Source organism: Flavobacterium sp. PL002, assembly GCF_054165825.1.
Window position 1 is genome coordinate 2,283,085 of record NZ_CM135110.1, and the last position, 230,686, is coordinate 2,513,770.

The window sequence follows — 230,686 nt, forward strand, 5'->3', positions numbered from 1 at the left end:
AAGTCAGGTTGAGTTTTTTGTTAATGGTGTTAGTATAGGTAAGGACACTTCTAGTCCGTATACCATTAGTTGGTCACCTTCAGCTGGGGCTTATAGCTTGACAGCAAAGGCTACCGATAACGCTGCTGTAAGTAAAACGTCTTCAGTTATTGCAATGACTATAACTGCAGTATCTGGTGGAGGAACTACGGGTAATTGCACTAGTTTACCTACTTGGACTGCATCAGCTGTGTTTGCAACTGCAGGGATGCAAGTCGTTTACAATGGTAAAATTTATAAAAATAATTGGTACTCTAGCAATCAAAATCCGGAGACTAATTCAGGTCAATGGCAAGCTTGGTCATTGGTTGGGGCTTGTAGTAGTACACAAAAAGTTGCTGCAAATGCAAAAACAGCAATAAACACAGAAGAAGATAGCGGAGTAAAATTGTTTCCCAATCCTTCAAGTGATAGGGTTCAGTTGAATACAGGTGATACCGATGATTTTTCTAAGGTATCTGTTTTTGATGCGCAGGGAAGGTTAATGTTTGAAAAAGAAATTAGATCAAAAGAAGTTGTCGAACTTTCAATTAGTAATTATTTAGATGGAATTTATTTGGTTAAATTGTCAGGTAAAAGGAATGCAACTAAGATTTTAGTGAAAGAAACTAAATAAGCAATGGAATTAGAATAGATATTAAAGCGACCAATTTGGTCGCTTTTTTTTTGATTAATGGATGCTGGTAAATAAAATGGTACAAATTAAAAACTTCAAGTGCTGTTTTAATTTATTGAAATCAGGTTGTTGTTTCACCTATTCTCTTAAGTGTATTAAATCCCCTGCTTGTTATTAATCGAGCGACTAAGGTAGAAATGGTAACCACTAAAGATTAAATGTTCTAAAATCAAGTTGTGGATTTGGACTTATGTTACTGTTTTATTCCTGTAGATTATGATAATCCATCCACGACTTCAATCGGGCTACATACATCAATTTAAGATAATTTTCGGTCAGAAATACATTCGACCAATCAAATCGTTTTGATTACACGCCGAGGTAAAAAATATAAAACCACGCTGCAGTTTTAGGTATTAGTTTAATCAAAAAAAGGGTCTAATATCAATTAAGATATTAGACCCTTTTTGGTATTATTTATTCAATTAGTTGTAGAAAATAACTTTTGAAGAAGTAAGTTTTCCACCAGTGTAACTTTTAACTTCTGTAGGGAAACTTGAATCATCATAAGTATATTCAAAAGTTGATTGTGTAGTTACAGGAGTACCAATAACGTTGTCAGTTTTAACAACAACTGTTGTGTTTAAAGTAACTGGGTTGTTTTTTGCTTTAACAATATTTGCTGGCATACCAGTAACATTTACCATATAATTTGTTTTTGTATCGTAAATGTAATTTATTGTACTAACATTGTCATTTTTATCATCAATAACAGTTGTAGTTACACTCTTTACTAAGTTGTTAGAGTCATAAGTGTTTACTGTTGTTGTATTGCTTACAGTTGGAACTCCATTAGGATATGATGTAGTTTGAGTTGTTTGCGTTTTAGCGGCCTCATCGTAAGTATATAATACTGAAGAAGTTTTTGTAGGAACTGCAGCTGCAGAAACTGAATATGTAGTAGTCGATTTCACATCACCTTTTTCAAAAACATAGACAGTATATGATTGAGTAATATCATTTACTTTATTTTCTATTTTACTTAATTCATTTGAATTATAAGTATAGACAGATTTGTTTGAATTAGATGAAGATGTTGTTGCTATTTTAGTACCGTCATAAGTGTAGTTTACTAAAGAAATAGTACCATCTGGCTCTGTTGTCGTTACTTCTGATTTCGCTAATTTAGATCCACCACCATTACTGCTCCCACCATCATTATCATCAGAGCTACAAGACGCTAAAGATGCAACCGTTACTGCGAATAAGAAAACTAATTTTTTCATGTTTAAATTTTAATGTTTGTTTATATTTTGCAAATGTATGTAAATTTTATATTACAAGCAATAGTATAATATAGATAATTTTGATAATTTTTTTCTGATATAAATTAAAATAGTAAAATTATAAGTGTAATTATAATTCGATTATTTATAAATTAAAGAAATGTTTTTTTTATTAATATAATTTTTTAAATTTTATTTTTTCTTTTGTGGGTCAGTGTTTTAAAGGGTTTGTGTATTTTGAAAGTTATAAAAATAAGTGTTTTATAACTGTATTTTTTTTCGTTTATGGTGGTAGCTTATTTTAAAGTATAAAATTAAACGAGATAATATTTTGTTTTTAAATTTTGTTTTTTTTTATACTGTATAAAAGTGAGTTTTAAGCTCTTTTTTGAGTATTAAAAAGTATTATTTATTGCAATAATATCCTAGAGAATTTGTGATATACTTGAGACTGATTAAAAAATGTCTTAAAAATATTTAGCTTTAATATTTTGTTTTATTCCTGTATTTTAAAATTTAAATCGAGACTAATCTTTATCTCTGTAGGGTATTAAAAAAATAATTAATATTTGGATGTTTTTAACAAAGGACATTAATTAAATTAGGTTATTTTTACTACTAAATTTTATACTACTACTACTACTACTACTACTATTTAAGCTTTGATGTCTTTAAACTTGGCTCGAATAAAATTTAAAAAAAAACATAAAAAGACAGTTTTAATAGATTTAGGATTCGTTGAAATGTAGAAGTCATTATTTTTAATATTGTAAAAGAAAACGAGGTGGGTATTTCCAATTTAGTTTTTAATTGCAATGAATATAAAAATTTATTGAAATCTTGATTAGCTAGTAATAGCTACAAACAGGATATTGAAGATGAGTTTACTCATTTTGGGATCGCAATAAAAAAAAATTCCCTCTCAGGTAAGAAGTATTATACCAATATTTTTGTCAAAATATAGTTTTTGTATTAGTAATTAAGAGACTGTTATCTCCTTCAAAACAGTCTCTTTTTTTTATTTAATTATTCTGATATTCCATCCACGATTTCAATCGGGATACGTACATTAATTTTAAATAGTTTTCAGTTAGAAATACATTCGACCAATCAAATCGTTGGGATTGAATTCCGAGGTAAAAAATCCAAATTGCCGCTGCAGCTTGAGGAATAAATTTTATTTCTTCATTAGATAAAGTGCTTATGCTTTGATAGCCTTTTAAAAACGCCTCTTTTTTACTTTCGTATTCAGTTTTGTCGTTTTCAATATGAAACAATTGTTTGCAAAAATAAGCTACATCTAATATTAATGGGCCGTTGCCACAAAAGTCAAAATCAAATAAGGTAATTTGGTTATCCTCAGTGATACTCATATTGTCGTACCAAATATCCAAATGAACAATTCCTGTAGAAACCTTGGAATAATCAATACTTCCAAAAGTTGCTGCTATTTTAGTGCTAACAGCCTTCAAATATTGCATTTCTGGATTCTCTGCCGGAAAATGTTGTAGCGCTTGCTCATAAGGTTTTTTTAATAAACTTTCAGAATTATACGTAATTCGGTTGCAGCTTTTGTCTACTGTAGTTTGATGTATTTGTGCCATCAGAACACCAATTTTAAAGCAAGTAGCTTCATCCATAAACCTCATTTTTCCGCCTTCGGCAAAAGAGAAAAGCACAGCATAGCGCAACCCTTCAGGAGCGTTTATCTCCTGAATATATTGGTTATTACGATCAACAATAGGATATGAAATACTGTTGCCGTTATGTTTTAAAAGTAGAAGTAAGTCAATTTCGGCTTCAATTTTTTTTTTAGTACGCCAGTTGTAGCAATACACTCGCAGCACATATTTTAGTTGCTTGTCGGTTATAAAATACGTGTGATTGATTCCGGTTCTAAACAATTGACAAGTTGCATTGGGACTCAAATTGTATTTTTCGATAACAAATTCTCTAAGGGCAGTTGCTGAGAGTGTGGTGCTGGTAACTGGAAAATGACTCATATTTTCATTTTAGATGGAACACAAAGGTATTATTTCGTTACTTATTTATACTCTTGTGGCTGCTAAATCAATCTTTTTTGTCTTGTTGTTCGGTTTGATGTTGTTTTTGGTGCGGCAAGCTGTCGCCTACATTCATTCCAGACGCCATTCCAATCATAAAAGCGGTTAGGACTACCATAATTTTTCTTTTTACCCAAAGAATAGGGTGCGTAGATTGCTCTAAACGCGATTTGTTTTTCTGTTTATACATGATGTAATTTGTAAATGATGTAACATTTGATAGCATCGTTATGCCATAAAAAGCATAAACACTTAGAAAATTTTCTAAGCGATGTATAAACTAGAGAGTGCGTTACGAGAATTAAGGGTCTCGTTTAAAAACAGGTTTTGGGCAATAGAAGAAGTGATTTTTTGAAACAGTTGGGTTCTGGTTTTTAAGATATCCAGAACATTTAAGCTGTAGCTAATTGCAAATTGAAGGTAGGTAATCGGAATCGAAAATACCGATTGTACCGCTAGGATTTGCTTGAAATAGATTGTTTTTGAGCGAGCTGTTTTTGCATCGCTACTGACAATTGCATTTGAAAATTGATAATACTCAACCGAATTAATAGGAGAAACCAAAGCACCATCGTTTACCATCAAGCCAAAAGCAAGAAAGAGCGCAATAAGATATTTTAGTTGTTTGATCAATTGATGGTTCTAAAGTTAGAGCGAAGATAAGTGTTTTTTTTAATATCATTTGTTTTTTTGGCGTAAAGCCAATAATCCAAAAATAGGACCAATTGCCAAACAAGAGAAAATCAAACTACTGTTAGTCAACAATTGTAACGAACTAACTAATTGGATGCTAACTATTGTTATGGCAAAGCCAATACTGTTGACTAAGGTAAGCGCTGTGCCTTTTACTTCGGGGGGTGCGTTTTGTGCTACTAGTGTAGAAAGCAAGGGTGAATCGGCTACTACGGCCATGCCCCAAAATAGTAGGAAAGCAATAAATAGTGTAGCTGATGGTTGGTTGAATAGTAATGGCGAAATAAGGCAGCAAATACAAGACAGTAATAAAGCAATGGTCGCTATTTTTTTGGTTCCAAAGTTTTCTGATAAATAACCACTAAGCACACAAGCGAGTCCGCCAATACCAATGATAATAAAAGATAGAATAGGAATATTGAATTGTGCTTCGGGATGTAGGTTGGAGTAAGCGGTAAGCATCAATGGCGTAAAAGCCCAAAAAGTATACAGTTCCCACATGTGACCAAAGTAGCCATAAGCGGCAATGCGTAAATTTTTATTTTCGAAAATTCCAAAGAAGGCTTTGATGTTGACTCCTTGACTTGGTTTTCTAAAAGGACCGTCAGGAACTAAAAATGCCATCATCAATCCACCCAAAATAGCGAGTCCAGCAGTGCAAAGAATAGCAAGTTCCCAAGGCAATCCAGAAGTCATTCCTTTTAGGAAATGAGGAAAAGCAGTTCCTAAAACGAGTGCGCCAACTAAAAACCCTAGTGATTTCCCTAGCCCTTTTTCAAAATAATCAGCGGCAATTTTCATGCCTACAGGATAGATTCCGGCAAGGAAAAAACCGGTTAAAAACCGAATACTTAACATGCTTGCTAGATTATTGCCATCCCATAAAATTCCAAGGTTGCATGCAGCGCCAAGTAAAGCGCTGATTAAAAACACTTTTGAAGGCGAAAACCGATCGGCTATCGCTAATAATGCAAAAACTAATGTTCCTAGGATGAAGCCAAATTGTACTGCCGAGGTCAAGTAGCTTACAATACTGGGGTTGAGGTTGAAGTGCAATACTAAGTCGGTCATTACAGCATTGCTAGCAAACCAAAGCGAGGTGCAGCAAAACTGCGCAATAACAATTATAGGAAGGATATTTTTTGAAGGTTTCATTTACTTATATTTTACAGCCTTTTAAAGTAGGAAAGCAAAATTAAAGTTTTATTTACGATTGAGCCTTTTATTTAATATTCTTTTGGCTTTATGGTTTTGCGGGAATATGTCTAGCTTAAAAAAAATCATTGCGAGGAACGAAGTGATCAAGGATGAAAAGTCACAATTTATGAAAGGAAATTTCACGATTTAGAAATAAGTTACCCTCTTTAATTGGATAAATAGTGCAGAAAAATGAAATATTGTACATACATTTGTACAAAATATAGTAATTATGGTAGTCACAAATATTTCAGATTTTAGAAAAGATATTAAATCGTACTTTGATAGAGTGTCAATCAACTTTGAAACGCTAATTATCAACCGCGGAAAAGATTCAGGAATCGTTGTTATTTCATTGGAAGAATACAATTCCTTAATGGCAACAAATTATGAATTGTCCAGCAGAGCGAATGAGAGTAGATTAGATTCGGCAATTGAAAAATTAAAGAATGGAAAGTCGTTTTCTAAAGACCTAATTGAGGACTAAAATGAAATATGTATTTGTTGACGAGTCTTGGGAAGATTATTTGTACTGGCAAAAAATAGACAAGAAGAAAGTTAAAAAAATAAATGAACTGCTGAAAGATATTTCAAGAAACCCTTTTGAGGGAATAGGGAAACCGGAAGCGCTAAAACACAAATATGCTGGATTTTGGTCTAGAAGAATTGATGATGAACATCGGTTAATTTGTCGATTTATAGATGATGAGATCCAAATTTTGAAATGCAGACATCATTACGATTAATAGTTCTTAAAGTGATATTAGTTTGTGGCTATTGCTAGTTTTAAATCGTATTTTCGGTTAGTCAAAAAAAAACTAGAAGTCCGCAATAGCCACAAGCTCGAGAATGCTATCCCCAAAAACAACTGTACTCATCTTTCTCGATTAACCGAATAAAGTCTAATAAATGCTTTACGATTGGTTGCGGTTTATAGGCATGCCATTTTAAATCGGATTTTTGCCAAAATACTTTCCATTGGTCGTCTTTTTGAACATAAGTGGCTTTGGCAATATCGTTTTCAACTTTCTTTTTGGGGTCCATCCAATCAGGTCTAATTTCGAAGATGAACACACTTTGTTTATCAATTCGGTATCCAATGTCAATTTGAGACCTCATTTCTTCCTCTGGTCGAATGTAAGATAAATAATTTTCAATTTCTTCTATCTCGATGCTGGCTATTTCGTATTTCATTACGTATGTATTTTATCAGTTTGAGTAGCTCCCGCCTTCTGATTGTGTAATTATTGCTAGGAACATGAGCTATCTCAGTTGCTAAATAATATGAGGTTACTTTCTTATGTCTTGTTTTAGCGGGACGAGCGAGATGCTTACGCTAGCAGTTTAAATCTGCAAAAGCATAACATTAATCCATTATGTCTAATTCTCTACTTATAATGAAACGATTTAAATAATTGGATAAATTGTCAAGATCTTGATATATTGAAAATTCATTAACTCCATATTGTTCAAGGTTTCGTAACATCGCTTTTTTAGCTGTTCCTTTAATTCGAAGCTTTATAAAAGTATTTTCATTTAAAATTTTTTCTAAACTCAATTGTGGTTTATTAGATATTGTGAATACACCTCTTTGGTTTATAACGCGAGCGGAGAGACCTTTAGGGTAAAATACCCCGGAAACAATAATTTTGCTATCAAAAGGTTTGATTTCTTTTGTTTTTAATACTTTGTTTTTAAAATCCATAATGAATACGGAAGCATCGCTTTTTTGGTTTAAATCAAAAGTTGCGAAATAAAGTGCGACTAATGGGTTTTTAGTCCAATCTAAAAGTCTTGTTGCTAAACCATGATGTTGTCCTAGAGTCAATTCATCCCATTCATCAACCGGATTACTATTTAAAAGATGGCCAGAGTATCTCAGCCAAGATCTAATAATATCTTCTTCCTTAAAGTAGGATGGGACGTTTTTAGAAAATTCAGGTCTACCGATTTTAGGAATTAGCTCCCAATCAAAATCTTGCTGACCTCTAAATACATAATTAGCTGATGAATGTTTCTCAATTACATTGTGAAATTCAATAAAATTTTTAATGTCTATAATTTTCATTGTATAGGACTCTCTTTTTAAGAAGTAAATATTTGTTTTTCAACTATAAATTAGTTGTGAGCACGAAACGTTATATGACTTACCCTTTCTCAAATATAAAAGTTATTCTTGTAAAATGTTTTTTTTATTTCTGTTATTTTGAAACAATCGAATTTAGTAAAGTTATTGTTCGGAGTTGTAAAAAAAATATTATGGCGCAGGCAACGCGTGAAGGATGGCAGTGGAGCTCTTTATTGTTTTATCCCGTAGGGTAAAGCAATAAAAGCGGGAACGTACAGCCTGACCTGACGGCCCCGATGGTAATCGAGGGACGGAAGGGCACGCCCAAAATCAAACAAAATACCCTTTGGTTTTGAGGTTTGAATTGGTTGAAACTCCATAGTTAAGGTTCGGGATTAAAAAGCTTGGTTGGCTTGGAAAAATTTTATAATTTTGCCCACCGAATTTATAATGTAAATTAAAGAAGAAGATGGATATCAAAAGAGTAGCAATAGACGCTGTAAATGAAACAATTGTAATGACAGTTGTGAACATGGATTATAAAGGTCAAGTAGCAAAAAGAATAAATGAAAAAATGCCTTTGGCAACTGTAAAAGGTTTTAGAAAAGGACAAGTTCCTAAAGATCTTGTTGCTAAACAATACGGTCGTGGGATTAAAGAAGAAGAAGTAAAAAAGGTTGTTGATTTGGCTTTAGAGCGTTTCATTCAATCAGAAAGATTAAACCTTCTTGGGACTCCGCTTCCTAAAGTAAACGAAAACTTTGATTGGGATGCTGAAGAATTAACTTTTGAGTACGAAATAGGATTAGTTCCTGACTTTACATTAGACTTAGAGGCTAAAAACGATATCGTGAAATATGTTGTTACTGCTGATGATAAATTAATTGACGGTCAAGTAGAACGTATCCAAAAACAATTTGGTACTGCAATTCCACAAGAAGCTGTTACTGCAGACTCAGATATCACTGGAACTTTTACAAACGAAGAAAAAGGAATTAATAACGCAACTACAATCAATGCTGAACTTTTTAAAGATGAAGCAACTTTTAAACTTTTTATAGGTAAAAAAGTAGGTGATGTTGTGACTGTAAATACGAAAGGTTTATTTAATGACGACCACCAATTGATGGACGTTATGAAAGTAGAGCATGATGATGTTCATGGTTTAGAGGTTGATGTAAACTTCACTATCGAAGCTATCAATACAGCTGAATTGGCTGAATTGAACCAAGAATTGTTTGACAAATTGTTCGGAGCAGGAACTGTAGCTTCTCTTGACGAATTGAAAGCAAAAATCAAAGAAGATGCAGAAAACCAATTTGCAACTCAAGCAGACCAAAAATTATTAGGTGATGTAACTGAGTTTTTAATTGAAAGCACCAAATTTGACTTACCAGCTGAATTCCTTAAAAAATGGTTGCAAACTGTAGGAGAGAAAAAATTATCTCCTGAGGAAGCTGAAGTTGAATATGCACGTTCTGAAAAAGGATTGCGTTTTCAATTGATCGAAGGTAGAGCTATGGCTCAGTCTGACATCAAAATCACTTTTGAAGACTTAAAAACATTTACTACAAAAAATATCCGTCAGCAAATGGCACAATTCGGACAAACAAATCCTACGGACGAAGAAGTTCAAGGAATTGTTGCAAGAGTTTTGTCTAACCAAGACGAAGTAAAAAGACTTTCTGACCAAGTAGTTGCAGAGAAATTATTGGAATTGTTTAAAGAAAAAGCAAACCCAACTACTAAAGAAGTTACTTACGACGAATTTATCGCTGCCTCTTACGGAGAATAAATTGTAGTCTGTATGGTCATAAAATGAAACGTCAAATGCCTGAATAGGGTAGCGATTGTTGAAATTTTATGATTTGCTTACAGAGTCAAAATAATAAAAATTAAGTATATTTGAGCGTCAGAAGAATTATTTCTTTGGCGCTCTTTTATTTTTTTACTAATTTAGGAGCTAATCCAGCCATCCGTTACAAGTTTTTTCTTCCGTTTCTGTTTTTTTATTCTTGCAAGAGCTTCCTGCGGTCGCTTTGCAAGAATAAAAAAACTAAAAAACGGAATTCAAAAAGCTTTTCACTGCTGTCTGGGCTAAAAAATAAGACATATTGACACGATCTGCAATTAGGAACGACCTTTGCAGTAGGAATAATATAATAAGATACAAAATACAACTTAGAACACATACACATGAACTACGGTAAAGAATTTAAAAAGTTTGCTACAAAGCACCAAGGAGTTAATGCCATGTATTACGATAAAATCGTTGCGGCAATGAACCCTACCAATATGACTCCTTATATTATCGAAGAACGCCAGTTGAATATTTCTCAGCTTGATGTTTTTTCTAGATTAATGATGGATAGAATTATCTTTCTTGGAACAGGAATCGATGATCAAATTGCAAACATCGTTCAAGCACAATTGTTGTTCTTAGAAAGTGCAGATGCTTCTAAGGATATCCAAATATACTTAAACTCTCCAGGAGGAAGCGTTTATGCAGGTCTTGGGATTTATGACACGATGCAGTACATCAAGCCTGATGTGGCTACAATTTGTACTGGTATGGCAGCATCAATGGGTGCGGTATTGTTATGCGCAGGTGCCGAAGGAAAACGTTCAGCATTGCCACACTCAAGAGTAATGATTCACCAACCATCTGGAGGAGCACAAGGTGTGGCTACCGATATGGAAATCAACTTGAGAGAAATGTTGAAATTAAAAGACGAATTATACAACATCATCTCACACCATTCTGGACAAACATTTGATAAAGTACATGCTGATAGTGAGCGTGATTACTGGATGAAAGCAGATGAGGCTAAGGAATACGGAATGATTGATGAGGTTTTAAGAAGAGGATAATTTTTTAAGTTTCAGAGTTGCAAAGTAACTAAGTTTCTAAGCTAGTTAGTTTGCAATTTTGAAAATTACTAAATAGATTAAATTATAAAGTTTTGAAAACTAATTTTCAAGGTACGCTAGCCGAACTCTGCAACTTAGAAACTCAGAAACTTTGCAACTAAAAAAAGATGGCGAAAGAAAAATTAGAATGTTCGTTTTGTGGAAGGAAGAAGCCAGAAACTCAATTATTAATTGCTGGAATTGATGCGCACATTTGTGATAAATGCATCGAGCAAGCGCACGGAATTGTTTTAGAAGAATTAAAATCAGCTGGAGGTACCAACTTAGTAGGTGATTTGATTTTGAAAAAACCGAAGGAAATCAGAGCTTTTCTTGATCAATACGTTATTGGTCAAGATCAAACCAAAAAAGTAATGTCGGTGGCGGTTTACAATCACTACAAGCGTTTAATGCAACAGCAACAAGACGATGAGGTAGAGATTGAAAAAAGTAACATCATCATGGTAGGGCAAACCGGGACAGGTAAAACGTTAGTGGCTAAAACCATTGCAAAAATGTTAGACGTTCCTTTGGCTATTGTAGATGCTACGGTATTGACAGAAGCAGGTTATGTAGGTGAGGATGTCGAAAGTATTTTGACTCGTTTGTTACAAGCTGCGGATTATGATGTAGCCAAAGCGGAACGCGGAATCGTATTTATTGACGAAATTGATAAAATTGCTCGTAAGAGTGACAATCCGTCCATTACACGTGACGTATCAGGTGAAGGTGTGCAACAAGCATTGCTTAAATTGTTAGAGGGAACAGTTGTAAACGTACCACCAAAAGGAGGACGCAAGCATCCAGACCAAAAATTTGTTGAAGTAAACACTCAAAATATCTTGTTTATCGCAGGTGGTGCTTTTGACGGAATCGAAAGAATTATTTCAAAACGTTTGAACCGTCAAGCAGTAGGGTATTCTACTTCAAAAAATACAGATAATATCGACAAAGAAAATTTATTGCAATACATCATTCCTAAAGATATTAAAGATTTTGGATTGATTCCTGAGATCATTGGTCGTTTACCAGTATTGACGCACATGGACCCGTTAGATAGAGCTACTTTACGTTCTATTTTAACAGAGCCTAAAAATGCGTTAATCAAGCAATACCAAAAATTATTCTTGATGGATGAAGTTGATTTCACTATCACTGATGAGGCTTTGGACTTTATTGTTGACAAAGCATTAGAGTATAAATTAGGAGCTCGTGGACTACGTTCTTTATGCGAAGCAATCTTAACAGATGCTATGTATGAATTACCAAGTTCTGATGATAAAAAATTAGAAATTAATAGAACTTATGCCGAGGAGACGCTAAATAAAAACTTATTGAAACGTTTAGAGATCGCATCTTAAAAATTGCGTTTTTCTCAAAAATACAAACCTGTTCATTGATTTGAACAGGTTTTTTTTGGTCTAAATTATCGTATTTGTTATTGTTTTAAAAAAGTGATCCTATTCTTTTTTATCACCTCTAGATTACCGATTTTTGTTCATCGATTCAAATAATTAGATTATGGCAGTAGAAGAGGGCAAAGAGGTTATTTTATTAAAGGTTTCTGGACAAGACAAACCAGGAGTTACTGCTGGTTTAACATCTATATTAGCAAATTACGAAGCAACTATTTTAGACATTGGTCAAGCCGATATTCATGATACTTTATCCTTAGGGATTTTATTCGAAATCAAAGCTGGCTCTTCTTCAGCACCAGTTTTAAAAGATTTGCTGTTTAAAGCTTACGAGTTGCAAATAAAAGTAAAGTTTACACCCATCTCAATTGAAGACTATGAAAATTGGGTAAAAGGGCAGTCTAAAAAAAGATACATTGTCAATATCTTAGGAGAAACTTTAGCTGCAGCACAACTGTCGGCAGTGACTCAGGTACTTTCAGACCTGAATTTAAATATTTATGCCATTAAGCGATTAACAGGAAGGGTTTCAATTATTGAAAAAGGACAATATCCGCGCTCTTGTGTACAATTATCCATTTCAGGAAACATCTTGGATAAGAGTTTGATTACGGCTAAATTCATGGAGATTTCTAGAACCTTAAATGTAGATATCTCTTTTCAAGAAGATAATATTTATAGAAGAAACCGACGTTTAGTATGTTTTGACATGGATTCTACATTAATACAAACCGAAGTGATTGATGAGCTTGCTGATCTCGCTGGCGTAGGAGAACAAGTACGCGCAATAACCGAATCAGCTATGAATGGTGAAATTGATTTTGGCGAAAGCTTTAAACAACGCATGGCATTACTAGAAGGTTTGAGTGAAGAAGTCTTGCAAAAAGTAGCCGTAAATTTACCAATAACGCAAGGAGCACACCGCTTGATGAAGGCTTTGAAATATTATGGATACAAAACCGCAATTCTGTCAGGAGGGTTTACTTATTTTGGAAAATATTTACAAAAAGAATTAGGGATTGATTACGTACATGCTAATGAGTTAGAAATTATAGATGGCAAATTAACGGGTAAATATTTAGGTGATATTGTTGACGGTAAAAAGAAAGCCGAATTACTTCAAGCTATTGCTGATAAAGAAGGTATTCATATCAACCAAACAATTGCGGTAGGTGATGGAGCAAATGATTTACCTATGTTGAATTTGGCGGGTTTAGGAATCGCTTTTCACGCAAAACCAAAGGTAAAAGAGAGTGCGTCAACGTCTATTTCTAGTTTAGGACTAGATGGTGTTTTGTATCTTTTAGGATATCACGATAGACACATCGACATGATGATCGAATAATTATAGCAACTTTTATTATGATATAAAGCACACCTTGGTTCTTAATTGAACTGAGGTTTTTTTTATACTAAAATTTTAACTTGCATTCCTTTCAACTGTTCTAGATAATCCCGTTGGTTAGAGAGTCTGGGTATTTTATGTTGCCCACCCAGTTTGTCTCTTTCTTTTAGCCAGTCGTAAAAAAGGTTGTGTCTAGCAATATTGATAATTAAAGGATTTAGCGTCATGTTGTTTTTACGCTTTGCCTCGTAATCAGAGTTGAGAGATTGCAAAGTGTCGTCTAATATTTTTTGAAAAACAGTGGTATTCTCAGGAGGATTTTTGAACTCTATCATCCATTCGTGAGCGCCTTTTTCACGACCTTCCATAAATATGGGGGCAACAGTGTAATCAACTACTTGTGTGTTAGTTAATTTGCATGCTTTGGCTATAGCTTGATCAGTATTTTCAACCATTAATTCCTCACCAAAAACATTGATGTGGTGCTTTGTTCTGCCGGTAACTCTTATTCGGTAAGGACTAAGTGATGTAAAACGAACAGTATCACCTATCAGGTAGCGCCACAAGCCAGAGTTTGTTGTGATAACAATGGCATAGTTTTTAAACAACTCAACATCCGCTAAGCGTACTACCTTTTGATCAGGAGTACCAAAGCTGTCCATTCCAATAAACTCGTAGAAGATTCCGTAATCTAACATCAACAATAAATCACTGGAGTAATTAAGGTCCTGAATTGCAAAAAAACCTTCAGAGGCATTGTATATTTCGTAGTACTTAAATTCTTTTTTAGGCAGTATTTTTTGGTATTGCTCGCGGTAGGGCTCAAAGTTAACACCACCATGAAAATACACTTCTAGGTTAGGCCAAACATCAAACAGGTTTCCCTTGCCAGTTTCCTCAAGCATGCGGTTCATTAATACTAACATCCACGAAGGAACGCCGGCAAAACTAGTCACATTTTCTTTTTTAGTTTCATTAATAATCGCTGCCATTTTAGTTTCCCATTCGCTCATAAGCGAAATCTTGCTGCTAGGCGTGCTACTAAATTCGGCCCAAATAGGCATGTTTTCGATTAAAATAGCCGACAAGTCACCAAAAGAGGTGTTGTTGTTTTCATATATTTGTGAGCTCCCTCCTAAACGCAAACTTTTACCTTTAAAAAGCTCCGAGTTTTCGTTGTTATTCAAATACATGCATAAAAGATCTTTACTTCCTTTATAGTGGCAGTCTTCTAAAGCGCTGCTGCTTACCGGGATAAATTTACTTTTAGCATTGGTAGTTCCGCTGGATTTTGCAAACCATTTTATAGGTGTTCCCCAGAACAAATTTTGCTCGCCACTACGGGTACGTTCAATTAAGGGATGAATGTCCTCGTAAGTAACAATTGGAATTCGCTCTGCAAATGTTGTGTAGGATTTTATGGAAGCAAAATCATAATCCTGACCCATAACAGTATCTTTTGCTGATGCAATCAAATTGGTAAGCAATTCCTCCTGAACCTCATTTGGGTATTTAAGGAAGAGCTCTATTTGATGGATTCGTTGTTTTAAAACCCAAGAAGCGAAAGAATTAATAATTGTTAGTGGCATTTTTTAAAATAGGAGTTATGAATTATGCGTTATGAATGATAACTTTACCAAAAATAACAATTTTTGTTAAACATCAAACTTTAAAGAGTAAACTAAATGCAATACGAAGGCGTACTGACCAAAATGCAAACTGAATTTGGAAACCCAATTCAGTATTACTTGGTTTTTGAAGACAGTTTTTTGAATGTAAACCAATTATTAAATAAAGATATTGCCATAGAATTTGTGGGATATCAATGTTTAAATTGTGGTAAAAAGAAAAAGATTTTCCGTCAAGGTTTTTGCTACGATTGCTTTTATTCTAGTGCCTCAGTTGGTGACTGGATTATGAAACCAGAGTTAAGTACAGCGCATTTGGGAATTGAAGACAGGGATTTAGCTTATGAAGAAAAGGTGCAGTTACAGCCGCATATTGTATATCTTGCTCTATCCAGCGAAGTAAAAGTAGGAGTGACTAGAAAGACCCAAATGCCGACTAGGTGGATTGATCAGGGAGCAAACGAAGCAATCTCTATTGTAGAAGTACCCAACCGTTATTTAGCTGGAATCACTGAGGTTGCCTTAAAAAATCACTATGCTGATAAAACAAACTGGAGAAAAATGCTAACCAATACGGTAGAGCACGTAGATTTAGTTGCTGAAAGATTAAAACTAGAAAACCTGATTCCGGATGAGGCTAAGGAATATTTCTTTTTAAATAAAAATGATTTGTACGAGATGCATTATCCCGTACTTGAATATCCTACAAAAGTAAAAAGTTTGAGCCTAGAGAAAACACCAAGTTATCAAGGAAAGTTAACCGGAATTAAAGGGCAATACTTAATATTTGAAGACGAAACCGTATTTAACGTACGCAGTTCAGAAGGTTATGTAGTTAAAATTTCAGTATAATAAAGGGAGTTTGGGCGTGACCTTATTAAAAAATAAGAAAAATATTTTTCAATAAGGTCGGGCGCTACGCTGTATCTTTTAAGAAGTCCCAATAATTATTGGGACTTCTTAAAAAGATGCCGCTACGATCCCTCACGCAAAATTCAGTTCATAGATAAAACTGCTGGTAAAGCATAAGAATAAAAAAAAAGGAGAACTCACAAATTAGTAGTGAGTTCTCCTTTTTTATATTTTATAAAATAAGATTTAAGCTTATGGTGTAGTTTCTGCTTTTGGTTCAGCGGTTTTCTTCTTTTTGAAAAAACCATTAATCAAGTCAGTAGCTTTTGCTTTTACCTCTTCTTTCGCTTGTGTTTTTACCTCTTCTTTTGTAGTAGGAATAACAGGAGTAGTTGTCTTAGTACTATCACCGGGTTTTTTGTTTTTATTAAGCAAGTCGGTTAATGCAGATGTTCCTTTTTTTACCAACTGTTCTTTTTGTTGTTGAATCAATTGATTCGTCAAGTTTGTAACTGCTGATTTCATATCTGTAGAAATCTTTGGATTAGAGAAATTTCCTGTCATCAATGCGTTAATAGGAATGTTTTCTAATTTAGCGGCGTCTGTTGGTGTTAATTTTGCGATAAGTGCATTGGCTTCAGTTCCTAAATATTTTGCAGGAACATCAAATTTTAAGCTATAATTCATGCTTTGATCAAAACCGTGCGTTCCCCCTATAGTTGCTTTAATATCTTTGTACTTGATATCAAATGGTTTTACACTTACTTTTCCGTCTTTGAAAGTAATTGCTGCTTTAATATCGTTAAGATTGATTTTATCTAGATCTAAAAATTTCACATTGCTACTCAATGCAGTCAATAAAGTAGAGTTTTTAGAATTGACCGTAGTAGAAAGGAGCTGTCCTAATAAATCACCAGTTAAACTAGTTAAATCCGGGCTCATTTCATCGGTTAGATTACCGTTTAATTTTATTGTTGAATTTAATTTTCCGTTGATGATTCCTGCAATTGGAGCAATTTTTTTCATCATGTCCAGTTGTGTGAATGTTTGAGAAATATCAACTTGGTTTAGTCCTAAATTCATGTCAAATGTTGGCACTTTTCCTTTTGTAGAAACAGATCCGTTCAGGCCGATACTTCCGCCAAAAATTGATGTTTTTACATTTTCCATCGTTACTTTTTCGTCTTTCACGAGTAGTTTTCCTGAAACGTCTTTCAATGTTAAGTTGTCGTATAAAACCGTATTGGCTTTCGCTGTAAGCGTACAGTTTAAAAATGCTGGGATTTTCATTGCTTCAGCATCCTTTTGCGGCGTTTTAGCATCAGTTTTTGCAGTTTCGGTTGTCATGAAATCACTTACAGCTAATTGATTAGATGACAAGTTGAAGTTTCCTTTTAGTTCTTGGTTTTTGAAAATAAAACCATAGAAATTTTCTAAAATACCAGTAACGCTTATATCGCTTTTTCCTGTTGCAGCATTAAATTGTTTTAAATTTACTTGACTAGGGTTGAATTGAACTAAGGCATTGCTAATGTTTAATGCTTTTCCGTTTTCGTCTACATATTTAAATCCAGATAAACTCATTGTACCTGCATTATTAATATTTTGGTACTGACTTTTTTCTACAGATAACATATCAAACTTAGTAGTAACATCGGCTTTTAAAATTCCTGATAACGGCTTGTCTAACTTGATTGGGTAGGCCTTTGAAAGGTTTCCTAAATTGATTGTTCCTTTTAACGCTGCATCTACAATTGCATTTTGAGTAACATTAGTAACCTTTGCTTTAGCATTGAATACATCTTGATCAATTTTAAATGAAAGTTTGTCAAGATTTACATAAGTATCGTTTAATACGCCTGTTTCATTAATAATTTTAGTGTCAATAACAATGTTTTGAACTGATTTAGGTAAATCAGGATACTGAAACGAAGCGTTGTTTGACGCAATAGCAATATTGAATTTAGGTACCGTAGTTTCTGTATATTTTCCTTTTGCAAAACCTACGATAGTAAAATCGCCCGTAGTTTTTACATTGTCTAAACTTGCTGCATAAGCTGCTGGAATAACGCCTAAGAAATTTTTAAATGAAGAAGTTGGCGTTTTGAATTTTAGATCATAAACTTGTCCGTCGTCAACTAGTTGTATGAAACCGTCAAACTCTAATGGCAATTGATTAATTAATGCCTTGTTTTCTTTAAAAGTATATTTACTCGCTTCTAAGTCAATTCCTAATACTGCGTCTAAAGTAAGGGCTACATTTTTCATGTAATTTACTTTATCCATGTCTAAAGAGACTTTAGTTGTTGTTTTTGTAACCAAATCTAATTTTGACGCAGCAAAATCTCCGGTTCCTTCATGATTGATACTGTCAAGTACCAACTTGATTTTTGAAGTTTCATCATAATATTTGAACCTTAAATTCTCGACTTTATAGTTTTGAATGTTTAAAGATAGGTTGCTGTCTTTATTGTCTGTAGCAGGTTTATTATCTTTAATAGCAATGTCATAGTTGCCTACACCATCTTTATTGAAAAGAATGTTTACGACACCGTTTTTAGTTCCAATTCCTTGGATGTTCATGGTTTCATTAGCATCTTTAAAAAGTTCTTTAACTGACATTTTTAAATCAAGTTCTCCTATAGCAAGAAGCGTGTCACCTTCAAAAGGAGCTTTGTTGATAATCACCAAGCTATCTAACGTTAGGTTTGCATTTGGGAAGTTTTTAAACAAACTCAAATTTGCATCTTTGAAACTTACTTTAGCATCTACTTTCTCATTGATGATACTAGTTATTTTAGCAGTGATTTGGTCTTTAAAGAAATAAGGAATTGCAAAAAGTGCTACTACAAATAAAAGTAATAATCCAGCAATTATTTTTAAAATGGTCTTCAACATAAGTTTCTTTTTTATAGTTTAGTTACTGATTTTGGGGTAGTAACTACATTAATTAAGATACAAAAATAACATTTTATCGATAAGTTGGTCTCTAAAGTTTTCATAAATAAACCCTTGCTTTCCTTATTGTTAGATTTTGTAGTGAAAGCTAAACTTTTTGTGGTTGATGTAGATGAAAAAAAAATCCGTTTCAGGGGTTACTGAAACGGATTTATGATAACTTATTCTAATAACTAATTTATAGTAATTTCATAAGGCATTAAGGCTTGAATCCCTTTTTGCGCTTGCATTTTTTTAACCTTTTGCATCAGGATGTAATTTTCTTCGCCTATTTCTTCTTTTATGAAAGATTCTTTTGTCTTTGCAAAAGGAAGGCTAGAAAGCATGTCATTAAAGTCTTTTTTATACTCAGGAAAATTCTGAGTGCTGTAGGTTTTAATTTTAGAAAGACTTGCGGCCTCTTTTATAGCGTCGTCTAAACCACCTATTTTATCAACAAGACCTATTTTAATCGCTTCTGATCCTGACCAAACTCTTCCTTGAGCAATAGCGTCTACTTGGTCAAAAGTCATTTTTCTACCTTCGGCAACATGTGTTACAAAAGTTTTGTAAATATGCTCAACACCTTCAAGAGTGACTGCTTTTAGGTTTTCGTCTAAAGGGACAAACGGACTATAACGTGCCGAATTTTTATTTGTATTTACTTGTTCTACATGAATTCCAATACGAGACGTTAATTTGCTGAAATTAGGCAATATTCCAAAAACCCCAATTGAACCCGTAATGGTATTGTTCTCAGCAAATATTTTAGAAGCATTACAAGCAATGTAATAACCACCTGATGCAGCGTAGTTACCCATAGAAACAACCACTGGTTTGACTTTTTTAGTCAATTCTACTTCTCTCCAGATCAAGTCAGAAGTAAGTGCGTTTCCTCCTGGGCTATCAATTCTTAATACAATTGCTTTGATGTTTTTATCTTCTCTAGCCTCTTGTAATGAACGGCGCATAGATCCTTCACCAATTGTATTGACATCACCTTCACCACTCTGGATTTCCCCTTGAGCGTAAATAATTGCAATTTGATTGCTAGATTCTGAAGATTTGGAAGTAGTAAGTATTTTTTTTGTGTATTCAAGAATAGATACTTTGTTGTAGTCTTTATCTTTGTCTACTTTTAATGCCTTTTTAATGTCATTGTGATACACATCTTCATAAGCAATAACATCAATCATTTTTTGGGCTTTAGCCATTTCAGGTGTTCTAGCTAGAAGTCCGTCTGCAATTTCGTTAAGTTTTGCAACAGATATTTTTCTGCTTTTCGAAATATCTGAAGTGATAGAAGTCCAAACTGAATTCAATAACGCTGTTACTTGTTCTCTATTGGCATCACTCATCTCGTTTTCTAAAAATGGTTCAACAGCACTTTTGTATTTTCCGTGACGAATAACTTCCATTTTGATTCCTGATTTCTCTTGTAAGTCTTTGTAAAACATTACCTCTGAAGACAACCCTTTAAAATCCATGTCTCCTACAGGATTAATGTAAATTGTGTTTGCAACGGAGTTGATATAATATTCTTTTTGAGAATACACATTGGCGTAGGCCATAATAAACTTTCCTGATTTTTTAAAATCTTCTAAAGCGTCTCTAATCTCTTTACTTTGAGCCATTCCTAATTGAGACTCATTATTAAGGATTGAAATTCCTTTAATACTACTGTCTGATTTTGCAGTTGCAATGGCTGTAATAATATCGGTTAGTCCTACTTTTTCTTTTTCAGAAAAAATATTAATCCAGGGATCTTCGTATTTTCCGGCGTAATCATAAGTGACATTTTTTAAATCCAGTTCTATGACCGAATTCTCTTTTACAGTAACGCCTTCAGAGTCGCCTCCAAAAATGGCTCCTATAAATAGAATACCAAAGAAAAAGAGCATACAGAAGACAAATAAACCTATAATAGTGGCTAGTACATTTCCTAAAAACTTCATAATTGTATTTTTTTAATAAGTAGCAAAAAGAGTTGCTTTGTTACAGTTTTATTTATTTTTTTTAGGGAAATAACCGCAACACTTTGAGCAAAGATAGGGCTATTCTAAAATTCTTTTAGTTAATTTGTACTTAATATGAAAGCACAGTATCAGGTCATTTTATCTATAGGGAGTAATCAAGGTAACCGCCTTGAAAATATTGAAAACTGTTTAAAATTAATTCATCAAGAAATAGGAACAGTGATTAAAGTATCCCAACTTTATGAATCGCCTTCATGGGGTTTTAGCAGTGATGCCTTCTACAATTGTGCTGTTGTAATTCATACCTTTAACTCCGCGCAAAAAGTGTTGAGCCAAGTATTAAAAGTAGAAAATAAACTAGGACGCGTTCGTAATGGTGGACAAGGATATGAGTCTCGATTGATTGATATTGATTTGATTTTTTTTGACGATGAAATTATTAATACCGAAAAATTAATTATTCCGCATCCTTTATTGCAAGAGCGTAATTTTGTGTTGTTACCAATAGCTGATTTGCAATTAGATATTGAACATCCTGTTTTAAAGAAATCGATTAAAGAGTTAATTGCGGTTTCTCCTGATAAAAGTGCATGTATTGCTATTCAGGCTTTAGAAAATCCGTTAGATAAGATTCCGTTAGAACAGTTTAATTATATTGCTTTTGAAGGAAATATAGGTGCTGGAAAAACTACGTTGACAAATAAAATTGCAGCCGACTTTAATGCAAAAACAGTTTTAGAGCGTTTTGCTGATAATCCGTTTTTACCTAAGTTTTATAAAGATCAAAACAGGTATGCTTTTCCGCTTGAAATGTCTTTTTTGGCAGATAGATACCAACAGCTTTCTGACGATCTGGCACAATTTGACTTGTTTAAAGATTTCTTAGTGGCTGATTATCATATTTTTAAATCTTTGATATTTGCAAAAATAACACTGGCTGATGATGAATACCGTTTGTACCGCAATTTATTTGATATCATCTATAAAGAAATGCCAAAACCAGATTTGTATGTTTATTTATATCAAAATTCAGAGCGACTTTTACAAAATATAAAAAAGCGAGGCAGGGACTATGAGCAAAATATTGCTGCTGAGTACCTTGATAAAATCAATAGTGGCTACCTCGATTATATAAAATCACAAACAGGTTTGAATGTATTGATTGTGGATGTCTCTGATAGGGATTTTGTAAAAAATCAAGAAGACTACCTTTTTATTCTAGAAGAAATAAGAAAAAAAATAACTACTCCTTAAATTGTTTGAATAAATCCCAAATTACAATCCCAGCACTTACAGAAATGTTTAAAGAATGCTTGGTTCCTAATTGCGGAATCTCAATACAACCATCGCATAAAGCAACTGCCTCTTGTGTTACACCGTGTACTTCATTTCCAAAAACGACAGCGTATTTTTGCTGTTTGTCTACTTTAAAATTTTGTAAAAAAGTAGCGCTTTCTACTTGCTCAATAGCTAGTGTGATTACGTTATCATCTTTTAACGACTGGATTACTTCTAGCACATTGCTGTTGTGTTCCCAGGTTACTGTGTCAGTTGCGCCAAGCGCAGTTTTATGAATTTCCTTGTTTGGAGGTGTAGCAGTGATTCCGCACAAGTAAATTTTTTCGATTAAAAAAGCATCCGATGTTCTAAATACCGAGCCTATGTTGTGTAAACTTCGAACATCGTCTAGCACTATTATAATGGGTGTTTTATCTGATTCTTTAAACGCTTCAACACTTTTGCGTTCTAGTTCGCTGTTTTCTAGTTTTCTCATGCCTTTAATAATTGTGTAAAAAAAAAGCTTCCAATTAAAGGAAGCTTTTTAAAGTATATTTTAAAATATTAGCTTTTTGCAGCACCGTCAGCAAGTACAACTCCTTTTATAGTAAGGATTTTTGTAGGTTGCCCTTCAGCGTTAGAAGTAACCGTTACAGTTTTAGTAAAAGCTCCAACTCTATCAGTAGCGTATTTTACTCCAATAATTCCTTTTGCTCCTGGAGCAATTGGCTCTTTTGGAGATGTAGGTACAGTACAACCACAAGAACCTTGTGTGTTAGTAATGATTAATGGTTTGTTACCGTTATTTGTGAAAACAAATTCACGTTTTCCATCAGCGTTATGCGCAATAGTACCGTAATCTATAGTTTCGTTAACAAACGCCATTCCAGCACCGTTAACTTTAGCAGTTGTTGCTTTAGCTTTTTTTGTAGTTTCTTGAGCTTGAGAAGTTGTAACTCCTAAAACTACTAACATTGCAATTGTAAGTATTTTTTTCATTTTTTTAAATTTAAAAATTATTTCAACAAATCTAAAGAAAATATCATGCCAATGACTTAAAATTTCCCTAAAAATGTGATTTTTTTTTCAAGTATTCCGTAATTCGTTTTTTAATAATTAAATTCGCTGCCGTTACAATCACCTATTTAAAATTATATAATTTGGCAGCTAAAGATAAAGTAGTTAAGGAAACACCATTGATGAAGCAGTATAACGATATTAAAAGAAAGTATCCTGATGCTTGCTTGTTATTTCGTGTGGGTGATTTTTATGAAACTTTTGGAGAGGATGCTGTTAGGGCTTCTAAAATATTAGGGATTACATTGACAAAACGTGGCGCAGGTTCTGCTACCGAAACAGCGTTGGCTGGTTTTCCGCACCATTCTATCAATACTTACTTGCCTAAATTAGTAAAAGCAGGGCTTCGTGTGGCTATTTGTGATCAACTCGAAGACCCAAAAATGACAAAAACCATTGTAAAACGTGGTGTTACTGAGTTGGTGACTCCTGGAGTTTCTATGAATGATGAGGTTTTGCAGTCAAAAACCAATAACTTCTTAGCTTCGGTATATTTTGCAAATAAGTCAATCGGGATTTCGTTTCTTGATGTTTCTACTGGGGAATTTTTAACAGCGCAAGGAAATGCGGAATACATCGATAAGTTACTACAAAACTTTAATCCTTCGGAGGTTTTAATTCCGAAAAATAACAAAAATGATTTCAAACAAGCTTTTGGGGAAGACTATCACAGTTTTTATTTAGAGGATTGGATTTATAAAGAAGATTACGCATTTGAGACCTTGACAAAACATTTTCAAACTGTTTCTTTAAAAGGGTTTGGAATTGAAGATTTGAAAGAAGGAATTATCGCTTCGGGTGCTATTTTATATTACCTAGGCGAAACACAACACAATCGAGTGCAACACATCACGGCAATTCAACGTATTGCTGAAGATGCTTATGTATGGATGGATCGTTTTACGATTCGCAATTTAGAATTGTACCATAGTTATAACCCCAATGCAGTTACTTTACTGGATGTGATTGATAAAACGCTTTCGCCAATGGGTGGTCGCTTATTAAAAAGGTGGTTGGCCTTACCTTTAAAAGAGGCAGCTAAAATAAAAAGCCGTCATGAGGTGGTGACTTATCTCAAAGAAAATCAAGAAGTTTTACAACAAATGCAGTCGCAAATCAAGCAAATTTCGGACTTAGAGCGTTTGATTTCTAAAATTGCAGCAGGAAAAGTATCTCCTCGAGAAGTGGTTTATTTAAAAGAGTCGTTAGATGCTATTATTCCAATGAAAACTTTGGCATTAGCCAGTACACAAGAAGCAGTAAAAATAATTGGAGACAGTTTGCATAGCTGTGATTTGTTGCGTGAAAAAATAAAAACTACATTAAACCAAGATGCTCCTGTGGCTGTTGCCAAAGGAAATGCTATTGCTACAGGAATAAGTGCTGAGCTAGATGAGTTGCGTGCAATATCTACATCTGGAAAAGAATTTCTAGAAGGAATAGAAGCCCGTGAATCACAACGCACCGGAATTACCTCTTTGAAGATTTCTTTTAATAATGTCTTTGGGTATTATATTGAAGTAAGAAATACGCATAAGGATAAAGTGCCTACAGAATGGATTAGAAAGCAAACATTAGTAAATGCGGAACGCTACATCACAGAAGAATTAAAAGAATATGAATCTAAAATTCTAGGTGCCGAAGAAAAAATACATAAGATAGAAGCTGAGCTTTTTGAACAATTAGTTGCTTGGATTGCTACTTATATAAAACCAGTACAGTTAAATGCAAATTTGGTTGCGCAATTAGATTGTTTGTGTTCGTTTACGCAGTTGGCTATTGAAAATAAATACAGCTGCCCCGAGTTAGATGAAACATTTGAACTTGAAATTAAAAATGGTAGGCATCCAGTTATTGAGAAACAATTGCCAGTGGGAACGCCTTACATTGCTAATGACGTTTTCTTAGATCGTGAAACGCAACAGTTAATTATGATTACAGGGCCTAATATGTCGGGAAAATCGGCTATTTTACGTCAAACGGCTTTGATTGTACTTTTGGCTCAAATGGGAAGTTTTGTTCCTGCAGAGAGCTTGAGGATGGGAGTTGTGGATAAAATTTTCACTAGAGTAGGTGCGTCTGATAATATTTCGATGGGAGAGTCTACTTTTATGGTCGAAATGAATGAGACGGCTTCTATCTTGAATAATATTTCTGATCGAAGTTTAGTACTTCTGGATGAAATAGGTCGTGGAACGAGTACCTATGACGGAATTTCAATTGCTTGGGCTATTGCCGAGTTTTTGCACGAACATCCGTCAAGACCTAAAACGCTTTTTGCAACACATTATCATGAATTAAATGAAATGACCGAGTCGTTATCGCGTATTCAAAATTATAATGTATCGGTAAAAGAATTAAAAGACAATGTGCTTTTTATTCGAAAGTTAGTTAAGGGCGGTAGTGCGCATAGTTTCGGAATTCATGTGGCTAAAATGGCTGGTATGCCTCAAATTGTTTTGCTAAAAGCGCAAAAGATTCTGAAAAAATTAGAAAAGAATCATTCAGGGGAAGTTTTGAACGGCATAAAAGCAGAGCAAGACGAAATGCAAATGAGCTTTTTTAATCTTGATGACCCTCTTTTAGAAGAGATTAAAGAAGAAATTTTAAATATAGATGTCAATACAATAACCCCTGTTGAAGCATTGATGAAGCTGAATGAAATAAAAAGAATGATTACTAGAAAATAATTTATTTTTAAACTTTAGGTTATCAGAAGTTTACGAAATAATTAAAAATATTATGTATAAAGTTCTTGTTTAATTGGATAAATGTCTTAAATTTGCCACCGCAATACAAACCAAGTATTGTTGTTCTTTTTAAGAATTGAAAATGCGAAAATAGCTCAGTTGGTAGAGCGCGACCTTGCCAAGGTCGAGGTCGCGGGTTCGAGCCCCGTTTTTCGCTCCAAGTCACAAAATGCTTTGTTAGTGATTGTGTTTGATTTTTTTATAAAAATTAGATATAAAAATCCAAAAGCAATAATGCTCGGATGGTGAAATTGGTAGACACGCTGGACTTAAAATCCAGTGAACAGCAATGTTCGTGCGGGTTCAAGTCCCGCTCTGAGTACTAAAGCCTCTTCTTTTGAAGAGGCTTTTTTTTTGTTTTAATTTGAACTTTATTTTAAAAAATGACCAAAACATTGTTTCTTTGGTAAAAAAACTTTTCTATTTATGGCTTCTTTAGTGATTACAAAACGATTTAGCGGCGATTATAAGTTTGAATTAACTTCAAGAAAAGGGAAAACGATTTTTACGAGTAATGCTTATGAATTACGAATGGACTGCGAAGCTGATGCAGAGCATTTGAGGTCTGTTTTTGAAACTTGTTCTTTTGTGAAGTTTAAAACGAGTAAGGGTAAGTTTTTCTTTAGGGTGGTTGTTGAAGGTGCTGTTATGGCAACCAGTAGAAAATATAGTACAGAGTTAATGGTAGAGAAGGGAATTACTGAAATCGTGAAGTACGGAGCTAAGGCTGAGATATTAGATTTTTCTAATAATGATTTTGTTTTTCCTGAATAGAAGAATTATAATTTTTAAAAAAAAGGAGCTCTTTATTGTTTAATAAAGAGCTCCTTTTTTAAGTTCATAGCTTTCTTAGTAATGTACTTAAAATAAAAAAGCCATCTCGCTTGCGCGGATGGCTTTAATTTTAGAATTTAATTCTAATTAGTGTGCAGCAGGTGCAGCAGCTTCAGTTGCAGTTTCAGCAGCATCAGTAGCTACAGTAGCAGCAGAATCCATTACTTGTGCAGCAGAATCAACTACTTGAGCAGCAGAATCAACAACAACAGCAGTAGAATCTACAGCAGTTTCGTCAGCAGCAGCGTCAGCTTTTTTACATGATACAACAGTTAATACAGCAACAGCAGCTAAACTTAAAAATACTTTTTTCATCTTAATTTAATATAAAGGTTAATTATTAATTCGACGCAAAGATATAAAATTTTTGATATGTAAATTATTTTTTGAATTTTTTTTTAAAAATAATTATTCTTTTTCGTCTGAGGTTATTATTACAAGTTTTATGCCACACTTTTTAAGTGTAATTAATGCTTAATTTTTAAGTGTAATTTCAGTTGGTTTTTTGCGGTATTGCTTGTGTTTAAAGTAGCGTTGAAAATAAGGGTTTATTTTTTAATTTTTTGATTATTAAATAATTGGTTGGTTTTTTAGTCGGTACTGTTTTTAAAAATCCTCTTTGTAATTAAGTTTTTTTGTGCTTTAAAATCCCACCATTTTTAAATGCATGATTCCGGCTTTATTTTTAAGCGATTTTTAAGCTTATTTTTTGACGGTATTTTATCGTTTTCTGGGTAGTAAATTATGTTGTAAAATTGTCCATTTCGAACCAATTAAAGTGTCTTTTGATGAATGTTTTTCATAATAATCGTCGTTGCGCCTTTATTCATCGAGACAAATGTGTTACAAATATGTCCTTTCTCGCTTCGGAAAGCATCGTTTATAATAAGATCATTCAATTCATTATTGAGTTCGTTCTGGTTATTTATGCTCATGCAACCACCAATATTTACTAATGCTATGGCTTCAGGAAAATGAGAGTAATTGGGGCCAATAACTATAGGAACACTAAAAGTGGCAGGTTCTAATAAATTATGAATACCTGGATTTCCAAATCCGCCTCCTACATAAGCAATATCCGCATAACTGTATATTTTTGTCAGGATACCAATAGTGTCAATAATAAATACATCATAATCAGCGAGATTCTTGCCTTGCATTTCTGAATACAGTACTGTTTTACGGTGTAAGCTATTTTTTAATAGAGTGATTTGTTCCTCTTTAATGTTGTGAGGCGCTATGATGAACTTTACAGCGTGTTTTGTTGAGTTTATATACGCTACTAATAAGGTTTCGTCTTTTGGCCATGAGCTCCCTGCAACGATTGTTATTTTGTTGTTTTTAAATTCCGAAATAAAATCTAAGCGGTTGTCTTTCTCTAATATAGCGGCAACGCGATCAAAGCGAGTATCGCCTGAAACAGCTACATTTGTTTTTCCTAATTGCAATAATAGTTTCTTTGAGTTTTCATTTTGAACAAAAAAGTATTCAAATGCGTCTAGTGCTTTTCGATAAAAACCACCATACCACTTAAAGAACGCTTGATTTTCGCGAAGAATCCCTGAGATTAAGTACGTTTTAATAGAGCGACTTTTTAATTCATTTAGATAATTAGGCCAATATTCGTACTTAATAAAGAAAACGAGATCAGGATGTACAAGATCAATAAATTTCTTTGCATTTTTTTGCGTGTCTAATGGCAGGTATACAGTTGCGTGAGCAACGGTGTTATTTTTACGCACTTCATAGCCAGAAGGAGAAAAAAAGGTCACCACAATTTTATGTGTTGGGAAATCTTCTTTGATTTTTTCAATTACGGGTAAGCCTTGTTCGTATTCTCCTAGAGATGCGGCGTGAAACCAGATCGTTTTATCAGTAGGTTGGATTTTTTCTTTCAATATTTGGAAAACACTTATTCTGCCGTCAACAAAAAGTTTTATTTTTGGACTAAAAAGAGCGACTACAGCTAATATTTTTGAAGCCATATAAACGAGGCTATTGTATAGGAAAAACATGGGTTTATTTTTTTGAAGGCTAAAATACATATTTTATTTTAGGGATTTTCTAGATCAATTTTAAAAATTAATTTAGCTACAGTGTTACAAAGTTATATTCAGAATCTTAATTGCAAGTTATTTTTTCAAGAGAAGTGAGTAGGGAATATTTTTAAGGCAAAACATTTTTTATGAAATTGTTCGGAAATCAGAATCAAATAAAAAGCTATTCTGAATTTAGTGTGATTATAAATTCTTAATTTTGTATTTATAATTTTTATCGAATGAAAAAAATACAAATGGTTGACCTAAAAAGTCAATACGAAAAAATAAAAGAGACTGTTAACGTTTCTATCCAAGAAGTTTTAGATACAAATACGTACATCAACGGACCCGAAGTTCATAAATTTCAAAAGAATTTAGAGGATTATTTAGGTGTTAAGCACGTAATTCCTTGTGCAAACGGTACTGATGCCTTGCAAATAGCAATGATGGGATTAGGTTTGCAACCAGGTGACGAGGTGATCACAGCCGATTTTACTTTTGCTGCTACCGTTGAAGTTATTGCATTGTTGCAATTAACACCAGTATTAGTAGATGTTGATATGTACAATATGAATATTTCTATTGATGCAATTAAAAAAGCGATTACTCCTAAAACAAAGGCAATTGTTCCTGTTCATTTATTTGGGCGTGCTGCTAATATGGAAGCGATTATGGCTATTGCCAAAGAACATAACTTATATGTGATAGAAGATAATGCGCAAGCTATAGGAGCCAACTGTAAATCGTCTGACGGTGCTAAGCCAAAAGCGGGTACTATAGGACATGTAGGAGCGACTTCGTTTTTTCCTTCTAAAAATTTAGGGTGTTATGGTGATGGTGGTGCAATTTTTACAAATGATGATGCACTGGCACATACGTTACGCGGAATTGTAAATCACGGAATGTACGAACGTTACCACCACGATGTTGTGGGTGTAAATTCTCGTTTAGATAGTATTCAAGCAGCAGTTTTAAACACAAAGTTACCTTTACTGGATCAATATAATGCAGCGAGACAAGATGCAGCGAGAAAATACTCTGCAGCTTTTGAAGGGCATAAAAATATTATTGCGCCGCAAATTTGTGATATTTGTGACTGTCATGTATTTCATCAATATACATTACGTATTCTTGATGCTGATAGAAATGGCTTAATGCAACATTTATTAGACAAAGGAATTCCTTGTGCTATTTATTACCCAATTCCGTTACATTCGCAAAAGGCGTATGTAGACGAAAGATATAAGGAAGAAGATTTTCCAGTTACAAATCAATTGGTTCAAGAGGTGTTGTCATTACCAATGCATACTGAACTTGACGACGAACAAATAAAATTCATTACCGATAGTGTTTTAGAATTTTTAAAATAAGAAATAAAAGACGCGATTAATCGCGTCTTTTTTATGAAGCAAAAAAATAGCATAACCATTAATATTTAAAAATAAAAGATGAAAATACTGGTTACAGGAGGATTGGGATTTATAGGTTCGCATACCGTTGTAGAGCTCCAAAATCAAGGTTTTGAAGTGGTAATTATCGATGATTTGTCAAATACGTCACTAAGTGTTTTAGAGGGTATAAAAAACATTACGGGTAAGGTTCCAGCATTTGAGAAATTAGATCTAAGAGTAAAAACTAGTGTGCAGGATTTTTTTAGTAAAAATCAAGACATTGCAGGGGTGATACATTTTGCTGCTTCAAAAGCGGTGGGTGAAAGTGTAGAGAATCCTTTGTTGTATTATGAAAATAATATCAATGCGCTGGTATATCTCTTGCAAGAATTACAGAAAAAAGACGCGGCTCATTTCATCTTTAGTTCGTCATGTACAGTATATGGTCAAGCTGAAAAAATGCCAATAACCGAAAATGCTCCTATACAAACAGCGATGTCGCCTTATGGAAACACCAAACAGATAGGAGAGGAGATCATCACAGATACAGCCAAGGTGACTAATATTAATGCTATTTTATTGCGTTATTTTAACCCCATTGGTTCGCACCCCTCAGCAGAGATAGGAGAATTGCCATTAGGAGTGCCTCAAAATTTAGTTCCGTTTATTACACAAACAGGAATGGGATTAAGAAAAGAACTCTCTGTTTATGGAGATGATTATCCTACAACTGATGGAACCGCAGTACGTGATTATATTCACGTAGTCGATTTGGCTAAAGCCCATGTAATTGCTTTAAAACGCTTACTAGATAAAAAGAATCTTGATAAAGTAGAGACTTTTAATTTAGGAACGGGAACCGGAAGTTCAGTGTTAGAAGTAATTCAAGCATTCGAAAAAGTAAGTGGAACAAAACTGCCGTATAAAATTGTAGGTCGCCGTGAAGGAGATATTACAGAAGCTTACGCTAATACTGATAAAGCCAATACGGTTTTAGGTTGGAAAGCAGCATCTACATTAGACGAAGCGATGGCAAGTGCTTGGAAATGGGAACAAAAAGTACGTAGCTAATTGTTTTTTACATTAAATTATACTTATCAAAAAATCCCAAACTATCAAGAAGATATTTTGGGATTTTTTGCTTTATAGCTTAATATAAACTTTGAAGAATGTCACCTATGCATTTGCAGTAGTAGCTTCTTTATCGATTTTTCCAATCAATCCAGCCAAGACTTTTCCTGGGCCTACTTCAGTGAATAAAGTAGCGCCATCGGCAATCATTTGTTGTACTGATTGTGTCCATTTTACCGGAGCTGTCAATTGTATGATTAAGTTTTTCTTGATTTCGCTTGCGTCCGAAACTGCGCTTGCCGTTACATTTTGATACACTGGGCAAATAGGAGTAGAGAAGGTAGTTGCTTCAATAGCTGCTGCGAGTTCCTCTCTTGCTGGTTCCATCATAGGCGAGTGAAAAGCACCACCTACAGGCAATAATAAGGCGCGTTTTGCTCCCGCTTCTTTCATAGCTACACAAGCCGCTTCAACAGCAGTTGTTTCTCCTGAAATAACTAATTGTCCTGGGCAGTTATAATTTGCTGCAACTACAACTCCATCAATACTTGCGCAAACCTCTTCTACTACATTATCAGCAAGTCCTAAAACTGCCGCCATAGTTGATGGCTTGATTTCGCATGCTTTTTGCATCGCTAATGCTCTTTGTGAAACTAATTTCAATCCGTCTTCAAATGACAAAGCACCATTAGCTACTAAAGCTGAGAACTCTCCAAGGGAGTGTCCTGCAACCATTTCTGGCTTGAAATCAGCACCCAAAGTTTTAGCTAATATAACCGAATGTAAAAAAACCGCAGGCTGTGTTACCTTTGTTTCTTTCAATTCTTCAGCCGTTCCTTCAAACATGATGTCTGTGATTCTAAAGCCTAAAATTTCGTTTGCTTGCTCAAATAATTCTTTTGCTAGAGGAGAATTTTCATATAAATCTTTTCCCATTCCTGTAAATTGTGCGCCTTGTCCTGGAAATACGTATGCTTTCATATTTTAAATTTAAAGATTGAATGGTTTACTATTTTCGAAATTAAACCAGCTGCAAAAATAGTATTTTTTTTTACAAACAACATTTTTCTACTTAGAAGCAGCAACTCTCGTTAAGCAACAAGCAATTCTCCCGCTTTTACCTCTATCTCCTAGTCCTTAAAGATCAGGACTAGGAGGATGCCGGTGCAATCGGGGCTATGTATTCCGTTTAGTTTATATAGGGAAGTATTACAACAGCGTATCAATTATAATAGTACTCTTCAATAATTTAGAGACTGGACATTTTTCGGCAATGATCAATAATCGTTTCTTTATATCAGCTTCAACAGCAACAGGAAAAGTGATTTTTCTAGTAATTGTTGTAGTGAGTTCGGGATTGCTTTCTTGATGAAAATTTAAAGCAATATTGATTTCGGGTATGTCCCATCCTTTTCGATCAATGTACATTCTTAAAGTAGAGAGCGTACAAGCTGCTAACGAGGCAAGCAGCGTAGTATAGGGATCAGGTCCTAAATCTCGGCCTTCAATTTTTTCAGGTTCGTCCATTATAAATTGGCCGTTGCGCCATGTAATAGTGCACAAATATTTTTGTGTTCCTATATGTCCTGTAATATCATTTTCGAGTGCGTTTTCCATTTGGTAGTGTTTTAAAATGTGTATTTGAAAGTTAGGATAAAGTGGCTGCCACAATTGGTTTGAGCTAGTGCTAATTTACTGTTTTTTAAATAATTATTTGGAGCTCAACTTATCTAAGTTTCCCTAGAATTAACTTTAGGTTTGATGTAACAAAATAAGGATTTATCTACTAATTATTAAATGCTCTTTTATTATGAAAAATATAGTTTCGGGTTCGCTTTTTATTATAGTTGCGCTTTTACTTTTTTATGTAGGGATGCCTACCATTAATTATGGTTTTGTGGGATTTCCTATTGCGCTAGTATTGTTAAGTGTGCTATGGATTTTCATATCAACGGGTCTGCATATTTCGCCAGACAAAAAGCAAGTAAAAATTGCTAAAAGGCCTAATAAATTTGTTTTGTACTTCATGCTTGTGGTGCTAGCTTATCTTGTAATTACACCACTATTGACTAGTTTGCCTATTTTTAGAACAGCAGCTTATCAAACACTCATAGGTAAGGTAGCTGATGGCAATAAAATTTCTAATCATATTGCTCCTATTTCTATTGATGAAATTAGAGTGGTAGATGAGGATTTAGCACACTTATTAGGAGAGAAAGTACTGGGATCACAACCTGCATTAGGTAGCCAGGTAGAATTAGGAGAGTTCTGTATTCAAAAGGTGAACAATGACTTGTATTGGGTAGCTCCGTTGTTGCACTCTGGTTTTTTTAAATGGATGAACAATAGGTCTGGATCAGCTGGATATGTAATGGTATCGGCTACAAATGAAAGAGATGTGAAGTTGGTACAAAACATTGGCGGAATCCCAGTAAAAATTAAGTACCAACCTAAAGCGTATTTTCAATCAAATATTCAACGACTATTGTATTTAAACGGCTATGCTACGGTAGGTTTAGAAGATTTTAGTTTTGAGATTGACGATAAAGGATTGCCTTTTTGGGTAGTGACTACATTCAAAAAAGAAATTGGTTTCAGCGGAGACGAAGCAACAGGAATTGTTCTAATCAATGCACAAACAGGCCAAATGAAAGAATATTCGATTGCAAACACACCTAAATGGGTAGACCGCATTCAACCGATTAAATTTATAGAAGAACAGTTAAACGATTGGGGAGAATATGTGCAGGGATATTGGAACTTTTCTAATGAAAACAAACTTCAAATTACCGAAGGATTGACATTAGTATATGGTAACGACAACAGATCATATTGGTACACAGGATTAACCTCTGTAGGAAAAGATGAATCTGCGGTAGGATTTGTGTTAGTAGATACGCGAACAAAAGAAGCTACTTTTTACAAACAAGGTGGCGCTACAGAGTATGCTGCTCAAAGTTCAGCACAGGGTAAAGTACAGGAGAAAGGTTATCAAGCTTCGTTGCCTATTCCATATAATATCAATAATATTCCAACGTATGTGATGACCTTGAAAGATAAAGGTGGCTTAGTAAAAATGTTTGCTATGGTTGCCATATCTGATTATACTATTGTGGGAGTAGGGAATACCATGCGTGAGGCATTAACATCGTATAAAAATGTCTACAATATGTCAGATAATAAGGTAAATCCAAATAGTGTTTCTAATAGAAAAGTGCTAACAACAGTGATTACTAGAATCCAAAATGACGTTAAAAATGGCAATAGTTTTTATTACTTTAAAGTAAAAGACTACCCTAACATCTTTGTGGGATCTTCTCAAATATCGAGTCAGTTACCAGTTACAATGATAGGAGATCGTGTAACACTATCTTTTGATGTAGATATGGAAGCTGTTATTGATGTTTCATCGTTTCAAAATTTAGACTTAAAAGATAAATAAAAATAGAATTTGCTTAACAATAAAAAGGCTGACACTAATGTATATTAGGAGTCAGCCTTTTTTATTAGTTTTAGCAGTATAGCGTTTGCTTCTACAGCGCTTTTGCTTTAATAATTCACTATTTTAATAGTAAGGCAGTTGTTACAATACATCCTTAAAATTAGCATTTTCATCAAAAACATGTGCTACAAAAGGACAAGATGGAACAATAGTGATGCCTTCTTTTCGGGCATAAGAAACAGCTTCTGTAACCATTTCTTTTCCTAATCCTTTTCCAGTTTCATCATCTGTAACCTCTGTGTGGTCAATGGTTATTTGCTTAGAGCCAGTATGTCTAAAGATCATTTTACCTAATAGTTCACCATTGTTTTCGATATAAAAAACACCTTCTTTTTCGTTATTTTCTAATTGCACTTTTTTACTCATCGTCTTTTTGTTTTTAGTTAGTATTGCATTGGAACTTCCATTAGCAATAGTTCAACATCTGAATTCATTTTTAATTCTAATGTTGTTGTATTCCAAATTCCAAAACCATCTCGAGTGTCTAATTCTTGACCGTTAATGGTCAATTGTCCCGAAAGCACAAAAGCATAAACGCCGTTGCCTTCTTTCTTAATGTGATAGTCAATAGTACTGTCTTTCTCTAATTTTCCCAAATGAAACCAAGCATCTTGATGAATCCATACACCTTCGTCCTCTGGATTAGGAGATAGAATTTGTTGTAATTTATTGTGTCGATCCGCCTTATTCAACGTTATTTGTTGGTAGCGAGGCGTTACATTCTTCTTGTTGGGGAAAACCCAAATCTGTAATAATTTTGTTCTTTGATCATCGTTAGGGTTAAACTCACTGTGTTTGACTCCAGTTCCCGCGCTCATCACCTGTACATCGCCATTTTTAATAGTCTCCGTATTCCCCATGCTGTCCTTGTGTGCTAAATCACCTTCAAGCGGAATCGTTAAAATCTCCATATTATCGTGCGGATGAGTACCAAAACCCATTCCTGCCGCAATAGTATCGTCATTCAAAACACGAAGTGCACCAAATTGTACTCTTTCTGGATTGTACCAACTACCAAAACTAAAGCTGTGGTAAGCATTTAACCATCCATGATCTGCGTGTCCTCTAGTAGTTGCTTTGTGTAATACAGTATTTTCCATGTTTATAAATTTAGTGATTTATGTTATACAAATTTACGCACTAAACAATCAAGGGACACTTAATGTAGATTAAGAAATGGGCTGATGGGGTTTAGAGTGAACTATTCTTCTAAATTCATTTTTAAATGATCTTTTACCCATTTTTGCATCCAATTACTTTTAAAACGAAACCAATCTTCTCTATAGTCTGAATTATCAATACAAGTTTTAAAATTGGCAAAAGGTTTTCTCATCTCTAGAACGGTAATCAATTTGTCTTGAAACTTAGTATCTAGCGAAGTACTGTTTGCAAATTCTTGCATCATGCTGAAGGAATCATGACTTTCTGGCTTTTCAACTTCTAGGTAATTAGTAGCTTCATTTTCTAATTCTTCAATATCCTCTTGCCAGAACTCGGCGTTGACTTCATCTTCAAAGTCTAATTCAACTGGAAAAAAGAGTAGTTTGTTTGTTTTCGTATTGTGGTAACAGCGCATACCACAATCCATTTGCTCGGCTATTTCTTTTATTTGTGATTCACTTAAAATTTTCATAGTTTGTGGGTTTATGATTTCTAAAATTAATAAAAAAATAACCACAAACACCTCAGTAAACTGAGGTGTTTGTGGTTAGTAATAAGTGACTTCATATTTTAAATTCCGAAAAAAGTTTTAGAATTTAATGTGGTATGTTCAGCTACTTTATCTATTGTGATTCCTTTAAAGTGTGCAATTGTTTCGGCAATAAAAGGTAGAAAAGCAGGTTCACAACGGCGTTCGTGCTGTTTTTTTAAGAGGTTTTTAGTAACATTCTTGGGTAACATAAAGGGTGCGTCGGTTTCAATCATTATTTTGTTTAGCGGGATGTATTGCAGCACTTCTTTTAAATGTTGAAAACGCCAAGTGTCTGATATTGCTCCGGTAAAACCAAGATAGAATCCGTTATCGAGATAAATTTTTGCTTCCTGCAAAGTTCCTGTAAAACAGTGTACGACTGCTTTGGGCAATTCGGGTAAATACTGGTTAGTAATACTTATAAATCGTGAAAAAGCGGCTCTTTCATGTAGGAATAATGGTTTCTGAGTTTCAATTGCTAATGCTAACTGCGCTTCATAACAGCTTTCTTGTATGTTTCTGGGCGAAAAATCCCGATCAAAATCGAGTCCACATTCCCCTACAGCAACTACTTGGGGTTGTAATAATAATTCCTTTAGCTTCGAAATACTTTGATTATCAAAATTTTTCGCTTCATGCGGATGGATTCCTGCCGTGGTGTATAAAGTATCTGGATGTTTTGTAGCAATTAATGCTGATTGCTCGCTGTTTTTTATACTTGTACCAGTGATTATCATTTTAGATACATTAGCTTTAACTGCGTCTTGTATGATGTTATCAATGTCGTTGTAGAATTGTTTATTAGTTAAATTAATTCCTATATCTATGTATGTTGTCATTGTCTTATCTAATGTAGGTATTGATTTAGATTCCGTTTTCGTTTATTATTGCATTATTTAGCATTATCAACTAATCTTATGAATTCAGATTTATATCCTTCATCATCATTTGAAGAACCTGACTTCGCTAATTTCTTGATGGATTCAACGGAGGTATTTGTAATTAATTTGGACTCTTTTAATTTTAAACCAAACCAAGCAACTGCAACACTGAATTTAAAATCAGCTGAGCTGCTTTGTAATCCTACTAATTTACTGTTGATAGTTTGAATCATTTCGATACTTTTTTCTCCATCGGGTTTTTTATATCTAAATTTTACGGTCGCTAGTTCATCATTATAATTGATAGTTTCTGTTTTTGTTTTTGAATATTTTAAAACATCAGGGATAAAACTACTTTTAACTCCTGTTGGTATGATCTCGTACAGTGCGGTTACGGTATGACCACTACCTAATTCACCAGCATCTACAGCATCATTCTTAAAATCTTCGGCTTTCAATCTTCGATTTTCATATCCTATCAATCGATAAGCTTGTACATGTTTAGGGTTAAATTCTATTTGAATTTTTACATCTTTTGCAATAGCAAACATAAAACCTTTAAACTCTTTTCCTAAAAAACGATTGGCTTCCTGTATGTTGTCAATATATGCGTAATTACCATTTCCTTTATCAGCCAAAATTTCCATTTTACTGTCTTTATAGTTACCCATTCCGTAGCCTAAAACGGTTAAGAACACTCCTGATTTTCTTTTTTCTTCAATTAAATCTTCCATGTCGCTATCAGAAGAACTACCTACATTAAAATCACCATCGGTTGCCATTACAATTCTATTGTTTCCTTCTTTGATAAAGTTCTCTGCAGCTAATTTATAAGCTAGTTCAATTCCCTCACCTCCTGCAGTGCTTCCGCCTGCATTCAAGTTATCAAAGGCATCCATAATGGTTTCTTTTTTATCCCCAGATGTTGGAGGTAAGACAACACCAGCTGATCCAGCGTAGACCACAATAGCTACCTTATCTTTAGGTCTCAGTTCTTGGACCAAAATTCGCATTGATTCTTTCAATAAAGGCAGTTTATTATCCTCACTCATAGATCCCGAAACATCAATTAGAAACACTAAGTTGGATGCAGGCAAATTAGTCATAGGGATGTTTTTTCCTTGTAAGCCAATTTTTAATAATTTATGGTTTTCATTCCAAGGACAGTCACTGTATTCTGTATTGATTGAGAAAGGGTTTTTTTCGTTAGGTTGCGGGTAGTCATATTTAAAAAAGTTTATCATCTCTTCTACTCGAACAGCATCAGTAGGGACTTTTTGTCCATTATTTATAAAACGACGAATGTTTGTATAAGAAGCATTGTCTACATCAATAGAAAAAGTAGAAAGTGGGGCCGTTTTAGGAGACTCAAAGGAACTTTCTTCAGTCTCTGCGTAACTTTCACTGTTAGGTTCATCAATAGCTATCTCGTCATATTCTGCGGGTGCTGATATTGTAATTGAATCCATTTCTTGAATGTCATTCTTTTGTTTACAATTAGTTAAAAGGAGTAATGAAAAGGATATAATAATAAAATGTTTTTGTGTCATTATAAATGTTTTAAAAATTAAAAAGAATGTTTTTTTTTGTATAGTATTTATGTATTCAAGGGGTTTTAAATGATAAAATTATCCCTTCTTTTTTTATTGGGTTATAGCTTTCTTAACCTTTTCTTTTGTTTGTTCGGACTATTAATTTGAAATAAAATTCAAAATTGTTTTTGTTTAAAGGTTTTTTTAAATTAAAATTTTTATGTATTTTTTGAATAGTTGCACTAGGTTCGTTTATTGAACGATTTAGTATCAAATTAACAAAAAATAAACCACAAATAATTCAAGTGACTGAAAAATTTGTAGTTATAAAAGAGAACTGTTTTTATAAGTTAAAAGAGTATTCTTATGATTTATGCATCTAGGAATTGGATCGTTTTATAAATTGTTTAAGTATAATTAAATTCTTTTTTTAAATTAAGTAGTGTAATATAAAAAAATGCAGCTATTTTATCTAAAAGTTTTCCAAATGTCTAAAATCTAATGATTCTAGAAACATGGTAATTGTGTAAACTTAAATTGAATTTACACAACTGATTTATGACTGTTATCAACTACTTTTGTTGATTATAATAATTTAAAATAGCTAGCATGCCGCAATTATACAAAGTCATTCTATTTATGTTTATGGTTTCTTCAACTGCTTTCTCACAAATCGATTTTGATAATGTGATTATTAGAAAAAACATATCGCAACAATGGGAATTAGACAGTATTGATAAGCAAGGAACTTTTAGGCTAGTTTCCTACCGTCCTATATATTTTGCTGCTGCGCGCTGGTCGAGCAAGAAAAATGAAGCGCCATTTGACGAAAGCGGTGAATTTGCTACTAAAGACAAAAATATTTTTAATAATATTGAAGCCAAATTTCAAATCAGTTTTAAGACTAAAGTGATGCAAGGTGTTTTCTTTGGAACTGGTGATTTGTGGGTGGGATATACTCAAAAAGCACACTGGCAGATCTACAATAAAAAACTATCAAGAGCTTTTAGAGAGCTTAATTACGAACCTGAAATTATCTTGAATTTTCCAATGGATATTAATGTCTTTAAAGGAAAAATCAGGACTTTTGGAGTTATACTAAACCATCAATCTAATGGAAAAGACATTCCTACATCAAGAAGTTGGAACAGAATTGTATTTAATATAGGCTACGAATATAATAATTGGAATATAAATTTCAGACCTTGGTATCGTTTGCCTGACACTGAAGACGAAAACCCAAATATCACCAAATATGTTGGTGATGCTGAATTAGAAATAGGAACCCATTTTGGTCGACATGAGTTTTATACACTCATAAATCACTCCTTTAGCACTTTCGAAAAAGGAAATATTCAACTTAATTACGTTTTTCCAATTCACGGTCACTTAAGAGGGCATGCTCAATTTTTTCAAGGCTATGGAGAAACCTTAATTGATTATAACGTAAGTCAAACGACCTTAGGGATCGGGGTTTCATTTGCGAATTGGTAGAGAGTAGTTTGAAGACAATACCAATGCTATATTTGATATAGTTTTTTTAAATTACATATTTGGCTAGGTATGATTAACGTTTTGTGTGTGATTGTGTGAAATTACTTCTCATCTACAAAGCTTATTTTCTTGCTATTTACATGAGATTATATTCTTGTTGGATCTATTGATCGATAATAACCTTTATTATAGAGGTGAATTGTATACTATTATTTTTTATAAAAATGTCTTTCTTGACATTTTCAGGTGATTTAAAACGCTCTGTATTTTTTATTTCACTTATCGTAACTTACAATTATTAATTGTATCTAGATTGGGCTTGGTTTTATAAATCAGGTTGTATTGGGTTTATTTTTAGTACAATAAAGATCACTAAGTATAACTACTTCCGCAATAATCGCGCTTTCATTTTACTGAAAAACTCTGGAGTTACCCCTATATAGGAGGCGATTTGTTTTTGAGGCACTTTTTGAATTAGTGTTGGGTATTTGCCACAAAATTTCTCAAAGCGCTCTTCAGCGGATAAGCTAAGGTTATCCATAAGGCGCTCTTGGTTGGCTACCAAAGAGTTTTCGATCAAGATCCTGAAAAATCGCTCTAGCTTCGGGATTTCTTTATATAATATTTCTTGTTTTTCTTTTGATAAAAAAACAACTTCGGCATCTTCGAGAACTTCTATAAAAAGATTTCCCGGTTTTTGTGAAAGCAAACTATACATGTCACCAATCCAATACCCCTCAGTGGCAAAGTTCAGGACGTGTTCGACAATATGGTCGTTGATGTTAAAACTTCTTAAAATCCCCGAATTCACAAAATAAGAGTATTTGCAAATATCGCCCGAGTTTAGCAAAATACTTTTGGCTTTGAACTGTTGTGTATTTACTTTTGATAAAAACAGCAATTGTTCCTCAGGTGAAAGCATGATGTGTTTTGCAATATTTTGAAGTATTAACTGCATTACTTTTGCTCTTCAGGAAGTAATTTAAAATACGAAACCTTATAACGATTATTAACTATTTTTCCCGTTACTTCAGCTTTTCGAACTGCTTCACAAAAACCATCGGCTCCATGTGCATCACCGTGCTCGTCAATCGATGTTCCGTCAACAAAGTAGGCTTTTCCATCAATCCTTACTGCAAGATCACAGCCTTTTCCTTTTAACCCAAATTGACATTCACCACATGAGGCTTCTACGATTTGTGTTTTTTGAGCTGTTTTTTTTTCTTGTGCTGATAATGATAATGCAGCAAATAGTAAACCACTTAAAAATAAGTTTTTCATCTTTTTATTTTATAAATACGAAAATAAGTATTTTATTTCGAATTCAGGAAAGCAAGATAAAAACTTGTGGTTTTGTTTGTGAAATTAGGCTAATAAAAAGATTAATAGTGAATTACATAGCGTAATTTTTAAACATATATATCCACAGCAATCGTGAAAACCGAATGTTAAAAGAAGCCATTGCAATTATTACAAAAGCAATTATAGGAATAATTCTTAAGTCGAATGCTACGGGAAAGAAAAACTGAGCGATTACATAAGTTGCGATGGCTTGAGCTACGGTGAGTCCATAGTTTACATACATTGCGCCAAAGAAGTAACCAGGTTCTTTCTCGAATTTATAGTTGCAATGAGAGCAGCTTGCATTCATTTTAGGAAACCCAATATTAAAGAAAATACTTTTTTCATTAAAAACTTTTCCTTCATGACATTGGGGGCATTCATTATTTAGGATGTGAACAAGTGTATTTGCCATTTTAATTTTTTTTCAAAGGTATTCTATCATTCTCTTATGGGTATTTTATATCTTCGCTAATTATAGCATAATAAAGACATTTTTACATTATGAAAAAGTATCCTGTTTACAATATTCAGCATTTTAACTGTAACTTGGTTAATAGTGATTTTTATATCAATACATTCCAAAATCATTTGGTTACTCATAGTTTTGTAGAAAAGCCACACCGCCATGATTTTTATGTTTTGGCTTTCTTTATTGTTGGTTCTGGGACTCATGAGGTAGATTTTGATAAGTTTAATGTGCATCCAGGAAGCGTTTTTGTCTTGCAGCCCGGACAAATGCATCATTGGGATTTATCAGAGGATGTTGATGGATATGTGGTGTTTTATTCTCAGGAAATGTATAATTTATATTTTGGACAAAAAGACATTGATAGTTTTCCATTTTACTTTTCGGTGAATGCAAAATCTGAGATTATTTTAAGCAAGGAGGAGTCGGCTGTTTTACAACCTTTGTTTCAAATGATGCTTGATGAAGCGAGTGATAACAAGATTTTTAAGCAGGATAAAATTCTTAACTTACTGGATATTATTCATATTGAACTTGCAAGGAAATACAATGAAACGGCAGTGCCTGAAATTCATTCCTACAATAGTAAAATTAAGCATTTTGCACAATTGCTAGAAGCTAAATTTATTACGGAGAAAGCGGCTTCATTTTATGCTGACGCGCTTAGTATTACTTTAAAACACTTGAACAGAATTTGTAATGAGATGTTACAAAAAACCACTACTCAGGTCATTACAGAGCGCATTATTCTAGAATCAAAACGAATGTTGATGGATAAGAATTTAACGGTAAACGAAATAGCAACCAAATTAGGCTATGATGATTATTCTTATTTTATGCGGTTGTTTAAAAAAAATACAGGAATGACACCAAAGATGTTTAGGTTGTCAAAACAGTGATTTACGATTGAACTTTAAGTAAAGCTGCAGCTTGTATTGCTCTTTCAGTAATTTCTTCAATAGGAGTTTCTAAGGTGTCGTTTGTTAAGGCAACTGCCATGCGGCGGTAGGGACGTGAGCTTGGTTTTCCAAATATTCTAAAGTCGGTTTTGGGTAAAGCAGCTATTTTTTCTAGTCCAGTGAATGTTGGGTTGGTACTATTTTGGGAAGCTAATACAACAGCACTTGCTCCCGCTTTTTCTAAAGTTATGCTACAAATAGGTAAACTCAATATCGCTCTTAGGTGCAATTCGAATTCGTTGAAGTTTTGCGTTCCAGCTAGTGTTACCATTCCAGTATTGTGTGGTCGAGGCGAAAGCTCGGAGAAATAAACACCATCATCAGCCAAGAAAAATTCGACTCCAAAAAGTCCGGCGCCACCTAAGGCTTCAGTTACTTTTTCGGCCATGTCTTGTGCTTCGTATAAATCCTTGTCGGATATTCTGGCGGGTTGCCAACTTTCTTGATAATCTCCGCGTTCTTGACGGTGACCTATGGGTGCACAAAACAAAGTTGGGTTGTTGTTTTGAGTAACGGTTAATAATGTGATTTCCGAATTGAATTTGACAAAAGCTTCTACAATAACTTCGACTACATCACCGCGAGAACCTTCCACGGCGTATTGCCACGCTTTCTCGATATCGTCAGTTGTTTTTATAGTTGATTGCCCTTTTCCAGATGACGACATTAAGGGTTTTACCACGCAAGGCATTCCTACGGCTTCTACTCCTTTTTGTAATTCCAAGGCAGTGGTGGCGTAGCGATAAGCTGCCGTTTTTAACCCCAGTTCTTTGGAGGCTAAATCGCGAATGGCTTTGCGATTCATTGTAAAGTTGGCCGCTTTCGCAGAAGGGACTACGGTAATCCCTTGTTTTTCGTAGTCATAGAAGCGTTCCGTGCGAATGGCTTCAATTTCGGGAACGATAAAATCAGGTTTGTGTTTTGCTACGATGCGATCAAGTTCTGTTCCGTTGAGCATATTAATGACTTCAAATCCATGAGCTACTTGCATGGCAGGTGCGTTTTCATAGCTGTCAACAGCAATTATGGTTTGCCCGATGCGTTGTGCTGCGATTACAAATTCTTTTCCTAATTCACCTGAACCTAGCAATAGTATTTTCATTTTTTTGTTGTCTTAATTGGATTGTAAAAATACTGAATTGCTTTTTTGTCACCGCAAAATTAGAAAGTATTTTAAGGAGAATTTGTTGTTTTTTCTATCGTTTTTTTTTTGATTAGAAATTTTACAAAAGTTATTTAAAGTTTGTGGGTTTTGCGTAAGGGATAGAGGCGGCATCCTCGTAGTGCAACGAAGAGATATAGCCGAAAGCCCGACCAATGCTCAAACGCTAGTGGAAGCATGGTTACGCCCAAGTTGTTTTCATGAATAAAAATGCTCTTAAATTTAATACAACAACTATTCTTACGTTAATCATTTATTGAAAAATGAGACTGTTTGTATAATTACTTATTAATTTTTAAAGATAAAGTAGAATAAACAAGGCTTAATTATGTATTTTCGGTAAAAATATTAAGAATACTTTATAATTTTGGGTGGTAATTTTTAGGAATTACGTGCTAATGGTTAGTTTCATAAATGATTAATAAATTTAAATTTTAATAAAAATGGTTTTAATTTTAGTCGCTATTTTAGTGCTTTTTATTGTGTTGATAGGGTTTTTAATTATGCTCTATAATGGTTTTGTTTCCAAAAGGAATATGGTTGAGGAGGCGTTAAGTGGTATTGATGTGATATTGAAAAAACGGTTTGATTTGATTCCGAATTTAATTGAAACAATCAAAGGGTATGCAACACACGAAAAGGAAACCTTGACTGAAATTGTAAGGTTGCGTAATCAAGCATCGGGCGTGCAGTCTAACGAACAAAAAATGCAAATGGATGCTAATTTGAGTCAAGCAGTGACTAAAATTTTTGCTTTGGCAGAAAATTATCCCGACTTGAAAGCGAATACAAACTTCCAGAGTTTACAAACTGATTTATTAAATTTAGAAACCGATATTGAACGCTCTAAAAGATATTATAACGGTACGGTAAGAGATTATAATATTGCGGTGCAAAGTTTTCCGGGGGTAGTAATTGCAAATGCTTTTGGTTTTGCTAAAAAAGACTTTTTAGTGTTAGCAGATGCTACACAAAGGGAAACACCTAAAGTTCAGTTTTAATTATGGGAATGATGCAAGTAAAGAAAATAGTAGCTTTTATAAGTTTGTTGTTCTTTTTTTATGGGAATGCCCAAGAAAAGATCATTCGTTTTGATGCAAAAATTCAAATCCAACATTCTGGAATTATTCAGGTAACTGAAAGTATCCAAATTAAAGCAGAAGGAAATCAATTTAAGCATGGGTTGCTGAGGGTTTTGCCATTAAATAGGAAAGATAAAGATGGTAATGAAATTGATTTAGGATATGAGATTAATTCCATTAAAAAGGACGGAATCAAAGAGCCGTATTTCACAAAAGAGGAAGATGATTTTTATAAAATTTACATAGGTAGTAAAGATAGGGATCTAGATGTAGGTACCTATACGTATCAAATCACTTATAGTTTGCCCTATCAAATAGGGTATTTTGATGATTATGATGAATTGTATTGGAACGTGACAGGAAACGACTGGCAGTTTTCAATTGATCATGCTGCATGCGAGATTTATTTACCTAAAGAAAATGCCGAATTCAAAAGTTTGTATAGTTACAGTGGTTCAGATGGTGCTAAAGGTTCAAATGCAACTAATCGTTTAATTAATAATAAGACTGTAGCCAGTTTTTCAATTGACGGTTTGCGCCCTTATGAAGGGTTGACTGTTGCAGCTTCCTTTGATAAAGAGTTGGTTTTGCCTCCTAGTACGCTTGAGAAATCAGCTTCATTTTATAAACAAATAAAGGAAATGTTGTGGTCTGTAGTTTTTGGAATAGCGGCATTGTTTTTTTGTTTTTACCAAAGATTTGGAAAAAAACGCAATCGTTCAAGCGCTATTATTCCTGAGTTCAGACCTCCGTTTGCCTGGTCTCCGGCTATTGTAGGCTATGTGTATAATAATGGACTTAATGATGAAGTGTATATGGCATCAGTCATAAATACAGCTGTCAAAGGTGCAATTAAAATTAATGAAACTATTGATGAAGGTGTTTTTACAAACAGTAAAATATATGAGATTGAAGTTTTAAACAAAACGCCTAGTAATTTAAGTGACGAGGAGCAAGCTTTTTTTAAACCTCTTGCTGATCGAGTGCGTATTTTAGTGAGTATGACCTCGTACAAAATATTTGAAAAGGCTTATAATGGATGGCAAAATAGGGTTGCTAAACAAATTAAAATTGAATCTTATCACGTAAGCACGACTCGGAAAAAGTGGCTGGGTTTTTTATTACTTGTAAATATAGGTTTGATTTTTTTACTACTGAGTAGAACAAAAGGCTATGTTAATTATGGTTTTTTAATACCTTCAATAGCAGGATCAATAGCAATAGTATTATGGCTTAGAAAGAAAATAGAGCATTTAGGATTAATTATCCTTAGGGGGCTGTTGTGTTTTTTCTGGGTAATACCTACTGTATTTATTTATATTTTCTCTTTGTTTTCGGCTACTTGGATGCAGTTAGGGGTTCAGGCAGTTATTATATTGGCTTATGTTGTTTATGTTTTTAGTATCGAAAAACACACTCAAATAGGTTTAGAGGCAATGGAAAGGATCGAAGGTTTTAAAATGTATCTTGAAACTGCTGAAAAAGACCGCATGAATATGCTTAACCCACCAGAGCAAACACCCGAATTATTTGAAGAGTTATTACCTTACGCTATTGCACTAGATGTAGATGTGGCTTGGGGCAAACAATTTGAAACCGTACTTGAGTTGGCGAAATATGATCCAGCGTGGTATTCAGGCAATGAAGGTTTTTATATCGCATCTAGTGGTTTTGTATCTAGTTTTGGAAAATCAGTAAGCGCGTCTAAAGTAGATCCTTCACCACCAAGTAGTTCTAGTAGTAGAAGTAGTAGCAGTGGAAGCAGCGGTAGCTGGAGTAGTGGAAGTTCAGGTGGTGGAAGCTCTGGCGGCGGCGGTGGCGGTGGTGGAGGCGGTGGCTGGTAACAGTTGTTACTTTTTTAAAAATTTTAAAACAAAAAATAACACCAAATGATATAAACAAAAAAAATACCTCAAGAACATTTCCTGAGGTATTTTTTTGTGCAAAATGGTCAAGCAATGGCTTAACTATTTAAGTTTAATTTCATCAAAATAGCTTTGATACTATTTAACTGTTTTGAAATAACGGCAATTTGGCTTTGTTCTAATTCTTCTTTTTTCAATGCCATTTCGTATTTTTCAATCGCTGCTTCTTCACCAGTGATACAGGCGTTTACAATAGCTTCAGTGTCGCCACTTGTGAATGAAGATTTAATATCGATCCAAGCGCGGTGAATTGCTCCTAATGCTCCACCACCAGATGTATCAGTAGATTTTCCTAATTTGTTAATTTCGTCTTGTAATTCTACAATAAATAAAGCGCGTTCACGAGCATATTGTGTAAAGTCGGTTTTCATAGCTGTATTTTCTACATGCTCCGCAGCATTAGTGTAGCCTAATTTTCCATCTTCAAGAATTGCAATTAATCCGTCTAACGTATTTACAATCTCTTCTCTTTTTTCATCTGTATTTATCATGATGTTTGTTTTTTAGTTAATATTATAATACAAAGATGGGAAGAGAATGCTGCGTTTGTCTTACAAGATTTTCATTGGTTTTTATAAAATTGTGGAATCATTAATTTAAGGTATCGATATACAGTGGTGGTTGTAGAAAAGAGAATGGAATTGTGGAATTAAAATTTGTAATCATCCAAAAATAGTTGTTTTTCGAATGAATTATGGTGTTGCTTTATGGTTAGTGGTTTCATTTTTTAAGGTGCGATAAAGAAATAAAAAGGTAGTGTAGTGTGCTGTAGCATAATTTGGAGTCCAAGCTTTTATGGTGTGGCTAGTCAAAATCTTTATATGGTCAGTGAAATAAAAAATGCCTCAAGAAATGAATCTTGAGGCATTGTCGTTATAATTTAATAAGGAATTAAGCAGCCAAAGCTGCTTTAATTCTTTTTAAAGCTTCTTTTAATATGTCATCACTTGTCGCATATGAAAAACGAATACAATCAGGGTTTCCAAAAGCGTCACCTGTAACTGTTGCTACGTTAGCTTCCGCTAAAAGGTACATGGACAAATCCATTGCGTTTTTGATTTCAGTTCCTCTTAATGTTTTTCCAAAGAAAGAAGATACATCAGGGAATACATAAAAAGCTCCTTCTGGAACGTTTATTTTTACTCCTGGGATCTCTTTTAATAAGCCTACTACTAAATCTCTACGAGAATGGAAGGCGTCAACCATGTGTTTCAATACAGATGGATCTGCGTCTACAGCAGTAATTGTAGCGCGTTGTGCGATAGAATTAGCTCCTGAAGTTACTTGACCTTGAATTTTAGTACACGCTTTTGCAATGAATTCAGGTCCTCCAATATAACCAATTCGGTACCCTGTCATTGCAAATGCTTTTGCAACTCCGTTTACAGTTATGGTTTTATCAAACATTTCTGGGATTGATGCAATGCTGCAAAAAGTTCCCGAAAAGTTGATATGTTCATAGATTTCATCAGCAACAACGTAAACGTGTGGGTGCTTTTCTAATACTGCCGCTAGAGCAGTTAATTCTTCTCTATTGTAAACTGATCCTGATGGGTTACAAGGAGAAGAGAACCACATCATTTTAGTTTTTGGTGTGATTGCTGCTTCTAACTGTGCAGGTGTGATTTTAAAATCAGTGTCTATTGATGTAGGAACTTCTACAGGAACACCTCCAGAAAGTTTTACAATTTCAAAATAAGAAACCCAGTAAGGTGCTGGCAAAATAACCTCGTCACCATCGTTTAGCATTACTTGCGCAATGTTGTATAAGGATTGTTTTGCTCCTGTTGAAACTACAATTTGAGATGGTTTGTAATCTAGATTGTTGTCTCTTTTAAATTTTCGGCAAATTGCTTCTTTCAAGTCTCCGTATCCTTCTACTGGTGAATAAGTACTGTAATTGTCGTCAATTGCTTGTTTTGCTGCTTCTTTGATGAAGTCAGGTGTATTAAAGTCAGGTTCTCCTAAACTTAAACTGATGATGTCTTTTCCTTGCGCTTTTAATTCTCTAGCTAAAGCAGCCATCGCTAATGTTTGTGAAGTCGCTAAATTGTTAATTCTGTCTGAAAGTGGGTTCATTATTAGTTGAATTGTTTCCCTAAATAATAGTTTTTAAGGGGTAGTTATTGATTAGTTCTTAGTTTTATAGATATAATTTAAAATTTCAAGAAGCCCTTAAGTTATATTAACTCTGGTTTCATTCCTAAATCTTTTAAATGCTTAAAGTGAGCAATTACGGCACTACGCATTGTTTTATATTCGTAATAAGGAAGGTTGCACTCTTGCGCTGTTTCCTTAACGATTCTTGCAATTTTACCATAATGAACATGACTGATGTTCGGGAAAATATGGTGTTCTATTTGGTGATTTAATCCTCCGGTATACCAATTTATAATAGCATTTTTTGGAGCGAAATTAGTTGTTGTGAACAATTGGTGAATTGCCCAAGTATTGTCCATTTCTCCTAATTCATTTGGTGAAGGATTTGTAGTTTCTTCAACGACATGCGCTAATTGGAAAACTACGCTCAAAATTAATCCAGCTGTATAATGCATAATGAAAAAACCAATAAGTACTTTCCACCATGTAATTCCAATAACTATAGGTAATACAATCCAGATCGAAACGTAAATTAGTTTTGTAATAATTAAAGTTGTCCAAAGAATTTTTGGGCTTTTAGCTTCACCATAAGATAGTTTTCTTTTTAGGTAACTTTTCATTTGCTTAAAATCAGTGGTAATAGCCCAGTTGAATGTTAACAAACCGTATAAGAAAACCGAATAATATTGTTGGAAACGATGAAAACTATGCCATTTTGCGTCCTTTGTAAAACGGATAATTCTACCAGCATCAAGATCCTCATCATGTCCAGGGATATTGGTATAGGTGTGGTGCAATACATTATGTTGTACTTGCCAGTTATAAACGTTTCCAGCAAGAACATAAATGGTTCCTCCCATGAATTTGTTGACCCAGCTTTTATTAGAATAAGAACCGTGGTTTCCGTCATGCATTACATTCATTCCTACGCCAGCCATTCCTATTCCCATAACAATGGTTAGTAAAAGATGGGCCCAAAAAGGCATATCAAGTGTAAGGATTAAAAAATAAGGCGCTAGAAAAACAGCAAATAAGATTATGGTTTTTAAGTATAATCTCCAGTTTCCTGTCTTTTTTATATTATTTTCTTTGAAGTAGTTGTTAACCCGTGAGTTAAGTGTTCTGAAAAACTTCAGTTTGTCTTGCTTAGCAAATGTAGGTGCAGTATTAATCATATGTAATTGTAATAAGTTCCAAAGATAATTATTAAAATTTTCAACTCTGCAAAATTGAGTTAAATATTTAAGGCTTAAAAAGAGTACTTTTGTTAAAAAAATAGAACGATGGACGAGATTTTGAAGTATTTTCCTAATTTGACTGATATTCAAAAAGAGCAATTCGCAAAATTGGACTTTTTATACCACGATTGGAACGAAAAAATAAATGTCATTTCTAGAAAAGATATTGACGCTTTATACACAAAACATATTTTGCATTCATTAGGAATTGCTAAAATCATGAAATTTGAACCTGGGACTTATGTCCTTGACGTAGGTACAGGTGGTGGGTTTCCAGGAGTGCCTTTAGCAATCCTTTTTCCTGAGACTCGCTTTTACTTGATTGATGTTATTGCCAAAAAAATTAAAGTGGTACAAGGTGTTGTTGATGCTTTAGAATTAAAAAATGTAAAAGCTGAGCAAATGCGTGCCGAAAATGTAAAAGGTGATTTTGACTTTATTGTAAGTCGTGCCGTTACAAACATGCCAGATTTTGTTTCTTGGGTTAAAACCAAAATAAAAAAGCAGCAAAAACATGCGTTAAAAAACGGAATTTTATACCTTAAAGGAGGCGATCTAACCGAAGAGTTAGCTGCATTCCCTAAAGCAACAGAATACAATCTAGCCGACTTTTTTGAAGATGAATTCTTTGAAACTAAAAAAGTAGTGCATTTACCACTGAAGTTTGTGGTATAATGTTCGTACAGTCGTAAGACTGACGTTACGTAATGATATAAAGCAAAAAGCCGAATCTAAAATTATAGATTCGGCTTTTTTTATGTTTTCATAAGTAGTAAAGCTTAGTAGCTTTGTCACTCAGAGACTTTGCAACTTAGAATATTATTCTCCCAAAAATGGGTATCTGTAATCTACTGGAGTTACAAATGTTTCTTTGATAGTTCTAGGAGAAGCCCAACGCAATAAGTTCAATGGAGAACCTGCTTTGTCGTTTGTTCCTGAAGCTCTTGCTCCACCAAATGGTTGTTGTCCTACAACGGCACCTGTTGGTTTATCGTTGATATAGAAGTTACCTGCAGCATTTTGTAATTTTACAGTTGCTACTTCGATTGCATAACGATCGGTACTGAAAACAGCTCCTGTTAATGCGTACTCAGAAGTTGAATCTACTAATTCAAGCGTCTCTTCCCATTTTGCATCTTCGTAAACGAAAATAGTCATCACAGGTCCGAATAATTCGGTTTCCATTGTTGAATAGTGAGGATTTGTAGTTACGATAACTGTTGGCTCAATAAAATACCCTACTGATTTGTCGTAGTTTCCACCAACGATGATTTCAGCGTCAGTATCTTTTTTAGCTTGGTCAATAAAACTAGCCAATTTGTCAAATGAACCTTCGTGAATTACTGCAGTAATAAAGTTGCTAAAATCTTCTGGAGATCCCATTTTCATGGATTTAACATCAGTGATAATTTGTTCTTTAACAGCTGGCCACATACTTTGTGGTACGTATGCTCTTGAAGCTGCTGAACATTTTTGACCTTGAAATTCAAATGCACCACGTACAATTCCTGTAGAAACTTGTTTAGGATTAGCGCTAGAGTGAGCGATGATAAAATCTTTTCCTCCAGTTTCTCCTACAATTCTTGGGTATGTTTTATAGTGGTGTATGTTTGTTCCTATTTTTGCCCAGATATCTTTAAATACATGAGTCGAACCTGTAAAGTGTAGTCCTGCGAAGTCACGGCTTGCAAGAACGGTGTCAGTCACCATTAAAGCATCTCCAAAAACTACGTTGATAACTCCATCAGGAACTCCAGCTTCTTTGAAAACTTCGATAATAATTTGAGCCGAAAATACTTGGCTATCACTTGGTTTCCATACCACAACGTTACCCATCATTGCAGCACTTGCTGGAAGATTAGCAGCAATTGCTGTAAAGTTAAAAGGTGTAATCGCGTATACAAATCCTTCAAGAGGACGGTATTCTAAACGGTTCCACATATCAGAGGTAGAAGAAGGTTGGTCTCCATATATTTGCGTCATGAACTCTACGTTAAAACGTAAAAAGTCAATTAACTCACAGGAAGCATCAATTTCTGCTTGGTGAATATTTTTAGATTGTGCGATCATTGTCGCTGCATTGATTCTTGCTCTGTATGGTCCTGCGATTAGTTCAGCTGCTTTTAAAAAGATAGCTGCTCTTTGTTCCCATGCCATGTTTGCCCATGCTGTTCTAGATTCTAATGCGTTTGCAATAGCTTTTTCAACATGCGATTTCTCAGCAAGGTGGTACGTTCCTACAACATGCTTGTGGTCGTGAGGAGCCGTCATATTTTTAGTGTTTCCAGTTCTAATTTCTTCACTTCCGATGTATAAGGGAACGTCAATTGTAGAATTCCACATTTTAGTGTAAGCTGCTTGTACAGCTGCTCTTTCAGGTGAATTTGGCGCGTACCCTTTTACTGGTTCATTTACCGCTTTTGGTACGTTAAAAAATCCTTTTAGCATGATATTTTGATTTGTTCATCTGCAAAAAAATAACAGACGAGATTAGACATTCTGATTAGACATAAATTCAGCAAAATATTGCGAAAAATTTATTGTGTAACAAAAGTACAAAGGATAATTTAAAAATAAGATAAATATGCCCGAAGAATATGAAGTTATTTAGGTTAATTGACTTAATTTAAAGCAAAAGGGGCACAAAGTCTAAATGTTGGGATTAAAACTTTAAAAGTTTTCGTGGTTGTAAAGTTAATCATATTGAAATACCCTTTCATTGCTCCGTAAGGAGATGATAGTAAACAACCAGAACTGTAAGTATGTAATTCTCCTGGTTTTAAAACAGGTTTTTTTCCAATGATTCCTTCACCATCAACAATTTCAATATCATTTAAGGAATCATGAATTTCCCAATGACGCGAAGTAAGCTGTACCGAATCCTTACTATGATTTTCAATTGTGATCTCGTAACTAAAGGCAAAATGAATCTTGTAGTTCTTGAAGTAAGTACCTTCAAAACTAGTCAAAACGGATATTTTTATGCCTCTTGTAATTTGAGAAACCATATAAATTAGGGTATGAGAGTATGTTATAACAACAAAAGTACAAAAATTTGATTTTGTTTTACTCTTTTTGAGTTAATATTTTAATTAACTATATTTAAGGAACTTAACTCAGTTTTTCCTATTACCTGATCATAACGACCGCTACTTTCTTTGTAGTACACTAATATAGTGTAATTGTTTTCTGTTTGATAAAAATTTCCGTCAATGGCATGTTCTAAATCGATTGTGCCTTTTTTGTCGGCAATAGTATATTCAAAATTGGTAAAGCCTTGTTTTATCAAAAGCGCTTTCTCGTAGATTCCTTTTTTTTCATTGTAGTCCATTTTATTCTCGTCAGACATGCTGTAATTGTTGAACATTCCGGTAATGTAAATATCCTTGTCCAATCTAAATGAAGGTGCCGATAAGCTGAAATAAACCCATGCATAGTCGGCTTCAATCTCGTTGTCACTAGCATTAGTGTTTTTGACTAAAAAGTTTCCGTTAACATCTTGTGAAAATGAATATGGGAAAGTTGCTCTGGCGTTATTAGTGAATAAATGGCTTCCGTATATAGCAGTATTTGCATCTACATGAGCGACATTGTTTCCAGAAGTACGAATGTCTTTATTTTCAAAATATAAAAATTCATTTCCAGCCCAGAACTGTGTTTCTTTATCATATTTGTAGATTAATTCATTTCCAATAGTGTATTGCGGAACGATATTTTTAATGGCAGTATTAAATTTCCCATTTTGCAAAATGGCAACTTTCACATTCTTTAACGGGTTCTGGAAATTTAGCGTTGTTGAATTAATAGAGAACTCAATGTTTTGTTTGTAATTTAAATTATCAATTGTTCGTGCTCTTTTTATTTGCATAGGCACTTTAACTGATTCTTCGTAAAGAATGAATTTTCGAGTAAAAACAACTTCTTTAGCATCATTTAAAACCGTAATTATGTAATTGCCACTTAATTTAAGTTGTAAAGTATATTGATTGGGTATTGCTAATGTGTAATGGGAGTAAATTTGTAACGTATTAAAGGAATTGCTATAATTTTGAATTCTTTGGTTATCAAATCCTTCTAGGTATTCGTTTTTTGGAATCGCAGTAGGGATCCAGTTATAGTCACAGTGCACGATTTCATAATAATAATCGGCTTCATTTCCATATAAATCATCAAATTGTATTTGAAATCCAGTGCCCAATGGAAATATTGGAAACACATTTTGATTGTTTTGTACAAACGAAACTGTCTTGATGTTAAAAGGTGGAGCAACCTCATTTTGTACTTGTGAAAATAAGAGCTGTATTGTTGCTAAAAATGCTAATGTGACTATTTTTCTCATTGTAAATAAAGTGATTGATGGGCTAAATGTACTAATTAAATAACTATAAATTAGATTAACTGGTTTTAGGAAAGTTATTGTTTAATGTAAGAAAAATGTTAAAATATACTTATTAATCCCCTTGTTTTTAATTTTTTATGATTAAGTTTATCTAAAATAAACAAAACCATATGAAACAATTTTCTAAAGTTACCCTTGGGTTAATACTTTGTTCTTCTGCAATGTTTGCACAAAATATTGATCTATCTAAAAAAATACCTGCTGATCCTTCAGTAAAAACAGGTGTTCTCGAAAACGGACTTACTTATTATATCAAGAAAAATGCCAAACCAGAGAATAAAGTTGATTTAAGATTAGTCATTAATGCAGGTTCTATACTAGAAAATGATGATCAAAGAGGATTAGCACATTTTATGGAGCACATGAATTTTAATGGTACCAAACGCTTTCCTAAAAATAAACTAGTAGATTACCTTCAAAGTATTGGAGTGAAATTTGGTCAGCATTTAAATGCTTACACGAGTTTTGACGAAACGGTATATTTTTTACCTATTCCATCTGATAGTCCAGAAAAACTAGAAAATGGATTTAATATTATTGAAGATTGGGCTTTCAATGCTGATTTAACTCCTGAAGAAATTGAAAAAGAAAGAGGAGTTGTACTTGAGGAATATCGTTTAGGACTTGGTGCTGATAAAAGAATGCTGGGGCGTTACCTGCCTAAAATGATGTATAATTCACATTATGCTGATCGTTTGCCAATTGGTGAAAAAGAAATTTTAGAAAAATTCAAATACGATAAAATTATAAGTTTCTATAAAGATTGGTACCGTCCGGATTTGATAAGTGTTATCGTAGTTGGTGATATTGATGTTGCGGCAATGGAGAAAAAAATTAAAGAACATTTCTCTAAATATAAGAATCCTGCAAACGAAAAGGAACGTAAAATATTTGAAGTTCCTAATCACAAAGAAACCTTTGTTGCCGTTGAAAGTGACAAGGAAGCACCCTATACTTTAGTTCAATTAATGTATAAAGATTATGGAACGCCAAAAAAAATGAAAACAATTGGCGATTATAAAGATAACATGACCGAAGGTTTGTTTGCTACAATGATCAACAACAGGTTACAAGAATTAATTAACTCTTCTAAACCGCCTTTTACATATGGGTATTCTTATCATGGCGGAACTTATGCTAGAACTAAGGAAGCTTATCAATCTGTTGCGGTACCTCAAGAAGGTTCTCAACTAGAGGCATTAAAAGTTTTAGCGATCGAAAATGAACGTGCTAAGAAGTACGGATTTACCGAAGGAGAACTTGAAAGAGCGAAAGCAGAAGTATTTGCACAATATGAAAAACAATATAATGATCGCGATAAAACGGAATCAGATAATTATGTTTCGCAGTATCAATCTCAATTTCTAGAGCAAGTTCCAGCTCCTGGGATTGAGTGGGAGTACAAAACTACCAAAGAATTGTTGCCTTCTATCACATTAGCTGAGGTGAGTAAATACATGAAAGACTTGGTGAAAGAAGACAATAGAGTGGTAATTATTACGGGGCCTGAAAAAGAAGGTTTGGTAAAAGTGACAGAACAACAAGTTCTAGATGCATTAAAAATTAATGTTGCTGATATTACTCCGTACCAAGACTCCAAACAAGTGACTAGCTTGTTAAGAAATGAAGTGAAACCAGGTACTATTCTAAAAAAAGAATTTGATGCTAAAATAGGAACTACAACATTGTTTCTATCTAATGGCGCTAAAGTGAAATACAAAAAAACCGACTTTAAGAATGACGAAATCTTAATGCAAGCAGTGAGCTTTGGAGGTAGTAATATGTATTCTAATGAAGAAGTAATAAAAACGAACTTTGCTAATGGTGCTTTGAGTGAAGCAGGTTTTTCAGGTTTAAAATTAAACGATATAAATAAATTCATGTCTGGTAAAATTGCTACGGTTAGTCCTTACATTGGTACAATTACGGAAGGATTAAACGGTAGTGCTACACCAAAAGATTTAGAATATTTATTCCAAAATGTGTACGCATATTTCACGGATTTAAACTTTGATCAAGAAACTTTTGATAGCTTTAAGCAAAAACAGGCTGCTTTTTATAACAATATGGCTTCGCAGCCGTCGTTTTTCTTTCAACAAGAATTGTACGCCTATTTATATAAAGAGGACCCTAGATTTAACGGAATTATACCAACAGAAAAATCATGGGCACAAACGGATTATGCTTTAGCCTACAAAAAATACAAAGAGCGTTTTGCTAATGCAGGAGATTTTGAATTCTTTTTCGTTGGAAATGTAGATGATAAAGTAATGGAAGAATTTGCGGCTAAATACATTGCTTCATTACCGTCAACTGATAAAAAAGATGTAGCCAAAGATCTTGGGTATAGAATGATTAAAGGTGATTTAAAAAAAGTAATCAATAAAGGAACAGATCCTAAAAGTACGGTTTCGATTATGTTTTATGGAGATGCTGTTTACTCTGAAAAAGAGGCCTTGGCTATGCAAGCTTTAGGGGAGGTTTTGACCATTAAATTGATCGAAGAATTAAGAGAAAATGAAAGTGGTGTTTATGGAGTTAGTGCTCGTGGAAGCATGACTAAAGTGCCAAACGGTTCATTTAATTTTAGAATTGGTTTTCCTTGCGGACCTGAAAATGCAGAGAAATTAACCGCTTCTGCTTTGAGAGAATTGCAAAAAATGATCGACAAGGGACCTGATGAAAAAGATGTTGCAAAGTTCAAGCAAGCAGAGTTGTTAGACTATAAAAAGGATATTAAGGAAAATAAATATTGGTTGAGTAATTTTACGCAGTCTTATATTGACGGAAAAAGCCCTAATAGAATTCTAGATGTTGAAGAAGCAATCAATAAGATTACTCCTAAAGATATCCAAGATGTTGCTAAAAAATACTTAACAAAAGATAAAATAGTTGCGGTGTTAATGCCAGAAACTCAAAAATAATAGTTTAGTTGTTAATTGTAAATGCCCGCTGAAATTAATTTTAGCGGGCATTTTTTATTCTAAAATATAACTCAAATTGGCCTCAATATCCTGACTCATACTATTGTCATCTAACAATGAATCAGAAAGTAGTTTTTTGGTTTCTTGTAATCGAATGATTTTCTCCTCGACCGTATTTTTGGATATGAATCGAATAACGTTCACTTTATTCAATTGACCAATGCGGTGTGCACGACCAATTCCTTGCTTTTCAGCAAAAGGATTCCACCAAGGGTCCAGAAATAAAACATAAGATGCTTTGGTAATATTCAAGCCAACACCACCTGCTTTAAGCGAAATGAAAAACACCAAAATATCCTCTTGTTCCTGAAAACGGTTTACGGCAATTTCACGATCTTTTTGATCGGTAGCACCCGTAAGTTCACAAAATTTAATTTTGTTTTCAATACACCATTCTTTATAAAATCCTAAATTCGATACAAACGAGCTAAACACAATCGTCTTCTGTTTGGACTGAATTAAAGTCGTCAAATAATCGGTTACTGCATTAAACTTACCAGAGTCCAAATCTGATTTGGCATCAATCATTTTAGGATGGTTACTCAACTGTCGCAAACGCATCAAGGTGTTGATGATGTTGATTTTGTCGGCTTTGGTCCCGTCTGTGCGTAGGAGTGCGTTGCGTGCCTTAGATTTTTCTTCTTCGTATAATTTCTCCTGCTCTTTTTCCATGTCGCAGTAGTAAATTTGTTCAGTCAATTCGGGTAGATCATCCAAAACTTGTTCTTTGGTACGCCTTAAGATGAACGGACTAATGAGTGTTTTGAGTTCTGCCAAAACGGTTTCGTCTTGATTTTTCTCAATCGGAATTTTATAATTTTTGACAAAAAAAGCATGACTGCCCAAAATATCAGGGTTGATGAATTCCATTTGAGACCATAAATCATCCAACGAATTTTCGATAGGAGTACCGCTTAGTGAGATTCTATTATCAGCTTTGATTTGGTTGATCGCCTTAAAAATTTTAGAATTTTTGTTTTTAATGTATTGACTTTCGTCTAAAATTAAAAAACGAAATTGATACTTTTCTAAAATAGCAACATCTCGAGAGGCAATTGCATAACTAGTAAAAACTAAATCGTATCGCGCTAGTTTCTTGGCAATCAACTTTCGATCGTTACCTACATATTGTATGCGACGCAAGTGCGGGGTGAATTTTCGTGCCTCGTTATACCAGTTGAAGACTAATGAAGAGGGGAGTACGACCAAAACCTTCAAATATTCTTTGGCTTGCGGAATCACATTACCAAATAAATCTAATTGCTCAGCTTCCCTTTGTTGGTTTTCGAGTTGCTCTTGTACAGCTACCAATGTAGTTAAGGTTTGGAGTGTTTTCCCCAATCCCATGTCATCGGCCAAACAGGCGCCCATGCCGTTTTGGTAATGTTCTAACAGCCATTTTACACCTTCCGTTTGGTAAGGTCTCAAAGTTGCTTTGACCAATCGCGAAATCACGAATTCCTTTGTTGGTACTGGTTTTGTATCCAATTGCAATTCGGGAATCGTATTCAAAATTGCATAATTACTTTTGGGTAATTGTAATGTGTTGTCAGTTACCTTGGCAAGTTTGGCCAAAGGTGCGTACTGTACCATCCATTCTTTCGGAATCAAAAAACAACTGCCGTCGGGTAAAATGTATACTTGGTTTTGCTGCTTTAAATTCGGAATGATTTCGCTAAAATTAAAACTAAATGCTCCGCAACGAATCGTGATTTTAATATCAAACCAATCGTTCTGCATCGCATTCGAAAAAGCTATTTCAGGTTTGTTAGTTTGAATTTTTTTTCCGTCCAATGAAAAAGTGTCCAACGCAAAGCCCATAGATAGTAACTGTTCTTTGTTTTCTATAACCCACTGTATTGCATCGTGTGAGGTATTATTTTCTGTTTGTAGCGAAAGAGTAAAAAAGCCATTATCTGTTTTATTAAAACCTAAATGGAGTAGTTTTTGTTCGAAAGAGCCTTCGCTTTCAGCATTACGTTTGTATTGAATGACTTTGATTTGTTCTGGATCGTCCAAATCAATTTCAGAATGGCTATGTTTGGTTTTTGAACCATCAAACAAATAGCCGTTATAGTCGAATTTTAAATTCAGATAATAGCATTTTTTGAAAAAATCGTGTACTGTTTCTAGTTGACAGCTGTGTATAGCATTGCGTTGAATGATTTCAAAACCATCAGCAGTAACATCTACTTTTTTGACAATATCTTTGATGAATTTTTGAAAATATTCGGTTACCGTTCGAGCGGGAATATCTATTGTTTTCTTGCTTAAAAACGGTTTTATCTTTTTAGCGTCAATGGCATTTATCGTTACCAGTTTATCGTCAACCACTAACCAAGCTGGGTCATTCAGAATAATGTCTATTTTCTTTTCGGAAGGATAAAAAACCTGTTCTTCTTCTACCAATTGAAGGGTATAGGTAATGCCTTCTTCTGTTTTTAGAAAATGAATTTTAGCTTCTAATGCTTTATTTTGGGTCGAAATAGCATTTTTCTGAAAATCTTTGTCCTTGTTTAATGAAAAACAGATTGGAAAAGAATGAGTGTTGATCAGTTTTAAAAATTCGGCTAATTGTATTTCTTGGTACAACTGAATTCCCGTCGCAAGTTTTGTATCTTTCCGTAGGTCTTCAATGCTTTTTTTGGTTTTTCCGGTATTGAATTTTTTAGCTACTGCTTCACTAGTTAATTTTTCGCAAATAGAAAGCGCTTTTTGTGCCTCTTTCGATAAGGCGTTTATTTCGATGCCGTAACTTTTTAAAACTTCAGGACTGGCTTTTTTGTCCAAATAGCCAATCGATAAACCTTCAGAAACGACATAAGCTGTTGGAACGTAAAAATTACTTTTTACATCCCAACTCAAATCAAAACAAAAAGGGTGTTTTGCTACTGTTGTCACAATTATAATTTGGTTTTTAACGATTAGAGGTAACTATATTGCACTAATAAGGGATTAAGGAAATTAAGCATGCGACTTAATTATCTTAATCCCTTAAATAGAAAATTTATAATTTTTGTTTTACTTATTTAAAGCAAACAGGAATAATTTCGCCTTTGGCTAAACAATATTTCTCAACCAATTCGGGTGCTATTTTATTGGTATAATCTTCTTCGATAACAGTAAAGCCAATTGAACGCAATTTGTCAAAATAGTCACGGCCATATATACGCACATGATCGTATTGACCAAATATTTTTGCGCGTTCTTTTTGATCGGTAATGGTATCGTCTGCAAAAGTTACGTCACGTTTTAAATCTTGCGGAATTTGTAATATTGCCATTCCGCCAGGTTTCAAAACACGGTACAGTTCCTGCATGGCTTTGGTATCGTCTGGAATGTGTTCCAAAACGTGATTGCACAAAATAACATCATACTGATTGTCCTCAAAAGGCAAATCACAGATATCTGCTTTGACATCTGCCAATGGCGAAAACAAATCTGTTGTAGTATAATCTAAGTTTTTTTGATTTCGAAACATCTTATAAAAAGCTTGTTCCGGAGCAAAGTGCAATACTTTGAGTGGTGCTGTAAAAAAATCGGTCTGATCATTTAAATACAACCATAACAATCGGTGTCTCTCCAGTGACAAAGTACTCGGTGAAAGCACATTATTTCGCTGCGTCTCGTACCCATAAGGCAACATCGATTTGAAGCTTTTCCCATCAATAGGATCAGTAAATTTATCTCCCTTTAAAGTAAAAGCAATTATAGGACGTGCCACATAACTCAAACGAATAAGTAAGGGGCGAGGGATGGTATTAAGTATAAGTTTAAACACGGATTTCATTGGATTGTATTTTGACACGAATTTCACGAATTAGCACTAATTGATTGGGCTAAAGGAATTTCACTAATTTGAGTTTATAATATAATTCGTTTGTATTTCAAGCTGTCTTCCCCAAAATTGACTAATAATCCTAGTTTGTTATTGGATGAAGCTAAATAATTTAATGTTTGTCTGATGTCACTATTTGTTAATTGAGAAATTGCTTTTACTTCAAATATTATTTCACCGTAAACTACAAAATCAGCGATATATTTTCTCGGTAAAATAATTTCTTTGTATTGTATTTCAAATGCTTTTTCTCTTTCAAAGGAAATTGAATTTTGCTTAAATTCATATTCTAAAGCATCTTTGTAAACTACTTCACTATGTCCTCTTCCTAAAATCCTATGAACTTCCATGCAAATTCCAACTATTTTATAGGACTCCTCTTTTAAATAAATTGTATCCATGTTTAAAGGATGTTAGTGAGATTTTTACAATGAAACATTCAGGCTAATTCGTGTAATTTTCACTGTGTAGCTTTCGTGTTAATTCGTGTCTAAAGAACTAAAGGCACTTTTCTAAACTCATCTTCCTCATTACTGACAATTCCTAAAGCTTGATACACATAAGCAAATGTTGACAGCAGCTCTGGTTTTCCATCGATTAAAGCTACATCGTGTTCAAAGTGTGCACTTGGTTTATTATCGGCAGTAGTGATAGTCCAGCCGTCTTTGTGTTGTTTGATGTTGCGTGTGCCTTGATTGATCATCGGCTCAATAGCAACAACCATTCCTTCTACAAATAGTTTTCCGCGACCGCGCTTTCCGTAGTTAGGCATCTCAGGGTCTTCGTGCATTTTTTGCCCTAGACCGTGCCCTACTAGTTCACGAACCACACCGTAACCTTGTGCTTCAGTATATTTTTGAATAGCGTTACCTACATCTTCCACGCGGTTTCCAGCTTTAAATTCGCGGATTCCTACGTATAATGATTCTTTGGTAACTTGTAATAATTTTTTAGTTTCTGGTGCCACTTCTCCTATTTCAAATGAATAAGCGTGATCACCATGGTAGCCATTTTTATAAGCACCACAATCAACAGAGATTACATCACCACTTTGAAGCGGCGTATTGTTTGGGATTCCGTGTACAACTTGCGCATTTGGACTCATGCATAATGAGTTTGGGAAACCATATAAACCTAGGAAACTTGGTACAGCACCATGGTCACGAATGAATTCCTCTGCTAATTTATCTAAATGTAATGTAGTTACTCCTTCTTTAATTTCAGAAGCAATCATTCCTAATGTTTTGGATACAATTAAGGCACTTTCACGCATTAATTCTATTTCTTCACGGGATTTTACTATAATCATATTTTCTAATTTTCAGATCGCAAAAGTACGATTTTAAAATTATTTAATCGGGGTTGGCCATGATTTTAAAAAGAGCTGCGTTAGAAACGAAATAGTTGTTTTCTAAATCAATTGAAGCTAATTGTGCGCTAATCAAACTATTCTCTCTGCTGTTAATTAAAAATAGGGAGCTTTCGCCAAAGGAAAATAAACGTTCCTCAGATTTTAACATGAGGCTATAGTCTGATGCTAATGTTTTTACAATGGCGTTTTGCTTTGCTAGCGACTGAATTTCAGTTTTTTGAGCACTAATTTTATTCGAAAGTTGGAATCGTTCTAAATTTAAAGCAAACTCACTTTCTTGAATTTTGTATTGTGCTAGTTTTAAACTTCCGCGCTCTTTTCGAAGAAACAACGGGAAATAAAAGTTTAATCCTATTTTATAATTCTCAAATTGATAATCATCAATATAACTTGGCTCTGCTATATAAGAATAACCAACATCAATTTTGGGTAATAGCATATTCGCTTTTAGCTTTTTCTCCACCGTCAGAATTTCAATTTTGTTCTCCAGCGCATTGATCTTTGGGTGGTTTTCTAAAGTGAATTCGTTTTGAATTAAGTCATTCGTTTTTAATGTTTCTTGAATAGTGAGGTCTAAATCTTTTTCAGGTACCAATAATTCAGAAAGTTCAAACGGAATCGCATTGTCCAACCAAAGAAAATTAGCTAGTTCAAGTTTGGCTTTAGTAAGTTTTAGTTTTGAATTCTCGAGACTTAATATTCGATTTTTTACGCTAATTCCCGCTTCAATACTATCAATAGCCCTTTTATCACCTGCTTTTATTAATGATTTAATTCCGTTGAAACGTATTTGTGCATTGGCATTGTACGTCTCATAAAGTTTTACTTCATTGAAGGTTTTTCTCCAATTAAAATAGGCGAGGGAGGCATCATATAATACGGAGATAGCTTGTAGTTTTCTTTCTGCAAGACTCAACTGCATTTGGATTTTAGCTTTTCGTACATCCGCCATTCTTTGATTAATGAATAAACCTTGTCCTAAGGGAACCGTTATTCCTAACGATGTCAAGCCTTTGTTAGGAACTGTATTTTCTGGATTTAGATAAATACCATCGTTATTATCAAAGCCTGCTTTAATTTCGATTCCGTACCAAGTAGGGATTTTAAAGCTGCTGTTTAATATCGAATAATACTCTTTGTCTTTGAATTGCTTTTCCTTAAAGTCTACCTCAATTTTTGGGTCAAATCCACCACGAGCCATCATTAAATTTGCTTGCGCTTTGTTGATTTCTAAATTTGCGGTTTTTACCAGTGGATGGTATTTTTTTACATAACCCAAAAACTCATTGTAAGTAAATTGTTTAGCATTGTTTGTGTTTGAGTCTTGTCCAAAAGCAACAGACCCAAATAGTAGTAAAAGGATAAAAAGTGGTTTCATTATTTTTTCTCTTTAGCTGTTTTTACATCTGTTTTATAATAATTTGGTGGAAATCCATTTAAAATTCTCCAAACTTCAAACCAAATAGGAACGGTGTCTAGTAGAGCAATAGTTTCGGCACCAGAGCCAATACTGATTTTTTTAGGCCAAGCAGCTTCGTCTTTGTCTGGAGCAATTAGGATTCGGTATTTTCCGTTATCACTGATAAAATTTTCGATAGCAACTACCTTACCTCCAAAAGTTCCATAAGAAACATCAGGCCATCCTGAGAAAACAATTGTAGGCCATCCATCAAACCAAACGCGCACTTTTTCTCCTTTATTAATTAATGGCAAATCAATTGGATCGACATAAGTCTCCACAGCAACGTCATATTGCGCTGGCATAATACTCACAATAGGTGTTCCTTCTTTTACAGTTTGTCCTATTCCAGCTTGTAGCACTCGGTTAACATAACCACTTTGAGGAGCTTTGATGTAGTACATTCCGTTGCGTATGCTATAATTTGCATATTGATTCTCTAATTTGTTTACTTGTGCTTCGGTATCAAATTGATTACTTAATGCGGTGTATTGGTCGCTTTGTGCTTTGGAGGTTTTCTCGGCATATTCGGCATTAATTCGATTAGCCTCTACTTTTGCATTGATGTATTCGTTTTTACTTGTTAGAAATTTATTTTCTTGAGTAATTATTTTGGCTTCTACTTCTTGTAGTTTTAGTCTTTTTTCCTCTACGTCAGTCAATGGTTTTAAACCTTCACCGTTTAATTGTACCGCACGATCAAACTGGGTATTGGCAATTTTAAGTTGGGTTTTTACAGCAACAAGATCCATACTGTCACTTTTTATTTTTAAAAGTGATTGCTTGATTTTATTTTGTGCTTGCTCAAATTTCAACCCTTTTTCGGCTTGTATGGATTGAATTTGGCTGGATAAAGTAGTCACTTTCGAACCATAAGATTCTAAGGACATTTTTTTAGCATTAACTTGTTTCTTAGTGTTGGCAACCAAATTTGGGTCCATGTAATCCTCCTTTATTTCGGATATAAAAAGGATGGTATCGCCTTTATTTACAAAATCACCTTCTTGTACATACCAGTTTTCTATTCGACCAGATATAACACTTTGTATTGACTGTGGTCTTTGATTGGGTTTTAAAGTAGTCACAGATCCTGAACCCGAGATGTTTTGTGTCCAAGGAAGAAATAAGATGAGTACTCCAAAAATACAAACCGAAACAATGATTTTATTGAGCGTTTTCGAATTTGATTTTATATTTAGGTTTCTAATCGTTTCAAATTTTCCTAAACTAGGAAGCTTTGTTTTGTTATTGTCAGATATATTTAGCATGATCTATAGCTTTTTTGTGTCTTGTTGAATACGTCCTTTTTCCATGATAATTACTCTGTTGCATTTGGTTTTCCAATACGGATTCTTAGACGAAACTATAATGGTCCATTTGTGCTCTTTGGCGGTAATAAAATCGATAATTGCATTGGCTATTTGATCGTCCATTTTGTCAGTAGGATCTTCATAGAAAAGGATTTTAGGTTTGTGAATGATACTTCGTGCTAATAATATTTTTTGCGCATTTGATGAAGATAGTTGCCTTCCTTCAGGGTAAATTGCGGTGTCTAAACTATTAGGTAGCGACTTAATAAAGCTGCTTAATTGTACGCCTTCAATTGCCCATTTTAAATCCTCTTGACTAATATTAGGGTCGTTGAAAGTGATGTTTTCAAGATAAGTTCCTTCAAAAGGAGATTCGCCATAAATAACGCTTCCTATTTGCGAGCGGTACTGTTTTAAGTCAATTTTTTTGAAAGTATCATCATTAATGTAAAAACTTCCTGCTGTAGGTTTTAGTAAGCCAGATAACACACGGATTAAAGTTGTCTTTCCTGAACCATTTTCGCCATCAATAATTATGCGTTCTCCTTGTTCTACCTTTAATGAGATTGCTTTTAGAGAAGCGTTTTTAGAATCAGGGAATTTAAATTGCAAATTTTCTGTTTCTAAAGAGATGTCGGCATAGCAATAATTCATACTTTCATTATCATACTCTTCTTCTAAATACAAATCGGTTACTTGACCAATTTTTTCTACAGAGGTTAATACATCATAAAAAGTTTCTAGCCCAAGAATGATTTTTTCAACTGAATTGATAACTAATAAAATGATGATTTCGGCAGCAACAAACTGTCCAATATTCATTTGTTGAGAAACCACTAAGAACCCTCCAATTGAAAGTAAGCTTGCGGTAATAATTATTTTAAAAATGATTAACTGAGAGAATTGTCTTCTAATGATATTGAAATGTTTTTCTCTATAGTTAAGGTATTCGCTTACTAACTTGTCGTTTTTTTGCAGTCCGTAGTCAAAGTTGAGTTGGTTTCTAAAGCTATAATTATTACGAGCCATTTCTTGCAACCATTGTGCAACTTTATATTTATTTTTTGATTCTTTTAAACTCGTTTCTAAACCGGGAATATAGGATAGTTTAAAGATGAAATACAGTAAAATAATCAACATGATTCCAAATAAAATAAAATAGGGATGGTACAACGATAATAGTATGACTCCAAAAATTATTTGTAGTAAGGCCGCAGAAAAATCAATTAATAATTTTGAGGTTCCTTTTTGAATGGTCATCGTATCAAAAAAACGATTGGCTAATTCTGGAGGATAAGTATTGTATAGTTCTTCGAATTTAATTTTTGGAAGTCGCACAGCAAATTCAAATGAAGAACGTACAAATATTTTTTGCTGTAAATTCTCTGTAATTCGAAGTTGCATTAATGATAAAATCCCCACTAATCCCACACCAACAACTACCAAGAATATCAAAACAATCCAGGATACACTTACACGTCCTGATTGTATGAAATTAATAATGGCTTGAATACCTAGGGGCAGTGATAAACTTACTAAACCTGCAAATATGGCGTAAAAAAACAGTTGGTAAATGTCTTTTTTGTCTAGTGCTAATAAATTGTAAAATCTTTTTAATGGAGTCATGCTTATTTATTTTTTAGAACTATAGTAATAAGATTGATGTAAAAATCTGTAGGGCTTGTTTCCTCGTTACAATTAGTAATGGTTTTTAAATGGTCTTTTAGAAAATGTTGATGAAGCGCTCCTTCTATTATGTTTGAGGCCATGCTTTTGGCAAAAGGATAGTCAGGATTTACTTCATTGATTAAGGCTACGATTCTATTAATTACTCTTTTGTAAATTAAGAAATAACCTTGTTTATTTTCTTCGTCTACTTCTTTTGTTTGCAATGTTTTAGTAAACTCTGTAATGATTATTTTATTTAAAATGGATTGATTAATGTGTTCTGTAGCGGCATCATCTTCTATCTTTTCAGTAACAATTGTAATTGCTTTTTTTAATTTTTCAAAAGTGTTCTCAATATTATTGGTAGCGAAGAAAAGTTTGTATTCCATCCAGCTCCAATACCAAGAGGAAAGATACAACATTAGCTTATGTTTGTTTTCAAAATAGCGATAAATTGAACTCTCATTTGATCCGATTTTTTCACCTAATTTTTTAAAAGTAAAGTGATCAAATCCTATTGCATCAATTAAAAGAATACTCTCTTGGATAATTTTCTTTCCAAGTGCTGAGGTTTCAGGATCTTTAACGTAAATTTTTTCGTTGACTTGAATTTTAATATTTGCAATTAAATCTTTCATAATTAATATTATTTAATGCAAATATAATAGTAATACTATCAAAAAAGAAATTATTATTGTTTTTATTCCAAAAAAAAAGGCTATTCGAGTAGAATAGCCTTTTAAAAATGTATTGTTTAAACGGATTATAACAATGAATGTTGTGTCATAACGGCTGGTTTTTCGACACCCATTAATTCTAGAATTGTAGGTGCAATGTCTCCAAGTACTCCATCGTGAATTTCTTTAATTTCTTTGTCTACTAATATAAACGGAACTGGATTAGTCGTGTGTGCTGTATTAGGACTACCATCAGGATTAATCATTGTTTCGCAATTACCATGATCGGCAATAACAATTGTAGTATAATTATGTGCTAGTGCAGTAGTAATTACTCTTTCTACACATTTGTCTACTGCTTCGCAAGCTTTTATAGCGGCATCCATCATTCCGGTATGGCCTACCATATCTCCATTAGCAAAGTTCAGGCATACAAAGTCCACGTTTTCTTTTTCTAATTCGGGGATTAGGGCATCTGTAAGTTCAAAGGCGCTCATTTCAGGCTGCAAATCATAAGTGGCCACTTTGGGTGAGTTTCTTAAAATTCTGTGCTCTCCTCTAAACGGAATTTCTCTTCCTCCAGAAAAGAAGAAAGTAACGTGAGGGTATTTCTCCGTTTCAGCAATTCTGATTTGTGTTTTATTATTTTTCTCTAAAACTTCGCCTAGAGTTTCAGTAATGTTATCTTTATTATAAACCACTTTTACATTCTTGTAGGTTTCGTCATAGTTAGTCAACGTCACATAATACAAGTTTAGTTTGTGCATGTTTTGCTCATGGAAATCTGTTTGTGATAAAGCTTCAGTAAGTTCTCTACCGCGGTCAGTTCTAAAATTGAAGAAAATAACCACATCGCCATCTTCAATTGTAGCTACTGGCTTGTCCTCATCATCAACCATTACGATAGGATGAATAAACTCATCAGTAACTTCATTTTGGTAATTTTGCTCAATGCTTACAATGGCATTTTTTGAGTGAGTTCCTTGGCCGTTTACCATTAAATCATAAGCTAGTTTTACTCTTTCCCAGCGTTTGTCTCTATCCATTGCATAGTAACGACCTATAACAGTGGCTAGTTTTACTGAAGTACCTGCAATATAGTTTTCTAAATCTAAAATGTATTTTTTACCTGACTTAGGATCTACATCACGACCATCAGTGAATGCGTGTATGAAAACTTTTTCTAATCCGTAATCTTGTGTAGCATCAATCAACCCTCGTAAATGAGAAGTGTGTGAATGTACTCCGCCGTCAGAAACTAATCCTAAAAAATGTACTTTTTTATTATTGTCTTTAGCAAATTGGAAAGCGTCTTTAAGAACTTGCTCTTTTGCTAATGTATTATTGGCTACAGCCAAATTAATTTTAGCTAAATCCTGATAAACAATTCTTCCAGCACCTAGATTCATGTGTCCTACTTCGCTGTTTCCCATTTGTCCTTCAGGAAGTCCTACGTGTAAACCGTCCGTTCTAAGTTGAGCGCTGGGGTAATTTTTATATAAGCTATTTATAAAAGGTATGGAGGCATTGTCTATAGCAGAAACTTTTGGGTCAGGAGATTTTCCCCAACCGTCCAAGATCATTAGTATCACTTTCTTGTTCATATCGATATTGTTTTAAACAAAGATAACGGTTTTCAAAATCTTATGTAAGCTTCAAAATGACAATTACGTATTAAGAAGTGAACGGTTTAAAATTCTAACGATTTATTTACAGAAGTGTCCTTTTTTTAAAATTAATGCAGGTTACGATTTACTTTTCAAGCTATTATAGTCAATAAAGTATTTTACACTTATAGAAAAGGCATGACTAAGGGCATCATTATTTAATAATGAAGTAACATTTTTGTCAAAGTCTTTATTGATATTTCTTTCAAAATTAGCCGCATTATTTCTATATAAAATAGAAACTTGACTGCCAGGAGCAAACCACCATGAATAGGATAAATCAAAGTTCCAAGAGTAAAAACTAGAATCTTTATTGTTTGTGTAATTTATATAATCAGTTAGACGGCCATTTTTTTGTAATGAAAGGTAGTTTTGATTCTCAGCAAAGGACCAGTATTGGCGTACGGCTAAATTAAAGTTCATTTTACTACTGATGGAGTATTTGCCCGAAAGCGTATTTCCATAAGTAACCACGTTTCTATTAGCAAAAATAATAGCATCAGGAGTTGCGGTGTTCAAATCATCGTCAATACTATCAATATATCCTTTATTGTTGTTACGACGTTGAAATTCAAAGTTGTAGTTCATAGAGAACTTATCATTAAAACGGTATCTAGGACCTAATGAAAACTCATAAGTGCGTCTTTTTGTCTCATTAAAAATAGCGTATGATGGATTAAAATCAAGTGCAAATCTATAGTTGTAATTCGTGGATATGTAAACCCAAGCGTTATAGTTTTTTGGAAAAATAAGATAATCTTCAGCTGTTCTAGCCTCATAAAAATCATAAGTTTCTTGTGGGTTCAAGTTTACTCCAAAGCCTACGTAATGATTTTTTTTAGTGTCTAAGTTTACATTTATATTAATGCTATTTGATTGTAATTTACCTGTTTCTTTATGGAACTGAGTGTATAAATTAGTAGAAAGTTTAAAAGAGTTAAAATATTTTGTTGGGTTTAAAATACGGTAATTTGCATTTCCATAAATGCTGTAATAATTCGTTTCAAAATTAATACCTAGGTCATTATTATCATATTCTTTAGTTACTAAATCGCCTCCAAAACTGTACCTGTAATTCCCACTAGTTTCAGCAAAATTAAATGTAGTGGCTATACCGTGTTTGTCTTCTAGGTCGTTAATGTAACTGTATTTAAAATCTCCTGAAAGGTTGTAAGTATTCTTTTTTGTGTTTAAATCCCATGCTAAAGCCGAAACGTTTGCATCGCGAAAACTACCGTTTCTACTTACATTAGTATTGATGAATGATACGGAAGAGTTTTTGCGAAAGCGCTGGTCTAATACTAAAACATTGTAGTTAGATAGTGGTTGTAGTTCTTGCTTTCTAGTTTCGTTAGTTATTTTGTTTTCTATTGTTGCATAGGTTTTCTCGGTAACGGCATTTAAAATTCCAATACCCAATCCACCTTTTGTTCTTCCTGAAATTTTTAACGCATTGATAAGGTTAACGCTTACTGGGTTGTCCGTAATTGTTTCGTCGTTAGTAATTTGAGGTCTATTGATGGGCTTGCCGCCAATTCTTCTTGAATATAAAAGGTTCCCTTTGCTAAAAAGATCGGTTCCTTCAGTAAAAAAGGATCGGTTCTCGTTAAACTGCTGTTCAAACGGTCCTAGATTTAAGATTTGGTCGTCGTATTTTGTTTGTCCAAAATCAGGAATTAAGATCGCATCAAGTGTAAAAGCATCGTTAATACCATACTTTATATCGAGTCCGCCTTTTAATGTACCTATTGTTTTTTGTTGTGAATTTGCATTGATGTAAAAAGAGGAATAAGGCATTAAGAACAACCGAGTAGGGGGTTTTATGTTTTCAATTCCTTCTAGAATTCCGGCTTGTTGTGTAAAAGTTCCTATTTTAGAATCTATAAAATTCCAAGTAAATTTTTGACGGTCGCGTCGTATTTCTCTAAAAAAATTAAGTCCCCAAGTTTGTTTGTTTTCACCTGAGAAACGAATTGCAGCATAGGGAATTCGCATTTCTACTGTCCACCCAAAATCAGTTGTCAAAGCTTTACTTTTCCAGACAGCATCCCATGAATAATCCTCGCCATTAGCATCTGTGGTGATACAATCGGCTTGACCATCAGCAGCATTTACATAAAATTGAAAGTCTTGCTGGCCGTCATTAAAACCATTTATAAAAGCACCAAATAGATCTGAAGTCCCAAAATCATCTCTTTGAGATATTTCTCTAAGAATTTTATCCGGTTCGTTATCAAACATTTTTGCAGCGATGTAGATTGCATCGTTGTCGTATAGTACTTTAATTATAGTTTTTTTGTTCTCAGGAATGACTTTTCCGTTGTCGGGCTGAAACATAATAAAGTCAGTAGCTTCTGGAGTAGTTTTCCATATTTCTTCGTCAAAATTTCCATCAATAGTGATGTTCTCACTAGTTAATTTTTTAGTTTGTAATGTTTTCTTTTGGCTGTAGCCAAAGCAAAAAATAAATAAAAATAGAATGGAAAAAAACTGCTTCATAAACCCGATTGATTTTATAATAATTTGTAAAAAAAAACATTTAAAAACCATTATTGGTAATTTAGCTGTTATGTTTACATCAATAGACTCATTTATGGCTGTTCTGTTACAGTTTTCTTAAATTAATTAAAATTTATTTTTGATTCGGTTGTAATCAATAAAGTAGCGCACACTAATGGATAGGATATTCGTTTGATTGCTATTGAATACATTTTTAAGGTTAGCACCTAAGTTGCGTTCCACAATATTTTTACTTTCTTGAGAATAATTTCGATACAGTAATGACAGCTCACTTCCTGGAGCAAACCACCATGAGTATGAAAGATCGAGGTTCCAAGAATTAAAATTTCTATTCTTGTTTAAATCAAAGGTGGGATTGTCAATTACAGTACCGTCATCTTGTAAACTAAAAAAGTTTTTATTATCAGAATATGACCAATAGTAACGAGCGGTTAAATTGATGGTCATTTTATTATTCAAGGCGTATTTACCTGTTAGGTCATTTTGAAGAATTTCTCGATCTCTTTGTCCAATAACGATTCCGGTATCATCAAAACCTACCCATCCGCGATCATTTTTTTTCTTCGAGTAATCCATAACTAAATAAAGCGAGAATTTGTCGTTGAAACGGTATTTAGGCCCTACTGCGATTCCGTAAGTTATTCTGTTGTCTTGATCAAAGACAGCAATACTTGGTGTGAAATCAAAAGTAAAAGCATTGTTGCGGTTGAACTCTACACCAAAGTAAGATGAAAAGCGTTTTGGAATTTGTAAATACCTTCCAGCAACGCGAGGTTCGTAAAAGTCATACGTTTCAAATGGATTGATGACAAGCGAAAATTCCATGTAGTGGTTTTTCTTAGAGCGTGCTTTGATAAGTGTTTTATACCAAACTTCTTGCATTTTACCTGTAGTGTTTTGCAATTCTAAATTGAACTCTTGTTCTACTTTAAAGGTGTTGAAATATTTAGTTGGATTTAAGATTCTGTAGCTACCATTGGCGAAAGCATTATGATAATTAGTGTAGAAAACCAAACCAAGATCATTGATGTCATAGTCACTTGAAATGTATTTTCCAGAAACGGTGTAGCGGTATTGTCCACTAGTTTTAGCAAAATTTAAAGCTGTTTTAAAACCATTATAACTTTGAATGTCATTTACTGTGCTGTATTTAAAATCACCATAAAGATTATACGTATTTGCTTTTGTACTTAAATCAAAAACAAGTGCAGTAGCATTAGCGTCTCTAAAATCTCCATTACGTGTGGTGTTTGTATTTACAAATGAAACCGAAGAATTTCCATTGAAACGCTGGTCGAGCACGAGTACATTATAATTTGTCAAAGGTTCAATGGCTTCTTTTCGGGTTTTCTTGATGACTTCATTTTCGCCGTTAATTGTGCTGCTTTCAAGTGTAGCATACGTTTTTTCAGTAATGGCATTCAAAAAACCAATTCCTAGTCCATTCTCTGTTCTTCCGGATACTTTTACAGCATTTAATAAATTTACAGTACTAGGATATTTAGTTATTTCTTCGTTTGCTTCAGGTACTGGTTCTCTAGTTGGGAATCCGCCTATTCTTCTAGAGTAAAATAAGTTTCCTATGTTGAATAAGTTCGTTCCTTCAGTAAAAAAAGGACGATTTTCTTCTAATTTTTGTTCAAAAGGATCCAAGTATAAAATGGCGTTATCAAATTTTGTTTGACCAAAATCTGGTACTAAAATAGCATCAAGGGTAAAAGAATCATTGATTCCGTATTTAATGTCGAGACCAGCTTTAAATGTTCTATCCGAAGCCAAATCATCTTCTTGATAATACGCTGAGGTATATGGAATAAAGAATAATCGGGTAGGGGTTTTTATATTTTCAATGCCTTCAAGTATTCCAGCTTGGGTGATTACCGCGCCAATTTTTGTATCAACGTGGTTCCAGGTATAGGTTTGAACGTCTCTTTTTATCTCTCTTTTAAAATTGATTCCCCAGGTTTGTTTTTGAGCATTAGAGAAACGCAAAGCAGCATAGGGGATTTTCATTTCTACAACCCACCCAAAATTGGTTATGGCAACTTCGCTATCCCAGATTGCGTCCCAGGTATAATCTTCTGCGGCTTCGGTAGCAATGCAATCCATTTGTACACCAGCGGCGCTCACATAAAAGCGAAAGTCTTGTTGGCCATCATTAAAACCATTAATAGCCACTGAAAAATGATCAGAGACACCAAAAACATCTCTTTTTGTAATTTCTCGCTGAATTTTGTTGGGTTCGTCATCATAAAGTAATGCCAAGATATAAATGGCATCATTGTCATAAGAAACTTTGACTTCGGTTCTTTTATTGGTGCTAATAAGTTTTCCGTTATCAGGTTCAAACATGATAAAGTCTGTAGCGATATCATTGTTATTTGCCCAAGTTTTGTCGTTGAACTTTGCGTCTACAGCAATTCCGTCAGCTGTAGGATTTGCTATTAATACTTTTTTTTGTGAAAAAGCGTTTAATACAAAGAAATAAACAATGATTGTGGCGTAATAGTAGGATTTTGACATAAATTTTAAGGACTTGGGTAGACAAAAATAACATAATAAATAAAACCTGCAAGCAATAAGTGTTTTTGGTGTGTTTATTTACTTACAAATACGCCGATTGTTTAATTTTAACTATTTATGTTACAGTATTATGAATAAATTTTATAGTTTTGCAACCCCAATCTTTTATTTAACCTAATTATAATCAATGAAGTACAAATTTATTCCTGCAATAGTTGTGATGCTTGTTTTAGTGTTCATTTCTAATTTGCTAATCGTTGAAACAAAGAGTTCAAAGCCGAAAGTAAGAGAATATGCATTAGCTACTAAAGATGTAAAAGAAACGCGTGAAGAGTTAGTTTATGAAAAATTAAATCCAAATGAGTTTTCATTGCCTAAATTGACTGTTTTTACTGAAGCCTTAAAGGGTTTTAATCAATTAAAAGAAAAAGGTCTTATAAGTAAAGACATCTTGACGGTGATTGATTTTAGTATGTCGTCAAACACTAACAGACTTTGGGTGATTGATCTTTCATCAAATACCATTTTATTTAACACATTAGTTGCTCACGGTAAAAATACTGGTGATGAGTTTGCTACAAGCTTTTCTAACATCTCCTCTTCTTTTAAAAGTAGTTTAGGTTTTTATGCTACAGGAGAAATATATATAGGTAAGCATGGAAAGTCATTGCGACTTGATGGTTTAGAAAAAGGAATCAATAGTAATGCAAGAGACAGAGCAGTTGTTATTCATGGTGCTGATTATGTTTCTCAAAGTTTTATTAGAAACAATAAGCGCTTAGGAAGAAGCTTAGGTTGTCCAGCTATTCCTTTAGCATTGACAAATGAAATTATAAGAACAATAAAAGATAAGTCATGTTTATTTATTTACTATCCTTCTAACGGGTATAAAGTAGCATCGAGATTAGTTTCGTAAACAGATTTTCTTATTGTATTAAGTCAAAAAAGCCAATCATAATTAATTATGACTGGCTTTTTGGTTTTTAGAAGGTGGTTATTTGCTGGTTTCTATAATAAGCATTAATAATTATTGCTTTTAAGCTATTTTTATATTGTTAGAAAGTGACTTTTCATTGTGCAATCAGGCCAAAAAAAGGACTTTTGTAAGATGTGTTTGTGAAATAATTAAAAAAAGTTTTGGTGTAATCTTTTAATTTTAAAATGATTAGAAATTAAAGTGATTTTAATGTAAATTTTTTTCAAAAAAAACTTGTTTCAAACTGTTTTTATTCTCTATATTTGCACCACAGTAATGCGAAAGTAGCTCAGTTGGTAGAGCTCCAGCCTTCCAAGCTGGTTGTCGCGAGTTCGAGCCTCGTCTTTCGCTCTTAGAGAAGCCGAAACAGCAATGTTTCGGTTTTGTTATTTATAGAAGGTGTTGTGTAATTTTTTTTATTTTTTATTCAAAAATATTTGGTTTAAAATAAAATTATTCTTTATATTTGCACCCTGTTAATGCGAAAGTAGCTCAGTTGGTAGAGCTCCAGCCTTCCAAGCTGGTTGTCGCGAGTTCGAGCCTCGTCTTTCGCTCTTAAAAAAAAGCCGAAACATTTATTTGTTTCGGCTTTTTTTATTTTAGGTCTGTTATGTCACTATTATTATCTATTTCTAATGGGGCTTCGTTTGGCATAAAAAGTCGCGCTTGTAATCCTCCTTTTATAATTATTTTGTTGTCTCTTACTTCCAGCCAACTTCCTTCGCGTAATCCTAGTACTGGTATCGAATTAAAAACGTGGAATTCTTTTAATCTTGTCTCGCGGGTTTCACCCATGTGTTTTGACTGTGTGTCTGGATCAAGGTAGTGTGCGTTGATGTTGAACGGAATCACTGCTAGTGTTTGAAAACTGGGCGGATAGATAATAGGCATGTCATTTGTGTTTTGCATGCTTAAACCGCAAATTACACTTCCTGCGCTTGTTCCTAAATATGGAGTGCCGTTTTTTATCGTTTCAGATAATGCAGACATGATCTTGTTTTGATACAATTGTGTTACGAGTAAAAAAGTATTGCCGCCACCGGTAAATATCCCTTCGGCATTTTTTATAGCTTCAGCGGTATCTTCAAATTCGTGAATGCCTTTGATGGCAATATTAATTTTGGCGAAAGCCGCAGCTGCCTTAGCAGTGTACTCATCGTGACTAATGCCGCTAGGTCTTGCATAGGGTATAAAAAGTACAGTTTTACAGTTTTTAAAGTGGCTGCTTAATTCAGGTAAGATGTATTCTAAATACGCTCCGCCATGTATTGTGGAAGTACTTGCAATAATTATATTTTTCATTTTTGTAGAAATTTTTTCGGTTAAAGGTATAAAATCACAGCACATTATCACCGTCTTGAATTTTTTTATTAACATTAATTTACCACCTTATTAGTAATTAATTTGGAACACATTAGGATACTTTTACGAATTATCAGTAATTAATTTCACAATATAGTATGGTTAAGTTAGGGTTTGTTTTTTTTATGTTGCTTACGGCTAATGCTTTTTCGCAAGAAGTGGGATATGGAGTAGTGAAAGGAAATGTTAGTGATGTAAATATAAATGTTGGTGGAGTTTATGTAATTAATACGAATACGGAGGAAGCGACCATTACTAATGAAGATGGCGATTTTACTATTAAAGCTGCTCTGGGTGAAACGCTATTGTTTTCGGCAATGCAATATAAAAGTGTTCGTGTAGTTTTGACAGATGAGGCTTTTAGCAACGGTTTGCTTTATGTAAAAATGAATCCTATTATGAATCAGTTGAATGAGGTGATAATTAGAACTTACAATAATATTAATGCAGTGGCTTTAGGGATTGTCCCTGCAGGTCAAAGAACGTATACTCCAGCAGAACGTAGGTTAAAAGGAGCAACGTCATTAGATCCTACTGCAAGTGCAAGTCCTAGTTTAATGGCTGGTGGTTCAATATCTGCAGATCCTATTTTTAATTTAATTTCTGGAAGATCAGCAATGTTGAAAAAAGAACTGGCAAATGAGAAGAAAGAAATCTTTATGGCAATGCTAGATCGAATGTTTGATCAAAATCATTATACTAATAAATTACATATTCCAACAGCTTACGTAAAAGGATTTCTTTATTATGCAGTAGAAAATGATAAGTTTACTAAGGTTTTAAAAACAAAAAATATAACCACGATTGAATTTTTATTGAGCGAATTAGCAACTAAATATAAAGTTATTATTGCCAATCAAGAGAAGTAATATCTATCTTCTAGTTTTGCTTATTTCACATATCACTGTGAGTCAAGTAAAGCAAATAACGATGCTTAAAGGTGTGGTTAAGGTAGATAATGGCTATAAACAAGCAATAAGAATCGTTAATGTCACACAGAGACAAAATACGTATTGTGATGATCAAGGAGTCTTTGCTATAGCAGCTCAATCAGGAGATTTGATTGTTTTTAGTGGTGCTAATATTCACGATTATGATTATAAAGTCCTAGATAAATTTGATGCTTCTAATTTTATTTCGATAAAAATGACTTCAAAAGCTACTGTGTTAAATGAGGTTGTGGTTACAAATGATAATGTAATAAATGAGGTGTCACTAGGAATTGTTTCAAAAGATCAAAAAAAATATACCCAAGCAGAAAGACGGCTGCAAACGACAGGTGATTTCAAGCCTTTATGTTACTTGGTTTACTAGCTGGATCAATGCCTTTAGATCCTTTGATAAATAAAATAAACGGTCGTACAAAGCGAGTGAAAAAGCAAATAGTAGCTGAGAAAAAAGGTAGTAATATCGAGAAGTTAAGTGGTTATTACAGTGAAAGCTTCTATGTTAATGAATTAGGGATTTGTACACAGTATGTTTCGGGATTTAAGGTTTATGTTATTGAAAACAATACATTTGCTAAAGAATTAGAAAAAGGAGAAACGGCAATGCTGCGATTCATGATCATAGACTTGGCAAATAAATACAAACAAAACATTTCTTGTGAGGACAAATAATACGGTACTGCTTTTTTTATTGCTAGTATGTCAATCGATGTATAGTCAAATAGATATTTCTAAAACGTTGAGAGGGAGTATCATGGTTGATAGTGATTATATGGGGCAGGTCAATGTGGCTAATCAAACATTGAATTTAAGTACAACTTCAAATGAAGTGGGACAATTTAATATTATGGTAAAAGAAGGTGATTTACTAGTGTTTACTGCGGTAAATCTCGTAACTTTACGTAAAACTATTGCCGCAAATGATATCGTTTTAGGAGAGTTAAAAATCCAAATGAATTATAAGAGTATTCCGCTAGATGAAGTTATTATTGCAGAGCCTTCTAGTATTACTGCTGAAAGCCTTGGGATTATTCCGTATGGACAAAAGAAATATACGCAAGCAGAACGAAAATTATACACGGCAACATCAGGTAATGGAATTGACGGACTGTTAAATACTATTTCTGGTAGGAAAGCCATGCTAAAAAAGGTAATTGTGGTGGAGGCAAAGCAAACAGCTTTAAACCGACTAGTATATCTTTTTGAGGATGAATTTTATATAGATCAATTAAAAATTCCTGCAGATTACATTAGTGGTTTTCAGTATTACTGTGTTGAGGATACTACATTTGTATCGGCGATAGAGTCTAAAAATAAAACATTGGCTAAATTCCTAATAGGTATTTTGGCTGAGAAATATAAAAAAATAAATAAAGATGAAAAAGGTAGTTAAGGTTCTTGTTGTGTTGCTGTGTTTTCAATTTAGTTTTAGTCAAACAGATGATCGAAAGCTACTACATGGTCAGGTTGTTAATGATTCAATACAATTAGAAAGCGGTTACGTAATTAATGTTACCTCTGAAAAAAGAACATTTATAAAAGCAAATGGTTTTTTTGATATTTTGGCTAAGCCAAAGGATGTCTTAATATTTTCTAGTTTAACTTTCGAGCCTAAAAAACTAGTGTTGACTGTGGGCAATTGCCAAGCATCACTTTTTATAGTTAAGCTTAATGTGGCTAATAATGAGTTACAAGAAGTAGTTATTTCAAATCGATTAAAAGTAAATGGATTAAGTGGTAACTCGCAACGTTTTGTGGATACTAAATATTTTGACGATGCAAAATCATCTCCTAAAAATCAAGTAATGCCTTCAGATGGTACTATAACAGATGGTACAGATTTTGTAAGAATATTTAAAGAAATTAAAAAAATATTAAAAAAGAAACCTGAGGATAAAGACGAGGTGCTTAGCGATATTGCATTTTCTCAATATGTAAAAATCAATTTTGATCCAATATTTTTTGAAAGAGACTTAAAATTAAATAAAGACGAAATCGATTTGTTTTTATTGTACACGTCAAATGATACCGACTCTAGAAACTATCTAAAACCAGAAGATCGTTTTTTATTATTGGATTTTTTAATTTCAAAAAACAAAGAATTTAAAAGAATTAGTACTTTTGAAAAATGAAAAAAATAACTATTTACGTTTTAACAACTTTTTTTTTACTGACATTAACAGCCTTTAGTGCGCATAAATTCTACATGGGAATTTACCAAATAAACTATGCTCCAGAGAAAAAAATGTTAGAGATCACTACGAGGATTTTTGTAGATGATTTGAATAAAGTGTTAGAGAAAAAATATAAGAAAATAACACACTTAGGAACAGCAAAAGAAACTCCTGAAGATATTGTTTTAATGCAAAAATATTTATCAGAAAAATTCCGACTTAAAGTTAATGGGGAGTTTGAGCCTATGAACTATTTAAGTAAAGAAATAGAAAGCGATGTAATTATATGTTACTTGAATATTAGGGATATTAAGAAGGTAAAAAGTTTAGAAACCTACAATGCTGTTTTAATAGATTTAGACGTAGAACAGCAAAACATTACACATTTTACGGGTTTAGGAGACAAACAAAGCTATCTTTTTACAGAATCTGCAACAAATTATGTGTTAAAGTTCTAATTGGTTATTGGTGTTTTGCTGAAATACGTTATTTTCACACACTTAAATAACTTGAAACCTAACCATGAAGAAAATTACACTCTTATTTCTTTTTCCTGTGCTAATGTTAGCGCAAGAAAAGGCAACAACAGTTGCTCCAAAACAATCAGGGAAGTACGATACTAATAAGTTTAGTCAAATGTACGATTTATTAGCAACGCCTAATATGTTTCGTACAGCCTCTGGAGCGCCAGGTCCAGCTTATTATCAACAACAAGCAGATTATAAGATTGATGTAGAGTTAGACGATAAAAACGCAAAACTAAGTGGTTCTGAAACCATTACTTATTATAATAATTCACCAGATTCTCTTGAATATTTATGGGTGCAGTTAGATCAAAACCAAGCTGCAAAGGATTCTGAGTCTCCATTAGCTGATAGTGATCGAATGGAACAAACTTTTCCTGCAAGCAACTTTACTAATAAGTTTTTAAAACAAGATCTTGAACGTGGTTTTAATATCGAGTATGTTAAAGATGTAAAAGGTGCTCCTTTGTCTTATACTATTAATCATACCATGATGCGTATCAATTTAGCTACGCCAATGAAACCTGGAGCAACAATCTCTTTCTCTATTAAATGGTGGTATAATATTAATAACTACCAGTTAGAAGGTGGTCGTTCAGGTTATGAATTATTTGAAAAAGAGAACAATAGATTGTATGTAATTGCACAATTCTATCCAAGAATGGCAGTGTACAATGACGTTGAAGGATGGCAAAATATGCAGTTTTGGGGTGGTGGAGAATTTGCTTTACCTTTTGGAAATTTTGATGTAAATATAACTGTTCCTGCTGACCACGTTATGGAAGCAACAGGAGAGTTGACAAATAGAAGCGAAGTATTTACTCCAGCACAGGTTAAAAGATATGAGTTGGCTCAAAAGTCTTTTGATAAACCAGTAGTAATTGTAACTCAAGAAGAAGCTGAAGCAGCTGAAAAAGGGTTCTCTACTAAAAAGAAAACTTGGAAATTTAGTGCTAAAAATGTTAGAGATTTTGGTATTGCTACTTCTAGAAAGTTTATTTATGATGCTATGGCAGTTAAATTAAATGATAAAGTAGTAATGGCAGCTTCTGTATATCCTAAAGAAGCAAATCCATTATGGGGAGAAACATCTACTATGATGGTGGCACATACATTAAAAAGTTATTCATCACACACATTTGATTATCCTTATCCAAAAGCAGTTTCTGTATCAGCAGCTGATCAAGGAATGGAGTATCCAATGATTTGTTGGAACTTTGGTCGTCCTGACGAAAACGGAGTGACTAGCGAACAAATTAAAAACGGAATGATTGGCGTAGTAATTCATGAGGTAGGGCACAACTTTTTCCCTATGATTGTAAACTCTGATGAGCGTCAATGGACTTGGATGGATGAAGGTTTGAATTCGTTCATGGAATTTATGGCTGAAGACGAATTGGGAACAAATTTTCCTTCTCGTAGGGGGCCGGCTAAAAACATTGTACCTTATATGAGTGGTGATCAAAAATATTTAGAGCCTATCATGTCTAATTCTGAAGGGATTATCCAATTTGGAAATAATGCTTATGGAAAACCGGCAACAGGTCTTAATATTTTAAGAGAGACTATTATGGGTAGAGAATTGTTTGACCATGCTTTTAAAGTATATGCAAACCGTTGGAAATTCAAACATCCTACGCCAGAAGATTTCTTTAGAACAATGGAAGATGCATCTGGGGTTGATTTAGATTGGTTTTTTAGAGGTTGGTTTTACTCAACTGATTTTGTAGATATCGGAATTAGTAATGTAAAACAATACTATGTGACTGAAACGCCTACTGCGGCATTGAAAAATGCTAAAGTAAGAAGAGGTCGTTTTGGTGTAGAAACGGGACCATTTGTTTATTTAGTAGAAGGAGATAGTGCTGAATTGAGTTCAAAAGACAAAAAAGCATTAAAAATTGAAGAAGTTAAACTACTTTCTGATTATGTAAGCACGCTTTCTAAAGAAGAAAAAGGAAGTTTGAAATCACCTAAATATTTCTACGAAGTAGAGTTCAATAAGCCAGGTGGTATGATTATGCCTATCCTTGTTGAGCTTACTTATGAAGATGGTACTGTTGAGAACTTTAAATATCCTGCACAAATCTGGAGAAAAAGCAATGAAACAGCTAAGAAAGTTTACGCTACAGAAAAAGCAATTAAGAAAATTCAAATAGATCCTAAATTAGAAACTGCAGATATTGATGTGACTAATAACACTTGGCCAAAAGAGGCTGTGAAATCTAAGTTTGATTAAAATAATTTACTATAAAAAAAAGACTCGTAACAGAGTCTTTTTTTTATGATTAATTTAAATCACAAGGAATCTAAATTTAATATCTTTGCAACAATAAAAAAGTAAAAATATGTTTGGCATAGGAGGAGGAGAGTTAGTTTTTATCATGTTTATTGTACTTATGCTTTTTGGAGCGGATAAAGTTCCAGAAATGGCGCGTACTATGGGGAAAGCTATGGCGCAATTAAAGAATGCAACAAATGATATTAAGAGCGAGATCCAAAAAGGAGTAGAGGCAAACGGTTTAGATGCTAAGTCGCTTTCTGATATGACTGGAAATATCAATAACGAAATCACCAAAGTAAAACAAGACCTTATAGGAGATTCAATTGTTCAGGCTAATAAAGTCAAAGAAGATATTGAAGAAGCTACAGGACCTATAAAACGCAGCATGTAATGATTGATAAATTATTATCATTAGATACAGAATTGTTTCTTTTTCTTAATGGTTTAGGCTCAAAAACCTATGACGGTATGTGGTTATTGATTACTAGTCAAGCTAACTGGACACCATTATTTCTTGTTTTATTATACTTAATTTATAAAAAATTAGGAACAAAACAAACACTGTATTTACTACTTTCTATAGCTATATTAATCACTTTTACAGATCAAGTAACTAACCTGTTTAAAAATGGTTTTCAGCGATTAAGACCTTGTAATAATCCTAACATAAAGGATGTGATGCGTATAGTTCAGTCTAGAGGCTCTTTTAGTTTTTTCTCTGGTCACGCTACAACAAGTATGGCTGTGACTGTACTTATTTTTAATACTATAAAGCAGTATTATAAACATGCTTATTTGTTATTTATATGGCCGTTAATCTTTGCTTACAGCCGCATTTATTTAGGATTGCATTACCCAATAGATATTGTTACGGGCTACACTTTTGGCGCTATTTCAGGATATGCCACTTATAAAATATATAGAAAAGTACAACAAAAATACTTTCCACTTGCTTCTATAAATACAACTATTTAAAAGCTATTCCTGCTATACGTTACAATCTTATACTTGAAAAAGGTTTTTTCAATAACAATAAAGGAGCTTCTTTCAGTCGCTCTTTTTTGTTTAGAAAATAATCCATTTTCAAGCACAAGGATTTTTACTACTATCAGGGCTAATTACGTAGGTTGCTACTTTTACAAGTAAATTATAAAGTGCTTTCAAACACTACAATACCCTACTAACGGTCAATCCGTCACGAATAGGTAATAATACCGTTTCAACTCGAGGGTCGTTTTTTAATAATGCATTGTATTCTAATAATATTTTAGTACTAATGTCTTTCGGGTTTAAAGGTTCTAGCACTTTTCCGCTCCATAAAACGTTATCGGAGAGGATAATTCCACCTTTATTCATTTTTGGAACAATCATTTCAAAATAATTGATGTAATTCTCTTTATCAGCATCAATAAAAACCAAGTCAAATTTTACATCAAGTGTGGGGATAATAGCAGTTGCTTCTCCTAGGTGCTGCGTAATTTGTTTGCCCCAAGGTGATTTATCAAAATGCTTGCGCTGAAAATCGATTAGTTCTTCTTTGATGTCAATTGTATGTAACTGCCCACCATCTTGCATTCCTTCACACAAACACAAAGCAGAGTATCCTGTGTAAGTACCAATCTCAAGAATATTCATTGGGCGAATCAATTTTGCCAACATACTTAAAACCCGACCTTGAAAATGCCCACTTAACATTCGGGGTAATAAAATTTTCTGGTAGGTTTCTTTATTAAGTGCAGCTAGTAATTCGGGTTCCTTTTCGGAGTGTTGCTCGATATAATCTTCTAATTCGATTGAAATGAAATGCATTTTTTTAATTTTTGTCAAAGTTATTAAAATATCAAAACAACAAATCAACAAATAGTCATTAAATTTGCAGCATGCAAATGGAGAAAAAAGACATACGAGCAGTATCAAAAGAAGTTTTACGCGAATTTTTTGTAACCAGTGGAGACAAAGCCTTTCGTGGAAATCAAGTATATGAGTGGTTGTGGAGTAAAGGAGCGCACAGTTTTGAGGATATGACAAATATTTCTAAAGAAACGCGTGCCATGCTGGAACAAAATTTTGTGATCAATCACATTAAAGTAGATACCATGCAAAGATCTGAAGACGGTACAGTAAAAAATGCCGTTCGCTTACATGATGGTTTAGTGGTTGAGTCAGTATTGATTCCTACTAATACAAGAACAACAGCTTGTGTTTCTAGTCAAGTAGGTTGTAGTTTAGATTGCAATTTTTGCGCTACAGCACGATTAAAAAGAATGCGAAACTTAGAACCTGCCGAAATTTACGATCAGGTGATAGCTATAGATAAGGAAAGTCGTTTGTATCACAATCATCCGCTTTCTAATATTGTTTTCATGGGAATGGGTGAGCCATTGATGAATTACAATAATGTATTAAAAGCGATTGAAATGATTACTTCTGAAGAAGGATTAGGAATGTCGCCTAAACGTATTATGGTTTCCACATCAGGAGTACCTAAAATGATTAAGAAACTAGCTGATGATGATGTAAAATTCAAACTAGCGGTATCATTGCATTCGGCTATAGATGAAATACGTGCTCGAATCATGCCTTTTAGTGCTAATTTTCCTTTGGCCGATTTAAGAGAGTCATTAGAATATTGGTATAGAAAAACCAAATCAAAAATTTCTTATGAGTACGTAGTTTGGAAAGGAATCAATGACAATAAAGAATCAGTTGATGCCTTAGTAAAGTTTTGTAAATACGTCCCATGTAAGGTAAACTTAATCGAATACAATCCAATTGATGATGGTGAGTTTCAACAAGCCTCTGAAGAGGCTACAAACGCTTACATAAAGGCTCTAGAAGCTAGCGGAATTGTAGTCAAAGTAAGAAGGAGTAGAGGGAAAGATATTGATGCCGCTTGTGGGCAATTGGCTAATAAAGAAGCTTAATTTAGTTTTATTTAAAATATATAAAAAAGGTTTTGACAATAATGTCAAACCCTTTTTTTTGGATTAAAAATGAGATATTTAGCATTATTAAATACTCATTAAATAGCCCGTAAGATTTTCTTTTTTATTAAGTTCTAATTTTTTACGTAGTCTGTAACGGGCTAATTCTACGCCACCAGAAGAAATGTTCATAATCTCAACAATTTCTTTGGTAGACATATTCATTAGTAGGTAGGTAGATAAATCTAATTCTCTAGGTGAAATTGTAGGATGCTTTTCTTTAAGGCGTTTTAAGAATTCAAAGTGTACGTTTTTAATGTGTTTTTCTAAATCTTTCCAGCTTTTGTCATTGTTTACCTCTTTGACAATACTTTTGTTAAGTTTTGTAACTTGAAATTTAGTTGCTTCGTCTAATTGGTTGTTGTCAATTTCTTTCAGTTTATGAATGATACCGTTAAGGACTTTGTTTTTCTTAGCGACTTGTAGTGAGTTGTTTACTAGTTCTTTGTCTTTAGATAAAATCTGAATTTGTAACTTGTCATTTTTGAGTTTTTCAATTTCTTTTTCTAATTCATGTTGTTCATGCCTAATTTTTGCTTCTTTTTCAAGATACAAACGGCGCTGCTCAATAGTCTCGTAATATTTGTTCTTTCTTATTTTTAACTTTATCTGGTTAGATGTAATTATAAATAAACTAATCAGTAATACTACGTAAAAAATGTAAGCAAAGTAATGGCGATACCATGGTGGTGAAATTTCAAATTCTAATGAAGTCACGTTTGATGCTATTCCGTAGCCATTTTTGGCTTTAATTTCCATCGTATAAGCCCCTTCTTTCAAATTTGTATATTCCTTTATAGATAACGTTGTCCATGGATGCCATTCAGTTTCAAAAGGAACCAGTTTGTAGCTGTACTTAACGTTTTCTTGGTTTTCATAAGTGGGTGAGGAGAAAGAAAATTTTACATGATTAGAGCGATAGGGAATCGTATATTCGGTTGTTTGGTTGTTTGTATAGTTGGCATTGATGCTTTCTCCAGGATATGAAAAATTAGTAATAAATACCCGTGGTTTCGAAATATACTTACTGGATATTTCAGAGTCATAATGTGCTAATCCGTCAATGAGTCCTATAAAGATATTTTTAGAATCAACAGTATTAATCGAAACAAAGTTTTTAACCAAACTTCCTTTTAGATTGGCAAAAGGAGCAACGCTATTAGTATATTTTTTTGCGTAATTTTTCTTTAAAACGCCTAATGACTCATTGTAAGTGTACCATAAATTGCCTTGAGAATCTTCTTTAATGGAACTGATGAGTGGTACCTTTTTAAAAAGCGCCGTCATTTGTTTGTCTTTAAAAAATATTTCCTGCTCCTTTGAATACCTATAGAATTGATTTTGTGATTGAAAGTAAACTTTGTTATTAATTTTTTGGAGACTTTTTATGCCAGGAATAGTATTGCTAATTTTATGGTGTTTTGTTATGGTCTCAATTTCGGATAAATTAGCGGTTAGTTTTATTTGATAAATATACTGTTCCATATGAAGCCATATAAAATCATTATCGAGTTCTATTTCAAAACTATTTATGATTTCATTAAATCCTTTTACATGGTTTACTAAAATGAGTTTTCCGTTTTTTTTTTTGAAAATGCTAAAACCAGTATAACTGAGGCCTAAGATGTAACTGGGCTTATTGGGGATTGCTCTAAAGCCAAAATACCCATTAGGATCTAGTTTAGTTGCCGTTTTATTATTGATAACTAGTGCGCCTCTATTACTGGCACACAATAAAATAGTATCAAATACTTGTATATTCCAAGCTTGTGCGTTTGTTCCTGGGACGAGTTTAAACGGTTCGTCTTTGAAGTCTTTATCCCAAGGATGATAAAACAAGCCTTGATTTGTGGCAATGTATAAGTTATTCTCAAATACTACAGACGAGTAAACAGTGCTGAGGTTGTAACTATAATCAAAAAAGGTAAAAGGCGAATTAATGTTGATAAAACTAATACCATTGTCGAGACCTAGCCATAGGTTTTTTTGGTCATCAATAAAGGAGGTTAATATCGTGTTGTTCTGGATTCCTTTATTGTGGTTAAGATGTTGTGTTATTTTGCCGTTTAAATCACAAATAGCGATTCCGTTTAAAACAGTATTTAGTACTATGAATTTTTTATCAATAATTATCCCTCCCAAAGAGGTGTTTTTTAAAACAAAATTATTTGCTTCGGTATTCCAAGGAGTTACTTTTCCGTCTTCATATATAAAAAGGCCTTTTTCAAGAGTCATAATTAGAAAGCGTTCTTGACTTAGTTGGAGCATAGACCAAATTTCGGTTCCGTTAAAATATTTAGTTCCAGCTATAGGATATAATTTTCCAGCACGTAATTCTAAAACACCTTCTGTTTTGTCTTGAACGTATAGTTTGTTGTTAAGTACAAATGAAAACTGGAATTTTGTGGGTGCATTTATAGTACTGCATTTGTTGTTTTTGAAAATAAAAATTTTGGTAAATGACTGAAAAATGATTGTTTCATTGTAGAGGTGAACACGCCATATCAAGTTGATATCTTTCTTATCCTCAGTATTAAGTTTACTGGATAATGATTGATATACTAATTTTCCTTTACTGTTGGGTTTAAAATAGCCAAACTCGTTGTTACCTCCCACAAACACTACGCCGTGCTTGTCTACTTTTAAACTTCTTATAACAGATTTATTTGGGAGTTGATAATTTTTCCAGCTAGTTCCATTAAATTGAACTAAACCTTCATTATTCGCAAAGTAAATAATACCGTTTTTATCTTGATCAATATTCCAGTTTTGAGTTCCGGCGTTGTATACTGTACGTTTATAGTTTTTAATGTCAGGTAGACCAATGTTTTTTACTTGACTTTTTGCAGATAAAAGGCTAAATACACTTAATAATAGTAAGAATTTTTTAATAATTAATTTCATATTTATATAAGTGAAATGATGTTTTTAAAATTATGAAACACGAACTAAATGCAACATTTGTTGCATTTATAAGTTAAATAGTTAATAAAATATAAATGTAGTGTTTATTTTTATTTATTAACATTTTTGTAACAGTGATTTTTTGATTGTATAACTTTGATTTTAAGTTATTTGTAATTTTTTTGATGTGTTTTTGTAAGGTAATAAAAATCAAAATGATGTGTTTTTGTAAGTAATTTAAAATACCAATATCAAAATAATATAGATACTTTAGCATTAAATTACTAATTAATTAACCAAAATTTTTAGAAAAATGAAATTAATAAAATCACTTATTTTTTGTTTTTCATCGTTACTATTCTCAGTTATAGCGCAAGCTCAAGATGTATCTGTTAATGGTATAGTAAATGATGAAAGTGGGATGCCAATACCAGGGGCATCTGTATTATTGAAAGGAACAAATAAGTCTACAACTTCTGATTTTGACGGAAAGTTTCAGATTCTTGCTCCTTCAAACGGCGTGCTTCTAATTAGCTTTATTGGATACGGTACCGTTCAAGAACCTATTAATAAGCGTACATCTGTTAAAGTACAATTAACACCAGAATCTCAAAATCTAAATGAGGTAGTGGTTGTAGGTTATGGTACTCAAAAGAAAAGTGTGGTAACAGGATCGATTTCTAGTGTCAAAGCTAAAGATTTAGAGAGTTTACCTATCACTAGAGTAGAACAGGCATTACAAGGTAGAGTTTCAGGAGTTTCGATAGCTGCAAATGCCGGACAACCAGGCTCAGCGTCTACTATTCGTATTCGTGGATTTACAACGTTAAATAATAATGATCCTTTATGGGTTGTTGATGGAGTTATTATAGACAACGGAGGTATAGGATATTTAAATCAGTCTGATATTGAGTCTATTGAAGTTTTAAAAGATGGTGCTTCTGGTGCTATTTATGGTTCTCGAGCAGCTGCTGGGGTAATCCTAGTAACAACTAAAAAAGGAAAATCAGGAAAAATAAGTGTTAACTATACTGGTTTTACTGGAGTGTCACAAGCAGCTAAAAAAATTGATTTGTTAGATGCAACACAGTACACAACAATCATGAATGAGGCCTATACTAATGGAGGAAAACCAGCTCCTTATTCTACTACCACTAACTACGGTAAAGGAACGAATTGGCAGGATGCTATATTTAATGATAGTGCGCAACGTACTTCTCATGAATTAAGTTTCAGTGGGGGTAACGAAGCTTCAACGTTTTATATGTCTTTTGGATTATTAGATCAAGAAGGGATTGTTACTTCTGAAATTTCGAACTATACTAGAAAAAATATTCGTTTAAACTCCAATCACAAACTAGGAAAGTATATTAAAATTGGACAAACATTAGGATACTCTAATGAAAAAACGATTGGTATTGGTAATACAAATGACGAGTTTGGAGGACCATTATCTTCGGCAATTAATTTAGACCCATTGACCCCAATTTTTGAAACGAACCCAAACCAAGCAATTTATCAGAATAATCCAAACGCGATCAGAGATGCTAACGGAAACTATTATGGAATTTCTACAATTGTAACTCAGGAAAACACGAATCCATTAGCGTATACTAAAACGAGATTGGGTAATAACAGTTTCTCTGATAATTTTGTGGGGAATATTTTTATTGAAGCAGAAGTTTTACCGGGTTTGAAATTTAGATCTACAGCAGGGGGAAAATTAGCTTTTTACGGTTCAGATAATTTCACGCCTGTATTTTTCTTGAATGGTGCGACAAAAAGAGACAAGAACGAACTATTTAGATCGTATCAAAAATCATTTAGTTGGAACTGGGAAAACACATTAAATTATACTAAAAAACTTGGTGATCATAACTTTAGTGTTTTACTTGGTAAAGGTACTTACGTAGATAATATTTCTTCAGGAAATGATGTGACGTATCAAGGTGTACCTGCAACAACTCATAGTGAAGCTTCCTTTAATGTCGAAATTCCGATTACTGATAAAATTGCAAATGCATATAGCTCTCAAGCTTATGAACACAGAGTTGAATCTATTTTTGCTAGATTAAATTATGATTTCAAAGAGAAATATATTTTCACGGGAATTATTCGTCGTGATGGTTCTACTCGCTTTGGACCAAACAATAAGTATGGAACGTTTCCATCAGTTTCGTTAGGATGGGTGCCTTCAAAAGAAGGATTTTGGAATACTGATGGTGCCGTTAGCACTTTAAAAATTAGAGGAGGTTACGGAGTTACAGGAAATGACTCTTCACCTGACTTCTTATACATTTCAACTGTTGGTATTAAGAGAAATTATACCATTGGAGGAGTTCCTATTCCAGGACAAAGTCCAAACGCATTGCCTAACCCTGATTTAAAATGGGAAGAAACCAAACAAGCAAATATTGGATTTGAGATGAATTTTCTTCGCGACTTCAATTTAACTGTTGATTTATTTAATAAAAAAACAGAGGGTATCATCATGCCAGTACCTAATCCTGGATATGTGGGTGCGACAGGAGATTCTTACGCAAACCTTGCGAGTATGGAAAATAAAGGTATAGATGTCGAGCTAGGATACCGTAAAAAAATAGGAGCTTTAAACCTTGCTGTTAATGGTAACTTCTCTTATATCAAAAATGAAATTACCTATCTTGACAAAGGGGTTAATTTTATTGCAGGGGATGAAACGGTACAATCTAGTTCTTATGAAATTAATAGAACACAGGTTGGTCAGGCTTACAATTCTTTCTATGGTTTTAAAACCAATGGTGTTTTTCAAAATCAAGCTGAAATTGATTCTTATAAAAATACTGCAGGAGTTGTAATTCAACCAAATGCTAAGCCAGGGGATTTCCGTTGGCAAGATTTAAACGGAGATGGTGTGATCGGTGGTGAGGATAGAACTTTCTTAGGGACATCGTTGCCTAAATATACATACGGACTTACACTAAATTTAGATTACAAAGGAATTGATTTATTAGTTTTTGGTCAAGGAGCAGGAGGGAATAAAATTTATCAAGGGTTAAGAAGATTAGACATCATAAATGCAAATTATCAAACTGAAGTTTTAGGCCGTTGGACAGGTGAGGGATCTACTAATAGTTACCCAAGAGTTACGACGGATGATACTAATAGAAACTTTAGTAATCCATCTGATTTTAATTTACAGAAAGGTGATTTCTTTAGATTCAAAACCATCCAACTAGGATATTCACTTCCTTCAGATTTAGTAAACAAAGCTTCTTTACAAAAAGTGAGGTTTTACATCACAGGTGAAAATCTTTTCACAATTACTAAGTATACTGGTTTTGATCCTGAAGTTGGAGGACCAACCACGGCTGGAATGGACAATGTACAAGGTGTTGATAGAGGGTATTATCCTCAAGCAAAATCGTACATGCTAGGAGTTAATTTGCAATTTTAATTAAAAATAAGATATTATGAAACTTATAAGTTTTAAACAATCAATCGTCGCTGTTGGAGTGTTATTAGCACTTGGATCGTGTGATACTGACGAAAAATTAGAGGTAAAAGGGGATGGAGTAGTATTAGAAAGTAATTTTTATAGAAATGAGACCGAAGCTTATTCTGGTTTAGTAGCAGCCTATGATAAAGTAGGGAAGTTTGCTGGTTCAATGGAAACTGCTCCGTTGTTATTCTTAAATTCTGCTTCAGATGACTTTTACGCGGGAGGAGGTAATTCAGGAGATCAACCCGGTCTTCAGGTAGCATCAAACTATACGGTGAGTCCGTTTAATATTCCGCCAGCTATTTGGTCAAATTATTATCAAGGTGTTTTTAGATGTAATGTCATGATCCAAAAACTTCCTGATGTCCCTATGGATGCAACCAAGAAAGCAAGGTTCATGGCCGAAGTAAAAACCTTACGTGCTTATTATTATTTTGACCTTGTTAGAATGTTTAAAAATGTTCCTTTAATTCTAGCGCCACTCTCTAAAGATGAGGTTCCAGATGTAATGCAAGCAAAACCGGAAGATGTTTATATCCAAATGGAAAAAGACTTAAATGAAGCCATTGGTGATTTACCTATTACTATTATCGAAGGGGAATCAGGACGTTTTTCAAGAGGAGCTGCAACGGCACTGTTAGGAAAAATATATTTGTATGACAATAAAAAAACAGAGGCTGCGGTTGAATTTGCTAAAGTAAATGGAACTCCAGGAGCAACAAGTAGTTATGGTTATAAATTAATGCCTGCTTTTGCTGATTTATGGAATCACATCAATAAATTTAATACAGAGTCTATTTTCGAAATTGCTTATTCGGATAAATCCAATGCTGATTGGGGGAATTTTGAGTTAGGAAATGACGAAGGAAATGTGGCTTCTCAATTAATGGGAATGAGAGATTACTCTAGAACTGCAACAGGAAAAGCCGCTGGATTACCTGATTATATTAATGGTTGGGGTTTTATGACTGCAACGACTGACTTAGCAACTGCTTTAAAAACAGATCCTCGTTTTGCATCGACGCTTTTTGATGCAGCAGCCGAAAGAACTGCTGGACGTATCACTTACACAGATAGCTATAACGAAAAAGGGTATCATTTTATTAAATACGCAGCGGTTAACAGTGATATTACTGCGGCTAATCCTTTCTTGAATTTTTCTATTAATACCTATATTATTCGTTTGGCCGATACTTATTTAATGGAAGCAGAAGCTTTAAACGGAAGTGGAGCAAGAGCTCAAGCGCTTCTTGATGCGGTTAGAGCTAGAGTTGGTTTACCGTCAGTTCCTGTTTCTATGGCTGCAATTATGAATGAAAGAAGATTAGAACTTGCCGGTGAAGGACACCGTTGGTATGATTTAGTACGTACGGGTGAAGCAGCTGCAAAATTAGCTTTTAAAGGTTTTACTGCTAATAAAAACGAGTCAATGCCAATACCATATAGTGAGTTTAATAACACTAAGATGGTTCAAAACACAGGTTATTAATAGATTTTGAGTTAGTTTAATTGAGTTAGGTTGAAATAGCCCATATTCATTTTGTTTATGGGCTATTTTTAAATAATGTCTTTTAAAGTAGTATTACAAGAATTTAAAAATACAATAATGAAAATTCCAAAGTACACATTACTATGTTTGCTGTTTTCGTTTGTAGCATTTTCGCAAAAGCAAAGTAAACAAGATATTGCTACAGCAGCTAAAAAAATTACAGTATATACTACTGCCGAAAATACAAGACTCAGGTTGAGTCCTACAGCTAATTTGTTTTTTTCGAAAGCAACGCAGCCTTTAGAAACACAATTAGCAATCGTGGTGGAGCCTAGAAAAACGTTTCAAAATTTTTTAGGTATTGGAGGTGCAATTACTGATGCAAGTGCCGAAGTTTTTGCAAAATTACCCAAGGACAAACAGCAAGAATTTTTGACATCCTATTACGATAAAGAAAAAGGGATTGGCTATTCTCTGCTAAGGACAACGATACATAGTTCTGATTTTAGCAGCGAAAGCTACACTTATATTAAAGAAGGAGATAAGGATTTAAAAAGTTTTTCTATTGCTCACGATCAGCAATATAAAATTCCGTTAATTAAGCAAGCAATAAAAACAGCTGGTGGTAAATTAACAACTTATGCGTCTCCATGGAGTCCTCCCGCTTTTATGAAAAGCACAAATAATATGCTGCAAGGAGGTGTTCTTTTACCAGAATATGACCAAGCTTGGGCTAATTATTATGTGAAATTTATTAACGCTTATGAAAAAGAAGGTATTCCTATCTGGGGTTTAACAATTCAAAACGAACCTATGGCAAAACAAACATGGGAATCGTGTTTGTATACTGCCGATGAGGAGCGAGATTTTATAAAAAATTATTTAGGACCAACACTTAAAAAAGAAGGTTTAGGAAATAAAAATATTGTTATCTGGGACCACAACAGAGATTTAATGTATGAAAGAGCAAATACAATTCTTTCTGACCCTGAAGCAGCAAAATATGTTTGGGGAACTGGTTTTCATTGGTACGAAAACTGGTCTGGAGGAGAACAAATGTTTGATAATGTTCGAAAAGTTTACGAAGCCTATCCCGATAAAAAGCTATTGTTTACTGAAGGCTGTGTAGAACGTTTTGATGCAAGTAAATACCAGTTTTGGCCTAATGCCGAAAGATATGGTAAAGCAATGATTAATGATTTTAATAATGGAACCGTGGGCTGGACAGACTGGAATATTCTACTAGATCAAAATGGAGGACCAAATCATGTGGGGAATTTCTGTTTTGCACCTGTTCATGCAAATACCAATACGGGAGAACTAATCTATACGCCTTCGTATTATTATATTGGACATTTTTCTAAATTTATTCGAGTTGGTGCAAAAAGAATCAGTTCAGCAGTAAGCAGAAGCGCTTTAATAAGTACTTCTTTTCTTAATTTAGACGGAACTGTGGTGACTGTGGTTATGAATGATTCTGATAAAAGTATCACGTATAGTTTAATGGTATCGGCTAATCAAGCCGAGGTTGTAATACCTCCTCATGCCATGCAAACCCTAGTTTATTAGTGTAAGATCGCTTTCGAGAAAGCTAAAATTGCTTTTAAAAGTGTATAAAAATTAAAATTAAATATGAAAAATACAGTAATGTTATTAGTTGTTTTTTTGTTTGCAGGAACCGTTTGGAGCCAAGAAGCAAAAAACAATAAATCAGCAATAGATAATAAAGTAGCTGCTTTATTATCTAAAATGAGTATCGAAGAAAAAGTAGGTCAAATGACTCAAATAACGGTTACTAATTTTGAAGTAACTGGGAAAAAAGGTGTGATTGATGCTGCAAAACTAAAAGAAGGAATTCAAAAATACCATATAGGATCCATCTTAAACGTTCCTAATCCAGGAGCTCAAACTATTGAACAATGGAAAGGAGTGATCTCAACCATTAGCACTGAAGCTAATAAAACGAGATTGAAAATCCCTGTTTTATATGGTATTGACGCCATTCACGGTGCAAGTTATACACAAGGAGCGACTTTATTCCCGCAGCAAATAGGTTTGGCAGCAACCTTTAATACAGAATTGGTTAAAAAAGGAGCACAAATTTCAGCTTATGAAACACGTGCTTCTTCTATACCTTGGGTTTTTTCACCTGATTTAGATTTCCCTAGAAATCCAGCTTGGTCAAGAATGTGGGAAACTTTTGGTGAAGATGCTTATCTATCTTCAAAAATGGCAGTAGCTTTAGTTGAAGGTTATGAAGGCGATGGCGTTGGGTCAAAATATCAAGTAGCATCGTGTATGAAACATTACATAGGTTACGGAAGCACCACTAGTGGAAAAGACCGTACACCAAGTATTATTCCTGAACGTATTTTACGTCAGTATGACTTGACCATTTATCAAGCTGCAATCAAAGCGGGTGCCAAAAGTGTGATGGTAAGTTCAGGAGAGATCAATGGAACTCCAGTGCATGCAAGCAAGCATTTAATTACGGATATTTTAAAAAACGAGTTGGGTTTTTCAGGCGTTGTAGTAACAGACTGGAAGGATATTATTTATTTGTATACCCGTCATAAAGTGGCTGAATCAAATAGAGATGCTGTTAAAATCGCTGTTATGGCAGGTATTGATATGAGTATGGTTCCTGAGGACTTTACTTTTTATACTGATTTAGTAGACCTTGTTAATAAAGGGGAAGTACCTATTTCTCGTATTGATGATGCTGTTTCTCGAATTTTAAAAATGAAATTTGAACTTAATTTATTCGAAAATACGTTAGCTGACCTCAAAGATTACCCTGCTTTTGGTAGTAAGGAACACATTGAAAAAGCGTATCAAACGGCAGCAGAATCAATTACTTTATTAAAAAATAAAGAAGCTATTCTACCATTAAATAAAAACGAAAAAATATTAGTTACAGGAGCTACGGCAAACAGTATGAAGTACCTTAACGGAGGTTGGTCTTATACTTGGCAAGGAGAAAATTCAGATACTTATGCTGCGGATAAATTCACAATTCTGGAGGCTTTTCAAAACAAAATTGGGAAAGAAAATGTATTGTATACACCAGGTGCAGATTTAGAAATTGAAAATGATGCTGAAATAGAAAAAGCAGTTGCTCTTGCAAAACAAGCCTCTAAAATTGTTTTGTGTTTAGGAGAAAAAAATTATACCGAAACACCAGGGGATATTAGTAATATATACATGAGTGATTCGCAAATAAAATTAGCTTTGGCTTTAGCCAAATTAAACAAGCCAATTATCTTAATTTTGAACGAAGGCCGCCCAAGATTAATAAGTGATTTTGAGTCAAAAATGAATGCGGTTATTCAATGTTACCTTCCCGGAAACGAAGGAGCAAGAGCTTTAGTAGATATAGTTTACGGAGATGTGAACCCAAGCGGAAGATTGCCGTACAATTACCCTAGATATCCAAATTCATTAGAAAAATACAATAGGAAATATACCGAAAGTATTTCAGAAGGGGAGCAAAATGACGATGCTAAATATGAAAAAAGTTATTTGCCACAATATGAATTTGGTACCGGTTTATCCTATACGACTTTTAAATACAGCAATATAAAAATTGATAAAAAAGAGATAAGCAGTTCAGATGATATTACAGTTTCTGTTGAGGTGACTAATTCAGGGTCTTCACAGGGTAAAGAAGCAGTTTTGTTGTATTTATCAGATAATGTAGCGTCAATTACGCCTGAATTTAAATCGCTAAAACGTTTTGAAAAAATTGAATTGGCGCCAGGAGAAACTAAAAAAGTTTCATTTACTTTAAATCCACAAGATTTAAAATTTGTAAACAACGACTTAAAATGGATTTCAGAAAAAGGAACGTTTACGATCCAAATAGGAGATCAAAAAGCGGACTTCTTATTACAGTAAGGGGTTTAGCTTAGAATAATTATGGTTTTGTTTTTTGTAAAAAAGGGTTTGACAATAATGTCAAACCCTTTTGATTTGGGGAAACTAGGGTTTTATTTTATCACTCCCTGTATTTCATTAGCAATAGGATGATTGGCTTCAAAAGTGTATCCCATTATTTTGGCCATAGTTTGTGCAAATTGATTTTGGTACAATTGATTTGCATTTGTCATTTCCCCCTTGGCATCAATTTGTGGTCCCATAGTAGCAAACCAAATTTCGCTAGCATCTTTTATTTGCGGACCATGACTCGTCCATTCTGCTTTTGTGATATCTCCACGTCCGTGATCTGTGGTGAATACTAATGCCGTTTTTCCTTTATATTGTGGGTCACTTTCTACAAAGTCCCAAATTTCCTTAATCCAAGCATCTACTTGATGCGCAGCATCTAAGTACGAACGGTAAAAGCCATAATGTGCCCATTCATCTGTTTCACCGTAGGAAATATATAGTACGCGAGGTTTGTTGGTTTTCAATTCTTCTAATGCGCCATAATGCGTAAACACGTCCAAACATTCTTCTTCATGAAAAGGTTTGAAAGAATCGGTGCGCATGGCATTGATTAGTTTTTGTTTTTCATTTGGCGTTTTACCTCCCACGTTATCGAAGGCAGATACCACTGGGAAACCGGCTCTTTTTTCATTTAAAATGTTGTCAAAAGCATCCCAAGCACCAAAAGCAGCTACTTTACCTTTTATCTTTGGTTGTTTATTCAAGAATTCTAAAATCGTGATATTGGGATTTGCAGGATAGTGGTTAGAATTGATTAAAGTATCTGCATAACCTGTCATGATTTCGTTATAACCAGGATAACTAAACCAATACGGATTGGCATTATTCACTTTGTTACCTACTGTTCTATTGCCATAAATTTGCCCTTTTTTGGCCAAAACTGACCACATAAAAGGCATTAGTTTTTCTCTACGTTCCTTTGGGGTTTCGGCCCAATATTTTTTATAAATATAGCTGCTGTCGTTTTGATTGAACTTTTTGTCTCTGGCGAGCGTTTCATCCATCCCTTTAAAAGCTTCTTGCCATCTAAAACCGTCAGTGGTAATTATAATGATGTTTTCGGCTTTTTGAGCTTGAGCTATTGTACCGCAAGCAAGTAATAGTATTATAATTATTCTTTTCATTTTCTTGTTATATTTAAAATTTATCCCACCATACTTTAGCATTAATATCATCTGTCACTCCTAATTTTTGCAAAGCAGCAATGTTATTTTGTGCATTTACAGATTGCTCTAAACTAGGGTACATGATACGTCTTGGAACTTTATTGCCATTTTTTGATCCTGGACCAGCTTGAATAAAACTAGGTTTCCCTGTTCTTTTCCAATCAAACCACGATTCGGTTCCAGAATGATACAGTGCCAACCATTTTTGAGTGTACAAAACTTCAGTTGTCGCGCTATATGGTGCTGTTGCCGTCAAGTAATCAGTTGGCATCACCACATTCCACTGTTTGAATGATGCTTCAACGGCTGTATTATAATAGGTTTGCGCTGATCCTATAGTGATCAAATTACGCTGACTTGCTTCGGCTAGTAAAAAGTTTAGCTCACTATAAGTCATAAAAAGTGCTGCGATTTTTGTTTTGGTATAAAAATAATCTTCCGCTCTTCTTGAATAATTTGTTGGCTCTCCAATTTGGTCTAAAGTCAATCCTGGCTGCAATCCTAATTGGTTGGTAGATCCCGCAATAGGATCAATCCATTCGGCAAGTCTTGGGTCATTGTTAGCGATTAAAGTGTTTACCAAATTTGTTGTTGGGATAACAATATTATAACCATATAATCTGTTGATTCCATCACTCATAGGCGAAATATTAGGGAAACTTCCCGAATAAAAATAAGTAGCATTATCAGCATTCGATGCAAATAAGGGGTATTGTGCAGGCTTAGAGACAATTTCGTTCAATTTGGCACTCACATTTATTTTATTCGAAATACGCATCAATAACCTTAGGTGCAACGAATTGGCAAATTTTTTCCATTTCAACATGTCACCGTTGAATAAATTATCACCTTCTACTTTTAGCTTGGTATCGATGATCGCATTAGCATTATCAAGATTTAAAAGCAATTGGGTGTATATTTCTTCTTGTGTATCGTATTTTGGTTTCAAATTTCCTTCTTCGCCTTGTGACGCTTCTGAGTATGGAGCGTCTCCATAAGCATCTGTGATTACTTGCATGGTATACGTTTCTAGAATCAAACTGATAGCTTCGTAATTCTTATCTTGTAGCAATAAGGCTTGTTTTTTAATGTCATAAATATCATTGAGCCATTTGTACATTCCCCAAAAACGAGCATCAGCACCCCAATTGTAAATATCTAGTTCATTGTACTCGTAATTGCCACCGTATTGAGCCACAATATCCCCAAAATTGAATGAATTATTTACATTGGTATTGGCTAGGTTAAAAATCACATTAGGTAATAACTGTTTTGGTTGCGAAACCGTAGGTTGGTTTTTATTGGTGTTGATTTCTTCAAATCCATCGGTGCAAGAGATGCCTAGACCGCAGAAGAATAATAAGGTTATGAATTTTTTCATGATGTTTTTTTTAGAATGAAGCATTTAATTTTATTCCGTAGTTTCTTGAAGAGGGTAATTGCAACACCTCAAAACCAGGTAAAAGAGTACCGCCGCTAATTGCTTGAGTTTCGGGATCAATGTTTGGAACTTTCGTCCAAAGCGCCAAGTTGTTCCCTACTAATCCTATGCTTAAGTTTTGCATGTGCACAGCCTTAGTGAATTTTGAAGATAACCTGTAATTTAAACTCACTTCTCTTAATTTTACATAAGAAGCATCAAAGGAGTTGGCTTCAATATTGTCTCTTCTAAAAGCGTTTGAATAATACCAGTTTTCGGTAGTAACAGATGTTGTGTTTGGGCTGTAAGAACCATCGGTGTTTTGAACTACTCCTTGACCTACAATTCCTGTCTCTCTTCCTGGTAAGGAAACGGCTAGGATACCGCTTTCCATTCCAATTGCATTGGTCATCGAATAAATTTTACCACCATGACGCACATCAACAAGCGCATTTAAACTCAGGTTTTTGTATCTAATGTTTGTTGAAAGACCCAACATCCAGTCTGGATTGTAGTTTCCTATTTTCTTGATTTTTGTATCTAATATTGGCGAACCAGCATTGTCATAAACGATTTGGTTGTCTGGGCTTCTTAGGTATCCGCGTCCATACATGTCACCCATTCGCTCTCCTACACGAGCTTCTATTGTTCCTCCGTTTGGGCCTTGAGCAATGATATAATTGTCAATTCCTGGAGTTAATTCTTTTACAGTTCCGCGGTTCCGAGTAAAATTCGCGTTAAGCGTCCATTCAAAATCAGTAGTGCGAACAGGGGTTAATCCTAATCCTATTTCGATTCCTTTGTTTTGAATTTTACCTGCATTGATTACATTCGAATTAAATCCAGCTGCTTGCGAAATATCAAGACCTACAATTTGGTTTTTCGAGTTAGTTACATAATAACTCATATCTAGTGTGATTCTCTTTTTGAAAAACTGCGCTTCAATTCCGGCTTCGTATGATGTTGCAATTTCAGGTTTTAAATTACTATTTAAAATTGAAGAGGGATTGGTCAATGTTCCAGCTAATGAACCATTGTCGTAGGTTTTTACTAATCGGTAAGGATCAGTATCATTTCCTACAGAAGCGGCGTTGACTCTTACTTTTAAGAAATCTATGTTCTTATTCATTTCGAAAAAAGAAGTAGGAATAAAACTCAAAGAAGCCGAAGGATAGAAATACGAATTGTTGTTTGCTGGTAGGGTAGATGACCAATCGTTTCTAGCGGTAACATCTAAATACAAATAATCTTTGTACCCTATGTTAGCTAGACTATACATACTATTAATCCGTTTTTTATAAATATTTCTAGATTGAATTGGCATTACATTGATGTTTTGCAAATTGTAAATTCCAGGAATACTAATTCCTTGACCTTCAATTTTACTTTCACTAGTATATTGATTCATACTGTTAGCACCATATGATATTTTCACAGTAAAATCGCCAAAAGTGTGATCATAAGATAGTAACATATCAGCATTGTACTCTGTAAAACCTATCGTTTGTTCGCGGTACATTCCGTTGGTGTAGCGAGACGAACCTATAGGTCTGCGTGACCATCTAAAATCATTTGAATTATCCATTCCTATTCTAGCCATAAATGAGAAATCATCACTAATTTGGTAAGTCGAAGACATGTTTCCAAAAATTCTTGCTTTCTTGAATGCGTTGATGTTTTCGTAGGCAATTTTAAAAGGATTATCACCCCATCCAAACATGCTGTTTTGTCTCACATTTTTCACGATCCAGTAATCCTTTAACCAGTCAAGGTCAACATTAGTATGATTCCATAATAAATTGTACATGATTCCTTGACTTCCGTAACCTGAAACTGGCGTGTTGTCACTAGCGCTTTTTGTGTAAGTAGCTACCGTGGCAAATTTCCATTTGTCTGAGATATTGTAATTAAGGTTTAGACTTATATTGTCTCTTTTTAAATTAGAATTAGGTACAATATCTTCGCTAGTTGTTTTGCCGTAGCTTAGTCTGAAATTTGTTTTTTCATCTGATCCAGAAATCGAAACGGTATTCGAAATAGAATTTCCCTTTCTAAAAAAGTCTTTTAAATTGTATCTAAATTCGAATGGTAAAGCTTGACCTTCACCTACAGAATACCCCGGGCTACCATTTTGAAGGATCGAAAGCCCTGAATCAAAACGAGGTCCTAAGTTGGTGTCAGCACCCGGATCGTAAACTTGTTTAGAACCTGCACCATAAACACCCTGAATCTCTGGCAAACGCAAAGCCTCGCTAGTCATAAAAGAAGAAGAGATCGAAACACCCAAGCCTTTACCTTTGCGACCGGATTTTGTGGTAATGACAATCACACCATTTGCTGCTCTAGATCCATAAAGTGCAGATGCTGCAGCACCTTTCAATACATTGACGCTTTCTATATTTTCTTGATTGATTTCGGCGGCACCATTACCATAATCAGTAGGCAAATCGGTTTGAGTTGTTGCCGAACTCCCAACACCGTATACATTGTTATTAATTGGAATACCATCTACAATAAATAATGGCCCGTTGTTGTTAATGTTCAATGACTTGTCGCCTCTAATAGTAATTCTAGAAGAACTTGTAATTCCGTTTCCTGAGCCAGAAATTTGAACTCCCGATATTTTTCCAGAAAGATTAGAAACAAAATTGGTCGAGTTCACCTTATTGATATCGTCTGATTTTAATTCTTGGGATGCATATCCTAGAGCGCGTTTGTCTCTTTTAATACCCAAAGCTGTAACGACTACTTCACCTAGTGCTACTGAATCGTCTTGAAGACTAACATTTAATTTTTCTTGATTGGTTCCTATAGCTTCTTTAGTTGTAAAACCCATGTAGCTAAAAACTAGGGTTTTTCCTTTTTCAGTTGCAATGGAGTAGCTTCCATTTGCATCAGCGATTGTGCTGTTTTGAGTCCCTTTTACGAGAATGGTTGCGCCTGTTAGCGGGAAGCCAGCTGAATCTGTTACTTTTCCTTGAATTATAATAGATTGCGAATGCAGCAATTGCCCACAAAGTACAATTAAGAATAAGAGTAGATTTTGTTTTAAAGTTTTCATTTTTTAGTAGTTATGTTTGTCGTGCAAAACTATCGGTCTACTCACGGGATGTGATTAAGAAAACTTTAACAAAACAATAGTTGCAATTAAGAATAGGTTAGCAATGTTAACTAGATGTTTTTTGTGGATTCAATGTTTAAATTTGTCTAAAATGGCTTTCTTTTTTCTTAAAAGCTGTAACTTTGATGTCTAAATGAATGTTACCTCACAAATAAAACAACCCATCTTTAACGAAATGGAACTTTTTGAAAAAAAGTTCTATGAATCGATGACTTCACAAGTGGCTTTACTTAATAGAATTACCTATTACATTGTAAACCGCAAAGGGAAGCAAATGCGTCCTATGTTTGTTTTTCTTACTGCTAAGATGGTTTCTGGTGGTACAATAAATGAACGAACTTATCGTGGAGCTTGTGTTATTGAGCTTATTCATACAGCCACTTTAGTGCATGATGACGTAGTAGATGATAGTAATCGCCGTCGCGGTTTTTTCTCGATCAATGCACTTTGGAAAAATAAAATTGCGGTACTAGTTGGAGATTATTTGTTGTCAAAAGGGTTGTTGCTGTCAATAGATAATGACGATTTTGATTTACTAAAAATTATTTCTGTCGCTGTACGCGAAATGAGCGAAGGCGAGTTACTCCAAATCGAAAAAGCGCGACGACTTGATATTACAGAAGATATTTATTACGAAATTATTCGAAAAAAAACCGCTACCCTTATTGCGGCTTGCTGTGCTCTTGGTGCAAAATCTGTAATTGAAGATGCCGTGCAAGTAGAAAATATGCGAAAATTTGGCGAACTGATCGGGATGGCTTTCCAAATCAAAGACGACTTGTTTGATTACACAGATGAAGCTATTGGGAAACCAACGGGAATTGATATCAAAGAACAAAAAATGACGCTTCCTTTAATTCATGTTTTAAATACCTGTACCGCTAAAGAAAAGTCGTGGTTAATCAACTCAATAAAAAACCACAACAAAGACAAAAAAAGAGTCAAAGAAGTAATTGCTTTTGTAAAGGATCACAATGGTTTGGCTTACGCCGAAGACAAAATGACTGAATTTCAGCAAGAAGCACTAATGTTATTAGACAACTATCCTGCTTCTGATTTTAAAGACGCTTTAATCTTAATGGTGAATTACGTTATTGAGAGAAAGAAATAGTTTCGTTTTATCTTTCTGACGAAACAAGAATCCTGACTAAGGATAATTTTTTATATTTATTTTTACCTTCATGCAACCTTTTTGCATCGACATTCGTCTATAGTTATAGAAACCCTTTACAACAACTTTGAAAGTAATCAACTTACATCAAGAGGAAAGAAAAATGATTCAGCTAGCTGTCGACAACAATCGGCAAGCGCAGCAACAAATCTATTCTCGGTTTTCTCCAAAAATGTTAAGCATCTGTCGTTTGTATGTCAAAGATGTGCAGCAAGCTGAGGATGTTATGATTACTTCTTTTATGAAAGTCTTCAGTAGTTTGAAAAATTTTGAACACAATGGAAGCTTCGAAGGTTGGATTAGGCGAATTATGGTAAACGAATGCATTTCTTTTTTGCGTGTGCATAAAAAAGTAAATTTCATAGAAGATAGTTTTTGTACAGAAGAAAGCACAGTTGATAATGAGTGCGATTTAGAAGGGGATGCCATTCAATTATTGATTGATAATTTACCTGAAGGGTATAAGATGGTTTTCAATCTCTATGCGATTGAGGGATTCAAACACAAAGAAATAGCGGTGATGCTGGGGATAAATGAGGGGACGTCAAAATCGCAATTGTCACATGCAAGAAAGATTTTGCAACAGCAAATTAATGCAACAAAAAAATATGATTATGGAGCCAAATAAATTCGATAAGAATATCAAAGTAAAAATAGAGGCAAGAACGATTGCGCCTTCGGCTGATGCTTGGCATAAATTAGAAGCAATGATGTCAGTGGCTGATAAGCCAAAACGTAAATATGTTTGGTGGTACATAGCTGCTAGTTTTGTGGGTTTGCTATTAGTGAGTTCTATATTTTTTAATCAGTCTATTTCAAACAAAATTAACACAAGCAATTCAGTAGTTTTAGAGCAAGAGCAAACAAACCCTAACGTAGTTGAAAATGTTGTAAATAATGAAGAGGATATGCTTCCGCGAAAGGGAATTAGTAGTATTGCAGTTAATGAGCCTATTCGTAAAAAGGAGATGAGAAAAAAATCACCCAACCAAATAAAGGACAAAGACAATGCTGTTGTCGCTAATAATGAAAAAGTACTGAGAGTAGTTTCTCCTACAGTAAAAGTAATTGAAGCAATTAGTACTAACAAATATACGAGCGCAGAAAATCTTTTGGCAGCGGTTAGTGACACTAAAGTGGAGGAGATAAAAGCTGATAAGTCTTTTAAGAAAGCTAGCGTTGGAACTTCTGTAGACCCAAATAATTTGTTATCAAGTGTTGAAAAAGAATTGAATCAATCTTATAAAGAATCGGCTTTAGAAAAATTTAATAAAAAGTTTAATGCTGTCAAAACAGCTTTAGTAAATAGAAATTATCAAGAATAAGTAGTAAATTAATCAATCATCAATCAAAAAACGAAAATCATGAAAAAAATTATTTTATTTAGCATCCTATTTTTGTCGGCTTTTGCTGTAAAAATACATGCCCAGGATAAAGGCAGTTATAAATATATTCAAGACTGGAGCTATTGGCAAGCAGAATCACCAAATTATGAAATGAGCCTTGAAAAAAATGCAGCGTCTGATAATCAAAATACATTTAAAATTAAATCAATCAAAAGTAAGTTTTATGGGTTTGGCACACTTATGAAAACGATAAAATCAGATGGATATTTAGGAAAAACAGTAAAAATGACTGGGTATTTGAAGACTGATGACGTAAAGTCATGGGCTGGGCTTTGGATGCGTGTTGATTACTATGATGTAGCAGTTCTTGCATTTGACAATATGCAAAATAGAGGGGTGAAAAAAACCACAGATTGGACGAAATATGAAATAGTTTTATTTGTTCCTGATGAAGCAACTTCAATTTCCTACGGTGCTTTGTTAGATGGAACAGGTCAGGTATGGTTTAAAGATGTAGTGCTGCAAGTTGTTGCAGATACTATAGCAGAGACGGGTTCAAATAAAGGGAGAGATTACAAGATAATTTCTTTTGAAAAAAGAGCAAAGGCTATTGGAGACGAGATAAATAATATTACAGATAAAGAAAAAGCCGACCTAAAAAAAGCTGTAGATTCTATAGATCAGCAAGTCGAGAATGGAACTTTAACTACTGCAATAGCTAAAGAATTAAAGCTTAAAAAAGCAACTGAACATGCTGGAAATATCGATAAAAAGGTAGCTATTGAAGAAGTGAAATTAAATCAATTAGTCAAAGATCATGTAGAAGGTAAGTATGAAGATGAGGTAGAAAATAAAAAAAGAGGAACAATGTTGATTATTGGAGGTAGTAACGAGGCTATTGGTGAAAATAAAACTGAAATTAATTTAACGTCCTTCAAAGTGTATAATGGTCAAGAAGATAAAATCAAACGACATTACAAAAGAACAACTTCACAAGTAGTTTTTGCAACGGGATTAAATAATTTAATTACAGATCAACGCGTTCAAGACTCTGACTTTAGATATTTGGGATCTCATTTTTATGAATGGGGACTGACCTTGAATTCAAGAATTTTTAAAGAGGCTAATTTTTTACATGCAAAATATGGTTTGTCGTTAATGTACAACAATTTGAGAGCCACAGATAATAGAAGTTTTGTCGTTGATGGAAATCAAACTAAACTAGACGTTAATCCAGTGAGTTATGAAGACTCTAGATTTAGAACTGTTTCTCTAGTTGTACCATTGCATTTGGAGTTTGATTTTTCAAAATCTAAAGAAATAGATGGTAAACAGTATTTTAAAACACATGATAGTTTTCGTTTAGGTATAGGAGGTTATTTTGGAACGAACATTAAATCCAAACAAATTACTACGTACGATGATGATAATTATAAAAGTCGCCAAAAAGTGAAAGGGGATTTTAATGTAAACAAATTCGTTTATGGGTTAAGTACTTATATAGGTTACAAAGAGACAAGTTTGTATTTAAAATATGATCTAAATCCTTTATTCAAAGACAATGTGGTGAAACAAAACAATGTTTCCCTAGGCGTTCGTTTTGATTTTAATTAGAACGTTTTTGAGTTAGTTGGCAAACCCTTTCAGATAATAAATCTCGAAAGGGTTTTGCTATTTAAAAACTTTGTAACTTTGACTTTTTATAACTTTTACCCAAAATAAATTGATTTCAAAAGCGACTATAGATACTGTTTTCGAAACTGCTCGAGTAGAGGAGGTTATTGGTGATTTTGTTAATTTAAAACGCGCCGGTAGTAATTTCAAAGGCTTGAGTCCGTTTTCTGATGAGCGTTCACCATCCTTTATGGTGTCGCCTGCAAAGGGAATTTGGAAAGATTTTAGTTCTGGAAAAGGAGGAAATTCTGTTGCATTTTTAATGGAGCATTCTCATTTCACCTATCCAGAAGCTATTCGATATTTGGCTAACAAGTACAATATCGAAATCGAAGAAACTGAGCAAACAGATGCCGAAAAAGCTATTACTGATGTTCGTGAAAGTATGTATCTTGTATCAGAGTTTGCAAAAGAATATTTTCATAAAACGCTTTTAAAGTCAGAAGAAGGTAAAGCAATTGGACTTTCTTATTTTAAAGAAAGGGGTTTTACGGCTGAAACAATCGAAAAATTTAGCTTAGGATATTCACCAGAATCATGGGATGCTTTAACTAAAGAAGCCCTTGGAAAAGGATATAAATTAGAATTCCTTGAAAGTACGGGATTAACTATTGCTCGTGAAGACCGTCCTTTTGACCGATTTAAAAGTAGGGTAATGTTTCCTATCCAAAGTATGTCAGGTAGGGTGCTTGGTTTTGGTGGTCGAATTTTAACTAATGACAAGAAAGCCGCAAAATACCTCAATTCACCCGAAAGTGATATTTATCATAAGAGTAAAGTACTGTACGGTATTTTTCAAGCGAAACAATCCATTGCAAAATTGAATAATTGTTATTTAGTTGAAGGATATACTGATGTGATTCAGTTTAATCAAGCGGGTATTGAGAATGTCGTTTCGTCTTCTGGAACTGCTTTAACTCCGGATCAAATTCGTTTGGTAAACAGATTGACGAAGAATATTACGGTGCTATTTGACGGTGATGCTGCAGGTTTACGTGCCGCAATTCGTGGAATTGATTTGATTCTTGAAGAAGGTATGAATGTCAAAGTATGTACATTTCCTGATGGAGAAGACCCCGATAGTTTTGCCAAAAAAACATCTTATGATGATTTAGTTGCTTATTTAGAAAACAACGCTAAGGATTTTATACAGTTCAAAGCGTCGATGTTGATGAATGAGGCTAAGAACGATCCTATTAAAAAAGCAGATCTTATTAGAGATATGGTAGTGAGTATTTCTAAAATACCAGACCGTATTCAGCGTGAGATTTATGTTCAGGAGTGTTCTCGTATAATGGATATTTCTGAGCAAGTTTTAGTGAGTACGTTGGCACAATTAACACAAAAAGGCGAAGTTGAAGAGACTAAGAAATATCAAAAGGATCAAAAAGCTTTTCAAGTTGTAAAAAATGAAAATCCAGCCGATGTTGAAAAAGTAGATATACTTTATCGCTTAGAGCGAAAAATTATTGAAATTTTATTGCTTTACGGTAATAAAACAGAAGAATTTGAGGATACCTTCATGAAAACTAATGAAGACGGAGAAATTGTGATGGTTACTGAGAATAAAGATTTTAAAGTTTTTCAGCGCATTTACCTAAGTCTACAAGAAGATGAGGTAGAATTAGCAAATCCTTTATTTAAGGATATTTTTAATGATTTGATAAACTATTACCTTCAAAATGAATCCTTTAGTTTAGAACAATATTTGATGCATTTACAACCCGAATTTGCACAAGAAGTCACTGATATCCTTATGGAAGATGAGCGACTTGTTATGCACAACTGGGAAGGTCAAAATATTTTTCCGAAATCAAAAAACGATACCATAGCACAAAACGTTGCGGAAACCATTTTAACTATGCGATGGTATCTTGTAGGGAGAATTATAGAAGAATTGAAAAACTCAATAGCACCAGGCGCAGATAATACTGAGCCCATGACTATGATTCAAGACTATAATGGTTTGACCCTAGCTTTTTCTAAAAAACTCGGTAGAGTAATGTCTCGATTTTAATTTAAACGATTTCTAACGTTTTTGCTTTATTAACAAGATCTACTAAATTTGTAACATTTAGTTTTGTTAGTAAACGTAATTTATAAGTACTAATCGTTTTTTCGTTAAGACCTAAAATTTCAGCAATTTCGTGATTTTTTTTACCTCCACTTAGATAACGTAGTACTTCAACCTCACGGTTAGATAGTTTACGGTACAAACGTTCGCTTTTACTTTGTTTAGCAATTAAAGCTAAATTTTTCTTAACGGTTTCGTTCATAATTATCTTTCCTTGGTGTACTTTGATGATTGATTGACCTAAGGTTTCTAGTTTTTCCTTTTTATGAATATATCCAGATGCACCCGCTTTAATAGCGTTAGGAGCATAAATTTGTTCAGAAAGGCTACTGTAAATGATAACTTTAGTTTTGGGAAAATTTTTCAAGATAGACTTAACCTCAAAGATACTTGCTAATCCTTCTAGTTCTAAATCTAAAAGTAAAACGTCTATTTCTTTGGTAAGTAGAATGTCTCTGATCATTAAAAAGCTACCTACATTGGCAGTGATGGAGATTTCTGAATTGTCTTTAAAGTAAGATTTTACTCCGTAATGGACTACAGGGAAGTTATCTGCTAAACAAACTTTTATCATAATTTCATTTTTTTAAGAGTTGTCTGTGTAATAATTGATTAAATTTAGTTAAAAAAAGTGTGAAATACAATATTCCAAGGTAAAAATACTGTTAACTTATGTTAATTAAGCAAACTGGTATCGGGTTCATCTTGTGTTGGTTTACTTTGTTCAATCTCTTGTAGATAGAATAAACAACTTGCTCGCGCGCTGTAAAACCTTCATTTGATCCTCCTTTTTCATCTTGTAACATTGCCCACTCTAACTCATCATAACTAGCACCTAATTGCTCTTCATCAGATTTCTCATCTCCAAACAAGCCATCTGAAGGAGTTGCATTCAATACTGATTCAGGAACTTCTAGGTACGCACCTAAAGCAAATACTTCCGACTTCATTAAATCGGCAATAGGGCTTAAATCAACGCCTCCATCACCGTATTTAGTGTAGAAACCTACGCCGAAGTCTTCAACTTTGTTTCCAGTACCAGCAACCAGTAGACCGTGTATTCCTGCAAAATAATATAAAGTAGTCATACGCAATCGAGCTCTAGTGTTAGCAAGAGTTAGATTGAGTTTGTGTTCGTCTATACCTTCTGTGGGAACCTCTTTTTTAAATGTTTCAAAACTAGCAGTTAAGTCTGCTATGGTGTTAGAAACATTAGGAAATCTGTTTTTTAATTGTTCAATGTGTTCTTTCCCTCTACTAACATGACTGGCATGTTGGTGTATGGGCATTTCTACACATAAAACTTTTAAACCTGTTTGTGCGCAAAGTGTTGAGGTAACGGCAGAATCAATTCCGCCAGAGATGCCTACAACAAATCCATTTACATTCGCGTTTTTGGCATAATCTTTAAGCCAGTTTACAATATGAGTATTTACTCTTTCAATTTGAATAGTATTTTTTTTAATCATAATAGTTTAACTTTTAAAAACGAGCAATGTATATTTGCACGGTGATAATAGTAGGATTTTGTTTTTGAGTGGTATTTCAGGTGCAAATTTAATTAAAAAAAAATGAAAATATACGTTTATAGCATACTTCTATGCTGGTTTTTTGTGAGTTGCGGTAAAAAAGATAGGATTGAAAGAGAAATTAGGGAAATTCCAGTTGATATTAAGGTAACCCGTTTTGATAAAATATTTTTTGAAACAGCACCAGAAGATCTTGAAAAAATAAAAAAAGAGTTTCCTTATTTCTTTCCAGCTGGAAATGACGACCAAATTTGGTTAGAAAAAATGAGTAATTCTCAGTGGAGAGAATTATATGGTGAGGTTCAAAAGAAGTATAGTGATATTGATCCAGTCAAAAATGATTTAACAGCACTTGTACAACATCTTAAGTATTATTTTCCAAAAACGAAGACGCCTAAGCTAATCACAATCATTTCGGAAATGGATTATACTAACAAAGCAATCTATGCAGATAGTTTAGTAATCGTTTCTCTCGAAATGTATTTAGGTAAAGAGCATCGTTTTTATGAGTTCCCTAATTACATTAAGCAAAACTTTGAGGAAAAGCAAATCATGGCAGATGTGGTGTCTAGTTTTTCTAAAAGAAAAATTACTCCTGATGTTAGTAAGAACTTTTTATCAAGAATGGTTACTGCTGGAAAGGAACTGTACTTAAAAGATTTATTGCTTCCTGAATATAGTGATGCCGATAAAATAGGCTATACTCCAGAACAAATTAAATGGTGTGAGGAAAATGAGAATTATATGTGGCGTTATTTTATTGAAAAACAAATGCTATATAGCGATGACCAAAAGCTAACTTCCAGATTTGTTGGCCCAGCTCCTTTTTCTAAATTTTACTTGGAAATAGATAATGAATCACCAGGGCAGGTAGGTGCTTGGATTGGGTGGCAAATTGTGCGATCGTATATGGAAAACAATGAAGTATCTTTGCAGCAACTGTTAGAGTTAAATGCAAAAGAAATATTTGAAAAATCAAAATATAAACCTAAAAAGTAATGTCGGATAAAAATAGATCAGAAATTAAGTTTCTAGTAGAATTAGATGAAAACCGTGTACCAGAAAAATTATTATGGTCCGCTAAAGATGGTGGTGTAGCGCTGGAAGAAGCAAAGGCGATTATGCTGTCTGTTTGGGATAGCAAAGCTAAAGAGAGTATGCGTATTGATTTGTGGACAAAAGAAATGCCGGTTGATGAGATGAAGATTTTCTTTCATCAAACATTAGTGGCAATGGCAGATACATTTCATAGAGCAACTGGTGATGAGAAAATGGCAGATACCATGAAAGATTTTTGTGAGTATTTTGCTGAAAAGCTAGAATTAACTTCTAAGTAATAAATAAAAAGAGATTGTCTGAAGAGGCAATCTCTTTTAGTTTTTAATAGATTTATTTTTTAAATCCTTAAGTACTTTTTTTAATGAACCAAGCATTAATTTATTGGTGCTACTATGAAAATTGATGTTGTCAATGAGTTTTCTAGATTTTTGATCCCATGGCAATTTTTCTTGTTTTGCATGATCGGTGCCTATTGCTTTTTGTTTGTATATGATTTCTTGTAAGTTTAAATCGTAGATCTCTATTGTTACTTCGCTTTGATTTTTCCCTTCTGAATTTTCGTCCTCATACAACGCTAGACCGTTTAATTCATCTTTATTTTTTTTGGAATTAATGTTTATGAAATAATCGAATCCAGTTCCTGTTTTTAACTCTCTCAGTTTTTGTTTGCTGGGGTTTAGAGGTATCTGTTGCGGAATTAATAATCCGCTACTGGTTTCTCTGTAAAAGTAACGATCGTTTAATTGTTCGTTAAAAAATGAGGTAGTAGTAGTTTTGAGTTTGTTGCTCTTGTATGCTGGGTAGTCTAAATAGTTTAAAAGCCATTTGCCTTTAGTAAAATCTACACCTGTTGTATAATCGTTATTGGTCAATAAGTAGGTTTTACTTTTGCATGAAGCAAAAAAAACTATTATAACTAATAGTTTAATAATAGTGATAATAGTTTTCTTCATGTATGGTGTGGTAATGTAAGTTTGCTAGAATTGATTGTTGTTCTTAAAAACTTCTTGGTTTACTTCATCAATATAACCAAGTAATTCTTCTTTACCAAGAGATTCAGTTGCTGAAGTTACAAAATAATGCGGCATCTCAGCCCAGTTATTAGCAAACATATTCTTTTTGTATGAAGCAATGTGCGAGTCGATTTTTACTTTACTAATCTTATCAGCTTTTGTAAATATGATACAAAACGGAATTTCGCTTTCTCCCATATAGGACATGAATTCAATGTCTATTGCTTGGGCTTCATGGCGAATATCAATTAAAACAAATGCGCAAACAAGTTGTTCTCTTGTTTCAAAGTAATCAGTGATAAACTGTTGGAAAACGGATTTAGTTTTTTTAGAAACTTTTGCGTAACCATAACCAGGTAAATCTACTAAAAACCAATTGTTGTTGATTAAAAAGTGATTGATTAACTGGGTTTTCCCGGGTCTACCAGATGTTTTAGCTAGTTTCTTTTGGTTGGTTATCATATTGATTAATGATGACTTCCCAACGTTTGATCTACCTATAAATGCATATTCTGGCAAAAAATCCTTAGGGCATTTTGAAACATCGGAATTGCTTATTATAAATTCGGCAGTATTAATTTTCATAATTTTATTTTTTAAGGGCTTTCTTTTTTATAGAAAGTGCTTATAGCTTTGATTTGATTAACCATTCTTCAAGAGCGCGATTAAATTCCTCAGGTTGTTCCATCATTGCAGCATGACCACATTTATCTATCCAATATAAAGTAGAATGCGGTAATAATTTATTGAATTCTTCGGCTACATCAGGTGGTGTTACTTTATCGTTTTTCCCCCAGATGATACAAGTTTCTACATTCATATTAGGAAGGTCCTTTGCCATATTATGGCGAATAGCACTTTTAGCGATTGTGAGTGTCTTGATTAATTTTATACGATCATTTACTGTAGCATAAACTTCATCAATAAGTTCAGGCGTGGCAATTTTTGGATCATAAAAAACATCTTCAGCTTTTTTCTTAATATATTCGTAATCTCCTCTTTTAGGATAGCTATCTCCCATTGCGCTTTCGTATAGTCCTGAACTACCAGTAATTACTAATCCTGCAACCTTTTCAGGGTACATTTTTGTATGGTATAAAGCAATGTGTCCTCCCAATGAATTTCCTAAAAGTATTACACGATCAAATCCTTTAAAAGTAATGAAATCTTTTACGTATTTAGCGAAATTTTTAACATTGGTTTTTAAGATATTCTGGGTGTAAATTGGTAAGTCTGGAATAACTATTTTATACCCTTTTTCAGAAAAGTAACTAGCAACAGCGTCAAAATTACTAAGTCCTCCCATCAGACCGTGTAAAATTACAATAGGCGTTCCTTCTCCAGCTTCATAATAGCTGTATTTACCTTCTTTTTTATAGTTCTTTTCCATGTTATTAAATGCGAATTTTCAATTTTGACAAATATAGGATTTAATAGCTTAAAATGAATTTTTGCTAACTCTTTTTAAGAAGATAATTTTACTTAATGTCAATTTTTATTTTAATGGGTGTTGGTTTTTGAATTTTCGAATGATTCTCGGAAGTAGTAGATTATAAATAATGAGACTTTGGCGTTAAATTCTTGCAGATAATTTAGTGGCTTTTTGGACGCTGTGAATATTCTTACAGCTATTTACAAGAGTAGTTAACAGTCTGATTGTCTAAAAATTAAGGGGTTCGGGCTTAAAGTGGGTAAACTTATCAACAAAGTGGGATATAGTGGTAAATAGTGGTAATATTTTTTATATTTTTGCTTAAATCATTTTATAAATTATTCTTTTGAATTCAATAGTTGGAACATACGAATGTAAGGTCGATGCTAAAGGGAGGGTTTTACTACCTGCACCCCTTAAAAAGCAGTTGGCGCTTTCACTTCAAGACGGATTTGTCTTGAAGCGTTCGGTATTTCAACCTTGTTTGGAGTTGTATCCTATGGAAGAATGGAATTTAATGATGCAAAAAATCAACAAACTTAATCGCTTTGTTAAGAAAAACAATGACTTTATTCGTCGCTTTACTGCGGGAGTAAAAATGGTTGAGATTGATTCTTTAGGTAGGTTGCTAGTTCCTAAAGATTTAGTGGTTTTTGCAAATATTGCTAAGGATGTTGTTTTTTCATCGGCGGTAAATATTGTTGAAATCTGGGATAAAGATTTATACGAGAAATCAATAAGCGGTGAAGATGTAGATTTTGCCGATTTAGCAGAAGATGTAATGGGAAATTTAAATGACGATGACAATGGAATATCATAATCCAGTTTTACTTCAAGAATCAGTTGACGGCTTAGCAATTAAGCCTAATGGGATATATGTAGATGTAACCTTCGGTGGAGGGGGGCACTCAAAAGAAATTTTAAAAAGGTTAGGTCCTGACGGGAAATTGTTTGCATTTGATCAAGATGAGGATGCTTTAGCAAATGCTTTACAAGACGAGCGTTTTGTATTAATAAATGAGAATTTTAGACATTTAAAACGTTTTTTACGCTTTAACGGTGTAAAGAGTGTTGATGGAATATTAGGTGATTTAGGTGTTTCATCACATCAATTTGATGTTCCTGAAAGAGGTTTTTCTACTCGGTTTGACGCTGAGTTAGACATGAGAATGAGTCAAAAAAATGATTTAAACGCTTATAAAGTGGTTAATGAATATGATGATGTTAATCTTAAAAGGGTGTTTCTTGATTACGGAGAGTTAAAAAGCGCTCCTGCTTTAGCAAGAACAATTGTAGAAGCGAGAGAAGTGCATCCTATTAAAACTACTGATGCGCTTAAGGATATTTTAGCTAAATTTTTACCTGAGAAAGTAAGGAATAAAATATTAGCTCAAATATATCAGGCAATCCGTATTGAAGTGAATCAAGAGATGGATGTGTTAAAAGAATTTTTAGAGCAATCATTAGAGATTTTGAAACCAGAAGGAAGATTAAGCGTGATCTCTTACCATTCATTAGAAGATAGATTGGTAAAAAGATTCATGAAGAATGGAATGTTTGAAGGAGAGCCAGAAAAAGATTTCTTTGGTAATTTTTCTGTTCCTTTTAAAACGGTTGGGAAATTAATTATACCTAATGCAGCCGAGATAAAATTAAATAATAGAGCACGTAGCGCAAAACTAAGAATAGCCCAAAAAAAATAATTAGTAGTTATGAAAACGGGAATATATGGCATATTAAAAGCAAAGTTTCTTATAGATGATGACGCGATCAAGAACTGGCGTTTTATTGTTTTTATTATTCTTCTGGCTATTGTTATGATTGCTAATACACAACGCTATGAGCAAAAAGTGTTTAAAATTGCTGCGTTGACAAGTGAAGTAAAAGAGTTGCGATCAGAGTTTGTTGATAGGCGTTCTCAGCTAATGAAGTTAAGGTTAGAATCAACAGTGTCAGAGAAAATGGTAGAAAAAAATATTTTTCCATCATCAGTTCCTCCAGTAAAAATTAAAGTAAAAAAAGAAGAAGAAAAGACTTTTCTTAAAAAAATATGGCAGTAGAAGATAAATACATATCATACCGAATCTACCTTGTTGCTTTTGCTATCTTTTTGATGGCAATTGGTATTGCTGTTAAGTTGACCAATATTCAATGGGTTGATGGTGATTATTATCGAAAATTAGCAAAGGAAAGAACGGTTAGGAATTTTGTTATTCCAGCTAATAAAGGTAATATTTATTCGGCTGATGGGAGTTTATTGGCTACATCAATACCTAATTATGAAATTCGTTTTGATGCTCTAGCGCCAAAAGCAGAGACATTTGAAAAAAATGTAGGTGCGTTGGCCGATTCATTAGCAACTGTTTTAACGAAACCAAGTAGTTATTATCAAAACGAACTGCGTAAAGCGCGTGCTAATAATAATAGGTATTATTTAATTTCTCGTAATTTGAGTTATACGGATTATATTAAAATTAAAAACTTTCCTTTATTTAAACTAGGTGCTTATAAAGGTGGGATTATAGTGGAACAAAAAACGGTTAGGGAACATCCAATCGGGAAAATTGCGGAGCGTACTATTGGTTACGAAAGAAAATTTTCAAATGGTACTTCTGACGGTAAAGGAATCGAATGGGCTTATAGAAAATACTTGAATGGAAAAGACGGTAAGATTTTAAAACAAAAAATTGCAAAAGGACAATGGAAACCTATTCGTGATGTAAACGAAGTGGATCCTCAGGACGGTTATGATGTAATTTCTACAATCGATGTTTATATTCAAGATATTGCGCATCATGCGTTATTGAAACAATTAGAAGAATATGAAGCTGATCATGGTTGCGTAGTTGTTATGGAAACCGAAACGGGTCAAGTAAAAGCTATAGCAAATCTAGGAAGGGCAAATGATGGGTCTTATTATGAAACCACAAATTATGCTGTAGCCGAATCTCATGAACCAGGATCTACATTTAAACTAGTAGATTTAATGGCTATTCTTGAAGACAAAGTAGCAGATACCAGTACGGTGTATAACACCTTTGGGGGGGTAATTCGGTATTCAGGAAAAGTGGTACAGGATTCTCATAAAGGTGGATACGGAAAAATTTCTTTAGCAAGAGGTTTTGAGTTATCGTCAAATACGGTAATGGCTCAAGCGGTTTACAATAATTATAAAGACAATCCTTCTCGTTTTGTTAATCATATTAATGCTTGGGGGCTAAACAAGAAATTGCATATGGATTTTGAAGGAGAAGGAAGGGCTTACATTCCACAACCTACTGATAAAAACTGGAGTAATATCTCGCTCCCATGGATGGCTTTTGGTTATGGAGTTTCTATTACACCAATGCAAACCTTAACATTTTATAATGCCGTGGCTAATAATGGTGTAATGATTAAGCCTCAATTTATTTCAGAAATAAAAGAATGGAATAAAACGATTGTAAAGGTGGAGAAAGAAGTAATCAACCCGAGAGTTTGTTCTCCTCAAACAATCAAAAAGTTAAAAGCAGTGTTGGCTAATGTAGTAAAAAAAGGAACTGCATCTAAATTGTATTCTAAAGATTTCTCTATGGCCGGTAAAACGGGTACAGCTCAAGTAAATTACGGAAAAAGAGATGGTACTAAAATGTACTACGCCTCTTCGTTTGTGGGGTATTTTCCAGCTGATCATCCTAAATATTCATGTATTGTAGTGGTTCATAAACCCAGTACGGCAAAGGGTGATTTTTATGGAGCGGGTGTTGCTGGACCAGTGTTTAAACGAATCGCTCAAAAGATTTTTACAGATGTTCCATCAACTAATGAAATAAAAAATCTGAATAATAAAATCCCGAAACAAGAAAACAATTATAATGCTTACTACGCTAATCTGCAAAAAAAGAAAAGCGGAATTCCTAATGTAAAAGGAATGCCAGGAATGGACGCAATTGCTTTACTAGAAAACTTAGGCTTTGCAGTAAGAACAAAAGGAATGGGTAGAGTAAAGTCACAAGCACTTGTGGCTGATCAAGAGAGAATGAATAAAGCAACTATAACACTGGAATTATTGTGATTATACTAAAAGACATATTATATAAAGTAGCTATTGATGCAGTAAACGGTTCAACGGATATTGCAATTAATAAAATGGATTTTGATTCTCGAAAAATAGAATTAAATGATGTTTTTGTGGCCATAAGAGGGACCGTTTCTAACGGACATGATTTTATTCAAAAAGCAATAGAGTTAGGTGCTAAAGCAATTGTTTGTGATATTTTGCCTGATACTTTGCAAAGTGATGTTACTTATGTAAAAGTGGAGGATACTAATAAAGCGCTGGCTTTTATAGCGGCTAATTATTTTGGTAATCCATCAGAAAAATTGAAACTAGTTGGAATTACGGGAACAAACGGGAAAACTACAATTGCGTCATTATTATATCAATTGTTTCAAAAAGCAGGTTTTAAAGTAGGTTTATTGTCTACTGTTAAAATTATGGTTGACACCAAAGAGTATAAGGCAACTCACACTACTCCAGATTCTATAACAATCAATCACTACTTAAACGAAATGATTGAAAACAATGTTGACTACTGTTTTATGGAAGTGAGTTCTCACGGAATTCATCAAAAAAGAACAGAAGCACTTCATTTTACAGGAGGGGTTTTTACAAATCTATCTCATGATCATTTAGACTATCATCCTACATTCGCAGAATATAGAGATGTAAAAAAATCGTTTTTTGATAATTTGCCAAAGTCGGCTTTTGCATTGTCAAATATTGATGATAAAAATGGTGCTGTTATGTTACAGAATTCTGTAGCAAAAAAATGCACCTATGCTTTAAAATCATACGCTGATTATAAAGCTCAAATTCTTGAAAACCAATTATCAGGATTGTTGTTAAAAGTAAATGGAAGTGAAGTTTGGGTAAAACTAATAGGGACTTTCAATGCTTACAATGTTTTGGCTATTTATGGTGCTGCGATTGAGTTGGGAATGGATAGTTTAGAAACGTTGCGTTTATTATCTGATTTAGAAAGTGTTTCAGGAAGGTTTCAATATATCGTTTCAGAAACTAATGTGACGGCAATTATTGATTATGCACATACGCCTGATGCGTTAGAGAACGTTTTGAAAACAATAAACGACATCCGTACTAAAAATGAGCAATTAATCACTGTAGTAGGTTGTGGCGGAAATAGAGATAAAACCAAGCGTCCTATAATGGCTGAAATTGCATCAGAGCTTAGTGATAAAGCGGTGCTAACATCTGACAATCCTAGAAATGAGGATCCAGAGGCTATTATCAACGAAATGGAAAAGGGTGTTGCAGCACAAAATTATAAAAAAGTCTTAGCAATCACAGATAGGAAGCAAGCTATTAAAACAGCTTGTCAATTAGCACAACCTAATGATATTATTCTAATTGCTGGAAAAGGACATGAGACTTATCAAGAAGTTAATGGCGTACGTCATGATTTTGATGATATGAAAATAGTAAAAGAAATCTTAGAACAATTACATAAATAGTAAAACATGCTGTATTCTCTATTTGAATATTTAAACAAAATATTAAACATATCTGGAACAGGAGTGTTTCAATACATCACTTTTAGATCAGCGATGGCATTCATACTTTCGTTGTTGCTGTCTACGATTTATGGAAAAAGAATTATTCGTTTTTTACAAAATCAACAAGTAGGAGAGACAGTAAGAGAACTAGGATTGGCTGGGCAAAATGAAAAAGCAGGTACGCCTACAATGGGTGGTTTGATTATCATTTTTGCAACGTTAGTTCCTGTTTTGTTATTCGCAAAATTGCAAAATATCTACATTGTATTATTGATTGTAACCACGCTTTGGATGGGAACAATTGGTTTTATAGATGATTATATAAAGATTTTTAAGAAAGACAAACAAGGACTTAAAGGAATTTTTAAAGTTTTTGGTCAAGTTGGTTTAGGACTAATCGTGGGTACCGTTTTGTATTTTCATCAGGGGGTTACTGTTAGAACAGATACTGGAAAAACAGATGTTTTTAAAGAATCTACAGGCTATGTGGTTACACCGCCACCAGTAGAAGAAAAGTCTACAGCAACTACGATTCCGTTTTTTAAAAACAACGAGTTTGATTACGCTGAGTTATTAGCTTGGACAGGTGAGGGATATGAAAAATGGGCTTGGTTGGTTTTTATACCCGTAGTTATTTTTATAATCACAGCGGTTTCTAATGGAGCTAATTTAACAGATGGAATAGACGGGCTAGCAGCAGGAACATCTGCTATATCCGTACTCGCGCTGGGTATTTTTACTTTCCTTTCGGGGAATATAATTTTTTCGAATTACTTGAATATAATGTACATCCCTAATTCGGGAGAAATGACCGTCTTTATAGCCTCGTTTGTAGGGGCGTTAATTGGGTTTTTATGGTACAATTCTTATCCTGCCTCGGTTTTTATGGGTGATACAGGTAGTTTAACCATCGGAGGAATTATTGCAGTTTTAGCAATTGCGGTTCGAAAAGAAATGTTGATTCCGTTATTATGCGGTGTCTTTCTAGTCGAAAATTTATCAGTTGTCTTGCAAGTGAGTTATTTTAAGTACACCAAGAAACGCTTTGGCGAAGGCCGAAGAATATTTTTAATGTCGCCTTTACACCACCATTATCAAAAGAAGGGGTATCATGAAAGTAAGATTGTAACTCGTTTCTGGATTGTTGCTATCATGTTAGCCATACTATCAATTATTACTTTAAAACTAAGATAATATGAGATTAGTAGTATTAGGAGGAGGAGAAAGTGGTGTAGGAACCGCAATTTTAGGAAAAGAAAAGGGATACGAGGTTTTTGTGTCTGATTTTGGAAAAATAAAAGACAAATACAAACAAGTTCTTACAGATAATGACATAGAGTGGGAGGAAGAACAGCATACCGAAGATAAAATTCTCAATGCAACTGTGGTTATGAAAAGCCCAGGTATTCCTGAAAAAGTTGCTATCGTTAAAAAGCTTATCGCCAAAGGGACTCCGGTGATTTCAGAAATTGAATTCGCGGCACCTTTTACAAAAGCAATTACTATAGGAATTACGGGTAGTAACGGAAAAACGACTACTACGATGCTTACGTATCACTTGCTAAAATCAGCAGGTTTGAATGTAGGATTAGGAGGGAATATTGGAAAGAGTTTTGCTTGGCAAGTTGCTGATGATAGTTATAATTCTTACGTGTTAGAATTGAGTAGTTTTCAGCTGGACGGAATTGTGAATTATAGGCCACATATAGCGATAATTACAAATATAAGCCCAGATCATTTAGATCGTTATGATTATAAATATGAGAATTACATCGCTTCTAAGTTCAGAATCACGATGAACCAAACCGAAGACGATTATCTTATTTACGATGCAGATGATGAGGCCATTACTGAATGGTTAAAAAACAATACGACAAAAGCGAAATTAATTCCTTTTTCATTAACAAAAACGTTTGAAGAAGGAGCATTTATAAAAGACAACATAATGAAAGTATCACTAAATCAAGAAGATTTTACAATGGAAACAGAGACGATTGCTTTAGAAGGAAAACATAATATGAAAAACGCAATGGCAGCAACATCTGTAGCAAAATTAATGCAAATTAGAAAAGCAACAATTCGCGAAAGCTTATCTAATTTTCAAGGGGTAGAACACCGTCTTGAGAATGTGTTAAAAATTCAAAATGTACAATATATCAATGACTCAAAAGCCACAAATGTAAATGCTACTTTTTTTGCTCTAGACAGTATGAATGCACCCACAGTATGGATTGTAGGTGGTGTTGATAAAGGAAATGATTACAATGAGTTAATGTCATTAGTACGCGAAAAAGTAAAGGCAATTGTTTGTCTTGGAGTTGATAATAAGAAAATAATTGAAGCTTTTGGGAATGTAGTAGACATTATGATTGAAGTAAGTAATATGAGTGATGCTGTGAAAATGGCACAACGCTTAACCGAAAAAGGAGATGCTGTATTGTTATCACCGGCTTGTGCAAGTTTTGATTTATTTGAAAATTACGAAGACAGAGGAAATCAGTTTAAGCAAGCAGTACAAAACCTATAATTCTAGACTGCTGTTCTAAAATTTGAAAACAAAAAATGAAACAACTAATAAAAAAATTAAAAGGAGATAAAGTAATTTGGTCATTTGTGGCCTTATTAGCGCTGTTTTCTTTTATGCCAGTTTTTAGTGCCAGTAGTAATTTAGCCTATTTAGGACATGGAACAGGGAATACGTTAGGATATTTGGTAAAACATCTAGCGCATATATGTATTGGTTTTGGAATTATTTTTGTGGTTCATAAGGTGCCATATCATTATTTTAGAGCAATTTCAAAAATAGGATTACCCGTTGTTTGGATTTTATTAGCGTATACGTTAATAAAAGGAACGGTGATTGCTGGGGCAAACGCAAGTAGATGGATTCAAATTCCGTTTGTGGGTATTACGTTTCAAACATCGACCTTGGCATCATTAGTGCTATTTATATTTGTAGCAAGGTATTTGTCTAAAAAAAGAGAAGGGTCCATTGACTTTAAAGAGTCTTTAAAAGAGTTGTGGTTGCCCGTTGCCATCACGTTAGCAATGATATTACCTGCTAATTTTTCAACAACAGCATTGATGTTTTCAATGGTAATCATGTTGGTTTTTATTGGTAAATATCCCATTAAGTATATTAGTTTTATTATAGGGACGGGTATTCTTGCATTAGCTTTCTTTGTGCTTATAGGTAAGGCATTTCCAGATTCAAGATTCTTTAATAGGGTTAGTACATGGAGTAGTAGGATTGAAAATTTTACAACTGATAAACCTGACGAAGATGATTATCAAATTGAGAAAGCCAAAATTGCTATAGCATCAGGAAAGATATATGGTTTAGGACCTGGTAAAAGTGTTCAAAAGAATTTTTTACCACAATCATCTTCTGATTTTATCTATGCAATAATTGTTGAAGAATACGGTTTAATAGGAGGTTTTGGAGTTTTGACGTTGTATTTATTGTTATTATTCCGTTTTGTAATTGCATCTCATAAAGCGAGTACGTTATTTGGAAAGCTCGTCGTCATTGGGTTAGGTTTTCCCATGATATTTCAGGCAATGATTAATATGGCAGTTGCCGTGGAGTTATTACCGGTAACGGGACAAACATTACCTTTAATTAGTAGTGGAGGTAGCTCTATCTGGATGACTTGTTTTGCACTGGGAATAATAATTAGTGTAACTAAAAAAGACGAAGAAATTGTTGAAGAACAAAAAGACGCCGCGAAAAGAGAGGAAGCGCTTAAAAAAATAATTGATGCTGAATTAGCTTCTGAAGTTGATAAAGAAATCAAAGAGGAAGATTACTCAATTGAAGACAAAGCAGGAAATCCGATGGCAGCTGTCTTTGGAAAATAAAAAACAAAAAGCATAATTTAAATAAGAATGGCAAAACACAAATTCATATTAAGCGGTGGTGGTACAGGTGGACATATCTATCCTGCAATTGCTATTGCCAATGAATTAAAAAAGCGTTTTCCAGATGCCGAATTCCTATTTGTAGGAGCGCAAGATAAAATGGAAATGCAAAAAGTACCACAAGCTGGGTATGCTATAAAAGGATTGTGGATTTCTGGTTTGCAACGCCAAATTAATTTTAAGAATGCTATGTTTCCTTTTAAACTTATCGATAGTTTATGGAAATCAAGAAAGATTATAAAAGATTTTAAACCTGATGTAGTAATTGGAACTGGTGGTTTTGCTAGTGGACCGTTATTGCAAATGGCAAATATCATGAATATCCCCACGGTTATTCAAGAGCAGAATTCTTTTCCAGGAATTACTAATAAATTATTAGGCAAGAAAGCACATACTATATGTGTTGCCTACGAAAATTTAGAACGCTTTTTTGCAAAAGAAAAACTGCGATTAACTGGTAATCCAGTTCGTCAAGACTTAATTGATATATCGAGTAAGAGAGCTGAAGCAATTGCTTATTTTAAACTTGATGCTACTAAGAAGACGTTGTTGGTTCTTGGAGGTAGTTTAGGATCAAGAAGAATAAATCAATTAATAGAAAGTGAATTAGAAAGCATTTTATCTCAAAATGTACAAGTAATATGGCAGTGTGGTAAATTATATTTTGAGGAGTATAAGCAATACAACAGTGCGCATGTGCAAGTAGTTTCTTTTATCGAAAAAATGGATTACGTATACGCTGCGGCTGATGTTATTATTTCTCGAGCAGGTGCTTCATCAGTATCAGAATTATGTATTGTAGGAAAACCAGTGGTATTTATTCCGTCACCAAATGTAGCCGAAGATCATCAAACTAAAAATGCGAAAGCTATAGTTGATAAACAAGGTGCTATTTTATTGAAAGAAAATGAACTTGATACCTTATTTGCTCTAGTGTTTAAAGAATTGTTATTGGATGTATCCAAACAAAAGCAGTTGAGCGAAAATTGTAAAGCATTAGCTATGCCAAACGCAACTCATGAAATTGCAGATGAGATAGTAAAATTAATAAGAAAGTAGTAAAGTACGCTTTAACTATAAAATCAAAATAATGAATTTAGATCAAATACATAACGTTTATTTCATAGGTATCGGTGGTATCGGGATGAGTAATTTAGCACGCTATTTTAAAAATATAGGGAAGCAAGTTACTGGTTATGATAAAACAGCTACTACCCTAACCAGTGAGTTGGTAAAAAGCGGTATTTCCATTCATTTTGAAGATAATGTTGCTTTAATTCCAGATACTTTCAAAGTAGAGAACACTTTAGTGATTATTACTCCTGCAGTACCAAAAATGCATGCAGAGTGGAATTATTTCTTAGAAAAAAAATACGTTGTAAAGAAAAGAGCAGAGGTTTTAGGTTTGATAACCAAAGATACTTTTTGTTTTGCTGTAGCAGGTACGCATGGAAAAACAACTACATCTGGAATCCTGGGTCATATATTGTATGAGTCTGGAGCAGAGGTTACTGCGTTCATTGGAGGTATAGTCGAAAACTATAATTCTAATTTAATTGGTAATGGTAAGAAAATTACTGTTGTCGAAGCAGACGAATTCGATCGTTCTTTCTTACATTTGCATCCGGATATTGCTTGCATAACTTCCATGGATGCAGATCACTTGGATATTTATGGTACAAGCGATGCAATTCAAGAATCATTTATTGAATTTGCTGACAAAATAACCGATAAAAGTAAATTATTTATAACAAAGGAATTGTCTTTAAAAGGGTTGACAGTTGCTGTAAATGAAGACGCAGATTATAAGGCGTTTAATGTAAGGATAATAGAAGGAAGTTACTTATTTGATGTTCAAACACCTACCGAGATCTTAAAAGATTTTCGATTTGGACTCCCAGGTAAGCATAATTTAATGAATGCAATGATGGCAATCGCTATGGCAAAGATATTCGGCACCCCAACCGAAGCTATTGCAAGAGCGTTGGCCTCATTTAAGGGTATAAAAAGAAGGTTTTCATATCAGTTTAAGTCTGATAATCTTGTTTATATTGATGACTATGCGCATCACCCTACAGAAATCGATGCAGTGCATCAGGCAGTTAGAGAGTTGTATCCTGACAAAAAAGTTTTAGCAGTTTTTCAGCCTCATTTATTTAGTAGAACTAAAGATTTTGCGGATGATTTTGCTAGAAGTTTGTCTAATTTTGACGAAGTAATTTTGCTTGATATTTATCCTGCTCGTGAGTTACCAATGGAAGGGGTTACTTCTCAATGGTTGCTTGAAAAAATGACAAATAAAAACAAGGAATTGGTTTTAAAACAAGATTTAATTGCTACTATTTTAGCCAGTGATGCCGCTGTAATTGTAACAATTGGAGCAGGAGACATAGGTGAAATGGTGGGAACAATAAAACAAGCATTAAATGAAATTAATTAACTGGACAAATATTAGATTATTACTAATGTTCGTTTTGGTTATTTTTTTATTTTCTTTCACATCAAAGCGAAATGAAGATAGAAAATTAACTAAATCTGTGGTGGTTTTTGATGGAGATAATGCGCTTTTTTTGAAAAAAGAAACAGTTAATAAATTGTTGATAGAAAGTAAAGATAATGCTTCAAGCATCCAAAAAGTTGATCTAAATTTGAATAAGCTTGAGAAAGAGCTAAATTCAAACGATATGATCGAACATTCGGATGTGTTTGTGAGTATTGATGGTGTTCTCAAAGCGGTAGTGAAACAAAAGACTCCTATAGTTAGGGTTTTTGATGGTCATGACTCTTTTTATATTGATTATAAAGGAGGTACGATGCCATTGTCTAGTAATTTTACTGCTAGAGTTCCGCTTGTTTCAGGAGTAATTAATAAGAAAAATAACGAAAAATTGATCCGATTATTTCGGATGATTTATGACGATGATTTTTTGAAAAAAAACATCATTGCTATCCAAATTATGCCCAACGGGAGCTTAAAAATGTTCAACAGGAACTTCGATTATCAAATTGATTTTGGTTCTTTAATAAATGTTGAGCGTAAATTCCAGGATTATAAAGCTTTTTTTCAGAAAGCGGTTTTAGATAGTTCGTTATATAAATACAAAAAAATTGACCTCAGATTTACAAAACAAGTAGTTTGCACTAAATAAATAGATAATGGAAAAAGAGAATATTGCAGTGGGTCTAGATATTGGGACAACAAAAATTGTTGCCATGATAGGTAAAAAGAACGAGTACGGAAAACTCGAGATTTTAGGTGTAGGTAAATCTAAAAGTTTAGGTGTAGCTAGAGGTGTGGTAAATAATATTACACAAACAATACAATCTATCCAACAAGCAATACATGAGGCTGAAAATAATTCAGGATATAAAATAAAAGATGTAGTAGTAGGAATTGCAGGTCAGCATATTCGTAGTATTCAACATACTGATTACATAAGTAGAAGCAACCCAGAAGAGGTTATTGGTGGTGCTGATATACAATTATTGATTGATCAAGTGAATAAATTGGCCATGTTGCCAGGAGAAGAAATTATTCACGTATTACCACAAGAATTTAAAATTGATGGACAATCAGAGATAAAAGAACCTATAGGAATGTATGGCGGAAGATTAGAGTCTAGTTTTCATGTTGTAGTAGGGCAAGCATCTTCTATTCGTAATGTAGGAAGATGTATTCAAAGTTCAGGTATCGAGTTATCAGGATTAACATTAGAACCATTAGCGTCATCAGATGCAGTTTTAAGTCAAGAGGAAAAAGAAGCTGGAGTAGCGCTTATTGATATCGGTGGAGGAACAACTGATTTAGCTATTTTTAAAGATGGTATTATTCGTCATACTGCAGTAATCCCTTTTGGAGGAAATGTGATTTCGGATGATATTAAAGAAGGGTGTTCAATTATTGAAAAGCAAGCTGAATTACTAAAGGTAAAATTTGGATCAGCTTGGCCTGGTGAAAATAGAGATAACGAAATTGTTTCTATTCCTGGATTAAGAGGTAGAGAGCCAAAAGAGATTTCGTTAAAAAATTTATCTAAAATTATTCATGCCCGAGTGGTAGAGATAGTAGAGCAAGTTTTTACAGAAATCAAAGCTTATGGACATGAAGATCCTCGTAAAAAACTAATTGCCGGAATTGTACTTACTGGTGGAGGAGCACAATTAAAACATATTAAGCAATTAGTAGAATACATTACTGGAATGGATACCAGAATAGGATATCCTAATGAGCATTTAGCAGGTGACTCTGATGAAGAATTTTCTAGTCCTTTATACGCAACAGCAGTAGGATTAGTTATGAATAGCATCGAGAATAAAACGCAAAGTGCAATCAGGATGGACGAAGTTGCGCCACCAAAACCGGTTTACAGAGCCCCAGTTGTTAAAAGGGAGGAAGTGCGCTATGAAGAAGAAGTTGAAGAAGAGGAAGAAGAGAAAAGTTACGCGAAGAAAGATGAATCTACAGGGGATAAAATAAAAAGATCATTTTTTGATCGTTATGTAGATAAAATTAAAGATTTTTTAGACAACGCGGAATAAAGGGGTGGCCCAAAGAAATAAAACAACAATTAATAATTAATATCAAAAACCAAATAAAAGATGAGCAACTCAGAATTTGGAAGCATTTCATTTGATTTACCAAAAAACCAATCAAATGTCATAAAAGTAATTGGTGTAGGTGGAGGCGGAAGCAATGCTGTAAACCACATGTTTAAACAAGGGATTAAAGGGGTGGACTTTATTGTATGTAATACTGATTCTCAGGCATTGCAAAATAGTTCAGTTCCTAATAAAATACAGTTAGGGGTAGGTTTAACTGAGGGACTTGGGGCTGGTGCAAACCCAGACGTAGGACAGCAATCAGCTATTGAAAGTATTGCTGAGATCGAAAAATTATTAGATCGCAATACTAAAATGGTTTTTATAACTGCAGGAATGGGTGGAGGTACCGGTACAGGTGCAGCTCCTGTTATTGCGCAATTAGCTAAAGAAAGAGAAATTCTTACTGTAGGTATTGTAACACTTCCGTTTTTATTTGAGGGAAAAGTGCGTCAAGAACAAGCCAAAATCGGAATCGAAAAGTTGCGCAAGCAAGTAGATTCCCTTATTGTAATTAACAACAATAAATTAAGAGAAGTATATGGTAATCTAGGTTTTAAAGCTGGTTTTTCTAAAGCTGATGAAGTTTTGGCTACAGCCTCAAGAGGTATTGCCGAAGTAATTACTCATCACTATACTCAAAATATCGATTTACGTGATGCTAAGACAGTATTGTCTAACAGCGGAACAGCAATCATGGGATCTGCTACTTCTGAAGGAGAAAACAGAGCCAAAGAAGCAATTATTTCAGCATTAGATTCTCCTTTACTAAATGATAACAAAATCACAGGTGCCAAAAACGTATTGTTGCTCATCGTTTCAGGTTCAAATGAGATTACTTTAGATGAAATTGGAGAAATAAATGACCACATTCAAAATGAAGCGGGTCATAATGCCAATATCATTATGGGAGTTGGTGAAGACGAAACCCTTGGTGATGCAATTGCAGTAACTATCATTGCAACAGGGTTTGATATCGAACAACAAAACGGAATCGTAAATACGGAACCAAAAAAAATAATTCACACTCTTGAAGAAGAACAAAGAAGTGTTTATAATTTAACAAAAAACGAAATTCCAGCATTTGATTTAAATGTTGAATCTCCAAAAACAAATACGGATCAAAGAATTGTTTTTGATCTTATTGAAGATGATTTAACGCCAGAGCCAGTTGCTCCCGTTGCCGCTCCAGAACCTGTTGTTCCTGTTGCTGGTAATGAAGGACTAATGGCAATGTCTGAATATATCAAGAATTTAGATGTTACTTTCGAAATCGTTTCTCCTAGTGAGAACCTTGATTTTACAATCACATCGCCACAGCAAAATCAAGCTGAAGTGCCACAAGCTAAAGCAATTGAGGGACAACAAGAACAAACTACTTTTTCATTCGATTTACCACTAGCTAAACCAGAGCCAGTTGCTAAAATTGAAGAAACTGAAGTATTTGAATTGCCTAATGAAACACGTGATATTAAAGTAAATCAGCCGGTGCAGTTTGTGCCAGTAACTGAATTATCTGATAAGGGAATTATTAAATATTCTCTTGAAGAATACATGGAGGTTGAAAATGATTTTATTTCATCTAAACCAGCTGCAAAAGTAGTTGAAGAAGTAGTGCCTGCTGAAATGAATATCACAATGAAGCAAGTTGAAAGAGAGTCTGAAGAAGCTACTAAATTTGAAGAAATCTCTCCAATGGAGATGACTATCGAAGAAACGTTGCGTTTAAGAGCTGAAGAAAGAAGAAAAAAATTAAAAGAATTCAATTATAAGTTTCATAACAATGTTTCTAAAATTGATGAATACGAAAAGGAACCTGCTTACAAAAGATTAGGAATAGATATTTCAAACAATCAACCTAATAATACAAATTCAAGAATATCAGTAGGAACCGATAGTAATAATGATTTGCAGTTGCGTTCAAACAATTCTTATTTGCATGACAACGTAGATTAATACTTTGTATTTATAAAATTTAAATTAGCCCGAAAATTGAATATAATTTTCGGGTTATTTTTTTTATCTTCGCACAATAATACAGAAACGTTTTTGGGCCTTATTCCAGCTGTCTTTTCAAGCTTTTTTATAAAAAATGATTTTTCTAGATTCTTAAAAGAGCTTCCTTTAGTCGCTTTTTAAGAACAAGAAAAACACACATTTTTGATTAAAAAAGGCTTTCCATTTCCATCTGGGGCAAAAGTCATTGTAAACAGCCGTATTCTGCAATAATTAGATAGTATTAATAAAATTAAAAAACACACATATATGAGTTTATCAACAAACATCATGGACGAAATTAAAACCGCCATGAGAGCTAAAGATACTGTAGCATTAGAAGCATTAAGAGCAATTAAATCAGAGATTTTATTAGCGCAAACTGCATCAGGTTCTAAAGAAGAAATTACAGAAGACGATGAAGTTAAATTACTTCAAAGACTAGTTAAAACTCGTAAAGAAAGCGCTAGGATTTTTACAGAGCAAAATCGTTTGGATTTAGCAGAGCCAGAATTAGCTCAAGTTGCAGTAATCGAAAAGTTTTTACCGGCTCAATTAAGCGAAGCAGAAATAGAAGCTGTAATTGCAAAAATCATTGCCGAAACTGAAGCATCAGGAATTGCATCAATGGGTAAAGTAATGGGATTAGCCTCAGCACAACTAGGAGGAACTGCAGAAGGAAAAACAATCTCTGCAATTGTAAAGAAACTTTTAGTTTAAAAATAGAGTTGTTGATTAACGATTTTAAATCACAAATCTAAAATCGTTAATTATCAATCTTAAATCAAGCGGCTGAGTAGTTCAACTGGATAGAATATCAGATTTCGACTCTGAGGGTTGCAGGTTCGAACCCTGTCTCGGCCACTAAAATAGCCATAAAATAATTAAGCAGACTTAATTATTTTATGGCTATTTTAATTTTATAAAGTAAAAAATTATATCCAACTTACTACCAAAGCTCTGTATAATTAAACTACTATTTGTATTTTTGTAAAAATATCGTTCACGCCACTAAATTGCGTTGCAAATAGGTTTTTGTTACAAGACCAAAACATTGGTGTAATTAGTTTATGAACTGTATTGCAACAGTTATTGGGTATAGTAAATCGCTTTTTCGAGTGCTTCGATTTGCTATTTCCTTGCTTTGTAATGAAAACTCTATTGATATCAATATAGTCGAGATTACTGTTTGTGAGTAGCACAAAGAAGCTTTTAAAATCTTTGTTCATAATTGGATAAAATAATTAACAAAAAAAAGCCATTTTAAAACAGCATGTTTTAAAATGGCTTTTTTTTGTTTTAATTTCTAAATAAAAAATAACCCTACTTAGAAAATAATTTATTTATTATGATGATTTATGAGCTTGCAAGCATTTTTTTTCAATGTAACCAAAGGGATAGGGATACCCCATTGATCCGGCTTTTTCTAAATCATCACAGGCACTTTCAGTTTGTTTGAGACTAAGTTTTACTTCTGCACGATTATTATAAGCACTGCTATAAGTAGGATTGATTTCGATGCATTTAGTGTAATCCTCTAATGATCCGTTGTAATCCTTAATGGCATTTTTAATTAATGCTCTTGAATAATAAGCTTTACTGGATTCAGGATTTATTCCTATAAGTATTGTCAAATCGGTGATGGCATCATCATATTTTTTTAAAAGATTTTCAGCTAGAGCTTTAGCGTAATAAGCATCTTCAAATTTTGGTTCAAGCGCTATTGCTTTATCGTAATCTTTAATGGCTTTTTTATAGTCTTTTAGTAATTCTCTATTCTTTCCTAGCATATAAAAGTCATTTGCAGATGATTGTGCATGACTGATGTAGCTGAAAGAAGTAAATGCTAGGAGCATTAAGTATCTTCTTTTCATTCTATTTAATGTGTGGTATTAATTTAAATATTAATTCTTGTATATATAATACGATGAACTATGTACTTATTTGATTTTGGGGACAATTAAAAAAGTAGATTTCCAAGTGCAAAATTCGTAAAAAAAATGTTTATAAACAATACGCGTTACTAAATAGTTAATAAAAATATAATTATGTATTAAATAAAAAATGGCGCCTCAAGCGCCATTTTATTAAAAACTAGTTAGTTTTTTTAGATCTTTTATAGTAATTATGGGGTCTTGAGCTTTAAATACATAGCTTCCTGCTACCAGAACATCTGCTCCAGCTTCAACAAGTTGCTTAGCATTTTTATTGGTTACGCCACCGTCAATTTCAATAAGGGTTGATGCGTCTTTACGGTTGATTAGCTCCTTTAATTTTTTTACTTTGGCATAAGTATTTTCAATAAATGACTGACCACCAAATCCTGGATTTACACTCATGATACAAACTAAATCAATGTCGTTAATTACATCTTCAAGTAAGTCAACACTTGTATGTGGATTCAATGCGACACCAGCTTTCATGCCTTCGGCTTTGATTGCTTGAAGTGTACGGTGTAAATGAGTACAAGCTTCGTAGTGTACACATAAGATGTTTGCTCCTAAATTTGCAAAGGTTTTAATGTAACGATCAGGATCAACAATCATTAAATGTACGTCGATAGTTTTTGTGGCATGTCTAGTGATAGCCTCAAGGACAGGCATTCCAAAAGAAATGTTAGGAACAAAAACACCGTCCATAATATCAATATGAAACCAGTCTGCTTCACTATTATTAATCATTTCGATGTCGCGTTGCAGATTTCCAAAATCGGCTGCCAATACTGATGGTGCAATAAGTGTGTTTTTCATTGTGTTGTTATTTAATCTGAGTTTGTTTCAGATTCTTTAGTTGTAGTTTGTGCAAAATTAGGTTATTTAAAACAAATGCGAAAGTTTTTTTGAGGGTACAACTTTAGGCTAAAACGGTTGCAATGCGTAAGGGACTGAAGTGAAAATCCTTTTTTATTTATGGAGCAATAGTGTAATAGATAAAAAAAGATTGTAATGGAAATCCCAGCCAGACCCCGATATCTATCGAGATTACGAAGGGTTAGACCCAAATCAATTGCAAGAATAAATTAAGTATCAGTGTTCAATTTCCCCTTCGGGGGTTATGGGGTAAAAAGTAAAACTCCGGACACGAGTCTGAAAGACGAATTGAGCGAAGCTAAACCCGATCCGCCGCGGCGGAGAACAGACTGAGAGTTTTACTCATAAAAAGTAAAACTCCGGTAATCAGCCGGAGTTTCAATCATCAATCAAAAAACGAACAGTCAATCAAACTGTTGTTTACTGTTAGTCGAAAGCTAAATGTCTTTAGATAAAAAGAACTTTGTTAACTTTCAAACTTTAGGATAAATTACCCTAAGTATGTTTTTAATATTTTACTTCTAGAAGTATGTTTCAATCTGCGAATTGCTTTTTCTTTAATTTGACGTACACGCTCACGAGTTAGGTCAAAAGTTTCACCAATTTCTTCAAGAGTCATTGGGTGTTGGTCACCAAGGCCAAAGTACAAACGAACCACATCAGCCTCACGAGGTGTTAATGTTTCTAATGAACGTTCGATCTCAGTACGTAAAGATTCGTGGATTAATTCTCTGTCTGGGTTAGGAGACTCACCTGAACGCAATACGTCATATAGGTTAGAATCTTCTCCTTCAACAAGAGGTGCGTCCATTGATAAGTGACGACCAGAGTTTTTCATAGACTCTTTTACATCATTTACCGTCATGTCTAGCTCTTTTGCAATTTCCTCAGCAGATGGCGGACGCTCGTTAGATTGCTCTAATAACGCATACATTTTGTTGATTTTGTTGATAGAACCAATTTTGTTCAATGGCAAACGTACAATACGAGATTGTTCAGCAAGTGCTTGAAGAATCGATTGACGAATCCACCATACAGCGTACGAAATGAATTTGAAACCACGCGTTTCATCAAAACGTTGTGCTGCTTTTATAAGTCCAAGGTTTCCTTCGTTAATTAAATCGGGAAGAGTTAATCCTTGATTTTGATATTGTTTTGCTACCGAAACAACAAAACGCAAGTTTGCTTTTGTTAATTTCTCTAGGGCTTTTTGATCCCCAGCTTTAATTTTTTGAGCTAATTCTACTTCTTCATCGGCCGTAATAAGGTCAACTTTACCTATTTCTTGTAAATATTTGTCTAACGATGCAGTTTCACGATTCGTTACCTGCTTGGTAATTTTTAGTTGTCTCATGTGTTTGTCTCCTACTTTTAAGTGTACAAATAGTTATACGTATGAAGTACAGATAATGTTACAAAAAACATGAAAATAATTATTTTAATTTATTACTTAGTAAAGTTGGAGCAGGGCATTCCCTACGGGCGGGCTATACGCTGTATCTTTGATTCCATTGCATTTCATCAAAGGATGCCGCTGCTATCCCTAATGCAAAACCTGTTCGACCAGAATATTTTTGCTAAAAATAGAAAGTTATAAAAAAAAGTAGCCACAGTTTACAATCACTTTCACAATTAAGTGAAAACGATGGTAAACTGTGACTGAAATGTAAAAGTCCGAAAAGCAACTTGAAATCGATATTATGCTTCTTCTAGCACTTCTCCTTCAAACTCTCCTGCAATAATGTCATTGCGTTCCATCCAATATTCAGAGGTTATCATTTCGTAATTTTCATTGTCTACGGTGTTTAATTCCCATACAATTCCTTCCGCGTCAGGAAACGGAGCATCGGTAGTCATTGGTTCGTCAAAAAGACGTTTAATAAGTGTTGCTTCTGCCAAGCCATTGTTTAAGATTTTTAAGAATTGCTCTTTAGTTAATTCTCCTTTTTCGTCACTAGTGATTTTACATTTTAAAACAAGTGCTTTGGCATTTGGAAATTTGCCGTTGTAGGCATGATGCAGTAATTGGTTGCAATGAAATAAAGGTGCGTGTAGCTTAATAACTGGATATTCTTCGCAAACTTTATCCAGCAGCATATCATTTGAGATTTGCTCAATTTGCCCTTCACTTAATTCTTCTGATAATTTGTAAGTTAGTAAGATAACAGCAGCTTCATTAGGCTCGTAATCGCTAATTGCCATAAAAAGTAATTCGCGTAACTCTTTATTATCTCTGCTTTTTGCATCAGGAAAACCATATTCAGCAAGTAAGGCTACATAATCTTCAGTTGACCAGTAGGTGTTTGATTCTTCAATTGTTTGGATATTGTTGATAGTAACTTGATATTTCATTTGTTTAGTTTTTATAGTTGGTGGATTCAATTAACAAATGCAACCTCATGCACATTGTTTAAGTTTTTGCTCAAAAATTTCATTTGGACTTTTAAAACCAAATCTTTTTCTGGGTCTGTTATTTAATTTATTTGTTACTCTTAAAACCTCTTCTTCTGTTATTAAATCAAAGTTATATTTTTTTGGAAAATATTGTCTTACTAGACCATTTAAATTTTCATTAGCACCTCTTTCCCAACTACAATATGGGTTGGCAAAAAAGTATGAGATTTCTAGTATTTCAGATACTTTTTTATGGTTTGCAAACTCTTTCCCATTATCAGATGTGATGGTGTGCAAAATGGGTTTCCAATCCATTAATAATTCAATTAATTTCTCCTGAATTTCTTGTGATTCCTTACTGTTTATTTTAGCCATTTTAAGCACACCTGATGCTCTATCATTTATTGTTAACAAAGCTCCTTTGTGATTTTTACCTATTACCAAATCAATTTCTAAATCCCCAATTCTTTGCTTTTCTTCTACAACCAACGGCCTGTTTTCAATACCAACTCTATCTTTAATAATACCTCTTGAGCCTTTTAAAGCCCCTCTTTTAGCATATCGCTTTCCTTTTGTGCGTAGGTGCTTATAATGTTGTCCGCCTTTCTTTTTGTCGCTCCAAATGAATTGATAAATTGTTTCAATCGAAACACATTCAAAGTTTTTATCACTGCAATATCCTACTATTTGTTCAGGACTGAAATCTTCTTCTAAAAGATGAATAACATGTGCTTTTATCTGTTCAGTAAAGCGTATTTTCTTAGCTTTTTCATGCTGTCGAATACTGGCTTTACTTTGGGCTAATTTAGCTTTATAAACTTTATTTCTTTGATCGGAATTTCTGGATAGCTCTCTTGAAATTACAGATTTATCTCTACCTATAACCTCTCCAATTTTACTCATTGAAAATCCTTGTGAACGAAGTGTAGCAATTTCGTATCTTTGTTCAATCGTTAAATGTGACATCTTTTTTTTGTGCTTAGTAACCCAAAAATAAGAGAAATTTTTTTCGTAGCCTACTGATAAGTCTTGAAGATCTAGATCTTCAAGACTTATCAGTAGGCTTTATTTAAACAAATAAGGAGTGTTGCATTTATCACTTGAATCTAAGGTTTAAAAAAAATGGAGTATAATTAATTCATTATACTCCATTTTATCCTTATGCGTAAAGGAATTGTTATTTCTTTTTAGCCGCTGGCTTATTTTTTTCTAACAATGCTTTTTCTAAAACGTCTACTCTTTTCTTGATTTTTTCATTTTCAAGAGCATTGTTATAGTTGGTTTTATCGGTTTCCATAACTTGATCAATCAAACTTTCTAATTCCGCTGGAGTTAATCTAATATACTCAACAGGATTGTTATTAGTTGTTTTTACTGTAGTTGCAGGAACTTGTGTTGTTACTACTGTTTTAGTAGCACTTTCTTTTGCTAAGGTAGTAACAGGAGTTGAAACAATACTGTCTTTTACAGTTTTATTAACAATAGGCGCAATACTATCATTTGCTACTGTTTTAATTTCTTGTTTTGCGGCAATTACTTTTAATTGTTGTGCTTCTTTCTTTTCAATGGCCTTTTTTTCTATTTGAGCTACTTCCTCAAGAGCGTTTTGAGCCGTTTTCTTTTGTTCAAGAATAACTACTGCTTTGTCAATGTCGTCATTTGCTTTTGCTTTTTCTAAGTCAGTTTCCAGTCCATCTAGTTTATCTTGATATTCTTGTTTTAACGTTGCAATTTTATTTGTGTTGTCTGCATTGTTTTGTGCAATTTTCTCATCAATATAAACTTGTGTTTCTTTGTCTTTGATGTTCAGTTGTTCGCTTAACTGCGCAACGTAAATAGTATCAGGATTTGTTTTTTTACCGCCAAAACTTAATTTGATTCCGGCGTTGTACATAATATGTGTTTGCAAATTGTCTGGGCTTGATAAATCAGTAACATCGGCTGCAGATGTAATCATACCTCTTGCACCACCCGTAATCAAAATATGCTTGCTCAACGGAATGTTTAAACCCAAACCTGCCGAAGCAAATTCTTCGCTATCTACTGCCGTATTTGTTTTTCCTAAGTAATCACTTTGTGTGTTTAAAATACCTCCACCTAATATTAAGTAAGGAGTAACGCCGTTTCCATCATTCAATCTTGCTCTAAACTCCAAACCATACATAGACAGGTGGTCAAAAGAGGTCGAAATTTGTTCGTTCTCTGATGCTTGTAAATAGAAAGCACGAATTCCAGTATATTGATTAAAATCAAATCCAGCATACAATCCCATTAAATAGGTGTCTTTGAAAAGTGATTTATCATCAAATTTAATGTAGTTGATACTAGGTTCAATAATCCATTGAATACCTTTGAAACCGTTACTAAATTTACTGTAATAGGCCTTGTCTAGTTCGCTCATTGTACCGGGTTTTCTTCCTCCTAAGTAAAATTGTAAGGATGCTTGTGCAGACCAATTTGTCAATCCATTGGTTTCAAAATCGGCATTAGTCACACCAAAATCATTCTTGTTTTGTTCCGTAAGTAAATTTTCACCAGCGTTAAAGTTGTAGTTGTTGTATTTTCCTTCAATAGTAAAAACGATACGGTCAGTTAATTTGGTTTTAAACCCAAGACCAAGACTGGTATATATTTGGTCAAAATCTGCTCCGTCTTTGATCGCAATGTTTTGCACTCCAGAACCTAATGTTAGGTAAGGAATAAAGCGCCCTTTACCAAGATTAGTTTTGAATTCTCCTCCCCAACGGGTTAGATCAACATCTTGTGATTGAAACGTACCTTCATTGTAACTTGTAATCCCAAAATCAGAAAATCTAGTTTTTAAACCTAAAGATTGCATGTAAACTGCACGAATTTCAACATATTCGCCAAAACCAAAACCAATCTTTCCACCTACAGATGTAGCGTTTTCTAGACCAGATTGTTTGTCGTAAAAAGTGTAATCTACAAAAGGTGAAGCGGTAAAGCTGATGTCTTTTACTTGTGCAAATCCAAAAGTTGAAAGGGATAATAATAAGAGGTATATCGTTTTTTTCATGTGAAAATAGTATTAATTGTTTATATGATCTCTTCAGCAACCACAACTTGAGGTTCTATAGCCGAAGAATTCATTTTAAGAGAGGCAATTTCAAAATCTTTTTTATGAATGGTAATTTCATTTTTTAGATTCTCGATAATTGCTTCATTTTTCATTTGCTTGTTTTTATCCATAAGAAAGAAAAATAAGCAAAAGATCAATCCAAATGCCATAGTAATAAGCAGTGGGAATGTCGTGAAAATTCCAAATCCTAGATCAATGGCTTGAGGAGTATGGAAGATTTCAAAGTTGAGGGTATATAAAAAAACATTCAGAATTAAATACCCAAGGAGTAAAATATTTCTCATAGTTTAATTATTAAGTTTTTTTAATTTTTTTTCTATTGAAATAATGTTTTTTACGTTACCCTTGTACTCCTCAACTAAAAGAGCTATTTCATTACCTGTCAAAAATGGTTTGTGTAAAGTGTCAGTTTTTACATAGTGCTCTAATGATTTTTCGCCAAAGCTCATTATAATTTCTTGTTGTCTTTCGGTAATATTTTTCTCTTCTTTTTGAAGCGAAATTTTATCAGTGTACAAATGGATGCGTTGGTTTGCTTCTTCAACTATTTCTGAACTTGCAACATAAGCTTTTGCACTAGAGTCTTTTAGCTTTTCGGTAACTACTGCAGTCCCTTCAATTACGTTATCAGTAACATTACCTATGAAATTTTTAATTGAATCAAATGCTGAAGTTGATTTTTTATCTGAAGTTTTTTTATTTGCCATGATTATTTGGTTTTTTTATTTTGTTGTTTTTTTCTTTTTCCGATGATATAAAATACTGCAAAAAGTAAGATTACAATTCCTACTGCAATCAATGCGTAGTATAATCTGTTTTGAGTTTTGTTAACATCAGCTTGATTTTGTGAATTTAAATCGTGTTGTTCTGTTTTTACAGAAATGCTGTCATTTAATGAAGCTACAGATGTGTTGATGCTGTTTACGTTACCAGTAAGGCTTGATATTTGTGTATCAATCACACTAATTTGTGTTGTAATTTTGGACTCTTCTTCTTTTGCAAATTCTCCAAAAATTTCTTGAGCATTATAATCTTCTCTTATTTTTTTACTTAGAAAATCACGTTGACCATCAATCGATAATACTTGGTCTTCTACATCAGAGATGTTTCTAGTTAACGCTTTTACTTTTCGTTTTTGATCATTGATTTTTCCGTTGATCGCTCCTAATAAGGTGTCTATTTTTGCAAAATCTTTTGGCGCAGCACCTTTGTCATATAATGCTTTGTGTTGTGCATCATAAACCACTTTTTCTTGATTTAATAAATCAATTTTTTTAGCAGCTAGTTCCATTTCTTGTTTTTGTAAAGTAACTTGCTCTTCAATGTTTTCTTTTTGACCTTTTAGTTCGTTCAGTTTTAAATTAACTCCTTGGATTCCTTTGTCAATTTTTGAATCGTTCATTCTTGCCATAGATTCTTTAGTGCTTTTTAACACGTTTAACAACGAATCTTTTTTTCTTGAAAGGGCAACAATTTGTTGTTTTGCTTCTTCTTGTTCTTCAAGGGTCTTATTTAATTGTGAATTGGTTTGAACAATTTCTTTTTTGATTTCTGGATTTTCGCCATCTTGTTTCTTAACGCAAGAACTTAGTGAGAGTATTGTTAATGCAACTAGAGTTATTTTTTTCATGTCGTGAATATTTAAATGATTTATAGTTAAGACACATGAAAAACCGATAGGTCACATTTATTTTAAAAAAAAAGTGACTTTTCTATTTATTAAGTGTCTTAATTATAAGTTGCTTCTTCAATAGAAGAGCACGATATAATACAATCAGTTCTAAATTGAGAACTAATTTCTAATTTGACAACATTCAATAAATAATATAGTATGAAAACAAAAACGACCCTTATCCTATTACTTTTTACAACACTTTTCTTTGGACAAAACCACCAAGAGGGAGAGATAGTGATTTCAAAGCCGCATTTAATTTCGCTTTTGCAAAAGTTTAAAAATCAAAAGACTGCAGTTGTACCTAGAAATGAAATCACGAGTAAACTTATTTCAGAATATAATACGGTTAACAATGACAGCTTGATGCAAAGAATGAATCTGTTAGAAAATAAAATAGCCTCTTTACGTATAAAGATGGATACAGTAATGAAACAAACAGTTGTTCGTGATACTGTTTTTACATCATCAAAAAAAATAACGGTTATAAGAGATACTATTTACAATTCAGTAGCAAATAATAATAAAAAGCCGCTCCATATTGATAATGGAAATAAAAACTATGAGCAGCAGTTGAACTTATTAAATAATAAATATGACGCTTTACTGCGTAATCAAGAACAGTTATTGATGCTCCAAAAAGTGAATACGATTGCAGTTCCAGCTGCAGTTGCGGTTGTTGCTGCGACAAGTACTAAACCTGTCGAAAAAATAGAAACAGTTGCAAATGTAAACCGTGTAGATAATTTGGTTGTAGTTACTGATTCTCTAGCTTTAGAAACAGCTGATGTTGCTGTAAAGCCTTCGGCTAAATTTGTTTCAGTACAAGAGATCTTGAAAGAGAAGTATGAAAAGGTACAAGCGCAAGTCTTTTTTGATAATAATGCTACAAAAATAGAACAAGGTGATGCTATACGTTTAGGAGAGGTAGTTCTAGATTTAGATGGCAATTCAAACTTATTAGTGTTTTTAGAAGGCTATAGTAGTAAAAAAGGAAATATTGATTACAATAATAAATTATCTTTACTTCGAAATGATGCGGTAAAACAGTTTTTAATAGAAAACGGAATCTCACCAAAAAGAATACTATCTCAACATCATGGAGTAGATACAAAGAGTAGTACTGAAACTATGGCTCGTAGGGTTGATGTAAGTTTTGTTGTTGAAAATTAATTGTGTTTTAAGTGACTTTGTAATAATAGTTGTGTCTAACTTATATAAAGGATATACAAAGTGGAGAAATACAAAGATGTAACTGACGAAGAATTGGCATCAAAAATTGGAGAGACTAACGATACAGTTATGTTTGGAGTTTTATATGATCGATACGAACATTTAGTTTATAATAAATGCTACAGTTTTGTTCGATCTATTGATGAAGCCAAAGATTTAACTCAAGATGTATTTCTACATGTTTTTGTAAAGGTTTCAGGTTTTAAAGGAAAGTCTAAGTTTTCAACATGGTTGTATTCTGTTACTTATAATTTTTGTGTTAATTATCTTAATCGTGATAAAGAGCGTAAGATGTCATCGCATTCAAATCAAGTAGAAGAACAATATGACTTGGCTATCGAAGTAAATGATTTTAGTTTATATCAAATGCAAGTAGATAAACTGGAAAAAGCACTAACGTTGATTCCTCCTGAGGACCGCATGATTTTACAAATGAAATACCAAGATGACGTCCCCATAAAGGAACTTCAAGAAGTATTAGAATTATCAGAAAGTGCCGTTAAGATGCGGCTATCAAGAGCAAAAGTAAAAATCGCCGAAGTGTATAATAAATTAGCTATATAATGGAAAACGAGAATCCTTTCAAAAAAATAGGGCTTCCATTACAAGAAGTCCCTAAAGAATTAAAACAAAAGGTAATGGATGATGTTAACGCAGTAAAATTCATTAAGGAAGTAACTAGTTTGTTTTCGTCAAACTATGCGTCAGCAATAGAAGGAATGTTTAAGACAAAAAATGATGATAATAATAACGATACAAAGAAATAAGATATGGAAGTTTTAGACCAGTTGAGATCAGATACTTTAAATACTGTGAATACACTTTTCTTTAAAATAGGTGAGGGGTTAATCAGTTTTATCTATGCATTACTTGTATTAGTTATAGGTTGGGTAATTTCAAAAGCAGTTATCTTTATTTTGCGTAAAGCACTCACGGTATCTAATATTGATAAAGTGGGTGATAAAATAAATGAATCTGATTTATTTGGGAAATCAGATTTCAAAATAAATATTTCTGAAATCATAATAGGTTTTGTGCGCTGGATTTTAATTTTAGTGTTTATGATTATCGCTGCCGATGTGATGCAGTGGACAATAATATCTGTTGAAATAAGTAACTTGTTACGTTATTTACCAAGATTATTTAGTGCTATCGCGTTGTTTATGATTGGGATATACATCGCTAATTTTGTTAGAAAAGCAATACATGGATTGTTTACCTCCTTAAATATGAGTGGCGCAAAAATGATTAGTAGTATCGTGTTTTACGGCATTGCAATTTTAGTAACCATTACGGCACTTAATCAGGCAGGTGTAGATACGACTATTGTTACAAATAATATTACGATAATTTTAGGGGCTTTTTTATTGACTTTTGCTTTGGCATTTGGATTAGGATCCAAAGATGTAATTACTAATTTGTTATTTACTTTTTATGCTAGAAAAAACTACACCGTAGGTGAGCATATAAAAGTTAATGGTAATGAAGGTGAAATTATCGCGATAGACAATATCAGTTTAACGCTAAAAACGGCAGCAGGAAAGGTAATTATCCCTATACTGCAAATTATAGAAAGTACAGTTGAGATTAAAGAATAAGATTCAAAATAAATAAAATAAAATTTAAAATATACAAAATGAAAAAAATACTACTTACATTATTTTTAGTTGGTTGTTTTACGAATTCATACGCACAGAAAAAAGCTAAAATAAAAGGAGATAAAAATGTAGTTGAAAGAACATACACACTTGATGGCTTCGATACTGTTGAGATTTACGATAACCTTGAAATAACTTTTACAGCAGGGAATCTTAGTAATAATTACTTTCTTAGAACGGATGCTAATCTACAAGATGTTATAAAGTTTGAAGTTGTAGATAGTATTCTTAAAATAAGAAGTTTGGCAAGAATTACTTCAAGTAAAAAGATGGAGATTACTTTAAATGTTACTACTATTCATGCTATAAAGCTGTATAATGACGCACAAATAAAGCAACTAGGATCTGTAGTTGTCAACGACGATTTTGATATTATGGGTCAAGATGATTCAAAAATGAAATTGAATATTACAGCTAGAAATATTAATTTCAGTCTAAGTAATGATGCAGATGCAGAAGTGGACTTACAAGCCGAATCAATAAAAATGATCTTAAGTGATAAAATTGATGCAGAAGCAATACTAAAAACAGAATCACTCGATTTGCAAATGTATAAAGATGCAGAGCTGTCTGCAAGTGGTGACGCTGAGAAATTAAGGATGAGTTTAGTAGGAAAACCAATTTTAAGAGCAGAAAAGTTAATGGTTCGTAATGCAGATGTAATGCAACATGATGGCTCAGAAGCTATGCTAAATTGTTCTAAAGAAATTGCTGTTTTTCTAGAAGGGAAATCAAAACTTTACTTATATAATACTCCAAATGTAATAATGAATGGAATAAAAGGGAAGTCAGAGTTATTGAAACGATAATTTGGTACATCAAATGTTGAAATTTAGACTCTATCGATGCGTGATTTAGTTTGATTTTTATGTTAAATAAAAGTACTTTAAACCCAGACTCTGTTCTGGGTTTTTTACTTTATGTTCAATTTGGTTTGATTAATTGTTATCTCTCACTATTTGTCAGGCTGAAAGCGTCTCAATAAAGTGGTTCAGCTATCGTGAGACACGTGTAGTGTTACAAACTTTGAGGAAAATGCATTTTAGAAAAGAGTATGTTTTTATCTACCACGAGTCCGCATGAGGGATAGGAATAAGCTACCGAAGTAGCATGGATTGCCCGACGGCAGCAAGGATAAGGGGCTTATAGCAAGCCATAAAAGTGAGCCCCTTATGTTTGCTGGCGGCATGCCCAAATAAAACAAAAATCCCGTTTCAAATTAATGAAACGGGATTCCTTATAAATAAACCTTTAGTAAACTAAGATCTGATTACTCTTTTTTCTCCTCACGTGGAGGTCTTGGCATAAGTGCTTTTCTTGAAACTTTTTCTTTTCTAGTTTTTGGATCCATACCTAAGTATTTCACTTGAAAAACATCACCCATGTTCACTACATCAGAAACATTTTCTGTTCGTTCCCATGCTAGCTCAGATACGTGTAATAAAACTTCGTTTCCTGGCGCTTCAAGGTATTCTACAACGGCACCGAAATCTAACATTTTGATTACTTTCACTTCGTAAGACTCATTCATTTTAGGTTTGAAAGTGATTGATTTAATCTTAGCTAATACTGCTTCAATTCCAGCAGGATCAGTTCCTAAAATTTCGATAACTCCCTCTTCCGTTGTAGGATCTTCATTGATAACAATTGTAGTTCCAGTAGTTTTTTGTAATTCTTGAATCACTTTTCCACCAGGTCCAATCAATGCGCCAATAAATGCATTAGGAATTCTTCTTGTAATGATTTTTGGAGCGTAAGTTTTAACTTCCTCTTTTGGAGTTGCCAAAGTGTCGATTAATTTACCAAGGATATGCAAACGACCGTCACGAGCTTGAGCAAGTGCAGCTTCCATAATTTCGTATTTCAAACCGTCAATTTTGATGTCCATTTGGCAAGCTGTAATTCCTTCAGAAGTTCCAGTTACTTTAAAGTCCATATCTCCTAAGTGATCTTCATCACCAAGAATATCTGACAATACAGCGTAACGATCACCATCTGTAATTAATCCCATTGCAATTCCAGAAACGGGACGAATCATTTGGATACCAGCATCCATTAATGATAATGTTCCAGCACAAACAGTTGCCATAGAAGAAGAGCCATTAGATTCTAATATTTCAGAAACAACACGAATTGTGTAAGGACAATCAGCAGGGATCATGTTTTTTAACGCTCTTTGCGCTAAGTTTCCGTGACCTACTTCTCTTCTTGAAGTTCCTCTCAACGGACGAGCTTCACCTGTAGAGAAAGGAGGGAAGTTATAGTGCAAGTAGAATTTTTCTTCACCTTGTTGAGATGGAGAATCAATTTGGTTTGCTTCTCTAGAAGTTCCTAAAGTTGCAGTTGCCAATGCTTGAGTTTCTCCACGAGTAAATAAGGCAGATCCGTGTACAGATGGTAAATAATCTACTTCACACCAGATGTCTCTGATCTCTGTTGTTTTTCTACCGTCTAAACGTGTTCCTAAATCTAGGGTTACGTTACGAACTGCTTCTTTGTTTGTTTTCTTGAAGTATTTAGAAACTAATTCTCCATCTACAGCTAATTCTTCTTCTGTAAACAAAGCTTTAACTTCTTCTTTTACCTCGTCAAATGCTGCTGTGCGTTCTTGTTTAGAAGAACCTTTGCTTGCAATAGCATAGATTTTATCGTAAGATGCTGCTTTTACTTTTGCGTAAATAGCTTCGTCTTCTCTTTCTCCTTCGTAGGTACGCACTTCTTTTTTACCAAAAGCAGCTTGTAAACGTAGTTGAGCCGAAATTTGGTTTTTGATATGTCCGTGAGCAAATTTAATTGCTTCTACCATTTCAGCTTCTGAGATTTCTTTCATTTCACCTTCTACCATTGCGATAGAATCCATAGAAGCTCCAATCATCATATCGATGTCAGATAATTCTAATTGAGCACGACTTGGGTTAATGATGAATTTTCCATCAACTCTACCAACTCTAGCTTCAGAAATTAATGTTTCAAAAGGAATATCAGATAAAGCTAAAGCGGCTGATGCTGCTAAACCTGCTAATGCGTCTGGCATTACATCTTCATCATGAGACATTAACTGAATCATAACTTGTACTTCTGCATGGTAGTCATTTGGGAAAAGTGGGCGTAAAACACGGTCAACAAGACGCATTGTTAATACTTCACTATCACTTGGTCTTGCTTCTCTCTTAAAGAATCCACCAGGAAAACGTCCAGCTGCAGCAAATTTTTCGCGGTAATCTACTGTTAATGGTAAAAAGTCAATACCAGGACTTGCTTTTCTTGAAGATACAACTGTTCCTAAAATAACAGTTTTACCTATTCTAATTAATACAGATCCATCAGCTTGTTTAGCTAAGCGACCTGTCTCGATTGTGATGTTTCTTCCATCACCTAAATCGATACTTTCTACAAATAATTGTGGAATCATAAATTTAATTTATTAGTTAAACATGGGTTCTAGTTGTGTTGTAGTTGTTGTTTGCGTAGTTAATGCCTAAAACCCAATGAAAAACCAAACTTTTTTATTTGTTAGTACTTCGTGTACTAACTTTATGTTGTTTTACACTCTTTAATGCCTTTTAATAAAGGACTTACTTATTCAGTAAAATTATTGCTTATAAAAACAAAAAGAGGCACTTGCGCACCTCTTTTTTATATTGATTATTTTCTGATATTCAATACTTTGATAATCTCACGATATCTGTTAATCTCTTTCTTTTTCAAGTAGTCTAACAAAGATCTTCTTTTACCTACTAGTAATACTAGTGAACGCTCTGTATTGTAATCATGACGATTTTTTTTCAAGTGCTCAGTCAAATGGCTAATTCTGAATGTGAATAAAGCGATTTGCGCTTCTGCTTTTCCAGTGTTTGTTTTTTCTCCGTGTTGTGCGAAGATGTCTTCTTTAATCTCTTTAGTTAAATACATTCCAATATTTGTTTAATGATTTTTATGTATGTCTAGCATCTATTGTTAGACGGTGCAAAAGTACTACTTATTTTTGAAAAATAATATTTATACTTTATAAAAAGTTGTCTTTTGCTGTTTTTTTTGATAAGCTATCTTAGAATAAGCGAGTTTGTCAAATTTATCAGTTAATACAATTTTGCAACCTCTTGATTTACAAATTCTAAAAAGCGTTCGTCTTCGGCCGTGAATGGATCAATTACGTGACTGTCAATGTCTATTTGACCTATGTTTTTGCCATCTACAAATAGAGGGACTACAATTTCTGATTTTACTGTGAAGCTACAAGCGATATAGTTGTCTTGAGCAGCAACATCAGGAACTACAAAATTATCATTCGATACTGCAACCTGTCCGCAAATTCCTTTTCCAAACGGAATTACAGTATGATCAGTTTCTGCTCCTATATATGGTCCTAAGTGTAATGTTTGAGTTTCGTGGTTTGCAAAGTAGAAACCAACCCAGTTATAATATGCTATATTTTCATTTAGAAGTTGACATACTGCTAAAAGTTTTTCATCTCTCGAAAGAGCACTTGCTGTAGTAATCTCTGTTACTTTAGGTTGTAATTCCTGAAATGTCATGTTTTTATATTTTTTTACAAAAGTATTTAATCTCTGTATTATAAATTACATAAATTTGTTAAAAATTAGATTTTGAAACAATATCTTATTCAATACAAACCTTTTTTAATGTTCTTGGCTAAGTTCTTTTTGACTTATATTGTGCTTACTATTATTTATCAATTTTATTTGAACACATTTGAAGGCAATAAAATAGATTCAATTACACAATTAGTGGCTAAAAATACCGAACAGCTCATGCATTTTTTTAATGCAGATTTAGTAGTGGTTAACGATTCAGAGTCGTATATTAAGTTAATTTACAAACAACAATACCTTGCTCGAATTATTGAAGGATGTAATGCAATTAGTGTCATAATTTTATTTGCATCATTTATTGTTGCCTTTTCAGGAAAAGTAAAACAGACGCTTTTTTTTATAATCACAGGGAGTATCGTGATTTATATATTGAATGTTATTCGCATTGCGCTTTTAGTAGTTTTAATGTATAATTATCCTCAAGAAGGCGAGTTGTTACATGGAACTCTTTTTCCGTTATTTATCTACGGAGTCGTTTTTATATTGTGGGTTATCTGGGTTAATAAATTTTCATTATATGCTAAAAAAACTATTCGAACATAAAACTACAATTGTTTTTTCACTTGTATTTGTTTTGCTACTTGTAGCGGTGCGCATTTATGAAAATGAGTTGTTTTATGATCCGTTTTTACTGTATTTTAAAAGTGATTTTAAAGACGCTCCATTACCTGAATTTAATTATTTTAAATTATTTATAGGATTTCTTTTTCGGTACTCACTTAATATGGTTGTCTCCTTGGGATTGATTTTTACGCTATTTAAGGATATTACAATGATTAAATTTGCGACTTTATTGTATCTTTTTTTCTTTTTAGTTCTAATTTTATATTGTTTCGTAATTCTTCATTTTTTTGGAGAAGAAAATAAACTGGCATTCTTTTATGTTAGGCGGTTTCTTGTTCAACCAATTTTTGTGCTGTTGTTTATCCCCGCTTTTTATTATCAAAAACAATACAATTGATTTTTTGTTTGTATATAATACTAATACAATTTATAAAATAGTCCTATTTAGTAGTTTGATCTAAATCGAGAGCCAATATAGCATCGCAACTCGACGTAGCAAAACTACCTTAGATTAAAATATACTTGCAGATTTTTGCATAATAGCGGTGTTTTAATGATTATTTCTTCGCTTTCTTACCATCGATACCTGCTTCTTGAGATATAAATGGATAATCACTTTTTAGTTATATTGATTTATCAAATTTTTTACGCAAACCTCTTGTGTTTATGTACCTGAAATGGATTGGTGTAAATTTGATCCCTCAAATAATTTAACATTAGTAGAGCACCATAGTATGAGGATTTATTCCTGTATTTTACCATTAAAAGGAGTTGTTTCAGTTCAGGTCAACATAAAGTAAAGGTAGGGGTAGGTGTTATTGATATGGAGTAATCAGTTTTTTTAGGACATATATTTTTACTTTTAATTCAAAAATTCGATTTGTTTTTACGTATCTTTAATTAAATGCGTATTTAATTGATAATCATTTTTTTAAATTATGAAAATAATAAAAAATTCAGGTGAAATTGTAAATTTTGATGCTGCTAAATTAAAGAGTTCTTTAGTGAAATCTGGCGCTAATGATTTAGAGGTTGAGGCTATTTTGAAGAAAATAGAAAATGAAATCTACGAAGGAATCACAACAAAGCAGATTTATAAAAAAGCTTTTGCTTTACTAAAAAAACAATCCGACTCCCACGCAGCTAGATATAATCTACGAGCAGCGCTATTGTTACTTGGTCCTGCGGGGTTTTTCTTCGAAAAATATATTGCCCGTCTTTTTGCGGCAGAAGGTTATGAAGCAAAAACGAATTTAATTTTGCAGGGTAAGTGTGTATCTCATGAGATTGATGTTTTAATTAAAAAAGATCAAGTTATCGCGATGGTAGAGTGTAAATTTCATGGAAGTACTAATGCCGCTTCGGATGTTAAAGTGCCTTTGTATATTCATTCTAGGTTTAATGATATCAAAGAGAAGAAGCACCTTGTTTTTTCTAATAACGACTTGGTCTCTAAATGTTGGATTGCTACTAATAATCGGTTTACAAGTGATGCAATTGCTTACGCAGCATGTTCAGGTATTTATCTTTTAAGCTGGGATTATCCCAAAGAGAATAATTTAAAAACTAAAAACGATAAGGATTGCCTTTATCCAGTTACTTGTTTAACGACACTTACGCTTGCCGAAAAGGATAAACTATTGTTTCTAGATGTTATTCTGGTTAAAGAGCTGATGAATAATTCAGTTGTGCTACAAAAAGTAGGGTTAAGTGAAAATAGAGTGAAAAGAGCCTTGAAAGAAGTGTCCCAATTGTGTCATTTTCTTAAATAATCAAGCTCTTGTGTATAACTTCAAAAACAAAATAGTATGAAAGTTACATTTATTGGTGGAGCTGGAGTCGTGACAGGTTCAAAAACATTAGTTGAAAATAATGGAATTAAGATTTTAATAGATTGTGGGTTGTTTCAAGGTATAAAGCCGCTGCGAGAACTCAACTGGCTTCCTTTGCCTATATCAGCAGCGTCTATTGATTGTGTTTTATTGACTCATGGTCACTTAGATCACTGTGGTTGGTTACCTTTACTAGTAGATCAAGGTTTTTCGGGTAAGATATATTGTAGTAATCCTACAATGGCAATAGCAAAACTAATTTTAATGGATAGTGCTAAAATTCAGGAAGAAGAAGCTAATAAAGCCAATAAAGAAAATTATTCAAAGCATGAAATTGCTAAGCCTCTTTACACAGTAGCACAGGCCAAAAAAGTATTTCCTTTATTTCATGTTGTTAAAATAAATGAGTCTATACCTTTAGCTGGCGGAGTTTCCGCTTTATTTACTAATGCAGGGCACATAATTGGTGCTTGTAGTATACAGTTAAAAAGTGAAGATAAAACGCTTGTTTTTTCGGGAGATATTGGTCGGGATAATGATGTTTTAATGTTTCCGCCTACAAAGCCTAAAAATGCCGATTATGTTTTTCTTGAAAGTACCTATGGAAACCGTCTTCATCCTGATACAGATGCTAAATCAGAGTTAGCGATCGAAATTAATAATGCTTTTAACAAAAAAGGGACAGTTATCATTCCGAGTTTCGCTGTGGAACGTGCTCAAGGAATCATGTATCTTTTGTGGCAACTTAGGTTAGAAAATAAAATACCTGATATTCCTTATATTATTGACTCACCAATGGGGGTAAGCGCTTTTGATGTATTTTTAAATAACAGTAATTGGCATAAAATTTCAGTAGCAGATTGTGTTGCGATGAGTAAAATGTTTACTATGATTACAGATTATAAAGATACTTTAACAGCAATAAGTGATAAACAACCTAAGGTAGTGATTGCAGCAAGCGGTATGGTTACTGGAGGTAGGGTGTTGAGTTATTTGCAAGAATTTATAGGTACGCCAGAAACTACAGTAATTATAGTAGGGTACCAAGCTGAAGGTACGCGTGGTAGAAAGCTGACTGAAGGAGCAAATGAAGTGAAGATTTATGGAAAACAGTATCCAGTTTTGGGTAGAATTACTGAGATAAAAGGCTTATCAGCACATGGTGATCAAAAAGATTTGCTGAATTGGCTTTCTGAATTAAAACACAAACCTAAAAAAGTTTTTCTTGTTCATGGCGAGAACCAACCCGCTGACGAACTCCGACTTAAAATTATCGAGAAATATGGTTTTGATTGCTGTATTCCGTTAATGGGACAAGAATTTGAACTTTAAATTAGAAAAAGTATAGGATGAAGCAGCTTGGATGCTTTATTGGTTTTGAGCCGTACTCTAGCTTCGGTTTTTATTTGTTTGTAATTTTTTTTTTATTTACCTTATTATAAAAGTAATAGTTAATTAATATTTAAATTAAAATAATAAATTGCTCTTGAGATAAATAATACTTACTTTCACGCTCAAATTATTTTAGCACAAAAACACTTTAGAATGAACAGTTTTGATTGGAAGAATTTAATTGACCCACTTTTTTATATTCACTTTGATGTGAATGGGGTTAAGCTTGGTATATATATCGTTTTATTTATAGTGTTTGCCGAAACAGGGCTTTTTGCTGGTTTTTTTCTACCAGGTGATAGTTTACTTTTTCTTGCGGGAATATACAGTCGTGAATTAATCGAGAATGTACTCTTTATTGATAGTGATTTTGTAAATGTAGTGTTGTTGTCTACAATGGTTGCGTTATCAGGAATACTAGGAAATATTGTAGGGTACTGGTTTGGGTCAAAAAGCGGGTATTATTTGTATAATAAAGAGGATACCTTCTGGTTCAAAAAGAAATACTTAGTTCAATCCAAAGACTTTTTTGAAAAACACGGTGGTAGAGCTATAATTTTTGCTAGATTCTTGCCTATTTTTAGAACTTTCGCTCCTATTGTAGCTGGAATTGTTACTATGGATAAAAAGAAATTTATGTTTTATAACGTTGTAAGTTCTTTTTTATGGTCGTTTACATTGATTTTTGCAGGACATTACCTGTATGGATTTCTTCTTGATAATTACGGAATCAACTTAAAAGAACATATTGAGTTAATTGTTATTGCATTAGTGGTGATTACGTTATTACCAGTGCTTCTTAAGTTTGCTAAAAAATCACCTCAAATAGAAGATGAGGAGTAGTTAAGGTAAATGTAATTTAAAGTTAGATTCTTTACTTGGTTTTTAAAAGAAGTTTGGTTGCATTTAAAAACTCTATTATTTTGAATATTAAGATTTAAAGTATTTTGGTTTTAAACCAAATCAAAAACAAATAGTCTTTTTTATAAAAGGCAAATAAAAAAGGCAGTTCTTAATTGAACTGCCTTTTTTTATAGTGTTATTAGTAAAATATTACATCATTCCTGGCATACCACCACCTCCATGAGAGTGACCTGCTGATTCATCTTCTTTAATGTCAATCAATGCACATTCAGTAGTTAAAATCATTCCCGCAACTGATGCTGCATTTTCTAATGCTACACGTGTCACTTTTTTAGGATCGATAATTCCTGCTTTAAGCATGTCTACATACTCATCTGTTTTAGCATTGTAACCAAAATCACCTTTACCTTCAGCAACTTTTGCAACAACTACAGAGCCTTCAAGGCCTGCATTTTCTACAATTGTTCTTAAAGGAGCTTCAATAGCTCTAGATACGATTTGGATTCCAGTTGCTTCATCTGCATTGTCGGGTTTAATGCTGCTTAATGCTTCTTTTGCTCTTAATAAAGCAACACCACCACCAGCAACAATTCCTTCTTCTACAGCTGCGCGAGTAGCATGAAGAGCATCGTCTACGCGGTCTTTTTTCTCTTTCATTTCAACTTCAGATGCAGCTCCTACATAAAGCACAGCAACACCACCAGCTAATTTAGCTAAACGCTCTTGTAATTTTTCTTTGTCATAATCAGAAGTTGTAGCTTCCATTTGACCTTTAATTTGGTTGACACGATTTTTGATCATATCCGCTTCACCAGCACCACTTACAATTGTTGAATTGTCTTTGTCGATAGTTACTTTTTTAGCAGTTCCTAACATCTCTAAAGTAGTGTTTTCAAGCGTGTAACCTCTTTCTTCAGAAATTACTGTTCCACCAGTTAAGATAGCGATGTCTTCCAACATTGCTTTTCTTCTATCTCCAAAACCAGGTGCTTTTACAGCAGCAATTTTCAAAGCTCCACGAAGTTTGTTTACTACTAATGTAGATAACGCTTCTCCGTCAACATCTTCAGCGATGATTAATAATGGTTTTCCTGATTGTGCTACTGGCTCAAGAACTGGAAGTAATTCTTTTAAAGAAGATACTTTTTTATCGTATAAAAGGATATATGGATTTTCAAGTTCCACTTCCATTTTTTCTGAATTAGTAACAAAATATGGAGAAAGGTATCCTCTGTCAAACTGCATTCCTTCGACTACATCAACATAAGTATCTGTACCTTTAGCTTCTTCAACGGTAATTACACCTTCTTTTCCTACTTTGGCGAAAGCCTTAGCGATTAACTCCCCAATGATTTCGTCATTATTAGCCGAAATAGAAGCGATTTGTTTGATTTTATCAGAGTCTGAACCTACAACTTGAGATTGTTTAGCAAGATCCAAAACAATAGCATCAACGGCTTTGTCAATACCACGTTTTAAATCCATTGGGTTAGCACCTGCAGCAACGTTTTTCAATCCTTCTTTTACAATTGCTTGCGCTAAAACAGTAGCAGTTGTTGTTCCGTCACCAGCTAAATCATTAGTTTTTGAAGCTACTTCTTTAACCATTTGTGCTCCCATATTTTCTAATGGGTCTTTTAACTCGATTTCTTTAGCAACAGAAACACCATCTTTAGTAACTGTAGGGCCACCAAATGATTTTCCAATGATTACATTACGGCCTTTTGGTCCTAGTGTAACTTTTACTGCATTTGCTAATGCATCAACTCCGCGTTTTAGTCCGTCGCGTGCTTCTATATCAAATTTTATATCTTTTGCCATTACTTTTTTTGTTAGATTTTAGTTTCAAGTTTAATGTTCCAAGTTTTAGAAAACTTTAGAATTCCCCCTTCGGGGGTTAAGAGTATTTAGATTATTGCAAGAATATCATCTTCTCTCATGATCAGGTAATCTGTACCTTCTAATTTTAATTCAGTACCAGCATATTTACCGTAAAGAACACTATCTCCAACTTTTACTGTCATAGCGTGGTCTTTTGTCCCATTTCCAACTGCTACTACAGTTCCTTTTTGTGGTTTTTCTTTAGCTGTATCTGGAATAAAAATCCCTGAAGCAGTTTTAGTCTCAGCAGCAACGGGTTCGATTAAAACTCTGTCTGAAAGTGGTTTGATGTTTAAAGCCATAATTATATGTTTTTTTATTGTTTTATTATAATGATTTAATAAGGATTCAGAAACTATGCCATGCTGTTTTAACTGACATATTTACCTATAAAAAATGCCAGCTTTGACAAGCTGGCATTAAGTATATGTATGTAATAAAATTATTTTGCTGGTGTTGCAGGAGCAGTGGTATTTTGTACCGGTGCAACTGGCGCCGCAGTTTGTGTATTGTCAATAATTTTAGAATCAGTGTCACTTAATGTTCCTGTAAAACTCAAGCTTGATAGTAAAATAAGTGCTATTAATACGGTTGCTAATGTCCAAGTACTTTTATCTAAAAAGTCAGAAGTTTTTTGCACACCTCCCATTTGAGTTGAACCACCTAATGAAGATGATAATCCACCACCTTTAGGGTTTTGAACCATAATTACTACGATTAATAGAAAACATACTATTGTAATTAAAACTAAAAAAATTGAAAACATACTATTTATTATTAATTGTTATTTTGTTGTATTAATTTAATATCTGATATACGGTCTGCAAAGAAACTACTTTTTTCTGGATATTTCAAAATTAATATATCATATGCTTGAATCGCTTTCTGATATTTTTTTTGTTCTAAATATACCTTGGCTAAAGTTTCGGTCATTAAGTATGAGTTCTCCTCTTTATTAATGTCGATTTGTATAACTGGAGTAGCACCATTCTTGACTGGAGAAATTTTGGGACTTGTCTTTATAAATTGATCAATTAGTTTTGCTTTTTTCTTTTTCTCTTTGTCTTCTGCGGCTGTTGGTTGTATTATTTCCGCTTTATCTTCCCTAATTATAGGTTGGACTCGTGATAATTTTAGCCATTCTTGAAAAGAATGTGTCTCGTTAGGTTTAAAGTCTAGTGGTTGACCTATTTCTAAATCTTCGGCTGCTTCTTCCGCAGTTTTATCTTCAGTTTTGACTGCATTTTCTTTTTCTTCTACAACAGTAGCTTCTTTTATGGAAGACAAAATAGATTGTTCTGCACTTTGCGTCTCTGGAACAGACTTTTTTTCTGGAGCAATTAAAATACTATCAAATACTGGAATCTCTAAAATTGCTAGTGCATTCTTATCGAATAATTCTTTTTGAATTGTTGTAAAATTATCACCAGTAATAAAATCAAATAAAACAGCTCTATCTGTGGTATGGGCAGCTGTAACTTTTAAAGCAAAATTATATTTAAAACTATTTTGATTATAAAGCCCCTTTAATCGCAAAGCCCGTGCGCTTTGAAAATAGGGAAACTCGTCTAGAACCGATCCTAATTCAAGCGCGTCTTGCTCTGTGAGGAGATCTGGTTTATTGATCAAGTAAGTATAATCGGTTACGTTCATATTAATGTACTACTTTAATTTATCTTTATTTGTTTACCACTTAGCTAGCGACTCGTTGAAAATATCTTGTGTGATTCGAGTAAAAATCTCATCTAGGGCAGTAGTTAAAATTGCTCCTGTAAGCTGCGTTGTTGCAGGATAATCATAATAAAACTCAAAACTTTTTTCAAAATCATCAGTCTCTTTCTTACGATTGGTAAAACGAACATTTACTCTTATATTCAGGCGGTTTTGAGATGCTTGTTGATTTGCAGTTGCCGTCATAGGGCTTATTCTATAATCAACAATTTCTCCTTCGTAAGTTAAATCTCCACTATTTTTAACTAGGTTTAAGTTTGTTTGATTTTGTATAAGATCTTGAAGTGCTAATGTAAAAGTTCTATCAATACCGGGTTCGATTAACTGTGCGTTATTCTGGAAAAAGTTTACCTGAAAAGTATCAGCATCAATTTTACCAGTTCCTGTAAAGTTATAGACGCCACAACTACTAAAAGTAAAAGCAATTGTAAGTAATAAATATATTTTTTTCATTGTGTTTTAAAATTCAAAGATATTTAAAAATAAATAGACAATTTAGAATTTGATTGTTTAAAGGTCAAATTGCTTTATTTTTCGGTATAAAGTACGCTCAGAGATTCCTAATTCATCGGCCGCAGCTTTGCGTTTTCCTTTGTTTTTTTCTAATGATTTTTTAATCATTTCAATTTCTTTTTGTTCTAAACGCAAGACTTCCTCTTCCTCAACTGTTTCAGCAAAAAGGTAGTTCTCATCATTTTCATGGTACTCCTCTTCTTTGTTTGAAGGTGAAAGTAGAGCTGTTCTTGGTTCTTCTTCAAAATCAATTTCGTTGTCGTTCTCTTTAGAACCATATATTTTCTGAATCAAATTTGGATTAATGTCTTGGGCTTTTGTACTCCCGTTTTTCATCAATTCTAAAGTCAGTTTTTTCAGGTCATTCAAGTCGCTTTTCATATCAAAAAGAACCTTGTATAGTATGTCTCTTTCGGTACTAAAGTCGGTTTCAGCTTTTTTATCCTTAATTACTGACGGTAAATTACTTCCTTCTGTAGGTAAATAGGATAGTAAGGTTGTAGCTGTAATATCTCTAGAAGTTTCTAATACAGATAACTGTTCGGCAACATTTCGCAATTGACGAATGTTTCCGCTCCAGCGAAATTTCTGCAAGACCTGTACTGCACTATCATCCAGTTTTAATGGTGGCATTTTGTATTTATGAGCAAAATCTGCAGCAAACTTTCTAAATAATAAATGAATATCATCTTTTCTTTCTCTTAAGGGCGGCAATAGAATATCAACAGTACTCAAACGATAGTATAAATCTTCTCTAAATTTTCCTTTTTCAATAGCATCAAATAGATTCACATTTGTTGCCGCAACAATACGGACATCTGTTTTTTGAACTTGTGATGATCCTACTTTTATAAATTCGCCGTTTTCAAGAACACGTAATAATCTTACTTGAGTGGTTAGTGGTAATTCACCTACTTCATCCAAGAAAATTGTACCCCCATCAGCTACTTCAAAGTATCCTTCGCGTGTGCTTGTGGCACCTGTAAAAGCCCCTTTTTCGTGACCAAAAAGTTCACTATCAATAGTTCCTTCCGGTATAGCACCACAGTTTACTGCGATGTACTTCCCGTGTTTTCGATGTGAAAGAGAATGGATGATTTTCGGAATGCTTTCTTTTCCTACGCCACTTTCTCCAACCACTAAAACGGAGATGTCAGTAGGAGCAACTTGTATTGCTTTTTCAATGGCACGATTAAGCTTTGGGTCATTCCCAATAATCTCAAATCGTTGTTTTATATTTTGAACTGTATCCATGTTCTATAATATTGTTTAAAGTTGTTTTTGTTTAAAGTCGACCAAATGAGGTAAACTTTAAACTTTAAACTTCACACTTTTTTTTAATTCATTTCACTCAATCCCACTGCTTCTCCTTTCAAAGTTCCGCTGGTACAAGAGGTTATTTTTACATTTACAAAATCCCCGATTTTATAATTCTCTTTTGGAAAAACCACTGTAATGCTTTGTGAATTCCTTCCTGAGAATTCTTCGGTTGATTTTTTAGAAACTTTTTCGACCAAAACCTCTACCGTTTGTCCAATAAATTCCTCAGATCGTGCCCATGCATGTTTTTGCTGCAAGTCTACAATTTCTTGCAAACGTCTTGCTTTTATTTCATCGGTAACATCATCTTCCATTTTTCTTCCTGCCAATGTTCCAGGGCGTTCCGAGTAGGAGTACATGTATCCAAAATTATATTTCACATATTCCATTAAGCTCAACGTATCTTGATGATCTTGCTCAGTTTCTGTTGGGAAACCAGCAATCATATCTTGTGAGATAGAGCTATTTGGGATAATCGATCTTATTTTGTCAATCAAAGTCATGTATTCCTCACGACTGTGAAGGCGGTTCATTTCTTTCAGGATTCGGTTACTTCCAGACTGAACTGGCAAGTGAATGTGTTTACATATGTTGTTGTGTTTTGCAATAACGTGTAAAACGCTTTCGTGCATGTCCTGCGGATTTGAAGTCGAAAAACGAATACGCATCTTTGGAAAACCAACAGCAACCATTTCAAGCAATTGATCAAAATCTACTGCTGTTGCTTTTTGCATTTCCGTTGCGCTTGTAAAATCTTTTTTTAATCCACCACCATACCATAAGTAGCTATCCACATTCTGTCCTAAAAGCGTAATTTCTTTAAAGCCTTTGTCCCACAAATCCTGAATTTCCTTCATTATACTCTGCGGTTCACGGCTGCGTTCACGACCTCTTGTAAAAGGAACAACACAAAACGTACACATATTATCACAACCACGAGTAATCGAGACCAAAGCAGTGATACCGTTGCTCATTAATCGAACTGGCGAAATATCACCGTAAGTCTCATCTTTCGATAAAATCACATTGATAGCATCACGACCTTCCTCTACTTCGCTCAATAAATTAGGCAAATCTTTGTAAGCATCTGGGCCTACCACAAGGTCAACTATTTTTTCTTCTTCTAGGAATTTGTCTTTCAAGCGTTCGGCCATACAGCCCAAAACGCCCACTTTCATTTTCGGATTAATACGCTTTACAGCATTGTATTTCTCCAATCTTTTGCGCACCGTTTGCTCCGCTTTATCACGTATCGAACAAGTATTTACTAGAACCAAGTCGGCTTCTTCTAGTATTTGCGTGGTGTTATATCCGTTTTCGGATAGAATGGAAGCTACAATCTCACTGTCCGAAAAATTCATCGCACAGCCGTAGCTTTCTATAAAAAGTTTTTTAGTATTCCCTGATTTATTTTCTAAAACAAGAGATTCCCCTTGTTTGCTTTCTTCAATAATCTTTTCCATAAGTCACTTTCAAAAGTGTGTTTTAATAAGAATGCAAATGTACAATTATTTGAAACAATCTGACAAGTTGTCAGCCGAAGATTTAACAAAATTTAGCTTAATTTAAAATGTAATTTGAAGCTTACTAATTATGGGTGTTTTTATTAGGAGCTATTTCTGGCTATTCGCTTCAAGTGCTCGCAAAAAAGCAGGGTTTCTTAAGTGATATAAAGAGCTTCTTTTAGTCGCTTTTATACCTCTAGAAACTCAAGCTTTTTTTGCTGTGCGCTTTATGCTGCTATCCAGGCTAGGAACTGAGGATGATTATTACCAAAAAAAAGGCTCTCTTTTAAAAAAAGAGAGCCTTTAACCAACAAATTAAAATTAAAACTTTAAAATAGATTTACGTCTAACTGTATTCTAGCAATTTTGTTAGAAGGGTTCCACATTGCAGTGGCAGAAACAGGTAGTTTGTAATTAAATATTTCGATATTTTTAGTGGCTTTTATACCTGTGTTTACTACGTCAAAATCGCTTTGAGTTTTCGTTGTGAATAAGTGTTTGCTTCCGTTCAACGGGAATGCAGCACCTATAAAAGCGTTTAAGTTTACTTTTTGGTCTCTAATCAATGGGTAGCTTAATTCTACATAAGTAGAATTTCTACTTCTAAAATCATTGTTACTGTTTAATTCACGATCATTTAAGCCGCTATACAATAATACATCTGCTTCAATGCGTATTGGGAAAGCTTCTGGAAAACGGTATGAAGTCCTTAAGTCAATAATGTGTGTTGTAGTTAGTTTATCATAATTAAAAACCTTTGGAGATGCAATTCCAGTGGTATTAAATAAATCCCATATCGCTATAGATAAGTTGTTTTTTTGATATTGAACATAGTAGTTTATCTCGCGGTAGGTACCATCAAAACCTGCGCCACCCCAAATACCCACTTTTAATGTTTGGCTTTCATTTAAGGCATAATGAATGTTTCCAGTTGCAGTCATACCATCATTAATAACTAATCCTCTCCATAAGTGACTGGTTTCAATCCCTACATTAAAATCTAAACGTGATGCTTTTGTTTCTTTCACAGCAACAATTATAGTGTCTGAAACATTTGTTTTTTGGGCGTATCCAGCCAACCCTGTAAGTGAGATTACAGCGGCAATTATAAATTTTTTCATGGTTTTGGTTTGTTTTAAATTGGATTTAAGTAAGCATTAAATAACAAAATGCTGCAAGACTAGATCCTATTATTGGACCCACAATAGGGACCCAAGAGTAGCTCCAGTCACTGCTTCCTTTAAAAAGTAAGGAATGAACAATTCTAGGGCCTAAATCTCTAGCTGGGTTGATTGCGTATCCAGTTGTGCCTCCTAAGCTTAGTCCAATTACCCATACTAATATGGCAACAGGCAAAGCGCCTATTGATCCCAATCCTATTTTTGCATCAGCTGCAGTAGCAATGCTTAAGTCAGGGCCTGAAAGATAAAATATCACAAAAATAAGAACAAAGGTTCCTATGATTTCACTAATTAAGTTGGAACTATAATTCCTAATAGCTGGACCAGTGCTAAAACAAGCTAGTTTTCCGCCTTCATCTTCTGTGACAGCAAAATGATCTTTGTGTGAAAGCCAAACTAAAAATGCTCCTAACATGGCGCCAATCATTTGCGCAAGTATGTAAGTCGCAACTTGGCTCCAAGCAAATTTACCAACTAAGGCTAATCCTAATGTTACAATAGGATTTAAGTGTGCGCCACTTACTGGGCCTGCAACAACTACTCCTACAAATACTGCAAAAGCCCAAGCAGTTGTAATAACAATCCATCCTGAATTGTGTCCTTTAGTGTCTTTAAGAACAACATTTGCAACTACTCCGTTTCCTAATAATATCATTAGCATTGTACCAATGATTTCTGCTATAAATGGTGTCATATTTTAGTGTTTTTAAATGATTTACAATTTAATCTTCGATCCAGTTTGAAGCACGTCCCACGGCTCTGTCCCAGTTGTGAACAAGTTTGTCTACTTCTTCGCGAGGCATCTCTGGAGTAAACTCACGGTCTATTGACCATTGTTGTTGTAAATCATCTACACTATCCCAATACCCAATTGCTAGTCCAGCCAAATAAGCAGCTCCTAATGCAGTTGTTTCTAATGTTTTTGGTCTGATTACTTTAAAATCAAATAAATCTGATTGAAATTGCATTAGTAAGTTATTTGAAACGGCACCACCATCAACACGCAATTCTTTTCCTTCTTTTCCAAAATCACCTTCCATGGCTTTTACTAAATCATAAACTTGATAAGCGATTCCTTCAAGTGTAGCGCGGGCAATGTGGGCGTTTGTGGTTCCTCTAGTGATTCCTACAATAGCTCCTCTAGCATATTGATCCCAGTGTGGTGCTCCTAAACCAGTAAGTGCAGGTACAAAATACACGCCGCCATTATCAGGAACTTTTAATGCTAAAGTCTCAATCTCCTCCGCAGACTCAATCATTTTTGCTCCATCTCTTAACCATTGTACGGCAGCTCCTCCTACAAAAACACTTCCTTCTAATGCGTAAGTTGTTTTTCCGTTAATTTTCCATGCAACGGTTGTTAGTAAGTTGTTTTTAGAATAAACAGGTTTGTCACCTGTGTTCATTAGCATAAAGCAACCCGTCCCGTAAGTGTTTTTTACCATTCCGGGCTCTGTACATAATTGACCAAAAAGTGCTGCTTGTTGATCCCCTGCAACACCTGCTATAGGAATTTTTGTTGCGAATAAAGTGGTACAAGTTTCTCCGTATATTTCACTACTTTGTTTTACCTCAGGTAGCATTGCTCTAGGAATAGTGAATAACGCTAATAATTCGTCGTCCCATTCTAAAGTATGGATATTTAATAATAATGTTCTACTAGCGTTAGAGACATCAGTCATGAACATAGCGCCACGAGTCAATTTCCAAATTAACCAAGTGTCTACTGTTCCGAAACATAATTTTCCTTGTTCAGCTTTTTCACGAGCGCCAGGAACATTGTCAAGAATCCATTTAACTTTAGTTCCAGAAAAATAGGCGTCTAGAAGTAACCCGGTTTTCTTTTGAATCATCTCAGCATGACCTTGTGCTTTTAATTCGTCACAGTATTTTGCTGTTCTTCGATCTTGCCAAACAATCGCATTGTAAATAGGTTCACTAGTCTCTCTATCCCAAACAATTGTAGTTTCTCTTTGATTGGTAATTCCAATCGCAGCAATTTCTTTTCCGTTTATTCCTGTTTTTGCAATTACTTCGGCAGCAACACTTATTTGTGAAGACCAAATTTCGTTAGGATCATGTTCTACCCATCCTGGTTTTGGAAATATTTGTTCAAATGGCTTTTGAGAAATGTTTACAATTTCCCCGCTATGGTTAAAAACGATGGCTCTCGAGGAAGTTGTCCCTTGATCAAGCGCTAAGATTAATTTGTCTTTCATAGTTTATAATGTATTGTGGTGGTTAATTAATTTGATCTGTATTCTGTTAAAAGGAATCCGTTTGCTAGTTTTTTAAATTCAGCTACTTGTTCTTCAGCCCAAGCATTATTATGTCCAAGCTCTTTTGCAATTGTTTTTGCAACTTTTTCTGAAACTTCTACCGCTGCACGAGCATCTAAGAATAATAAACGAACTCTTCTTGATAGTACATCATCAATTGTTCTTGCCATTTCGTTACGAATTGCCCAAACAACTTCGGCCATGGTATAGTCGTAATCAGGGTGTAGTTTTTGTTTTAATTCAGGCTCTTCGTTTTGAAGTGCGAGTATTTTTGGGATATCAGTTCCGTAAATGTATAAATGGTTTTCACGGTTTGCTGTGCTGGTTTTTATGTTTCCGTGAATTGCAATATGTTCTGTTTTGCATTCTTTTTTTGGTAATTGACGAACAGCGATCGCTTTGTCAATAATGTCTTCGGCAATTTTTCTATAAGTAGTCCATTTACCGCCAGTTATAGTAATTAAGCCAGTATCCGAAACTATAATTTTATGACTTCTAGAAACTTCTTTAGTGCTCTTGCCTTCTTTTTCAGGAGCGGCAAGTGGTCTCAGTCCTGCAAAAACCGACAATACATCAGCACGTGTAGGTTTTTTTGCTAAAAAGCGTTGTGCTGTTTCTAATACAAACTCAATTTCTTTTTCTAATGCAATAGGTTCAAGACTGTGGCTCTTTATTAAAGTATCTGTTGTTCCTACTACAATTTTATCATGCCATGGCACGGCAAATAATACTCTACCGTCACTTGTCTTCGGAATCATTAATGCGTGATCGCTGGGTAAGAATGATTTGTCAAAAACAAGATGAATTCCTTGACTAGGAACAATGTATTTTTTGTAAACAGTATCGTTTAGTTTCATTATTGCATTGGTGAAAACCCCAGTTGCATTTATGATAGATTTTCCTTTTAAATCGTATAATTCTCCAGTTTCTTGGTCTTTAATTTGGACTCCGGTAACTTTATTGTTGCTGTCTTTTATTAAATTAACCACTTTAGTATAGTTTAAAAGACAAGCGCCTTGTTCAACAGCAGTTTGAGCAATGTTGATCGCTAAACGAGAATCGTCAAATTGACCATCTTGATATACAACTCCGCTTACTAATCCTTTTTGCTCAACAGTAGGAAGTAGTTCAATTGTTTTTTTCTTCGAAATATATTTAGACTTTCCTAAGCTTAATCTACCAGCAAGCATGTCGTAAATTGTTAAACCAACAGTGTAGAAGTAGCCACCCCACCAGTTGTAATTAGGGATAACAAAAGATTGGTTTTTAACAAGATGTCCTGCATTTTGAGCTAGTAATCCTCTTTCTTTAAGTGCTTCTCTCACAAGTGATACGTCACCTTGTTCAAGATAACGTACGCCACCGTGAACTAATTTAGTACTTCTGCTAGAGGTTCCTTTAGCAAAATCTACTGCTTCAACCAAAATAGTTTTGTACCCTCTACTGGCAGCATCAAGTGCCGTTCCAAGTCCGCTGGCTCCTCCACCAATGATGATTACATCCCATTCTGGAGTTTGTTTTAGTTTTGTTAATTGTTCAGATAGTTTCATTGTGTGTGATATTTGTTGTTTTTTAACTTTCGATACTTTCGAATAACAAACATAATGAAATAAAACGAAACCAAATTAAATAAAACGAATTATATTTATAAATTTTATTTTTGTACCTTTAAATACTTACAAAATAAAATAAACTAGGAGCTATTATGACTATAATCAATAGGAGGCAAGAGGATATACTTAAGGAATTAAATCAAAAAGGGTATGTTAACGTGGTTGATTTATGTGAAACTCATAATGTTTCAACCGTAACCATTCGAAAGGATTTGAACTTCTTGGAAAACGAAAAGCTTTTACATCGTACGCATGGTGGGGCAAGCAAGCAACCTATTTATGCTTTTGAAAGAGATGTGAATGATAAAGAGACCTTGCAGGTAGAGCAGAAAAAGCAAATTGCGCAAGAGGCTTTAAAATATATAAGTAACAATGACTACGTGATCTTAGGTTCAGGTTCAAATATTCAATATTTGTCCCAAATTATCAAAGGCTTCCATAAATTAACGGTGTTAACCCCTTCGTTAAAGGTTTCGTTAGAACTCTGCAAAGAACCAAGTATTGATACAATACAGTTAGGCGGAGATATTCGAAACAGTTCTACTTCGGCTGTTGGACCTATTGCGGAATCAATTTTAGGACAATTTTCTTGTAATAAATTATTTTTAGGAACTGATGGAATTCATCTGGATTTTGGATTGAGTACTTCGAATGCTCTTGAGGCCCATTTAAATAAGGCAATGATAGATGTAGCTGAAAAGGTCATTGTACTGGCAGATTCTACTAAAATGAATATTAGGGGTTTTGGTAAAATATGTAATTTGAATAAAATTGATGTTTTGATTACAGATAGTGGTATTGATAACGAAACTAAAGCGAAACTTGAAGAGTTGGGGATTGATGTGGTTGTGGCAGGAAAAGGATAATTCCTTATAATATAGGTGTGGCTTAATAATAAGTTTAAATTAATATTCTTAAATTCAATGAATGCTTTTCTGAATCCTTTTCATTTAATGAAACGAATAATGTTAATTGTTACGCTTCTTTTAATTGTATCATGTGATGGGTATCAATCTATTTGTGGTTTGGTTATCGATTCTGAAACAAAAACACCAATTGAAAAAGCAATTATAAAAACAATAAATCCTAAATTTAAGGCGTATTCGGATAAAAATGGATATTTTGAATTTCATAATTTTACTGGATTCATATTTAGTGATAATGATTTGACTGTGGTAATTTCTAAAGTGAATTATATAAATGATACATTAAATATAAAGAATGGCGATAGTAAACTTGTGAAATTGATTAAAACTGAATAGAATTATTTCTTTCAAATTAGTGTTTTGTACTTGGGTTTTATAGCTTGCTTTTTGGACTAAAAAAATTTTAAAAATATTCAAAAGCCCGATATTTAAAAAAAACTTCTACTTTTGTCCGAGAAAAATAGAGCAATGGCAAAGAATTTAGTAATAGTTGAGTCCCCAGCAAAAGCGAAAACAATAGAAAAATTTCTAGGTAGTGATTTTCAAGTAGAGTCAAGTTATGGCCATATAGCCGACTTGCCTTCGAAAGAAATAGGTGTCGATGTCGACAACAACTTCAAACCTAAATACGAAGTTTCATCTGATAAAAAAGCATTAGTAACCAAGTTGAAAGGCTTAGCTAAAAAAGCCGAAATGGTTTGGTTAGCGAGTGATGAGGATCGCGAGGGTGAGGCTATTTCTTGGCATTTATTTGAGGAGCTTAAATTAGATGTGAAAAAAACAAAACGTATTGTTTTTCATGAGATTACTAAAACAGCTATTTTAAAAGCTATTGATAATCCAAGAGAAATTGATTATAATTTAGTGAATGCTCAGCAAGCGCGTCGTGTCCTTGACCGATTAGTAGGTTATGAGTTGTCTCCGGTACTTTGGAGAAAAATTAAAGGCGGACTTTCTGCTGGACGAGTACAGTCGGTTTCTGTTCGTTTAATTGTGGAAAGAGAACGTGATATTCAAAATTTTAATGCTGTAGCTAGTTATTCGGTTGTTGCTGAATTCACAAATGAAGCAGGGAAATCGTTTAAGGCAAAACTTCCAAAAAACTTTACTACTAAAAAAGAAGCCGAAGATTTTTTAAATAAAAATATCGGTTCTTCTTATAAGGTTTCTGATTTAGAAACGAAGCCAACAAAGAAATCTCCTACAGGTCCTTTTACAACATCTACTTTGCAGCAAGAAGCAGCTCGTAAGTTGTATTTGCCAGTAGGGATAACCATGCAGTTAGCGCAACGTTTGTATGAAGCTGGATTGATAACGTATATGAGAACGGATAGTGTAAATCTTTCTAAAGACGCAATGGATGCTGCTCAGGCTGAAATTATTAAATCTTACGGGAAAGAATTTTCTAAACCAAGAACATTTACAAATAAAAGCAAAGGTGCTCAAGAGGCGCACGAGGCGATTCGTCCTACAGATATGTCGCGTCATACCGTAAATATTGATAGAGATCAAGCGCGCTTGTATGATTTGATTTGGAAAAGAACACTAGCGTCACAAATGAGTGATGCGCAGTTAGAGCGTACTAATGTTAAAATTGAAGCGAATAATCACAAAGAACTATTTACTGCATCAGGTGAGGTATTGCTTTTTGAAGGGTTTTTGAAAGTGTACCTTGAGGGGCATGATGATGACGAAGAAGAGCAAGAAGGTATGTTGCCTGCAATGAAAGTAAACGAGAAACTACTAAATAATTATATTACCGCTACCGAAAGATATTCAAGACCACCTGCTCGTTATACTGAGGCTTCATTAGTGAAGAAGTTAGAGGAGTTAGGAATTGGTCGTCCGTCTACTTATGCGCCAACTATTTCTACTATTATCAACAGAAATTATGTTGAAAAAGGGAATCTTGATGGTCAAGAACGTAATTATACACAGCTTACTTTGCAAGCAAATGAAGTAGGGGAGAAGTTGTTGAAAGAAAATACAGGTTCAGATAAAGGGAAATTAGTACCTACGGATATTGGAACTATTGTTACTGATTTCTTAGTTAAGAATTTTGGGAATATTTTAGATTATAACTTTACAGCAAAAGTAGAACAAGATTTTGATGAAATTGCCGAAGGAAATGTGGATTGGGCGATCATGATGAAAGAATTTTATGATAAATTTCATCCTACAGTAAAAGATGTTGAGCTAAATGCTGAAAGAGAAAGCGGTGAAAGGATTTTAGGAACGGATCCTAAAAGTGGAAAACCAGTTTCTGTTCGTTTAGGAAAGTTTGGTCCAATGGCTCAAATTGGTGCTGCAGATGATGAAGAGAAAAAATTTGCTAGCTTGATGTCTGATCAAAATATTGGAACTATAGATTTAGAAGAAGCTTTGAATTTATTTTTGCTTCCTAAAAATCTGGGGCAATACAAAGAAGAAGAAGTTGAGGTGAGTAATGGTCGTTATGGTCCGTATATTCGCCATGGTGCAGCATTTGTATCACTGCCAAAAGGTGAAAATCCACTAGATGTAGATTTTGATCGTGCCAAGCAGCTAATTGATGAAAAAGCACTTGCTGATGCGCCTATAGCTGTTTATAAAGGTGAGGGAGTTCAAAAAGGTGTGGGTAGATTTGGTCCTTTTATTAAATGGAATGGCTTGTTTATTAATGTAAATAAGAAATACAATTTTGATAATTTATCACAATTAGATATTGAAACGCTAATTGAAGATAAAGTACAGAAAAATATTGATAAGGTACTTCATAATTGGGAAGACGAAGGAATTCTAGTTGAAAAAGCACGTTGGGGTCGTTCAGTTATTACCAAAGGAAAAATCAAAATAGAGTTAGGTAAAGATGTGGATGCGGCAAAATTGACTTTGGAAGAAGTTCAAGAAATGATTGCTAAAAAAACACCAGCGAAAAAAGTGGCGGCTAAAAAAGCGCCCGCTAAAAAGGCAGTTGCTAAAAAAGCACCAGTTAAAAAAACCGTAGCCAAAAAGAAATAGAATGGAGTTTGATTTTTTAAAACCTATAGATGGGGAAATACTTACCGTATTAAAAACATTTTCTATACAACAATTAGCTAGTAAGGTTGTTTTTCATACTCAGGACCAATTTCCTGATTTAAATAAGATTACTATTGCAGTTATTGGTGTTGCTGAAAATCGCGGTAACGCACATGGGGCTACTACGGTTGATTTATCTGCTATCAGGAAAGAATTGTATGGAATGTTTCCTGGTAATTGGGACGCTACGATAGCTGATTTAGGAGATATACTTGCGGGTAATAGTACGACTGACACTTATTTTGCTTTACGCAAAGTAACTGCAGCTTTGATTAAGCTTAAAATTGTACCCATAGTTATTGGCGGTTCACAGGATTTGACTTATGCTTTGTATAGGGCTTATGATGAGCTGGAGCAAATGGTGAACTTGGTTGCTATTGATAGTAAATTTGATTTCGGAAAAGAAGATGGTGGTGAATTAGCGACTTCCTATTTAACAAAAATGATTATTGATGAGCCAAACAATCTTTTTAATTATTGCAACATTGGTTATCAAACCTATTACAATTCACAAGAAGAGATAGATTTAATCGAAAAATTATTTTTTGATGGATACCGTTTGGGTGAAATTTCAAATAATATTGCTTTAGCTGAACCTGTTTTTAGAGATGCTGATATAGTAAGTTTGGATTTGAATGCTGTTAAATCATCAGATTCTGGTAATTTCACAACATTTGTGCCTAATGGATTTAATGGAAAAGAAATTTGTGCTTTGTCTAGATATGCAGGAATAAGTGATAAGGTGTCTGTTTTTGGATTATTTAATCATAACAGTACCATTCACGAATCTGTATTGATGGCGCAAATTATTTGGTATTTTATTGAAGGTTTTCATTATCGTTCAAATGAATATCCATTTGGGACAAGAGATAATTATATCAAGTACATAGTGCCGATAGAGGATGAAGTTTTAGTGTTTTATAAAAGTGATAAAACGGATCGATGGTGGATAGAAATACCATTTATTTCAAATGTTAATAATAAATTAAAAAGAAATACGTTATTACCTTGTTCTTATGATGAATATTTAGGTGCTTGTAATCAGGAAATACCTGAAAGATGGTGGAAAGCACAAAGAAAAAACGTTGTTTAGGGCCTTTGTTTTAAGGCGTTGATAAAATTATAAAAGAACGTTAAAATAAATGTTTTATATTTAAAAATAATTATATACGTTTGTACCATAAAATAAAAGTATGTTATTTGATATTAATAATGTATTTGTTTTAAAAAAAAAGAGTTGATTTATCTCTGTTGTGTATTTTATTATTAAAATAAGAAATAAGGATAATAACTCAAACTATAATGAATTTATAACCCCAATTTATATGAAGAATCTCGTTGCGATTGTAGCAATTTTGACACTATTAAACAGCTGTGGTAAATCAGGAGACAGAGGTGAATTAGTCGGAGCTAACGGTGGAAAATGGCATCCTGAAAAGCCATATGGTATGACTTTGGTTCCTGGTGGATCTTTTATCATGGGAAAATCTGATCAAGATATTGCTAATGTTCAAGATGCTCCTACAAAAACGGTAACCGTTAGGGCATTCTATATGGATGAAACTGAAATTACGAATAGTGAGTACCGTCAATTTGTTGATTGGGTAAAAGACTCAACAATGAGAGTGAGATTAGCTATCTTAGCTGATGAAACAGGAGTTAAAGGTGGTGATGGAAAAGGAAAGAAAGGTGGAAGCATTGGAGATTTTGCTTTCAACGATTCTGATCCTGAAAAAATGACTGCTTATGACAAGTACATGTATGACAACTATTATAGTATCGGTACTTCTGATGATCCTTATGCGAGTAGAAAGCTAAACAGAAATGTTAAACTTATTAAAGATACAAAATTGTATCCTGATGAGTATTATGCTGAAGTTATGGATTCAATGTATTTACCAGCAGAGTCATCTTACAATGGTTTGAGAACTATGGATGTTGATAAATTAAAATTCCGTTATTCATGGATGGACATTCAAGCTGCAGCTAAAGCTAAAGTTGGTAAAAGAAAAGACTTTGTAAAAACAGAAGAGGTTAAGGTATATCCTGATACAACTGTTTGGATTAAAGATTTTGCTTATTCCTATAATGAGCCTATGCATAATGACTATTTTTGGCATAAAGCTTATGGTGATTATCCAGTAGTTGGTGTAAAATGGACGCAAGCAAAAGCTTTTTGTGCTTGGAGAACATTAAATAAAAATGCTTATATCAAGTCTAAAAAGAAAGGTCGTGATTTAGTGAATTCATTCAGATTACCTACAGAAGCAGAGTGGGAATATTCTGCTAGAGGTGGTTTAGAATCTGCGACATATCCTTGGGGAGGTCCTTACGCTAAAAGTGATAAAGGTTGTTTCTTGGCGAATTTTAAGCCTAATAGAGGTGATTATGCAGCTGATGATGCACTTTATACAGTAGAAGCAAAATCATACGACCCTAATGGTTATAACCTTTATAATATGGCAGGAAATGTTTCTGAGTGGACGGATTCTTCTTATGATCCTAATGCTTATGAGTATGTTTCTACTATGAATCCTAATGTTCTTGATGCTTCAAACAAACGTAAAGTTGTTCGTGGAGGTTCTTGGAAAGATGTAGCTTACTTTTTACAAGTTAGTACTAGGGATTTTGAATATGCTGACTCGGCAAGAAGCTTTATTGGATTTAGAACAGTTCAAGATTACATGGGTGAGCAGATTACTGCAAAGAAAACAAGATAATATATTACCAAATCTATTCATATTTATAAAAAAACTTTAAAATTAAAATTATGGCATTATTAAGCAAAAAAACAATGAATTTCTCATATGGAATGGGTGCAGCGGTTGTAATCCTTGGAGCATTATTCAAAATTACACATATTGAATTTGGTCCTATTACAGGTAACTTAATGTTAACTATCGGATTAGTTGTTGAGGCGTTAATTTTTGCATTATCTGCTTTTGAGCCTGTTGATGATGAATTAGATTGGACGTTGGTTTATCCAGAACTTGCTAATGGTGAAGCTAGAAAACAAACTGTAAAAGTAGAAGCTGCTCCAGCTGAAGCACAAGGTCTGTTGTCTCAAAAGCTTGACGCAATGCTTAAAGATGCTAAAATTGATGGTGAATTAATGTCAAGTTTAGGAAATAGTATTAAGAACTTCGAATCTGCTGCAAAAGGAATTGCTCCTACTGTTGATTCAATAGCTTCTACAAAAAAATACAGTGATGAGTTAACGTTGGCTGCGACTCAAATGGAATCTCTAAATAGTTTGTATAAAGTACAATTACAAAGCGCTTCAAGAAATGCTCAAATTAATGAGGAAGTTGCTGAGAATAATTTAAAATTAAAAGAGCAAATGCAATCTCTTACAAAAAACTTGTCTTCTTTAAACGGTGTTTATGGAGGTATGTTATCTGCAATGGGTACTAAATAATTAGTTTTTAAACTATAATTAATAATTAATAAACTAATTTTTAGAAAATATGGCAGGAGGAAAACAAACCCCTAGACAAAAGATGATTAACCTAATGTATTTGGTTTTCATCGCAATGTTAGCGTTAAATATGTCCAAAGAAGTATTGTCAGCTTTTGGATTAATGAATGAAAAATTTGAAGCTTCGAATACTTCAGCAGTACAAACAAATGCTCAAATGTTGAGCGGTTTAGATGCTAAAGCTTCTGAGGCTGGTGGTGAATTTACCACTGCAGCTGTAACAGCTCATAAAGTTGAGACTATTACAAAAAGCTTTTACGCTTACATAGGAGCTATAAAAACAGAAGTTCTTGTTGGAACAAAAGTGAATCCAGAAACAGGGAAGTTGCCTTACGAAGCAATGGATAAAGGGGATAACTTAGATCATGCTTGGTTCAGTCCATCAGGATACTCCGCTAAAGGGAAAGAAGTTTTAAGCACTATCGAAAAGTACAAATTAGATATGAAAGCTGCTTTAGGAGATAATAAAAAATTGTCGCCAATATTAGCTGAAGTAAACGCAAAGTTTGACATAAGTGATGTGAAAAATAAAGACGGAATTTTAATTCCTTACTTAGATTATCATTACAAAGGTTTTCCAGCAGTAGCTTCATTAGCAAAATTATCAGCTTGGCAAAATGATGTTGAAAAAGTTGAAGTAGATGTTTATAATACTTTATTAGGGAAAGCGGCTGTTGCTGCGGCATCTTATAGTAATTATGAAGCAATTGTTGTTTTAGATAAAAATGCTTATTTTCAAGGAGAGCCAGTTACAGGTAAAGTTGTTTTGGGTAGATATGATGCTAATACAAAGCCTACTTCTTTTACGCTTAACGGTAAGCCAGGGAATATAGTAGCTGGTCAAGCGGTTGTTTCTATGACAGCGGGTAGCGTTGGAGAACAAACTCTAAATGGACAATTTAATTTTCTTGAAGATGGAAAGAATATTCCATTAAAATTTCAAGGTAAATATGTTGTTGTTCCAAGACCTAATTCTGCTACTATTTCTGCAGATAAAATGAATGTTGTTTATAGAGGTGTGCAAAATCCTATGACAATTTCATTTGCAGGTATCTCTGACAATCAGGTTAACGCATCAGCTCCAGGTTTATCTAAAGTAGGTAATGGGAAATATGTTATGACTCCTGGTTCAGGAACTGAAGTTGTTATTAATGTTTCAGGTAAAATGAATGATGGAAAAGTTGCTTCTGATAGAAAAGTTTTCAGGATTAAAGGAATTCCTGGTCCAACTGGAACAATTAGAGGAGAAACAGGTATCGTAAAAGGACCTAAATCTAACCTTGAAATTTCAACAATTGGAGCTAAACTTGAAGATTTTGACTTTGAAGTTGGTTTAGATGTAGTTGGTTTTAACCTAAAAGTATCTGGTCAAGCTACAGTAGTAGTTTCTGGAAATAGATTAAATGCACAATGTAAAGCTGTTTTAGCTAGAGCTGGAAGAGGAGATCAAGTTACCATTTCTGAAATTAAAACTAAATTAGTGGGTGCAGGTAGTTATTTATTACCAAGAACTGCTCCAGTTATTTTCGAAATACAATAATACAAAGTGCTTTTAAAGCATTTAATATCTTATAATGATACCATGATGAATTCAAGAAATTTTTTAATAGTTGTTTTTTCTGTTGTTGGAAGTTTTGTTTCCTCTGCTCAATCAAATTTGCTTAATGCAAAAACACCTGATCAGATTGGTTTAAAAACTGCAGCTGAACTTATTTCAGATAACGACAAGCCTTTGGCTTATGGTTATGTTCATGATAGAGATATCTTGATGGGTAAAACTGTGTGGGAAATTATTGATTTAAATGAAAAAATCAATTTCCCTTTATATTTTCCAATTGATACTGCTAATATTGGCTCTGATAGACGTTCTTTATACGATGTTCTTACTAAAGCTATAAGAAGTGGTGCTATTACAGAAGTTTATTCAGACAGCTATTTTAACACTAAGAAATCATACAATGATATCCAAGCTACGTTAAGTCGTATTGATACAACTGATGTAGGTAGAGAGCAAATTAATGCTGGTTTAAGTGTTTCTCCTGAGTATATTTTAAGAGATGACTTAACTGCTCAAGATGTTAGCGAGTATAAAATTAAAGGGTACTGGTATTTTGACAAACGTCAAAGTGAATTAAAATATCGTTTGTTAGGGATTTGTCCTGTGACTCCTGATGTTTACTCTATGCATAGTGAGGTGAAAGATTATATCGAATTATTTTGGATTTTCTTCCCTGACGCTAGAGAAGTTTTGCATTCCGCAAAAGCTTTCAACGATGCTAATTCATCTATGCCAATATCATTTGATCAAATACTAAACTCAAGACGTTTTAATAGTGTAATTTACAAAGAAGAAAACGTTTATGGTGATAGAGCTATTGATGAGTACATGAAGGATAATTCACAAAATCAATTACTTGAAGCTTTAAGAGTTAAAGAAAAGATTCGTGATTTTGAATCAGATATGTGGAATTATTAATTCCTATTTTAATTACAACAAAAGACTCTTATCTTAAATGATAAGAGTCTTTTTGTATTATACTAATTCTCTTTTAATATTTATTTATGATTGATTTTTTAATAGTTGGTTCTGGTCTCGCAGGTATTTCATTTGCCGAAGTTGCTTTGAATAATAATAAGTCAATTCTTGTTTTCGATAATGATTCTCAAAATTCTTCAAAAATTGCTGGTGGTCTTTATAACCCAGTGATCTTGAAAAGATTTAGCGAAGTGTGGAAAGCAGAGGAACAGCTTAAATTAATGAAGGATTTCTATGCCATTGTTGAAGAAAAGTTAAAAACAAAATTTGATTTTTCGACTCCAATACTAAGGAAATTTTTTTCTATTGAAGAGCAAAATAATTGGTTTTCGGCTTCGGATAAAACGGGTTTAGCTCCTTTTTTATCAACTGCTATAATCACAAAAAAATATGACGGAATAACATCTCCCTTTAATTACGGTGAAGTTTTGCATACAGGATATGTTGATACAGCTTTGTTATTGACCAAGTATAAAATATATTTAAAAGATAAAGAATTACTTATCCAGGATTCATTTGATTACAGTCTTTTAGAAATAAAAACAGACAGTGTGATTTATAAAGGTATTGAAGCAAAAAATATTGTTTTTGCTGAAGGTTTTGGAATGCATGAAAACCTTTTTTTTAAATACCTGCCTTTAGATGGTACAAAAGGGGAACTTTTTATAATAAAAGCTACAGATCTCAATCTTGACGTTATTGTTAATACCAGTGTCTTTATTTTGCCTTTGGGTGATAATTTATTCAAAGTAGGAGCAACCTATAATTGGAAAGATAAAACAGACTTGCCAACTTTAGAAGGGAGGCAAGAGCTTTTAGAAAGAATCAGCGAAATCATTGACTGTGAATTTGAGGTTATTGCCCATTTTGCAGGTGTTCGTCCTACAGTTTATGATAGGCGGCCCTTAATAGGAACTCATGTTGATCATAAATCACTACATCTTCTTAATGGTTTAGGTACACGCGGGGTAATGCTTGGACCTTCTATGGCAAAAGCCTTGTTTGATGCCATAGTTAATGGTATTGCTTTAGATCCAACAATTGATATTAAAAGGGTGAAACCCAAGAATTTTAATTAATGCGTTTACTTGTTTTTAAAATTAGGGTCATAGGAAACAAACATATTTATATAGATGTTTCTAGCAAATCTTAATACAAAAGGAAATGATAAGACGAGGGCTACAATAATACTTATAAATGCGGTTTTTAGGGTAGTACCTAAAATGACAAATGAAATTATAAAAGCAGCAACTCCTACGGCAACATTTAGGCCGTAACTTACGTACATTGCACCGTAAAAAAACGACGGTTCAATTTGATAAGTTAAACCACAATGGCTACAATGTTCGTTCATTTTTAAAACATTAGCTAAATGAAGTGGGTTTTTGTCCTGATACATGCTTTCATTTTGACATTTTGGACAAGTTCCTGTTAAAATACTATTTAGTTTGGATCCTTTTTTTAACATTTGCATAAATTTTTAACAAAGGTACAATTTTAGGATTGTTGCCTAAGTAACTTTAGTCACAAAATATGCTTAATATACACAATTTATCCGTTTCATTCGGAGGTACTTATTTATTTGAAGAAGTAACGTTTCGTTTAGGAGCTGGGGATCGAGTTGGTCTTGTAGGGAAGAATGGTGCTGGTAAATCGACCATGCTTAAAATGCTAGCGGGTGATTTCAAACCAGATTCGGGAGTGATCTCGCAAGAGAAAGATGTTAGAATGGGTTTTCTACGTCAGGATATTGATTTTGAACAAGGAAGAACGGTATTAGAAGAAGCTTACGAAGCATTTGTTGATATAAAAATTGTAGAAAAAAAATTAGAAGAAATCAATCATCAATTAGTCACGCGCACTGATTATGAAAGTGAAGAATATTCTCAAATTATTGAAGACTTATCTGACTATACACATCGTTTTGATCTATTAGGTGGGTATAATTATGTAGGAGATACTGAAAAAATCCTACTTGGTTTAGGATTTAAAAGAGAAGTATTCAATAACCAAACGGAGACTTTTTCTGGTGGTTGGAGAATGCGTATCGAGTTAGCTAAATTATTATTGCAAGCTAATGATGTCTTACTATTAGATGAACCTACGAATCACTTGGATATTGAAAGTATCATTTGGTTAGAAAGCTTTTTACGTAACTATATAGGAGTTGTAGTAATCGTTTCGCATGATAAAATGTTCCTTGATAATGTTACGAACCGAACTATTGAAATTTCATTGGGAAAAGCATACGATTTTAATAAACCATATTCTCAATATTTAGAATTGCGTCATGAAATTCGCGAAAAGCAATTAGCGACACAAAAAAATCAAACTAAAAAAATTGAAGAAACTGAAAAGTTAATTGAAAAATTCCGTGCCAAAGCTTCTAAAGCTTCTATGGCGCAGTCTTTAATAAAAAAACTCGATAAAGTAGAACGTATTGAGGTGGATGAAGATGATAATTCGGTTATGAATATTTCCTTTCCAGTTTCTAAAGAACCAGGTAGAGTTGTAGTTGAGGCAGAACATGTGACGAAAAGCTACGGTGACAAAACGATTCTTAAAGACATTAATTTATTAGTCGAAAGAGGAAGTAAAATTGCTTTTGTAGGTCAAAATGGTCAAGGGAAATCTACTTTCATCAAAGCAATTGTGGACGAGTTTGAATATGAAGGAAATATCAAGTTAGGACACAATGTACAGTTGGGGTATTTTGCTCAAAACCAAGCAGAATATCTTGATGGAGAAATCACTTTATTACAAACTATGGAAGACGCTGCTGCTGATACTAATCGTAGCAAAGTGCGTGACATGCTTGGATCATTCCTTTTTAGAGGAGATGATGTAGAGAAAAAGGTAAAAGTACTTTCGGGTGGGGAGCGAAATCGTTTGGCACTTTGTAAGTTGTTATTGCAACCAATCAATGTTTTGTTGATGGATGAACCTACGAATCACTTGGATATAAAATCTAAGAACGTTTTAAAAGCGGCATTGCAAAAATTTGGAGGAACTTTACTTTTAGTTTCCCACGATAGGGATTTCTTGCAGGGAATGTCTAATTTAGTTTACGAATTTAAAGACCAAAAAATCAAAGAATATTTAGGTGATATTAATTATTTCTTAGAGCAACGCAATCTTGAAAACATGCGTGAAGTAGAGAAAAAAGACGCTCAAAAAGCAACTGCTCCCAAAGAAAGTAATAAATCATCTTACGAAGATCAAAAGAAAAATAAAGCTTTAAATAATAAATTAAGCAAAATTGAAAGCCAAATAAAACAGCTGGAGAGAGAAATTCAGCATGATGATAAAATGCTTGCTTCGAACTACGATAAAAATATTGAAGACGCCGCGTTTTTTAAAGCATACAACAAGAAAAAAGCCGATCTAGACCAATTGTTATTAGATTGGGAAGTCGTTCAAGAAGATATTGATAATGCGTAGCTAATCCAGCTATTCATTGCAATCTTTGCATAAAAAATCTTTTTTTGCATAACTAGTACAGGAGCTTCCTACGGTCGCTCTGTACAAGTTGCAAAAAAGGATTTTTTTTATGCAAAGGATTTTCATTGCTATCTGGGCTATTTTTGTAATAGTAAGCCCTTTGTTTATTTAATTAACCCTATTTCTTTAGAGTGGGCAATTGCTTCGGCACTTGATTTAAAATAACAGATAGAGACATTTAGAGACGCTATATTTTTTAGCGTATCAAGTACTTTTTTCTTTTTTTTCTTACCAGTTTGTCTGATGTAAATGGCTTTTACGGTCAAAGGAAATATTTTACTAATTGATTCATATAAGTAAGGATCATGTTGCGAGTCATCACCCATTAATACATATTGTAAATCAGGGTAAAATTCTAAAATATGTTTTATTTTTTCGAACTTATGATTGTGTTCACCTCTTCCAGACCATAAAAAATTAGTCAAACTAGTTTTAATGTCTTTTAAAAGTAAAACAGCCTTAGGTAAATTATGAATCTCAGTAAACTTGACTAGAAAACGGTATAAATTCCATTCGCTACTCGAGACATAAAAAAATGCATTTTTTTCCTTGTTATTTGTACGCCCTGCTTCACTCAATGCTTGATAATGTGCTGTTACATCTTCAAATATTTTGCGCGAATTTACATTTCGAAATAAAAGATGGTACAGTTTCTTTAAAGGGTTCAAAGTATAGGAAACTAAAAAGGTATCATCAATGTCAGATATAATGCCCAAGTCGCCTTTATAAGGTTTTATATAGCTTGCCCTGCTGGTAATGCGCTGTTTTTGATAAATAATACTTACTTCATAATCCATCCAGCCATAATCTGACGAAGATTTTATAGGGATGCAAAATTTAAAATACCCATCATGAAGTGTTTTTGTATGTATTTCAGTATCGTTATATTTTAAGTACACATCAGCATTACCGTCGGTTTTAATGCGATACATATTAATAACAGAGCCAGCATTCTTAAAATTGGTAGATAAAAAATCGTAATCTTTCATCGTTGTAGGCTTAAATACATGGCCCATTACAATTAATTCTTGCTCATTTGCATAACCACGATATAATTTTAAAATAGGTTTCATTTTATTTAATACTTTTGAAGAGTGCGAAAATTAATTATTAAAAATCAATTAAAGAAGTAAATTGTGAAAAAGAATGTCCTATTGGTTGTTAATCCTATTTCGGGGGACCTTGACAAAACAGCGATAATTGAAGCAGTAGCTCTTTTTACAGAAAGTCAAGGGAATAATTTTGTTCTTTACGAAACGACAGATAATAATGATATTTTTAATATAAAGCAGTTGTATGCTAAACATGTTCCTGAACGTGTTGTTATAGCTGGAGGTGATGGAACGATCAAGTTAGTCGCCGAGGCTCTTGAGGAAGAAGAGGTGTTATTTGGTATTCTACCTGCAGGATCCGCAAATGGATTAGCTACTGACTTAGGGCTGCCTAATAATATTGATGATTGTTTGCATATTGCTTTTCAAGATAACTGTATCGCTATTGATATGGTGGTTATAAATGGCAAAAAAAGTTTACACCTGAGTGATATAGGATTAAATGCTGAGCTAATAAAAAACTATCAAAACAGTACAGTAAGAGGGAAGCTAGGATATGCTTTGCAAGCGGTAAGTACTTTGATTGAAAGAGAAGATCCATTTACAGCAACTATTGAGTATAGTGGTAAGGTAATGGAATGTGAAGCAGGAATGATTGTCATTGCTAATTCTCAAAAATACGGTACTGGAGTTGTGATTAATCCTAACGGACGTATGGATGATGGCAAGTTTGAATTAATAATTTTAAAAAATTTAGATTTTGTTGTTTTAGGGAAAATAATCACGGGTAACATGCCTATCGAACTCGAGAATGTAGAAATAATAGCTACTGATAATGCAAGAATTACTACTGATCGTCCAGTAAGCTTTCAAATTGATGGGGAATATTGTGGTACACAATCCATGCTTGATATAAAAGTATCACCATTTAAAATGAAAGTAGCAATTCCGTTAAAGGAACTTTAGTTTGCTTCTTTGAAAGGATTTCTTTGTTGCCATTGCATTTCAGGTTCAAAATAACGGAACGCTTTAGATACAAACAAATTAATGATAGGGTTGCTGTGTTTCATTAAACCCAACATGTTTGCAGGTGTTGCACCTACAGAACTTTTTATCTCTAGTGCAGTTCTTGCAAATACAATGCGTTTGTATCCTTTATTAATCGAATAAGCAATCATATCATAAAGCATATTTAAATAAAGCATCTTTTCACGCTGGTATTGCTCATCATACCCTAAAAAATAAGTATCGATATCAACTCCATTTTTTATTAAGGTATTAAAACCAATAAGGGTATCGTCAATAAAGTAGCCATAGAAAAGAAAATTGTCTTTTAAACAAGATTTAAAAACTTCAAAATGATTTTCAGTTAAATAAAAAGTATTGAAAGGAGCATTTTTAGCCACATTCATATACAATTCAAAAATCCGAGTCTTGTATTTCTCTATTTCATCAAGTGATAGTTTTCTTTTATGAATGTCAGCTGATTTTTTTCGAGCGCGTTTGTATTGATCTCTGTATTTTTTGTTCAAAGCAGCAATGTAGTCATCAAAATTATGCCAGGAATCTCTAATGTCGAAAAGCATATTAGGCTGTGTTGAAAATTTGAAATACGAACTGAATTCTTGCGTCTCAAAATACGGAAGCGCACTTTCTGAGAAGTCTTTAAATATTGTTAATTGCGTTTTTAGACCTTTTTCTAAAAAGAGTTGGCGTAAAGAATGAGAAGCTTTCTCTAAAAGCGATAAAGCGATCTCGTGGGTAATGCTTTCGCGAAAGCAAAAACCATTTTGTCCAGTAAGCATGTTGTTACCTATAACCAATACTTTAGAACTAACATTTTTAAAAACAAAATTTCGGATGGCCGTTTTTATACAGTGGTCTCTCTCTCCAAAAGAGCTAACTTCACTTAAGTTAATAAATTGGGATAAGGCTACACCTACTAATTCATTAGATTTATAAAGACCTATAAAATGACAATACATGTTATTAGGTGCCGAAGTTTCTAAAACGCGTAAATAAGCAGTAGTCAAAAAAATATTTTTACAAGCAATAGTGTCCCATTCTATAGGGAGTTGCTTTGTAGAGGCGTAAATTTGGAAAGAAAAATTAGGATTCAATAGAGTGGTAAATTTCGAGAGGTCTAAAATACTATATTAAGTTAAAACATACTGCCTATATCTAAAAAATAACTAATTTTATTAAAAAACTATCGCTATGGAAACTTATGACGAACTTACTTCGCAACCTTTCTTGTTAAATTTAAAAGGATGGTCTTACAATAATAAAGGAATCGAAAAGAAATTTGAGTTTAAAAACTTTACGGAAGCCATTGCTTTTATTGTGCAGTTAGGTTTTATTGCTGAAAAGCTAAATCACCACCCAGAGTTGTTTAATGTTTATAACAAAGTAAATATTAGGTTGTCAACTCCCGATGCAGGAGGTCTTACTTATAAAGATTTTGATTTAGCGAAAGCTATAAATGAGTTGTTGTAAAAATCGCTACATTAATGCGTAGGGGGTTTTTAAGATATTATAAATAGAAATTAGTTTTCCACATCATTGAAAATATATAATTGCAATATAGTTTTAAAACAGGATTGATTTTTGTTTACTTGAGAAAATACATTATAAGACACGTTTTCTATTAATTATGATAATATAAATATCAGCAATTTATTTTAACAGAATTTTAGTCTTTTTTGTAGGTTTTTTATTTATTTAAAAAATAAAAGATGTAGTTCGTCGATTTTATTTGTCGATAAGTTAAATTCAATGTAATTTTATTTTATAATAACAAAGTATAAACAACTTGATTATGAAAAACATCTTTACTCTATTTCTTTCGGTTCTAGCTTCTTGCTCCATGATGGCAGGCGTTTCACCTTCTGATAAAGCAATTTTATTAAATTTATATAAGTCTACTAATGGACAAAATTGGATTAATAAATGGAATATTGGTGCACCAGTTGCAACTTGGTATGGTGTTAAATTAGATGGTGATAAAATTATTGCTTTAGACTTACAAGATAATAATCTAGTTGGGGAGTTTCCATCAGATATTGCAAGGTTATTGGATTTACAAGAATTGAATTTTCACAAAAATGCTATTTGTGGAAAAATTCCATCATCTATAAAAGATTTGAAAAATTTAAAAGTATTGGATCTTTCTTTCAATAAATTATCAGGTAGTATTCCTGCTGAAATATGTGAAATAGAAGGTTTGAAAAACTTAGAGTTGTATATGAATGGGTTTACAGGTGAATTGCCATTAGAAATTGGGAAATTAAAAAATCTAGAAGCGTTAGTTATTTTTAATAATCAAATTGAAGGTAAGATTCCAACATCATTATATACAATTGAAACTTTAAAAACGTTATTATTAAATAGTAATAAATTTACAGGAAGACTAAGTATTGAAGTTGCAAATTTGACAAATTTAGAAAACTTAAGTCTTTTTGAAAATAATTTAGAAGGACAAGTTCCTTTTGATTTAGAAAAGTTAAATAACCTTAAGGAGATGAATATTTCTTACAATCAATTCAGTGGGTTGACTTCAAGAAGATTGGCTCTTTTAGATACATTAAATATGACTATGGTTAATGATAGAGGTGTAGCAGTATTGTTAGATGTTGCTATGGATTATGAAAGACCATTAGTTTCTGAAGATTAAATTGAATGCTAAATTATTTTTTTGGTTTTAAATAAGTAGTTGTTTATGTTTAGTTAGTTTATTAAACCTGTGTTTCATTTGCACGGGTTTTTTTTATGCCAAAAAAATAGTGACATAAATGATTTATAGTTTAGTTACTTAAAATAATCATTGCTAAAAGCAATAAGTAATTAATTTAAAATAAAATGTTAATGCTTAATACAATTTTGTAAGAAAGTAAACGTTTAACTCAATGTTGTTTTTTTTAAAATTACCAAAAAGCGAATTTAAAAAAAACCTAATATTCATAAAGTTTATTTAGAAGTCAAAACAATATAAATGACAGTAGTATAAAAGTAATAAAAGAATACTTTTTCTTATTTTAATTGCGATGGTTTTAGGTTGTTTATTTTATAAATATTAATTTTTTTTATGCAATACAATTAGGCTATCAGTTGCTTTATAAGTCAAATAATGCGCTTGTGTATACTAGTGTTTTAATTGATTTTAATGGAGAAATCTGTTGTTTTAGTTTGTAAAAGGATAATTAGAGTTCATTATTAATAATGAGTTGATTTTCTTTTTTTGTTGAGTTAAAATCAGTTTTAAGCTATAATAATGGTTTTTTTGTAAAGACAACTGTTTAGAAGTAAGTAAATATTGTCTATATTCGCGCAAAAATCCCCTTATGAAAGTAATCCTATACTTATCAATTATTCCCTTTTTTTTTAACACTTTAAGCTATAGTCAAAATGAGACTAATATAACCTATGGGCTTAAGTTTGGTGGCTTGAGTTCTAAAATCAGTAACCTACCAGAGAGTATTAAGGGAAGAGATAATACAGCTGATAATAGTGCTATAGAAACCAAAGGAGTCTATGGTTTAGAAGGGGGCTTTTTCTTGAATTTAAAGCTTCGTGATACCCGCGTAGCAATACAACCAGAGATTTTATTTAGACAATCTGGTGAGAAAGCAACTTACCGTGATGCTGTAGGAAAAGAATATGAGTTAGGACTCCATTATTCCTATTTACAAATAGGAGCTTTGTACAAAGTGTATCCTTATGAAGGATTAAATCTTGGTTTTGGGGCTTTTTATGGTATTAGTTTATCACCTAATAATATTACGTATACTTCTAATGAATCAGGTGGTTTGTATGATGTTGCTACCAGACAATTCTATCAAGATGGTTTAGATGGTGCAGATGATTTCTCGGCTTGTTTTGCTGTGGGGTATGAGTTGCATCAAAGCATTCACTTTGATTTACGCTATTATTTAGGAGTGAAAGATGTAGTAAAAAGTAATGCATCCTCTTTTCAATTTATCGAAAATCAAAATAAGAGTAGTGTCCTTAGTTTTTCTGTAGGCTATAGTTTTCACCAATGGTAACTTTAATAAAAAATATGAAAAAAATTATATTGCTTCTTTTAATAGTAAGCACAAATTCGGTTTTTGCACAAGGAGATAGAGAAATTACATACGGTCTTTTTGCAGGCGGAATTTACTCTACAATGTCCAACCTTCCAGATGTTATTGTACCCAACGGAATTTATCAAGATTATACACTTGCTGAAGAAGGAAAGTTTGGTGCTACAGCGGGTTTTTTAATTAATTGGAAATATCCTTATGCTAAAGTGAGTATTCAAACGGAAATTTCTTATTCAAATCAAGGAACCGACTTAAACTATGAGGATGTAAAAGGATTAAAATACAAAATCAATTTTGGTTACAGTTATCTTAATGTAGGCTCACAATTCAAGTACTATCCTATTGAAGGATTCTACATTGGTGTTGGGCCTTATGTTGGCTTTAATTTAAGTAGTGATAATATAAAATATACCTCAAATAGTCAAGAATTATTTGCTGATTCAGGAGCTTATTTTGAGTCGGATGCTAATGTTCAAAAAGTATTAAAAGAATCCCTAACGGGCAAGAATTATTTTTACGGAACATTCTCTGCGGGATATGAATTTAGCTCTAATTTATCTATAGGTGCGCGTTATAATTTAGGACTTACTGATGTGTTAGCTACCGAAGAAAACGGACATCGCTATAGCGAAAACAAAAATAAAATTAATAGTATTTCATTAATAATTGGATATTCCTTTGATTTTGATGATTTAGGTAATTTTTAATACATAATATTCTTGAAAATCATAATAAATATGAATAAGAAGCTTTTTTTACTCGTAATTTTAATTGCAATGCTGACTGTGAATAACGTTTTCTCGCAGCAAAAAGAAGTGCCTGGAAATGTACAAGAGCCTTTTTTTTGGATTAAATCCAAAAATAATGGTGATTCCTATTATTGGGATAATGTGACAAAAAAAGATGCGACTGTTTCTGCAAGAAAACAAAAAGGGACTGCTTTTAATTTTAATCCAAGCATCATTTTTGACGCAACTCAGGATTCCTTAATCTTACCTTTAGGAATTGATAGTAAAAAAAGACAAACTTTTTTTTTAGTTTATAAAGTGAATGACAGTTTAAAAGAACAGTTTTTATGGACTATAAACGATCCTCAAAAAACAGTAGCAATTGCTACGAATAAACGTTTAGCTGATTTAAAAAAATACTATTACCAGTCTTATAAAGATAAAATAAAATTACAGAAAGCCAATATTCATTTTTTCCAGCAAAACATCACTGATAGCATTGCCAAAGCGACAACATTAACGATTGGAACTAAATCAAAATTTCAAAATCTTCCTCCCGAAGAATTTACAGGAAATATTAGTGAAATTCTAGTATATAATAGGGTTTTATCTGGTGTAGAAACACAAAAAGTAGCTAGTTATTTGGCTATAAAGTACGGCATTTCATTGTCACAATTTGAAATTAAAAACTACCTTAATAGTTTAGGACAAACCATTTGGGATATTGATAAACATGAAGGGTTTACCTCTTCGATCACTGGAGTAGGTAGGGATGATGCCAGCGGCTTATTGCAATCTAAAAGTAGCAATATGGTTGAGGAAGGCTTGCTAACTTTCGAATTACAAAGTAAAGCCAAGAAATTACCAAACAACTATTTTACTTTTTGGAGCGATAACGGGAAAAACTTACTACTAAAAAAACAAGAACAAGGAGAGCCTATAGGAATTGCAAGAGAATGGCAATTGGATTTTTCTAAAACAGCCGATGTTTCACTGGAATGGACTTTTAATCCCAATTTTATCAAAGGAACAGCTCCCCAGGACACGTATTATTGGTTAAAAGTGGATTACTCAGGCAAAGGCACGTATGAAGAAAACGAGTCTGAATATGTACGTTTAGCAAGTACTGCAAGCAAAGAAAAGTTAGTGCTGAAAGATTTTGATTGGGACAAACAAAAAACAGGAACAGCTAAATTTACTTTAAAAATAGCTCCACAAATGTTCAGTCGTGTTTGGATTACACAAGCTGATTGTGGTGTTAAAGATTCAGGTAAATTAAATTATTCTATTCAAGGTGGTGAAGCACCATTTACCATAACTGTAAAAAAAGAAGGAAGTGATGCTGTTTTAAAACAATGGAATCAAGATTCTAAAAGTAAGGTAGAGGTAACGCTTTCGTCTGGGAATTACGATTATATTATAAGAGACGCCAAAGGCAATTTATACTCCGAAACCGTTTTTGTAGCTGATAAGGAAGGGACTGCTACAAAACTAAAATCAAATTATTTATTGACAGATGGTAATCCTATAATTCTAGATGCTAGTGAAGGTTTAGAATCAGGAAACTACGAATACCAATGGTATTATGATGGAAATTTTATTGATAATAGTCCTAAAATTTTAGTAGATCAAGCGGGTGATTATGAGCTTAGATTGTTAAATAATCAAGGTTGCAACACCACTAAAAAAATTGTTGTGGATAGTGACGGAAAAGAGGCGATAGGAGCTAATGTTGTGATCCTATATCCTAACCCTTCACCTGATGGAAATTTTACTATTGCCATACAATTTGAACAAAAAACAAATGCTATTATTACAGTTTACACTTTAAATGGTAGTGTGATGCAGCAAAAAGACTTGACCCAAGTAGAGAATTATATTTACGATGGAACAATTAAAGGGGCAGCTGGGATGTACTTAGTTTCAGTTAAGTCTACCTATGGAACCAAGACTTTTAAAGTGATTGTAAAATAGTCTGTTGCCGATAAAAAATAAATGATTACGATATAGTTGATTATTCGATAAAATGAAAAAAAGATATATAATTTTAGTGCTTTTTGTGAGTTCCTTTTTGTTTGCTGTGAATTTTAGAAAAGGAAGTTTTATGACTTCCTTCTCGAATGCAACTCCAAAGGAAGAAGTGAAAATTACAGCAGTTGATTCTGTCGCCATTACACCTAATAAAATAGAAGTTGCTAAAGTATTTACAGCCGATATTAAAGAAGGATTTATAGGTGTACGAGATGCTCAAGATACAGATGATGCTTATGACAACGTTTTTCATTTGGCAGTTAGCAACCTTCCTACAGCAAATCAAAGTGCCTATTTAGAATATGATTTGTATGGCTATGATTTATCAGCATCTATCTCCAGAAGTTTGAACAATCAAGCCAGTATTGGAGGGCAATTTTTATCACCTAATAAAAGTTGGACCCCACAATCAGAGTTGCTTTCGGAAAAATCACTTCGACAAGGAGACAACGTATTGTTGTTTACCGCTCCTGACGGACTAGCGAATGGCTATAAAATTAAAAATGTTCGAATTGTCTATAAAAGCGAAGCTGTTTCAAGTAATTATACTTTGCTGCAATCAGATAATAAGTTGTATATCAAAGGAACCAATGCACCATCACAGATACAAAAGTTAATCATTGCAGGGATTGTTGTAGATGTCAATCAGCCTGAATTTGAATTGGTTATTGATAAAAAAGAGTTGCATGAGGGGCAAACGATTACGGTTTTTAAAGAAACTACAACGGGAGTTATTACGAATGAAAAATTAAAAAGCAGTGATTTTTTAACAGTAGATCATTTTAGAACTTTCGAAAAAGCCAAAGAATCTTTTTCGAAAACAATCAATTTTGAAACTGTAAATACCCTTGATTATAAAAGCTTTTCGGCAGTTTTCCCTGCCGGCGCACTAAAAGCTAATGTAAAAGTATCAGTAAGAGGTTTACGAAAAATAGACATTGCTCCATTAAATTCGGCGATGGTCAATGTTACCGCTACCAATGCGGGTTTTCGATTATTACCACACGGAACCCTTTTTGATAAGGCAATAAAACTAGCTTTGCCGTTCGATAAAAAATCCATTCCCGAAGGCTATACAGAGAAAGACATCAACGTATTTTATTTTGATGAAAACAAACGCCTTTGGCAAGAAGTCAAAAAAGATTCAATAGATATAAAAGCGGGGATAATCACGGCCAAAACCACGCATTTCACCGATTTTATAGCTGGAATTATCAAAATGCCAGAGTCTCCAGAAACTTCAGGATACACGCCTACGAGCATCAAAGATTTAAAAGCAGCTAGTCCGCTAGTAGGCATTCAGTCTATTGCGCCTCCATCTGCAAACGGAAGAGGAACTGCTAGTACCGGTTTTGGAATCGCAATTCCAAGTGGTAGAGGCGGTATGCAACCTTCGTTCAATTTGCAATACGACAGTGATGGTGGCTACAGTTGGGCCGGAACAGGCTGGGATGTATCAGTGCCGGCGGTAAGTATTGAAACCCGTTGGGGAGCACCACGTTATGATGCCAATCAAGAAACAGAATCATATGCCATTGCAGGCGAAGCTTTAATCCCCAATACCCATCGTGATGCTTGGGTAAATAGAACAGCGGATAAACAGTTTTATCCGAGAAGAGAAGGTGCTTTTCAGCAAATTATCCGAAAAGGATCATCGCCTAAAAATTATTATTGGATCGTAAAAGATAAAAGTGGAGTCGCTAGTTATTACGGAGGGACAAAATCTGGATTGGCTGATAATGGTATTTTACAAGATGCTTCTGGGAACATTGGGCATTGGGCACTTTGCCTTCAAGTCGATTTAAAAGGAAATACGGTACAGTACGAATACGACAAACGCGATGGCGAATTGTATATCAAAAAAGTGTATTACACAGGTTTTGGATCAGAGAAAGGGAACTACAATGTGACTTTCGTCAAAAGTGGCGATTTAGGCGAAGCCAATAGGGCAGACGTTCAGGTTTCGGCGCGATTGGGTTTCAAGCAATTGAACAATCAGTTGTTGCGAAAAATAGAAGTGCGTTATAAGTCAGCAATGGTGCGTTCATATGAATTGAACTATAAAGAGGGAGCGTTTAAGAAAACGCTATTAAATTCTATTTCAGAATACGACTCCGAATCGAAATTGTTTTACACCAATACCTTGGATTATTTTGATGATGTACGCGATGCGAGCGGAAAGTACAATCCGTTTGGAGAGGAGCAGAAGTGGAATGTAGAAAGTGATAACCTTGTTAATACAGCTATACCGTCAATAAACGATGTTTTGTTTTCTGGACATCATTCATTAGTAAGTAGTTCAGAAGGGCAGAATGTAGGGGTTAATTACCGTTTAGGAGTTGGGTTTGTGGGGCAAATGGGGAGTTTAAAACCGTTTACTGTAGGAGGTCATGGAGGTAACGGATGGGGAACTTCTAATACCGCTGTTTTAATGGAAGACTTAGATGGTGACGGCTTGCCTGATAAGTTATTTAAGAATAAAGATGGTGTGTTTTATAAGAAAAATTTATCAGCCTCAGGTCAAAACTCTTTTGGAGGATCGCAGGAAATCAATATAAGTGACGTAGGTTATTCTAAATCAACTTCATTCAATTGGGGGGTAGATTTGAACGTCAAGTTTGCTAATATTGGTTATGATGAACAACGTTCAACTAGTAAAACCAAAATCTATTTTATGGATTTTAATGGTGACGGATTAGTTGATTATGTTAAAAACGGACAAGTATTTTACAATCGATTAGTAAATGGAGTTCCAACTTTTGAAAATACTAGTTCAGGCACACCATCTCCAGTTGCTGGAGGAGGAAATATAACCATTCCCGGTACAAGCACATTGTCAACGGAGGTAATCGAAAAACAAAATCCATTACATGATGTAGTGCGTATGTGGGAAGCTCCTGTAAATGGGATTATAAATGTTTCTCATAACTATAATTTAGTAAAAGAATCAACAACTGAAGGTCTTAAAGCACGAGCTGAATATTTAACTAATGCGGGTGATGATAAAGCAGATGGAGTACATTTGTATTTTCAGAAAGGAAATCAATTAATTTGGGATGAAGCCATTGGTGCCAAGGATTATAATAGTAAAAACAAACAAAATAATTCGATAGCAGTAGAAAAAGGAGAACGATTGTATTTTAGAGTAAGTTCAATAAAAGATGGAAGTTTCGATACGGTACAATGGGATCCAATGATTAATTATTTACAAGTAAAACAATTTGATAGAGATGTTGATAATAGTATAATTGAAAGTAATTATAATTTACCAACAGGTCAGAAAGATGCCAATTTATTTTCATTAGCCACTTATCAAGCAAGTACTGACTTTTTTAGCACTACTAACACGGGTAAAGTAATTCCGGTAGCTGGAAATGTTTTGCTGAAAGGAATTTTGAATAAACCGATTACTTCGGATCATATTAGACTAGTTATCACTAAAACGTTACTGGGGCAAGTTAGTAGTCCAGTGATTGTTTTCGAAAAAACTTTCTCAGCAAACGAAGTCGCTTCTTTTGATTTAGCGTCCATTAGTATGCCAGCATTTGAAGTAGATTCTCAAATAACAATGACTTTAGAAACGCAAACTAATATTAATTGGGGTACGATTGCTTTTACACCAATAATTAGTGTTCCGCCTTATCCAGGTGTCGCAGCAGAAGAAGTGTCAATGGAGGTCAATCATCTTTTGTATAATAAAAGAGAAGGGAATTATACTATTCCTGGAGTTACTTCTACAGTAACAGGAAAAGTTGATTTGAGTATTTTACCTGAGGATTTAACTCTAGCAACTTTGATTGAATATCCTAATATTAACGACTTTAATGGTGAAGTAATTGTATCTGCAAAACAGAATAATGTTTTGTTAGCTCGAAATAGATACCAACTTTTAGGGGGTGTATTAGTACAAGTTGTAGATACTTTTGAATCAACGGTTAGTTATCCAGAAGCTATTATTGGAGAGCCAATTCAATTGGAAATGACGGTTTCTAACCCAAAATCGGTAACGATACTTAGGAATTATCCTAAAAAAAAAGCTTTGAATATTAAATTAAAAGCAATTGACTATAGGGATATTGATGATCTCACTGACGATATTCAATGGAATGCTACAACTGATGATTTTGGAATTTATAGCCTTTTAAATCCTGATGAAAGAACTTTAGGTTTGTATTATAGAAACTGGGGGGGATTTGTTATTAATGGAAATTTGGCTACAAATACTATTGATCAAGCACAGTTAAAACAATCCAATGCTTATGCTACAGAACCAGATATAAATAATACCAATCCTGAAGGATACAATAACCAAGGTTATGAAGTCTCTGAGAATTATTTTGTAGGCTTGAATCCGTCTTATACCAAAGCAAAATGGGAAGGTTTGGAAGAGTCTATTTATATAAAAGGGGCAATTATAGGTACTGCAAGATTAGGGGAGGATGATATTGCACAATATTCTGATTTTACGCTGCCTACATTAGGGGGAGGTAGTACTTCGGCCTTGGATATGATTAGCGAAAGCAAAAGTAAAAGTATTGCTGGTGGTGTTGCTGCAGGTCCAGCAAATTTGGGGTATAGCAAATCAATAGATGGAGACTCCTATGTTACACAAACCATGGGTGATTTCAATGGAGACCGTTTCCCAGATTATATTAGAGGAAGCAATGTTCAGCTAACCAGACCAGTAGGTAGTATTTCTGAGGAAGTAGTTGATTTAGGAGATAATTTTAGTCATACCGAAACAACATCTGAAGGACCAAGTTTTGGAGGAGGGTTCAGTCATGGTGATGCTAAAAGTGGTGCGAGTTTTACCATTGGAAAAGAAGATGCCAATAGAACTGCTGCACAATCAGCTACTGATAAAGAAGCTGCAAAAGCAGCCAATCAGCTTTCAGTTAGTGCTACGCAAGGATATGGTGGAGATAAAGCAAAATTGATACATGCAGATATTAATGGAGATGGATTGCCGGATAAAATAAGCGATTCTGGAACTGTGTTGTTAAATACAGGTTATGGATTCTTAGCTGCTGAGAATTGGAACAACAACGGTCTTAATGCAGGTACTTCTACCGACTGGAGTTTAGGTTTGGGGTATAGTTTCAATGGAGGGTCAATAACTGCAGGGGCAAATTATGCTCGATCGACATCAAATGGAGATAAGTCGTTTATGGATATAAATAGCGATGGGCTACCTGATAAAATTGAATATGTTCAAGATAAAATGATTGTTTCTTTAAATCTAGGAGGCTCTTTTGCGACTCCAATAGTGTATCCTACTTATTCAGAAATGAATCAGAATAAAAGTGTGAGCTATGGTTTTAATACGGGATTTTCTTTTGATATTGCAATTTGGCTTCTTCGACTCACACCAACATTAGGAGGTAGTATTGGATGGAGTACATCACGTGCAGAAGCTACTTTTATGGACATCGATGGTGATGGAAACGCCGATTATATTCTTTCAAAAGATGAAGACAATCTAATCGTTCGCCTTTCCAATATCAAACGTACTAACAAGCTAAAAGGAGTAACTAATGCCGTTGGAAATAGCTATGTTGTTGATTACGAATTAACAAAACCCACTTACGAAAACCCGAATGCTAAATGGGTATTGCAATCCGTAGATGTGAACGACGGGCATACAGGCGATGGAATTGACCATTCGATAGCGAAATTCAAGTACGAAGATGGGTATTACGACCGTCGCGAACGTGAATTTTATGGTTTTGGAAAAATCATTCAAGAACAAATTGATGCAGCAGATAATACTGTTTTTGCTACAACGGTTCAAGAATTTTACAACCAAGATTATTTTAGAAAAAACTTGTTGAAACGCAGTTATACGTTAGACAAAAACAATAAAATGCGTCAGGAATCAGAAAACGAATACAGTTTTACTGATGTCGTTACGCAGGCAAGCGTACCCGTAGCGAGTTTAGGTACTGCTGTATGCGATGCCAAACGTGTTTTTGTGGGAATGATTCACAGCAATCAAAAAATGTATGAAGGCGGTAGCGACTACCTCGAAACCAATACTTTTAATACCTACGATGCTAACGGGAACATCACACAATACGAAGATTTAGGTAACGGAAGCGCAGATGATAAAGTAACGGCTAAAATAAGTTATTACGAAAGTACAACACCTTATTTTGGAGGAATTCCAAAACAGTTGGAAGTGTTTACCAAGGATGGCTTGCGCCGCAAAAGAGCGACTACCATCAATACAACGACTGCTGAGGTTACTCAAATCAAAAACTACAGTGCAGCTGACAAAATAGCTCTTACCGATATAGGATATGATACCTACGGAAACCTGCAAAAAATAACAGGCCCTGCCAATTACAAAGACCAACGCATGACGATGGACTATGTGTATGACAGCGAAAACCATCAGTTTTTGACTGAAATAAAAGATGCTTTTGGATATCAAAACAAGATGGAATACGATTATCGTTTTGGTATTCCGCTCAAAACAACCGATCGTAACGACCAAAGCACCGAATATACCATTGACGCTATCGGTCGTCCAGCGACTATTCGCGGGCCGTACGAAATTGCCAGTGGCAAACCGTATACGATTGCGTATGATTATTTCCCGACAGCCAAAGTGCCGTATGCGAAAACTAGAAATTACGATCCCGAATTAGACAAGGACATCGTAACCTATACCTATACCGATGGTTTGGGGAGAGCGTTGCAAGTCAAGAAAACTGCCAGTTTGTTCACCCAAGCCGGAAGCCCCGATCAAGAAGCGCAAATTGTATCTGGAAAAGTGATTTATGACGGATTGGGTCGCGCAACGACTAGTTATTATCCTACCACAACCACTACGATAGATGCTAATTTTAGTGCAGCGGTATCGAATGTTACCCCAACTACAACGGAATACGACGAAGTAGGGCGTGCAGTAAAAGTAACCTTGCCAGACGGAAGCACCAATGCGACCACTTTTAAAATAGACAATTACAATGGCGTGCCCACGATGCTTACGACACAAACCGATGCTTTGGGTAAAACCGTGCAATCGCAAACGGATGTTAAAGGAAGTAATTTAGCCAGTATTCAGAATGATTTGGTCACCAAATTTGACATCAATGCACTTGGAGAAACGATCCAAGTGACCGATGCCATGGACCACATCACCAAAAGCAGTTACGACTGGTTAGGTCGAAGAACCGAGTTCACCCATCCCGATGCCGGAACTACGACCATGGAATACGATTTGGCGGGCAACTTAACCAAACGCGTTACACAAGACATCAAAAACACGGTGCCGAATGGGGGAGCGATTCAGTATTTGTACGATTACAACCGATTAGAAACCATTCAATATCCGAAAAACCCGCAGAACAACGTACAGTACAATTACGGTAAAGCCGATGGTACAGCCTCGCGCCGTGGCCGATTGTGGTTTGTGCAAGATGCCAGTGGCGGACAAGAATTTTATTATGGCAAACTAGGCGAAGTCGAAAAAGAGATTCGCACGCTACGCATCACGCCAACCGACATACAAACCTATATTTCGCAGTTTGAATACGACACTTGGAATAGAATCCAAAAAATGACCTACCCTGATGGGGAAGTGGTCGATTACACCTACAACCGAGCAGGAAACTTGCAAAGCATGCAGGGTAAAAAAGAAAGTCATACTTACGATTACATCAAGCAATTGGCTTATGATGAGTTTGAGCAACGCAAGTATTTAAAATACGGAAACGACACCGAAACCAATTACAACTATGACCCAACGATGCGCCGTTTGCAACAATTGCAAGTAAGCTCAAGTTTAGGTCGCCAGATCATGAATAATAGTTATAGCTATGATTTGGTTGGAAATGTATTAGGTATTAAGAATGTAGCGCCTGTAGTCAATAATACCTTAGGAGGAACATCCAATCATGAGTACCAATACGATGATTTTTATCGATTAAAAAGTGCAAAAGCAACCTATCAAGGGGAGTTTACCAAAGCCAGTTATGAGCTGAACATGAGTTATAACAAAATGCACAACATCACCAAAAAAGACTTGGTACATACAGTAAACAACGAACAAAAAGGTTATGTTTTAGATTATACTTATGATAACGAACTGCACCCTAATGCGCCAAGTAGTATTCAGGAAACAGCAGCGCAGCCAACAGCTACTAGCCAACAGCCAAGAGCCTATGTTTACGATGGCAACGGAAATCCCACAAGTTACACTGAGGAAAAAAGCTTCCGCAAAATGACCTGGGACGAAGAAAACCGTTTGATGGGAATCAATGATAACGGACGCATTCATCAATACACCTACGATGCAGGCGGCGAGCGTGTGATAAAAAGCAGCGGCGACAGTCAGCACATTGCTGTAAACGGACAAACAGCGGCAACCATCGTACATACTGATGATTACACAGGCTATGTAAGTCCGTATTTTGTGATAAGCAAAGGAAAATTCACCAAGCATTATTTTGAAGGAGCGGGGCGTATTGTGAGTAAACTAGGAAATGGTGCATTTGCACAACCCTTAAAAATCACCGCAGGTGGTGTGAATTACACGCAACGAACGGCTGCAGAACAAAAAGCCTTAGATGCTTATGTAAAAACTTTGGGCGTGCCTCCCGGACCGCCTACCCAACAAGGAATTTATGCCACACCTGAGTTTACAGGTGACCCTTACCCAAGTGAGGTGTTACAGCCAGTAGAAGAGAATCAGGAGCCTCCCGAAGGTTGGCCTCGAAACCCAATATTTAACGCTCCAGGCGATGTTCCAGGGCCGCCAGTGCAATTTGGACCTCCAGTAGAACCCGCCACAGTACTAGCTGCCGAAGGTTTTACAGGAATTGGTCTACCCGAGAATGATATTTTTTATTTTCACCCTGATCATTTAGGAAGTACTTCGTATATTAGTACCCGAAATGGAAGCATAAGCCAGCATGTAGAGTACATAGCCTTTGGAGAGATTTTATTTGAGGAGCATTCTAGCTCGTTTTCTTCGCCTTATCTTTTCAATGGAAAGGAATTAGATCGTGAAACGAATTTATCGTATTTTGGGGCGAGGTATTTGGATATGAAGACGAGTTTGTGGTTGACGGTGGATCCGTTGGCGGAGCAGTTTTATAATAACTCACCCTATGTTTATGTTAGTCAAAATCCAATGAATTTGATTGATCCAACTGGGATGGGAGAGGAAGATCCAGTCAAAACTGTAGTGCATTCTAATCACGTAAGAAATACATTTACATATGATAGTAATGCAAGATTAAGAGGAACAGATAAAATACAACAAACAGTTGTTTCAACTATGAAAATTACAAATTCAAAGGGACAATCTATACAAACTATGGATTCAACAACAATGACTACTACTTACGTTGATGCTGATGGTAAAACAAATGGAAAGGCCACCGAATATTCAACTAACTCAATAAATACAAAAAATGAAGATGGGACGTGGACGAGAACACCAGCTATTGAAACTAGTAGAATTCTTGATTTAAAAGAAACAAAAAAAGAGTTTAAAGATATGGTTAATAATGTCCAAAGTTTTAAAGAGTACAACGAAATAAGTCCTATTCAACAAAAAGGAAGAACAATTGAAAATGCAAAAGAAGGTTCTGGTTATGTGAGCTTATTAACTGGCGTAATAGGAATGCTTGTTCCCGAGCCAACTGTTTCAAAGGCTTTAGGGGTTACTTCATTAGCAACAGGCTCTACAGTCTTTATTTCTTCAGATCCTGAGAAATTAAGTATAGTTAATAAAATAAAATAATGAAAATGATAAATGATTTTAAAAAAAACAATAATAATTTATTTATTCTTGTATCTATAGCTCCTCTTATTATTGGTTTTTCGATTGAGTTTTTCTTTAATTTTTTTTATATGGAAAGGGTAATTGTTTTTTGTTATTTATTATCTTTTATTATGTTATGTTACTTTTTTTTTAGTAATATTTTGCTAAAAAAAACTAACAATTTAAAATTCTTAGAATTTGATTTTAAAAAAAAATATAAAATCTTTTCAATACTAGGTTTGATTTTAGGTATAATAAATATTAAAAAAGACATAATTAATTATTCTATTTCAACATATTTATTTTTATTAATTATTTGTTTTTTAATATTACTTGTTTTTGTTAAACTGAAAGATAAAAATATAGATAAAGAATAATTGACCCAGCTCTATGAAGAGTTCTTTAGAAAAGTAAATTTGTCGTGTATGCTGTGCGAATGTCTCTGACTTCGCCCCAGCTGGCGCGAGCAGAAATAAGTTCAACGGCTAGGGCGATGCCTCTGGCTCGTGCTTGTAAAGTTGAGCAAGTAAACAAAATACAAAACCCCGATGGCTCGGATATGTAGTCAACGATAGCGCGGATTTGCAATCCGTGCCCACAAAGTTGAGCAAGTAAGCAAAATAAAAAAACCCGATGGCGCAGGCTTGTAGATAATCGTTAGCGCAGGTATTTACCTGTGCCCACAAAGTAGAGCAAGTAAACAAAATAAAAAACCAAGCGTAAATGCTTGGTTTTTGTGTTTTATAGTTTAGAGGTAAAACTGATCATTTGGGAAGTACTCCAGCTCTACGAAGAGTTCTTTAGAAAAGTAAATTGGTCGTGTTTGCTGTGCGAATGTCTCTGACTTCGCACCCGTAAAGTTGAGCAAGTAATCAAAATAAAAAGGCAAGCGTAGTTGCTTAGTTTTTGTGTTTTATAGTGATTTTGAAAACGAATATTAATTTTCAAAAAAAAGTTTTTTATTAAACGGAATGCCCTAGCCCAGATAGAAGGGAAAATCCTTTTTTGGCTGTTTTTTTACAGCCAAAAAAGATTGGAATGATAGCTGGAAATAGCTCCTAAAACAAATTAAAACTAGGCGAAGTCGAAAAAGAGATTCGCACGCTACGCATCACGCCAACGGACATACAAACTTATATTTCGCAGTTTGAATACGACACTTGGAATAGAATCCAGAAAATGACCTACCCTGATGGTGAGGTGGTCGATTACACCTACAACCGAGCAGGAAATTTGCAAAGCATGCAAGGGAAAAAGGAAAGCCATACTTACGATTACATCAAGCAATTGGCGTATGATGAGTTTGAGCAACGCAAGTATTTAAAATACGGAAACGACACCGAAACCAATTACAACTACGACCCAACCATGCGCCGTTTGCAACAACTGCAAGTAAGCTCAAGTTTAGGCCGCCAGATCATGAACAACAGTTACAGCTATGATTTAGTTGGGAATGTTTTAGGAATTAAGAATGTAGCGCCTGTAGTCAATAATACCTTAGGAGGAACATCCAATCACGAGTACCAATACGATGATTTTTACCGCTTAAAAAGTGCAAAAGCAACCTATCAAGGGGAGTTTACCAAAGCCAGTTATGAGCTAAACATGAGCTATAACAAAATGCACAACATCACCAAAAAAGACTTGGTGCATACGGTAAATAACGAACAAAAAGGCTATGTTTTAGATTATACTTATGATAATGAAGCACATCCTAATGCTCCGTCATATATCAGCGAAGTGGCACAAGCTAATGCAACAGCGAGTCCAGGAGCTGGAGGTAGAACTTATACCTATGATGGAAACGGAAACCCTACGTATATCGAGGGAGCTACCCCTTCGGGGGCTGGGGGGATGAAGATGACCTGGGACGAAGAAAACCGTTTGATGGGAATCAATGATAACGGACGCATTCATCAATACACCTATGATGCAGGTGGCGAGCGTGTGATAAAAAGCAGCGGCGACAGTCAGCATATTGCTGTAAATGGACAAACAGCAGCAACCATAGTACATACTGATGATTACACAGGCTATGTGAGTCCGTACTTTGTGATAAGCAAAGGGAAATTTACCAAGCATTATTTCGAGGGAGCAGGGCGTATTGTAAGTAAACTAGGAAATGGTGCTTTTGCACAGCCCTTAAAAATCACCGCAGGTGGTGTGAATTACACGCAACGAACGGCTGCAGAACAAAAAGCGTTGGATGCTTATGTGAAAACTTTGGGCGTGCCACCAGGACCACCTACACAACAAGGTATTTATGCCACACCTGAGTTTACAGGTGATCCTTACCCGAGTGAAGTTTTACAACCAGTTGAAGAAAACCAAGAGCCTCCGGAAGGTTGGCCTCGAAACCCAATATTTAACGCTCCAGGCGATGTTCCAGGGCCGCCGGTGCAATTTGGTCCTCCAGTAGAACCTGCCACCGTACTAGCCGCAGAAGGTTTTACAGGAATTGGTTTGCCCGAGAACGATATTTTTTATTTTCACCCCGATCATTTAGGAAGTACTTCGTATATTAGTACCCGAAATGGAAGTATTTCGCAGCACGTAGAATATATAGCCTTTGGAGAGATTTTGTTTGAGGAGCATTCTAGCTCGTTTTCTTCGCCTTATCTTTTCAACGGAAAAGAATTGGATAGAGAAACGAATCTTAGCTATTATGGGGCGAGGTATTTAGATATGAAGACTTCGCTTTGGTTGAGTGTGGATCCTTTGGCGGAGAAGTTCTCGAATCAAAGTCCATATAGTTTTTGCTTTAATAACCCAATCCGATATACTGACCCGACAGGGATGGCTCCAGATGATTTTGTGCAACGAAATGACGGAAGTATTTATTGGGATAATAATGCTAACTCAAAAGCTACTACAAAATCTGGAGAAACTTATTTAGGAAAAGAGTTAACTTTTAATTTTAATAGTTATATCGATTCTAAACTATGGGATGGTCCTATGGGAGATTTACCAGCTGGAGATAAACTAACTTCTACAATTAAAATTACTGGTAACGAGAACAGTAAAGGAGTGTTAACAAGTATTTCTGCATCAAAATCAGTCAAAGTTGGAGATACTCCAATGGGTACTGCTAATGATTATTATCCTGGAGAAGGAGGAAACAATAATACATTTGGTCTAACAAAATCATCAACAGGTATTGATCTTAATTTTGAACAACACGCAAGTGTTTCTCCTATTGAAGAATTCGGAATGAATAGAATGGGTTATAAAATTGTTGATGTTGCACAAAAACTTGAGATTAATTACAATAGTAGAAATGGGAATCTTTCTGTTTCGAGTTCTACAGGCGTATTTCCTTCCGCAACTTTATCTGTCAATGGTAATGAAATGATGAAATATAACCAACCATCATTTGTTAAGACACATACAGCTCCGTCAATTAAGTCTACATACTTGCCAGGTCAATCACAAGGGCGCGACTTTTCTTATTATCCAACTAAATTTTACAAAAGATAAATTATGTATAAACCCACAATTAAAAATATATTATTATGCATTTTTACAAAATATATTGCTTTTTATGTTTTCTTAATGTTTAAGAGAAATGATTTTAGCATGTTAGAAGCAAATGATATAGGAAATAAATTGTTGTATTTTTTATTAATGATGTTGCCTTTATCCATAGTTAGTATGTTACTCTTTTTATGGCCTATAATTTACTCTTTTAAAATGAAAAATTTAATATGTTTTATTTTTATAATCAATTTAGTTTTATTAATAGAATATTTAGTTTATACTTACTTAGCTTCTCAATCAAATTTATGGAATGGAATATACCTAACGATTATAAGTTTGTTATTTTTAGGGTTGTTTTTTTACAAGCATATTATATTAATGTTTAAGTAAGGGATTCCCCGCTTATGACGGAAGTCAAATAAATATGTATTTAGATTCTAAAAGGCTATGTTTTAGATTATACTTATGATAATGAATTGCACCCTAATGCGCCAAGTAGTATTCAAGAAACGCCAGCAGTACTAACAACTAACAACCAACCCGTTGGCGGAAGAAATGCCGAGCTTGAGTTCTTATAATTATGCTTTTAGCAATCCTGTTAAATTTATTGATCCAGATGGAATGAAACCGACAGACTGGTATAAAAATAAAAAAACAAATGAAGTCGTGTGGTTTGATGGTTCAAAATCAATAAATGGATATGAGCATTTAGCTTATCATTATGGTTATACAGATGCATACAATAACAGAACTTTGTATAATGGAGATACTAAAAAAATGACTTATAATGGTAAAGTTATAAAAAGTTTTGAAAAGAGTACACTAAAAAGCATTACTGATTATACATTAGATAATTTAGCAAGTCCAATAATAGAGGGAGCTCAGCTTTTTGGTTATATGGTTTATGGTACAGGTGTATTATTTAATGAAGTAGTAATAAAAGGGAATGACGGAGGAGATCGAAGTCTGAAAATAGATATTCCAATGCCTGCTTACGAATTTAATAATGGAAAACTTGTTAAAACTGATTTTAATGATTTTTCTGAAGGTGAACTGATTTCTAATGGAGTAACATTTACAACTTTACCTTTAAATTATGTTAAAACAGGTTTAGGCGCAACGGCAGATGCGGCAGCTAATCTTACAATAGGTACAGCTCTTACTACTGGACTTCAAGAAGCTATTGATAATCCTTAATAAAAAAATAAAAAAATAATGGGAGGACTACCTAGGTTAATTGGGATATTTGTTAGGCTGATTTTAATATATAAATTAAATTATAAAGAAATGAATAAAAGATATTCTAAAAATAGAGATAAAGAAGATTATCTTAATTTTATTACTGGAATTATAGTTTTTGCAATTTTAATCTTATTATTAATTTTTATAAAATTTGGTTTTTAATTCCCAGCTCGTCCTCGTATTGCTTGCGCTCGTTTTTAACGAGTGCCCACAAAGTTTTGCGAGAGAAAAGAGTATAAAAACCAAGTGTAAATGCTTGGTTTTTTTTATAGTGTTAACGCATTAGAGAGTGTTTGGTTAAGTTTAATATTGTAAACAGCACCGCTCCGCAAAGTCTACCGCTATTTACATTTAGACCTAACTCTGTATCGTATTTATTTAATGGTAAAGAGTTGGATAGAGAAATCGAGGAACGAGATGCATCGAAACCACTAAAAAATAACAGACATGAGATAAACCAATTTATCGTACTTTGGTGCTAGGTATTATGATGCGAAGGTGAGTTTGTGGTTGAATGTTGACCCCGATGGCTCGGATATGTCGTCAACGATAGCTCAACGATAGCGCGGATTTACAACAACGATAGCGCGGATTTGCAATCCGTGCCCACAAAGTTGAGCAAGTAAACAAAATAAAAAACCAAGCGTAATTGCTTGGTTTTTGTGTTTTATAGTGTTGAGAATAAACTGATCATTTAGGAAGTACTTCGTATATTAGTACTCGAAATGGTTCTATTTCGCAACACGTAGAATACATAGCCTTTAACTCTAGTTTTAATTGTTTTTTTGGAATCGTTGAATCTCATAAAATCGATTTGGAAAGATTTTATTCGAGGAGCATTCTAGCTCGTTTTCTTCGCCTTATTTGTTTAACGGAAAGGAACTCGATAGAGAAACGAATTTGAGCTATTATGGGGCGAGGTATTTGGATATGAAGACTAGTTTGTGGTTGAATGTGGATCCGCTAGCGGAGAAAATGCCAGCCTATGGAGCTTATGTATATACGTTTAATAATACTATTCGTTTTACTGATCCAACAGGAATTATTGCAGAACCGCCCGCAGGAGTTGATGCAGAAGATGGTGCTGTACATTCTGATGATAGTGGGAAATGGATATATGAAAAAGCAACTACTACTTGGAAAGGCCAAAATGGAGCTAAGGATATTGGAAACACAATTGAATTAGATAATATAAATATTAAAGGTTATAAAAGTAATTATGTTCCTTCAGGTGAGTATGGGCCAGATAAAGACCCAAATCATGCTTACATGATAGCTGCAGCAGTTGTCTTGCCAGTACTGGCCGCTGAAGGAGCTGTCGCTGCTGCAGGCTCTTATATCTGGGCAGAAGGAGGAGCGGCAATTTCTCAGATAACTTGGAGCTCTGCGGGAATTAATATGGCATCTAATGCAACAGCTCAATATTTAGCTAATGGAAGAAGTTTTGGAGATATAAATATGGTTTCGACAGCTAGCTCAATAGTGCCTGGAATTGGCCCCGCAATTTTTGGAGAAACTATAGGGTGGACGCCTAATAATATTATGAAAGGTCAGGGATTTCAAACTCCAGAATCATTTAATAAATGGGCTGTTCAAGCAGGTTCTGCTGTTTTGAGTAATCGTTTTGCAAAAGCAAGTGATAATTATCTATCAGGTTCAGGTTTTGGAGAAGCGATGGTTAGGGAGTTTTTTAAAGGATTAGTAGCAGTTGGAGCAAATTCAGCACCACAAGGAATTAAGTAGTTATGAAATTAAAAACAAAAGCAATATTAGTTTTAAGTCCCTTAATTTTTATTTGTGTGTTCGCTTATATACGAACTCACAAATTTGAAAAAGCGTTTAAAAACAACGGTAAAGTAACAATTGGTAGAATTGATTCTATTTTCACACCACCTAAATGGGCGTCAACCGTTTATTTATTTTATTATGTTGATAATAAAAAGCATACCTCTTTTGAAAGTGATATAAAATATAAAGCGACCAAAAGAGATATCGGTAAGTTTTATCAAATTAAATATTTACCAGATTCTCCTGAAATAATTAGAGTAGATTATTCAAAAGAAATTACAGACACTACTGAAATTTTAAAAGCTGGTTTTTCAAGAGAAGAAATAGGGAATTAAAAATGGAATTGAAACCCGATCGCTCGGATATGTCTACAACCCTAGCGCAGATTTGTAATCTGTGCCCTCAAAGTTGAGCAAGTAAATAAAGAGAAATGAGTATAAAAAAACCGAGCAAATTGCTCGGTTTTTGTGTTTTGTAGTGTTGATAATAAACGGATCATTTAGGAAGTAATTCGTATATTAGTGCCAGAAATGGTTCTATTTCGTAACACGTAGAGTATATAGCCTTTAACTCTAGTTTTAATTGTTTTTTTTGGAATCGTTGAATTTCATAAAATCAATTTGGAGAGATTTTATTTGAGGAGCATTCTAGCTCGTTTTCTTCACCGTACTTGTTTAATGGGAAGGAATTAGACAGGGAGACAAATTTGAGCTATTATGGAGCTGGTATCTGGATATGAAGACTAGTTTGTGGTTGAGTGTGGATCCCTTGGCGGAGCAGATGCCAAACCTAGAAAGTTATATTTATACTTTTAATAACCCTGTTAAATTTGTTGATCCAGATGGTAGAAGACCATATGATTGGTATGAAAATAAAAGCACAGGTAACATTGCTTGGAAAAACGGTAGCAAAGAAATAGATGGATATAAAAGACTAAATTTTACTGTAAGTAATCAAAGTTATGGTAAAAATAAATCTGATCACTTGATAATGGATGGTGTAACGAAAAAGATTTCTATAAATGGTAATACTATTGCAGATTTTAGTAAGGGATCTTCTGGTTCTTTTCTAAAAAGTGGATTTACAATTTGGGGTAATGATAGATCAGGTGATACATCAGGACAAAAAGGTACTACAACAGACTCTTTTGAATCATCAAGCATCCCTTCCATTGGAGAAAGTGCACCAAAAATGGGTCAAGTTTCGATTTTAGGTATGTTAGCCACTATCATTAAAAATTTTCTAAATGGCGCAAGTGCAGCTGGTGTTACCGCCGGCGTTGCAGGCAGGGTTGATACAATAGTTCACGAAACAGAGGATAATTTAATTAATATGAGTATTCCAGAAACAACATTATCTGGAAATAGTAAATCATCAAGTGCAAGCTTTCATACAAAGGATACTATTGTTAAAAAAAATTGATTCTGCAAAGGTATTGAATGAAGCAAAAAAAAATGACAAAACAAAGATTAATAACTTCAATAAAAAAAATGGAACAGATTATTAAGAAAACAAAATGGTTATTAATTTTATCTCTTGTTATTGCTTGTAATAATAAAAAAAATAAAAATTTGGACAGGGATAATAAATATGACAATAATATAAGTAAAATTTTGTCTATCAGTTTTCCTGATACAGTCAGATTGAATACAGTTGTCGAAGGTCAATTACAATACGATCTTAATAACATAGGTTTTGACTCCGATTCAATAAGTAGTAGATTTCTACATCTTATTTTAACGACTAATAGAAAAGAAAAACTATTAGGATATAATCAAATGGAAAAAGATTACCTATTGGGCTATGTAGATTCAATTCCAACAGGGAAATTCAAATTTGCAGCTGTTTTTGAAAAGAAAGGAAAACAAATGCTTAACATAGCAATTCGAGACAATATGTTTTTAAAACACGATGGTGAACTATCAGAAGATGAAATGAAATTGAGGACGGCTGATTGTTTATTCTCTAAAGAAGTTTATGTGATTGAATAGACTAGCCCAGCTCTACGAAGAGTTCATTAAAAAAGTAAATTTGTCGTGTATGCTGTGCGAATGTCTCTGACTTCGCACCCACAAAGTTGAGCAAGTAGACAAAATAAAAAACCAAGCGTAATTGCTTGGTTTTTGTGTTTTATAGCGCTAAGAAAAAACCGATCATTTAGGAAGTACTTCGTATATTAGCGCAAGAAATGGTAGCAGAAGCCAGCATGAGGAGTACATAGTCTTTAACTCTAGTTTTCATCGCTTTTTTTTTGAAATCGTTGAATCTCATAAAATTGATTTGGAGCCATTTTATTCGAGGAGCATTCTAGCTCGTTTTCTTCGCCGTACTTGTTCAATGGAAAAGAACTCGACAGAGAAACGAACCTCTCATACTACGGGGCGAGGTATTTAGATATGAAGACGAGTTTATGGTTGAATGTTGATTTGTTTAAAGAGAAATACCCAAGTGTTGGTTCATATATTTATTGTTTAAATAATCCTATTAATGCAAAAGACCCTGATGGTAACGATTTTATCTATGTAAATCAGAATGGAAGTATTAATAGAGTTGTCGTAAATGATTCACCATATATAACTTTAGTTTTGCCAAATGGTAAAGGAGTTTTATTATCAGATTTAGATATTTCTGGAAGCATGTTTACTTGGAACAATACTAATAGACAAATTGTAGCAAATGTTACTGGTTACTACGGTAATCAAGCAGGAGTAACAGGAATAGGAGCTAATTATGATATGGAGGATAAGAGTTTAGCTTATACTGATAAGAATGATAAAATATGGGTTCATCCAAGTTCAAAAGGAGGTATTGCAACTACTCTTAATAATAAGTACGATTTAAAAAGTACTTTAATTCATGAGTATTATCATCAAAAAGAAAAAAGTAGTGGAAAAGATTATACTTATTCCGAACATACCAAAGTTTATTTAAAACAATTTCAACACACAAGTTTTAAAAAGACTAGTGCTACTTTTTCAGAAGGTCAAATTGTTAATTTTATTAAATATATAGATGAAGCTGCTTGGCAAAAAGAAAATGGCTGGCAGGATTTAATAAAAGAGTTCAATAATTCTAATATTTTAGGAGGTTATCAAATCAAATATAGATCATCAGGAGGAACACAATTATTTAACAGTAAGGGACAAGAACGAATACCGGAAATCTCACTTCCTTTAGATGGTCCTCATTAAAAAAAAAGTAGTATATGAATAATAAAATTTTATTATTAATGATAATTTTTATTTCATGTAAAAATAAAGATGACTTAGGATTAACTAAGCCAGAAAAAAAATGGGTTTATTATAATTCATTAAGGGAATATAATAGAGATAGTATAGGGTTTATTATGTATTTAAAATTCTATAATAAAGGAAAATGCGCGAATTTTTTCTTTGCTAATGATGAACAGGACTATAAGCCTGATATGGATTGGCAATTTACGAAAAGTGATAGTATTTTAGAAATCGGTGGCAACAAGTTTTTAGTTTTAAATATTTATAATGATAGTATACTTGTGAAGGATTTAAAATATAATAGAAAATGTAAATTTTTGAATTGGAATATTTTGGGAAAACCCAGCTCTACGAAGAGTTCTTTAGAAAAGTAAATTTGTCGTGTATGCTGTGCGAATGTCTCTGACTTCGCACCCACAAAGTTTAGCAAGTTAACAAAATAAAAAACCAAGCGTAATTGCTTGGTTTTTGTGTTTTATAACGTTGATAAAAACGGATCATTTAGGAAGTACTTCGTATATTAGTACCCGAAATGGAAGTATAAGCCAGCATGTTGAGTACATAGCCTTTAACTCCTGTTTTTATTGTTTTTTTTTTGAGTCGTTGAATCTCATAAAATCGATTTGAAGCCATTTTATTCGAGGAGCATTCTAGCTCGTTTTCTTCGCCATACTTATTTAATGGAAAGGAATTAGACAGAGAAACTAACCTTAGCTATTATGGGGCTAGGTATTTAGATATGAAGACTTCGTTGTAGTTGAATGTGGATCCGTTGGCGGAGAGATGATGCAAAGTGTGGGAAGTTATGGTGGTGTAATTTTAGGAGATGATTTAGGGAAAAAACTGGTGAAGTAAAAATAAATTTTATGATTAAGAAATTAGTATGGCTTTGGAATTTAATTTATTATAATTTATTCCTATTTGAGAACATGATAACAAAAACAATTTTTTTTCCTTTTTTATCCTTGTTAAAGAGTAAGAAAATCAGGGAGATTTACAATAAGAGAGGAATTAAAGATCCTGACTTAATTGTTAAGGATGCATTGTTAAATCCTATATATGGAAGTAATAGTGTTAGTGCTGCTGGAATTATAAGTGTAATAGTATTATTCTATTGTGTTGGGTTTTTTTGCTTATATACCGGTTTTTTTTTAAATGAGTTAAATTTAACAATATCAAATCTTTTGATATTTGGTGTTATTGCCATTGCCATAAATTACTATTGTCTATTTAAAAGAAATAAATACCAAGATTATTTTAAAGAATTTAATCATTTATCAAGAAAAAAAAGATTGAAATATAGTTTTTTAAGTTTTTTGTTTATAATTTCTTCTCTGATATTTCTTATAATTAGTTTTGGATATATGGATTATTTAATAAATTTAAAATAATTTCCCTAGCTGGCACAAGTAGAAATAAATTCAGCGGCTAGAGCATGCCTCTGGATCGTGCCTGTAAAGTTGAGCAGGTAAACAAAAAACTAAGCGTGAATGCTTAGTTTTGGTGTTTTATTATGGTTGATAAAATCAATAATTCTTGTAAAAATAAATGATCTAATAAAAACAGATGTCTAGGTCAAAGTGGGTATGGTAATTTAAATGATATATGAAAAAGCAACTACCACCTGGGGTTGGCGCAAATAGCACTCCTCAAAAATTTCATTAATTATGATAAAGAAAAAAAATATTATTCCATTATTAATTCTGTTAGCTTTCATTATTTTTGTTTTATGTGCTCAGCTAAGAAGTTTTCAATACGAAAATAGATTAAAAAGAGAGGGTCAAGCGGCAATTGGAAGAGTTGATAGTATTGTGAGATTTCCCAAATCTTCTGCGGTATTTATCTCATATATTATATCAAATAAGAAATACAATTCTTTTGAAAGTGCATTAGATAAGAAAATATCGAGTGAAGACGTAGGGAGGTTTTATGAATTCAGATATTTGTTAGATTCACCAAAAATAGTTAGAGGGAATTATTTTAAAGAAATTACCGATACAGTTGCTATTTTAAATGCAGGATTTTCAAGAGAAGAAATTGTTATCTTGAATAAGAATTAAGAATTCCCCGGTCCCGCACGAACCCTTTCGTATGGCTTGTGTAACGGTAATGTAGCTGTAAAGTTGAGCAAGAAAAAAAAACCAAGCGTGAATGCTTAGTTTTTGTGTTTTATTATGGTTGATAAAATCAATAATTCTTGAAAAAATAAATGATCTAATAAAAACAGATGTCTAGGTCAAAGTGGGGATGGTAATTTAATGGATAGAGGTAATGCCACAACAATTACACCTGAACAACGTTCAAAGATTATAGCAAAGTTGCAAATGAACAAACTTCAAAAAAATAAATTATGACTTCATTTTGTTTAAAAAAAATATTTATAAAAATTATTACAAACGTAAAACAAAATAAACGGTACTATTTTATTTTACTCCTATTATCAACTAACGTTTTCTCTCAAAGTGATTTAATTAATAATCAAGAATCTAATCATTTCATTATTACAAATGATAGTTTAAATATCGTTTATAGAGGAACTCTAAATCCTATCTCAATTTATGTTCCCAATGCAAAATCATTTGAAGCCAAAGGTCAAGGTTTGGTTAAAATTTCAGACGGAAAATATACATTAGCTCCAGGCTCTGGTTTATATTCAATTATCACATTAGAAATAGAATATTATAATGGAGAAGATAGTATTGAAGAATACAAATTTAGAATAAAGGGAATTAGTACTCCATTAGGAGTGATAAACGGTAGAAGTTGTGATAACTGTATTTTAGAGATGAATAAAACTGATATTTGCAATTCAATTATTCAATTTAAATATGCAGAAGATTTTCTTTTTGACTACGACTCAGCAAAATATAAAATTGAAAAATTCACTTTAAATTTACCTAAAAACAAACAAATAAAAATATCGGGGAACAAATTAAATGATATAGCTGTGAGGATTATTGAAAAGTTAAGACGAAAATCAATTATTGTAATTGATGACATAGAATATTCATTTCCTGACTCTGAAAATTATAGTTTGCCTAAATTAATTCCAATCAAAATTATGCTAATCGATTAATATTGTTGGATATGGCAAAACTATAACCAGCTCTACGAAGAGTTCTTTAAAAAAAAAATAAATTTGTTGTGTATGCTGTGTGAATGTCTTGGACTTCGCGTCCACAAAGTCGAGTAAGCAAACAAAATAAAAAATCAAGCGTAATTGCTTGTTTTTGGTGTTTTATGGCAATAAGAAAATGATCATTTGGGAAGTACTTCGTGTATTAATAATCAAAATAGAATCGTTGAATCTCATAAAATCGATTTGGGGAGATTTTATTTGATGAGCATTCTAGCTCGTTTTCTTCGCCATACTTATTTAATGGAAAGGAACTCGACTGGGGAATGAATCTTAGCTATTATGGGGCTAGGTATTTGGATATGAAGACCTCGCTTTGGTTGAGTGTGGATCCTAAAATGGAGAAATACCCAGGTTTTGGAGCATATATATACTTTATTAATAATCTTAATTGACCCAGACGGAAGAGATATTTTTATTCCTTTCATTGGGAACTCTAATAGTATTGGAAATAGAAAGAATAAAGCTCAAATTACTAAAAATATACAAGCAATCACCAATTAAAAAATAAGATTAGTTGAGACAAAAGGAGGTTATTTAGTAAAAATTATAGAAGGGAAAGCAAATGAAGGGAAAAAACTTGTAGAGGGTACTAAATTAATTAGGATCTAATTGGTTCAAATAAAAGAGTTACCGTTGAAGCTCAAGAAGGGCACGAAAATGTGAGATTAAAATCAAAAAATAGTAATAGTATAATTATTTATGACCCACTAATTTTGCTAATGATACCAAAGGTAATGTGATACAAAATGCTGATGGTTCATATGGAAGACCTCCCGAAATTGGACTAGCACATGAATTTCTTCATGCAGAAGCAAATGCTCAAGGAGAGGTAGATAAAAACACCTTTTAAAACAATTAATTCTGATAAGCCTTTTCAGAATGAAAAGGTTACTACAGATCAAGATGAAGTTAACACAAGAAAAAGAGAAAATGCAATTAGAAAAGAACAAGGGGTAAAAGAAAGAAAAATTAAAAAAAGAATGATTATGCTTAAAATAAAGTTTTTGAGGTAAGTAGATAATTTCATATCTTAGAGATCAATAAAACAAGGGAAACATGGATTTATTTACAGGGCAAAACCTTTTAGAGTTCGCTGAACGGTTTAAAACAGATGAACACTGCAAAGAATATTTAGCAAATTATAAATGGGAACGAGGATTTATTTGTTTAAAATGTAAGCATACAAAGAGTCAAATCCGCAAAGATTTTTCCAGAACTTGTAATATCTGCAGCCATACAGAAACCGCGGCGGCAAACACTTTATTTCATAAGGTTAAGTTTGGTTTACGCAAAGCCTTTTTTATATGTTTTGAGATGTCAACCACCACTAAAAGTTTATCTGCCAGTTACATGGGAGTTCGCTATGGAGTTACAGAAAAAACAGCACGTTTATTTATGCACAAAATTAGAGAAGCGATGAAATCTAGTGAGAATCATCCAATGGACGGAACTGTTCATGTTGATGAATTCGTTATTGGAGGAAAGGAAAAAGGTAAAGTAGGCAGGAGTTATGATAGCAAGAAAAAAAAGGTTGTAACAGCAGTGGAACTAACAGATGAAGGAAAAATTAAAAGAATGTATGCCTTGAAAATTGATAATTATTCAGCCAAAGAATTAGAGACAATATTTGAAAAGCACATTAATAAAAATGCAAAAATAACCACAGATAAATGGAAAGGTTATCGTCCTTTATTTGGAGATTATAATATCACACAAATAGAAAGCAACAAAGGGATGAATTTTATGGCATTGCACACAATGATTCATCAAGTAAAATCATGGATTAGAACAACATATTCATCGGTAAGTGACTTTAATATAAACAGGTATCTTGATGAATTTTGTTATCGAATTAACCGTTCTCAAAGCAAAGACACAATATTCAACAATTTGATAGTAAGAATGGTCGAGTCAGAAAAAATATATCAATCTAAAATTATATGTTCGTAACTACTGACCTCAATAAAGTTTAAATCGATAGTGCTAAATATTTTTTGTTTTTTAATAATTTCAAGTTGTTTGGGGCAAAGATTACATAATGCAAAAGATAATAAGGTTGCTATAATTGAGGAAACAAAATATATATATTGGGTCACTGGATATGATTTTAGCTCTTGGAAACCTAATGAAATTGATTTTAAAGTAGCAGATGATATATTAATAAAAGCTATTAATCTTAATCAATTTTACTTTTTAAGAGGCAAAAATATCTCTGAAATAAAAAAGTATTATAGACAGTATTTGTGCTATGTTAATGAGCGTGGTGAGAAAATAATTTACATTAACTCAATGTGTGAATTATTTAAGGATTATGATGAAGATAATATGCCTGTAGTTTTTGATTGGAAAACTAAGATGATTGACATTGCAGATGGAGGAGAATGTTATTGGAATGTCAAGTTAAACATAACTACTCAGGAGTTTTTTGAGCTAAAGATCAATAATCGTTCATAATCCAAACCTCTAGCTGACGCAATCGTAAATAAGTTCAACGGATAGCACTATGCCTGTGGCTCACGCCAACAAAGTTGAGCAAGTAAAGAAAATACAAAACCAAGCGTAGTTGCTTGGTTTTTGTGTTTTGGAGTGGTTGAAAAAATAATGCTATAATAAAAACAGATCCCCTAGCCCAGATAGCAGCGACATCCTTTTATTTTTTAGTTATAAAAATAAAAGATATAGCGAATAGCTGGAATTAGCTCCTGAAAAATGTTTAAAGTAAAAAAAGGTAATTAACGGTTGCAGTAGGTTAGCTGCGCTAATATGTTACAAACGTTACTATTGTTAGAATGCTATCTTTATATCGGGTAGTATTGAAATAGCTAACCAGTTTTTGAGGGTTATAATAGTTTTTTGGCATGCGAATTTAAAATTTAAAAATGCAATAATAACTTATAAACGGGTATTGGATTCATACTTACTCAAATCTAGATTAAGAATAGTGCCTACTTTGCTAAACTCTTCATTAATAATTGCATTCAAGATCAGTTGTTCATTTGTAATTGGATGATTAAAAATTAACTGATGTGCATGGAGCATCATTCCTTTAAGGTCGTAATTCTCTAGCCATAATTTATTTTGTTTGTTACAACCATGGGGGCGACTTCCTAAAATGGGATGGAAGATGTGTTTGAAGTGTTTGCGCAATTGGTGCATACGTCCCGTTTCAGGAATCGCTTCTACCAAACAATAGCGTGATGTTGGTTTATTATTAAAAGCTAAATCAATTTCTGTTTTTTGCAAACACTTAAAGTAAGTTATTGCATCTTGTGTTACATCGTCATCATTAGTTAAAGCATAATCAATCGTTAGTTCTTCAGGTGACCAGCCACGTAGGATTGCTAAATATTTTTTTTCGACTTCCCTTGACGCAAAGCGATCATTCATGATTTTTAATACTTCCTTATTTAATGCAAATAACAATACTCCAGATGTTTTTCGGTCTAACCGATGAATAGGATAAACGTGTTGTCCTCCTATTTGATTTCTCAATTCTTGAATAGCATACACTTTTGCATCGCGTGCATAAAATGATTTGTGAACTAACAAACCGCTAGGTTTATTAATTGCGATAATATATTGGTCTTGGTATAGAATTTCTAACATTTGGCAAAAATAAAAGAGATTTCGATTAAAATCACTTTTATGACTTATTTATTTCTACACTTCAGTCTAAGAAGAGTTTTTGTAAAACGCGGAATAATTTTTTTCTGATTTTGAACTCGTAATGTTATCCAGTTAAAATTTCACTAGTCAACAGGTATTGGAATTAATTGAAAAAGTAATGTAAAAAAAAAGCCTCAGATTTCTCTGAAGCTTTTCTAGTAGCGGGAACAGGACTCGAACCTGTGACCTTCGGGTTATGAGCCCGACGAGCTGCCTACTGCTCTATCCCGCGATGTGCGTTTTGTAATCTCAATAAGGCTACTTAGTAGCGGGAACAGGACTCGAACCTGTGACCTTCGGGTTATGAGCCCGACGAGCTGCCTACTGCTCTATCCCGCGTTGTTTCGGGTGCAAAGATACAACGAAATTCGGCATTTGCAACAAAAATTTAAAAAAATGTTTTATTTTATCTATTGACTTGATATAACTACCTTTGCACAATAAATAGTATATTAAATGTCACATAAAGCAGGTTTTGTAAATATTATAGGGAATCCTAACGTTGGGAAATCAACATTAATGAATGCCTTTGTTGGAGAACGATTATCAATCATTACATCCAAAGCACAAACAACACGTCACAGAATCCTAGGAATTGTAAACGGTGAAGATTTTCAAATGATCTTATCAGATACTCCTGGAATTATTAAGCCAGCATACGAAATGCAGGAATCGATGATGAATTTCGTAAAATCGGCATTCGAAGATGCTGATATTTTGATTTACATGGTCGAAATAGGGGAGCAAGATTTAAAAGATGAAGCTTTTTTTAATAAAATCATTCATTCTAAAATACCAGTATTGTTATTGTTGAATAAAATTGATAATTCGAATCAAGTACAATTGGAAGAGCAAGTAGCGTTCTGGACTGCTAAAGTACCTAATGCCGAAATTTATCCAATATCAGCTTTAAAGAATTTTAATGTACCCGAAGTTTTTCAAAGAATCATTTCGCTTTTGCCAGAATCACCTGCTTATTATCCAAAAGATCAATTGACAGATAAGCCAGAACGTTTCTTTGTAAATGAGACTATTCGCGAGAAAATCTTATTGAATTATAGTAAGGAGATTCCGTACGCGGTCGAAATTGTTACCGAAGAGTTTTTTGAAGACGACAACATTATTCGCATCCGTTCTTTAATTATGGTGGAGCGCGAAACACAAAAAGGAATTATCATTGGACACAAAGGAGCAGCTTTGAAAAAGGTAGGAGTGGACTCTCGTGCCGATTTAGAAAAGTTTTTTGGAAAACAAATCCACATCGAATTGGTGGTCAAAGTAAATAAAAATTGGAGAAGCAACGCCAACATGTTAAAACGTTTTGGTTATAACCAATAAAATATATAATTTGTTAGCGTATCGGAATTCGATATTGCAATAATTTAAAAATCAGTAGCAGAATTTACTTCTAGTGCTGATTTTTTTTTGTTTCAAAGAAAAATTTTGCAATAAGTAATCACCACCATGGTTGAAAGATTTGGGCGTATCCCGCCAAAAAAGTCGGGTCGGGCTATTCGTTTCAATCTTTTTTAAGGCTTAAAAAACAGCCTTAAAAAAGGATTTCCACTGCTATCCCTTACGCAAAACCGCAGTAGATTTCAATTTTAGGAATCATGAAGCGATGATTTTTTCGAATAAAACTTCCAACTCTTTCATTTGATCGTTCCCGTTATGTCTTATTTGGCGAGCAATAAAATACAATAAAAACCAAGCAATAAACATTAAGGTAAGCACTAGGGAATCTGTGGTGAGTGCGTTTTTCAACACGTAATCAGAATAAAGTATTCCTAGGAAGATTAAAAAAACACCTGCTACTATAAAATGTAGAAACATAAAAAAACTCCACAGCACAGGATCAGGGCCAAACAAACCTCGAATATGAGTCTGGTTTTCAGTAGGAGTTTCTAATTCTAAGTGGAGGTGAGGAGAATAATATTTTTTTTGTACTCCTATAATATGTAACCACACATGATTTCCGCTAACTTTAATGTGGTAGTTATCGTCTTTAATTTGTGCAAAATGCTTGAATTTATCCAATAATAAATCCGTTTTTTCGGGTACGTCTTTATAAAAACGAAGCAGTAATCTTATTTCATTATCGACTTCCATAAGTACCATTTTTTAGAGTTAAATATCAGTGAAAGTGCTAATATATCAAAAAAATTGATATTCACGCTTTTTACACTACCTTTGCAGAATATTTGAAAATTAGATTATGAATAACATTGTTGCGATAGTAGGAAGACCTAATGTAGGGAAATCAACCCTTTTTAATAGGCTGATACAAAGAAGAGAAGCTATTGTAGATTCAGTTTCGGGAGTTACCCGAGATAGAAACTATGGTAAAAGCGAGTGGAACGGAAAAGAGTTTTCTGTAATTGATACAGGAGGATACGTTCGTGGATCTGATGACGTTTTTGAAGGCGAAATCCGTAAGCAAGTAGAACTTGCTATTGATGAGGCTGATGTCATCATTTTTGTAGTTGATGTAGAAGAAGGTATCACTCCAATGGATGATGCTGTTGCTAGATTATTGCGTAAAGTAACTAAGCCAGTGCTTCTTGCTGTGAATAAAGTAGATAACGCCATGCGTGAGAAAGACGCAGTGGAATTTTACAACCTTGGTTTAGGGGAGTATTATACTTTTGCAAGTATTTCAGGAAGTGGTACAGGAGATTTATTAGATGCTTTAATTAAAGCATTTCCTGAAAAACCAGAAGTGGAAGAAACTTCAGACTTGCCTCGTTTTGCAGTAGTAGGACGTCCAAATGCTGGGAAATCAAGTTTTATTAATGCATTAATTGGTAAAGATCGTTATATAGTGACTGATATTGCGGGTACTACTCGTGATTCTATCGATACAAAATTTGACCGTTTTGGTTTTGAATTTAACTTAGTAGATACTGCGGGAATTCGTCGTAAAGCTAAGGTAAAGGAAGATTTAGAGTTTTACTCAGTAATGCGTTCAGTGCGTGCTATTGAGCATGCAGATATTTGCATCTTGATTATTGATGCAACTCGTGGATTTGAAGGTCAAGATCAAAGCATTTTTTGGTTGGCTGAAAAGAATAGAAAAGGAGTTGTTATCTTAGTAAACAAATGGGATTTGGTTGAAAAAGAAACCATGTCTACAAGAGATTACGAAGAAAAAATTAGAGAAGAGTTAATGCCATTTACTGATGTGCCAATTCTTTTTGTATCTGCTTTGACAAAACAACGTTTGTTAAAAGCGCTTGAGGCTACAGTTAAAGTATACGAAAGTAGACAACAACGTATTGCAACTTCAAAATTCAACGAATACATGTTGAAAGTGATTGAAGCATACCCGCCACCAGCTACTAAAGGAAAGTACGTAAAAATTAAATATTGTATGCAGTTGCCAACACCTACACCTCAGTTTGTGTTTTTTGCGAACATGCCACAATATGTAAAAGAACCGTACAAACGTTACCTTGAAAATAAAATTAGAGACAACTGGGATTTCTCAGGAGTTCCAATTGATATCTATATTAGAGAGAAATAAAAATTAAAAAATCCCGATGAAAATCGGGATTTTTTTTGGTAAAATTGCTTCTTAAAACTTTGTATAAATGCTATTTGTAAAAAGTCAAATTGTCAGTTCGAGCGGAGTCGAGAACCACTAAAGCATATCTATTGCGCTAGATAAGATAAAAAGTAGGTTATGCTATAGTTTGCTATTATTTAGGTTTTTTGAGCTAAAAAAGTACATTCAATATAATATTTTAGTGCTATAAAATAAAAAAAGCTGCATTTTGCAGCTTTTTTTTATAGATTGTATTTTTACCAGCTTCCTCCGGAGCCTCCTCCAGAAAAACCACCGCCACCGAATCCACCACCGAATCCGCCGCCGCCGCCAAATCCTCCTCCAGAAGATCCACCACCAAAACCACCTCCGCCACCACGGCCAAGACTGCTCAGTAGGATGACATCTAGTAAACTAGGGCCTCCGCCCCCGCGATTTCCAGAGTTTCCGCCTCCTCCTTTGTTTTTAGAAACCAGCATGAGTATAATTATAACAATGATAATTAAGGGCAATAGCGGGAAATCACTCCCCTTATTACTTCGTTTTCGTTCACCTTTATATTTTCCTTTAAAAACGTCAAAAAGTGCATCTGTACCTTTGTCTAGACCATTGTAATAACTTCCTGCTCTAAATTCTGGCAGAATTATATTTCGAGTAATCTCACCACCTATACCAGCTGTTAAACGGTCTTCAAGACCGTAACCTGGAGATATCCATATTTTTTTTTCCTCTTTAGCTAATAAAATAAGTACGCCGTTATCGTCTTTTGCTGTTCCGCCTATTCCCCATTCATGACCCCATTTTGGAGTAAGGATGCCTATATCTTCTCCTTTCAAGCTTTCAATAGTAATCACAACAATTTGGGTAGTTGTTGTATCTGCGTACTTGATTAGCTTTTCTTCTAACTGTGCCTTTTCTGATGCGCTCAACACATTGGCATAATCATAAACGCTAGTTTGTACATCCGGCTTTTTCGGAATCGTAAATTGTGCAAACCCTAATTGTGTTATGAAAAGTCCAATAAGTAAGAGTAACGATAAGGCGGTATTCTTTTTTTGTAAAATCATATTATCCTTTAGATATTTCGTTTGATAGTTCATTCGTATCATCTTCAGACGATGGGAAATGTTGTTTAAGCTCTTCTCCAGCTCTTAAAATTCCGTCAATCAATCCTTGTTTAAAATTCCCGTTTTTGAAATGTGCAATCATAACGTCTTTTGTGCTGTCCCAGAATGTATTGGTTACAATATCATTGATTCCTTGATCTCCACAAATAACAAACGTTTTATCTGCTACGGCTAAGTAAATCAAGACGCCATTTTTTAACTGCGTTTGATCCATTTTTAACTCATTAAAAACTTCCAGCGCACGATCATAAGGATCAAGTTTTGTTGTTTTTTCTAGATGCACCCTGATTTCTCCAGAGGTGTTTTTTTCGGCCACACAAATTGCATCAACAATTTCTTGTTCTTCTTCAGGTGTTAAAAAATCTTCTACTTTAGACATGAGTTACTTTTTATATTATAATTAATTTAAAACAATAAACCATTAAGAAACAAGATTCATTATTTCTTAATAATCTAAATTTCTTAATGGTTTATTTTAAAATCCTTTTTAATGGAGTTGTTTTAGAATTTTACTTCTACAGGTTTATCAGCACCTTCAACAGCATTGAAATAAGCTTTTTCTTTAAATCCAAACATTCCTGCAAACATGCTATTTGGGAATGTTTTGATGTGAGTATTATAAGGTCTAACTGCTTCATTAAAACGAGTTCTAGAAGTCAATATTTGATTTTCGGTACTTGCTAATTCGTCTTGTAATTTCAAGAAGTTTTGATTTGCTTTTAGATCAGGATAACGCTCTACGCTTACTAATAAACGGGATAGAGAGCTACTAACACCACTTTGAGCTGAGTTGAATGCTTGTAATTGTTCAGGAGTAATGTTTGATGGGTCAATAGTTACTTGCGTAGCTTTTGCACGAGCCTCAATAACCGCTGTCAATGTGCTTTTTTCAAATTCAGCAGCTCCTTTCACGGTGTTTACTAAGTTCCCTATTAGGTCATTACGTCTTTGGTAAGCCGTTTGTACATCTCCCCAAGATTGTTCTACATTTTGGTTTAATTCTACAGCAGTATTGTTAATTCCTTTAATCCAGCTGTACATTCCAATAATAACTACGGCTACAATAATCCAAGGCAAAAATCTTTTCATGTTTATTTTTTTTAATGTTTAATATTCGGTTTTAAAATTATAATCTAAATCCACTTTTAAAGTTGATTCTTAATGTTTGTTAACTGTGTTCGTACTGTTTCTAATTTTCGGATAATTTCAAATTTATCCAGTGTTTTCTTCTGACCTTCTTTCAAGTGTGTTTTTGCTCCTTCAAGCGTAAAACCTCTTTCCTTAACTAAATGATATATCAGTTGCAGGTTGGTCACATCTTCTGGAGTAAACATTCTATTTCCTTTAGCATTTTTCTTAGGCTTTAGAATATCAAATTCACTATCCCAAAAACGAATCAGTGAGGCATTGACATCAAATGCCTTAGCAATTTCACCTATGCTATAATACCTCTTGTCTTTAGATAGTTCAATATGCATTTTTTATATTTTAATTTTTTTAAACTTTATTGTCTAATAAATACTGCTACTACTAACCCAATCCTGAATACTAGTCTAAAGACTGATTCTCTTGATTGGCTTGTTGCGAAATGGCCACATATTCCACAGCTGATATATTTCCGTAATAAAAATTAAGAGGATTCACCACTTTTCCGTCTTTATGAACCTCATAATGTAAATGCGGTCCCTCTGATCTTCCGGTGCTTCCTATGTATCCTATAACATCACCACGTTTAATTTTTTGACCAGCTCTGCAATTGTATTTGCTTAAATGCGCATACAGTGTTTCGTATCCATAACCATGCCTAATTACAATGTGGTTTCCATAACCTGATGCCGTATTGTCCGCACGAGCAACAACTCCATCTCCAGTAGCATAAATAGGAGTACCAGTATTGGCTGTAAAGTCCATTCCTTCATGCATTTTACGCGCTTTAGTAAACGGATCTGTACGGTATCCAAAGCCTGATGCCATACGTTTCAAATTTTCATTTTTCACTGGCTGAATGGCAGGAATGGCAGACAATAATTTGTTTTTTTCTTTCGCTAATTTTAAAATATAATCTAAAGATTTAGATTGAATCGCCAACTCCTTAGATAACACATCCACTCTTTTTGTGGTATTTAAAACCAACTGCGAATTATCATAACCCTCTAATGCAGCATAACGATTATTGTTGCTATACCCTGATTTTCTGTCTTCCTCAGGAATAGCTGTAGTATTAAAATACGTTCGGTACAAATTATTATCGCGATCCTCAATAGCGGCAATCACATTATCTAGCTGGTCCATTTTTTTATTTAAAACGGCATAATTCAGTTTCAAATTTTCAATTTCACGCGCCTGAATTAAATCTTTTGGTGTTTTAAAGTACGGAGTGTTCAATAAAACCACAAAACTAATAAAACCAAAAAGAACTGAAGCCAGTAAAAACAAGGCTATGAAGCCAAATTTCCTTCTTTTCTTAGTTTTAATTTTCCGATATGCTAGATTTTCAGAATCGTAATAATATTTTACTTTCGCCATATTTTAAAATACCCTATTTTTGCACCTTATAAAAAGGTTAGAACAACAAATTTAAGAAATGTTTCATTTGTTATCGCCTTTTTTTAGTAATAAATATATTAATGTGCCTATTCCAGCTATTCGTTTCAAGTTCTCGTCTTGAAATCATTTTTTCTACTGCGCTGGCAGGAGCTTCCTCCGGTCGCTCTGCCACCACAAGAAAAAAATAGATTTCAAAACTTCAAAGCTTTTCACTGCTATCTGGGGCAAGGTATGAGTGTACAAAGATTAAATAATGAAAAAAATTAAATGGATCAAACTACTAAAATTTTTAAATTATTCAATCTTTAAATTTTTAAATCAAAATAATGAAATCACAAGACGTACGTAAACAATTTCTAGATTTTTTTCAAAGCAAAGGACATTTAATTGTTCCCTCTGCACCAATTGTTCTTAAAGATGATCCAACCTTGATGTTCAATAACTCAGGGATGGCCCAATTCAAAGAATATTTTCTAGGGAATGCCACGCCAAAAAGCAATAGAATTGCCGATACGCAAAAATGTCTTCGTGTTTCAGGAAAACATAATGATCTAGAAGATGTAGGTTTTGATACCTACCACCACACCATGTTTGAAATGTTAGGGAACTGGTCTTTTGGTGATTATTTCAAAAAAGAAGCGTTGCCGTTCGCATGGGAATTCTTAACCGAAGTATTGAAACTAGACAAAGACCGTTTGTATGTTTCTGTTTTTGAAGGAAATGAAGAAGAGAACGTTCCTTTTGACCAAGAAGCATTTGATATATGGAAACAATTTGTTCCCGAAGACCATATTATCCTTGGAAACAAAAAAGACAATTTCTGGGAAATGGGAGATCAAGGACCCTGCGGACCTTGTTCAGAAATTCATATCGATTTACGTACAGATGCCGAAAGAGCTGCAGTAAGTGGAGCAAGTTTGGTAAATGCAGATCATCCTCAAGTAGTGGAGATTTGGAACAACGTATTTATGGAATTCAACCGTAAAGCCGATGGTTCTCTTGAAAAATTACCAGCACAACACGTAGATACTGGAATGGGATTTGAGCGCTTGTGTATGGCAATTCAAAACGTAACTTCAAATTACGATACCGATGTTTTTACACCTCTTATCGCTAAAGTTGAAGAGATTACAGGATTAAAATATACTTCTAACGAGATTAAGAACATTTCGGAGGAGCAAGATAAAACCAATATCGCAATTCGTGTCATTGTAGATCACGTGCGTGCCGTAGCCTTTGCTATTGCCGATGGTCAATTGCCATCTAATACAGGTGCGGGTTATGTGATTCGTCGTATATTGCGTCGTGCTATTCGTTACGGATTCACATTTTTAGATACTAAAGAGCCTTTTATTTATAAGTTAGTTGCTGTTCTAGCAGATCAAATGGGCGAATTTTTCCCAGAAATCAAATCGCAGCAAAACTTAGTGACTAATGTAATTCGTGAGGAAGAAGCTTCTTTCTTAAGAACATTAGATCAAGGATTGCAATTGCTTGAAAATGTAATTAGCGAAACAAAATCTAAAGTAGTAGCAGGAGCGAAGGCTTTTGAACTTTATGATACTTTTGGTTTTCCAAAAGATTTAACAGCCTTGATTTTAAGAGAAAGAGGATTAGCATTAGACGAGGCTGGATTTGATGTAGCAATGCAAGAACAAAAAGCACGTTCTCGCGCAGCCTCTGAAGTTTCAACTGAAGATTGGTCTGTATTAGTTCCTGGTAATGTAGAAACATTTGTAGGATATGATCAAACCGAAGCAGATGTGAAAATCACTCGTATTCGAAAAGTAGACTCTAAGAAAGATGGTGTTTTGTACCAAATCGTTGTTGATAAGAGTCCGTTCTATCCAGAAGGAGGAGGACAAGTAGGAGACAAGGGAACATTGGTCTCGGCAAATGAGACCATCCAAATTATAGATACTAAAAAAGAGAATAACTTAATATTGTTGCTGGCGAAGCAATTACCTGAAAATGTAAATGCAAGTTTTGTAGCAAAAGTAAATACTGATTTGAGAGCAGCATCTGCTAAGAATCACTCGGCAACACACTTGATGCATTTGGCTTTACGTACCGTTTTAGGAACGCACGTAGAGCAAAAAGGATCATTGGTAACGCCAAATAACTTGCGTTTTGACTTTTCGCATTTCGCTAAAGTCACTGATGGAGAATTACAGCAAGTCGAAGATTTTGTAAACGCAAGAATTCAAGAGCAATTGCCACTAATTGAGCGCAGAGACATTCCTTTCGCGCAAGCGGTATCAGAAGGTGCTATGGCTTTATTTGGTGAAAAATATGGAGATTCTGTTCGTGCAATAAAATTTGGCGACAGCATGGAATTGTGTGGAGGAATTCACGTAAACAATACCGCTGAAATTTGGTCTTTCAAGATTGTATCTGAAGGAGCAGTTGCAGCAGGAATTCGTCGTATTGAAGCGATAACTTCTGATGCTGTGAAAAAGCATTATGCTAACCAAGAAGTGCTGTTAAACGAAATTAAATTGTCGCTTAAAAACCCACAAGGTACTTTAAAGGCAGTTGTGGCTTTGCAAGATGATAACGCGAAGTTGAAGAAACAGTTAGAAAGCTTGTTGAAAGACAAGGCTAAAAACATGAAAGGTGACTTGGCTAAAGAAATCCAAGAAATCAACGGAATTCAGTTCTTGGCAAAACAAGTAGACTTAAATCCTGAAGGTGCTAAAGATTTGGCATATGAGTTAGGAACATTAGGAACCAATATGTTTTTGGTTTTGGCTACAGCCGAAGAAGGAAAACCAATGTTGAGTTGTTATATTTCTAAAGAATTAGTAGCTGGTAAAAACTTAAACGCTGGACTTGTTGTTCGTGAATTAGGTAAGTTCATCCAAGGTGGAGGAGGTGGGCAACCATTTTTTGCAACTGCAGGAGGTAAAAATGTAGATGGAATTGCAGCGGCTTTAGAAAAAGCAATTGCGTTTGTAAAGTAAATTTTCTATAATAAATTTCTATTTATTTGGTAATAAATGGATTGTATAATCATATATCCCAGATTAGTTGTAAAATAGCTTATCTGGGATTTTTTTTGTTAAAAATTGTTAAATTTTATTAGGTTAATGATTATTTCTTCATATATATTTGCAAATGTATTAACAAGTAATTTATTAAAAATGAAAAAAATTCTATGCATTTTTAGCGCTTTAACTTTAGTGCTAATTTCTTCTTGTTCTAATGATGATTCATCTTCCAATTCTTCTGAGGGGGTGTTATTAAAAAAAAGAATTCAAACAGGTTCTGATACAGAAGAAAACCTTACTATTAACTACACATATGATGGTAATAAGTTAATAAGTATAATTGATAATACTAAAGTTTTGAATATTTACGTTACATATACGGGTAATCTAATAACTAAACTGGAATATAAATATGCTAATGGAACAATTGAACAATCAGAATCTTATGCGTATAATAGCGATGGTAAAGTAGTAACTTATATAAGAGTTGAACCAGAGGATGGATTGGGATCAAAAGAAGTTTATACTTATAATGCTGATGGAAGTGTGGCTGTTAAAAATTATTCTGGAGATGAGATATCTCAGACTTTATTTGATGGAGAGGGGAAGGTAACTTTTGTAAATGGAGAAATAAGCGAAATTACCTCTACAAGTGGTGAACACCATAAATATACTTATGATACTAAAAATAATCCATTTAAAAATGTTTTAGGATGGGGTAAAATTGCATTGACTGCTGGTGACGCTTTTGGAATTTTACATAATATATTGACAGATTCAGTTGATAATGAATTGTGGACTAATTCTACGTTTACTTATAATGAAAATGGATATCCTGTTAAGGAAGTAAATACGGGTACTGATAACTCTGGTACGACTGAATATTTCTATTAAAAAATGTAAATACTATTTCTTTAGAATTTGCAATATTTAAAAAACCAAATGCGATTAGTTTCTGGTTTTTTTATTTATAAAAAAATGTCGAAATTTACAGGAAATAGTAAAGATGCATTTTACCACACAAATACCCATATCTAAGAGTCTAAACCCAATAGACTATAAATCCAAGATTATCTCTTTGGGTTCTTGCTTTGCGGAAAATATGGGATCTAAATTCCAATATTTTAAATTACAAAGTGAGACGAATCTATTCGGAATTATTTTCAATTCTGCTTCCATTGAGAAAATTATTGAAAGAGTAGTTCGTGAGAAAGAATTTACGGAAGAAGATATTTTTTATCATAATGAACAATGGCATTGTTATGATATACATTCTGATTTGAGTAATTCAAACAAAGAACTATTCCTTGAAGACTTAAATCAGATTCTCAAATCAATGACTCAACAATTAATCGATTCATCACACATCATTATTACGTATGGAACTTCTTGGGTGTACCGAAATACTGAAAAAAATTCTATAGTTGCCAATTGTCATAAAGTACCTCAAAAGCAATTTACAAAAGAATTATTATCGATTGATACGATTGAAAAGTCAATTCAAAATACGATCGATTTAATCGGAAAAATCAATCTAAATTGCACTATTATTTTTACCATTTCCCCAGTGCGCCACCTCAAAGATGGTTTTGTTGAAAACCAAAGAAGTAAATCACATTTAATTACCGCAATTCATAACATAATCAAAACTGAACACTATAAACTGAACACGGAGTACTTTCCTAGTTATGAAATCATGATGGATGAACTTCGTGATTATCGCTTTTATAATGCAGACATGTTGCATCCCAATCAAGTAGCTATTGATTATATTTGGGAGCGATTTGCAGCAACAACTATTACTGAGGCTACTCATGAAACGATGGAATTCATAGCAACAATTCAGAAATCATTGCAACACCGACCTTTCAATCCAGGATCGGAAAGTCATCAAAAATTTGAAGCCAATTTGCACACTAAAATTGCTAAAATGGTTTCACAATATTCATTTATGAAATTTTAATTATGTTAAAGCGATTTTTTATTTTTATAGGTTTGATAGGAACAGTATTCTTGCTGTTCAAATTTTGTGATTTCAAGAAAGCAGACGATGCTACAACTATAGACAGCGCTGGCTTGATTCAGCAACAAATCCTGAACGTAGGAAAGCTTATTGTAACCGAAGGACATTTCTCTGAAGTAATCACCTATAAAAATCAAGAGAAATACTTGATGGGAATGGTGAGTTTTGACAAAAAAGCCTTAGTAGTTGTCAATGCTGATGTAACGGTAGCTTACGATTTACATAAAATGAAATACGATATTGATGAAGCGAATAAAACAATTTCGATCGTTTATATTCCAAAAGAAGAAATAAAAATCAATCCTGATATTAAGTTTTACGATGTCGAGCAAAGTAAACTGAATCCATTTACGGGTGATGATTACAACAAAATCAACAAATCAGTAAAAGCGAATCTAGCGAAGAAGATTGAAGGGTCTACTTTAAAATCCAATGCTCAAAATCGCTTAATAAGTGAATTGTCACAATTATTAATTACGACCAAAAATTTAGGTTGGACGTTAAAATATGAAGGGAAAGTTATTGCAAATGATAAAGAGCTAGATCAACAAATTAAGTTGTAAATAGTTTAACGCTATATGAACTGCTTTTTATTTTCTTAGGATATTTTTAAAATTAAAAACCGCAAATTGGCTAAACTATTTAGCAAATTTGCGGTTTTTATATTTATTCAATTCACATCAATTAGCTAATCAATCGGTCTTATTATGCGTTGGCTTTTTCAAAAATTAAATCTAGTCCACCACAAATTAAATGCGCTACTTCGGGTCTTTTTAGTTTTTGTGTTTCGAGATAAGCAACAACTTCTTCCATTAAAACCATATCGTTGCGCTCTTGCAAAAGCTCTGCTATCTCAACAGAAAGCAACCAATCTTTAGGATGATTTTGCTGTACATCCCCAAAAATCACAACCAAAGAAGAGGTAGTGTCTTTACTCTCTCTAATCATTCGAACAGATTGATATAATACCTCCAGATCATCACGTTCTGCGCTTTGTTGCGCTTTTATTGTTGTGCTAGAAGGCATGTGTGTAATCAAGTCAAAACTATTCACATCAGCGGGGCCAGAGAAAGCCGAAACTACTTTCTTTCCCACAGCCATGTCATAAACGCCCCATTCCGGTTGGAACAAAATCGTTTCTCCATGCGTAACGGTACAATTTTTAAAACGAATCAAGATAATTTCACCCTGTAAATTTCTAGAACCCGTTACAATTTCGCCTTCTACAGTAATTCCTCCTTCAAACTCTAATCTTACCGTTTTAGATTCTAGAATGTCGTAAGCAAGCAAGTCTTTCGGACTCATGTCTTCTATAGCTAAGTTGATGCCTTTAAGTTTCCCAATCGGACTACCAAAACCGTCAGGATGCGTCAAAGTTCCGTGTCCTACCAATTCTTTTTCGCGTGAAGCGAGCGCTGTTTTTCCGGTCGATTGTATGTAAATTGGTTTACCTTCATGTGCAATCACATTAGTGAAAACACCCGAAATTTGCAATCCAGTACTCAATTCGATCGTTCCAAGAGCAGCTGAATTAATTAACTTCTCAATTCCAGATAGACCACCAGTACGCAACGCCATTTTATTAGCAAATTCCTCTAAAACCAAATTTAAATAGGCAAAAGTAGGGGTTACATACAGTTGTGGCTGTAGTTTTGTAATATCAAAACTTTGGTAAGCCGCTGATATATCGTAAGGTATTTTTTTTACTTCTTGCGTCATGCAGTGCGCACTCTCGCCAATAGAAGATAGTAATCCAGCACCATAAATTTTAGGATCTTCTACCGTACCAATCAAACCGTATTCTACGGTCCACCAGTGCAGGTTGCGTATTTGGGCCATTTCAGATAATTCTCCCATATTGTTTTGCAAGTCTTCCACTGCTTTTTCGGCAGCGTCGATAGTCGCTTGTGGCGTTCCTTCGGCCTCTTTTACAATCGACAAAAGTCGGATTGCCTCGTACATTTCGTAATCCTTGCTTGATGAAATCGCCTTGCAACCTATCTCTCCAAAACGACGTAAATATTCCGCATATTCAGGATTGGCAATAATAGGCGCGTGCCCAGCACCCTCGTGAATAATATCGGGAGCAGGCGTGTATTCTATATGTTCGAGTTGACGAATATCTGATGCAATCACTAAAACGTTATACGCCTGAAACTCCATGAACGCATTAGGAGGAATAAATCCATCCACAGCAACAGCAGCCCAACCTATTTCGGTCAAAATACGGTTCATACCGTACATACTAGGGATATTATCAATCTGAATTCCGGTTTTTTTCAAACCCTCTAAGTACGAACTATGTGCTACTCGCGAAAGATAATCTACATTTTTACGCATCACATAGCGCCAAACTGCCTGATTAATAGGTGTGTAATCGCTATAATCTTGAGCTTTAATAAATTGCTTTAAATGTTTGGGTAATCGGTCTAATAAGGGATTACTTTCAATAGTTGCATTCATATCTAAAACGTTGTAGTGGTGAGCTACAAAAGTACGAATTATAGAAGCTATTTCCCGCTTTTCATTGCAAGTTTTTATTGAGCCGTTTGTTTTTCTAAAGTTTCTAAAAGAGCTTCCTGCGGTCGCTTTTTATAAACTAGAAAAAGCAAAAAACGGCTTGCATAAAAAGCTTTTCATTGCAATCGCGGCTAGGGAGTGGTGGTAAAAGGTAGGATTGGATAATGAAACACTTAAGGTCATTGCAAGAAACGAAGTAACCGAGCTAGATTACATCTATTATCAAAATAAAACTATTGGATGGGAAAAACGGATTGAGACCTTTTCCTATGTTCAAATGACAATGCAATTATATTTTGTTCACTTTAGTATTAAGATTTAAAATTATAAAAATTTGGAGGCCGTTAATATTGTTATAATAATTGAGACAAAAATCCAATTACGTCTGGTTATGAAATATTTTTTTCTGAATGCCGAATTATTTAATAGGAACAAAATTATTAGCAAAGTAGTAGCTATTAGTCCAATAGAAATTCCAGATAAAAAATCAATATCGAGCTCCTTTTTTTGAAATAACCTAATTGAGTTAATTAGCAATAATAAAGTTATCATAACCCAAGTGATCTGACTTAAGATTTAACCATTAATTTTATTTTTTATAAGTAGAATCCCTGAAAATATAGTAATAAGTGCAAGAATAACTAAAGTAACATTCCCTCTAAAAGCCATTTCAGCAATTGCTGCATGGTCAATCAAAGGATTTATCCATAACGTATAATAATGGGATGTTATGGTTATGTAGACAACAATCAACATTATTATTCCCAAAAATATTTGAATTCCTGAGATAATTAATTCAAATATTTTCCAATTTTGTTTCATAAAAGTTTCTGCTTTTTATCAGGTACAACTAAAAAGTAAAATTAATTAAAAACTAAAGATGTTTCGTTATTTTTGCAAACTGATATTATGGGCAGTTTTTATTTCATTAAGTCCCAATCAATCCTTTTTTGTAAATCAAACAATAAATATTCAATATGCTCTCTACCTTCAAAGTATAAGTCAATTATTAATCTGAATTTTTCTTGAATAGATTTAGCTTTAGTTTTTACTTCAGTTTCATTTTTAAATTTTAATAGGTTGTGAACAAACTTTATCCTTATTTCATTGAATTTTCTGCATTCGTCAATGAGTTCGGTTTTTTTATCAAATTTAATTGAGCGATCATGTTCTCGAATAATTTCACCAAACATTAATTTCTCTTTGATTTTCAAATTTAGTTTAGTAGGCCAAATTTCTGCTTGGATGTATAAATTAGATAACTTAAGTAAATTGATGAGTAATTCTTCAATTATTTGATGAAAGATTAGTGTTGATGAAAGATAACCTTCTATGTTATTATTAGAAAATTGTTTATTTGCAATTTTAATAAATTCTCCGATTAGTTTTGTGTTTTCAATTTCTGGCCATTCATTTTCATCTGACATTTTATCAAAAATGTATTTATCATAATGATCATTAATATCTTTCATTTATTGATTTTTTTTTAAATTGGCACTAACTATCATAAACACAAATCAAACCTTCGCAACCCCACTAAATAACGCTGTATTGACGAAGTTTTATCCTGTAGTATTACTAATCATAAAGGTATATTAATTCGAACTATAAATCCTATAAAAAAATATTTTTTAATAAATTCAAGAATACCGTTTGCT

General features: G+C 33.8%; 193 protein-coding genes and 7 tRNA genes (1 of these 200 cut by a window edge). 109 read left to right on the plus strand and 91 right to left on the minus strand.

The features are described 5' to 3' along the window. Positions 1-655: the end of a cellulase family glycosylhydrolase gene (locus tag ACVEGE_RS09990; RefSeq protein ID WP_458008535.1), read on the plus strand. It extends 1,769 nt beyond the left edge of the window; 655 of the gene's 2,424 nt are visible here — the last part of the coding sequence; its start codon lies off the left edge, out of view; it ends in the stop codon at positions 653-655. 485 nt (positions 656-1,140) lie between these two features. Here the strand turns inward: ACVEGE_RS09990 and ACVEGE_RS09995 are convergent, their stop codons facing one another. The 5 genes from ACVEGE_RS09995 to ACVEGE_RS10015 all read right to left on the minus strand — a co-directional run bounded on the left by ACVEGE_RS09995 (position 1,141) and on the right by ACVEGE_RS10015 (position 5,852). Beyond that, a complete protein-coding gene (locus ACVEGE_RS09995) occupies positions 1,141-1,941 on the minus strand; it encodes a hypothetical protein (RefSeq protein WP_192500580.1) in 801 nt (266 codons plus the stop codon). A gap of 1,022 nt (positions 1,942-2,963) precedes the next feature. Continuing rightward, positions 2,964-3,944 carry a phosphotransferase gene (locus tag ACVEGE_RS10000; RefSeq protein ID WP_192501363.1) on the minus strand — a complete coding sequence of 327 codons (981 nt, stop codon included), beginning with the start codon at positions 3,942-3,944 and terminating at the stop codon, positions 2,964-2,966. Between the two features lie 67 nt (positions 3,945-4,011). Next, positions 4,012-4,194, minus strand: coding sequence for a hypothetical protein (locus ACVEGE_RS10005; protein ID WP_173850501.1), 183 nt, complete (start codon positions 4,192-4,194; stop codon positions 4,012-4,014). A 74-nt stretch (positions 4,195-4,268) separates the two neighbouring features. Beyond that, positions 4,269-4,637, minus strand: coding sequence for a hypothetical protein (locus ACVEGE_RS10010; protein WP_192501364.1), 369 nt, complete (start codon positions 4,635-4,637; stop codon positions 4,269-4,271). 45 nt (positions 4,638-4,682) lie between these two features. After that, positions 4,683-5,852: an MFS transporter gene (locus ACVEGE_RS10015; protein WP_192501365.1), complete on the minus strand. Its 1,170-nt coding sequence runs from the start codon at positions 5,850-5,852 to the stop codon at positions 4,683-4,685. Between the two features lie 274 nt (positions 5,853-6,126). Here ACVEGE_RS10015 and ACVEGE_RS10020 point away from each other — a divergent pair, with 274 nt between their 5' ends. Next, entirely contained in the window at positions 6,127-6,381 is a 255-nt protein-coding gene (locus tag ACVEGE_RS10020) for a type II toxin-antitoxin system Phd/YefM family antitoxin (RefSeq protein WP_192501366.1), read from the plus strand. 1 nt (position 6,382) lies between these two features. Continuing rightward, positions 6,383-6,640 (plus strand): Txe/YoeB family addiction module toxin, encoded by a 258-nt coding sequence (locus ACVEGE_RS10025; RefSeq protein ID WP_173854921.1) that lies wholly within the window; start codon positions 6,383-6,385, stop codon positions 6,638-6,640. 106 nt (positions 6,641-6,746) lie between these two features. Here the strand turns inward: ACVEGE_RS10025 and ACVEGE_RS10030 are convergent, their stop codons facing one another. Next, positions 6,747-7,088: a DUF3024 domain-containing protein gene (locus tag ACVEGE_RS10030; RefSeq protein WP_173854922.1), complete on the minus strand. Its 342-nt coding sequence runs from the start codon at positions 7,086-7,088 to the stop codon at positions 6,747-6,749. A 172-nt stretch (positions 7,089-7,260) separates the two neighbouring features. Then, positions 7,261-7,962: an FRG domain-containing protein gene (locus ACVEGE_RS10035; protein WP_192501367.1), complete on the minus strand. Its 702-nt coding sequence runs from the start codon at positions 7,960-7,962 to the stop codon at positions 7,261-7,263. A gap of 469 nt (positions 7,963-8,431) precedes the next feature. On the opposite strand from ACVEGE_RS10035, the gene ACVEGE_RS10040 reads away from it, so the two are divergent. From ACVEGE_RS10040 to serB, 4 genes are all read left to right on the plus strand, one after another. Then, a complete protein-coding gene (locus ACVEGE_RS10040) occupies positions 8,432-9,757 on the plus strand; it encodes a trigger factor (protein WP_192501368.1) in 1,326 nt (441 codons plus the stop codon). A gap of 401 nt (positions 9,758-10,158) precedes the next feature. Continuing rightward, positions 10,159-10,833, plus strand: coding sequence for an ATP-dependent Clp endopeptidase proteolytic subunit ClpP (gene clpP, locus ACVEGE_RS10045; protein WP_026707631.1), 675 nt, complete (start codon positions 10,159-10,161; stop codon positions 10,831-10,833). 167 nt (positions 10,834-11,000) lie between these two features. Then, positions 11,001-12,233 (plus strand): ATP-dependent Clp protease ATP-binding subunit ClpX, encoded by a 1,233-nt coding sequence (clpX, locus tag ACVEGE_RS10050; RefSeq protein WP_192501369.1) that lies wholly within the window; start codon positions 11,001-11,003, stop codon positions 12,231-12,233. Between the two features lie 160 nt (positions 12,234-12,393). Continuing rightward, the gene (serB, locus tag ACVEGE_RS10055; protein WP_173850481.1) at positions 12,394-13,632 is read left to right on the plus strand and encodes a phosphoserine phosphatase SerB; all 1,239 of its coding nucleotides are present in this window, start codon (positions 12,394-12,396) and stop codon (positions 13,630-13,632) included. 62 nt (positions 13,633-13,694) lie between these two features. Here serB and ACVEGE_RS10060 read toward each other — a convergent pair whose 3' ends face one another. Next, complete coding sequence (locus ACVEGE_RS10060; protein WP_192501370.1) at positions 13,695-15,221, minus strand: GH3 auxin-responsive promoter family protein; 1,527 nt, start codon at positions 15,219-15,221, stop codon at positions 13,695-13,697. A gap of 96 nt (positions 15,222-15,317) precedes the next feature. Between ACVEGE_RS10060 and ACVEGE_RS10065 the strand changes: the two genes are divergently transcribed. Then, entirely contained in the window at positions 15,318-16,112 is a 795-nt protein-coding gene (locus tag ACVEGE_RS10065) for a DUF2797 domain-containing protein (protein WP_192501371.1), read from the plus strand. A 252-nt stretch (positions 16,113-16,364) separates the two neighbouring features. Here the strand turns inward: ACVEGE_RS10065 and ACVEGE_RS10070 are convergent, their stop codons facing one another. Beyond that, a complete protein-coding gene (locus ACVEGE_RS10070) occupies positions 16,365-19,010 on the minus strand; it encodes an AsmA-like C-terminal region-containing protein (RefSeq protein ID WP_192501372.1) in 2,646 nt (881 codons plus the stop codon). 233 nt (positions 19,011-19,243) lie between these two features. Continuing rightward, on the minus strand, positions 19,244-21,004 hold the full coding sequence (gene sppA, locus ACVEGE_RS10075; protein ID WP_192501373.1) for a signal peptide peptidase SppA: 1,761 nt from the start codon (positions 21,002-21,004) through the stop codon (positions 19,244-19,246). 135 nt (positions 21,005-21,139) lie between these two features. On the opposite strand from sppA, the gene folK reads away from it, so the two are divergent. Next, on the plus strand, positions 21,140-22,279 hold the full coding sequence (gene folK / locus ACVEGE_RS10080; RefSeq protein ID WP_192501374.1) for a 2-amino-4-hydroxy-6-hydroxymethyldihydropteridine diphosphokinase: 1,140 nt from the start codon (positions 21,140-21,142) through the stop codon (positions 22,277-22,279). Here folK and ACVEGE_RS10085 read toward each other — a convergent pair. Together ACVEGE_RS10085 and ACVEGE_RS10090 are read right to left on the minus strand one after the other, a co-directional pair. Continuing rightward, positions 22,269-22,799, minus strand: a complete 531-nt coding sequence (locus ACVEGE_RS10085) for an RNA methyltransferase (RefSeq protein ID WP_173850469.1) — start codon at positions 22,797-22,799, stop codon at positions 22,269-22,271. The two genes, folK and ACVEGE_RS10085, sit on opposite strands and share 11 nt — an antisense overlap. A gap of 68 nt (positions 22,800-22,867) precedes the next feature. Next, the gene (locus ACVEGE_RS10090; protein ID WP_173850467.1) at positions 22,868-23,302 is read right to left on the minus strand and encodes a DUF1573 domain-containing protein; all 435 of its coding nucleotides are present in this window, start codon (positions 23,300-23,302) and stop codon (positions 22,868-22,870) included. Positions 23,303-23,463: 161 nt separating this feature from the next. On the opposite strand from ACVEGE_RS10090, the gene mutS reads away from it, so the two are divergent. The 4 genes from mutS (at position 23,464) to ACVEGE_RS10110 (ending at position 26,904) form a co-directional block, all read left to right on the plus strand. Then, positions 23,464-26,070 (plus strand): DNA mismatch repair protein MutS, encoded by a 2,607-nt coding sequence (mutS, locus tag ACVEGE_RS10095; RefSeq protein ID WP_173850465.1) that lies wholly within the window; start codon positions 23,464-23,466, stop codon positions 26,068-26,070. A 144-nt stretch (positions 26,071-26,214) separates the two neighbouring features. Next, a tRNA-Gly gene (locus ACVEGE_RS10100) sits at positions 26,215-26,290 on the plus strand. Between the two features lie 76 nt (positions 26,291-26,366). Further along, a tRNA-Leu gene (locus ACVEGE_RS10105) sits at positions 26,367-26,452 on the plus strand. Positions 26,453-26,556: 104 nt separating this feature from the next. Further along, positions 26,557-26,904 carry a DUF1508 domain-containing protein gene (locus ACVEGE_RS10110; RefSeq protein WP_192501375.1) on the plus strand — a complete coding sequence of 116 codons (348 nt, stop codon included), beginning with the start codon at positions 26,557-26,559 and terminating at the stop codon, positions 26,902-26,904. A 147-nt stretch (positions 26,905-27,051) separates the two neighbouring features. Here ACVEGE_RS10110 and ACVEGE_RS10115 read toward each other — a convergent pair whose 3' ends face one another. Beyond that, a complete protein-coding gene (locus ACVEGE_RS10115; protein ID WP_173850461.1) occupies positions 27,052-27,279 on the minus strand; it encodes a PG1828 family lipoprotein in 228 nt (75 codons plus the stop codon). 458 nt (positions 27,280-27,737) lie between these two features. Further along, positions 27,738-28,979, minus strand: coding sequence for a 3-deoxy-D-manno-octulosonic acid transferase (locus tag ACVEGE_RS10120; protein ID WP_192501376.1), 1,242 nt, complete (start codon positions 28,977-28,979; stop codon positions 27,738-27,740). Positions 28,980-29,242: 263 nt separating this feature from the next. Here ACVEGE_RS10120 and ACVEGE_RS10125 point away from each other — a divergent pair, with 263 nt between their 5' ends. Next, positions 29,243-30,373, plus strand: coding sequence for a DegT/DnrJ/EryC1/StrS family aminotransferase (locus ACVEGE_RS10125; RefSeq protein ID WP_192501377.1), 1,131 nt, complete (start codon positions 29,243-29,245; stop codon positions 30,371-30,373). A gap of 78 nt (positions 30,374-30,451) precedes the next feature. Then, positions 30,452-31,465 carry a UDP-glucose 4-epimerase GalE gene (galE, locus tag ACVEGE_RS10130; protein WP_192501378.1) on the plus strand — a complete coding sequence of 338 codons (1,014 nt, stop codon included), beginning with the start codon at positions 30,452-30,454 and terminating at the stop codon, positions 31,463-31,465. A 105-nt stretch (positions 31,466-31,570) separates the two neighbouring features. On the opposite strand, the gene fabD is transcribed toward galE, so the two are convergent. Next, the gene (fabD, locus tag ACVEGE_RS10135; RefSeq protein WP_192501379.1) at positions 31,571-32,446 is read right to left on the minus strand and encodes an ACP S-malonyltransferase; all 876 of its coding nucleotides are present in this window, start codon (positions 32,444-32,446) and stop codon (positions 31,571-31,573) included. Between the two features lie 228 nt (positions 32,447-32,674). Further along, the gene (locus ACVEGE_RS10140) at positions 32,675-33,082 is read right to left on the minus strand and encodes an OsmC family protein (RefSeq protein ID WP_192501380.1); all 408 of its coding nucleotides are present in this window, start codon (positions 33,080-33,082) and stop codon (positions 32,675-32,677) included. Between the two features lie 193 nt (positions 33,083-33,275). Between ACVEGE_RS10140 and ACVEGE_RS10145 the strand changes: the two genes are divergently transcribed. Next, complete coding sequence (locus tag ACVEGE_RS10145) at positions 33,276-34,907, plus strand: hypothetical protein (protein WP_192501381.1); 1,632 nt, start codon at positions 33,276-33,278, stop codon at positions 34,905-34,907. Positions 34,908-35,048: 141 nt separating this feature from the next. Here ACVEGE_RS10145 and ACVEGE_RS10150 read toward each other — a convergent pair whose 3' ends face one another. From ACVEGE_RS10150 to ACVEGE_RS10170, 5 genes are all read right to left on the minus strand, one after another. Next, positions 35,049-35,333: a GNAT family N-acetyltransferase gene (locus ACVEGE_RS10150; protein ID WP_192501382.1), complete on the minus strand. Its 285-nt coding sequence runs from the start codon at positions 35,331-35,333 to the stop codon at positions 35,049-35,051. Between the two features lie 17 nt (positions 35,334-35,350). Continuing rightward, a complete protein-coding gene (locus tag ACVEGE_RS10155) occupies positions 35,351-36,067 on the minus strand; it encodes a pirin family protein (protein ID WP_192501383.1) in 717 nt (238 codons plus the stop codon). Positions 36,068-36,168: 101 nt separating this feature from the next. Continuing rightward, entirely contained in the window at positions 36,169-36,600 is a 432-nt protein-coding gene (locus ACVEGE_RS10160) for a UPF0158 family protein (protein WP_192501384.1), read from the minus strand. Positions 36,601-36,698: 98 nt separating this feature from the next. After that, positions 36,699-37,499, minus strand: a complete 801-nt coding sequence (locus tag ACVEGE_RS10165; RefSeq protein WP_173850433.1) for a TatD family hydrolase — start codon at positions 37,497-37,499, stop codon at positions 36,699-36,701. Positions 37,500-37,552: 53 nt separating this feature from the next. Next, positions 37,553-39,091 (minus strand): vWA domain-containing protein, encoded by a 1,539-nt coding sequence (locus ACVEGE_RS10170; protein ID WP_192501385.1) that lies wholly within the window; start codon positions 39,089-39,091, stop codon positions 37,553-37,555. A gap of 591 nt (positions 39,092-39,682) precedes the next feature. Here ACVEGE_RS10170 and ACVEGE_RS10175 point away from each other — a divergent pair. Continuing rightward, positions 39,683-40,567 carry a phospholipase A gene (locus ACVEGE_RS10175; protein ID WP_192501386.1) on the plus strand — a complete coding sequence of 295 codons (885 nt, stop codon included), beginning with the start codon at positions 39,683-39,685 and terminating at the stop codon, positions 40,565-40,567. 382 nt (positions 40,568-40,949) lie between these two features. Here ACVEGE_RS10175 and ACVEGE_RS10180 read toward each other — a convergent pair whose 3' ends face one another. From ACVEGE_RS10180 to ACVEGE_RS10190, 3 genes are all read right to left on the minus strand, one after another. Further along, positions 40,950-41,525, minus strand: coding sequence for a Crp/Fnr family transcriptional regulator (locus ACVEGE_RS10180; protein ID WP_192501387.1), 576 nt, complete (start codon positions 41,523-41,525; stop codon positions 40,950-40,952). Then, entirely contained in the window at positions 41,525-41,848 is a 324-nt protein-coding gene (locus ACVEGE_RS10185; RefSeq protein ID WP_192501388.1) for a DUF6370 family protein, read from the minus strand. Before ACVEGE_RS10185 ends, ACVEGE_RS10180 begins: the two co-directional genes overlap by 1 nt. Before the next feature lie 112 nt (positions 41,849-41,960). Beyond that, complete coding sequence (locus ACVEGE_RS10190; protein ID WP_173850425.1) at positions 41,961-42,323, minus strand: DUF983 domain-containing protein; 363 nt, start codon at positions 42,321-42,323, stop codon at positions 41,961-41,963. A gap of 89 nt (positions 42,324-42,412) precedes the next feature. On the opposite strand from ACVEGE_RS10190, the gene ACVEGE_RS10195 reads away from it, so the two are divergent. Further along, positions 42,413-43,276 carry a helix-turn-helix domain-containing protein gene (locus tag ACVEGE_RS10195; RefSeq protein ID WP_192501389.1) on the plus strand — a complete coding sequence of 288 codons (864 nt, stop codon included), beginning with the start codon at positions 42,413-42,415 and terminating at the stop codon, positions 43,274-43,276. 1 nt (position 43,277) lies between these two features. Here ACVEGE_RS10195 and purT read toward each other — a convergent pair whose 3' ends face one another. After that, positions 43,278-44,438 carry a formate-dependent phosphoribosylglycinamide formyltransferase gene (gene purT / locus ACVEGE_RS10200; RefSeq protein ID WP_192501390.1) on the minus strand — a complete coding sequence of 387 codons (1,161 nt, stop codon included), beginning with the start codon at positions 44,436-44,438 and terminating at the stop codon, positions 43,278-43,280. 503 nt (positions 44,439-44,941) lie between these two features. Between purT and ACVEGE_RS10205 the strand changes: the two genes are divergently transcribed. Continuing rightward, complete coding sequence (locus ACVEGE_RS10205; protein ID WP_192501391.1) at positions 44,942-45,499, plus strand: LemA family protein; 558 nt, start codon at positions 44,942-44,944, stop codon at positions 45,497-45,499. Positions 45,500-45,507: 8 nt separating this feature from the next. After that, entirely contained in the window at positions 45,508-47,424 is a 1,917-nt protein-coding gene (locus ACVEGE_RS10210) for a DUF2207 domain-containing protein (RefSeq protein WP_192501392.1), read from the plus strand. Between the two features lie 119 nt (positions 47,425-47,543). Here ACVEGE_RS10210 and ACVEGE_RS10215 read toward each other — a convergent pair whose 3' ends face one another. The 3 genes from ACVEGE_RS10215 to ACVEGE_RS10225 all read right to left on the minus strand — a co-directional run bounded on the left by ACVEGE_RS10215 (position 47,544) and on the right by ACVEGE_RS10225 (position 50,780). Next, a complete protein-coding gene (locus tag ACVEGE_RS10215) occupies positions 47,544-47,996 on the minus strand; it encodes a ferritin-like domain-containing protein (protein WP_173850415.1) in 453 nt (150 codons plus the stop codon). 400 nt (positions 47,997-48,396) lie between these two features. Next, positions 48,397-49,584: a pyridoxal phosphate-dependent aminotransferase gene (locus ACVEGE_RS10220; protein WP_192501275.1), complete on the minus strand. Its 1,188-nt coding sequence runs from the start codon at positions 49,582-49,584 to the stop codon at positions 48,397-48,399. A 101-nt stretch (positions 49,585-49,685) separates the two neighbouring features. Then, positions 49,686-50,780, minus strand: coding sequence for a fatty acid desaturase family protein (locus tag ACVEGE_RS10225; RefSeq protein WP_173850407.1), 1,095 nt, complete (start codon positions 50,778-50,780; stop codon positions 49,686-49,688). 108 nt (positions 50,781-50,888) lie between these two features. Between ACVEGE_RS10225 and rsmG the strand changes: the two genes are divergently transcribed. Further along, positions 50,889-51,518 carry a 16S rRNA (guanine(527)-N(7))-methyltransferase RsmG gene (gene rsmG, locus ACVEGE_RS10230; RefSeq protein WP_173850405.1) on the plus strand — a complete coding sequence of 210 codons (630 nt, stop codon included), beginning with the start codon at positions 50,889-50,891 and terminating at the stop codon, positions 51,516-51,518. A 144-nt stretch (positions 51,519-51,662) separates the two neighbouring features. Here rsmG and pruA read toward each other — a convergent pair whose 3' ends face one another. The 3 genes from pruA to ACVEGE_RS10245 all read right to left on the minus strand — a co-directional run bounded on the left by pruA (position 51,663) and on the right by ACVEGE_RS10245 (position 55,182). After that, positions 51,663-53,291, minus strand: a complete 1,629-nt coding sequence (gene pruA, locus ACVEGE_RS10235) for an L-glutamate gamma-semialdehyde dehydrogenase (RefSeq protein ID WP_192501274.1) — start codon at positions 53,289-53,291, stop codon at positions 51,663-51,665. Between the two features lie 173 nt (positions 53,292-53,464). After that, positions 53,465-53,851, minus strand: a complete 387-nt coding sequence (gene apaG / locus ACVEGE_RS10240; protein ID WP_192501273.1) for a Co2+/Mg2+ efflux protein ApaG — start codon at positions 53,849-53,851, stop codon at positions 53,465-53,467. Between the two features lie 80 nt (positions 53,852-53,931). Beyond that, positions 53,932-55,182 carry a type IX secretion system plug protein gene (locus ACVEGE_RS10245; protein WP_192501272.1) on the minus strand — a complete coding sequence of 417 codons (1,251 nt, stop codon included), beginning with the start codon at positions 55,180-55,182 and terminating at the stop codon, positions 53,932-53,934. Positions 55,183-55,352: 170 nt separating this feature from the next. On the opposite strand from ACVEGE_RS10245, the gene ACVEGE_RS10250 reads away from it, so the two are divergent. After that, positions 55,353-58,166 carry a M16 family metallopeptidase gene (locus ACVEGE_RS10250; RefSeq protein ID WP_192501271.1) on the plus strand — a complete coding sequence of 938 codons (2,814 nt, stop codon included), beginning with the start codon at positions 55,353-55,355 and terminating at the stop codon, positions 58,164-58,166. A gap of 54 nt (positions 58,167-58,220) precedes the next feature. On the opposite strand, the gene ACVEGE_RS10255 is transcribed toward ACVEGE_RS10250, so the two are convergent. The 11 genes from ACVEGE_RS10255 to ACVEGE_RS10305 form a co-directional block, all read right to left on the minus strand. Beyond that, a complete protein-coding gene (locus ACVEGE_RS10255) occupies positions 58,221-61,127 on the minus strand; it encodes a DEAD/DEAH box helicase (protein ID WP_192501270.1) in 2,907 nt (968 codons plus the stop codon). Between the two features lie 124 nt (positions 61,128-61,251). Continuing rightward, on the minus strand, positions 61,252-62,016 hold the full coding sequence (locus ACVEGE_RS10260; RefSeq protein WP_173854947.1) for a class I SAM-dependent methyltransferase: 765 nt from the start codon (positions 62,014-62,016) through the stop codon (positions 61,252-61,254). 74 nt (positions 62,017-62,090) lie between these two features. Then, positions 62,091-62,465 carry a GxxExxY protein gene (locus tag ACVEGE_RS10265; protein ID WP_192501269.1) on the minus strand — a complete coding sequence of 125 codons (375 nt, stop codon included), beginning with the start codon at positions 62,463-62,465 and terminating at the stop codon, positions 62,091-62,093. An 89-nt stretch (positions 62,466-62,554) separates the two neighbouring features. Further along, positions 62,555-63,373: a type I methionyl aminopeptidase gene (map, locus tag ACVEGE_RS10270; protein ID WP_192501268.1), complete on the minus strand. Its 819-nt coding sequence runs from the start codon at positions 63,371-63,373 to the stop codon at positions 62,555-62,557. Between the two features lie 43 nt (positions 63,374-63,416). After that, complete coding sequence (locus tag ACVEGE_RS10275; RefSeq protein WP_192501267.1) at positions 63,417-64,814, minus strand: TolC family protein; 1,398 nt, start codon at positions 64,812-64,814, stop codon at positions 63,417-63,419. Beyond that, positions 64,814-66,163, minus strand: coding sequence for an HlyD family secretion protein (locus ACVEGE_RS10280; RefSeq protein WP_192501266.1), 1,350 nt, complete (start codon positions 66,161-66,163; stop codon positions 64,814-64,816). Before ACVEGE_RS10280 ends, ACVEGE_RS10275 begins: the two co-directional genes overlap by 1 nt. A 3-nt stretch (positions 66,164-66,166) precedes the next feature. Next, positions 66,167-67,831: a peptidase domain-containing ABC transporter gene (locus ACVEGE_RS10285; protein ID WP_173854950.1), complete on the minus strand. Its 1,665-nt coding sequence runs from the start codon at positions 67,829-67,831 to the stop codon at positions 66,167-66,169. A gap of 2 nt (positions 67,832-67,833) precedes the next feature. Then, positions 67,834-68,511 carry a TetR/AcrR family transcriptional regulator gene (locus ACVEGE_RS10290; RefSeq protein WP_192501265.1) on the minus strand — a complete coding sequence of 226 codons (678 nt, stop codon included), beginning with the start codon at positions 68,509-68,511 and terminating at the stop codon, positions 67,834-67,836. A 125-nt stretch (positions 68,512-68,636) separates the two neighbouring features. Continuing rightward, the gene (gene gpmI, locus ACVEGE_RS10295) at positions 68,637-70,154 is read right to left on the minus strand and encodes a 2,3-bisphosphoglycerate-independent phosphoglycerate mutase (protein WP_192501264.1); all 1,518 of its coding nucleotides are present in this window, start codon (positions 70,152-70,154) and stop codon (positions 68,637-68,639) included. 141 nt (positions 70,155-70,295) lie between these two features. Then, positions 70,296-72,716, minus strand: coding sequence for a DUF5916 domain-containing protein (locus tag ACVEGE_RS10300; RefSeq protein ID WP_192501263.1), 2,421 nt, complete (start codon positions 72,714-72,716; stop codon positions 70,296-70,298). A 126-nt stretch (positions 72,717-72,842) separates the two neighbouring features. After that, entirely contained in the window at positions 72,843-75,260 is a 2,418-nt protein-coding gene (locus ACVEGE_RS10305) for a DUF5916 domain-containing protein (protein ID WP_192501262.1), read from the minus strand. A gap of 187 nt (positions 75,261-75,447) precedes the next feature. Between ACVEGE_RS10305 and ACVEGE_RS10310 the strand changes: the two genes are divergently transcribed. From ACVEGE_RS10310 to ACVEGE_RS10320, 3 genes are all read left to right on the plus strand, one after another. Continuing rightward, complete coding sequence (locus ACVEGE_RS10310) at positions 75,448-76,176, plus strand: murein L,D-transpeptidase catalytic domain family protein (protein ID WP_192501261.1); 729 nt, start codon at positions 75,448-75,450, stop codon at positions 76,174-76,176. Positions 76,177-76,514: 338 nt separating this feature from the next. Continuing rightward, a tRNA-Gly gene (locus tag ACVEGE_RS10315) sits at positions 76,515-76,587 on the plus strand. A gap of 130 nt (positions 76,588-76,717) precedes the next feature. After that, positions 76,718-76,790 (plus strand) — tRNA-Gly (locus ACVEGE_RS10320). A gap of 40 nt (positions 76,791-76,830) precedes the next feature. Here the strand turns inward: ACVEGE_RS10320 and pepE are convergent. Further along, complete coding sequence (gene pepE / locus ACVEGE_RS10325) at positions 76,831-77,538, minus strand: dipeptidase PepE (RefSeq protein WP_192501260.1); 708 nt, start codon at positions 77,536-77,538, stop codon at positions 76,831-76,833. Between the two features lie 158 nt (positions 77,539-77,696). On the opposite strand from pepE, the gene ACVEGE_RS10330 reads away from it, so the two are divergent. The 9 genes from ACVEGE_RS10330 to ACVEGE_RS10370 all read left to right on the plus strand — a co-directional run bounded on the left by ACVEGE_RS10330 (position 77,697) and on the right by ACVEGE_RS10370 (position 84,502). Continuing rightward, on the plus strand, positions 77,697-78,467 hold the full coding sequence (locus tag ACVEGE_RS10330) for a carboxypeptidase-like regulatory domain-containing protein (RefSeq protein ID WP_192501259.1): 771 nt from the start codon (positions 77,697-77,699) through the stop codon (positions 78,465-78,467). A 37-nt stretch (positions 78,468-78,504) separates the two neighbouring features. Continuing rightward, complete coding sequence (locus ACVEGE_RS10335; protein WP_192501258.1) at positions 78,505-78,912, plus strand: hypothetical protein; 408 nt, start codon at positions 78,505-78,507, stop codon at positions 78,910-78,912. 56 nt (positions 78,913-78,968) lie between these two features. Beyond that, positions 78,969-79,217 (plus strand): hypothetical protein, encoded by a 249-nt coding sequence (locus ACVEGE_RS10340; RefSeq protein ID WP_225738142.1) that lies wholly within the window; start codon positions 78,969-78,971, stop codon positions 79,215-79,217. A 37-nt stretch (positions 79,218-79,254) separates the two neighbouring features. Beyond that, positions 79,255-79,938, plus strand: coding sequence for a hypothetical protein (locus ACVEGE_RS10345; RefSeq protein ID WP_225738141.1), 684 nt, complete (start codon positions 79,255-79,257; stop codon positions 79,936-79,938). Then, positions 79,922-80,677, plus strand: coding sequence for a hypothetical protein (locus tag ACVEGE_RS10350; protein ID WP_173850363.1), 756 nt, complete (start codon positions 79,922-79,924; stop codon positions 80,675-80,677). The genes ACVEGE_RS10345 and ACVEGE_RS10350 overlap by 17 nt, the downstream gene beginning before the upstream one ends. Next, entirely contained in the window at positions 80,674-81,177 is a 504-nt protein-coding gene (locus tag ACVEGE_RS10355) for a DUF6702 family protein (protein WP_173850362.1), read from the plus strand. Before ACVEGE_RS10350 ends, ACVEGE_RS10355 begins: the two co-directional genes overlap by 4 nt. A 64-nt stretch (positions 81,178-81,241) precedes the next feature. Beyond that, positions 81,242-83,482, plus strand: a complete 2,241-nt coding sequence (locus ACVEGE_RS10360) for a M1 family metallopeptidase (RefSeq protein WP_192501255.1) — start codon at positions 81,242-81,244, stop codon at positions 83,480-83,482. A gap of 109 nt (positions 83,483-83,591) precedes the next feature. Next, on the plus strand, positions 83,592-83,918 hold the full coding sequence (locus ACVEGE_RS10365; RefSeq protein ID WP_173850358.1) for a Sec-independent protein translocase subunit TatA/TatB: 327 nt from the start codon (positions 83,592-83,594) through the stop codon (positions 83,916-83,918). Next, on the plus strand, positions 83,918-84,502 hold the full coding sequence (locus tag ACVEGE_RS10370; protein WP_192501254.1) for a phosphatase PAP2 family protein: 585 nt from the start codon (positions 83,918-83,920) through the stop codon (positions 84,500-84,502). The genes ACVEGE_RS10365 and ACVEGE_RS10370 overlap by 1 nt, the downstream gene beginning before the upstream one ends. 192 nt (positions 84,503-84,694) lie before the next feature. Here ACVEGE_RS10370 and ACVEGE_RS10375 read toward each other — a convergent pair whose 3' ends face one another. Next, a complete protein-coding gene (locus tag ACVEGE_RS10375) occupies positions 84,695-85,336 on the minus strand; it encodes an O-methyltransferase (protein ID WP_192501253.1) in 642 nt (213 codons plus the stop codon). A 71-nt stretch (positions 85,337-85,407) separates the two neighbouring features. On the opposite strand from ACVEGE_RS10375, the gene rlmN reads away from it, so the two are divergent. Further along, positions 85,408-86,451: a 23S rRNA (adenine(2503)-C(2))-methyltransferase RlmN gene (gene rlmN / locus ACVEGE_RS10380; protein WP_173837393.1), complete on the plus strand. Its 1,044-nt coding sequence runs from the start codon at positions 85,408-85,410 to the stop codon at positions 86,449-86,451. An 87-nt stretch (positions 86,452-86,538) separates the two neighbouring features. Here rlmN and ACVEGE_RS10385 read toward each other — a convergent pair whose 3' ends face one another. Beyond that, complete coding sequence (locus tag ACVEGE_RS10385; RefSeq protein ID WP_192501252.1) at positions 86,539-89,415, minus strand: triple tyrosine motif-containing protein; 2,877 nt, start codon at positions 89,413-89,415, stop codon at positions 86,539-86,541. 313 nt (positions 89,416-89,728) lie between these two features. Between ACVEGE_RS10385 and ACVEGE_RS10390 the strand changes: the two genes are divergently transcribed. The 4 genes from ACVEGE_RS10390 to ACVEGE_RS10405 all read left to right on the plus strand — a co-directional run bounded on the left by ACVEGE_RS10390 (position 89,729) and on the right by ACVEGE_RS10405 (position 98,282). Beyond that, positions 89,729-92,851: a SusC/RagA family TonB-linked outer membrane protein gene (locus ACVEGE_RS10390; protein ID WP_192501251.1), complete on the plus strand. Its 3,123-nt coding sequence runs from the start codon at positions 89,729-89,731 to the stop codon at positions 92,849-92,851. A 16-nt stretch (positions 92,852-92,867) separates the two neighbouring features. Continuing rightward, a complete protein-coding gene (locus ACVEGE_RS10395) occupies positions 92,868-94,385 on the plus strand; it encodes a RagB/SusD family nutrient uptake outer membrane protein (RefSeq protein WP_173850344.1) in 1,518 nt (505 codons plus the stop codon). Positions 94,386-94,502: 117 nt separating this feature from the next. Next, positions 94,503-95,954, plus strand: a complete 1,452-nt coding sequence (locus tag ACVEGE_RS10400; RefSeq protein ID WP_192501250.1) for a glycoside hydrolase family 30 protein — start codon at positions 94,503-94,505, stop codon at positions 95,952-95,954. Positions 95,955-96,017: 63 nt separating this feature from the next. Next, positions 96,018-98,282 (plus strand): glycoside hydrolase family 3 N-terminal domain-containing protein, encoded by a 2,265-nt coding sequence (locus tag ACVEGE_RS10405; protein WP_458008536.1) that lies wholly within the window; start codon positions 96,018-96,020, stop codon positions 98,280-98,282. 92 nt (positions 98,283-98,374) lie between these two features. Here the strand turns inward: ACVEGE_RS10405 and ACVEGE_RS10410 are convergent, their stop codons facing one another. Genes ACVEGE_RS10410 through ACVEGE_RS10420 form a run of 3 tightly spaced genes read right to left on the minus strand, consistent with a single transcriptional unit; the run spans position 98,375 to position 103,980 of the window. Beyond that, entirely contained in the window at positions 98,375-99,457 is a 1,083-nt protein-coding gene (locus ACVEGE_RS10410; RefSeq protein WP_192501249.1) for an alkaline phosphatase family protein, read from the minus strand. 13 nt (positions 99,458-99,470) lie between these two features. Next, positions 99,471-100,880, minus strand: a complete 1,410-nt coding sequence (locus ACVEGE_RS10415; RefSeq protein WP_192501248.1) for a SusD/RagB family nutrient-binding outer membrane lipoprotein — start codon at positions 100,878-100,880, stop codon at positions 99,471-99,473. Between the two features lie 10 nt (positions 100,881-100,890). Beyond that, positions 100,891-103,980: a SusC/RagA family TonB-linked outer membrane protein gene (locus ACVEGE_RS10420; protein WP_192501247.1), complete on the minus strand. Its 3,090-nt coding sequence runs from the start codon at positions 103,978-103,980 to the stop codon at positions 100,891-100,893. A gap of 193 nt (positions 103,981-104,173) precedes the next feature. On the opposite strand from ACVEGE_RS10420, the gene ACVEGE_RS10425 reads away from it, so the two are divergent. From ACVEGE_RS10425 to dnaG, 5 genes are all read left to right on the plus strand, one after another. Continuing rightward, entirely contained in the window at positions 104,174-105,151 is a 978-nt protein-coding gene (locus ACVEGE_RS10425) for a polyprenyl synthetase family protein (protein WP_192501246.1), read from the plus strand. Between the two features lie 127 nt (positions 105,152-105,278). Next, complete coding sequence (locus ACVEGE_RS10430; protein ID WP_192501245.1) at positions 105,279-105,839, plus strand: RNA polymerase sigma factor; 561 nt, start codon at positions 105,279-105,281, stop codon at positions 105,837-105,839. Continuing rightward, complete coding sequence (locus ACVEGE_RS10435) at positions 105,826-106,536, plus strand: hypothetical protein (protein WP_192501244.1); 711 nt, start codon at positions 105,826-105,828, stop codon at positions 106,534-106,536. The genes ACVEGE_RS10430 and ACVEGE_RS10435 overlap by 14 nt, the downstream gene beginning before the upstream one ends. A gap of 39 nt (positions 106,537-106,575) precedes the next feature. Then, positions 106,576-108,171: a porin family protein gene (locus tag ACVEGE_RS10440; protein ID WP_192501243.1), complete on the plus strand. Its 1,596-nt coding sequence runs from the start codon at positions 106,576-106,578 to the stop codon at positions 108,169-108,171. A 109-nt stretch (positions 108,172-108,280) separates the two neighbouring features. Next, complete coding sequence (gene dnaG, locus ACVEGE_RS10445; protein WP_192501242.1) at positions 108,281-110,248, plus strand: DNA primase; 1,968 nt, start codon at positions 108,281-108,283, stop codon at positions 110,246-110,248. Position 110,249: 1 nt separating this feature from the next. Here the strand turns inward: dnaG and ACVEGE_RS10450 are convergent, their stop codons facing one another. Beyond that, the gene (locus ACVEGE_RS10450; RefSeq protein WP_192501241.1) at positions 110,250-110,879 is read right to left on the minus strand and encodes a response regulator transcription factor; all 630 of its coding nucleotides are present in this window, start codon (positions 110,877-110,879) and stop codon (positions 110,250-110,252) included. 91 nt (positions 110,880-110,970) lie between these two features. Next, positions 110,971-111,774: an NAD(+) synthase gene (nadE, locus tag ACVEGE_RS10455; protein ID WP_173850321.1), complete on the minus strand. Its 804-nt coding sequence runs from the start codon at positions 111,772-111,774 to the stop codon at positions 110,971-110,973. Positions 111,775-111,876: 102 nt separating this feature from the next. Between nadE and gldB the strand changes: the two genes are divergently transcribed. After that, on the plus strand, positions 111,877-112,833 hold the full coding sequence (gene gldB, locus ACVEGE_RS10460; RefSeq protein ID WP_192501240.1) for a gliding motility lipoprotein GldB: 957 nt from the start codon (positions 111,877-111,879) through the stop codon (positions 112,831-112,833). Beyond that, positions 112,833-113,171, plus strand: a complete 339-nt coding sequence (gene gldC, locus ACVEGE_RS10465) for a gliding motility protein GldC (RefSeq protein ID WP_173850316.1) — start codon at positions 112,833-112,835, stop codon at positions 113,169-113,171. Before gldB ends, gldC begins: the two co-directional genes overlap by 1 nt. A gap of 36 nt (positions 113,172-113,207) precedes the next feature. Here gldC and ACVEGE_RS10470 read toward each other — a convergent pair whose 3' ends face one another. Genes ACVEGE_RS10470 through ACVEGE_RS10480 form a run of 3 tightly spaced genes read right to left on the minus strand, consistent with a single transcriptional unit; the run spans position 113,208 to position 115,296 of the window. Further along, positions 113,208-113,846 carry a hypothetical protein gene (locus ACVEGE_RS10470; RefSeq protein WP_192501239.1) on the minus strand — a complete coding sequence of 213 codons (639 nt, stop codon included), beginning with the start codon at positions 113,844-113,846 and terminating at the stop codon, positions 113,208-113,210. 24 nt (positions 113,847-113,870) lie between these two features. Beyond that, positions 113,871-114,491, minus strand: a complete 621-nt coding sequence (gene yihA, locus ACVEGE_RS10475; protein WP_173850312.1) for a ribosome biogenesis GTP-binding protein YihA/YsxC — start codon at positions 114,489-114,491, stop codon at positions 113,871-113,873. A gap of 40 nt (positions 114,492-114,531) precedes the next feature. Then, the gene (locus tag ACVEGE_RS10480) at positions 114,532-115,296 is read right to left on the minus strand and encodes an alpha/beta fold hydrolase (RefSeq protein ID WP_192501238.1); all 765 of its coding nucleotides are present in this window, start codon (positions 115,294-115,296) and stop codon (positions 114,532-114,534) included. A gap of 388 nt (positions 115,297-115,684) precedes the next feature. Between ACVEGE_RS10480 and ACVEGE_RS10485 the strand changes: the two genes are divergently transcribed. The 15 genes from ACVEGE_RS10485 (at position 115,685) to ACVEGE_RS10555 (ending at position 132,273) form a co-directional block, all read left to right on the plus strand. After that, positions 115,685-116,158 (plus strand): division/cell wall cluster transcriptional repressor MraZ, encoded by a 474-nt coding sequence (locus ACVEGE_RS10485; RefSeq protein ID WP_192501237.1) that lies wholly within the window; start codon positions 115,685-115,687, stop codon positions 116,156-116,158. Beyond that, positions 116,133-117,041, plus strand: coding sequence for a 16S rRNA (cytosine(1402)-N(4))-methyltransferase RsmH (gene rsmH / locus ACVEGE_RS10490; RefSeq protein ID WP_173850306.1), 909 nt, complete (start codon positions 116,133-116,135; stop codon positions 117,039-117,041). Before ACVEGE_RS10485 ends, rsmH begins: the two co-directional genes overlap by 26 nt. 9 nt (positions 117,042-117,050) lie before the next feature. Next, the gene (locus tag ACVEGE_RS10495; protein WP_173850304.1) at positions 117,051-117,398 is read left to right on the plus strand and encodes an FtsL-like putative cell division protein; all 348 of its coding nucleotides are present in this window, start codon (positions 117,051-117,053) and stop codon (positions 117,396-117,398) included. Further along, a complete protein-coding gene (locus ACVEGE_RS10500) occupies positions 117,389-119,392 on the plus strand; it encodes a penicillin-binding transpeptidase domain-containing protein (protein WP_192501236.1) in 2,004 nt (667 codons plus the stop codon). Before ACVEGE_RS10495 ends, ACVEGE_RS10500 begins: the two co-directional genes overlap by 10 nt. Further along, the gene (locus ACVEGE_RS10505; protein ID WP_192501235.1) at positions 119,389-120,852 is read left to right on the plus strand and encodes a UDP-N-acetylmuramoyl-L-alanyl-D-glutamate--2,6-diaminopimelate ligase; all 1,464 of its coding nucleotides are present in this window, start codon (positions 119,389-119,391) and stop codon (positions 120,850-120,852) included. Before ACVEGE_RS10500 ends, ACVEGE_RS10505 begins: the two co-directional genes overlap by 4 nt. Before the next feature lie 6 nt (positions 120,853-120,858). Further along, positions 120,859-122,088, plus strand: a complete 1,230-nt coding sequence (gene mraY, locus ACVEGE_RS10510; RefSeq protein ID WP_192501234.1) for a phospho-N-acetylmuramoyl-pentapeptide-transferase — start codon at positions 120,859-120,861, stop codon at positions 122,086-122,088. A 1-nt stretch (position 122,089) separates the two neighbouring features. Then, complete coding sequence (gene murD / locus ACVEGE_RS10515; protein ID WP_192501233.1) at positions 122,090-123,421, plus strand: UDP-N-acetylmuramoyl-L-alanine--D-glutamate ligase; 1,332 nt, start codon at positions 122,090-122,092, stop codon at positions 123,419-123,421. A gap of 35 nt (positions 123,422-123,456) precedes the next feature. Further along, entirely contained in the window at positions 123,457-124,755 is a 1,299-nt protein-coding gene (locus ACVEGE_RS10520; RefSeq protein ID WP_192501232.1) for an FtsW/RodA/SpoVE family cell cycle protein, read from the plus strand. 27 nt (positions 124,756-124,782) lie between these two features. Next, entirely contained in the window at positions 124,783-125,874 is a 1,092-nt protein-coding gene (gene murG, locus ACVEGE_RS10525) for an undecaprenyldiphospho-muramoylpentapeptide beta-N-acetylglucosaminyltransferase (protein WP_192501231.1), read from the plus strand. A gap of 31 nt (positions 125,875-125,905) precedes the next feature. After that, the gene (murC, locus tag ACVEGE_RS10530) at positions 125,906-127,255 is read left to right on the plus strand and encodes a UDP-N-acetylmuramate--L-alanine ligase (protein WP_192501230.1); all 1,350 of its coding nucleotides are present in this window, start codon (positions 125,906-125,908) and stop codon (positions 127,253-127,255) included. Further along, entirely contained in the window at positions 127,242-127,964 is a 723-nt protein-coding gene (locus ACVEGE_RS10535; RefSeq protein ID WP_173850287.1) for a cell division protein FtsQ/DivIB, read from the plus strand. Before murC ends, ACVEGE_RS10535 begins: the two co-directional genes overlap by 14 nt. Before the next feature lie 7 nt (positions 127,965-127,971). After that, a complete protein-coding gene (gene ftsA, locus ACVEGE_RS10540; RefSeq protein WP_192501229.1) occupies positions 127,972-129,354 on the plus strand; it encodes a cell division protein FtsA in 1,383 nt (460 codons plus the stop codon). Positions 129,355-129,414: 60 nt separating this feature from the next. Continuing rightward, positions 129,415-131,370 carry a cell division protein FtsZ gene (gene ftsZ / locus ACVEGE_RS10545; RefSeq protein WP_173854988.1) on the plus strand — a complete coding sequence of 652 codons (1,956 nt, stop codon included), beginning with the start codon at positions 129,415-129,417 and terminating at the stop codon, positions 131,368-131,370. A gap of 309 nt (positions 131,371-131,679) precedes the next feature. Continuing rightward, positions 131,680-132,129 (plus strand): GatB/YqeY domain-containing protein, encoded by a 450-nt coding sequence (locus ACVEGE_RS10550; protein ID WP_192501228.1) that lies wholly within the window; start codon positions 131,680-131,682, stop codon positions 132,127-132,129. 70 nt (positions 132,130-132,199) lie between these two features. After that, a tRNA-Arg gene (locus tag ACVEGE_RS10555) sits at positions 132,200-132,273 on the plus strand. A 482-nt stretch (positions 132,274-132,755) separates the two neighbouring features. Here ACVEGE_RS10555 and ACVEGE_RS10560 read toward each other — a convergent pair. From ACVEGE_RS10560 to ACVEGE_RS10600, 9 genes are all read right to left on the minus strand, one after another. After that, positions 132,756-133,283, minus strand: a complete 528-nt coding sequence (locus ACVEGE_RS10560) for a tetratricopeptide repeat protein (protein ID WP_173854996.1) — start codon at positions 133,281-133,283, stop codon at positions 132,756-132,758. A gap of 213 nt (positions 133,284-133,496) precedes the next feature. Then, on the minus strand, positions 133,497-134,159 hold the full coding sequence (gene rpe, locus ACVEGE_RS10565) for a ribulose-phosphate 3-epimerase (RefSeq protein WP_192501227.1): 663 nt from the start codon (positions 134,157-134,159) through the stop codon (positions 133,497-133,499). A 550-nt stretch (positions 134,160-134,709) separates the two neighbouring features. Beyond that, entirely contained in the window at positions 134,710-135,573 is an 864-nt protein-coding gene (locus tag ACVEGE_RS10570; protein ID WP_007137700.1) for a sigma-70 family RNA polymerase sigma factor, read from the minus strand. A 344-nt stretch (positions 135,574-135,917) separates the two neighbouring features. After that, positions 135,918-136,571, minus strand: coding sequence for a hypothetical protein (locus ACVEGE_RS10575; RefSeq protein WP_173850277.1), 654 nt, complete (start codon positions 136,569-136,571; stop codon positions 135,918-135,920). Between the two features lie 45 nt (positions 136,572-136,616). After that, positions 136,617-137,579, minus strand: a complete 963-nt coding sequence (locus ACVEGE_RS10580; protein ID WP_173857104.1) for an IS30 family transposase — start codon at positions 137,577-137,579, stop codon at positions 136,617-136,619. A gap of 211 nt (positions 137,580-137,790) precedes the next feature. Further along, the gene (locus ACVEGE_RS10585) at positions 137,791-139,650 is read right to left on the minus strand and encodes an outer membrane beta-barrel protein (protein WP_192501225.1); all 1,860 of its coding nucleotides are present in this window, start codon (positions 139,648-139,650) and stop codon (positions 137,791-137,793) included. A 20-nt stretch (positions 139,651-139,670) separates the two neighbouring features. Next, positions 139,671-139,805: a hypothetical protein gene (locus ACVEGE_RS10590; RefSeq protein ID WP_255505401.1), complete on the minus strand. Its 135-nt coding sequence runs from the start codon at positions 139,803-139,805 to the stop codon at positions 139,671-139,673. A 195-nt stretch (positions 139,806-140,000) separates the two neighbouring features. Beyond that, the gene (locus tag ACVEGE_RS10595) at positions 140,001-140,420 is read right to left on the minus strand and encodes a hypothetical protein (RefSeq protein WP_192501224.1); all 420 of its coding nucleotides are present in this window, start codon (positions 140,418-140,420) and stop codon (positions 140,001-140,003) included. 2 nt (positions 140,421-140,422) lie between these two features. After that, on the minus strand, positions 140,423-141,343 hold the full coding sequence (locus tag ACVEGE_RS10600) for a coiled-coil domain-containing protein (protein ID WP_192501223.1): 921 nt from the start codon (positions 141,341-141,343) through the stop codon (positions 140,423-140,425). Between the two features lie 201 nt (positions 141,344-141,544). On the opposite strand from ACVEGE_RS10600, the gene ACVEGE_RS10605 reads away from it, so the two are divergent. The 5 genes from ACVEGE_RS10605 to ACVEGE_RS10625 are packed head-to-tail and all read left to right on the plus strand — an operon-like array spanning position 141,545 to position 145,085. Beyond that, complete coding sequence (locus ACVEGE_RS10605) at positions 141,545-142,558, plus strand: OmpA family protein (protein ID WP_192501222.1); 1,014 nt, start codon at positions 141,545-141,547, stop codon at positions 142,556-142,558. A 60-nt stretch (positions 142,559-142,618) separates the two neighbouring features. After that, on the plus strand, positions 142,619-143,182 hold the full coding sequence (locus ACVEGE_RS10610; protein ID WP_370566990.1) for an RNA polymerase sigma factor: 564 nt from the start codon (positions 142,619-142,621) through the stop codon (positions 143,180-143,182). Next, positions 143,182-143,385: a hypothetical protein gene (locus ACVEGE_RS10615; RefSeq protein WP_192501221.1), complete on the plus strand. Its 204-nt coding sequence runs from the start codon at positions 143,182-143,184 to the stop codon at positions 143,383-143,385. Before ACVEGE_RS10610 ends, ACVEGE_RS10615 begins: the two co-directional genes overlap by 1 nt. A gap of 3 nt (positions 143,386-143,388) precedes the next feature. Next, complete coding sequence (locus ACVEGE_RS10620; RefSeq protein ID WP_192501220.1) at positions 143,389-144,216, plus strand: mechanosensitive ion channel family protein; 828 nt, start codon at positions 143,389-143,391, stop codon at positions 144,214-144,216. Positions 144,217-144,254: 38 nt separating this feature from the next. Continuing rightward, positions 144,255-145,085: a GIN domain-containing protein gene (locus ACVEGE_RS10625; RefSeq protein ID WP_192501219.1), complete on the plus strand. Its 831-nt coding sequence runs from the start codon at positions 144,255-144,257 to the stop codon at positions 145,083-145,085. Between the two features lie 461 nt (positions 145,086-145,546). Here ACVEGE_RS10625 and ACVEGE_RS10630 read toward each other — a convergent pair whose 3' ends face one another. The 3 genes from ACVEGE_RS10630 to ACVEGE_RS10640 all read right to left on the minus strand — a co-directional run bounded on the left by ACVEGE_RS10630 (position 145,547) and on the right by ACVEGE_RS10640 (position 148,811). After that, positions 145,547-147,688 (minus strand): polyribonucleotide nucleotidyltransferase, encoded by a 2,142-nt coding sequence (locus ACVEGE_RS10630; protein ID WP_173850251.1) that lies wholly within the window; start codon positions 147,686-147,688, stop codon positions 145,547-145,549. 233 nt (positions 147,689-147,921) lie between these two features. Further along, complete coding sequence (gene rpsO, locus ACVEGE_RS10635; RefSeq protein ID WP_026707725.1) at positions 147,922-148,188, minus strand: 30S ribosomal protein S15; 267 nt, start codon at positions 148,186-148,188, stop codon at positions 147,922-147,924. Positions 148,189-148,355: 167 nt separating this feature from the next. Next, positions 148,356-148,811, minus strand: coding sequence for a GAF domain-containing protein (locus tag ACVEGE_RS10640; protein ID WP_173850250.1), 456 nt, complete (start codon positions 148,809-148,811; stop codon positions 148,356-148,358). 72 nt (positions 148,812-148,883) lie between these two features. On the opposite strand from ACVEGE_RS10640, the gene xrtF reads away from it, so the two are divergent. From xrtF to ACVEGE_RS10665, 5 genes are all read left to right on the plus strand, one after another. Beyond that, a complete protein-coding gene (gene xrtF / locus ACVEGE_RS10645; RefSeq protein ID WP_192501218.1) occupies positions 148,884-149,432 on the plus strand; it encodes an exosortase family protein XrtF in 549 nt (182 codons plus the stop codon). After that, positions 149,407-149,850: an exosortase F system-associated membrane protein gene (locus ACVEGE_RS10650; protein WP_192501217.1), complete on the plus strand. Its 444-nt coding sequence runs from the start codon at positions 149,407-149,409 to the stop codon at positions 149,848-149,850. The genes xrtF and ACVEGE_RS10650 overlap by 26 nt, the downstream gene beginning before the upstream one ends. Positions 149,851-150,391: 541 nt before the next feature. Next, entirely contained in the window at positions 150,392-151,225 is an 834-nt protein-coding gene (locus ACVEGE_RS10655; RefSeq protein WP_192501216.1) for a restriction endonuclease, read from the plus strand. 36 nt (positions 151,226-151,261) lie between these two features. Further along, positions 151,262-152,617, plus strand: a complete 1,356-nt coding sequence (locus ACVEGE_RS10660) for an MBL fold metallo-hydrolase (protein ID WP_192501215.1) — start codon at positions 151,262-151,264, stop codon at positions 152,615-152,617. A gap of 213 nt (positions 152,618-152,830) precedes the next feature. Beyond that, complete coding sequence (locus ACVEGE_RS10665; protein ID WP_173850245.1) at positions 152,831-153,520, plus strand: DedA family protein; 690 nt, start codon at positions 152,831-152,833, stop codon at positions 153,518-153,520. Positions 153,521-153,730: 210 nt separating this feature from the next. Here the strand turns inward: ACVEGE_RS10665 and groL are convergent, their stop codons facing one another. The 11 genes from groL to ACVEGE_RS10720 form a co-directional block, all read right to left on the minus strand. Next, positions 153,731-155,362 carry a chaperonin GroEL gene (gene groL / locus ACVEGE_RS10670; RefSeq protein ID WP_173850244.1) on the minus strand — a complete coding sequence of 544 codons (1,632 nt, stop codon included), beginning with the start codon at positions 155,360-155,362 and terminating at the stop codon, positions 153,731-153,733. 86 nt (positions 155,363-155,448) lie between these two features. Next, positions 155,449-155,724, minus strand: a complete 276-nt coding sequence (locus ACVEGE_RS10675) for a co-chaperone GroES (protein WP_173850242.1) — start codon at positions 155,722-155,724, stop codon at positions 155,449-155,451. A gap of 140 nt (positions 155,725-155,864) precedes the next feature. Then, entirely contained in the window at positions 155,865-156,188 is a 324-nt protein-coding gene (gene secG / locus ACVEGE_RS10680) for a preprotein translocase subunit SecG (protein ID WP_192501214.1), read from the minus strand. Positions 156,189-156,199: 11 nt separating this feature from the next. Beyond that, positions 156,200-157,075 (minus strand): tetratricopeptide repeat protein, encoded by an 876-nt coding sequence (locus tag ACVEGE_RS10685; protein ID WP_192501213.1) that lies wholly within the window; start codon positions 157,073-157,075, stop codon positions 156,200-156,202. A 33-nt stretch (positions 157,076-157,108) separates the two neighbouring features. Next, positions 157,109-157,606 (minus strand): LptE family protein, encoded by a 498-nt coding sequence (locus tag ACVEGE_RS10690; protein WP_173850236.1) that lies wholly within the window; start codon positions 157,604-157,606, stop codon positions 157,109-157,111. Between the two features lie 57 nt (positions 157,607-157,663). Beyond that, entirely contained in the window at positions 157,664-158,920 is a 1,257-nt protein-coding gene (locus ACVEGE_RS10695) for a sigma-54 interaction domain-containing protein (RefSeq protein WP_173850234.1), read from the minus strand. Positions 158,921-159,003: 83 nt separating this feature from the next. Next, on the minus strand, positions 159,004-160,449 hold the full coding sequence (miaB, locus tag ACVEGE_RS10700; RefSeq protein WP_173850233.1) for a tRNA (N6-isopentenyl adenosine(37)-C2)-methylthiotransferase MiaB: 1,446 nt from the start codon (positions 160,447-160,449) through the stop codon (positions 159,004-159,006). A gap of 371 nt (positions 160,450-160,820) precedes the next feature. Then, positions 160,821-161,612, minus strand: coding sequence for a hypothetical protein (locus tag ACVEGE_RS10705; RefSeq protein WP_173856958.1), 792 nt, complete (start codon positions 161,610-161,612; stop codon positions 160,821-160,823). Positions 161,613-161,637: 25 nt separating this feature from the next. Next, the gene (locus tag ACVEGE_RS10710) at positions 161,638-162,366 is read right to left on the minus strand and encodes an MIP/aquaporin family protein (protein ID WP_173850231.1); all 729 of its coding nucleotides are present in this window, start codon (positions 162,364-162,366) and stop codon (positions 161,638-161,640) included. A 28-nt stretch (positions 162,367-162,394) separates the two neighbouring features. Next, a complete protein-coding gene (glpK, locus tag ACVEGE_RS10715; protein ID WP_173856957.1) occupies positions 162,395-163,891 on the minus strand; it encodes a glycerol kinase GlpK in 1,497 nt (498 codons plus the stop codon). A 26-nt stretch (positions 163,892-163,917) separates the two neighbouring features. Next, positions 163,918-165,501 carry a glycerol-3-phosphate dehydrogenase/oxidase gene (locus tag ACVEGE_RS10720; protein ID WP_192501212.1) on the minus strand — a complete coding sequence of 528 codons (1,584 nt, stop codon included), beginning with the start codon at positions 165,499-165,501 and terminating at the stop codon, positions 163,918-163,920. Between the two features lie 155 nt (positions 165,502-165,656). On the opposite strand from ACVEGE_RS10720, the gene ACVEGE_RS10725 reads away from it, so the two are divergent. The 9 genes from ACVEGE_RS10725 to ACVEGE_RS10765 all read left to right on the plus strand — a co-directional run bounded on the left by ACVEGE_RS10725 (position 165,657) and on the right by ACVEGE_RS10765 (position 176,643). Beyond that, on the plus strand, positions 165,657-166,430 hold the full coding sequence (locus ACVEGE_RS10725) for a DeoR/GlpR family DNA-binding transcription regulator (RefSeq protein WP_173850228.1): 774 nt from the start codon (positions 165,657-165,659) through the stop codon (positions 166,428-166,430). A gap of 87 nt (positions 166,431-166,517) precedes the next feature. Then, positions 166,518-166,826, plus strand: a complete 309-nt coding sequence (locus ACVEGE_RS10730) for a peptidase associated/transthyretin-like domain-containing protein (RefSeq protein WP_192501211.1) — start codon at positions 166,518-166,520, stop codon at positions 166,824-166,826. 132 nt (positions 166,827-166,958) lie between these two features. After that, positions 166,959-169,490: a type I DNA topoisomerase gene (gene topA, locus ACVEGE_RS10735; protein ID WP_192501210.1), complete on the plus strand. Its 2,532-nt coding sequence runs from the start codon at positions 166,959-166,961 to the stop codon at positions 169,488-169,490. Position 169,491: 1 nt separating this feature from the next. Further along, complete coding sequence (locus ACVEGE_RS10740) at positions 169,492-170,643, plus strand: formimidoylglutamase (protein ID WP_192501209.1); 1,152 nt, start codon at positions 169,492-169,494, stop codon at positions 170,641-170,643. A gap of 232 nt (positions 170,644-170,875) precedes the next feature. After that, positions 170,876-172,270 carry a T9SS ring complex lipoprotein PorK/GldK gene (gene porK, locus ACVEGE_RS10745; protein ID WP_173856952.1) on the plus strand — a complete coding sequence of 465 codons (1,395 nt, stop codon included), beginning with the start codon at positions 170,876-170,878 and terminating at the stop codon, positions 172,268-172,270. Between the two features lie 50 nt (positions 172,271-172,320). Beyond that, positions 172,321-172,968, plus strand: a complete 648-nt coding sequence (porL, locus tag ACVEGE_RS10750; RefSeq protein ID WP_173856951.1) for a type IX secretion system motor protein PorL/GldL — start codon at positions 172,321-172,323, stop codon at positions 172,966-172,968. A gap of 49 nt (positions 172,969-173,017) precedes the next feature. Further along, positions 173,018-174,568: a type IX secretion system motor protein PorM/GldM gene (gene porM / locus ACVEGE_RS10755; protein WP_192501208.1), complete on the plus strand. Its 1,551-nt coding sequence runs from the start codon at positions 173,018-173,020 to the stop codon at positions 174,566-174,568. A 45-nt stretch (positions 174,569-174,613) separates the two neighbouring features. Further along, positions 174,614-175,504, plus strand: a complete 891-nt coding sequence (gene porN / locus ACVEGE_RS10760; protein ID WP_173856968.1) for a type IX secretion system ring subunit PorN/GldN — start codon at positions 174,614-174,616, stop codon at positions 175,502-175,504. 86 nt (positions 175,505-175,590) lie between these two features. Then, positions 175,591-176,643 carry an NAD(P)/FAD-dependent oxidoreductase gene (locus tag ACVEGE_RS10765; protein WP_192501207.1) on the plus strand — a complete coding sequence of 351 codons (1,053 nt, stop codon included), beginning with the start codon at positions 175,591-175,593 and terminating at the stop codon, positions 176,641-176,643. A 5-nt stretch (positions 176,644-176,648) separates the two neighbouring features. Here the strand turns inward: ACVEGE_RS10765 and ACVEGE_RS10770 are convergent, their stop codons facing one another. Next, positions 176,649-177,032, minus strand: a complete 384-nt coding sequence (locus tag ACVEGE_RS10770; protein ID WP_173850220.1) for a DUF983 domain-containing protein — start codon at positions 177,030-177,032, stop codon at positions 176,649-176,651. A gap of 65 nt (positions 177,033-177,097) precedes the next feature. Between ACVEGE_RS10770 and ACVEGE_RS10775 the strand changes: the two genes are divergently transcribed. Further along, positions 177,098-179,005 carry an ABC transporter ATP-binding protein gene (locus ACVEGE_RS10775; RefSeq protein ID WP_173856947.1) on the plus strand — a complete coding sequence of 636 codons (1,908 nt, stop codon included), beginning with the start codon at positions 177,098-177,100 and terminating at the stop codon, positions 179,003-179,005. Between the two features lie 164 nt (positions 179,006-179,169). Here the strand turns inward: ACVEGE_RS10775 and ACVEGE_RS10780 are convergent, their stop codons facing one another. After that, a complete protein-coding gene (locus ACVEGE_RS10780; protein ID WP_192501206.1) occupies positions 179,170-180,138 on the minus strand; it encodes an App1 family protein in 969 nt (322 codons plus the stop codon). Positions 180,139-180,201: 63 nt separating this feature from the next. Here ACVEGE_RS10780 and ACVEGE_RS10785 point away from each other — a divergent pair, with 63 nt between their 5' ends. Continuing rightward, positions 180,202-181,083 (plus strand): diacylglycerol/lipid kinase family protein, encoded by an 882-nt coding sequence (locus ACVEGE_RS10785; protein ID WP_173856945.1) that lies wholly within the window; start codon positions 180,202-180,204, stop codon positions 181,081-181,083. On the opposite strand, the gene ACVEGE_RS10790 is transcribed toward ACVEGE_RS10785, so the two are convergent. Further along, complete coding sequence (locus tag ACVEGE_RS10790) at positions 181,080-182,237, minus strand: GNAT family N-acetyltransferase (protein ID WP_192501205.1); 1,158 nt, start codon at positions 182,235-182,237, stop codon at positions 181,080-181,082. The two genes, ACVEGE_RS10785 and ACVEGE_RS10790, sit on opposite strands and share 4 nt — an antisense overlap. 97 nt (positions 182,238-182,334) lie before the next feature. Here ACVEGE_RS10790 and ACVEGE_RS10795 point away from each other — a divergent pair, with 97 nt between their 5' ends. The 21 genes from ACVEGE_RS10795 to ACVEGE_RS10895 all read left to right on the plus strand — a co-directional run bounded on the left by ACVEGE_RS10795 (position 182,335) and on the right by ACVEGE_RS10895 (position 213,065). After that, a complete protein-coding gene (locus ACVEGE_RS10795; protein ID WP_192501204.1) occupies positions 182,335-182,613 on the plus strand; it encodes a 4a-hydroxytetrahydrobiopterin dehydratase in 279 nt (92 codons plus the stop codon). A 322-nt stretch (positions 182,614-182,935) separates the two neighbouring features. Beyond that, entirely contained in the window at positions 182,936-183,790 is an 855-nt protein-coding gene (locus ACVEGE_RS10800) for a leucine-rich repeat domain-containing protein (protein ID WP_173850214.1), read from the plus strand. 667 nt (positions 183,791-184,457) lie between these two features. Further along, the gene (locus tag ACVEGE_RS10805) at positions 184,458-185,159 is read left to right on the plus strand and encodes an outer membrane beta-barrel protein (protein ID WP_173850213.1); all 702 of its coding nucleotides are present in this window, start codon (positions 184,458-184,460) and stop codon (positions 185,157-185,159) included. A gap of 14 nt (positions 185,160-185,173) precedes the next feature. Then, the gene (locus ACVEGE_RS10810; protein ID WP_192501203.1) at positions 185,174-185,905 is read left to right on the plus strand and encodes an outer membrane beta-barrel protein; all 732 of its coding nucleotides are present in this window, start codon (positions 185,174-185,176) and stop codon (positions 185,903-185,905) included. A 30-nt stretch (positions 185,906-185,935) separates the two neighbouring features. Beyond that, on the plus strand, positions 185,936-187,900 hold the full coding sequence (locus tag ACVEGE_RS10815; RefSeq protein ID WP_192501202.1) for a T9SS type A sorting domain-containing protein: 1,965 nt from the start codon (positions 185,936-185,938) through the stop codon (positions 187,898-187,900). Between the two features lie 52 nt (positions 187,901-187,952). Further along, positions 187,953-197,711: a SpvB/TcaC N-terminal domain-containing protein gene (locus tag ACVEGE_RS10820; protein WP_192501201.1), complete on the plus strand. Its 9,759-nt coding sequence runs from the start codon at positions 187,953-187,955 to the stop codon at positions 197,709-197,711. After that, the gene (locus tag ACVEGE_RS10825; protein ID WP_458008537.1) at positions 197,711-198,109 is read left to right on the plus strand and encodes a hypothetical protein; all 399 of its coding nucleotides are present in this window, start codon (positions 197,711-197,713) and stop codon (positions 198,107-198,109) included. Before ACVEGE_RS10820 ends, ACVEGE_RS10825 begins: the two co-directional genes overlap by 1 nt. An 802-nt stretch (positions 198,110-198,911) precedes the next feature. Then, the gene (locus tag ACVEGE_RS10830; RefSeq protein ID WP_192501957.1) at positions 198,912-201,209 is read left to right on the plus strand and encodes an RHS repeat domain-containing protein; all 2,298 of its coding nucleotides are present in this window, start codon (positions 198,912-198,914) and stop codon (positions 201,207-201,209) included. 564 nt (positions 201,210-201,773) lie between these two features. Further along, on the plus strand, positions 201,774-202,406 hold the full coding sequence (locus ACVEGE_RS10835) for a hypothetical protein (protein WP_192501958.1): 633 nt from the start codon (positions 201,774-201,776) through the stop codon (positions 202,404-202,406). 867 nt (positions 202,407-203,273) lie between these two features. After that, on the plus strand, positions 203,274-204,194 hold the full coding sequence (locus tag ACVEGE_RS10840; RefSeq protein WP_192501962.1) for an RHS repeat-associated core domain-containing protein: 921 nt from the start codon (positions 203,274-203,276) through the stop codon (positions 204,192-204,194). Between the two features lie 2 nt (positions 204,195-204,196). Continuing rightward, positions 204,197-204,574 (plus strand): hypothetical protein, encoded by a 378-nt coding sequence (locus tag ACVEGE_RS10845; protein ID WP_192501959.1) that lies wholly within the window; start codon positions 204,197-204,199, stop codon positions 204,572-204,574. 445 nt (positions 204,575-205,019) lie between these two features. Continuing rightward, on the plus strand, positions 205,020-205,661 hold the full coding sequence (locus ACVEGE_RS10850) for a hypothetical protein (protein ID WP_192501960.1): 642 nt from the start codon (positions 205,020-205,022) through the stop codon (positions 205,659-205,661). Between the two features lie 32 nt (positions 205,662-205,693). Next, the gene (locus ACVEGE_RS10855; RefSeq protein ID WP_192501961.1) at positions 205,694-206,230 is read left to right on the plus strand and encodes a hypothetical protein; all 537 of its coding nucleotides are present in this window, start codon (positions 205,694-205,696) and stop codon (positions 206,228-206,230) included. A 297-nt stretch (positions 206,231-206,527) separates the two neighbouring features. Next, positions 206,528-207,430 (plus strand): RHS repeat-associated core domain-containing protein, encoded by a 903-nt coding sequence (locus tag ACVEGE_RS10860; protein ID WP_371742389.1) that lies wholly within the window; start codon positions 206,528-206,530, stop codon positions 207,428-207,430. 14 nt (positions 207,431-207,444) lie between these two features. After that, positions 207,445-207,846 carry a hypothetical protein gene (locus ACVEGE_RS10865; RefSeq protein WP_192501956.1) on the plus strand — a complete coding sequence of 134 codons (402 nt, stop codon included), beginning with the start codon at positions 207,445-207,447 and terminating at the stop codon, positions 207,844-207,846. A 492-nt stretch (positions 207,847-208,338) separates the two neighbouring features. Then, positions 208,339-208,863 (plus strand): hypothetical protein, encoded by a 525-nt coding sequence (locus ACVEGE_RS10870; RefSeq protein ID WP_173856973.1) that lies wholly within the window; start codon positions 208,339-208,341, stop codon positions 208,861-208,863. Between the two features lie 276 nt (positions 208,864-209,139). Beyond that, the gene (locus ACVEGE_RS10875) at positions 209,140-209,532 is read left to right on the plus strand and encodes a hypothetical protein (RefSeq protein WP_192499634.1); all 393 of its coding nucleotides are present in this window, start codon (positions 209,140-209,142) and stop codon (positions 209,530-209,532) included. A 290-nt stretch (positions 209,533-209,822) separates the two neighbouring features. Further along, a complete protein-coding gene (locus ACVEGE_RS10880; protein WP_173856975.1) occupies positions 209,823-210,548 on the plus strand; it encodes a GldM family protein in 726 nt (241 codons plus the stop codon). Positions 210,549-210,802: 254 nt separating this feature from the next. Further along, the gene (locus tag ACVEGE_RS10885) at positions 210,803-211,003 is read left to right on the plus strand and encodes an RHS repeat-associated core domain-containing protein (protein ID WP_173857003.1); all 201 of its coding nucleotides are present in this window, start codon (positions 210,803-210,805) and stop codon (positions 211,001-211,003) included. Positions 211,004-211,667: 664 nt separating this feature from the next. Continuing rightward, positions 211,668-212,561: an IS1595 family transposase gene (locus tag ACVEGE_RS10890; protein WP_192501064.1), complete on the plus strand. Its 894-nt coding sequence runs from the start codon at positions 211,668-211,670 to the stop codon at positions 212,559-212,561. A 69-nt stretch (positions 212,562-212,630) separates the two neighbouring features. Beyond that, positions 212,631-213,065, plus strand: a complete 435-nt coding sequence (locus ACVEGE_RS10895) for a hypothetical protein (RefSeq protein ID WP_192500454.1) — start codon at positions 212,631-212,633, stop codon at positions 213,063-213,065. Between the two features lie 438 nt (positions 213,066-213,503). On the opposite strand, the gene ACVEGE_RS10900 is transcribed toward ACVEGE_RS10895, so the two are convergent. The 3 genes from ACVEGE_RS10900 to ACVEGE_RS10910 all read right to left on the minus strand — a co-directional run bounded on the left by ACVEGE_RS10900 (position 213,504) and on the right by ACVEGE_RS10910 (position 214,616). Next, on the minus strand, positions 213,504-214,217 hold the full coding sequence (locus ACVEGE_RS10900) for a pseudouridine synthase (RefSeq protein WP_192500453.1): 714 nt from the start codon (positions 214,215-214,217) through the stop codon (positions 213,504-213,506). 219 nt (positions 214,218-214,436) lie between these two features. Beyond that, positions 214,437-214,509, minus strand: a tRNA-Met gene (locus ACVEGE_RS10905). Positions 214,510-214,543: 34 nt separating this feature from the next. Next, positions 214,544-214,616: transfer RNA gene (locus ACVEGE_RS10910), tRNA-Met, on the minus strand. A 117-nt stretch (positions 214,617-214,733) separates the two neighbouring features. Between ACVEGE_RS10910 and era the strand changes: the two genes are divergently transcribed. After that, on the plus strand, positions 214,734-215,615 hold the full coding sequence (gene era / locus ACVEGE_RS10915) for a GTPase Era (protein WP_173850188.1): 882 nt from the start codon (positions 214,734-214,736) through the stop codon (positions 215,613-215,615). 273 nt (positions 215,616-215,888) lie between these two features. Here era and ACVEGE_RS10920 read toward each other — a convergent pair whose 3' ends face one another. Next, positions 215,889-216,386, minus strand: coding sequence for a hypothetical protein (locus ACVEGE_RS10920; RefSeq protein ID WP_192500452.1), 498 nt, complete (start codon positions 216,384-216,386; stop codon positions 215,889-215,891). A 106-nt stretch (positions 216,387-216,492) separates the two neighbouring features. On the opposite strand from ACVEGE_RS10920, the gene der reads away from it, so the two are divergent. Further along, on the plus strand, positions 216,493-217,800 hold the full coding sequence (der, locus tag ACVEGE_RS10925; RefSeq protein ID WP_173850186.1) for a ribosome biogenesis GTPase Der: 1,308 nt from the start codon (positions 216,493-216,495) through the stop codon (positions 217,798-217,800). Positions 217,801-218,078: 278 nt separating this feature from the next. Here the strand turns inward: der and ACVEGE_RS10930 are convergent, their stop codons facing one another. From ACVEGE_RS10930 to ACVEGE_RS10950, 5 genes are all read right to left on the minus strand, one after another. Next, positions 218,079-218,888 (minus strand): TPM domain-containing protein, encoded by an 810-nt coding sequence (locus tag ACVEGE_RS10930; RefSeq protein ID WP_173856979.1) that lies wholly within the window; start codon positions 218,886-218,888, stop codon positions 218,079-218,081. 1 nt (position 218,889) lies between these two features. Continuing rightward, positions 218,890-219,327, minus strand: a complete 438-nt coding sequence (locus ACVEGE_RS10935; protein WP_173850184.1) for a TPM domain-containing protein — start codon at positions 219,325-219,327, stop codon at positions 218,890-218,892. Positions 219,328-219,449: 122 nt separating this feature from the next. Continuing rightward, positions 219,450-220,037, minus strand: coding sequence for a LemA family protein (locus ACVEGE_RS10940; protein ID WP_173850183.1), 588 nt, complete (start codon positions 220,035-220,037; stop codon positions 219,450-219,452). Between the two features lie 56 nt (positions 220,038-220,093). Beyond that, positions 220,094-220,426: a MerR family transcriptional regulator gene (locus ACVEGE_RS10945; RefSeq protein ID WP_173850182.1), complete on the minus strand. Its 333-nt coding sequence runs from the start codon at positions 220,424-220,426 to the stop codon at positions 220,094-220,096. A gap of 70 nt (positions 220,427-220,496) precedes the next feature. After that, positions 220,497-221,474 carry a M23 family metallopeptidase gene (locus tag ACVEGE_RS10950; RefSeq protein ID WP_173856981.1) on the minus strand — a complete coding sequence of 326 codons (978 nt, stop codon included), beginning with the start codon at positions 221,472-221,474 and terminating at the stop codon, positions 220,497-220,499. 347 nt (positions 221,475-221,821) lie between these two features. Here ACVEGE_RS10950 and alaS point away from each other — a divergent pair, with 347 nt between their 5' ends. The 4 genes from alaS (at position 221,822) to ACVEGE_RS10970 (ending at position 227,071) form a co-directional block, all read left to right on the plus strand. Beyond that, positions 221,822-224,458 carry an alanine--tRNA ligase gene (gene alaS / locus ACVEGE_RS10955; RefSeq protein WP_192500451.1) on the plus strand — a complete coding sequence of 879 codons (2,637 nt, stop codon included), beginning with the start codon at positions 221,822-221,824 and terminating at the stop codon, positions 224,456-224,458. 180 nt (positions 224,459-224,638) lie between these two features. Further along, a complete protein-coding gene (locus tag ACVEGE_RS10960; protein WP_192500450.1) occupies positions 224,639-225,379 on the plus strand; it encodes a hypothetical protein in 741 nt (246 codons plus the stop codon). A gap of 112 nt (positions 225,380-225,491) precedes the next feature. Then, positions 225,492-226,448 carry a GSCFA domain-containing protein gene (locus ACVEGE_RS10965; protein WP_192500449.1) on the plus strand — a complete coding sequence of 319 codons (957 nt, stop codon included), beginning with the start codon at positions 225,492-225,494 and terminating at the stop codon, positions 226,446-226,448. 2 nt (positions 226,449-226,450) lie between these two features. Beyond that, the gene (locus tag ACVEGE_RS10970) at positions 226,451-227,071 is read left to right on the plus strand and encodes a DUF4230 domain-containing protein (protein ID WP_173850177.1); all 621 of its coding nucleotides are present in this window, start codon (positions 226,451-226,453) and stop codon (positions 227,069-227,071) included. A 142-nt stretch (positions 227,072-227,213) separates the two neighbouring features. On the opposite strand, the gene ACVEGE_RS10975 is transcribed toward ACVEGE_RS10970, so the two are convergent. From ACVEGE_RS10975 to ACVEGE_RS10985, 3 genes are all read right to left on the minus strand, one after another. Further along, on the minus strand, positions 227,214-228,971 hold the full coding sequence (locus ACVEGE_RS10975) for an aromatic amino acid hydroxylase (protein WP_173856985.1): 1,758 nt from the start codon (positions 228,969-228,971) through the stop codon (positions 227,214-227,216). A 633-nt stretch (positions 228,972-229,604) separates the two neighbouring features. Continuing rightward, on the minus strand, positions 229,605-229,850 hold the full coding sequence (locus ACVEGE_RS10980) for a hypothetical protein (RefSeq protein WP_192500448.1): 246 nt from the start codon (positions 229,848-229,850) through the stop codon (positions 229,605-229,607). A 98-nt stretch (positions 229,851-229,948) separates the two neighbouring features. Continuing rightward, a complete protein-coding gene (locus ACVEGE_RS10985) occupies positions 229,949-230,500 on the minus strand; it encodes a hypothetical protein (RefSeq protein WP_192500447.1) in 552 nt (183 codons plus the stop codon). Between the last annotated feature and the right edge of the window lie 186 nt (positions 230,501-230,686).

Excerpts from the sequence above, each read along its gene's own strand:
- ACVEGE_RS09995 (WP_192500580.1), bottom strand. The coding sequence starts at position 1,941 with ATGAAAAAATTAGTTTTCTTATTCGCAGTAACGGTTGCATCTTTAGCG.
- ACVEGE_RS10000 (WP_192501363.1), bottom strand. The coding sequence starts at position 3,944 with ATGAGTCATTTTCCAGTTACCAGCACCACACTCTCAGCAACTGCCCTT.
- ACVEGE_RS10005 (WP_173850501.1), bottom strand. The coding sequence starts at position 4,194 with ATGTATAAACAGAAAAACAAATCGCGTTTAGAGCAATCTACGCACCCT.
- ACVEGE_RS10015 (WP_192501365.1), bottom strand. The coding sequence starts at position 5,852 with ATGAAACCTTCAAAAAATATCCTTCCTATAATTGTTATTGCGCAGTTT.
- ACVEGE_RS10020 (WP_192501366.1), top strand. The coding sequence starts at position 6,127 with ATGGTAGTCACAAATATTTCAGATTTTAGAAAAGATATTAAATCGTAC.
- ACVEGE_RS10025 (WP_173854921.1), top strand. The coding sequence starts at position 6,383 with ATGAAATATGTATTTGTTGACGAGTCTTGGGAAGATTATTTGTACTGG.
- ACVEGE_RS10030 (WP_173854922.1), bottom strand. The coding sequence starts at position 7,088 with ATGAAATACGAAATAGCCAGCATCGAGATAGAAGAAATTGAAAATTAT.
- ACVEGE_RS10035 (WP_192501367.1), bottom strand. The coding sequence starts at position 7,962 with ATGAAAATTATAGACATTAAAAATTTTATTGAATTTCACAATGTAATT.
- ACVEGE_RS10040 (WP_192501368.1), top strand. The coding sequence starts at position 8,432 with ATGGATATCAAAAGAGTAGCAATAGACGCTGTAAATGAAACAATTGTA.
- clpP (WP_026707631.1), top strand. The coding sequence starts at position 10,159 with ATGAACTACGGTAAAGAATTTAAAAAGTTTGCTACAAAGCACCAAGGA.
- clpX (WP_192501369.1), top strand. The coding sequence starts at position 11,001 with ATGGCGAAAGAAAAATTAGAATGTTCGTTTTGTGGAAGGAAGAAGCCA.
- serB (WP_173850481.1), top strand. The coding sequence starts at position 12,394 with ATGGCAGTAGAAGAGGGCAAAGAGGTTATTTTATTAAAGGTTTCTGGA.
- ACVEGE_RS10060 (WP_192501370.1), bottom strand. The coding sequence starts at position 15,221 with ATGCCACTAACAATTATTAATTCTTTCGCTTCTTGGGTTTTAAAACAA.
- ACVEGE_RS10065 (WP_192501371.1), top strand. The coding sequence starts at position 15,318 with ATGCAATACGAAGGCGTACTGACCAAAATGCAAACTGAATTTGGAAAC.
- ACVEGE_RS10070 (WP_192501372.1), bottom strand. The coding sequence starts at position 19,010 with ATGTTGAAGACCATTTTAAAAATAATTGCTGGATTATTACTTTTATTT.
- sppA (WP_192501373.1), bottom strand. The coding sequence starts at position 21,004 with ATGAAGTTTTTAGGAAATGTACTAGCCACTATTATAGGTTTATTTGTC.
- folK (WP_192501374.1), top strand. The coding sequence starts at position 21,140 with ATGAAAGCACAGTATCAGGTCATTTTATCTATAGGGAGTAATCAAGGT.
- ACVEGE_RS10085 (WP_173850469.1), bottom strand. The coding sequence starts at position 22,799 with ATGAGAAAACTAGAAAACAGCGAACTAGAACGCAAAAGTGTTGAAGCG.
- ACVEGE_RS10090 (WP_173850467.1), bottom strand. The coding sequence starts at position 23,302 with ATGAAAAAAATACTTACAATTGCAATGTTAGTAGTTTTAGGAGTTACA.
- ACVEGE_RS10110 (WP_192501375.1), top strand. The coding sequence starts at position 26,557 with ATGGCTTCTTTAGTGATTACAAAACGATTTAGCGGCGATTATAAGTTT.
- ACVEGE_RS10115 (WP_173850461.1), bottom strand. The coding sequence starts at position 27,279 with ATGAAAAAAGTATTTTTAAGTTTAGCTGCTGTTGCTGTATTAACTGTT.
- ACVEGE_RS10120 (WP_192501376.1), bottom strand. The coding sequence starts at position 28,979 with ATGTTTTTCCTATACAATAGCCTCGTTTATATGGCTTCAAAAATATTA.
- ACVEGE_RS10125 (WP_192501377.1), top strand. The coding sequence starts at position 29,243 with ATGAAAAAAATACAAATGGTTGACCTAAAAAGTCAATACGAAAAAATA.
- galE (WP_192501378.1), top strand. The coding sequence starts at position 30,452 with ATGAAAATACTGGTTACAGGAGGATTGGGATTTATAGGTTCGCATACC.
- fabD (WP_192501379.1), bottom strand. The coding sequence starts at position 32,446 with ATGAAAGCATACGTATTTCCAGGACAAGGCGCACAATTTACAGGAATG.
- ACVEGE_RS10140 (WP_192501380.1), bottom strand. The coding sequence starts at position 33,082 with ATGGAAAACGCACTCGAAAATGATATTACAGGACATATAGGAACACAA.
- ACVEGE_RS10145 (WP_192501381.1), top strand. The coding sequence starts at position 33,276 with ATGAAAAATATAGTTTCGGGTTCGCTTTTTATTATAGTTGCGCTTTTA.
- ACVEGE_RS10150 (WP_192501382.1), bottom strand. The coding sequence starts at position 35,333 with ATGAGTAAAAAAGTGCAATTAGAAAATAACGAAAAAGAAGGTGTTTTT.
- ACVEGE_RS10155 (WP_192501383.1), bottom strand. The coding sequence starts at position 36,067 with ATGGAAAATACTGTATTACACAAAGCAACTACTAGAGGACACGCAGAT.
- ACVEGE_RS10160 (WP_192501384.1), bottom strand. The coding sequence starts at position 36,600 with ATGAAAATTTTAAGTGAATCACAAATAAAAGAAATAGCCGAGCAAATG.
- ACVEGE_RS10165 (WP_173850433.1), bottom strand. The coding sequence starts at position 37,499 with ATGACAACATACATAGATATAGGAATTAATTTAACTAATAAACAATTC.
- ACVEGE_RS10170 (WP_192501385.1), bottom strand. The coding sequence starts at position 39,091 with ATGACACAAAAACATTTTATTATTATATCCTTTTCATTACTCCTTTTA.
- ACVEGE_RS10175 (WP_192501386.1), top strand. The coding sequence starts at position 39,683 with ATGCCGCAATTATACAAAGTCATTCTATTTATGTTTATGGTTTCTTCA.
- ACVEGE_RS10180 (WP_192501387.1), bottom strand. The coding sequence starts at position 41,525 with ATGCAGTTAATACTTCAAAATATTGCAAAACACATCATGCTTTCACCT.
- ACVEGE_RS10185 (WP_192501388.1), bottom strand. The coding sequence starts at position 41,848 with ATGAAAAACTTATTTTTAAGTGGTTTACTATTTGCTGCATTATCATTA.
- ACVEGE_RS10190 (WP_173850425.1), bottom strand. The coding sequence starts at position 42,323 with ATGGCAAATACACTTGTTCACATCCTAAATAATGAATGCCCCCAATGT.
- ACVEGE_RS10195 (WP_192501389.1), top strand. The coding sequence starts at position 42,413 with ATGAAAAAGTATCCTGTTTACAATATTCAGCATTTTAACTGTAACTTG.
- purT (WP_192501390.1), bottom strand. The coding sequence starts at position 44,438 with ATGAAAATACTATTGCTAGGTTCAGGTGAATTAGGAAAAGAATTTGTA.
- ACVEGE_RS10205 (WP_192501391.1), top strand. The coding sequence starts at position 44,942 with ATGGTTTTAATTTTAGTCGCTATTTTAGTGCTTTTTATTGTGTTGATA.
- ACVEGE_RS10210 (WP_192501392.1), top strand. The coding sequence starts at position 45,508 with ATGATGCAAGTAAAGAAAATAGTAGCTTTTATAAGTTTGTTGTTCTTT.
- ACVEGE_RS10215 (WP_173850415.1), bottom strand. The coding sequence starts at position 47,996 with ATGATAAATACAGATGAAAAAAGAGAAGAGATTGTAAATACGTTAGAC.
- ACVEGE_RS10220 (WP_192501275.1), bottom strand. The coding sequence starts at position 49,584 with ATGAACCCACTTTCAGACAGAATTAACAATTTAGCGACTTCACAAACA.
- ACVEGE_RS10225 (WP_173850407.1), bottom strand. The coding sequence starts at position 50,780 with ATGATTAATACTGCACCTACATTTGCTAAGCAAGACAAACTGAAGTTT.
- rsmG (WP_173850405.1), top strand. The coding sequence starts at position 50,889 with ATGGACGAGATTTTGAAGTATTTTCCTAATTTGACTGATATTCAAAAA.
- pruA (WP_192501274.1), bottom strand. The coding sequence starts at position 53,291 with ATGCTAAAAGGATTTTTTAACGTACCAAAAGCGGTAAATGAACCAGTA.
- apaG (WP_192501273.1), bottom strand. The coding sequence starts at position 53,851 with ATGGTTTCTCAAATTACAAGAGGCATAAAAATATCCGTTTTGACTAGT.
- ACVEGE_RS10245 (WP_192501272.1), bottom strand. The coding sequence starts at position 55,182 with ATGAGAAAAATAGTCACATTAGCATTTTTAGCAACAATACAGCTCTTA.
- ACVEGE_RS10250 (WP_192501271.1), top strand. The coding sequence starts at position 55,353 with ATGAAACAATTTTCTAAAGTTACCCTTGGGTTAATACTTTGTTCTTCT.
- ACVEGE_RS10260 (WP_173854947.1), bottom strand. The coding sequence starts at position 62,016 with ATGAAATCCGTGTTTAAACTTATACTTAATACCATCCCTCGCCCCTTA.
- ACVEGE_RS10265 (WP_192501269.1), bottom strand. The coding sequence starts at position 62,465 with ATGGATACAATTTATTTAAAAGAGGAGTCCTATAAAATAGTTGGAATT.
- map (WP_192501268.1), bottom strand. The coding sequence starts at position 63,373 with ATGATTATAGTAAAATCCCGTGAAGAAATAGAATTAATGCGTGAAAGT.
- ACVEGE_RS10275 (WP_192501267.1), bottom strand. The coding sequence starts at position 64,814 with ATGAAACCACTTTTTATCCTTTTACTACTATTTGGGTCTGTTGCTTTT.
- ACVEGE_RS10280 (WP_192501266.1), bottom strand. The coding sequence starts at position 66,163 with ATGCTAAATATATCTGACAATAACAAAACAAAGCTTCCTAGTTTAGGA.
- ACVEGE_RS10285 (WP_173854950.1), bottom strand. The coding sequence starts at position 67,831 with ATGACTCCATTAAAAAGATTTTACAATTTATTAGCACTAGACAAAAAA.
- ACVEGE_RS10290 (WP_192501265.1), bottom strand. The coding sequence starts at position 68,511 with ATGAAAGATTTAATTGCAAATATTAAAATTCAAGTCAACGAAAAAATT.
- gpmI (WP_192501264.1), bottom strand. The coding sequence starts at position 70,154 with ATGAACAAGAAAGTGATACTAATGATCTTGGACGGTTGGGGAAAATCT.
- ACVEGE_RS10300 (WP_192501263.1), bottom strand. The coding sequence starts at position 72,716 with ATGAAGCAGTTTTTTTCCATTCTATTTTTATTTATTTTTTGCTTTGGC.
- ACVEGE_RS10305 (WP_192501262.1), bottom strand. The coding sequence starts at position 75,260 with ATGTCAAAATCCTACTATTACGCCACAATCATTGTTTATTTCTTTGTA.
- ACVEGE_RS10310 (WP_192501261.1), top strand. The coding sequence starts at position 75,448 with ATGAAGTACAAATTTATTCCTGCAATAGTTGTGATGCTTGTTTTAGTG.
- pepE (WP_192501260.1), bottom strand. The coding sequence starts at position 77,538 with ATGAAAAATATAATTATTGCAAGTACTTCCACAATACATGGCGGAGCG.
- ACVEGE_RS10330 (WP_192501259.1), top strand. The coding sequence starts at position 77,697 with ATGGTTAAGTTAGGGTTTGTTTTTTTTATGTTGCTTACGGCTAATGCT.
- ACVEGE_RS10345 (WP_225738141.1), top strand. The coding sequence starts at position 79,255 with ATGTATAGTCAAATAGATATTTCTAAAACGTTGAGAGGGAGTATCATG.
- ACVEGE_RS10350 (WP_173850363.1), top strand. The coding sequence starts at position 79,922 with ATGAAAAAGGTAGTTAAGGTTCTTGTTGTGTTGCTGTGTTTTCAATTT.
- ACVEGE_RS10355 (WP_173850362.1), top strand. The coding sequence starts at position 80,674 with ATGAAAAAAATAACTATTTACGTTTTAACAACTTTTTTTTTACTGACA.
- ACVEGE_RS10360 (WP_192501255.1), top strand. The coding sequence starts at position 81,242 with ATGAAGAAAATTACACTCTTATTTCTTTTTCCTGTGCTAATGTTAGCG.
- ACVEGE_RS10365 (WP_173850358.1), top strand. The coding sequence starts at position 83,592 with ATGTTTGGCATAGGAGGAGGAGAGTTAGTTTTTATCATGTTTATTGTA.
- ACVEGE_RS10370 (WP_192501254.1), top strand. The coding sequence starts at position 83,918 with ATGATTGATAAATTATTATCATTAGATACAGAATTGTTTCTTTTTCTT.
- ACVEGE_RS10375 (WP_192501253.1), bottom strand. The coding sequence starts at position 85,336 with ATGCATTTCATTTCAATCGAATTAGAAGATTATATCGAGCAACACTCC.
- rlmN (WP_173837393.1), top strand. The coding sequence starts at position 85,408 with ATGCAAATGGAGAAAAAAGACATACGAGCAGTATCAAAAGAAGTTTTA.
- ACVEGE_RS10385 (WP_192501252.1), bottom strand. The coding sequence starts at position 89,415 with ATGAAATTAATTATTAAAAAATTCTTACTATTATTAAGTGTATTTAGC.
- ACVEGE_RS10390 (WP_192501251.1), top strand. The coding sequence starts at position 89,729 with ATGAAATTAATAAAATCACTTATTTTTTGTTTTTCATCGTTACTATTC.
- ACVEGE_RS10395 (WP_173850344.1), top strand. The coding sequence starts at position 92,868 with ATGAAACTTATAAGTTTTAAACAATCAATCGTCGCTGTTGGAGTGTTA.
- ACVEGE_RS10400 (WP_192501250.1), top strand. The coding sequence starts at position 94,503 with ATGAAAATTCCAAAGTACACATTACTATGTTTGCTGTTTTCGTTTGTA.
- ACVEGE_RS10405 (WP_458008536.1), top strand. The coding sequence starts at position 96,018 with ATGAAAAATACAGTAATGTTATTAGTTGTTTTTTTGTTTGCAGGAACC.
- ACVEGE_RS10410 (WP_192501249.1), bottom strand. The coding sequence starts at position 99,457 with ATGAAAAGAATAATTATAATACTATTACTTGCTTGCGGTACAATAGCT.
- ACVEGE_RS10415 (WP_192501248.1), bottom strand. The coding sequence starts at position 100,880 with ATGAAAAAATTCATAACCTTATTATTCTTCTGCGGTCTAGGCATCTCT.
- ACVEGE_RS10420 (WP_192501247.1), bottom strand. The coding sequence starts at position 103,980 with ATGAAAACTTTAAAACAAAATCTACTCTTATTCTTAATTGTACTTTGT.
- ACVEGE_RS10425 (WP_192501246.1), top strand. The coding sequence starts at position 104,174 with ATGAATGTTACCTCACAAATAAAACAACCCATCTTTAACGAAATGGAA.
- ACVEGE_RS10435 (WP_192501244.1), top strand. The coding sequence starts at position 105,826 with ATGGAGCCAAATAAATTCGATAAGAATATCAAAGTAAAAATAGAGGCA.
- ACVEGE_RS10440 (WP_192501243.1), top strand. The coding sequence starts at position 106,576 with ATGAAAAAAATTATTTTATTTAGCATCCTATTTTTGTCGGCTTTTGCT.
- ACVEGE_RS10450 (WP_192501241.1), bottom strand. The coding sequence starts at position 110,879 with ATGATAAAAGTTTGTTTAGCAGATAACTTCCCTGTAGTCCATTACGGA.
- nadE (WP_173850321.1), bottom strand. The coding sequence starts at position 111,774 with ATGATTAAAAAAAATACTATTCAAATTGAAAGAGTAAATACTCATATT.
- gldB (WP_192501240.1), top strand. The coding sequence starts at position 111,877 with ATGAAAATATACGTTTATAGCATACTTCTATGCTGGTTTTTTGTGAGT.
- gldC (WP_173850316.1), top strand. The coding sequence starts at position 112,833 with ATGTCGGATAAAAATAGATCAGAAATTAAGTTTCTAGTAGAATTAGAT.
- ACVEGE_RS10470 (WP_192501239.1), bottom strand. The coding sequence starts at position 113,846 with ATGAAGAAAACTATTATCACTATTATTAAACTATTAGTTATAATAGTT.
- yihA (WP_173850312.1), bottom strand. The coding sequence starts at position 114,491 with ATGAAAATTAATACTGCCGAATTTATAATAAGCAATTCCGATGTTTCA.
- ACVEGE_RS10480 (WP_192501238.1), bottom strand. The coding sequence starts at position 115,296 with ATGGAAAAGAACTATAAAAAAGAAGGTAAATACAGCTATTATGAAGCT.
- rsmH (WP_173850306.1), top strand. The coding sequence starts at position 116,133 with ATGACGATGACAATGGAATATCATAATCCAGTTTTACTTCAAGAATCA.
- ACVEGE_RS10495 (WP_173850304.1), top strand. The coding sequence starts at position 117,051 with ATGAAAACGGGAATATATGGCATATTAAAAGCAAAGTTTCTTATAGAT.
- ACVEGE_RS10500 (WP_192501236.1), top strand. The coding sequence starts at position 117,389 with ATGGCAGTAGAAGATAAATACATATCATACCGAATCTACCTTGTTGCT.
- mraY (WP_192501234.1), top strand. The coding sequence starts at position 120,859 with ATGCTGTATTCTCTATTTGAATATTTAAACAAAATATTAAACATATCT.
- murD (WP_192501233.1), top strand. The coding sequence starts at position 122,090 with ATGAGATTAGTAGTATTAGGAGGAGGAGAAAGTGGTGTAGGAACCGCA.
- ACVEGE_RS10520 (WP_192501232.1), top strand. The coding sequence starts at position 123,457 with ATGAAACAACTAATAAAAAAATTAAAAGGAGATAAAGTAATTTGGTCA.
- murG (WP_192501231.1), top strand. The coding sequence starts at position 124,783 with ATGGCAAAACACAAATTCATATTAAGCGGTGGTGGTACAGGTGGACAT.
- murC (WP_192501230.1), top strand. The coding sequence starts at position 125,906 with ATGAATTTAGATCAAATACATAACGTTTATTTCATAGGTATCGGTGGT.
- ACVEGE_RS10535 (WP_173850287.1), top strand. The coding sequence starts at position 127,242 with ATGAAATTAATTAACTGGACAAATATTAGATTATTACTAATGTTCGTT.
- ftsA (WP_192501229.1), top strand. The coding sequence starts at position 127,972 with ATGGAAAAAGAGAATATTGCAGTGGGTCTAGATATTGGGACAACAAAA.
- ftsZ (WP_173854988.1), top strand. The coding sequence starts at position 129,415 with ATGAGCAACTCAGAATTTGGAAGCATTTCATTTGATTTACCAAAAAAC.
- ACVEGE_RS10550 (WP_192501228.1), top strand. The coding sequence starts at position 131,680 with ATGAGTTTATCAACAAACATCATGGACGAAATTAAAACCGCCATGAGA.
- ACVEGE_RS10560 (WP_173854996.1), bottom strand. The coding sequence starts at position 133,283 with ATGAAAAGAAGATACTTAATGCTCCTAGCATTTACTTCTTTCAGCTAC.
- rpe (WP_192501227.1), bottom strand. The coding sequence starts at position 134,159 with ATGAAAAACACACTTATTGCACCATCAGTATTGGCAGCCGATTTTGGA.
- ACVEGE_RS10570 (WP_007137700.1), bottom strand. The coding sequence starts at position 135,573 with ATGAGACAACTAAAAATTACCAAGCAGGTAACGAATCGTGAAACTGCA.
- ACVEGE_RS10575 (WP_173850277.1), bottom strand. The coding sequence starts at position 136,571 with ATGAAATATCAAGTTACTATCAACAATATCCAAACAATTGAAGAATCA.
- ACVEGE_RS10580 (WP_173857104.1), bottom strand. The coding sequence starts at position 137,579 with ATGTCACATTTAACGATTGAACAAAGATACGAAATTGCTACACTTCGT.
- ACVEGE_RS10585 (WP_192501225.1), bottom strand. The coding sequence starts at position 139,650 with ATGAAAAAAACGATATACCTCTTATTATTATCCCTTTCAACTTTTGGA.
- ACVEGE_RS10590 (WP_255505401.1), bottom strand. The coding sequence starts at position 139,805 with ATGAAAAATGAAGCAATTATCGAGAATCTAAAAAATGAAATTACCATT.
- ACVEGE_RS10595 (WP_192501224.1), bottom strand. The coding sequence starts at position 140,420 with ATGGCAAATAAAAAAACTTCAGATAAAAAATCAACTTCAGCATTTGAT.
- ACVEGE_RS10600 (WP_192501223.1), bottom strand. The coding sequence starts at position 141,343 with ATGAAAAAAATAACTCTAGTTGCATTAACAATACTCTCACTAAGTTCT.
- ACVEGE_RS10605 (WP_192501222.1), top strand. The coding sequence starts at position 141,545 with ATGAAAACAAAAACGACCCTTATCCTATTACTTTTTACAACACTTTTC.
- ACVEGE_RS10615 (WP_192501221.1), top strand. The coding sequence starts at position 143,182 with ATGGAAAACGAGAATCCTTTCAAAAAAATAGGGCTTCCATTACAAGAA.
- ACVEGE_RS10620 (WP_192501220.1), top strand. The coding sequence starts at position 143,389 with ATGGAAGTTTTAGACCAGTTGAGATCAGATACTTTAAATACTGTGAAT.
- ACVEGE_RS10625 (WP_192501219.1), top strand. The coding sequence starts at position 144,255 with ATGAAAAAAATACTACTTACATTATTTTTAGTTGGTTGTTTTACGAAT.
- ACVEGE_RS10630 (WP_173850251.1), bottom strand. The coding sequence starts at position 147,688 with ATGATTCCACAATTATTTGTAGAAAGTATCGATTTAGGTGATGGAAGA.
- rpsO (WP_026707725.1), bottom strand. The coding sequence starts at position 148,188 with ATGTATTTAACTAAAGAGATTAAAGAAGACATCTTCGCACAACACGGA.
- ACVEGE_RS10640 (WP_173850250.1), bottom strand. The coding sequence starts at position 148,811 with ATGACATTTCAGGAATTACAACCTAAAGTAACAGAGATTACTACAGCA.
- ACVEGE_RS10650 (WP_192501217.1), top strand. The coding sequence starts at position 149,407 with ATGCTAAAAAAACTATTCGAACATAAAACTACAATTGTTTTTTCACTT.
- ACVEGE_RS10655 (WP_192501216.1), top strand. The coding sequence starts at position 150,392 with ATGAAAATAATAAAAAATTCAGGTGAAATTGTAAATTTTGATGCTGCT.
- ACVEGE_RS10660 (WP_192501215.1), top strand. The coding sequence starts at position 151,262 with ATGAAAGTTACATTTATTGGTGGAGCTGGAGTCGTGACAGGTTCAAAA.
- ACVEGE_RS10665 (WP_173850245.1), top strand. The coding sequence starts at position 152,831 with ATGAACAGTTTTGATTGGAAGAATTTAATTGACCCACTTTTTTATATT.
- groL (WP_173850244.1), bottom strand. The coding sequence starts at position 155,362 with ATGGCAAAAGATATAAAATTTGATATAGAAGCACGCGACGGACTAAAA.
- ACVEGE_RS10675 (WP_173850242.1), bottom strand. The coding sequence starts at position 155,724 with ATGGCTTTAAACATCAAACCACTTTCAGACAGAGTTTTAATCGAACCC.
- secG (WP_192501214.1), bottom strand. The coding sequence starts at position 156,188 with ATGTTTTCAATTTTTTTAGTTTTAATTACAATAGTATGTTTTCTATTA.
- ACVEGE_RS10685 (WP_192501213.1), bottom strand. The coding sequence starts at position 157,075 with ATGAACGTAACCGATTATACTTACTTGATCAATAAACCAGATCTCCTC.
- ACVEGE_RS10690 (WP_173850236.1), bottom strand. The coding sequence starts at position 157,606 with ATGAAAAAAATATATTTATTACTTACAATTGCTTTTACTTTTAGTAGT.
- ACVEGE_RS10695 (WP_173850234.1), bottom strand. The coding sequence starts at position 158,920 with ATGGATACAGTTCAAAATATAAAACAACGATTTGAGATTATTGGGAAT.
- miaB (WP_173850233.1), bottom strand. The coding sequence starts at position 160,449 with ATGGAAAAGATTATTGAAGAAAGCAAACAAGGGGAATCTCTTGTTTTA.
- ACVEGE_RS10705 (WP_173856958.1), bottom strand. The coding sequence starts at position 161,612 with ATGAAAAAATTTATAATTGCCGCTGTAATCTCACTTACAGGGTTGGCT.
- ACVEGE_RS10710 (WP_173850231.1), bottom strand. The coding sequence starts at position 162,366 with ATGACACCATTTATAGCAGAAATCATTGGTACAATGCTAATGATATTA.
- glpK (WP_173856957.1), bottom strand. The coding sequence starts at position 163,891 with ATGAAAGACAAATTAATCTTAGCGCTTGATCAAGGGACAACTTCCTCG.
- ACVEGE_RS10720 (WP_192501212.1), bottom strand. The coding sequence starts at position 165,501 with ATGAAACTATCTGAACAATTAACAAAACTAAAACAAACTCCAGAATGG.
- ACVEGE_RS10725 (WP_173850228.1), top strand. The coding sequence starts at position 165,657 with ATGACTATAATCAATAGGAGGCAAGAGGATATACTTAAGGAATTAAAT.
- ACVEGE_RS10730 (WP_192501211.1), top strand. The coding sequence starts at position 166,518 with ATGAAACGAATAATGTTAATTGTTACGCTTCTTTTAATTGTATCATGT.
- topA (WP_192501210.1), top strand. The coding sequence starts at position 166,959 with ATGGCAAAGAATTTAGTAATAGTTGAGTCCCCAGCAAAAGCGAAAACA.
- ACVEGE_RS10740 (WP_192501209.1), top strand. The coding sequence starts at position 169,492 with ATGGAGTTTGATTTTTTAAAACCTATAGATGGGGAAATACTTACCGTA.
- porK (WP_173856952.1), top strand. The coding sequence starts at position 170,876 with ATGAAGAATCTCGTTGCGATTGTAGCAATTTTGACACTATTAAACAGC.
- porL (WP_173856951.1), top strand. The coding sequence starts at position 172,321 with ATGGCATTATTAAGCAAAAAAACAATGAATTTCTCATATGGAATGGGT.
- porM (WP_192501208.1), top strand. The coding sequence starts at position 173,018 with ATGGCAGGAGGAAAACAAACCCCTAGACAAAAGATGATTAACCTAATG.
- porN (WP_173856968.1), top strand. The coding sequence starts at position 174,614 with ATGAATTCAAGAAATTTTTTAATAGTTGTTTTTTCTGTTGTTGGAAGT.
- ACVEGE_RS10765 (WP_192501207.1), top strand. The coding sequence starts at position 175,591 with ATGATTGATTTTTTAATAGTTGGTTCTGGTCTCGCAGGTATTTCATTT.
- ACVEGE_RS10770 (WP_173850220.1), bottom strand. The coding sequence starts at position 177,032 with ATGTTAAAAAAAGGATCCAAACTAAATAGTATTTTAACAGGAACTTGT.
- ACVEGE_RS10775 (WP_173856947.1), top strand. The coding sequence starts at position 177,098 with ATGCTTAATATACACAATTTATCCGTTTCATTCGGAGGTACTTATTTA.
- ACVEGE_RS10780 (WP_192501206.1), bottom strand. The coding sequence starts at position 180,138 with ATGAAACCTATTTTAAAATTATATCGTGGTTATGCAAATGAGCAAGAA.
- ACVEGE_RS10795 (WP_192501204.1), top strand. The coding sequence starts at position 182,335 with ATGGAAACTTATGACGAACTTACTTCGCAACCTTTCTTGTTAAATTTA.
- ACVEGE_RS10800 (WP_173850214.1), top strand. The coding sequence starts at position 182,936 with ATGAAAAACATCTTTACTCTATTTCTTTCGGTTCTAGCTTCTTGCTCC.
- ACVEGE_RS10805 (WP_173850213.1), top strand. The coding sequence starts at position 184,458 with ATGAAAGTAATCCTATACTTATCAATTATTCCCTTTTTTTTTAACACT.
- ACVEGE_RS10810 (WP_192501203.1), top strand. The coding sequence starts at position 185,174 with ATGAAAAAAATTATATTGCTTCTTTTAATAGTAAGCACAAATTCGGTT.
- ACVEGE_RS10815 (WP_192501202.1), top strand. The coding sequence starts at position 185,936 with ATGAATAAGAAGCTTTTTTTACTCGTAATTTTAATTGCAATGCTGACT.
- ACVEGE_RS10820 (WP_192501201.1), top strand. The coding sequence starts at position 187,953 with ATGAAAAAAAGATATATAATTTTAGTGCTTTTTGTGAGTTCCTTTTTG.
- ACVEGE_RS10825 (WP_458008537.1), top strand. The coding sequence starts at position 197,711 with ATGAAAATGATAAATGATTTTAAAAAAAACAATAATAATTTATTTATT.
- ACVEGE_RS10830 (WP_192501957.1), top strand. The coding sequence starts at position 198,912 with ATGACCTACCCTGATGGTGAGGTGGTCGATTACACCTACAACCGAGCA.
- ACVEGE_RS10845 (WP_192501959.1), top strand. The coding sequence starts at position 204,197 with ATGAAATTAAAAACAAAAGCAATATTAGTTTTAAGTCCCTTAATTTTT.
- ACVEGE_RS10850 (WP_192501960.1), top strand. The coding sequence starts at position 205,020 with ATGCCAAACCTAGAAAGTTATATTTATACTTTTAATAACCCTGTTAAA.
- ACVEGE_RS10855 (WP_192501961.1), top strand. The coding sequence starts at position 205,694 with ATGACAAAACAAAGATTAATAACTTCAATAAAAAAAATGGAACAGATT.
- ACVEGE_RS10865 (WP_192501956.1), top strand. The coding sequence starts at position 207,445 with ATGAATAATAAAATTTTATTATTAATGATAATTTTTATTTCATGTAAA.
- ACVEGE_RS10870 (WP_173856973.1), top strand. The coding sequence starts at position 208,339 with ATGATTAAGAAATTAGTATGGCTTTGGAATTTAATTTATTATAATTTA.
- ACVEGE_RS10875 (WP_192499634.1), top strand. The coding sequence starts at position 209,140 with ATGATAAAGAAAAAAAATATTATTCCATTATTAATTCTGTTAGCTTTC.
- ACVEGE_RS10880 (WP_173856975.1), top strand. The coding sequence starts at position 209,823 with ATGACTTCATTTTGTTTAAAAAAAATATTTATAAAAATTATTACAAAC.
- ACVEGE_RS10890 (WP_192501064.1), top strand. The coding sequence starts at position 211,668 with ATGGATTTATTTACAGGGCAAAACCTTTTAGAGTTCGCTGAACGGTTT.
- ACVEGE_RS10900 (WP_192500453.1), bottom strand. The coding sequence starts at position 214,217 with ATGTTAGAAATTCTATACCAAGACCAATATATTATCGCAATTAATAAA.
- era (WP_173850188.1), top strand. The coding sequence starts at position 214,734 with ATGTCACATAAAGCAGGTTTTGTAAATATTATAGGGAATCCTAACGTT.
- ACVEGE_RS10920 (WP_192500452.1), bottom strand. The coding sequence starts at position 216,386 with ATGGAAGTCGATAATGAAATAAGATTACTGCTTCGTTTTTATAAAGAC.
- der (WP_173850186.1), top strand. The coding sequence starts at position 216,493 with ATGAATAACATTGTTGCGATAGTAGGAAGACCTAATGTAGGGAAATCA.
- ACVEGE_RS10930 (WP_173856979.1), bottom strand. The coding sequence starts at position 218,888 with ATGATTTTACAAAAAAAGAATACCGCCTTATCGTTACTCTTACTTATT.
- ACVEGE_RS10935 (WP_173850184.1), bottom strand. The coding sequence starts at position 219,327 with ATGTCTAAAGTAGAAGATTTTTTAACACCTGAAGAAGAACAAGAAATT.
- ACVEGE_RS10940 (WP_173850183.1), bottom strand. The coding sequence starts at position 220,037 with ATGAAAAGATTTTTGCCTTGGATTATTGTAGCCGTAGTTATTATTGGA.
- ACVEGE_RS10945 (WP_173850182.1), bottom strand. The coding sequence starts at position 220,426 with ATGCATATTGAACTATCTAAAGACAAGAGGTATTATAGCATAGGTGAA.
- ACVEGE_RS10950 (WP_173856981.1), bottom strand. The coding sequence starts at position 221,474 with ATGGCGAAAGTAAAATATTATTACGATTCTGAAAATCTAGCATATCGG.
- alaS (WP_192500451.1), top strand. The coding sequence starts at position 221,822 with ATGAAATCACAAGACGTACGTAAACAATTTCTAGATTTTTTTCAAAGC.
- ACVEGE_RS10960 (WP_192500450.1), top strand. The coding sequence starts at position 224,639 with ATGAAAAAAATTCTATGCATTTTTAGCGCTTTAACTTTAGTGCTAATT.
- ACVEGE_RS10965 (WP_192500449.1), top strand. The coding sequence starts at position 225,492 with ATGCATTTTACCACACAAATACCCATATCTAAGAGTCTAAACCCAATA.
- ACVEGE_RS10970 (WP_173850177.1), top strand. The coding sequence starts at position 226,451 with ATGTTAAAGCGATTTTTTATTTTTATAGGTTTGATAGGAACAGTATTC.
- ACVEGE_RS10975 (WP_173856985.1), bottom strand. The coding sequence starts at position 228,971 with ATGAATGCAACTATTGAAAGTAATCCCTTATTAGACCGATTACCCAAA.
- ACVEGE_RS10980 (WP_192500448.1), bottom strand. The coding sequence starts at position 229,850 with ATGAAACAAAATTGGAAAATATTTGAATTAATTATCTCAGGAATTCAA.
- ACVEGE_RS10985 (WP_192500447.1), bottom strand. The coding sequence starts at position 230,500 with ATGAAAGATATTAATGATCATTATGATAAATACATTTTTGATAAAATG.